This is a genomic window from Microbacterium sp. 22242, from assembly GCF_052045495.1.
In the GTDB taxonomy this organism is placed as follows: Bacteria; Actinomycetota; Actinomycetes; order Actinomycetales; family Microbacteriaceae; genus Microbacterium.
On the sequence record NZ_JBQEOZ010000009.1, the window covers coordinates 1 to 164,786 of the forward strand.

Consider the following 164,786-nt stretch of genomic DNA (forward strand, 5'->3'; position numbering starts at 1 on the left):
ACCGGATCCACCTACATCGACAAACCACCCGCACCCGTCACCTTCACCATCGACGATTCAGACGCCGATCCGCCACCCGATCGCGAACTCCCGCCGTTCTGACGCCGCCACGATCCAGTGGGTCACGCGCGCTCTGACGCTCTCACCGCGTGCGGACGGCAACGATGGTCTCGAGGATCCGCTCACGGTGAGGACGAAGCACCGTCCGCTCATCGCAGGAGCCCGGACGCTCGCCGTTCGATGAAAGACTGAGCCCATGCCCGACCGGCCTGAGGTTGTCTGCATCTGCGGGTCTATCCGATTTCTGCACGAGATGCGTGCAGCACAGAGCGAGCTGACGTTCGCCGGCATCATCGTCCTCGCACCGGCAGAAGCGGGAGAGGCGGTTTCGGCCGAGCAGAAGGCACTCCTGGACGAATTGCACCTGCGGAAGATCGACATGGCCGACCGCGTCCTGGTCGTCAATCCCGGCGGGTACATCGGCGAGTCGACCCGAGGCGAGATCGCGTACGCCCGCGCCGCCGGCAAGCCGGTCTCATTCACAGGTCCTGCCCATCGACGGAAGCCGTTGACGGAAGCCGTTGACGGAACGAATTCGGACAGGAGTCTTGCGCCGATGATGGAGCGCCGATGATCGATCTGCAGCCGCATCACCCCGAATGGGCGCACGCCTTCCGCCGCGAGGCGTCGATGCTCCGGGCCCTGCTCGCGGGGCGGATCGATGCGGTGGAGCACATCGGCAGCACGGCGATCCCCGCACTGTTGGCGAAGCCGATCATCGACCTGGCCGCGCGCGCCGCCTCCGCCACCGATCCGTTCGCTCTGGGACCGCCACTCGCAGACTCCGGCTATCGCCCGCACACCGACGGCCCGAAGAGCCACGCGGTCTACGTCCGCAGCTCCGGCGAGCGGCGGACCCACATCCTGCACGTGTTCACCACCGAGCAGTGGACGCACTGCAACCAGAGACTCTTCCGCGATCGGCTGCTGCGAGACGCGACGGCCCGCTCCCGCTACCAGGCGCTCAAGGAATCACTCGTCGATCACACGGACGGGAAGAGCTACACCGCAGCCAAGCGAGCGCTGATCACGGAACTGGTCAACGACGAACGGGCACTCCGGAGCCTGCCGCCGACGGACCCCTGGGACAAGTAGCCCCTGAAGACCGACTCACTTTCGCGAATCGCGTCGTGCGACGGACCCGTCTCCTGTCCCGTCTCGACTCCCGCAGGACACCGTCGCTCACAGGCCTCGAGGCCGGCCCGTCGACCGCGGAGGGACACCCGCGGAGGGACGGACGCCGCGTCACAGCGCGGGAGAATCGGCCGGAACGATCGGACGGTGCTCGTAGAACGTCTGCAGGACGACGGTGGTTCGCGTGCTCACGTTCGCCGCCAGACGGACGTCGCGGACCAGCTGCTCGAGGTGGCGGGGCGACGGCACCCGCACGAACAGCATGTAGCTCGCGTCCCCCGCGATCGAGTGGCAGGCTTCGATCGCGTCGAGGTGCTCCAGCAGCTCCGGCGCGTTGTCGGGCTGGGCAGGGTCGAGCGGGGTGATCTCGATGAACGCGGCCAGCGGCCTGCCGACCGATTCCGGGTCGATGACCGGCCGGTATCCCGAGATCACCCCGCGCGACTCCAGCCTGCGCAGCCGCGACTGCACCGCCGACACCGAGAGTCCCACGGCCTCGGAGAGCTGGGAGAGCGTGGCCCGGCCGTCCCGGGAGAGGGCGGTGAGGATCGCGAGGTCGACAGGATCGTCCATAGATGGAATAATATCTGAGTCAACCTGATTCTGCCGGAATATTTCCTGCTTTTCTCCGATCGGAGGTCCCGATGTCCCTCACCACCACGCACACCAACGCTCTCATCGGCGAACCCGAGGTCGTCGAGGACGCCACCGTCGTCGAGCAGAGCGCTGCCTGGCGGATCCTGAAGGACGCCGCGATCGCGCTCCGCCCGCTGCAGATCAAGGACGGATCCGTCCCGAACGCCGAGGACCACGAGACCGCACGCGCGCACGTCGCCGCGATCATCGCCGGGATCCGCGCTCTCTCCCCCGCGTTCCCGCACGACGCGGAGTACCTCGCCGCGTCCATCAAGGACTTCGAGCGCTGGGTCGACGAGGGCTTCGGCGTACCCGACTTCCTCGACTCGCTCATGGCGTTCCAGCCGCAGCAGCACCGCGTCGACGGCATCCGCCACCTCGTCGTGTTCCCGATGTACACCCAGAACGGCTCGAGCGACCGCCTCGTCGAGGCGCTCATCGTCGAGACCATCTGGCCGGAGTTCATCGCCGACCTCGAGGCCGGCGACTACGGCAACAAGCTGTTCGTCTCGCTGCGCCTGGTTGACTTCACCCCCGGCTACGACACCAACTCGGCTGTGCTCTTCCCGGAGACCGTCGCGATGCGTGAGATCCCGTCCTTCACCTGGGGCGCGATCTTCCAGGACCGCGAGGCCGCCCGCTACCGTCGTGTCGTGCGCGCCGCGTCCGAGATCACCAACCTCGACCTGCCCGAGCGCGCGGCCGCGATGCTCGACGACCAGCAGCTCGCCGAGAAGACGTTCGTGATGTGGGACATCATCCACGACCGCACGCATATGCGCGGCGACCTGCCGTTCGACCCGTTCATGATCAAGCAGCGCATGCCGTTCTTCCTGTACTCCCTCGAGGAGATGCGCTGCGACATGACCGCGTTCCGCGAGTCGGTCAAGATCGAGCGCGCGCTCGACGCCCGCATCGCGGCCGGCGAGCACCTCACCGCGACCGAGCAGGAGATGCACGACTACGCGCACCTCGTGCAGTACGCGGTGATCTTCGACCGCATCTTCCGCTTCGCGATCACCGGCAACCGCACGCGCAACTACGACGCGGTCGGCGGCCAGCTGCTGTTCGCCTGGCTGCACCAGCGCGGCGTGCTGCACTGGACCGACACCGCGCTCGCGTTCGACTGGGCGAACGTGCCGGACGCCGTCGTGGCCCTGGGCGACGCGATCGACGACCTGTACTGGCACTCGATCGACCGTCCGAAGATCGCGCACTGGCTCGCCGCGTACGAGCTCGTCCGCGGCACGCTCACCCCGCACCCGGCGTCGCAGTGGGCCCGCGGCCTGAGCGACGAGATCCTCGCCGGCGCCCCCAAGGGCTACACCGACGCGATGCTGGACGACGAGTTCCCGCTGTCGATGTTCTTCGAGACGCTCGACAAGAAGATGAAGCCGGTCATCGAGTCGACCGTGGGGATCCGCGGCACCGATCTGTAGACCCGGCACCGACGCCTGACGCACCTGCGGAGACTCCGGCAACCGCGAGAAACCAGATCCTGCATGAGACACCACGTCTGACGTGGTGTCTCATGCAGGAAATGATGTCTCACGGATCGTGCCGCGCACGCCCTGGTCCGCCCCGAACGCCCGCTCCGCCCCGCATTCCGAAAGGCCAACGTCATGACCGTCGCCGGACGCACCGTCCTCCTCGCCGGGGCCACGAGCCCGGCCGGGCTCACGATCGCCCGGGCCCTGATCGCCGCCGGCGCGCGGGTGATCGCGGTCGGGCGGGATCGGGGCAAGCTCGACGCCCTCGCCGCCGCCGTGCAGCCGGCCACGGACGCGGAAGGACCCGGATCCCTCCGCATCGAGCGCTGCTCGCTCACGAACGAGACCGAGGTCGCGGCGCTCGCCGCCCGCCTCGCGGACGACGGCGAGCACGTCGACGGACTGGTCCCCCTGGTCGGCGGTTGGCGCGGCGGCGGAGGTCTCGCGGGGCAGACCGAGGAGGACTATGGCGCACTCGAGCGGGCCTTCACGACCGTCCGGGTGACCAGCCGTGCGTTCGACGCCGACCTGCGCGCCTCGGCGGCGGGGCGGTTCGCGATCATCTCGTCGACCGCGGTGGCCAGACCGCTCGCGGGCGGCGCGAACTACGCCGCGGTCAAGGCCGCGAGCGAAGCGTGGACGCGTGCGGTCGCCCAGGGCTTCGCCAAGGCCGCCCGCGACGCCGACGAACCCCTTCGTGCCGCCGCGGTCGTGCTGCGCGTGCGCGGCCTGGACGACGCGATCGACCAGGTGGCGACCCGGCTCGTCGGGCTGTGGGACGCCGACGCGGCGGACCTGAACGACCGCATCATCGACCTGGCCTGAGCCCTCAGGCCGCATACTGAACCGCCGATAGGATCTTCCAGTGAGCGTTCTGCACGATACCGCCCTGCGCGGCTTCGCATCCGACAACTATTCCGGCATCCACCCCGAGGTGCTCGCGGCGATCGCGGCGGCCAACGACGGCCACCAGATCGCGTACGGCGAGGACGCCTACACCGAGCGGCTGCAGCAGGTGTTCCGCCAGCACTTCGGCGAGGGCGTCGAGGCGTTCCCGGTCTTCAACGGCACCGGCGCGAACGTCACCGGGCTGCAGGCCATGCTGCCCCGCTGGGGCGCGGTGATCGCGGCCTCGACCGCGCACATCAACGTCGACGAGGGCGGGGCGCCCGAGCGCATCGGCGGCTTCAAGATCCTCTCCGTCCCGACCGAGGACGGCAAGCTCACCCCCGAGCTCGTGGACCGCGAGGCCTGGGGCTGGGGCGACGAGCACCGCGCGCAGCCCCTGGTGGTCTCGATCACCCAGTCGACCGAGGTCGGCACGCTGTACACCGCCGAGGAGATCCGCGCCCTCGCCGATCACGCGCACGAGCGCGGCATGAAGCTGCACCTCGACGGCGCCCGGATCTCCAACGCCGCGGCCGCACTCGACCTGCCGCTGCGCGCGTTCACCCGCGACGCCGGCGTCGACGTGCTGAGCTTCGGCGGCACCAAGAACGGCGCGATGCTCGGGGAGGCGATCGTCGTGCTCACCCCGGGTGCGGCCGACGGGCTGACCTTCTCGCGCAAGTTCAACATGCAGCTCTCCTCGAAGATGCGGTTCGTGTCGGCGCAGCTCATCGCGCTGCTCGAGGGCGACCTCTGGCTGCGCAACGCCCGGCACTCGAACGCCATGGCGCAGCGCCTGCGCACCGCGCTCGAGGCGGGCGTCGCGGACGGTTCGATCCACGGCGTCGGCTTCACCCAGCCCACGCAGTCGAACGGCGTGTTCGCGACGCTGCCCGCGGGCGTGGCGGACCGGCTGCGCGAGACGTTCCGGTTCTACGACTGGGACGCCGCGCGCAACGAGGTGCGCCTGATGTGCAGCTTCGACACGACCGAGGCCGACATCGACGCGCTCGTGGCCCTCGTCGCGCAGGAGACGACCCGGTAGGCATCCGGTTCGGAGCGCTCCCCCGGCCCATGGCCTCGGCGCGGCGGGCCGATCAGGCGGCCGCTTCGGCCAGCCATTCGGCGTCGGCCTCGCGGAACTGCTCGTCGACGTATCGCGACGGCATCGACGCCAGGATGCGATGCCACGACTCGGCACGGGCGAGCGCGGCCAGCCGCCACACGGCGGGCAGGGCGGCGTGCAGCTGCGGGAGCGGGGCCAGATCGCTCCAGACCTCGAGCGCCTCGTCCAGCGGGCGGCGGACCCGCGGGTCGTCGATCGAGGTGCCCAAGGCCGCCGCGGCCGACTCGGTGGGGAAGCGGAGTGCGGCGAGCGGCGAGGAGACGACGGCGTCGCCGAAGTCGAAGAAGCGGATCCGGCCCTCCGAGACGAACACGTTCGCGTCGTGGAGGTCGTTGTGCTGCAGCGCGAGCGGCAGGCCGAGCGCGGCGACCTCGTCTCCGGCCCGCTCGGCCGCCGCCACCGCGCGGTCCGCCTGCGCCCGGAGCCCGTCGGGGATCCGCCAGCCGGCCCGCGCGTTCTCGGCGAACCCCGCGATCCCTGCCGGATCCAGGACGGTCAGCCCCAGCGCGTCGACGTACGGGACGGTCGCCCGCGCCAGCAGCATCGCCTCGCGCAGGAGCGCGCCCTGCAGTTCCGACCGGCGCGGGTGCTCCCGCAGCACCGGGCCCTGATCGGCGGTGAGCAGCAGGTCCCGTTCCGGATCCGCCGCGACCGGCGGCACGATCCGCTCGGGATCGATCCGCGCCAGGAGCCGGACCAGTCGTGCCTCCTGCTGCTGACCGGGGCAGTTCTGCTTGACGAAGTGCGTCCCCGCCTCCGCCTCCACGCGCCACACGGCCGCCCACGGACGGTCCTTCACGCGCTGGAGCGAGCGCACCTCGCCGACCGAGCGGGACACCCACTCCTCGAGCTCCGCGAGGAACTCCGGCGTCCGCCAGACCTCCGGCGTCCAGCCGGGCGGATCCGGATCGTGCGTCGGCGGCACGTCAGCGCAGCAGACCCAGGTGCGCGAGCGCCTGACGGATCAGCGTGCCCCTGCCGCCCTCCATCTCGGCGGCGAGCGCGTCGCTGGCCGCCTCCTCCGGACTGAACCAGGTGACCTCGAGCGCGTCCTGCCGGGGCTCGCAGGTGCCCGTCACCGGCACCACGTACGCGAGCGAGACGGCGTGCTGGCGGTCGTCGTGATAGGCGCTGACGCCCGGGATCGGGAAGTACTCGGCGACCGTGAACGGCGACGGCGAGGGCGGCAGCATCGGGAACGCCATCGGCCCGAGGTCGTTCTCGAGGTGGCGGAACAGCGCGTCCCGCACGGTCTCGCCGTAGCGCACCCGGCCGGACACGATCGTCCGGGTCATCTCGCCGAGCGGCGTCGCCCGCAGCAGGATCCCGATGTCGGTGACCTGACCCGACCCGTCCGTGCGCACGGGCACCGCCTCGACGTAGAGCATCGGCAGCCGCCGGCGCGCCTGCGCGAGCTCGAAGTCGGTCAGCCAGCCCGGGTTCGCTCCCCCCGAGGCCCCGAGCCCGCCGAAGCCGCCGCCCAGCCCAGCGGACAGCGCGTCGGGGAGGCCGTCGTCGTCGGACGGATCGGGGTCGGGTGTGCGTACCGCCATGGTCCATTTCTACCAGCGATGCCGCGGATCCGTCCGAAGCCGCCGGCCCCTCGCGCCGAGCCCGTCCGCGTCTGGGGCAGGATGGACGCATGGCGGAGACCGTGGACATCGACCGCAGCGCGGTGCGCTGGGCCCGGCAGGGCGAGCAGCTGCCGCTGCTGGTGCTGCTGCACGGCTACGGATCCGACGAGCGCGATCTGTTCGCACTGGTCCCGTTCCTGCCGGACGATGTCGCAGTGGCCGCGCTCCCGGCGCCGCTCACCGCGCCCTGGCCCATGCCCGGCCGGTCCTGGTATCCGATCGAGGAGCTCGAACGCCGCGATCCCGGCTCGGTGACCGCGGCGGCCGGCGCGGTACTGCGCTGGCTCGACGCAGAGGCCGCGGACGCCCCGTCGATCGCCCTGCTCGGCTTCTCCCAGGGGGCGTCCGTCGCGATCCAGGCCCTGCGTCAGGATCCCGACCGGATCGCTGCCGTGGTGAACCTCAGCGGCTACGCCGCCCCCGGGGAGCTGCCCGACGACGAGGCGCTGCGCGACCGCGGGATCCCGGTGTTCTGGGGACGCGGCACGAACGACGACGTCATCCCTCCCGCCCTGGTCGTGCACACCGCGCAGTGGCTTCCCGAGCACACGGACCTGTCCGGCCGGGTGTACCAGGGCCTCACGCACAGCGTGTCGGAAGACGAGCTGGCCGACGTGCACCGGTTCCTGGAGCGCTGGCGAGACGGGGTTCAGGCGCCGGGCGAGGGCTGATCGGGGCCCCCGCTTGCCGCGTCCGGCCTCGGGGCCTCGGGATCGGGTCCGCTCTGCGGTCCACCACGACCCTCGGCCTCTGCGCGGCGGCGATGCTCCTCGCGCTCCATGCGCGCGCCGGCCCTCGTGAACAGCACCATGACCGCGGCGCCGATCCCCAGGCCGATCGCGACGCCTGCGCCCGCGTTGCCCAACGCGACGCCGAGCGCGACCCCGACGCCCATCCCGATCGCAAGCCCCGCGCCGAGTCCCATCCGCCGCATCGTCTCGCCGGATGCCGGCCGCTGCTCGCTCATTCCTCCAGGGTAGATCTCCCCCTGCGCTCCGGCATCCGACGGACCTCCGCGCCGCGCGACACGCCCGGGTTGCACGAGCCGCCGTCCTCCCGGTATCGTCTTCTGCGTCCTGTCCGCCGTGTAAGGAAGTCCCTTGATCTGAGTCGTCGCCTCCGCGTTCCATCCACGCGCTGATCCGACACTCCTTCCTGCCCACGCTGCTTCGGCACAGGCATCTCCGGTTCCCTGGACCGTCCTTCTCGTGACGGTCCGACCGGACCCGGCTTCAGCGCACCCCGAACACTTTCCGGGAGTCGCCCCATGTCATCACCCGCCCCCACCTCCGCGGTCGTGCTCGACCGCGTCACCTTCCGCTGGGCCGACGGATCCACCGCGCTCGAGGCCGTGTCGGGAGCCTTCGGCACGGGCCGCACGGGCCTGGTCGGACGCAACGGATCCGGCAAATCGACGCTGCTGCGCCTCGTGGCCGGCGAGCTCGACCCCACCTCCGGCCGCATCACCGCGACCGGCGACGTGGCCTACCTCCCGCAGCGTCTCACGCTCGACACGCACGCCCGCGTGGCCGAGCTGCTCGGCGTGGCGACGGCGCTCGACGCCGTGCGCGCCATCGCTGCCGGCGACGTCGACGCGGCCCGCTTCGACGAGGTCGGCGACGACTGGGACGTCGAGGCGCGATCCGAGGCCGCGCTGGCCGAGGCGGGCCTGGATCCGTCGTTCCTCGACCGCACCGTCGGCGAGCTCTCCGGAGGCGAGGCCGTCCTGGTCGCGATCGCCGGGATCCGCGCGCGCCGGGCGCCGATCACGCTGCTGGACGAGCCGACCAACAACCTCGACCGCGGGGCCAGGGCGCGCCTGGCCGAGATGGTGCGCACCTGGCGCGGCACGCTCGTGGTCGTCAGCCACGACGTGTCGCTGCTCGAGCTCATGGACGACACCGCCGAGCTGTACGGGAGCGAGCTCAGCGTGTTCGGCGGACCGTACTCCGAATGGCGCGCGTGGCTCGACGCCGAGCAGGACGCCGCGAGGCAGGCCGAGAAGGACGCCAAGCAGGCCTTCAAGAAGGAGAAGCGCCAGCGGATCGAGGCCGAGCTGAAGCTCGCGACCCGCTCGCAGATGGCGAAGAAGGCGTACGAGGAGAAGCGCGAGCCGAAGATCGTCATGAACGGGCGGAAGATGGCCGCGCAGGTCTCGGCGGGCAAGCTCCGCACCGAGGTCGCCGAGAAGGAGGGCAGCGCCCTCGCCGCCCTCGATGCGGCCGGACGGCGGGTGCGCGACGACGCCACGATGAAGATCGAGCTGCCGGATCCCGGCGTCTCGCGCAGCCGCCGCATCGCCACCATCGGCGACGCCGAGCGGTCCTGGACAATCCAGGGTCCGGAGCGCGTGGCGCTGATCGGGCGCAACGGCGTCGGCAAGACGACGCTGCTGCGACGGCTCGTCGCGGGGCCCGGCTCCGGCCCTGGCTCCGGCCCCGGCTCCGGCTCCGACTCGGACGGCGCAGGGCCGGCCGTCTGGCCCGAAACGACCGGGTCGGCATCGGAGTGGTCCTCCCCCGGCGTGCGAAACTCAGTCGATTCGGGGGCTTTCGGCGGCGTTACCGCGGCTGCACCCTCGGATCGACTGAGTTCGGAACACGTCGCCGAGTCCGATGCGGGAGAAGCGGTCGCCGCGGAGCATCGGTCGAGGTCTGCAGTGCCGAAACCCCTCCGTGGTGTCGCGCACACCGACCGCATCGGATACCTGCCGCAGCGGATCGACGGCCTCGACGAGACCGCGACCGTGGTGCAGAACATCGCCGCGCGAGCCCCGGAGATCCCCGAGAAGGAGCTGCGCAACCGGCTCGCCCGGTTCCTCATCCGCGGGGCGGCGATGGACCGGCCCGTCGGCGCGCTGTCCGGCGGGGAGCGGTTCCGGGTCGCGCTGGCGGCGCTCCTTCTCGCGGACCCCGCGCCGCACCTGGTCGTCCTCGACGAGCCGACGAACAACCTCGACCTGGACACCGTGGATCAGGTCGTGCAGGCGCTGCGCGCATACCGCGGCGCGGTGCTCGTCGTCAGCCACGACGACGCGTTCCTGCGGCGGCTCGATCTCGACCTGACGCTCGAGCTCGACGCGGAGGGCCTGCTCACGGAGGTGACGCTCGACACCTGACCGCAGGCGGCGGAGTTCTCCGACGCATCGGGAATGCGCTCGTGGCACCCCGCTGTTGCGCACGTCATGACGACAATCGGAATCATCGGAGCAGGACACATCGGCAGCGCCGTCGCGGAGGCCCTCGCGGGTCTCGGCTACGACGTCGTGATCGCGAACTCACGGGGTCCGGAGACGCTCGACGCGCTCGTGGGGCGACTCGGGCCGCGCGTGACGGCGTCCACCGCGACCGGAGCCGCCGAGGCCGCCGACGTCGCGGTGGTCACGGTTCCGCTGAAGGCCGTGACGGACGTTCCCGTCGCTCCGCTCGCCGGGAAGATCGTGCTCGACACGAACAACTACTACTTCGAGCGGGACGGCCACATCGAGGCCCTCGACCGCGGCGAGACCACCACGTCGCAGCTGCTGCAGGAGCACCTGCCCACCTCGAAGGTCGTGAAGGCGTTCAACCACATCAGGGCCGATGAGATCCTGACGACGGGGTCTCCGGCCGGCACGCCCGATCGACGCGCGCTCGGCACGGCGAGCGATGCCGAGGACGCCGTGGCATTCGTGACCGATCTGTACGACCGGCTCGGGTTCGACACCGTGAGCGCCGGCCCGCTGAGCGAGTCGTGGCGTCTCGAGCGCGACCGCCCTGCCTACGTCACGCGGCAGAATGCGGAGGAGCTGCGCGCCAACCTCGCCGCCGCGAACCGCCTGCCCTGACTTCGAAGCGCGGTACGGCGCGCCCGGCATACGCGAGGCATGCCCGGCCGCGCCGCATCCGGATCCAGGCGCCCCCCAGGAGGCGGGGGCAGGATGAGGCCATGAGCGACCTCGTCCGCCCCCGCAAGGGCCGTGTCATCGCCGGCGTCTGCGCCGGTCTCGCCCACCGCTTCGGCTGGTCGGTCTTCCTCGTGCGCCTGCTCGCCGTCATCCTGATGGTGTTCGCCGGCCTGCCGCTGTGGGTCTACCTCGTGCTGTGGATCCTCATCCCAGCGGAGAAGCGCCGCTAGGCATCGCTGCGGTCAGGAGCGCTTCGCGCGCATCGCCCTGGTGTGCCCGAGTGCGGGGTCCGCGGCGAGCAGTGCGTACTCCTCGGACTCCCGCGGCACCAGGGTCACGCGACCGTCCGCGTCGCTGAGCACGCCCCAGCCGTAGCGCTTGCCGAGCGGCGAGGCGCGCAGGCAGGCCTGCCCCTTCGCGAAGAACGCCGTGCGCGCCGCCGCGTCGGAGGGGTCGATGCCCCGGCGCAGCGCCCAGGTCGCGAAGATAACGTCGTCGGAGGTGTGCTGGAACGGGTGATCCGCGATCATCCGGTAATGCAGCTCCGCGATCGTGGGCGTCTCGCCCGCGGGCGGCTCCTGCGCGTGATCGGCCGGACAGTCCTCGGCCACCTCGATGAACGTGCTCGTGTAGTTCGTCGTGTGCTCGGCCATGCCCCCATGCTCGCACCGGGCGCCGACGCGGGCTTGGAGATCCGCGACAGGATCCCTGTGCACGGGGACGCGCCGACGCGCAGGCCGTTGCGCCCAGGGCGGATCCGCGCCCGATGTCGGTGGCAGCGGCGAAGATGGACGGATGAGCGACGTGCTCGACCGCTTCACTCCCGCGACCCAGGACTGGTTCCGCGGGGCGTTCGCCGCGCCCACGCCGGCACAGGCCGGGGCGTGGGAGGCGATCTCGAGCGGGAAGCACGCGCTCGTGGTCGCGCCGACCGGATCCGGCAAGACCCTGTCGGCGTTCCTGTGGGCGATCGACCGGGTCTTCCGCGAGCGCACCGCGGAGGCGGCGGAACCCGAGGCGCTGTTCGCGGCGCCCACCGGCAAGGCGCGGGGAAAGAAGGCCGCCGAGGGCTCCGGCCGCACCCGGATCCTGTACATCTCGCCACTCAAGGCCCTGGGCGTGGACGTGGAGCGCAACCTGCGGTCCCCGCTGATCGGCATCGGCCAGTCCGCGCGACGGCTCGGCGTCTCCGCCCCCGCGGTGACCGTGGGCGTGCGCTCGGGGGACACCACCTCCTCCGACCGGCGCAAGCTCGTCGCGGATCCCCCGGACATCCTCATCACCACGCCCGAGTCGCTCTACCTCATGCTCACCAGCCGGGCCGGCGAGACCCTGCGCGACGTGCACACGGTGATCATCGACGAGGTGCACGCGGTGGCGGCGACCAAGCGCGGCGCGCACCTCGCCGTGAGCCTGGAGCGGCTGGACCAGCTGCGCCGCGCGTCCGCCCCCGACGCCGCCGGTTTCCGGCCCGTGCAGCGGATCGGGCTCTCCGCCACCGTGCGGCCGATCGACGAGGTGGCGCGGTTCCTCGGCGGCGCGCAGCCGGTGGAGATCGTGGCGCCGCGCGCATCCAAGACGTTCGATCTGCAGGTGGTCGTGCCGATCGAGGACATGCTCAACCCTCCCCCTCCGCCGGGCACGGCGGACACGCCGCGGCCGGCCGGGGCGGATCGCGTCGACCAGCCGGCCGGAGGAGCCGACGCGTTCGGCCCTTCGACGGGCTCAGGGACCGACACGGAGATGACCGGATCCGTGTGGCCGCACGTCGAGGAGGCGATCGTCGACCGGATCCTCGCGAATCGCTCCACAATCGTGTTCGCCAACTCCCGGCGTCTCGCCGAGCGGCTCACCGGGCGGCTGAACGAGATCTACAGCGAGCGGATCGGGCTGGACCTCCCGGCTGCCATGGTGCCGGCCGCGATGATGGCCCAGGCCGGTTCGACCGCCGGGGCTGATCCGGTGCTCGCGAAGGCGCACCACGGCTCGGTCTCGAAGGAGCAGCGCGCGATCGTCGAGGAGGAGCTGAAGTCGGGCGTGCTGCGCTGCGTCGTCGCGACGAGCAGCCTCGAGCTCGGCATCGACATGGGCGCGGTCGACCTCGTGATCCAGGTCGAGGCGCCGCCGTCGGCCGCCTCCGGGCTGCAGCGCGTGGGCCGCGCCGGGCACCAGGTCGGCGAGATCAGCCGGGCCTCGCTGTTCCCCAAGCACCGCGGCGACGTGCTGCACACCGCGATCGTCACCGAGCGCATGCTCGCGGGGCAGATCGAGGCGATCAGCGTGCCGCGGAACCCGCTCGACATCCTCGCCCAGCAGACCGTCGCGGCGTGCGCCCTGGATCCGCTCGACGTGGAGCAGTGGTTCGACACCGTGCGGCGCAGTGCGCCCTTCGCCGCGCTGCCCCGTTCGGCGTACGAGGCGACGCTCGACCTGCTGGCCGGACGGTTCCCCTCCGACGAGTTCGCGGAACTGCGACCACGGCTGGTCTGGGACCGCGACGCCGGCACCCTCACCGGGCGCCCCGGCGCGCAGCGGATCGCGGTCACGAGCGGTGGGACGATCCCGGATCGCGGCCTGTTCGGCGTGTTCGTCGCCGGCGAGACGACCGGCGCCAGGGTCGGCGAGCTCGACGAGGAGATGGTCTACGAGTCGCGGGTCGGCGACGTGTTCACGCTGGGCACCACGAGCTGGCGGATCGCGGAGATCACACACGACCGGGTCAACGTGCTCCCCGCCTACGGCCAGCCGGGCAAGGTGCCGTTCTGGCACGGCGACGGCCTGGGTCGGCCGTTCGAGCTCGGCGAGGCGCTCGGCGTCTTCAATCGCGAGGTGCACGGCGCGACGCCGGAGAAGGCCCGTGAGCGGCTGACCGCCGCCGGCCTGGACGAGCGCGCGCAGGCCAACCTGCTCGCCCATCTGAACGAGCAGAAGGAGTCCACCGGCACCCTGCCGACCGACCGCTCGCTCACCGTCGAGCGGGGCCGCGACGAGATCGGCGACTGGCGGGTGATCCTGCACTCCCCGTACGGGCAGACCGTGCACGCCCCGTGGGCGCTCGCCGTGAACGCGCGGATCCGCGAGCGGCTGGGGGTGGAGGGATCCGCGGTCGCGAGCGACGACGGCATCATCGTGCGCGTGCCGGACGCCGACGCGGAGCCGCCGGGGGCGGAGCTGTTCGTCTTCGACCCGGACGAGCTGGAGCGGATCGTCACCGACGAGGTCGGCGGATCCGCCCTGTTCGCCTCGCGGTTCCGCGAGTGCGCGGCCCGCGCCCTGCTCATGCCGCGGATGAACCCGAATCGGCGCACCCCGCTGTGGCAGCAGCGGCAGCGCTCGGCGCAGCTGCTCGAGGTCGCCCGCAAGCATCCGACGTTCCCGATCATCCTGGAGACCCTGCGCGAGGTGCTGCAGGACGTGTACGACCTGCCGTCCCTCCGGCGGCTCGCCACCGGGATCGCGGAGCGGCGCATCAGGCTCGTCGAGGTGCAGACGCCGCAGCCGTCCCCGTTCGCGCGGGATCTGCTGTTCGGCTACGTGGGCGCGTTCATGTACGAGGGCGACTCGCCCCTCGCCGAGCGCCGGGCCGCGGCGCTGTCCGTGGATCCCGCCCTGCTGGGCGAGCTGCTCGGCACGGTCGAGCTGCGGGAGCTGCTGGACCCGGACGTGATCGCGCAGTTCGAGCGCGAGGCGCAGCGGCTGGATCCCTCCCGGCGGGCGCGCGGGGTCGAAGGCGTCGCTGATCTGCTGCGGATCCTCGGCCCGCTGGACGCGGCCGAGGCGGCGGCGCGGCTGGAACCGGTCCCGGAGGCTCTCGACGGGGCCGGATCCGCCTCGGACGCGTCCGGGGCGTCGGCGCCCGAGGCCGACGCGGCCGCCCATCTGGCCGCCCTCGTCGACGCCCGCCGGGCGATCGAGGTGACGATCGGCGGGGTGCGCCGGGTCGCCGCGATCGAGGACGCGGGGCGCCTGCGCGACGCACTCGGCGTGCCGCTCCCGGTGGGGATCCCGGTCGCCTTCCTCGAGCCGGTCGCGGATCCGCTCGGCGACCTCGTCGCCCGGCATGCGCGCACGCACGGCCCGTTCCTCGGGTCCGCGGTCGCCGCCCGGTTCGGACTCGGCCCGGCGATCGTGCGGCAGACGTTGCAGCGGCTCGAGTCGGACGGGCGGGTCACGAGCGGATACTTCCTGCCCGAGGCCGGTCCTTCCCGGGCGGCGGGGACCGGCGACGAGACCGAGTGGTGCGACACCGAGGTGCTGCGCCGGCTGCGGATGCGGTCCCTCGCGGCGATCCGCGGCAGCGTCGAGCCGGTCCCGCCCACGGCGTTCGCCCGGTTCCTGCCGGAATGGCAGCACCTGGCCCGCCCGCTCGAGGGCATCGACGGCGTCGCCGCGGTGATCGAGCAGCTGGCCGGCGTGCCGATCCCCGCGAGCGCGTGGGAGTCGCTCGTGCTGCCGCAGCGCGTGCGCGACTACTCCCCCGGGATGCTCGACGAGCTCACCAGCGCCGGCGAGGTCGTCTGGGCCGGGCACGGCGCGCTCCCCGGACGCGACGGGTGGGTGTCCTTGCACCCCGCCGACCTCGCCCCGTTCACCGTGCCGTTCGCTGACGAGCGTCCCGAGGAGGGATCCCTCGAAGCGCAGCTCCTCGCGGCGCTCGGATCGGGCGGCGCCTACTTCGCGGCGCAGCTGCGGGAGGCGATCGGCGCGGAGAACGAGGTCTCGGTCGTAGAAGCGCTGTGGAACCTCGCCTGGAGCGGTCACGTCACGAACGACACGTTCGCCCCCATCCGGTCGCTCCTGAGCGGCGGCAACCAGGCGCACAAGGTCACCCGCCGCCCGCCCCGCACGCGCACGTTCCGCGGCATGTCGCTCGCGCGCCCGGCCTCCGCGCCGCGCCCGCTGTCGGTCGGCGGGAGATGGTCGCTCCTGCCCACGGCGGAGACGGATCCGGCTCGCCGGGCGACCGTCTCGGCCGGGCTCCTGCTGGACAGGTACGGCGTGGTCACCCGCGGCTCGGTGCAGTCCGAGGGGCTGCCGGGCGGCTTCGCGCAGGCCTATCGCGTGCTCGCCGGCTTCGAGGAGGCCGGGCACTGCCGTCGCGGCTACGTGATCGAGAAGCTCGGCGCCGCGCAGTTCGCCGCCTCGGCGACGATCGACCGGCTGCGCACCTTCGGGGGTCTCACGGATCCGCCGCCGCGCGCGGCGCGCACGCTCGCCGCCACCGATCCCGCGAACCCGTACGGCGCGGCTCTCGGCTGGCCCCGTCTCGACGACGTCTCGCATCGGCCGGGCCGGAAGGCGGGCGCGCTCGTCGTCCTGGTCGACGGATCCCCCGTGCTCTATCTGGAACGCGGCGGCCGCACGGTCCTCTCCTTCACGGACGACGAGGACGACCTGCGCGCCGCGACCGCAGACCTCGCCGCGACCGCACGAGCGCGGCGACTCGAGACGCTCACCGTCGAGAAGGTGAACGGCGAGGGAATGTACGAGCGCGGGCCGGACGGGCGCGGGCGGGGCCCCGCGCTCGGCCGGCTGCTGCAGGAGGCCGGGTTCGTCGCGACCCCGCGCGGCTACACGCTGCGCAAGGCGGTGTGAGCGATGCCGCCGGATCCGGCGACGGCCGCCAGATCGGACGGCTCGCGCGGCCGCACCGGCCCCGCGCTTTCCGGCCCGTACGCTGGGGGCATGATCCGAGGGTTCGCGGCCGGCGTGGGCACGCTCGCGCGCGGATTCGGCCTGTGGCGGACGCATCCGCGCCTGATGGCCCTGGGCCTGATCCCGGCCGCGATCGCGTTCGTCGTGCTCGCCGCGCTGCTGGTGCCGCTCGGGTTCTCGATGGGCGGGATCGTGTCCTGGCTGACGCCGTTCGCCGCGGAGTGGGCCGCCGGCTGGCGCGACGCCCTGCGGATCGTGCTCGGCATCGCGCTCTTCCTCACTGCGGTGATCCTGTCCGGGCTGGTCTTCACCGCCTTCGCCCTCACGATCGGCGACCCGTTCTATCAGCGCATCTGGCGCGGCGTCGAGCGATCCCTGGGCGGACCGGAGCCGACCGGCGAGACCGGGTTCTGGACGACGGTCGGCGAGGGCGCGCGCCTGGTGGGCCTCGGCGTGCTGATCGCCCTGCTCACCCTGCTCATCGGTCTCATTCCGGGTGTCGGCGGACTGCTTGCGACCGTGACCGGCGTCGTGCTGTCGGGCCGCGTGCTCGCCCGGGAGCTCGCCGGGCGGGCCTTCGACGCCCGGGGTCTCGATACGGCCTCGCGCTCACGGCTGCTCTCGGCCGACAGGGCACGCGTGCTCGGTTTCGGGGTCGCCACCCAGCTCTGCTTCATGGTTCCGCTGGGCGCGCTCGTCACCATGCCCGCCGCGGTCGCCGGATCCGCCCTCCTCGCGCGGGCGCTCGAGTCCGCCGCCGCCGATCGGCTGCGGTCCGATGCCTGAGGGCGACACCGTCTACCAGGTCGCGCATCGGCTCGACCGGGCGCTGCGCGGCGGCACGGTCGTCCGGTTCGACCTCAGGGTGCCCGGGCTCGCGACCGCCGACCTCACCGGATCGGTGGTGCACGAGGTACTGCCGCGCGGCAAGCACATCCTGATGCGGATCGGGGACTGGACGTTCCGCTCGCACCTGCGCATGGACGGAGCCTGGCACGTGTACGTTCCCGGGGAGCGCTGGCGGGTGCCGGGCTTCCAGAGTCGCGCCGTCATCGCGACCGAGCGGGTGGTGGCGGTCGGCTTCGACGTGTCGATGCTCGCGCTCGCGCCGACCACGGAGGAGTCGCTGCTCGTCGGTCACCTCGGGCCGGATCCGCTCGGCGACGACTGGGACCTCGCCGAGGCGACCCGCCGCGTGTCCGCGGATCCTCGCGCGATCCACGTGGCGCTGCTCGACCAGACGAACGTCGCCGGGTTCGGCAACGAGTACGCCGCGGAGCTGCTGTTCCTGCGCGGCGTGCTGCCCACCACGCCCGCCCGTTTCGTGGACGTCGAACCGCTGCTGGCCCTCGGCGCGCGCACCATCCGCGCGAACCGGGACCGGCCGGACCGCACGTTCACGGGCGTCGCGCTGCGCGGCCGCACCACCTGGGTGTACGGCCGCGCGCACCGGGCCTGCCGGCGCTGCGGAGCGCACATCCTGACCGGCGAGATCGGGGCGGATCCCACGGCGCAGCGCCAGACCTTCTGGTGCCCGCGCTGCCAGCGCTGACGCGCGCGCCAGGAGCCTGACCCGCCCGCCCCGTCTCAGCCGCACCGTTTCAGCCGGCCCGTTTCAGACCGGCCCGGAGCGGGATCGGGTGCGAACCCGCGACACGCGCGAAGTGCGTGCACGGGAATAGATCCGTCCTCTTCGCGGTTGCAGATGTATCCGGGAAAAGTCCCGGGCACGGGAGGTTTTCGTGGGCAAGAACTACGTCGACATCGAGGACGGCCACGGCGGCACGCTGCGCTATCGCAAGCACGCCAACGGTCGCGGGCTCATCGCCCATGGTGCCAAGGTGCACCCGCAGGCGGTCGTGGAAGCGGGCGCCTACGTCGAGCCGGGCGCGAAGGTCGGGGCCGGGGCGCGGGTCGCGCGCGGTGCGTGGATCGAGCCCGACGCGATCGTGGGTGTGAACGCCCGGATCGAGGCCCACGCCCACATCGGCCAGGGCGCCGTGGTGGGCGACGGCGCGAGCGTCGGGGTGCGCGCCGAGGTCGGATCCGGCGCGCGGATCGCACGCGGCGCCCGCATCGGCGATGACGAGACGGTCGCGGCCGGGATGGCCGTGGACACCGATCGCAAGGGCCTCTGGCTCGCGGCCTGATCCGCGGACCGCGGAGGACGACGCTCCGCCCCGAGGGCGCGCATCCCTGAACCGGGTGCGCGCCCTCGGTCTGTACGCTGAGGGCATGAGCAGGCGAGGCGCATCCGGCGGACGCAAGCCCGCGGTCCGCTCCGCCAAGGGCGGCGCCCGCAGCACCGCGAGCGGTCGCTCCGGGGCGGCCGGCAAGGGCGGCAAGGGCGGCGGAAAGAACGCCGCGCGCCCGGCCAAGAAGGCGGAGAAGGTCGTCTTCGACGCTCCGGCCGGGGTGGCCGAAGCGCCCCGCACGCTGCGCCTCGGCACGGTGCCCGGCACCACCCCCGGCCGATGGATCGACGCCTGGCAGGATCGGATGCCGCACGTGGCCCTCGCACTCGTGCCGATCTCCTTCGCCGCGCAGCGCTCCGCGCTCACCGAGGAGAGGGCCGACCTCGCCCTGGTGCGCGCGCCGTTCGACGGCGAGGGCATGCACACGATCCCGCTCTACGAGGAGCGCCCCGTCGTGATCGTGTCGACGGAGTCACACCTGCTCGCCGCGGACGAGCTCACCCCGTCCGACCTGGAGGGCGAGACGCTGCTGACCTCAGCGGAGGACGTGCTGGGCGATCTCGCCCTGCCCACCGCGCCGTCGCGGATCCCCCCTCTCGACACGATCGCGGACGCGATCGCCACCGTGGCGACCGGCGTCGGCATCGTCGTCGCGCCGATGTCGCTCGCCCGGCTGCACCACCGCAAGGACGTGGAGTACCGGATCCTCCGCGATGCTCCCGTCTCACCGGTCCTGCTCGCGTGGCCCGCGGACGCCACCACACCCGACATCGAGGCGTTCGTCGGGATCGTGCGGGGGCGCACCGCCAACTCGTCCCGCTGACGGCAGCGCAGAGGCGCGGCGATCGCGTCCGCGCCGTGCGCCGTGCGCCGTGGGCCGTGCCGAACTCAGTCGATCCGGTGCTCCGAAGCCGTGAACGACGACGATGCTGCAGGATCGACTGAGTTCAGTACCGGCGGGTGCGGCGAGACGACGCTCAGGCCGCCCGCGACGCCTCGGCATCCGCGGTGACGCGCAGCGTATCCCCGATCGCGTCGACACGCACGTGTCCGCCGTCCCGCAGCCGCCCCGAGACGAACAGATCGGCGATGCGGTCGTCGACCTCGCGCTGGATCAGCCGGCGCAGCGGACGCGCGCCGTACTCCGGCTCGTAGCCGTGCTCGCCGAGCCAGGCGACGGCGGCGTCGGTCACGTCGAGCGTGACCTCGCGTCCGGCCAGGCGCCGGGACGTGGCCTGCAGCAGCAGACACACGATGCGGCCGAGCTCGTCGCGGCTGAGCTTGGAGAACAGCACGATCTCGTCGATGCGGTTCAGGAACTCCGGCCGCATCGCCTCGCGCAGCTTGCCCATGACGCGAGCCCGCAGGTCCTCCTGGGACGCGAAGCCGTTCGCCGAGGCGTCCTGCGAGGCCACGAAACCGAGCGCTCCCGAGCGCGAGGCGAGGAACTCCGATCCGATGTTCGAGGTCATCACGATCACCGTGTTGCGGAAGTCGACCGTGCGGCCCTGACCGTCGGTCAGGCGGCCGTCGTCGAGCACCTGCAGCAGCAGGTTGAACACGTCGGGGTGCGCCTTCTCGATCTCGTCGAACAGCACGATCGAGTACGGGTTGCGCCGCACCCGCTCGGTGAGCTGGCCCGCCTCGTCGTAGCCGACGTAGCCCGGAGGGGCGCCGACGAGCCGCGACACGGTGTGCCGCTCGCCGTACTCGCTCATGTCGAAGCGGATCACGGCGGTTTCGTCGTCGAACAGGCGCTCGGCGAGCGCCTTCGCCAGCTCGGTCTTGCCGACGCCGGTCGGCCCGAGGAACAGGAAGGATCCCACCGGGCGGCGGGCGTCGCCCATGCCTGTGCGGCTGCGACGCACGGCACGCGCGACCGCGGCGACCGCGTCGTCCTGGCCGATCACGCGGGCGTGCAGGTCGGATTCCAGGTCCGACAGTCGCTCGCGCTCGCTCTCGGTCAGGCGGCTGACCGGGATCCCGGTGGCGCGCGAGATGACGGCGGCGATCTCCCCCTCGTCGACCACGGCGTCCGCGGCTCCCGGCTGAGGGCCGGAAGCGCCGGTCTCGTCGATCCGGCGCTGCACGTCGGCGATCTGGTCGCGGATCCGCGAAGCCTCCTCGTAGTGCTCGGCACCGACGGCCGCGTTCTTGCGCGCCTCGAGGTCGGCCAGCTGCGCGAACAGCTTCTCGACATCGTCCACGACGCCGAGCCGCAGCCGCAGCCGCGCGCCCGCCTGGTCGATCAGGTCGATCGCCTTGTCCGGCAGCACACGATCGGGGAGATAGCGCGCTCCCAGTTCGACGGCGGCGCGGACGGCCTCGTCCGTGTAGGTCACGGAGTGGTGCTGCTCGTAGGCGGGCTTGAGCCCTTCGAGGATGCGCACGGCGTCCTCGATCGACGGCTCGGCGACCTTCACCGGCTGGAAGCGGCGCTCGAGCGCAGGATCCTTCTCGATCCGGCGGTACTCGGAGAGCGTGGTCGCGCCGACCATGTGCAGGTCGCCGCGCGCCAGCCGCGGCTTCAGGATGTTGCCGGCGTCCATGCCGCCGGCCTCCCCCGAGCCGCCAGCGCCGACCACGGTGTGCACCTCGTCGATGAACACGATGACCTCGCCCTTGTGCGCGGCGATCTCGTCCATCGTCTTCGTGAGGCGCTCCTCGAAGTCGCCGCGGTACCGGGCGCCCGAGAGCATCGCGGGCAGGTCGAGCGACACCACCCGGCGATCCCGCAGCTGCGCGGGCACCGTGCCGTCCACGATCGCGCGGGCGAGCCCCTCGACGATCGCGGTCTTGCCGACGCCGGCCTCGCCGATCAGCACCGGGTTGTTCTTGGTGCGCCGGCTCAGGATCTCGATGGTCTGCTCGATCTCGGCGGCACGTCCGATCACGGGGTCGAGCTCCCCGGCACGAGCACGCGCGGTGAGGTCGAGGCCGTACTGGTCGAGCATGGGCGTCTCCGACGAGGCCTGCGTCTCGTCGCGCTCGGGCTCGGCGCCGGCGGGCACGGGCTCGCGCAGGCTCTGCGTGAGAGCCTCGGCGGTGACGCCGGCGTGCGCCAGGATCTGACCCGCCGGCGCGTCCTGGCCAAGGACCAGCGCGAAGAACACGTGCTCGGGCTCGATGTAGGTCGCGCCCGAGGAGCGCGCCACCTGGTACGCGTGGAACAGCGTCCGGCTCGCGCTCGGGGTGATGGTGGCGGCGTCCACGGAGGCCGGGACGCCGGGGGCGGGCAGGCGCGCCTCGACCGCCTCGATGATCGACCGGGCGGTCACGCCGATGTTCCGGATCGCCTGGACGACGGCGTCGTCCTCGACGATGACGCGCAGCACGTGCAGCGCGTCGAGCTCGGTCTGACCGCGCTCGAGCGCGAAGCGGCCTGCGCGCTGCAGGACCCGCTGGGTGCGCACGGTGAGGAACCGGCTGAGGTCGATCGACCGCGTCTGCCGGGCCTGCTCACCTGCGAGGTAGCGGGCCAGGAACTCGTCGAACGAGCCGGACCCCGCGTCGGTGAAGTCGTTGGGCATATCGCTTCCTCTCAAACTTGAGCGTGATGCTATCAAGTTTAACGCGAGCGCTTCCGAGATATTCCGTCGCGTGCGGTGACAGCCGTCGTTCCGCGGTGGAGCGGCCGTGTCTTACACGGAAACGCAGGGCAGGCGCGGCCGCAGCGCTCCCCTAGAATCCAGGGATGGCCTCGCTTCTCTACCTCGGCGTGCGGCCTGAGCTGGACGCGGCGACAGCGGAGCGCGCGTCCTTCCGCATCGCCCTCGGCGTCGACGACGATCGTCTCGACCGTGTCGACCTCACCACGACGCGCCTGCCCGAGGACGCCTTCGAGCGCTACGCGGGGTTCGTGATCGGCGGCTCGCCGTACAACGTCACCGACGTGCGCAAGTCCGAGACGCAGCAGCGCGTCGAGGCCGACCTCGAGCGCATCGCCGCGCGGGCCCTCGACGGCGGCACCACGGCGTTCTTCACCTGCTTCGGGATCGGCGTGGTCACCCGCCTTCTCGGCGGCGCGGTGACGACCGACCACCCCGAGGAGGCCGCCGCCGCGGAGATCCGCACGACCGCCGAGGGGGCGGACGATCCCCTGTTCGGCCCCGCGGGGCCGGTCTTCCAGGCCTTCACCGCGCACAAGGAGGGATCCGTCGCGGTGCCGCCGGGAGCGGTGCTGCTGGCCGGCAACGAAGCCTGCCCCGTGCAGGCGTACCGCGCCGGGGCCGACCTGTACGCGACGCAGTTCCATCCCGAGCCGTCGCCGCGCGATTTCGCCGACCGGATGGTCTTCTACCGCACCACCGGCTACTTCGATCCGGAGGCGTTCCACACCGTGCAGGAGGCGATCCTGGCGTCGGTGGTGTCCGAGCCCGCGCGGATCCTGCACCGTTTCGGCGAGCGGGCCCTCGCCCGGCACTCGGCCGGGGGTCGTTGAGCGGACGGCCACCGCTCGCCGCGCGGGTCCCGGGGCACAGCCCCCGGCCTCCGACCAGCTCAGCCCTCGCCGTGCAGCAGCGCGATCCGCTCGCGCAGATATGCGTCCAGCGGCAGGTAGCCGCCCGCGGCCGACCAGCGCACGGAGGGGACGCCGTCCACGAGCGCGAGAGGCCCGGAGGAGCCGCCGGCCCCGACCGCGTCCAGGTCGATCGCCGTCCACCCCACGTGCACCGTCTCGCCGTTCGCGAAGCCGCCGCGCGACGCCTCGGCGCGGCGCTCCGCCCTGGCCCTGGCGGACTCCGCGGCGTACCCGCGGCGCACCGGCTCGGCGGCCCGGAGGACCTCGCCGGTGGCGTACACGGCGTCCGCCGAGATGAGCAGCACGCCGACGTGCCACGCGGATCCCGCCCGCACGATCCGCGGCGCCCGCCAGCGGGAGGTCTTCTCCCGGCCCAGCGCCTCCTGCGGCACTCCGGCGAGCGCGGTGCGCGCCCGATCCAGCAGAGCCTCGATCGCAGCGGACGAATCGGCGGAGGTCACGATCCCAGGCTATGCCCGCCGGACGCGCGGTGGGACCGAGCCCGACACGGCCGAGTGATCGATATCATGCGGAGGTGCTCGGGCGCCATCCGAGCACCCAGCCACGATCGGACCAGATGACGACCTCAGCCGCGCCGGGTCCCCGCCGCCTCCCGGGGATGGCCGATGTGGCGCGCCTCGCCGGGGTGTCGGCGCAGACGGTCTCGCGCACCCTGAACGGCGTGCCGAGCGTGCAGCCCGAGACCAGGGCGAAAGTGCTGGCCGCCGTGGAACAGCTCGGCTACCGCCGCAACAACGCCGCCCGTGCGCTCTCCTCGGGCCGCAGCAGGGCGATCGGGGTGGTCACCCTGCGCACCGGGTTCTACTCGCGCACCGCGGTCACGGTCGGGATCGAGACCACCGCGTCGGAATCCGGCTACATCGTGAACACCGTGACGACGTCCTCGCTCGACGCCGGCGAGATCGAGCGCGCCATGTCGCGCCTCGCGGACCAGGGCGTCGAGGGCATCGTGCTCGCGGTCCCGCTGATCTCGACGACGCCCGCGATCGACGATCTCACCCGGGCGGTTCCGACGATCACGATCGACGGGTCGCGCACGTCGTCGACGCAGGTCGTCGCCATCGACCAGGTCGAGGTCGGGCGCCTGGCGACCCGGCACCTGCTCGAGCTCGGACACGAGACCGTCTGGCACGTGTCCGGCCCGCCGCAATGGCTCGATGCGAGCAGCCGCACCCAGGGCTGGCGGGAGGTCCTCGGCGAAGCGGGCCGCGAGGCCCCGCCCGAGATCGTCGGCGACTGGTCACCCGCCTCCGGCCATCGCGCCGGCCAGATCCTGGCGCGGATCCCCGAGGTCACGGCCGTGTTCGTCGCGAGCGACGAGATGGCCTTCGGCCTCGCCCGCGCCTTCGCCGCCCTCGGCAGGGCGATCCCCGGCGACGTCTCGATCGTCGGCGTCGACGACATCCCGCTCGCGGAGTTCTGCTCCCCGGCGCTCACCACCGTGGCCCAGCCCTTCGGGGACATCGGCCGCATCGCCGTCGAGCACCTCCTGCAGGCCATCGCACACCCCGAGGCGGCACCGCCGTCGATCGCATCGATCGAGCCGCGACTCGTGATCCGCGGATCCACCGCCGCACCCCGCGGCTGATCCGCGCGTGCGGTCGGACCGTTCGGCACCGGCCATGTTCGCGATACCTCATCTCTGAGTCACGACCTGTTTTTCTCCTGTACTTCTTGATGTTAGCGATAACTTGCGAGTACCGTGTCGGGTGTTCTCCCCGCCTCGACGATGCAGCAAGGAAGACCGATGCCCCTCGTGATCCCCTCTCTCCCCCGCAGATCGCGCACCGCTCTGGCCGGCGGTGCCGCACTCGCGATCGCGGCCGCCACCCTGGCCATGGGCGCCGTCGCCCCGGCGCGCGCGGACACCGCCCCGCCCGCGGGCTCCGCGATCCCCGACACGGGCTACACCCTGCTCGACGTGGACTCGGAATCCGCTCCCTACCCCGCGCCCCCCTCGCTCGACGGCACCGCCCAGGGCGCGTTCGACGGCGACTACTCCACGCAGTGGGCGTCGAACTACAACGGCGGTTCGCCGGATCCGATGCCGCACTACCTGGCCTTCGACATCGGCGCGACGCACTCCCTCACCGGCCTCGGCTACTCCGTCAAGGTGCAGGGCAACGGCCCGGCGAAAGATGTGCAGGTGCTCACCACCGACGACCCGGCCGTCGCCAAGGACGGCAAGAGCAGCGGCTGGGCGCCGGCGGGATCCGCCACCTTCTCGCAGCCGACCAGCAGCACCCAGATCCAGTACGTGACGTTCGCGCAGCCCGTCTCGGCGCGCTACGTGGAGCTCAAGATCCTCGACGCCGTGAACGGATCGGACAACGCCTCGGCCTCCGAGGTCGTCGTCTACACGACAGACCCGGTCACCACCCCGACGCCGACCCCCACGCCGACGCCCGTCCCGCCCAGCGCGGCGACCGTCACCGTCGGCTCCGTGGACACGAGCACCTGGAGCTACCCCGACGACACGCCGGCGAGCCCGTTCATCGACAAGGACGGCACGTTCCACTTCGGCGAGTCGCACGCGAACTACTACAACGAGCCGGACGGCAGCAACGGCGACATCCGCCAGTGGAACTGGTACACCGGCACGAACTTCGACACCGCGAAGCCCGATGCCGCTCTGAACGCCGCCGGCACGAATCCCGACACCACGGACTTCTGCAACGCCAGCCCGACCGGGGTGGAGTCGACCAAGGCGCCGGCCGGATCGAGCTACACCCAGCCGAACTACTGCGACATCACCCAGATGTGGGTCGACCCCGACTCGGGCGACTGGTACGGCCTGGTGCACAACGAGTTCACGCCCAGGCCCTTCGGCGACGGCCTGCACTACGACGCGATCGACTACGCGGTCTCGACCGACCAGGGCAGGACGTGGACCATCCCCGGTCACGCGATCACCTCGCCGTACAGCACGGCCCGCGGTGACACCGCCGCGTTCCCGCAGCAGACGTACTACTACGGCGACGGCGACCCGCGCCTCTACGTCGACAACGCCTCCGGCTACTTCTACGCGTTCTACGGCTCGCGCGTGGTGAACAAGAGCGGCGGCTGGGTCGCCTTCTACGAGCACGTCGCCCGCGCCCCGATCTCCGGCAAGATGGCGACCGGCACCTGGCAGAAGTGGTACGACGGCGCATGGACGCAGCCCGGCATCTCCGGCAAGGAGAGCAACATGGTCCCGGTTGCAGACGACAGCCAGACGGGGCACACGCCGACCGACAAGGAGTACGACCCGAACACCCCCGGATCCGCGCAGCAGCAGATCAAGAACGGGCAGATGCCGGCCACCTCGCCGCTGTTCGTGATGGACGTCACCTACGACGCCTACCTCGGGCTCTACATCGGCGAGCCGCAGAACCCCGACCAGTCCGGCAACGCCCCGCAGGAGTATTACGCGACCAAGAGCCTCGCCACGCAGAAGTGGTTCCGCCTCGGCGACACCGGCGACGCGTACAAGACCGCGTCCTGGTACCGCTGGTTCGTGGATCCGGCCAACAAGACCGGTTCGGCGATCGTAGGCAAGTCGTTCCGCTCGTACTGCTCCTTCGGATGCAGCAACGACGGGTATGCGGACTACGCCGACGTCACGATCGACGCCGGCTCCTCGGTCACCCCTGCCACGGCGATCGACACGTCGAAGACGTACACGATCGCGAGCGGCGACGGGAACAAGCTCGTGACGACGGCCGGCGGCGAACGGGTCAAGAGCGCCGCGACGGCGACCAAGGCGACCGGGGCCTGGACGTTCCGCGCGACCGGCGACGGCTCCTACACGATCGCGGACCAGAGCGGCGCACTGCTGGGCGTCGATGGCTCCTCCCCGGCCGGGCGCGCCTGGGGCGCGGAGCTCACGCTCACCGGCACGGATGCCGCCGGTGTCGGCCAGCAGTGGTTCATCGTCCCGGACACCTCGGCCGACACCGGAGCGGCGACCGGCAGCGTGCGACTGGTGAACCGCTACTCCGGACTCGTGCTCGGCATCGCGGACACCGCAGCGGCGACCACGGCGGCACGGACCTGGGACCAGGCCGACGCCAAGGCCCACGGCGCGAAGTCGGCGTTCACCACGGCCGCGCAGCAGACGCTCACGCTCGCGGAGTTCACCGGCCGGTCCTGACGGTCGCGTCGAGGGGACCCGGGCTCCGGCTCGGGTCCCTTTCGCGTGCCGCACGATTCGCCTCGGCTCCCTGGGCAGGGCAGAATCGACGGACACCCCTGCTCGCGAGGAGACGCCATGGCGCAGCCCGACACCGCCCGACTGCTGATCGCGTGCGACGACCAGCCCGGCATCGTCGCCGCCGTCGCCGGTGTGCTCGCCGCGCACGAGGCGAACATCATCTCGCTCGATCAGCACTCCACCGACGCCGCGGGGGGCCGGTTCTTCCAGCGCACCGTGATCCATCGCGACGGGCTCGCCGCCGACCGCCCCGCCCTCGAGGCCGACCTCGCCGCGATCGCCGAACGGTTCGGCATGGAGTGGTCGCTGCACGACGCCGCCAAGCGCAAGCGGGTGGCGATCTTCGTCTCGAAGTACGACCACTGCCTGATGGAGCTGCTCTGGCGCACGCAGCGCGGCCAGCTCGACATCGACATCACGATGGTGGTCTCGAACCACCCGGATCTGGCCGAGGCGGCCCGCGGCTTCGGCGTGCCCTTCGTGCACATCCCGTCCGGATCCGGCCCCGACGCCAAGGCGGAGATGGAGCGCCGTCAGCTCGAGCTGCTGCAGGGCAACGTGGATCTCGTCGTGCTCGCGCGCTACATGCAGATCCTCACCGACGAGTTCATCCGCGACCTCGGCGCCCCGGTCATCAACATCCACCACTCGTTCCTGCCCGCGTTCATCGGCGCCAACCCGTACGCGCGCGCGAAGGAGCGCGGCGTGAAGCTCATCGGCGCCACGGCGCACTACGCGACGGCGGACCTCGACGAGGGGCCGATCATCGAGCAGGACGTCACGCGCGTCACGCACGCGGAGTCGGCCGCCGAGCTGCAGCGCCGCGGATCCGACGTCGAGCGCCTCGTGCTCGCGCGCGCCGTGCAGTGGCATGCCGAGGACCGCGTGATCGTGCACGGCCGCTCCACCGTCATCCTCTGAGGCGGCCGGAACAGGCGTCCCCGGCTCAGCCCGCGGACACCCCTGCCGCGAGCTCGGCGAACGCCTCCGCCGCGGTGCCGTAGCGCGCGAGCGGCGCCGACTGCCCCATCCACAGCGACTGCAGCTCGCCCTTGCCCTGCGCGCCCGCCAGCGAACGGAACCGGCCGGTGATCCAGTTCTGCGCGGGGAACGGCGCGATCGACCCGGCCGCCTCGATCTCGGCGACGACCCGGTTGCGGGCTCCGCGGGCGAGCCGCCCGCTCATCGCGCGCGTGAGCACGGTGCGCTCGGCCGCGGTGGAGCGGATCGCGGCGCGATGCGCGTCGTTCGCCGCGGACTCCGCGGTGCCGAGGAACGCGGTCCCGACCTGCACCCCGGAGGCGCCCAGCGCGAGCGCCGCCGCCACCCCGCGCCGATCCGAGATCCCTCCGGCCGCGATCACCGGGACCGGCACGGCGTCGACCACCTGCGGCAGCAGCGAGAACAGGCCCACCAGCGACTCCTCGGCGGGTGCCAGGAACGACACGCGATGCCCCGCCGCCTCCGCGCCGGTCGCCACGATCGCGTCCACCCCGCCGTCGGCGAGCGCGACCGCCTCCGCGACGGTCGTGGCGGCGCCGACCACCCGGATCCCGCGCTCGTGCGCCTCGCCGACGACGTCCGCCGACGGGACGCCGAACACCACGCTGAGCACCTCCGGGGATGCTTCCCAGATCGCGTCCAGCTGCTCCTGCAGCGGCGGCAGATAGCGCTCCGGTCGTGGCGGCACCTCCGCTCCCACCTCGGCGAAGAACGGCGCGAGCGCTGCCGCGTACGCGTCGTGCTCCGGCCCCGGCTCGACCTCGTCGCCGGTGGGCAGCCAGATGTTCACGGCGAACGGCCGATCGGTGGCTGCGCGGATGCCGGCGACGGTCTCCAGGATCCGCTCGCCGTCGTAGCCGTAGAGCCCGTACGAGCCGAGCCCTCCGGCATCGCTCACGGCGGCCACGAGCGGAATCGAGGAGAGCCCGCCGAACGGCGCGAGGATGATCGGGACGCGGGTGCCGAGCAGGTCGTTCATGCTTCCGAGGCTACGCCCGGCCGACGACCCGGCCGACGATCATTGCTCGCGCCCGCGGTGGTGCTGATCGTCCTGTTCACGGCCGCATCCTGACCTCCCCGCGTGACCGGTCCGCCTCAGTCCGGCACGGCCGGGAACGAGCCGGTCGTCGGCGGGGCGGTACGGCGCGAGCCGATCGTGGTGCCGACGCTCGCCGCGATGACGAGCGCGACGGCCAGCAGCCGCAGCGGCGTCACGTGCTGGCCGAGCAGGAGGAAGCCGGCCAGCGTGGCGAACGCCGGCTCCAGCGCGAGGAGCACGCCGAACACCCGCTGCGGGAGGCGGCGGAGGGCGGCGAGCTCGAACGTGTACGGGATCGCCGATGACAGGATCGCGGTCAGCACGGCCGGGAGCAGCCACCGCGGCTCGTGCGCGACCGTGACCACCGCCGGGATCCCGAACGGCAGCAGCGCGACCGAGCCGACGACGAGCGCCATCGACAGGCCGTCGTGCCCCGAGGTCACCTCGCCCACCCGGGCGCTCAGCCGGATGTACACCGCCCAGAAGCCGGCGGCCACCAGGACGAGGAGCACGCCGAGCGGGTTCAGCGCGTCGGCGCCGATCATCCCGTCGATTCCGAGCAGCGCCACCCCGAGCACGGCCACGCCGACCCACACGCCGTCGACCGCGCGTCGGGTGAGGACGGCGGCGAGCACGAGGGGGCCGAGGAACTCGATCGCCACCGCCGGCCCCAGCGGGATGAGCGCGATGGCCGCGTAGAAGAAGCCGTTCATCCCGGCCAGCGACAGGCCGAACAGCACCGACGCGATCCACTGCCGCCGCGTCCACCCGCGCACCTTCGGCCGCACGGCGACGAGCATGACCAGAGCGGCGATCGACACCCGCAGCGAGGTCACGCCCCACGACCCGAGCGCGGGGAACAGCTGCGCGGCGATGGCGGCGCCGAACGGCAGCGACAGACAGGATCCGATCACCAGCGCGATCCCGATCGCGTGCTGCTGGCGCGGGCTGCTCGGGTTCACCCGTCAAGCCTGGCACGATCCGGTTCCCGCGCTCGACGCGACGGCCCGCCGGCACCTCCGCGCCGCCGCTGGAGCCGCGACCCTCAGCCTCCTGCTCACCCCGGATGCGATACTGACTCCGAGTCCATGACGAGGAGGTCGCCCGGTGGCGGACAACGAACGCGCGCTCGAGGACGGCATCGTGACCGATCTCGCGGACCGGATGACCTACGGGTCCTATCTGGACCTGGACCGCCTGCTCGGCGCCCAGCATCCGGTGAGCGTGCCGGAGCACCACGACGAGATGCTGTTCATCATCCAGCACCAGACCACCGAGCTGTGGCTCAAGCTCGTGCTGCACGAACTCGGCACCGCGCGCGACCGGCTCGCGGAGGACGATCTGCGCTCGGCGCTCAAGCACATCGCACGGGTGAAGCACATCCAGGAGGTGCTCACCCAGCAGTGGTCCGTGCTCGCGACCCTGACGCCCAACGAGTACGCCCAGTTCCGCGGTGCCCTCGCCAACTCGTCCGGCTTCCAGTCGGTGCAGTACCGGGCGGTGGAGTTCGCGCTCGGCAACAAGAACGAGCGGATGCTGGGGGTGTTCCGCGCGCACCCGGAGAACCTCGCGATGCTCACCGCCGAGTGGGAGCGGCCGACCCTGTACGACGAGTTCCTCCGTCTCGCCGCACGCCGCGGGCTGCCGATCCCCGCCGAGATCCTCGAGCGGGATGTGCGCCAGCCGTACCGCAGGCACGACTCGCTGGTACCGGTGCTCACCGGGATCTACGAGAACCCGCACGAGCACTGGGACCTGTACGAGGCGTGCGAGGAGCTGGTCGACGTCGAGGACAACTTCCAGTTCTGGCGGTTCCGGCATCTGCGCACCGTGACCCGCACGATCGGGCGCAAGGTGGGAACGGGCGGATCCAGCGGAGTCGACTTCCTGCAGCGCGCGCTCGAGCTCACGTTCTTCCCGGAGCTGTATGCCGTGCGCACGGAGATCGGCAGGTAGAGCGGTGGCGGAGGGCACCTACATCGGCGGGTTCACCGACCACCATGTGCACCTGCAGCTCGTGGATCCCCTGCGGCTGGAGGACAGTCTCCTCGGCCGGGTGCTGGATCTCGGATCCGATCCCGCGCAGATCTCGCGGTTCGCGCGGGTGGTCGCGGAGCGGTTCGGCGACGAGCCGGGCGGTGTGGCGATCTCCTACGCGGGGGCGTTCCTGACCCCGCCGGGCGGCTATCCGTCCGACCGCGCCTGGGCGCCGGAAGGGTCGGTGCGCGAGGTCGGCACGCTCGCGGAGGCGGCGACCGCGATCGCCGAGATGAAGGCGGCCGGCGCTTCGGTGATCAAGATCGCCAGCAACAGCACCGCCGGGCCCGTGTTCAGCGACGAGATGATCGACGGGATCGCGCGCACCGCCGACAGGCTCGGGCTGCCCGTTGTCGCGCATGCCGAGGGCCCGGGCGAGGCGCAGCGCATGCCGGGTCTCGGGGTGAGGGCCCTGGCGCACGCGCCGTTCAGCGAACGGCTCAGCGACGCCGAGGTGTCCCGGCAGGCGGGTCGGATCGCCTGGATCTCGACCCTGGCGATCCACGACGGGGACGCCAGGGAGATCGCGATCGACAACGTGCGGAGGTTCCACGCGCACGGCGGGACGATCCGCTACGGCACGGACATGGGCAACGGCGACCTCCCCGTCGACCTGAACCCCGCCGAGATCGCGGCGCTGCGCGAGGCCGGCGTGCGCGGGGCCGCGCTGATCCGCGCCCTCGCCCCCACAGCCGCGTCGGTCGAGCGGCGGTTCCTGCTGCCGGCGCAGGATGCGGATCCCTTCGAGACCGTGCCCGCCGTGCCTGTGCGTCCGCCGTCCGCGGGGTGAGACGGCCCCGATGCCGCGGGCGCGGCGGGCTCGCGCTCAGACCGCGCCGAGGTCGATGCCGCCCGCGGCCGGCTCGGCGTAGTCCACCTCGCGCCACACGTCGCCGGAGCGCTCGAACGACGTGACGCTGGAGAGCGCGCAGCGGCGCGTCCGCGGGTCGTGCCGCAGCGGCAGCCCGGCGACCGAGAGGTGGGTGATCCAGATCGGGGCCTGGTGCGAGACGAACACCACGTCCCCGCCGTCCGCCGCCTGCCACGCGTCGTCCATCGCGGCGCGCATCCGCTCCGCGACCATGACGTACGGCTCGCCCCAGCTGGGCAGCGACGGCCGCCGCAGGTGCCGCCAGTTCCACGGGTTCATCAGGGCGCGGCGCATCCGCGTCCCCTCGAACACGTTCCACGGCTCGATGATCCGCGGCTCCACGTCCGGCACGAGGTCGAACGCCGCCGTGAACGGCTCCGCCGATTCGCGGGTGCGCTCGAGCGGCGAGCAGCGCAGCCCCGACACCGGGCGGCCGAGGCCGGCGACGTGGTCCGCCGCCGCCTGCGCCATCAGCCGTCCGGCCTCGCTCAGGTGATAGCCGGGAAGCCGCCCGTACAGCACGTGCGCGGGGTTGCGGACCTCGCCGTGACGGACCAGGTGCAGTCGTTCTGCGACCATCGGCGTCGGGCGGCGCTCAGACCCGGCGGTACTGGGCCGAGCCGAACCCGAGGATGAAGTAGCCGATGAACGGGAACAGCCAGAGCAGGAAGAACGAGAACACCCCGCCCTTGCCGAAGTTCTTGCCGAGCTTGACGGCGACGACGATCGCGAAGATCAGGTTCACGATCGGGATCAGGTAGAGCAGCACGAGCCAGCCGCTCATGCCGGCGATCTTGATGAGGAAGATCAGGTTCACGATCGGGATGATCGCGAGGATCCCCGGGTGGCCCGCCTTGGTGAACACCTTCCACAGCGCGATCGCGATGACGATGTAGACGATGATGCCGATCACGCTGCCGGTGCCGGAGAAGATCGACGAGTAGAGGTTGTTGACCGCGTCGGTCGGATCTGCTGCGGGGACGAGATTCATGGGGAGCGCCTTCCAGGGGTTGGTCGATGGGTGGTGCTGCCGCGAGTCTAGTGAGGCGCGGCCCTCGCTCAGGCGCGGCACGACCGGGAGCGGGCTCTCTCGCCGTACCCACCCCCGAAAACGGCCGCATCCCCGGCCCGTAGAATGGCCCGGATCCCTTTTCCCCACGCTGGAAGGCATATTCCGTGCTTCGCACTCACACGGCAGGCTCGTTGCGAGCCGCGCACATCGGTCAGACCGTCACCCTCGCGGGGTGGGTCGATCGCCGTCGTGATCACGGCGGAGTCGCCTTCATCGATCTGCGCGACGCGTCGGGCATCGCCCAGGTCGTCATCCGCGACGAGGAGATCGCCCGGCCGCTGCGCAGCGAGTTCGTGCTGCAGGTCGCCGGAGAGGTCTCCCGTCGCCCCGCCGGGAACGAGAACCCGAACCTGCCCTCCGGCGAGGTCGAGATCGTGGTGCAGGACGTCGTGGTGCTGAACGAGTCGGCCCCGCTGCCGTTCCAGGTCTCCTCGGGCCTCGCCGAGTCCGACCCGGTCGGCGAGGACGTGCGCTTCAAGCACCGCTACCTCGACCTGCGCCGCCCGGCGTCGATCGCCCCGCTGCAGCTGCGCTCGAAGGTGTACAAGGCGCTGCGCGACGTGCTGCACGAGCGGGAGTTCGTCGAGGTGGAGACCCCGACGCTGACCCGCTCCACCCCGGAGGGCGCCCGCGACTTCGTCGTGCCCGCGCGCCTGCACCCGGGCAGCTGGTACGCCCTGCCGCAGAGCCCGCAGCTGTTCAAGCAGCTGCTCATGGTCGGCGGCGTGGAGAAGTACTTCCAGATCGCGCGCTGCTACCGCGACGAGGACTTCCGCGCCGACCGTCAGCCCGAGTTCACCCAGCTCGACATCGAGATGGCCTTCGTCGACCAGGAGGACGTCATCGAGATGATGGAGGCGGTCCTCACGGCGATGTGGGCCACCATCGGCGTCGAGGTGCAGACCCCGCTGCGGCGCATGACCTACGCAGAGGCGATGGCGAAGTACGGATCCGACAAGCCGGATCTGCGCTTCGGCCTCGAGCTGGTGGAGGCGACCGACTACTTCTCCGAGACCACGTTCCGGGTGTTCCAGGCCGACTACGTCGGCGCGGTCGTCATGCCCGGCGGCGCCTCGCAGCCCCGCAAGGCGCTGGACGCGTGGCAGGACTGGGCGAAGCAGCGCGGCGCGCGCGGGCTCGCCTACGTCCTCTTCAACGAGGACGGCACGCTCGGCGGTCCCGTCGCGAAGAACCTGTCCGAGACCGAGCAGGCGGGCCTCGCCGCGCTCGTGGGCGCGAAGCCCGGCGACTGCGCGTTCTTCGCCGCCGGATCCGTCAAGGACTCCCGTGCCCTGCTCGGCGCCGCCCGCGTCGAGATCGGACGCCGCCTCGGCCTGCTCGCCCCCGACGTGTTCGCGTTCACCTGGGTCGTCGACGCGCCGATGTTCGAGCCGGCGGCCGACGCGGTCGCCTCGGGCGATGTCGCCGTCGGCGCGGGCGCCTGGACCGCGGTGCATCACGCCTTCACGGGACCCAAGCCGGAGTTCGAGGACACCTTCGACACCGACCCCGGATCCGCGCTCTCCTACGCGTACGACATCGTCTGCAACGGCTCCGAGCTCGGCGGCGGATCCATCCGCATCCACCGCGAGGACGTGCAGAAGCGCGTCTTCGAGGTCATGGGCCTGTCCGACGAGATCGCGCAGGAGCAGTTCGGCTTCCTGCTCGACGCGTTCAAGTTCGGCGCCCCGCCGCACGGCGGCATCGCGCTCGGCATGGACCGCGTGCTGCAGCACCTGTCCAAGACCGACTCGATCCGCGAGGTCATCGCCTTCCCGAAGACGGGCAACGGCTTCGACCCGCTGACCTCCGCGCCGGCGCCGATCACCGCCGAGCAGCGCAAGGAGGCCGGCGTCGACACCGTCGCCGAGGCCGTCGAGGTCGTCGGGGCCTGACTCTGCTCGCCCGGCGGCCGTCGCGGGATCCTGAGCGAGCGGGCCACGCGTGGAAGGATCGGAGCATGCTCGCCGATCTGACCCTGCCCGTGCCTCTCGAGACCCGCGTCGGCACCCTGTCGCTGCGCCGCGCCCACCCGGGCGACGCGGCCGCGATCGTCGCGCTGCTCGCCGACGACGCGATCAGCGCCTCGCGCGGAGACGTCGCCGCCGAGGAGGATCTGCCTGCGTACGCCGCGGGTCTGGAGTCGATCCTCGCCGATCCCTCGAACGACCTCCTCGTCGCCGAGCACGAAGGCGCTGTCGTGGGCACCTTCCAGCTGACCCGCATTCCCGGCATGTCGCGCCGAGGCGCCACCCGTCTGCTCGTCGAGGCCGTGCGGGTGCGCTCGGATCTGCGCTCGGCGGGGGTGGGATCCGCGCTGATGCGCTGGACGACCGACGTCGCCGCGCAGGCGCTCGGCACTCCGATGGTGCAGTTGACCTCCGACGCGCAGCGTATCGACGCCCACCGCTTCTACGAGCGCCTCGGTTTCGAGGGTTCGCACAGGGGCTTCAAGTACCGCGTCCCGCTCGATCGCGCCTGAGCGGACGCGGCCGCCGTCCCTTCGAGGAGCCCAGGGCGCCCTTCGGCAGGCCCAGTAGCCGGGAGGGGGTCAGCGGAGCTCGTCGGGGTCGGAGAGATCCTCGACGGCGACCGGACGGGACCCCGCGAACATCACGCCGACGCCGTACTCCTCGCCGATCGAGAGTCCGCACTCCGCGAAGCGCATCATCCAGGTGCCGTCCTGCCAGACGACGGCCTCCGGGGCGCCGAGCGGCGGCTCCTCGGCCGTGAGCAGTGCGCGGTCCTCGTCCGTGAGGGCGCCGTGAGGTCCGGCCAGCTCATCCACGAGATAGCGGATCGCGGCGTCGCTCAGCGCGGCGAAGTCGGAGACGATGCCCTGCGCGGCCTCGCGGGCCTCGGCGCTCGGCTCCTCGGCCGGCTCGGCGATGATGCTCACGGTCGCGCCGCCGTCGCCGCCGTCGATCCCGGCCGTCCAGCAGGCGATGTCGTCGGGGGCGTCGACCCGGATCAGGGTGGCGCCGTCGAGGTCGATCGTGTCGGGGAGGTCCATGCTCCGATCCAACCAGGCGGCGGACCACGGCGGAAGCCGGCCCGGCGGGCACCCGGGCTCTCTCGCCCGCGGCGATCACCACCCGTGCTGCACCGTTCATCCCGCGTTCATCGCCGCCGGGACCTCCGGCAACCTGCCCGCCGTACATTCCTCTCGACCCGACCCCGGCGATCCCGCCGGACATCGAGAGGAAATCATGACCATCAGCTCTCGCCGCGCGCGCATCGGCGCCGGCATCGCGCTCGCCGCCAGCGCCGCGCTCCTGCTCTCCGCCTGCTCCGGATCCGCTTCCGCCGACCCGAACGGCTCGGCTGCTCCCGGCATGAAGGCCGCCGACGCCACCTCGCTGAGCGACTTCGGTTCCCTCGCCGACCTCGAGAAAGCCGCCGCGACCGAGGGCGAACTCAACGTCATCGCGCTGCCGCACGACTGGGCGAACTACGGCGAGATCCTCGACGCGTTCAAGAAGAAGTACCCCAAGATCACGATCAACGAGGCCACGCCCGACGCGTCCAGCGCCGAGGAGATCCAGGCCGCGAAGACCAGCCAGGGACTCGACACCGCACCCGACGTGTTCGACCTCGGCCTCACCGTGACGCTGCAGAACACGGACAAGTTCGCGCCGTACAAGGTGCAGAAGTGGGACGAGATCCCGGACACCCTCAAGGACAAGACGGGTCTGTTCACCGGTGACTACGGCGGGTACATGTCCATCGGCTACGACTCGTCGAAGTTCCCGGAGCCGAAGACGCTCGGCGACCTGAAGAAGTCCGAGTACAAGGGCGCGGTGGCGCTCAACGGCGACCCGACCCAGGCGGGAGCGGCCTTCGCCGCGGTCGGCCTCGCCGCCGTGCAGTCGGGCGGCACGCTGGACGACTACCAGAAGGGCATCGACTTCTTCTCGAGCCTGCAGAAGGCGGGCAACCTGCTCAAGGTCGACGTCACCACCGCCACCGTCGCAAGCGGCGAGACCCCGGTCGTCTTCGACTGGGACTACCTGAACGCCGCGCACAAGAAGGACAACAAGAACTGGAAGACGGTCGTCCTGCCCGGAACCGGCTACGCCGGCTACTACAACCAGGCCATCAACAAGGCCGCCCCGCACCCGGCCGCCGCGCGCCTCTGGCAGGAGTTCCTGTACAGCGACGAGGTGCAGAACCTGTGGCTGAAGGGCGGCGCGCGCCCGGCGCGGATGGACGCGATGACCACGGCAGGGACGATCGACAAGACCCTCGCGGCCGAGCTCCCCGCCGCCCCGAAGGACACCGTGGTGCCGACCGAGGCGCAGAGCACCGCGGCCGGCAAGCTGCTCGGCGAGAAGTGGGCCGCGGCCGTCCAGTGACCTCCTCCCTGTCCGCGGCATCCGCCGCAGTCCGTGCCGGGTCGGAGCCTCGTGCTTCGGCCCGGCGCGGGGCGTCCCCGTCCTCGAAGACCGTCCCTCTGCGTCGCGGCCTCGCGGCCCTGGGGCTGGCCCCCCTCGCCGCGTATCTGCTCGTGTTCCTGGTGCTGCCGACGATCCTCGCCGTCGGCACCGGCTTCTTCACCCGCGACGGCGCCTTCACCACGAGCAACCTGTCGGCGCTGTGGGATCCGACCGTGCTGCTCACGTTCGCGAACTCCGCCGGCCTGTCGCTGCTGACCGCGGCGACCGGCGCGGTCGTCGGCGCGCTCGTCTGCTATGCGCTGCTGGGCCTGAACCCCGCCGGCGGCGTGCGCACGGTCGTGGACGCGGCCGCCGGGGTGCTCGCGCAGACCGGCGGCGTGATGCTCGCGTTCATGTTCATCGCCTCGATCGGCCTCCGCGGCGTGCTCACTCTCCTGATCAAGGACGTCTTCGGGGCCGATCTGTTCGCCCACGGGCCGTGGATCTACGAGCTGCCCGGGCTGATCCTGCCCTACCTGTACTTCCAGATCCCGCTCATGGTGATCACGTTCATGCCCGCCCTCTCGGCGCTGAAGCCGCAGTGGGCCGAGGCCAACCTCACGCTCGGCGGGACCAGGGCCAGCTTCTGGCTGCGGGTGGGGATCCCGGTGCTCGCTCCGGCATTCCTGGCCAGCTTCCTGCTTCTTTTCGCGAACGCGTTCTCGTCCTACGCGACGGCGGCGGCGCTCGCGAGCCAGGGCTCGCAGATCGTGCCGCTGCAGATCCGCGCGGCGCTCACGAGCGAGACGGTGCTGGGCAGGGAGAACCTGGCCGGCGCGCTCGCGCTCGGGATGATCCTCGTCGTCGGGGTCGTGATGTGGCTGTACTCGCTCGTGCAGCGCAGGGCAGCGAGGTGGCAGGCATGAACCGGATCGCCCCCTCGGCGCTCACCCGCTGGACCGTCGGGATACTGGTCGGGCTGCTCTTCCTGGTCCCGCTCGTCGCCACCCTCGCCTACACCTTCCGCGCCGAGGGCGGCGGCCTCACGCTCGCGCACTGGGCCGCGCTCGGCGATCCGGCGCAGGCGTCGGTCTACCAGCCGATCTGGACCGGGCTCGGCAACTCCCTCATCCTCGCGGTCGTCACCGTGCTGATCGTGCTGCTGGTGCTCGCGCCCACGATGATCCTGGTCGACCTGCGCTTCCCGAAGCTGCGCCCGGTGTTCGAGTTCGCGGTCCTGCTGCCGATCTCGATCCCGGCGATCGTGCTGGTCGTCGGGCTCACACCGATCTACCTGCAGATCGGACGCACTCTCGGCACCGGCGCGTGGACTCTCGCGTTCGCGTACGGGATCACCGTGCTGCCGTTCGCCTACCGGTCGATCCAGGCGTCCATCGACGCCGTCGACATGCGCACCCTCGCCGAGGCGGCCCGCTCGCTCGGAGCCGGCTGGACGACCGTCGTGCTGCGCGTCCTGGCGCCCAATCTGCGTCAGGGGCTGCTGTCGGCCTCGCTGCTGTCGGTCGCTGTCGTGCTCGGCGAGTTCACGATCGCGTCGCTGCTGGGTCGCGACGTGCTGCAGACCGCGCTCGTGGTCGTGCAGAAGCAGGACGGCTGGGCTCCGGCGATGTTCGCGCTGATGGCCCTCTCGTTCAGTTTCCTCCTGCTCCTCATCATCGGACGCGCCGCCCGCGGACGCTCCGGAAAGGCCGACTCATGAGCGACATCGCACTCCCCCGCACCGCGGACAACTCCCTGCTCGCCGACCCCCACGACGGGACGAGCGTGCAGTTCCAGGGCATCGTGAAGAGCTACGGGAAGACGCAGGTGCTGCAGGGCATCGACCTCGACATCGCCCCCGGCGAGTTCGTCTCGCTGCTCGGCCCCTCCGGCTGCGGCAAGACCACGCTGCTGCGGGTGCTCGCCGGCCTGGAGGATGCCGACGACGGCGCCGTCCTGCTCGGCGGCCGGGACGTCTCGGGCCTCCCGACCAACCGGCGCGACATCGGCATGGTGTTCCAGTCGTACTCGCTGTTCCCGCATCTGCGCGTCGTCGACAACACCGCCTTCGGGCTGCGCCGGCGCAGGATCGCCACCGCGCGGGCGCGCACGAGGGCCCTGGACGCGCTCGCTCTGGTGGGCCTCGACGCGCACGCCGACAAGTACCCGCATCAGCTCTCCGGGGGCCAGCAGCAGCGCGTCGCGCTCGCCCGCGCACTCGTCACCGAGCCTCGGGTGCTGCTGCTCGACGAGCCGCTGTCCGCCCTGGACGCGAAGGTGCGCGTGCAGCTGCGCGACGAGATCCGCCGGATACAGCTGCGGCTCGGCATCACGACGGTCTTCGTCACGCACGACCAGGAGGAGGCGCTCAGCGTCTCCGACCGGATCGCTGTGATGGACGCGGGCAGGATCGACCAGATCGGCTCGCCGGAGGAGCTCTACCTGCGCCCGGCGACCGCGCACGTCGCCGCGTTCGTCGGCCTCTCGAGCGTCGTCCGCGGCCTGGCCGATGGCACGGCGGTCAGGGTGTGGGGCACGGAGATGCCGCTGCAGACCCCGGCGGTCGGCGAGGTCGACGTGCTGCTGCGCCCGGAGAACGTGCGCCTGGTCGACGCGGCGGACGCGGTGGTGCGGGGCGCGGTCGAGGAGAGCATGTTCCTCGGCAGCATGCGCCGCACGCTGGTGCGCACGGAGGACGGTGCGCTCGTGCGTGTGCAGCACTCGGCGCGGATCCGTCCTGCCTACGGGGACGTCGTCGGTCTCGCGGTGGACGCCGAGCCGGTCGCGGTGCGCAAGGCGGGATAGCCGCGCAGGCGCATGAAGTTGCCTCTCGACGCCGGACCGGGGTGCGGATAACGTGAGCGTGGGGCGAGGGCCGCCCCTCGGTTCGAGAGGAACACCATGGCAGGAAAGTTCGAGCTCTACGAGGACAAGAGCGGCAAGTGGCGCTTCCGCCTCAAGGCCGGCAATGGCGAGATCATCGCCACCGGTCAGAGCTACTCCTCCAAGTCCGGGGCGGTGAACGGCATCGACTCCATCCGCCGCAACGCGGCCGACGCCGAAGTCGTCGAGACCGAGGACTGAGCTGAGGGTTGCGAAGGCGCCGTCCCGGTGGGGCGGCGCCTTCGTCGTGTCCGCCGACCGCGGCCGATCCTCAGCCGGCGAGCGAGCGGGCGAGCGCCATGTACTCCGCCGGCGAGGCGTTCGGCAGGTACGCGCGGCCGATCGCCAGGCCGATCGCCGGCAGCTGGCCGTTGTCCGCATAGAACAGGTACATCGGCCGGTAGTCCGGATTGAACTTGCCCTTGTAGCGCAGCAGCGACGCGAAGCCGTATGCGGGCTCGAGGACCCGGCTCAGCCAGCCCAGCAGCCGCTTGATCGCGTTCGACTCGTCGTCGCCGCCGTCCGCGGTCTGCGCGAGGGGCGCGCCGGACAGGCTCATCACCTGCAGGCCGAGATCCTTCATGTGCAGCGCCGCCGAGGCGATCGCGAACTCCATGACGCCGGGCATCGCGCCGTCGGCCCGGCGCATGAAGTCGAGGGTGCGGCCGATCAGCTCGCCCTCCCGCCACACCGGCATCCAGCTGGTGACCGCCTGCAGCTCGCCCTCGGGGCCGATCGCAAGCAGGATCGCGACGTCGGGATCGCGCAGCTCCTCCATGCCGCCGAGGGTGAAGCGCATCTCGGGCAGCGCCTTCTCCGCGATCCACTGCTCGCTGAGCGCGTCGAGCTGGACCACGAGACCGGCCGGCAGCTGCTCCCACGTGGTCCACAGCGTGGTCAGGCCGTCGCGCTGGCCGCGGTTGTACGGCTGGCGCACCTTGGCCCACACCTTCCCGGTGAGCTCGAACCGCTCGAGCGGCACCACCGTCTCCTCCGCGACGGAGATGCGCTTCCAGCCCAGTCCGCGGAACGCGGGCGCGTACTCCTCATGGGTGCTGTAGAACACGGCGGTCCAGGCGTTCGAGTCGCAGAAGTCCAGGAACCCGCGGATCGTGCGCTCGGCGTCGCCGGGCAGGCACACCGGATCCCCGACGGCGATCGCGATGTCGGAGACCACCCGGTAGGCGACCGCGCCACGGCCGTCGCGCGTGAACCAGTGGTCGTTGCCCTCCCACGTGCCCATGAAGCCGAGCGTGCCGCCGTCGGTCTCCCGCAGCTGCGCGCGGAAGCGGTCCGTCTCGTCCGCGGTCTTCATGGACCGGCCGCGCAGCAGGCCCAGCATCGCCGCCGCGAAGACGAGCCAGAACAGCCCTCCCACGTCGCGGTGCAGCGCACGGGGCAGGCCGACCAGCGTGGTCCGCGAGCCGGGATGCCCGATGCCGGTGGGCAGGAACCGCCGCAGCGTGCCGCCGAACGTCGGCCAGAACGAGGCCGAGTGCGTGGCGTTCATCACCAGCATCATGTCCGCCCCGACCAGTACCACGAAGGCGATCCCGATGATGGCGGCGAACCTGGCCACGGCCCTGCCCGAGGCGCGGACAGCGAACCGCCGGTGGGTGACCGCCAGCAGCACGCACATCGCCACCGGGATCAGGATCGCGAGCACCGAGAAGCCGGGGAACTGCCGATCGATCGTGACCACGTCGGCGGGGTGCGTCAGCTCGCGCACCGCCACGCTGATGCCGGTCAGCAGCGCCATCACGGTGTTCACGCCCATGGCGAGGAACCAGGCGGCGCGGCGTCCCGAGCGCAGCCCCCAGGCCGCGACGAGGCTGAGCAGGAGCGGGACGAGGCTCATCAGCACGTATCCGGTGCCGGCGGCGACCGCGGTGCTGACGCTCGTCACGCAGCGGTCGGATGCGGCGTCCGCGCAGCTGTCCACGATTCCGGAGATGTCGATGCCGCGCAGCCCCGCGATCACGGGCGCGAGCGGTCCGGTGCCGACCCCGGTGATCAGCACGATCAGCGGGCCGAGCCCGGTGACCGCGACCATCGCGGCGATGAGGGTCCTGGTCTCCCGATAGGAGCTGCGGTGCCAGGCGGCCTTGGCGTGACCGCTGGTGAGGATCACGCCCGCGATCAGTCCGATCAGGGCCGAGAACAGCCGGTACACGCTGTCGGAGTCGCCGCCGTACAGGGTGAAGGTGAGCAGCAGCGAGAAGCCGATGAGCCTGATCCGGCGACGGTACAGGGCGGGTGCGTACGCGCTGCCGGCCATGACCGCGCCGATGATGCCGACCGAGGGGTCGAACACCTGGCCGCGCGCGTCCACGCGCGCCCAGATCTGCCCCCACGACCACGCCAACGTCTGGACCCCGACCCCGACCAGCACGCCGAGGGCGCCGCTGACGAGGAAGACCAGCCCCGTGCGGAGCGTGCCCATCAGCCGCTCCGCATAGGCCAGCAGCGTCAGCGCCAGAACGAGGGCGATGATCAGCTCGCCCCAGGAGTCCGGCACGAGCAGCGCCGTCACCGGCGTCCACCACTGGCGCTCCCTGCCGAGCGTGAGCGGGCTGGCGCCGAGCCAGTCCGGATGCTCGCCCCACAGCGTGCCGAAGGCGAGCCCGGTCACCACGAGCAGCGCGCCCAGCCCGACGGCGAACGGATGCCGGAGCACGAAGCGCCGCACGCGGACCGCCGCGGCGACCGTCGCCGCGCGAACAGAGAACGTCATCCCGCCGCCAATCCCCAACGGGGAAAGAGTATCGAGAAAGCCTTCGCGAGTCCTCCCCGCAGACCGGGCCCTGTGTGCGTCGCGTTCGGGACGAGGTAGAACGTGGTCTGGAATCCTGCCGCCTCCGCCAGGCCGGCGGAGACGCGGTTGAGCGGACCGTACTTCTTGTCCAGCGCGCCGGCGCAGAAGATCGCGTAGTGCCCCGCGTACTCGCCCGGGTGCTCCTTCAGGATCGCCGACGGCTTGTTCGCGTCGAACGCCGCCTTGTCGCCCTTGTAGACGGGCGTGAGCACCGATGCCGGGTCCGAGGATCCGGCCCAGGGCTCGCCCGACGCCGTCGCGATGTTCCCCCAGATGTCGGGGTGCCGCGCGCCCCACATGAACGCGCACGCGCCGCCGTTGGAGTAGCCGGCGATCGTCCAGTACTTCGCGTCCTGCAGCACGCGCAGATGCGTGCGGATGTAGTCCGGGATGTCCTTGTTGAAGTAGGTCTCCACGCCGCCGTACTTGGCGGAGTCGACGCAGCCGGGGTTCTGCGTCTGCGAGCCGAGCTGGTCCGCGATGACCACGATCGGCGCGAGCCCGCGGTTCTTCGCGGCGAACTCGTTCATCACGTCGACCATCGGGTGCGGGCTGGGCCATCCCGGCAGGCCCATCATGAACACGACCACGGGAAGCGGGGGTGGATCCTTCACGAGGGCGGCCGGCGGCATGTAGATCGTGGCGGAGCGGGGCTTGAACCCGTCCGAGGAGGTGATCGCGTGCGAACCGGTGAGCGCGCCGTACCGGCCCTGCGATGGCAGATCCGCGGGCGGCGTCCACGTCTTGTAGAGGGGCGTGGACTCGTCCACGGGCGTCGTCTGCGGCGGCGCGAAGTGATCGAGCGCGCTCAGCGTGTTGATCCCGAAGATGTCGCCCAGGCTGCGGTCCAGCCCGAACGCCTGGTTGATCCCGAGGAACATCGACAGCACCGACGTGATGACGGTCAGGATCGCGAGGGCCTTCTGCCACCGCCGGGAGGCCCACAGTGCGGCGACGGACAGGCCGATCGCCGCGAATCCGGCCGTGGTCCACCACTTCACGGTGACCGGCATGGGCACGCCGAACGCGTCCGACGCGTCCACCCAGACCACCAGGAGCCAGCCGAGGAGAGCGCCGGCGACGATCCCGATCGCCATCCGGACGACCCAGCGCCGCCGCAGCGGACGGATCAGCAGCCCGATCACGCCGATGGCTGCGAGACCCCAGATGATCCAGGGCACCGGCCCGTCGACCAGATCCAGATCCAGCAGCCAGCGCAGCATGAAGGGTCCTCGTTCTCCCGCCCTCCCGGGCGGGGGCGACCTCTCATCGTAATCGGTCGCTGCTCGGCGAACCGATGGGCCGTCTCTGCCGGGGCTCGGAGAATCCTATGACCTGATCGGGACCGGCCCCGGCCCGTCGGGAGTGCTCGGGGCCGGTCCCTGTCGTGCTCAGAGCACGCGCGCCAGGAAGTCCTTCGTGCGCTGGTGCTGCGGGTTCGCGAGAACCTCGTGAGGGTCGCCCTCCTCGAGGATGTGCCCGCCGTCCATGAAGATCAGCCGGGACCCGACCTCGCGGGCGAAGCCCATCTCGTGCGTGACGACCATCATCGTCATGCCCTCGTCCGCGAGCGTGCGCATCACCTGCAGCACCTCGCCCACGAGCTCGGGGTCGAGCGCCGAGGTCGGCTCGTCGAAGAGCATCATGTCCGGGTTCATGCACAGCGCCCGCGCGATCGCGACGCGCTGCTGCTGGCCGCCGGAGAGGTGGCTCGGGTAGGCGTCGGCCTTGTGGCCCATGCCCACGCGGTCCAGCATCGCCTTCGCGACCTTCTCCGCCTCGGCCTTGCTGCGCCTCTTCACCTGGCGCTGGGCGATCGTGAGATTGCCGAGCACGTTCATGTGCGGGAACAGGTTGAAGCTCTGGAACACCATGCCGATCCGGGTGCGGACCCGGTCGATGTCGGTCTCGGGATCGGTGATGTCGATCCCCTCGATGACGATCTTGCCGCCGGTCGGCTCCTCCAGCAGGTTCACCGAGCGCAGCAGCGTCGACTTCCCCGATCCGGACGGTCCGATCACGCAGACGACCTCGCCCGCGCGGACGGTCAGGTCGATGCCCTTGAGCACCTCGTTGTCGCCGAAGTGCTTGACCAGGCCCTGGATGTCGATCGCCGGGGCGCTCGTCACAATCAGGTCGGTGCTCATCTCTGCCTCGCCATCCTGCGCTCAAGCCATGCGACGAACCGGGTGAGCGGGATCGTCACGATCAGATAAAGGACGGCGGCCACGACCAGCGGGGTCGAGTTCGCGTTCTGGGTCGCCGCGTCCCGGGCGAACATCGTCAGGTCCTTCGACCAGACGAAGGCACCCGCGATGAACAGCAGGGACGTGTCCTTGAGGAGCAGCACGAACTCGTTCGTCAGTGGCGGGATCACGATCCGGAAACCCTGCGGGATGACGATGAAGATCATCGTCTTGATCGGGGACATTCCCAGAGATCGGGCCGCCTCCGTCTGTCCCTTCGGCACAGCCTGCAGACCTGCTCTGATGGTCTCCGCCATGTATGCGGAGGCGACCAGGATCAGACCGATGAGGCCGGCGCCGACCGGCCCCCCAGGCAAGCGCCAGCCGAGGCCGATCGGAATCATGAACGCCATGGCGAAGATGGTGAGCAGCGCGGGCAACCCTCGGAACAACTCCACCCAGGCCGTGGCGAACCACTTGAACGGGCCGACGGACGAGAGCTTCATCAGGGCCAGCGCGATCCCGAGGATCAGGCCACCGGCAAACGCGATCAGCGTGAAGACGATGGTGTTGCGCAGACCGACCGTGACGATTCCCGGCCACATGGCCGCAGCGATCTCGCCGTTCAGGAACTGTTTTGCGATGCGCGGCCAGTTCGTCGCCAGGATGAGCGCGATGATCGCCGCCGCGAACAACGCGTAGATGGAGAAGCGGTAGATCCGCGCTCTGGTGCGTTTACGAAGAGCCATGTGCGTTGGTCAGGCCCAGGGTCACTTCGCCGTGAAGTACTTGTCGTAGATCGTCTTGTATTCGCCGCTGTCCTTGAGCGCCTTCAGCTGGGCGTCGACGTCCTTGCGCAGCGCATCCTTCTCGCCCTTCGAGAAGGCGAACCCGTAGGACTCGTTGGTGTTGTACGTCTGCACGATCTTGTAGTTGCTGTCGGCCTTCTCGTGCACCAGGTTCACCGGCTGGTCCTGCAGGATCGCGTCGATCTGCCCGGCCTGCATCGCCGGCCACAGTTCGCCGTCCGACGGGTACTGCACGAGGTTCGCGCCCTTGGCGTGCTCCTTCGCGTAGTTCTCGCCGGTGGTGCCCTGCTGCACGCCGACGTTCTTTCCGCTCAGGCCGTTGATGTCCTTGATGCCGGAGCCGGTCTTCACGAGCAGGGACTGCAACGAGTCGTAGTACGGGGCAGAGAAGTCGATGTTCTTCTTACGTGCGTCGGTGATCGTCATCGCCGAGGCACCCATGTCGCACTGCCCCGCGACGAGCGCCGTGCCCGACTGCAGAGAGTCGAAGTTCGTGACCTGGATCGAGACTTTGAGGTCGAGCTTCTTCGCGATCGCGGTGACGAGGTCCACATCGAAGCCCGAATAGCCGGACGGGCTGCTCTTGTCCTCCTGCTCGAACGGCGGGTAGGGGACGTCCGAGCAGACCGTCAGGGTCCCGGCATTGACGAGGCCGTAGTCCTTGCCACCGCTGCTGGCGGACGGGTCTCCGCTGCCGCCGCTGCTCGAGGAGCAGCCGGCGAGGGCGAGGGCGGCGACAGCCGCGACGGCAAGGGCAGAGGCGATCTTCGATCGACGTTCCATTATTCGACTCCTGTGTCGAGGACGCGGTGGTCCGCGTGCGGGTTGCCACAATCTTGACATGGCGTGATTACGGGGATGTGCCGGCGCCCGGCCTGTGGGCGTCTCGGTTCGGCGTCGGAGCACCGCGGTTCGCGGAATCCCGGGGGTCCGCGGCATCCAGGACGCGCCGAATCGTCTGGAATACGAGACAGAGACTGACGCAGGACGCGGAGCGCGGCCTCCCCGCCCCTCCGCATCCGGTGTCTACACCTCGAAGTCGACGGCCGTGCGCGCGCCGACCACCGACCGCACGTAGGCCACGACGTCCTGATGCGCGGGGTGCACCTGATACGCCTCGAGCCCGTCGACATCGTCGAAGTCGGCCACCAGCGCGACGTCCCAGTTGGCGTCCGGGTACGCCGTGTTGACGCCGGTGGAGAGCGCGCGGATCTCGGGCACGACGCCCACCAGCGCCGCGAGGCGCGACGCGACTCCTGCCGCGTGCTCGGCGCGCACCGCGGGATCCTCGGCCGCCATCTTCCAGCTCACCACGTGTCGCAGCGTCATTCCGTCTTCCCTTCCGCCGCCTTCGCGGTGAGCGTCTCGCGCAGCCGGTCCGGCGAGATCCGCCAGTGCCCGTGCACCTCGTCGTCGATGAGGAGCACCGGGATCTTCTCCCAGTACCTCTCGTACAGCTCCGGGTCGTCGTGGATCGACAGCTCGGTGATCTCGATGTCCTCGGCCAGGGCGTCGGGCAGCTCCGCGATGACCGCATCGACGACGTCCGAGGCCACCTCGCACAGGTGGCAGTCCGGCTTGCCGATCAGGGTGAGCGAGATCACGGCGCCGGCGTCTCGACCGCGTGCCCCTCGGCGATCCATTCCGCCGTGCCGCCCTCGACGTTGGTCGCGTCGTAGCCGCGCGCCTCGAGCGCCTCGACCACGCGGGCGGATCGGCCGCCGAGCTGGCAGATCACATCGAACGCGCCATCCGGGAGCTCGTGCAGCAAGTCGCCGAGCTCGGACATCGGCAGGTTCACCGCGCCGGGCACGTGACCCGCCGCGAATTCGCTCCTCTCACGCACGTCGATGAGGGGCGTCTCGGTGCGCTCGGCCAGCTGGGCGACGGTGATCGACTTCATGGATCCGATTCTTCCAGACGCCCGTGACGCGGGCCGCGAGAAATCACTTCGAGCATGAGACCCACCTACACAGGACAGGTCTCATGCTGGATCTGGTTTCTCGCGGTGCGGGTCGGTTGGTCCCAGGATGCACGAAGCGCCCCGGCGATCGTGACGATCGGGGGCGCTCAGTGACTTGCGCGCTACGCGCGGCCGCTCACTTCTTGTTGCGGCGCTGGTGGCGAGTCTTGCGAAGCAGCTTGCGGTGCTTCTTCTTCGCCATGCGCTTGCGGCGCTTCTTGATGACAGAACCCACGGAAACCTCACTAAGTCAGGGGCTGGGCGTCGTACCGACGACGCCCGGGATCGAGACACGGAAAAATGCCTCAGAGCAGTCTAGCGCACCGGGCCCGTCCGCCTGACGCGGCCGGAGTCCTCGCCGCGTTCGGTCGCGGTCAGGGGCAGCGGAGCGAGGATCAGCCCGCGTCCGAGAGGGGCTTGCGCAGCGCCTCGGTGACCGCGGACTCCGGCACCCGGTAACTGCGGCCGAAGCGGATCGCCGGGAGCTCGCCGGCGTGGACCAGGCGGTAGACCGTCATCTTGGACACGCGCATGATCGCCGCGACCTCGGCGACCGTCAGGAACTTCACGTCCGGAAGCTGTTCGGGCATCCCCAGCTACCCCCTCTCCCGTCACGCACCCTGCGCGGCGGGTTGCGACCACTGTAGGGCGTGGCCGGGACGCGTGTAAACCCGTGTGGTCCGTGTGATGGAAGGGATTCGCAACGACAGGGCGCCGGCGTCACCTTCCAGCGTCCGGATCCGCTGTCGGGCGCGCTCAGGCCCCGAGCCGCTTGAGGGCGGTCTGCACGACGTGCTTGGCGGAGGCGGCCGCACGGCCGACGACCTCGGCGGCGTGCGCCGCGCCGTCGGGCAGCGGCGGAACGACGCCGAGGCCGGAGAGGTCCGGGGCCGAGTCGCCGTAGGCGTCGGCGAGGAAGGGGACGAGCCAGTCGTCGACCGCCTCCAGGGGGCCCGCCTCGATGCTGTAGAAGCGGCGCTGACCGTCTTCGCGGACCGTGACCAGCCCCGCTTCGCGAAGCACCTTGAGGTGCTTGGACACCGTGGGCTGGCTGATGCCGAGCTCGCTCACGATCTGCGTCACGCTCGTGCCGGCATCCCCGTCCGCGGACCGCTGGCGCAGGAGCTGAAGAATGTCCCGTCTCGTGCCGTCGGCGATCACGTCGAAGATGTCCGTCATGCCTTCACAGTAGCCGCGCCGAGGGCGGAGTACCATGACGAAGGCCCTGCGGGCGGAGGATCGGAGGACCGAGGACATGCCGCGAACGCACGCCGCGCGATCCTTCTCCGAGGTCGCACGCCGCACGATCCGGCTGGGCAAGACGATCACCACGTCTTCCCCGTCCCGCTTCGCGATCGTGGTGTTCTCGGCGCTGATCCTGATCACCACGGCGCTGCTCTCGCTGCCGATCGCGAGCGCCGACCGCCGGGTGACGCCCCTCGCCGACGCGCTGTTCACCGCGGTCTCCACGATCTGCGTGACAGGCCTGTCCACGGTCGACATGGCGACGCACTGGTCAGGGTTCGGGCGCGCCGTGATCTTCGTCGGCGTGAACATCGGCGGCCTGGGCGTGCTCACTCTGGCGAGCGTGATGGGCCTGGTGATCTCGAAGCGGCTGGGGCTGCGCGCGAAGCTCATCGCCGCCGGCGACACGAACCCGATGCGAGCGCACGGCGGCCCGGTGAACGAGAGTCAGACCGTGCGGCTCGGCGAGGTCGGCGAGCTGCTGCGCACGGTCGCGATCTCGGCGTTCGCGATCGAGGCGGGGCTGATGATCCTGCTCTACCCGGCACTGCTGCTGTCGGGGACGGATCCGGTCACCGCGCTGTGGGAGGCGCCGTTCTACGCCGCGATGGCGTTCACGAACACCGGGTTCACGCCGAATCCCGGGGGTCTCGCCCCCTTCGCGAGCAACTACTACGTGCTCAGCGTGCTCATGCTCGGCGTGTTCCTGGGCAGCCTCGGGTTCCCGGTCATCTACACGTTGATCCGGCAGCGCTGGCACGTGCGGCGCTGGTCGCTGCACACCAAGCTGACGCTCATCACGACCGTCCTGCTTTTCGTCGCGGGTGCGGCCGTGTTCCTGCTGCTCGAGTACGACAACCCGAAGACGTTCGGATCCATGGACGCCGGCGACACGGCCTTCCAGGCCTTCTTCATGTCCGCGATGACGCGCTCCGGCGGGTTCAGCGTCGTGAACGTCGGCGACATGAACGGATCCTCGCTGCTCGCCGGATCCATGCTGATGTTCGTCGGCGGCGGCTCCGCCTCGACCGCCGGCGGCATCAAGGTCACCACGCTCGCGGTGCTCGCCCTCGCCGTGATCAGCGAGGCGAAGGGCCGCCCCTCGGTGCAGGCGTTCGGTCGGCGGATCCCCTCCGACGTGCAGCGCGTCGCCCTCAGCGTCGTCGCCTGGGGTGCCACCATCGTCGCCCTCGCCACCATCGCGATCGCGCAGATCACGAAGGCTCCCGTCGACGAGGTCCTCTTCGACGTGGTGTCCGCCTTCGGCACGGTGGGGCTCTCCACGGGTGTGACCGAGAACCTCCCCGACGTCGCGACCTACATCATGGCGGCGGCGATCTTCATGGGGCGCGTTGGTACAGTGACACTCGCCGCGGCGGTGGCCGCGACGTCCCGCACGCAGCTGTACTCGCTGCCCGTGGAAAGGCCGATCGTTGGTTGAACTGCTGCGCAACGACGCTCCCGTGCTGGTGATCGGCCTGGGCCGCTTCGGCGCGGCGTGCGCCGGCGAGCTGGACAGGCTCGACCGCGAGGTGCTCGCGATCGACACCAACCTCGAGCTGGTGCAGAAGTGGTCCGAGCGGGTCACTCACGCGGTGCAGGCCGACACCCGCAACATCGACGCGCTGCGTCAGGTGGGCGCGCAGGACTTCTCGGTCGCAGTGGTCGCGGTGGGCTCGTCGATCGAGGCCTCCGTGCTGATCACCGCCAACCTCGTCGACCTGAAGGTGCCGCAGATCTGGGCGAAGGCGGTGTCGCAGTCGCACGGCAAGATCCTCGCCCGTGTCGGCGCGAACCACGTCGTCTACCCCGAGCGGGAGGCCGGTGAGCGCGTCGCGCACCTCGTCTCCGGACGCATGCTGGACTTCATCCGCTTCGACGACGACTTCGCGATCGCGAAGATGTATCCGCCGAAGTTCATCCGCGGCGTGGGCCTGAACCAGTCCGGCGTGCGCAGCAAGTACAACGTGACCGTCGTCGGCGTGAAGAGCCCGGGCAAGCCGTTCCGCTATGCCGAGGCGGACACGGTCGTCACGAACCACGATCTCATCATCGTGTCCGGCACGAACGGCGACATCGAGCGGTTCTCCTCGCTCGACCGCTGAGGACCGGTCGAGCGCTCGGCCGCTGCGGACCCGCTCGGCCGCTGCGGACCCGCTCAGGCTCCGGCGGCGAGTTCCCGCGCGCGGGCGAGCGCCGCGTCGGTCGCCCGCGCGAACAGGTCATCCAGGCCGCCGTCCTGCAGCACCGCGATCGCTCGCTCGGTGGTGCCCTTGGGGCTGGTCACGCGGCGGCGCAGCTCGGCCGGATCCTCCTGGGAGGCCTCGAGCAGCGCGGTCGCGCCGATGAACGTCTGCTCCGCCATGAGCCGGGCCTCGGGCTCGGCGAAGCCCTTGCCGATCGCGGCCTTCGTGAACTCCTCGATGAGCAGGTAGACGTAGGCGGGACCGGATCCGGAGATCGTGGAGAGCGGATCGATCTGCTCCTCCGGGACCTCGATCACGGACCCGACGGTCTCGAACAGCCGGCGCACCAGGGCGCGCTCCTCCTCGGTCACGGCCTGGGCGGCGGCCAGGCCGGTGACCGCACGGCCGACCGTCGCCGGCGTGTTGGGCATCGCGCGGAGCACGCTCGCGCCCTCGCCCAGGGCCCCGGCGAAGGTGGCGAGGGTGACCCCGGCGGCGATGCTCACGACGATCGCGTCCTCGCGCAGGTGCGGGGCGATCTCGGCGAGCAGCTCAGGGACCATCGCAGGCTTGACCCCGACCACGACGATCCGGGATCGTGCCGCGACCGCGTTGCCGTCCGGCTGCTCCGCCAGCGCGATCGACCGGACGCCGTCGAGTCCGGCGAGCTCGGCGGCGCGCTCCGGCGTCCGGTTGGTCGCGGTGATCCCGCCGTCCACCGGGATCCCGCTCGCGACCAGGCCGCGGAGGATCGCGCCTCCCATCGAACCGGCACCGACGAACGCGACAGAGGGGAGGGCATCGACCATGCCGCCATCCTACGAGCCGGTCCGGACGCGCGACGGGCGAACGCCCGCGGGAGAGCCAGGCGAACCGGCGCAGCGGACATAAACTCGAGGCATGAGTGCATCCGGTGGCGGCAAGGCGATCCTGGCGGCGTTCCTCGCGAACATGGGGATCGCACTCGCGAAGATCGTCGCCTGGCTGCTCTCCGGATCCGCATCGATGCTCGCCGAGGCCATCCACTCGATCGCCGACTCCGGCAACCAGCTGCTGCTCATGCTGGGCGGACGCAAGGCGAAGCGGCGCGCCGACCGCGAGCACCCGTTCGGCTACGGCCGCGAGCGGTTCGTGTCGGCGTTCGTCGTCTCCATCATCCTGTTCTCGGTCGGCGGACTGTTCGCCGTGTACGAGGGCGTGCAGAAGCTCATCCACCCGCACGAGCTGGACAGGACGTGGTGGTGGCTGCCGCTCGCGGTGCTGGTGGTCTCGATCGCACTGGAGTCGTTCTCGCTGCGCACCGCCGTCAAGGAGAGCAACCAGGTCCGCGCCGAGGACCAGTCCTGGATGTCGTTCATCCGCCGCGCCAAGGCCCCCGAGCTGCCGATCGTGCTGCTGGAGGACACCGCCGCGCTCACCGGCCTCGTCTTCGCCCTGCTCGGCGTGGGCCTCACACTCCTCACCCACGACCCGCTGTTCGACGCGCTCGGCACGCTGATGATCGGCCTGCTGCTCGTGATCATCGCGATCGTGCTCGGCATCGAGACCAAGAGCCTGCTCGTCGGCGAGGGCGCCTCGGAGGCCGACTTCGACCGGATCGTGGACGCGATCCTGGCCGGCGACGAGGTCGAGAAGCTCATCCACATCAAGACCCTCTACCTCGGCCCCGACGAGCTGATGGTGGCCGCGAAGATCGCGCTCCCCTCGGACAAGACCGTGCGCGCCGCCGCCGACGACATCGACACGATCGAGCGGCGGATCCGTTCCGACGTGCCCGCGGCGCGCGTCATCTACCTCGAGCCCGACGTCTACCGCCCTTCGCTGGACCCGTCCCCCTCGACGGACGCGTTCGTGCTGCGCTCGGCGGACTGACCGCCGGCGCGGGACGGGCGCCTGAGGCGTTCTCGATCGCGTCCGCTGCGTCAGCGCGCGCGGCCGTCGCTGCCCGGGCGCACCGGTCAGCGCCGCGACTGCGGGACGCGCCGATCAGCGCCGCGACGCGAAGAACGCCTGCAGCTGCGCCGCGGCCTCGGCTTCGCGGATCCCGCCGACGACCTCCGCCCGGTACGGCAGCCTGCGGTCGCGCAGCAGGTCGTAGCGCGATCCGGCCGCCCCCGCCTTGTCGTCCCAGGCGCCGAACACGACCCGGCCGATGCGTGACTGCAGCACCGCTCCGGCGCACATCACGCACGGCTCCATCGTGACCACCAGGGTGCAGCCCTCGAGGTTCCAGGATCCCTGCGCCGCCGCGGCCGCCCGCAGCGCGACGACCTCCGCGTGGCCGGTCGGATCCGCCGTCTCCTCGCGGTTGTTGCGGCCCTCGGCGATGATGCGTCCTTCCGCGTCCAGGACGACGGCGCCGACCGGGATCTCCTCCGCCGCCGCCGCGTCCGCGGCGAGCGCGAGAGCACGGGTCATCGCCGCGTCGTCGGTCACCGGTCCTGCTGCGCTCACGGGTCCTCCCGACGCCCGAGCCTAGCGGCACGGCACGATCCGGACCCCGCAGCACGATCCGGATCCCGCAGCCCAGGGCGGGACAGTAGCCTGTACCTATGCGTGTGCATGTCGCCGACCACCCTCTCATCACTCACAAGCTGTCGGTGTTGCGCGACCAGCGCACCTCATCGCCGGTGTTCCGCCAGCTCACCGAGGAGCTCGTGACGCTGCTCGCCTACGAGGCGACCCGGAACGTCCGGGTGTCGCCCATCGAGATCACCACGCCGGTCGCCACCACGACCGGGGTCAAGATCTCCGAGCCGCGGCCGATCGTCGTGCCGATCCTGCGTGCGGGTCTCGGCATGCTCGAGGGCCTGGTCAAGCTGCTGCCGACCGCCGAGGTCGGCTTCCTCGGGATGGTCCGCGACGAGACGACCTTCGAGCCGACCACGTACGCCGAGCGCCTGCCCACCGATCTCAGCGGTCGCCAGTGCTTCGCGATCGACCCGATGCTCGCCACCGGAGGCTCGCTGGCCGTCGCGATCCAGTTCCTGCTCGACCGCGGCGCCGACGACGTGACCGCGATCTGCCTGCTCGGCACTCCCGAGGGCGTCGCAGCGATCGAGAAGCTCGTCGGCGACCGCAACGTCACCCTGGTGCTCGGCGCGCTCGACGAGCGTCTGAACGAGAAGGGCTACATCGTGCCCGGTCTCGGCGACGCCGGCGACCGGCTCTACGGCACCGTCTGACCGGCCGCGGTCAGCGCAGACACCTCGAGGATCTCGGCCTCAGAGTGCATCGGCGACCTCCCACGACCCGACCGGGGGTTCCTCCTCGAGCGTCCCGGCATCCGGCGCCGTCTGCTCGCGATCGGCGCCCACGAGGTGCGCGAAGGCGCTCAGCCGGGCGACGCCCTCCGGCGTCCACGGCAGATCGTCCAGCAGCGCCGGCGAGTGGATCAGGTAGGCGGCGACCTTCGCCCGAGAGATCGCGACGTTCAGCCGGTTCTGCAGCAGCAGGAACTCGGGCCCGCGAGGCGCGTCCCGTCCGCTCGACGCGGCGAGGGAGGTGATCGACACCACGGCCTCTTTGCCCTGGAAGTTGTCCACCGTGCCGACCGCGACGTCGCCGAAGCCGGCCTCCGCCAGCGCGTCGTGGATGAGCTGCTTCTGCGCGTTGTACGGCGCGACGACGATGAGGTCGGCCGGTTCGAGAGGCCGGGGGCCCCCGCCGGCCATGCTGTCCGTGTACGACCGCCCCGCGAGATCCCGGACGATGCGGACGACCTCCGCGGCCTCCTCCGGCGACTGCGTGGCGTTGCCGCGGTGGCGCACGGGGCGCACGTGCAGGCCGGAATCGACGCCCTCGATCCGGCGCCGCTCCGCACCCTGCGCCGAGGCGAGGGCCCCCGCGTAGGCGAGTACGGACACGGGAGCGGCGACCGCGGGATGCATGCGCCAGGATCGGGCCAGGAACGTCCCGTGCGCCGGGTCGATGACGGCGCGGTCGTGCATGACCCAGCCGAGCGCCGAGGTGTCGACGGGCTCGGGGTGCGTGCCCTGGCTCACCTGGGGCAGCTGCTGCGGATCGCCGAGCAGCAGCAGGCGCTGCGCTCCGGCGGCGACGGCGATCGTGGACGCGAGCGAGAACTGCCCCGCCTCGTCGATCACGAGCAGGTCGAGCTCCCCGCGCTGCACCCGGCGGGTCAGGCTGAAGTCCCAGGCCGTGCCGCCGATGACGCAGCCGTCGCCGGCCCCGGCAGGACCGTGCTCGGCGAGGAAGCCCGCCATGCCGTCCTTGCGGATCACGGTGTACGCCGGCTCGTCCTGGGGGTCCTTCGGCGCCTTCGCCACCTGCGCCGCCGGGACGCCCGCCTCGACGACCCGCTCGAGCAGGTTCTCCACGATCGCGTGCGACTGCGCGACCACGCCGACGCGGTAGCCGTGCTCGTTCACGAGCCGCGCGATCACGTGCGAACCGGTGTAGGTCTTGCCGGTGCCGGGAGGGCCCTGCACCGCCAGGTAGCTGCGATCGAGGTCGAGGACCCCGGCGACGATCGCGTCCACGGCGTCTGCACCGTCGCCCGCCGCCGTGTCCTCACGGCTCTCCGCAACCGGGACGACCGGGATCGGGGCGACGGGGATCGGGCGGCCGGACACGGTGCGAGGCACGGCCCGGCGAAGGATGTCGGTCGCCGCGTCCTCCGGGAAGCCCGGTGCGGCGGACAGCACGGAGCCGGCCCACTCCTCGATGGCGCCCTGCAGCGAGAAGACCCGCGGCGGGGAGGCCGGGGTGAGCGCGAGCGGCAGCTCTGCCCAGGTCTGCCCGCCGATCGAGCGCTCGCGGATCCGGTAGCCGTCGTCGAGCACTTCGACGATCTCCACCTCGTGCGGCACGTGGATCACCCTGGCCGGGAACTCCCCGAAGAACGGCGCGGGGGCCGCATACAGGGCGAACGGCGTGCTGCCCACCCCGAGCGTGCTCCCCGGCGCGAGCTCGCCGCGCAGATCGACGAGCCGGGTCACCGCGCGGGCGCCCTCCTGCAGATCCCACTCCTGCACCGCGACGGAGCGATCCGGATCCACCCGCAGCACGTCGCGCGTGGACTCCCACAGCGTCACCGGCTCGCGCAGCCGCTGGAAGTGCGAGATCCAGAAGCTCTTCGCCTCTCGCGGGAAGTAGTCGATCGCCGCGGCCGCGACGCGGTGCGGCTGGCCGTCGCCGCCCTCGGCCTGCACGCGCTGCGCCTCGGCCTGCAGCGCGAGCGACAGCGGCGAGGGCTCGTAGGCGCGGGTCTCCGGCTCGTCGGGGGGCGCCGGCAGCACGCCGGCTTCACGGGCCAGCCCGATCAGCCAGTTGCGCAGGCGACGGGTCGACACGCAGTCGTAGCGGTTGTAGTCGGCGAGATCGGCGAGGATCGCGTCCGCCTCCTCCGTGCGGCCCTCCGCCGCGAGGGACCGGGCCTGCACATACTGGACGATCGAGTCGTCGCCCTTCTGCACGTCGCTGGTGCGCACCTCGGCGCCCATGTAGAGCGGCTCGAGCTTCTTGATCGAGTACGAGCGCGACCCGACCTGCACGGTGCGCAGCACGATCGGATACAGGTCGACGAACACCCCGTCGCGCAGCAGCCGGTCGACGTCCGCCTCGCCCACGCCGTACCGCTCCGCCATGTTCTGCAGGTGCGAGGTCTCGTAGGGGGCGTAGTGATAGATGTGCAGGTCGGGGTGCGCCGCGCGCCGCGCCTTCACGAAGTCGAGGAAGTCGAGGAGCGCCTGCTTCTCGGCGGCGAAATCGTGCGCCCACAGCGCGGAGTACTGCTCCGCGTCGTCGACCCAGCCGAACAGGTAGTCGAGCCCCCAGGGCCGCCCCTCGCCCGGCTCGGTGTACAGCGGATCGCCCTCGAAGTCGAAGAACAGGTCGCCGCGACTGGGACGCGGCATCAGGCCGATCGCCGCGGCGGAGACCACCTCGAACGGCGGCACGACGACCTCGGCCAGGCCGCCGGCATCCCCCTCCTCGCCCGCCTCCTGCGTCGCCCGCATCGCCGCGAGCTGCAGCCGGGCCTGCGCGCGGAGGGTCTGGAACGTCTCTGCGCTCATCCCGTCCGGACCGTGCTCGGCGGCGGCGAGGTCGTCGATCGTGAGGATCCCCGCGGTGCGCAGCCGGGCGCGCTGCACCGAGCGCAGGCGCGCGACGAGCAGCAGGTCGCGATGCGCCTCGACCTCGATCTCGCAGGTCGCGCAGCGGCCGCATGCGACGATCTGCAGCTCCCCGCGGTCATCGCCCCACGCGAGCGGCGCCCCCGCGGCGCCCTCGTCGATCCGCCGGTCGGCGATCAGCGCGCGCAGCCGCGCCCGGCGCACGTGGAACAGCGGCAGCAGGTCGCGCACGGCGTGCGTGCTGATGCTGCGGTCGCCGAGGATCAGGTCGACCTCGTCGGAGCGGGGGATGCCGAGACGGTCGAGCTGATCGACATATGCCGCCAGCTGCATGAGCGCGGTGACCCGGGCGGTGCGGGCGAGCTTGGAGTCCTGCACCCGCCAGCGGCCGTCCGGATCGCGGAGCAGGAAGTCGGCGAAGCCGACGAACTCCGGGGTGCGGAAGGCGGCCTGGTAGATCACCGTCGCATCCGAGCGCAGTGCGCGCTCGGTCTCGGCGACGATCGCGGCCAGCGCCTGGGCGTCCGTCGAGGACACCTTCGGCAGCTCGACGACGCCGCGTCCCCCGTCGACCGAGACGCCGTGCTCGGCGAGGTAGTCCTGCAGCACCACCTGCTCGTGCGCATCGCCCATCGCCGCGGCTCGCGCCAGCGTCGCGTCCTCAGGATCCTCGACCGCCTCGATCCTGCCCAGCTTGGCGTCGAGCGCGCGCACCCATGCGAACTCGCACTCCGCCGCGAGCTTCAGATCCGTCGCGCTCCAGATCACGGTGGCGCCCCCGGCGCCGGCGTCGCGCGCCGGGTCGGATCCGGAGGGGGTGATCACACGCACGGGAGCTCCTGTCGTTCGGCGACGCCCGATCGGGCCGTCGCTTCGACCCTAGACGGGGCCGCCGACATCACCGCCCGTGCTGCGGTCAGGCGCTCAGCGCCACCAGGTGTCGTCCGGTGTCACCGGCTGGCGCCGCTTGTGCGCGGTGGCGAGATAGCGCGCCTCGATCCGCTCGGCCACGTCGGCGGCGACCGGCCGGCCCTCGAGGTAGTCGTCGATCTGCTCGTACGTGAGGCCGAGCTCGTCCTCGTCGGTGCGACCGGGGGTGGCGTCGAGGAGGTCGGCGGTGGGGACCTTGACGACCAGCTGCTCCGGCGCCCCCAGTACGCGCAGCAGCGCGCGGCCCTGCCGCTTGCTGAGCCCCGCGAGAGGGGTGAGGTCGCACGCCCCGTCGCCGAACTTCGTGAAGAAGCCGGTCACCGCCTCGGCCGCGTGGTCGGTGCCGATGACGAGCAGCCCGCGCTGACCCGCGATCGCGTACTGCGTGACCATGCGCAGCCGCGCCTTGATGTTGCCGCGGTGGAAGTCGGCGACCGCCCCGAGCCCCGCCGCCGTGAGATCCGCCTCCAGGCCGCCGACGCCGTGCTGGATGTTGACCTCGAGCGGCTCGTCGGGGGCGATGAACGCCATCGCGACCGCGGCGTCTGCGGCGTCGCGCTGCACCCGGTAGGGCAGGCGCACGGCGATGAACACCGCGTCTCCGCCCTCTGCACGGACCTTCTCGCACGCGAGCTGGGCGAGCCGCCCGGCGAGCGTGGAGTCCTGACCGCCGGAGATCCCCAGGACATACCCCTTGGCACCGGTGTGTCGCAGGTAGTCGACGAGGAAGCCGACCCGCCGGTCGATCTCGGCGGCCGGATCGATGTCGGGGCGCACCCCCAGGTCGGCGGCGATGTCCTGCTGCAGCGTCATGCTTCTCCTTCGGTCGTGGAACCAGTATCCAACGGCGACGTTTCGCGTGCGTGAACGCCTGCGAGGATGGATCCATGAGACTCCTCGTCGCCGCCCTCGCGTCCGAACTCCAGGCGTTCCCCGAGAGCCTGGACGGCTTCGACCGCCTCGTGACCGGACCCGGGAAGCTCAAGGCGGCCTACGGGCTGACCCGCGCACTCGACGCGACCGTGTACGAGGAGGTCGTCGTCGTCGGCACCGCCGGCGGCGTGGATCCGCAGCTCCCCGGCGGGGTCTACGAGATCACCGCCGCGATCCAGCACGACGTGCAGGATCTGGACGGAGTGGTCGGCCGGCACGTCTCGCTGCCGGCGCGCGTCGCGACGGGCCGCGAGGGCCTGGTGATCGCGACCGGCGACAGTTTCGTCGACGACGCCGCGGTCGTGGAGCGGATCCAGGGCCTCGGCGGCGTGCTCGTGGACATGGAGACCTACGCCTACGTCTGGGTCGCCGACCAGTTCGGCGTGCCGATCCGCGTGCTCCGCGCGATCTCGGACACCGCGCAGGACGGCGCCACCACGGTCTGGGACGAGACCGTCGCCGCCTGCAGCGTGCAGCTGCGCGAGCGCGTCAGGGACGAGTACGGGGTCTGACCCCGGACCGCCGGCGGTACCGTGAGGATCATGACCGGTGACCTCTCCGCCGCACCCGGCGGGATCGACATCCGCGCCGTCGGCTCCGTCGCAGAGGCCGCCGCCGTCGCCCGGGTGCTCAGCGAGGTGTGGGGCGGCCACGGGGCCGGCATCTCGGCCGATCTGCTGCGGGCCCTCGCGCACGCCGGCGAATACGTGGTCGGCCTGTACGACGGCGAGCGGATGATCGGAGCCTCCGTGGGCTTCTTCGGACCGCCGGCGTCGCGCACCCTGCACTCGCACATCACCGGCATCCTTCCCGGCTACCAGGCCCGCGGCCTCGGTCGGGCGATCAAGCAGCACCAGCGGGACTGGGCGCTCGCCCGCGGGGTGGACCGTCTCACCTGGACCTTCGACCCGCTGATCGCCCGCAACGCGCACTTCAACCTGACCGTCCTGGGTGCCAGGGTGACGGAATACCTCGTCGATCAGTACGGGCCGATCGACGATGAGATCAACCACGGCGACGAGTCCGACCGGCTCCTGGCGTCCTGGGAGCTCACAGCGCCGCGATCCGGGCAGCCGACGGGCGTCGTCGCGGCCGTCCCGATCCCGCGCGATGTCGAAGCCGTGCGCCGGGAGTCCGCGGCCGAGGCGAAGGCCTGGCGCCGGCGTGTGCGCGACCGCTTCCTCGAACTGCTCGCGGAGGGGCTCGTCGTGGGCGGGTTCGACGACGAGGCCGGCTATCTGTTCGTGCGTCCCACCGGAAGCGGCTCGGCGACCCCGATCTGAGCCGTCGCGCCATCCCCGGATCGCGGCGAGCCCGCGTAGCCTGAGGCCATGCCTGTGGTCCAGCCCGTCGCGCCCGTCACGCTCGAGAGCATCGAGCTGCGGGTGCTGCACCTCCCGCTCGTCTCCCCGTTCACGACCTCCTTCGGCACCGAGTCGGTGCGCGAAGTGATCGTGGTCAACGCGAGAACCGGCGAGGGCGAGGGCTGGGGCGAGATCGTCACCCAGTACGAGCCCTACTACTCGAGCGAATACACGCAGGGCGCGTGGGACGTCGCCCAGCGCTTCCTGGTCCCCGCGCTGTTCCAGGCGCGCACGTTCGCACCCGAGGACGTCGCCGGCATCCTCGCGCCGGTCGTCGGACACCGCATGGCGAAGGGCGGGATCGAGCTGGCGATCCTGGACGCCGCACTCCGCGCGCAGGGGCGTCCGCTCGGCGAGTACCTCGGGGCGGTGCGCGACCGGGTGCCGAGCGGGGTGTCGGTCGGGATCCAGCGCGACCCCGCCGCGCTCGTCGACGCCGTCCGCGGCTACCTCGACGAGGGGTACGTGCGGATCAAGATCAAGATCAAGCCCGGCCGCGACGTCGCGGACACCGCCGCCGTGCGCGACGCGTTCGGCGCGATCCCGCTGCAGGTCGACGCGAACTCCGCCTACACCCTGGCCGACGCCGACACGCTCGCCGAGCTCGACCGGTTCGATCTGCTGCTCATCGAGCAGCCGCTGCAGGAGGACGACCTCGTCGACCACGCGACCCTCGCTCGCCGGCTGAGCACGCCCGTCTGCCTCGACGAGTCCATCACCTCGCTGAAGGCCGCACGCGATGCCCTCGCGCTCGGGTCCGCCGCGGTCGTGAACATCAAGGCGGGACGCGTCGGCGGCTACCTCGAAGCGGTGCGGATCCACGACCTGTGCCGGGATGCCGGCGTGCCCGTCTGGTGCGGGGGCATGCTCGAGACCGGCATCGGCCGCGCCGCCAACGCCGCCCTCGCCGCGCTCGAGGGCTTCACCCTGCCCGGCGACATCTCCGCCTCGAGCCGGTTCTACACCCGCGACATCGTCACCGAACCGGCCGTCATCGAGGAGGGGCACGTGCGCGTTCCGACCGGCGCGGGTCTCGGCGTCGAGATCGACCGCGTGGCGCTGGACGACGTCACCGTCGAGCGCGTCGAGCTGCGTCCCTGAGCGCGCCGGGGCCGGACCTCCGGCGCTGAGCGAGCCGTAGACATTTCAGTTAACGCTCGCTAATCTAAACGAGAGCCACCCGAGGGAGGGTCCCGTGCCGATGACATCCGCGCCGAGCGCGCCCGCGCCGACCTACCGCGAGCTGGTGGCCGAGCTGCGCGAGCGCCGCGCCGAGGCCGCGCTGGGCGGGCCGGAGAAGAGCCGGATCAGGCACACGGAGCGCGGCAAGCTGCTCGCCCGCGACCGGATCGGCCACCTGCTCGACACCGGAAGCCCGTTCCTCGAGGTCGCCCCGCTCGCCGGCCACGGCCTCTACGGCGGCGACTGCCCCTCGGGCGGCGTCGTCGCGGGGATCGGCCTGATCCACGGCCGGCAGGTCATGGTGGTCGCGAACGACGCCACGGTCAAGGGCGGCACCTACTACCCGATCACCGTCAAGAAGCATCTGCGGGCGCAGGAGATCGCGGCCGAGAACCGGCTGCCCTGCGTGTACCTCGTCGACTCGGGCGGCGCGTTCCTGCCGATGCAGGACGAGGTGTTCCCCGACCGCGACCACTTCGGCCGCATCTTCTACAACCAGGCGCGGATGTCGCGCGACGGGATCCCGCAGATCGCCGCGGTCATGGGATCCTCGACCGCCGGCGGTGCGTACGTCCCGGCGATGAGCGACGAGACCGTGATCGTGCGGAACCAGGGCACGATCTTCCTCGGCGGCCCCCCGCTCGTGAAGGCCGCGACCGGCGAGGTCGTGACCGCGGAGGAGCTCGGCGGCGGCGAGGTGCACACCCGCGTCTCGGGCGTGGCCGACCACCTCGCCGAGAACGACGAGCACGCGCTGCAGATCGTCCGCGACATCGTGGCGACCCTGCCGCCCTCCCCCGCCCCCGCGGATCCGCCCGCCGCGGTGGCGGATCCGCCGCCCGTCGACCTCCTCGACGTGGTCCCGGTCGAGCTCACCGTCCCCTACGACGCCCGCGAGATCATCCGCGCCCTCGTCGACGGCGGTGCGTTCACCGAGTTCAAGCCCGAGTACGGCACGACGCTCGTGACGGCGTTCGCCCGGATCCATGGGCACCGGATCGGCATCATCGCCAACAACGGCGTGCTGTTCGGCGAGTCGGCGCTCAAGGGCGCGCACTTCATCCAGCTGTGCGAGCAGCGCCGCACGCCCCTGCTGTTCCTGCAGAACATCACCGGGTTCATGGTCGGCCGGGAGTACGAGGCGTCGGGCATCGCGAAGCACGGGGCCAAGATGGTGAACGCGGTCGCGACCGCCACGGTGCCGAAGCTCACGGTGGTGGTGGGCGGATCCTTCGGCGCGGGCACCTACTCGATGTGCGGTCGCGCCTACTCCCCCCGCTTCCTCTGGCTGTGGCCGGGGGCGCGGGTCTCGGTGATGGGCGGGCCGCAGGCCGCATCGGTGCTGTCGACCGTGCGCCGCGACCAGATCGAGGGCGCCGGCGGCACCTGGTCGGCCGAGGAGGAGGCCACGTTCCAGGCGCCCATCCGCGCTGCCTACGACGAGCAGGGCAGCCCGTACTACTCCACCGCGCGCCTCTGGGACGACGGGATCATCGCCCCCGACGAGACTCGCGACGTGCTCGGCCTCGCCCTCGACGTGATCCTGCGCGCCCCCGCGACCGACGCGCCGGGCTACGGCGTCTTCCGGATGTGATCACGATGCCTCACGAGAACATGTTCGACACCATCCTGATCGCCAACCGCGGCGAGATCGCCTGCCGCATCATCGCCACCCTGCGCCGGCTCGGTATCCGCTCGGTCGCCGTCTACAGCGACGCGGACGCAGGATCCCGCCACGTCGCCCTCGCCGACGTCGCCGTGCGGATCGGTCCCGCGCCGGCCGCGCAGAGCTACCTCGACATCGACGCGGTCATCGCGGCGGCCCGCGAGACCGGCGCGCAGGCGATCCATCCCGGGTACGGGTTCCTCGCCGAGAACGCCGCGTTCGCGCAGGCGTGCACCGACGCCGGGATCGTGTTCATCGGCCCCTCCGCCGACGCGATCCGGACCATGGGCGACAAGATCACCGCCAAGCTCGCGGTCGCCGAGCGGTCGGTGCCGACGGTGCCGGGGATCGCCCGCCCGGCGCTGACCGACGCCGACCTCATCGCGGCCGCGCCGGAGATCGGCTACCCGCTGCTCATCAAGCCCTCCGCGGGCGGTGGCGGCAAGGGCATGCACGTCGTCGACGATCCGGCCCACCTGGCCGACGCGATCGCGGCCGCGCGGCGGGAGGCGAGCGCGAGCTTCGGCGACGACGCCCTGTTCCTGGAGCGCTACCTCACCACGCCGCGGCACATCGAGGTGCAGATCCTCGCCGACGCGCACGGGAACGTGGTGCACCTCGGCGAGCGCGAGTGCTCCCTGCAGCGGCGGCACCAGAAGGTGATCGAGGAGGCGCCATCGCCCCTCCTCGACGAGACGACGCGGGCCGCGATCGGCGCGGCCGCGTGCGAGACCGCGCGCAGCGTGGACTACCGCGGTGCGGGCACCGTCGAGTTCATCGTCGAGGCCGCCCGCCCCCTCTCTGAAACCGGCGCGATCGAGTTCTACTTCATGGAGATGAACACGCGCCTGCAGGTCGAGCACCCGGTCACCGAGCAGATCACCGGGCTGGACCTCGTCGAGCAGCAGCTGCGCATCGCCGCGGGCGCTCCACTCGCGTTCGGTCAGGACGACGTCGTGCTGCGCGGGCACAGCATCGAGGCGCGCGTGTACGCCGAGGACCCGGCGGCGGGGTTCCTGCCCACGGGCGGGCACGTGCAGCGCGTGATCCACCCGGCAGGCCCCGGCATCCGCGTCGACACGGCCATCGCGGACGGGCTGGACGTGTCGATCGACTACGACCCGATGCTCGCGAAGGTGATCGCGTACGGCGCCGACCGCGAGCAGGCGCGACGCCGGCTCGTGCGGGCCCTCGACGAGACCGCCGTGTTCGGGTTCCCGACCAACGTCGAGTTCCTGCGCGCGCTGCTGGAGCTGCCCGAGGTCGCCGCGGGAGAGCTGGACACCGGGCTCATCGCGCGCCGTCTCGAGGACATCGTGTTCGCCGAGGCGGACCGGCGGGTGTTCGCGGAGGCGGCGCTGCTCCTGGACGCGGCGGGCTCGGCCCCTGGCGCTCTCGAAGGACCCGAGGCCGCGATGGCGGCCTCTCCGTGGGCCCGCCGCGACGGGTGGCGTCTCGGGCCGCCGGCTCCGCGGCGCTACGCGCTGGTCTGCGGCGAGCGCCGCGCCGAGGTGCGCGTGGCAGGATCCGGATCCGGGCTGTCGGTCGCGGTCACGGGACCGGTCTCGGTCTCGGTCGAGGTCTCGGTCGAGGTCTCCAAGGACGGAACCGCTCAGGGATGGATTTCGTCGCCAGGATCCCTCGCGCAGCAGCAGAATCCATCTCCGACGGACGCGGATCCGCTCCTTCCCGCTGCCGGGGAGGGAAAACGTCGCTCACAGAGCGCGGGGAGCGACGTTTTCCATCCCGCCGCGGTCCGTGCCGGCTCTGACCTGCACCGCGCGATCACGATCGACGGCACGACGCGTGCGGTCGCGGCGCTCACGACGGGATCCGACCGGGTGTCGATCGCGCACGGCGGCGCCGTGTTCGACGTCGCCGTGGAGCGGGTCGCGCACACCGGCGGTGCGGCGGCGGAGACCCGCCCGCACCTGGACTCCCCGATGCCGGGGACCGTCGTGCTCGTGCACGCGGCCGACGGCGCGCACGTCGCGGAGGGCGACCCGGTCCTCGTGGTGGAGGCGATGAAGATGGAGCACGTGCTGCGTGCGGGCGTCGCCGGCACGGTCGCCGTCCATGTCGCGCAGGGCGACACGGTGGCACGCGGGCAGACGCTGGCCGTGATCACGCCGGATGCGGCCGACGCCGAGGAGGAGACGAAGTGACCGAGAAGCGCATCGAGCAGCGCGGGCTGTACTTCGAGGAGTTCGAGGAGGGCGCGGTCTACCTGCACCGCCCCGGTCGCACGGTCACCGAGGCCGACAACGTGCTCTTCACGACGCTCACCATGAACACGCAGGCGCTGCATCTGGACGCCGCGTGGAGCGCGGGCACCGAGTTCGGCGAGCGGCTGGTGAACAGCATGTTCACGCTGTCCACGATCGTCGGGCTCTCGGTCGCGCAGCTCACGATGGGCACGATCGTCGCCAACCTCGGCTTCTCGGACATCTCCTTCCCCGCCCCCGTGCGGATCGGCGACACGCTGTACGCCGAGACGCTGATCGTGTCGAAGCGGCTGTCGTCTTCGCGCCCAGGTCAGGGGATCGTGCAGTTCGCGCACACCGGTCGCAACCAGGACGGGGCGGTGGTCGCGCTCGCGACCCGTTCGACCCTCGTGCAGTGCCTTCCCGCCGCGAGCGCATCGTGAGCGCCGGGCTGCACGGCCCCGCGCTGCTGTTCTGCCCCGCGGATCGCGAGGACCGCTACGCGAAGGCCGTCGCGGCCGCGGACAGCGTGATCCTCGATCTCGAGGACGCGGTCGCCCCCGCCGACAAGCCCGCCGCCCGCGAGCGCGTCGCGGCGTCCGCCCTGGACCCCGAGCGGACGATCGTGCGCGTGAACCCTGCGTCGACGCCGGACCACGCGCTGGATCTGGCCGCGCTCGCCGGCACAGGCTATCGCACGGTCATGCTGGCCAAGGCCGAGGGCGCCGCCGATCTCGCGGCGCTGCACGCGGCGGGGCTGCGCGTGCTCGCGCTGTGCGAGACGGCGCTCGGTGTCGTCGGCGCCGAGGAGATCGCCGCGCATCCGGCCACGATCGGGCTGATGTGGGGCGCGGAGGATCTCATCGCGAGCATGGCGGGCCGCTCCAGCCGCTTCGCGGGCGGCGCTCACGCCGGACGCTACCGTGACGTCGCCCGGTACGCCCGCTCGCGCGTGCTGCTCGCGGCGAAGGCGTTCGGACGCGCCGCGATCGACTCCGTGCACCTCGATATCGCCGATGCGGACGGTCTGCGCGCCGAAGCCGCGGACGCCGCCGCCAGCGGGTTCGACGCGACCGCGTGCATCCACCCGAGCCAGGTCGCGGTGATCCGCGAGGGCTACGCCCCCACCCCTGCGGAGCGGGACAGGGCCGAGCGCGTGCTCGCCGAGGCGGAGCGGCAGCCCGGCGTGTTCCGCTTCGAAGGACGGATGGTCGACGAGCCCGTGCTGCGCCAGGCGAGGGCGATCCTCGGCCGGTGAGCCGCCCGCGACACCATGGGGGCCGCGATCCTGCAGCCTCGCCCCGTCGTCCGCGGCGCTGAGCTCGTGCCCCGCGGCCTGGGATCAGCCCACCAGCACCCGCCGCGCCGCCTCGGAGAGGATCCCGCGCTCGTCCGCCGACGCGAGCTTGTCGGAGTTGTGCGCGGTCGAGTTCAGCAGCCCGAACACGGCGTGCATCGCGACCTGACGATCGGCCGGCGTGCCGTCGGGGCGGATCCGCGCGACCACGTCCGCCCACAGGTCGAGATACTGACGCTGCAGCTTGCGCACCTGCCGGTTCGCCGACTTCGACAGGGTTCCCAGCTCGCGGTCCTGCACCCGGATGATGTCGCGATGCCCGAGCGCGAACGTGAGATGGAAGTCGATCAGGTCGTCCAGCAGCTCCCGATCCGAGGCGTGCGGCGCCGCGACGATCTCGGTGCCGCCCTGCAGCAGGAACTCGCTGGTGCCGAGCAGGATCTCCTCGAGCATCGCGTCCTTGCTCGGGAAGTGCCGGTAGAGCGCGGGGCCGCTGACGCCGACCGCGGTGCCCAGCTCGCCGATCGAGACCGCATGGAATCCCCGGTCCGCGAACAGCTGCGCCGCGGCGTCGAGGAAGCGCTGTCGGGTACGCGCCTTCCCCTGCGCCCTTGCGGTGGTCATCCGGCTAGGATATCCGCCCTGGACACCCGAGTGAATGCTCGCTAACCTGAAGTTTCAGTTATTGATCATTCACCGAGGAGTAGATCGATGCCCGAGGCGATCCCGTCCGAGCTCCCCGAGGAGTACCGCGAGCTCGCGGCGACCGTGCGCGACTTCGCGGAACAGGTCGTCGCCCCGGTCTCGGCGAAGCATGACCGCGAGCACAGCTTCCCCTACGAGGTCGTCGCCGGGATGGCGGAGATGGGCCTGTTCGGCCTCCCCTTCCCCGAGGAGTACGGCGGCATGGGCGGCGACTACTTCGCGCTCTGCCTCGCACTCGAGGAGCTCGCGAAGGTGGATCAGAGCGTGGCGATCACCCTCGAGGCGGGCGTCTCGCTGGGCGCCATGCCGATCTTCCGGTTCGGCACCGAGGAGCAGCGGCAGCACTGGCTGCCCTCTCTCGCCGCCGGCACGTCGCTCGGCGGCTTCGGTCTCACCGAGCCCGACGCCGGCAGCGACGCCGGCCGCACCCGCACCGCCGCCCGCCTCGACGGCGACAGCTGGGTGATCAACGGGTCCAAGCAGTTCATCACGAACTCCGGCACCGACATCACCGCGTTCGTCACGGTGACCGCCGTCACCGGCGAGACCGAGCGCGGCAAGGAGATCTCCACGATCATCGTGCCGTCCGGCACGGCCGGCTTCGACGTCGCACCGCCGTACGACAAGGTCGGCTGGAACGCCTCGGACACGCATGCGCTGTCGTTCGACGACGTGCGCGTGCCGGCCGAGAACCTGCTCGGCGAGCGCGGGCGCGGCTATGCGAACTTCCTCCGCATCCTGGATGAGGGCCGGATCGCGATCGCGGCGCTCGCGGTCGGCGCCGCGCAGGGCTGCGTCGACGATGCGGTGCGCTACGCGAAGGAGCGCCAGGCGTTCGGCACGCACATCGGCGGTCACCAGGCCATCGCGTTCAAGATCGCCCGGATGGAGGCGCGCGCCCAGGTCGCCCGCCGCGCGTACTACCACGCGGCCGCGCTGATGCTCGCGGGCAAGCCGTTCAAGCAGGAAGCCGCGATCGCCAAGCTCACCGCCAGCGATGCGGCGATGGACAACGCCCGCGACGCGACCCAGGTGTTCGGCGGCAACGGCTTCATGAACGAGTACCGCGTCGCCCGGCACTACCGCGACTCGAAGATCCTCGAAGTCGGCGAGGGCACCACCGAGGTGCAGCTCATGCTGATCGCCCGCAGCCTCGGGCTCTGAGCCCGCTGCCTCCCCGTTTCGAGGCGCGCAATTGGCGCCATCTGCCCGGCGGATCCCGCCATTTGCGCGCCTTGAATCGATGGGGACCGGCTGACGACCCCGGCGATCGACAGGGACCTGCCCGAATTCGGGCAGATTCTTGGAATTCGCCGGATCGGATCCGCATACTCGAGGTATGACCGACGACGACCTGATCCAGCGGATCGCGTCGTCCACCGGTCTGCCGCCGAGCGTCGCCGCCCGGGTCGTCGAAGACGTGCTCGCGTGGTACGACGAGCCGGTCGAGGCGTACGTGCGGCGTCGCCATGCCGAGCTGCAGCTCTACGGCACGCGCAACGCCGAGGCGTTCGCCGTGATCGCGGCGGAGCTGCACGAGCGCCGCGTGGCCGCGCCGGAGCTGTCCGAACGGCAGCTGCGGCGCATCGTCTACGGCTGAACCGCGCTCGCCTTCCCTTCTTCCCCCACCCTGAGGAGCTACCCCCATGTGCGGAATCGTCGGATACATCGGCCATCAGGCCGCCGCCCCCGTCCTCGTCGAAGGCCTCACCCGCCTCGAGTACCGCGGTTACGACTCGGCGGGCATCGCCGTCCTCGGCAGCAAGGGCACCACCGCGATCCGTCGCGTCGGCCGGGTCCGCGAGCTCGAGGCGGCCCTGCCCAAGCGCCTCACCGGCACGGTCGGGATCGGCCACACCCGCTGGGCGACGCACGGCCCGGCCGTGGAGCACAACGCGCATCCTCAGCGCAGCCAGGACGGCCGGATCAGCGTGGTGCACAACGGCATCATCGACAACGCGGCGGCCCTGCGCGCCCAGCTCGCGGAGTCGGGCGTCGAACTCACGAGCGACACCGACACCGAGGTCGTCGCGCACCTCATCGCCCAGTCGGACGCGGCGACCCTCGAGGACGCCGTGCTCTCCGCTCTCGGGCGGATCACCGGCACCTACGCCCTCGCCGTGCTCGATGAGCAGCATCCCGAGCGGATCGTGCTGGCGCGCAGCGGATCCCCGCTGATCATCGGCATCGGCGATAAGGAGATGCTCGTGGCCAGCGACGTGGCAGCCCTCGTGCGGCACACCGACCGGGTCGTGCACCTGAACGACGGCGAGCTGGCGACCGTGACCGCGACCGGGTTCCGCACCTTCGACCGCGGCAACACCCCGACCAGCTCGGAGCCCGTCGAGATCAGCGTGGCCGCGGAGGACCTCGAGCTCAGCGGCTACCGGCACTACATGCTCAAGGAGATCCACGAGCAGCCCGACGCCGCCGCGATGGTGCTGCGCGGCCGGCTGGACGAGCGATTCGCGACGGCCCGCCTGGACGGGCTGGGGCTCGACCCGCGCGAGCTCCGCAGCTTCCGCCGGATCAAGATCCTCGGCTGCGGATCCGCCTACTACGTGGGCCAGCTCGGCGCCCAGCTCGTCGAGGATCTGGCCCGGATCCCCGCGGACGCCGAGGCCGCATCCGAGTTCCGGTACCGCCAGCCCATCATCGAGTCGGACACGCTGTACGTCGCGGTGAGCCAGAGCGGCGAGACCGCCGACACCGCCTTCGCCGTCGAGGAGATCAAGCGCAAGGGCGGCCGCGTGATCGGCGTCGTGAACGTGGTCGGATCCACGATCGCCCGCACCGTGGACGGCGGGATCTATCTGCACGCGGGCCCCGAGATCTCCGTCGCCTCCACGAAGGCGCTCACGAACATGGCGCTCTCCTTCGCGCTGCTCGCCCTGCACCTGGGCCGGCTGCACGACCTGTCCCACGCCGACGGGCAGCGGATCCTCCGCGGCCTGCAGCGCATCCCGGAGCAGATCCGCAGCATCCTCGAGGACGCGGATCCGATCGCGGCCGTCGCCGAGGACATCGCGAAGGCCAAGAGCGCGTTCTACATCGGCCGGGTGCGCGGTTTCCCGGTCGCGCGGGAGGGCGCGCAGAAGCTCAAGGAGATCAGCTACATCCACGCGGAGGCCTACCAGACGAGCGAGCTCAAGCACGGCCCGCTCGCGCTGATCGACCAGGACATGCCGACGGTCGCGCTCATCCCCGAAGACGAGCTGACCGACCGCAACCTGGCCGCGGCCGAGCAGATCCTCGCCCGCAAGGGCCCGCTGATCGCCATCACGCACGCCGGGGTGGATCTCGCGCACCTCGACGCCCGCACGATCGTCGTCCCCAAGAACGAGCCGGAGCTGGATCCGATCCTGCTGACCATCCCGACCCAGCTGCTCGCCTACCACGCGGCCGTCCGCCTCGGGCACGACGTCGACAAGCCCCGCAACCTCGCGAAGTCGGTGACGGTGGAGTGACGTTCGTCTTCGATTCGAAGCGCGCGAATGGCGGCCATCGCGCTGCGGATCGAACCATTTGCGCGCTTCGAAATCGCGGCCGGAGGACAATGGCAGGATGAGCACCTCTGGATCTTCCGGCCGGGACGCGGTCATCGTCGCCGCCCGCCGCACGGCGGTCGGCATCGGCAAGCCCGAGCGCGGCGTCTTCAGCGGCGTGCACCCGGTCGACCTGTCCACGCACCCGATCCGGGCGGTGCTGGCGGACACCGAGGTGGATCCGGCGCTCGTCGACGACGTGCTGTGGGGCTGCGTGTCCCAGGTGGGCGAGCAGTCGTTCAATGTGGGCCGCAATGCCGCCCTCGCCGCGGGACTGCCCGAGCACGTGCCCGGGATGACCATCGACCGCCAGTGCGGGTCGTCGCAGCAGGCGATCCAGAGCGCCGCGGCTGCGATCATCGCCGGCTACGCCGACATCGTCGTCGCGGGCGGGGTCGAGGTCATGTCGCGCGTGCCGATGTTCTCCAGCGTCGCGGGCGAGGATCCTTACGGGCCGCTCATGCACGAGCGATTCCCGGACCTCGGCAATCAGGGCGTGGGCGCCGAGCTCATCGCACGGAGGTGGGGCCTCTCCCGCGCCCGACTGGACGAGTTCGCGGTGCGCTCGCACCAGCGGGCAGCGTCCGCGACCGCCTCCGGGTTGTTCGCCGACGAGATCGTCCCCGTCCCCACCGCCGCCGGCGTCGTGACGACGGATCAGGGTATCCGTGCGGACTCCACGGTCGAGCGCCTGGCGACGCTGCCGACCCCGTTCCTCGAGGACGGCGTGGTGACGGCCGGCAGCGCCTCGCAGATCTCCGACGGCGCGGCCGCCGTGCTGATGATGACGAGCGCGCGCGCCGCGGAACTCGGCCTCGCCCCGATCGCGCGCGTGCACAGCGTCGCCGTCGTGGGCTCGGATCCGATCCTCATGCTGACCGGACCGATCCCGGCCACGGCGAAGGTGCTCGAGCGCGCAGGCCTCGGCATCGGCGACATCGGCGCCTTCGAGGTGAACGAGGCGTTCGCGCCCGTCGTGCTCGCCTGGCTCACCGAGACCGGGGCCGACCCGGAGCTCGCCAACCCGCGCGGCGGAGCGATCGCGCTCGGGCACCCGCTCGGCGGATCCGGCGCGCGCCTGGCCACGACCCTGCTGCACCACATGCAGCAGGACGGGATCCGCTACGGCCTGCAGACGATGTGCGAGGGCGGCGGCATGGCCAACGCCACCGTGTACGAGCTGCTCTGACGCTCAGCGGCCAGGGCTCAGCCGCGCCGCGATGAGCCGGCGTTCTGCGTCGTTCGCGGTGAGCTCGAGTGCGCGCAGGTCTGCGGCGTCCGCCTCCTCGGCGCGCCCGAGGCGCCGCAGCAGGTGCGCACGGACGGCGTGCCACAGGTGGAAGGCGTCGAGCACCGCACCCAGCTGCTCCACCTCGGCGAGCGCGGCCTCGGGCGAGACCGCCTCCGCGAGAGCGACGGCGCGGTTCAGCCGCACGATCGGCGACGCGTCGTAGCGGATCAGCATGTCGTAGAGCGTGAGCACCTGGAACCAGTCGGTGTCGTCCGGCCCGAGCGCATCGGCGTGGCACGCGGCGATCGCCGCCTGCAGCTGCCAGCGGCCCGGCCGGTGCAGCAGCGCGGCCCTGTCCAGCCGCACCCGCGCCTCGGCCAGCAGCGCCTGATTCCACCGGGTGCGGTCCTGCTCGGCGAGCAGCACGAGCTCGCCGTCGACCGCGCGGGCGTCCTCCCGGGAGCGGTGGAAGAGCAGCAGCGCCAGCAGGCCGTGCGCCTCGGCCTCGAGCGGCAGGTCGTGTGCGACGACGCGCGCCAGCCAGAGCGCGTCGTCGGCGAGGTTGCGATCAGCCGCCGCATCGGCGCCGGCCGCGAGGTGCGCCTGGGCGTACATCGTGGAGACGACCGCGAGCACGAGATCGAGCCGGTCGACCCGCTCCTGCCCCTCGGGGATCCGCAGCGGGATGCCGGTCGCGGCGATCTTGCGCTTCGCCCGGACGATGCGCTGAGCGACCGTCGCCTCCGGCGCCACCATCGCGCGGGCGATCTGGACCGTGGTCAGGCCGCACACCGCCCGCAGGGTGAGCGCGACGCGCGCCTCGGGCGGGATCGCGGGGTGGCAGCATCCGAACAGCAGCGGCAGGCGCTCGTCGGGTTCACGGGCGACGGCAGGGGCAGCGCCCGCCGCCTCTCGGGTGGCCGCGCGCGCGCCGATCAGCTCCGCCTTCTCCCGGAGACGGCGCTCGCGTCGCAGCCGGTCGAGCGCATTGTGCCGTGCGGCCTGGGTGAGCCACGCGCCGGGGTTCGGCGGCACTCCGCGCACGCGCCACCCCCGCAGCGCCTCCTCCACGGCGTCGGCGACCGCCTCCTCCGCCACGTCGAGGTCGCCGAAGGAGCGGGCGAGCGCCGCGACGATCCGACCGGCCTCGTCGCGCAGCACGCGCACGAGGACCGGATCCGACGCCGCGGCGCTCATCGTCCCGATTCCGCTCAGCCGGTCACTCGAACTGGCTGTAGTCGGTGACCATCGGGCGGATCTCCACGCCGATCCCGGGCAGCTCGAACTCGGGCCAGGTCTTGACCAGGGCGATCGCGGCGTCGAGGTCGGGCACGTCGATGATGCTGAAGCCGCCCACGACCTCTTTCGCCTCGGTGAACGGCCCGTCCACGACGACGGGGCCGTTCGGGCCGGACTTCACGGTGGTCGCGGTCGCCACCGGCTGGAGCTGCGCGCCGCCGTCGGCGATCTCGCCGTCGTTGTCCTGGAACCAGTCCCAGACGCGCTGATAGATCTGCTGGTGGCGCTCCTCGGACACATCCCGGTAGGACTCGGGTGTCTCGGTGAACATGATGACGTACTTCACGGTCGTGATCCTTTCGTCAGGGGAACGGTCTCAGAACCACAGCGAACGGACAAGGCCGGAATCGACACTCGCGGAGAACTTCTCAGGACTCGATCATGCTCGGGCCGTCGGGCGTCGCGCGCACCGTGATCTGAGCCGGGATCTGTTCCTGCATCGCCTCGACGTGGCTGATGACGCCGACGGTGCGACCGCCCGCGCGCAGCTCGTCGAGGGTGCGCATCGCCACGTCGAGCGTCTCGCCGTCGAGGGATCCGAAGCCTTCGTCGATGAAGAGGGTGTCGAGCTGTATGCCGCCGGCACGGGCGGTGACGACCTCGGCGAGACCGAGCGCGAGGGCGAGCGAACCGAGGAACGTCTCCCCGCCGGAGAGCGACTGCGCCGGCCGCGTCTGCCCAGTGAAGGCGTCGAACACCACGATGCCGAGACCGGAGGCGGCCCCGCGCGCGGCCCGGGCATCGCTGTGCTGCAGCTGGTAGCGGCCCGACGACATGTCGGCGAGGCGCAGGTTCGCCGCGGCGACGATCTCCTCGAGCTCCGCGGCGAGCACGAAGGTCTCCAGGTTCATCCGGTAGGTGTTCGCCCCGCGGCCGGAGACGGCGTCGGCGAGCTGCTGCAGGACCTCGTGGTCCGCGGCTGCGGCCGCGCCGCGGGAGTGCTCGGCCGCTGCCGTCTCGAGGAGAGCTCCCAGCTGAGCGGCTGTCGCGTCGGCCCGGCTGGCGGCGTCGACGGCGGCCGTCCACGCCGCACGCGCCGCGGACTCGGCCGACTCGAACGGGGTGAGGTCGATCGGGTCGTCGGGCAGGGTGCGCAGTTCCAGGTCGAGCAGGATCGCACGCTCCTTGGCGCGCTCGGCGGCGTGCGCGGCGAGCCGTTCCTCGAGCGCGGCCTGGTCGGCGGGGCTGCGCAAGGCGGCCCCGGCGGCGGTCGCGTCGTCGAAAGGCGATGCGGCCAGGGCCGCCTGCTGCTCGGCGAGCGCGGCGGATGCCGCATCGGACCGGGCCTCGCGCTCCTCGATCGCGGCGGCGAGGGCCTGCGCGGCTGCGATGCGGACGGCGGCATCGTCGAGGCGCGCGGCGACGGTGGCGAACGCACCACGCGCCTGCGCCACGGATTCCCGGGCGGCGGCGAGCGTCTGCCGGGCGAGAGCGAGGCGCTCGCTCGCCTCCGCGTGGCGGACGGCCAGCTGGGCGATCGTCGCCTCGAGCCCCTCGGCCTTCGCCCGCAGCGCGGCGAGGCGCTGCTCGGCATCCGTGGCGGCGGCCTGTGCCGCCACCGCATCATCGCGCTCCGCTCGTGCGATCGCGAGTTCGGCCTCGGCCGCCTCGGCCGTGCGCCCGTCGGCGCGCGCAGTCGCGGCGGCGAGGTCGGCGTCCAGCGCGGCCAGGGCGCTCGTGGCCGCGCGCACCTGCTCGGCGGCGCGCTCCCGTGCGTCCGTGGCCTCGGCCACATCGTCCGCCGAGACCGGATCCGCGTGCACGGCCGGCGCCGGGTGCTCTGTGGATCCGCAGACGCTGCAGGCCTCGCCCGGGATCAGGGCCTCGGCGAGCTCGCCGGCCATTCCCGCGTCGCGGCGGCGGCGCAGGTCCGCGGCGCGGGCGAAGGCGGCCGCGGCCTGCTGTTCGCGGTCGGCGACCGTCCGCTCCGCGACGCTCCGCTCCGCAGACCGTGCCGCTGCGTCCCTGGCGCCCTCGAGCCGCGCGGCAGCCAGGACCACGACGGTCTCGAGGTCGGCGGCGCGGTCGGCCCGGCGGCGCAGATCGTCGCGCTCGGCGGTCAGCGCCTCGATCGTGGCGGGCAGGGCGGCGCGNCCGCGCGCCGCCGCCACGGACTCCTGCTCGCTCTGCGCGGCCGACACCGCCGTCTCGAAGGCGGCGAGCTGCGCCTCGGTCGCTGCGGCCTGCTGCCAGGCGCCGCTGGTCCGGGTGAGGTCGGACGCCCACGCCCGCAGCGCATCCGCGGAGGACTCCGGCGCTGTGTCGTCGTCCACGGCGATCCCCCGCCATGCCTCCTCGGCCTCGGCGGCGGCCTCGCCGGCAGCCGCGGCGACGACGGCGGCGCGCTCCGCCGTGTGCAGCACGTGCCGGAGAGCCTCGGCGGCTCTGGCGTCGTCCAGGGTGCGCCGATCGGCGGCGATCCGATCGGCGGCGGCATCGAGGGCGGCGAGCGCGGCGCGAGCGCGATCCCGCTCCGCCTGCGCCTGGCGCTCCTCGCGTGCGACGACGTGCGCGGCGGTCGCCGTGCGGTGCGCGGCCTCCGCCAGATCCCGATCCTGGCGGCGCTGCTCGGCCCGGTAGTCAGCCCGCGCCTGGGCGCGACGCACGGCGTCGAGGCGCTCATCGAGCGAGCGCTCGGCCGGCGCCGATGCGGCGTCGGTGCTCGCTCCGTGCAGGTCGTTCTCGGCGACGAGCTGCTCGGCCTGCTCGATGCGGGCGATCACGGACGCGCGTCCCGCGCCCAGCGCCTGCTCCGATGCACGGCGGCGCTCGTCGAGGCGGGCCTGGTAGTCCTCGAACCGGCCGGTGCCGAAGAGCCGGCGCAGCAGCTGCTGCCGCTCCTTGCTGTCCGCATGCAGGAACTTCTGAAAGCGCCCCTGCGCGAGCAGGATCACCTGCAGGAACTGCTGCAGGTTCAGCTGCAGGATCTCGTCCAGCTCGTGCGCGACATCGACCTCGCGCGCGGCCCGGCCGATCCACTCCCCGCCGATGAGTTCCTCCAGCGCCACGGCGGACGCCTGCTTGGTCAGCCCGCCGCCGCGCTTCGCCGGACGCTGGTATTCGGGCGACCGGGTCACCCGGAACCGGCCGGCGACGGTGCTGAACTCGACGACGACCTCGGTGGGATCCGCCGGCTCGCAATGGTCGCTGCGCAGACGCTTCTCCCCGCCCTCGTAGCGGGGCACGTTTCCGTAGAGCCCGAAGCACACCGCATCGAGGATGCTGGACTTGCCGGCGCCGGTGCGCCCGCCGATGAGGAACACGCCGTCGTCCGCGAACGTGTCGAAGTCGATCGTCTGCCGCCGCAGGAACGGCCCGAAGCCCTCGATCTCGAGTCGATGCAGCCGCACTAGACGAGGGCCTCCGCCAGGGCGCGGTCGTCGAGCACCTCGCGGATCAGCTCCTGCTCGCGCGGCGTCGCCCCGGCACCGTTCCGAACGTGCGCGAGGAACGCGTCGATGCGCTCCTCGTCGGTCGCGGCCGTGCGCAGGCGCTCACTGTACGAACGCTCCTCGAGCGCGGCCGTCCGGGTGGGCTCGTGCTGCACGAGCGCGCAGAACGGGTACTTCTCGCGCAGGCGGCGCATGGGCTCGGTGTGCGGCAGGTCGTCGGTGTACACCGCGCACACCCAGTCGTCGCGGTGGGCGGCGACGCTCTCGGCCGAGAGGATCTCGTCAAGGGGCCCGGTCAGGGTCACGAGCCGACGCGGCACAGGAAGCTCCAGCCACTGCGCGTCGACCGCGCCGTCCGCGGCCAGGTCGATGAGCCAGGATCCCCGGGGCTTGTGCTGCTCGCCGAAGCTGTAGTGCAGGGGTGCGCCGGCGTAGCGGATCCGCTCGGTGAGCGCCTGGCGCCCGTGGATGTGCCCGAGCGCGACGTAGTCGGCACCGTCGAACACGGAGACCGGCACCATGTCGATGCCGCCCTGGCGGATCTCGCGCTCGAGGCCGGCCGTCGCATCGACGCCCGCCGCGAAGCAGTGCGCGATCACGACCGAGCGCCCGGGGTGCTCGGCCATCCCTGCGCGCACGACCCCCATCGCGTGCGCGAGGGTCTGCGCCTGGGTGCGCAGCGGGCGCCCGCCGGCGTCGTCGCCCGCGCTGCCGGCATCCGTCCAGTGCTGCCGCACGATGGCGGGCTCGAGGTAGGGGATCCCGAAGAACCGCACAGGGCCGTCGGCGTCGGCGATCGTGATCGGCTCGCCGATCGCACGCGGATCCGTCACGACCTGGATCCCGTCGCGCAGCAGGCGCGACTGGAAGCCCAGCCGGGCCGCGGAGTCGTGGTTGCCGCTGGTCACGATCACCTGGGCGCCCGTGGCATGCAGGGCGACGAGCGTGTCCGTGAGCAGCGTGTAGGCGGAAGCGGCGGGGGTCGCGGAGTCGAACACGTCGCCCGCGACGACGACCACGTCGACGGCGTGCTCCTGCACCTGCACGACCAGCTCGCCGAGCACCTCGGCGAGCGCATCCAGGGTGGAGTGCCCGTGGAAGGTCCGGCCGATGTGCCAGTCCGAGGTGTGCAGGATCTTCATGCCCTCCACGCTACGGACGGGGTCGGACATTCCTCCCGAGGCGTGCCGGGCGGGGTCGGCTCGCTGGTCGCGTATCGCCGTTCCGGGGCGGGCATGACCGCAATACGCGACCAGTGCGCGGAACGGGACCGCCGGGCATGCCGCCCGGCTCGGGAGGACGGATCCCGTGATCGCGTCCCCTCTCGGCGCGTAACACGACGTCACACACGTCGCGCGAAGCGATAGGACTCAGCGCACGCGCAGCAGATCGGCCCGTTCCGGGTGCGCCTCGAACCAGTCGGCGACGTACCAGCAGACCGCGTCGATGCGCCGATCCCCGCGCGCCGCGATGTCGTCCACGGCACCCGCCACGACCTCTGCGGCATAGCCGGATCCGCGGAAATCCGGGATCGTGAAGGCCCTCGTCAGCGCGATGGTGCGGCCGTCGTCGCGGTAGTCGAGCACGCTCACCAGCACGCCGTCGCGCGTCAGCGTGTAACGCGACGCATCGTCCTCGCGAGTGAGCACGAACCGGTCGGAGCCTGCAGAATTCCCCACCGTTTCACGCTACGCCCGAATTCTTCGACCGGGTCCGTTTTGACACGGGAGGTCACCATCGGTAATAATCGGGCCCATGACCACCAACGCACGCCCCATGTCCGCCCAGGAGGCGAACGGGACTACCGGGATGATGATGCCCGGTCGCGTTGGCATGTGTTGCCGAATGTGTCGCTGAAGCCACAAATCTCTGTCTGACTCGCTCGTCGTGATCTTCGCGGGCTGAGTCTCCGGGCACCCACCCGCGTGCCCGTCCCCCGGCCCGCCGGTCACTTCGCAACACACTCTCCGAGTCGTCGACCGACTCCCTCCTTTCAAGGACCCATCATCATGTCGAACACCCTCCTGCTCGAGCGTCCCGTCATCGCCCCCACCCGCCTGCACGCGGTGCCTCGCACTCAGATCGACACGCCGGCCCCGGCCGTCGATGCACCGCCGGCACGCTCCCCCCGCGGATTCGCCCTCTACGTGGGCATCGACGAGCTGAAGGCCGCCACGAACGGCGTGAGCCTGCCGCTGCTCGTCGACGCGCTGCGCCGCACCCTCGCCGAGCTGGCGCCCGACGCCGAGACCCACGCCACCGTCGCCCTCGCCCCGCACGGCACCGGCGGCCGCGACCTCGACGTCGTGCGTCTCGCCCTGCACGAGCCGGGGGCGATCGCCCGCTCCAAGGCCGAGGCCGAGGAGCGCCAGCCCGAGGACGGCGGCGGCGTCGTGGTCGACATCTCCCGCAAGCGCGTCCTGATCGACGGCGACTCGGCCGCGTTCACCTACAAGGAGTTCGAGCTGCTGCAGTACCTCGTGCTGCGCGAGGGCTCGACGATCGAGCGCAGCGAGCTGGTCTCGGCCCTGTGGCAGACCTCCGACGAGGAGGCCCCCGGCGAGCGCACGATCGACGTGCACGTACGCCGCCTGCGCGCCAAGCTCGGGCGCTACGAGGACATCGTGCGCACCGTCCGCGGGGTCGGCTATCGCTTCGACCGGCACGCCGACGTCGTGATCCGCTACGGCGTGGGATCGCCCTCCCCCGACCGCTTCTGACACCGCGCCGGAAGAGGCGATCGCGCCCGGAGCCGGCCGTTCCCGCGAGGAGCCCCTGCCCTCTCGTGTCCGCTGTGCTCGCGCGCGCTGCTCCGAGGTCGGCGCACCCGTCTAGGGTGTTCCCATGACCCTCACCGCGGATCCGACGCCCCTGGCGTCACCCGCGCTCGAGAGCGTCTACCGTCCCCCTCGTCCGCTGGATCTGCTCGGCACCGTCGCGATCCTGCAGCGCGGCCGCAAGGATCCGACCATGGCGATCGAGGGATCCGTGGCCTGGCGGGCGATGCGCACCGACGCCGGAATCGCGACGCTCGCGCTGCGCGCGGCGGCGGACGAGGTCCGCGCCACGGCCTGGGGTCCCGGCGCCGGCGAGGCGCTCGCCCAGGTCCCGCGGTTGTGCGGAGCCGCCGACGACGATGAGGGCTTCGATCCCTCCGGCCATCCCCTGCTGGCCGCCACCGCGCACCGCAACCCCGGGTTGCGCCTCACTCGCACCGATGCGGTGTTCGAGGCGCTCGCGGGTGCCATCATCGAGCAGAAGGTGACCGGGCTGCAGGCGTTCGGCGCCTGGCGGGTGCTCGTCACCCGGTTCGGCGACGCCGCCCCTGGTCCCGTGCCCCGGCCGCTCTTCGCAGCGCCGGTCGCCGAGGCATGGCGCCGCATCCCGTCCTGGGCCTGGCACCGTGCCGGCGTGCAGCCGCCGCAGTCGCGCACGGTGGTCCGCGCCGCCGAGCGCGCCCCGAGCATCGCCCGCGCCGTGCGCGCGGCGACGGACGGAACCGCCCGCGATGCGGCGCTCACCAGCCTGCCAGGAGTGGGCCCGTGGACCTCGGCCGAGACCCGGATCCGCGCCCTGGGCGACCCGGACGCGGTGAGCGTGGGCGACTATCACCTCGCGCACGAGGTCGGCTACGCGCTGACCGGCGCTCGCACCGACGACGCCGGCATGCTCGCGCTGCTGGAACCCTGGGCGGGCCACCGTCAGCGGGTCGTCCGCCTGATCCGGCTCAGTGGCGCCGCCGAGCCGCGCCGCGGCCCGCGCCTCGCTCCCGAGGACCACCGCGAGCACTGACCCGCGGTGCACGCGGATCCTCCCCAGACCGTGCGGATCGTGGCCTGGGGCGGAGGACAGGGCCTGCCACGCCGTGGCGCGACCGGAGCCGCCGTCGCCCTATGCTGGGCCGCATGACTCGACCGCGCACCGGGATCCGCGTCGCCGGCACCGCGCTGCTGTTCGGGCTCGGCATCGTGGTCGGCCTGATCCTGCAGAACGTGTGGCTCGGACTCGTGCTCGCGCTGCTGGTGTGGCTGGTCTGGTTCCTCGGCTACGAGTCGCGTCAGGGCCGCAACGCCGGGATCCACGACGAGGACAACGGCATCGAGCTGTAGCCACCGCCCCGGATCGCCGTGAGTCGCGCGGGTTAGGGTTGCCTCATGGACCCCGTGAAATCCGGCTTCGCCCTCGTGCGCCGACCCCTGGAGCTGCGCTTCCGCACGCTCGCCCTCGCCGCGCGCGAGTGGCTCTCTGCAGACTATGTGCGCGTGCGGCTGACCGGATCCGACCTCGCCGGCTTCTCCTCGCTGGGTGCGGACGACCACATGCGGCTGTTCTTCGCAGAGGGTCCGACCGGGTCGGTCGAGGAGCTGCGCGCTGCGCCGAGCCGCGAGTACACGCCGCTCGCCTGGGGCGACGACTGGCTGGACGTCGAGTTCGCCGTGCACGGCGACGAGGGCGTCGGCGCCCCCTGGGCTGCGAACGCCCCGATCGGCGCGACCGTGGGCGCGGGCGGCCCGCGCGGTTCCCTCGTGCTCGAGGGGGACCCGGACGGCTGGCTGCTCGCGGGCGACGAGACCGCGATCCCGGCGATCCGGCGCTTCGCGGCGCAGATCCCGTCCGGCGCCTCGGCGCGCATCGCGGTCGAGGTGCGCGACGCCGAGCACGAGCTGACGATCGACGCCCCGGTCGACGTCGAATGGGTGCACCGCGGCGACGCCCCGGCGGGCTCTGCGCTCGCCGCCCACCTGAACGCGCTCGGTGCCGAGGATCGCCCCGGCGACGCCCCGTTCGTCTTCGTCGCGGCGGAGTCGTCGATCGTGAAGCCCGGGCGTGCGCTGCTCGAACGCTGGTCGATCGAGCCGTCGCGCGCCATCGTGAAGGGCTACTGGAAGCGCGGTGAGGCCGAGTACCACGCCCCGCACTGAGCTCGCGCGCGACCGTCCGTCCGGCAGACTGGCGACATGCCTCTCCTCGATCATCTCGGCCTCACCGTCGAAGACCTGGACCGTGCCTTCGCGCAGTGGAACCCCGTCCTCACCGCCCTCGGCTGCACCCCGGAGGACGGAGAGCTGGAGGGCGGCATCGCCTGGTGGCGCGAGGGCGAGACCGAGCTGATCCTGTATCGGGCGCCCGCGCCCGGAGGCGAGCCGCACCGCTACGGCCGGATCGGCTGGCAGCACCTCGCCTTCGCCGCCGACACGCGCGAGGAGGTGGACCGCCTGCACCAGGTCGCGCTCGACGCGGGCTGGACCTCGGTGCGGGACCCGAAGGTGTTCCCGCGCTTCTCCGACCGCTACTACGCCTCGTTCGTGGAGGACGACAACGGCATCCGGGTCGAGTTCATGCACAACCCGCCTCGCGAGACCGCCGCAGGCTGATCCGCGAAACACCATTGCCGATGTCGGAGGCCGGGCCCAGACTGATCCTGCGCACATCCCGCGCATCCCATCCGAGCTCTGACGGAGGACCTCCATGACCACCCTCAACCCGTACATCTCCTTCCGCGACAATGCGCGCGAGGCCATGGAGTTCTACCGCGATGCGCTCGGCGGCGACCTCCAGGTGATGACCTTCGGCGACATCCCCGGCATGGTCGAGGACGAGGCCGAGAAGAGTCTCGTCATGCACTCGATGCTGACCACGGCGGACGGCCTCGTGCTGATGGGGTCCGACACCCCCGCGCACATGGAGTACCAGGCCCCGCAGGGCGTCTCGGTCTCGCTGAGCGGTTCCGACGAGGCGGCGCTCCGCGACGTCTGGCAGAAGCTCTCCGACGGCGCGACGATCACGATGCCGTTCGGCCCGGCTCCGTGGGGCGACCAGTTCGGGATGCTCGTCGACCGATTCGGCGTCTCCTGGATGTTCTCGGCCGGCGAGAGTCAGGGCTGACCCGGCCGGCCGTCAGCGCTCGGGCTCAGCGCTCGGGCTCGGCGCTCGCCCAGGCGACGCCGTCGAGCCCGAGCTCCTCGGTCATGTCGCGGAGGAATCGGGTCACGATCGCGCGCTCGTCCGCGCTGAGCCGCGCCGCGGCGTGGAACCGGCGCGCCTGCTGCCGCCCCACCGTCTCCATCGCGGCGCGCTGCGTCTCGGGTGTGATCGAGATCGCGAGCGCCCGGCGATCGGACGGGTGCGGTGCGCGCACGATGTGGCCTCCGCGCTCCAGCCGATCCAGCAGCTTCGTCGTCGACGCCGTCGAGATGCCGAGGTGCTGGGCGATCCCGCCCGGAGTGGCGACCGCTCCCTGGTTCGCGCACACGATGAGGTAGAGCAGCGCCCGCATATCGGTGTCGTTGAGCCGCATGTACCGACGGGAGGCCTCGGCGAGGCGCTGCTCGGCATCGCGCAGCCCGCCGAGCGCGGCCATCAGCTCGGCGATCTGGCGGATCTCCTCCGCGCCGACCCCCGCACGGTCCAACAGCATCCCGGAGGGATCGCTCGCCTCGATGTCGTAGACCGCGCCCCGTGCGACGCCGTCGCGCGATGCGCTTGCGCGCGGGACCGTCCGCGCCGCGTCGTCGCGCTCCTGCGTCATCCCGCCATGCTACACACGAGCATTCTTCACCCCAGGATGATTACTTGCCAAGCTAGCGAAATGCCTCTAGTCTTCCGGAAGGCGACGAGAGGATCACGATGACCGCCCCGCAGCACCCCGCACACCCCCGCAGAGCGGGCCGGACCCTTCGGATCCTGCTGCCGGCCCTGATCATCGTCGGCTGGCTGATCGCAGCCTCGCTGGGCGGACCGCTGTTCGGCAAGGTCGATGAGGTCTCCTCCAACGACCGGACCGCCTACCTGCCCGCGTCCGCCGATGCGACGCGCGTGCAGGAGCTGCAGACGCGGTTCGCGGGTTCCGACGAGATCCCGGCGATCATCGTCGCGACCTCGGCGGAGAAGCTCACGCCCGCCGAGCTCACCACTCTCGCGGACGCGGTGAAGGCCACCGTCGACATCCCCGGCGTGGGCGACGGCATCTCGCCCGCCATCCCCTCCGAGGACGGCGAGGCCGTCCAGGCGTTCGTCCCGATCCGCACGAGCGCTGAGATCGCCGATGTCGTGACGGAGATCAGGGCGACCCTCGGCAAGGCGGCGCCCCCGGGGGTTCGCGTCTTCGTGACGGGCCCGGCCGGCTTCAGCGGCGATCTCGTGGCCGGCTTCGCAGGGATCGACGGGATCCTGCTCGGGGTCGCGCTGGCGGCGGTGCTGGTGATCCTCGTGCTCGTGTACCGGTCGCTGCTGCTGCCGATCGTGGTGCTGGCGACGAGCCTGTTCGCACTGTGCGTCGCCCTGCTGCTGGTGTGGTGGCTCGCGAAGTGGGGGGTGCTGCTGCTCAGCGGGCAGACCCAGGGGATCCTGTTCATCCTGGTGATCGGCGCGGCCACCGACTACGCCCTGCTGTTCGTGTCGCGCTTCCGCGAGGCGCTGCGCCACGAGCAGGACCGCGGCCGGGCCGTGCTCACCGCGTGGAAGGGGTCGTTCGAGCCGATCCTCGCCTCGGGAGGCACCGTGATCGCCGGGCTGCTCTGCCTGCTGCTCAGTGATCTGAAGTCGAACAGCGCGCTCGGGCCCGTCGCCGCGATCGGGATCGCCTTCGCGATGCTCTCCGCGCTCACGCTGCTGCCTGCGCTGCTCATGGCGTTCGGCCGCGCCGCATTCTGGCCGCGCCGCCCGCGGTTCGATCCGGCCGCGCCGGAGAGCGCTGCGCCGGCCACCGGCGTGTGGGCCCGGCTCGCGGGCCTCATCCGCCGTCGATCCCGCCTGATCTGGATCGCGACGACCGTCGTGCTCGCGATCGCGACCGCCGGCGTGCTGCAGCTGCACGCGTCCGGCGTGCCGCAGTCCGATCTCGTACTCGGCGCCTCGCAGGCGCGCGACGGGCAGACCGCGCTGGGCGCGCACTTCCCCGGCGGCTCCGGAAGCCCCGTGCAGGTGGTCGTGGCGAAGAGCTCGCTGCAGGACGCCGCCGACGTGCTGCTGGCTGACAAGGGCGTCGACGGCGTCTCGGTCACCGCGACGTCCGCCCCGAGCGGCACCGCGAAGGTCACCGCCGAGGGAGTCACGGCGTCGGGCCCTCCGGGCGCGGCGGCGCCAGAACCCACCGTCTTCGACGGAGACGTGCTGCTGCAGGGCACACTCACGAGCGCCGCCGATTCCCCTGCAGCGGAGGACACCGTGCGCCGACTGCGCACCGCGCTGCACGGCACCGGCGCGATCGTCGGCGGGGTCACCGCGACCGCGATCGACACGAACGACGCCTCGATCCACGACCGCGCCCTGATCATCCCGGTGATCCTGGTGGTGATCATGCTGATCCTCATGCTGCTGCTCCGTGCGATCCTCGCCCCGGTGCTGCTGATCGTCACCACCGTGCTGTCCTTCGGCGCCGCGATGGGCGTCTCGGCGCTCGTGTTCGACGGCGTGTTCCACTTCCCCGGTGCGGATCCGGCCGTTCCGCTGTACGGCTTCGTGTTCCTGGTCGCGCTCGGGATCGACTACAACATCTTCCTGATGACGCGCGTGCGCGAGGAGTCCAGGATCCACGGCACGCGGGAGGGCGTGCGGCGCGGCCTCGCGATCACCGGAGGGGTGATCACCTCGGCGGGTCTCGTGCTCGCGGCGACGTTCGCGGCGCTCGGCGTGATCCCGATCCTGTTCCTCGCCCAGCTCGCCTTCATCGTCGCGTTCGGCGTGCTGCTGGACACCTTCGTGGTGCGCTCGCTGCTCGTCCCCGCGCTGGTGCACGACGTCGGCCGCGCCGTGTGGTGGCCGTCGAAGCTCTCCCGCGGCGCGCGCTGAGAGCGCTCCTCGTCAGTCGGCGGGGGTGCGTCAGCCGGCGGCGGTCGCCCCAGGAGCACGGCGGTCTCCGAGCGCGGGTCCTATCGGCGCAGCGGGTCGGGCGGCGGACACGCGTCCACCGACCGACCCGCTGAGGAATCCCGCGCCTGTCCGGGGTCAGGAACCCGACGAGCGCTGCTGCGCCCGCTGCACCTTCGCGCTCAGTTCCGCCACGGCGGCGTCGCCGAGCTCTGCGGTTCCGACCGGCGCCGGGTTGTCCGGCGACGTCCCGTGGCCGATGCCGTCGAGCGACGCCTCGTCGAACGGGAGCGCCCCGGTGAGGACGGCGCGGACCCGCTGGTGGTCGACCTCCTTCGTCCAGGTGCCGATCAGCAGCGTGGCCACCGCGTTGCCGGTGAAGTTGGTGACCGCACGGCCCTCCGACATGAAGCGGTCGATCCCGACGATCACGCCCACGCCGTGCACGAGGTCAGGCCGGTAGGCCTGCAGGCCGCCGGCGAGCGTCGCGAGCCCGGCGCCGGTGACGCCCGCAGCGCCCTTGCTGGCGATGATCATGAAGACCAGCAGCCCGATCTGCTCGCCGAGGCTCATCGGCTGGCCCATGCTCGTCGCGATGAACAGGGACGCCATGGTGAGGTAGATCGCGGTGCCGTCCAGGTTGAACGAGTAGCCGGTGGGAACGGTGACGCCGACGACGGGCTTGGACACCCCGAGGTGCTCCATCTTCGCGATCAGCCGGGGCAGGGCCGACTCGGACGACGAGGTGCCCACGATCAGCAGGTACTCCCGGCCGAGGTACTTCATCAGCCGGAAGATGTTCACCCGCGCGACCGCGTACAGCACGGTGCCGAGCACGACCGCGATGAACAGGAAGCAGGTGATGTAGAACGCCACCATCAGCAGCCCGAGGCCCCAGATCGCGGAGATTCCGGTCTTGCCGACCACGGCTGCGATCGCCCCGAACGCGCCGAGCGGTGCGAGCCAGAGGATCATGCCCAGGATCCGGAACACGAGCGCCTGCAGGTGGCGCACGGCGCTCAGGATCGGCGCGCCCTTCTCGCCCAGCCCCTGCAGCGCGAAGCCCACCAGCAGGGCGATGAAGAGCACCTGCAGCACGCTCTCGCCGGTGAACGCGCCGAAGAAGGTGGTCGGGATGATCCCGAGCACGAAGTCGGTGGTGCTCTTCGCCTCGGTCGTCGAGGCGTCGTACGTGACGCCGTTCAGGTGCAGGCCGGAGCCGGGGTGGAGCAGGTTGCCCACGACCAGGCCGATCGCGAGCGCGACCGTCGACATCGCCATGAAGTAGACGAGCGCGAGGCCGCCGATCTTTCCGACCGTGGCCGCCTTGGCGATCGATCCGACGCCGATCACGATCGTGCAGAAGATGATCGGCGCGATCATCATCTTGATCAGCGCGACGAACGCCTTGCCGAGCGGCTCGAGCGCCTGACCGAACTGGGGCCAGAGCAGTCCGACCGCGGCACCCAGCACGACGGCGGCGAGCACCGACAGGTATAGCCAGGTGTGCCGGTCCCAGGACCGCTTTCCCCGGCGCCAGTCGTGGCGCGGGAGTGTGAAACCTTCGGTGAGAGTCATCTTCGCCTCCGCTGAGCAGATCTTCCGGCCGCTCCTCTGTGAGCGGCCACCGGTCCATGGTTCCGAGCGGACGGCTGCCGGGGCGAGTTGTGGTCGTATTGATCACGACGGGATGCGCACGCGGAGGCGGCGGAGGATCGCTGCGCACCCATACTGGAACCGGAACGGAGCGGCGATGAGGTCGAACGCGAGGGAGCGTGCGCACAGCGCGGCGTCGCGTGTCTTCCTCGTGCTGCTGGCGGCCGTGCTCGTGATCAGCGGGGTGACCGCCGCGTTCCTCGCCTGGGAGACGCAGCTCGCGGTGCGTCAGGAGTCCGAGCGCCTCACCCGGTCGATCGCGCGCAGCCTCGCCGACGCCCCGATCGTCGTGGACGCACTGGAGTCCGGCCGTCCCGGCTCGCCCACGAGTCCGCTGCAGCACTACGTCGAGGCGGTGCGCACGGGCGCTGGGCTCGACTTCATCACGGTCATGGACGTCTCGCACATCCGGCTCACGCATCCGGATCCGTCCCGCATCGGCCAGCCGTACATCGGCACGGTTCCCGACCGCGGTCCGGGCGCCGGGAAGGAGCTGACCGAGGAGTTCGCGGGCACCCTCGGCCCGTCGATCCGCGCGATCGTCCCCGTCCGGGACGCCGCGGGCGCCCTGCGCGGCTGGGTGTCGGCCGGGGTGACGATCGAGTCGATCTCGACGACGATCGCGCGGCGACTCCCGCTCGCGCTCGGATTCGCGGTGATCCTCGTCGCTCTCGGCGCGGCGGGCGCCTTCTTCGCGCGCCGGCTGACCAGGAGGATCGCCGGAGACCTTCCCGCCGGCTCGGTGCGCGACGCCGTGTCGGCCTACGAGTCGGTGCGCACCCTCGGCGAGGCGCTGCGAGCGCAGACGCACGAGCACGGCAACCGCCTGCACACCGCGATCTCGCTCCTCGAGCTCGATCGCAAGGACGAGGCGATCGCCCTGCTGGCGGAGTCGTCGGCGCAGAGCCAGTCGGTGATCGACCAGATGACGCTGCGCGACGGGGATCCCGTGCTGGGTGCGCTGCTGCTCGGCAAGTCGTCGCAGGCGAAGGAGCGCGGCATCCGCTGGCGCGTGCACATCGCGCAGGACGCTCCCGCGCTGCCGCTGACGCCGGTCGACGCGGTGTCCGTGGTCGGCAACCTCATCGACAACGCGCTGGACGCGGCCGCGCAGTCCGAGGACCGCTGGGTCGAGGTCGCCCTCGACGCCGGGGCGGACGGGGCGGCCGTGCTCACCGCCTCGGACAGCGGCCCCGGCGTGCCGGAGCAGCTGCTGCCGCAGATCTTCGAGCACGGCTTCTCGACCAAGCCGGCCGAGGCGACGGGGCGCGGCGTCGGCCTCGCCCTGGTGCGCTCCGTGGTGCTCGCCGCGGGCGGGACCGTCTCGGTCTCCTCCCGGCCCACGGCGTTCCGCGTCGAGCTCCCGGCGGGCGCCGGGGCGGGGGCGCGGCGATGATCGGCGTGCTGCTGGTGGACGACGATCCGCTCACGCTTGAGGTGCATGCCGCGTATCTCAAGCGGATCGAGGGCTTCGAGACCGTGGGAACGTGCACCGGAGCGCGTGCGGCGCTGAACGCGCTCACCTCCCCCGGTGCGCGGATCGACCTGGTGCTGCTCGACGTGACGATGCCGGACGGATCCGGCCTGGACGTGCTGCGCCGCGCGCGGTCGCTCGACGTGCCGGCGGACGTGATCGCGGTTACGAGCGTGCGGGATGTCGACACCGTGCGCCGCATGGCCGCGCTCGGCGTGAGCCAGTACCTGGTGAAGCCGTTCACCTTCGCCGCCTTCCAGGAGCGGATGCAGCAGTACCGGAGCCGACGAGAGCAGCGCACGTCGATCGACGGCGCGGCGAGCCAGGCGGAGATCGACGCGCTGCTCGGCGGCTCTCCGCCGACCGGCGCGATCGGGCTGCCCAAGGGACTGTCGCCGACCACGCTCGACGAGATCTCCCGGGTCCTGAGCCGGAGCCGCGAGCTGTCCGCGACGGAGACGGCCGACGCGGTCGGCGTATCCCGGGTCACCGCCCGCCGTTACCTCGAGCACCTCGCCGACCTCGGCGTCGCCGTCCGCGCCGCACGGTACGGGAAGCCGGGGCGCCCGGAGACGGTCTACCGGCGAGCGGGGCGCTGAGCACGGGCCGCACCGGCCACCTGCGCCGCCCGTCCCGTGTCACCCGCGCATCGTGTAGCGGTGCTCGGGACGGCCCGCGGCCCCGTAGCGCAGCCGCACCTCGACCACGCCCCGCTCGGCCAAGGTCGTCAGATGCCGTTGTGCGGTGGCGCGGGAGATCCCCACCCGCTCGCCGATCTCGGCCGCGGAGGCCTCCTCGGCGCCCAGAGCGCCGAGGATGAGCTGCTCGGTCGCCGAGCGCGAGGCCGACGCCGACTCGCCGGCGCCGTGCATGATCGCGAGCGCACGGTCGAGGTCCTTCTGCCGCAGCGAGCGGTCGCCCGCGAGCAGGTTGCGGTAGCGCGCATACCGATCCAGCACAGCGGTCAGGCTGCGCTTCTCGAACGGCTTCATCAGGTACGCCACGGCACCCGACCTCAGGGCTCTGCGCACCGTCGGCGCGTCCTCCGCCGCCGAGACGATGACTGCGTCCATCCCCGCCTCCTGCACCAGCGAGATCCCGTCGCCGTCGGGGAGATAGACGTCGGCGAGGAGCAGCTCCGGCCGATGATCGCGGATCGCCGCCCGCGCCTCCGCGATCGTGCGCACGGGATCCAGCGGCGCGAAGCCGGGACGCTCCCCGACGATCGCGTGATGCAGTCCGCCGACCCGGAAGTCGTCGTCGAGCACGAGCACGCGGATCGGATCGGTCATGGGATCTCCTTCGGGACGGGGCGTGCGGAGTCCGGCGCGACGCCGGGGCGGACCGGGTCGAGGACGGCGCCGAGCCGGGCCGCGAAGACCGCGCCGTGCCCGTCCCCGCCGCGATCGATGATCCACAGATCGCCGCCCTCGCGCCGCGCGATCTCGCGCGAGAGCGGCAGGCCGAGGCCGTGCCCGTGCACGGGGTCGCCGGGACCCGCTCCCCCGCCGGGATCCGCTCCCTCGCCGGTTCGGTCGTGGTCGGCGCCGTCGGCCGGGTCCGCTGACGTGCCGGTCGCGCTCGGCCCGGCGGCGTCGAGCCCGGGGCCGGAATCGGCGACGGTGAGGACGAGCGCGTCCCCGTCGTCGAGCACCGCGACCTCGACCCACCGGGGAGCATCGCCCGAGACCGCGGCGGTGATGGCGTTGTCGACCAGGTTGCCGAGCACCGCGGCGACGTCCTCCGCCTCGACGACCGTCCCGGTCAGCTGCGTCTCCTCGCCGATGCGCAGACTCACGCCGCGCTCGCCGGCCTCGAGCGCCTTGGCGCCCAGGAACGAGTGCAGGAACGGGTCGGCGAGCCGGTCGAGGCCGGGCACAGGGAAGTCGATCGATCCGCGCTCCATGAGCTCGGCCAGGAACACCCGCGCCTCGGGGACCCGGCTCGCATCGATGAGCCCCGCCGCGACGTGGATGCGGTTGGCGAACTCGTGCCGCTGCACGCGCAGCGCGGAGGTCATCGTGCGCACGGTCTCCAGCCGCTCCGACAGGGCGACGAGATCGGTCCGGTCCCGGACGATCACGACGGCGCCGAGGCTGCGCCCCTCGCGCACCACCGGGCGGCTGTCGACGTACAGCACCCGATCGTGCAGCATGAGCTCGGTCCGGGTCGTGGAGCCCGCCGCCGCGGCCAGGATCGGCTGCGGCAGGCCCAGCTCGGCGAGGGGTCGTCCCACGGCGTCGCCGAGCTCCAGCAGCCGCCGGGCCGCGTCGTTGCACACCTGGACGACGCCGTCCGGATCGATCGCGAGCACGCCGTCGACGACGCCGTCGAGCACGGCCGTCTGGTTGTGCACCAGCGCCACGAGCTCCTCCGGCTGCACGCCCAGCGTGAGCCGCTCCCAGCGACGGCGCAGCAGGAGCGCCGCGAGCGTCGCGAGCACGAGCGCCCCGGCCGCCGCGATCCCGATCACCGCGAGCAGTGGCGGCAGGTCGTCGAAGACTCCGGCCCGCGCGAACCCGACGCTGACCTCGCCGACCGGAGTGCCGCCGGCGTCGCGGACCGGGACCTTCGCCCGCACCGATTCGCCGAGCGTGCCGGTCTCCCACTCGATCACCTCGCGCCCCGCCAGGACGTCCTGGTACGGGGTGCTCACCTCGTGGCCGAGACGGGACGGATCGGGGTGCGTCAGGCGGATCCCGTGATCGTCGGTGATCACCACGAACAGGGATCCGGTGCGCGCGACGACCGCGGCGGCCGTGCGCTGCAGCTCGCCGTCGCGAAGCTCGGCGGCCTGCGGGGTCCCCGGATCGGCGGAGGCGAGCGCGACCTGGGCGCGCACCTGCGGATCCTCGGCCAGGGTGCGCGCGATCCCGAGCGCCGACGACTCCGCCTCCGCCCGCAGCTGCTGCACGGCGAGGAACAGGTAGACGCCGGTGCAGAGCACGACCACGAGGAGGACGGTCGCGAGCTGGAGCAGCAGCGTCCGCGTCGCGAAACGCGGTCGCCGCCGCGGGGTCCCCGGACGTACGGCGTTCGCGGCCGTCGCCGTTCCCTGCGGCTTCGTCGTCCTCGACATCGTTCCCCTTTGAGCAATATGCGCAGAAGTCACGCTACGCGCATTTCGCGAGGGAATGCGCGTTATCGGATCGCACGGCTCGAACTTCCCTAACGTCTGCTGTGTCCGTCGACGCCGACGGAGGAAGACGAGGAAGTCCCCATGCCCACCGCGCTCGCCGGCCTGCTCATCGCGGCCGAAGACAAACCCTCCTACGACGTGGCCTTCGTGCCGCCCGAGTGGGTGCTCGTGCTGCTCGGATTCGGCATGGTGCTCGTTTTCATGACGCTCATCATGACGAAGCGCCTGACGCCGATGGTCGCGCTCATCCTCGTGCCGACCGCGTTCGGCCTGTTCGCCGGGGCGGGGCTGGGGCTCGGCGACATGATCCTGGACTCGATCGGCAAGATGGCGCCGACCGCGGCGCTGCTCATGTTCGCGATCATGTTCTTCGGGATCATGATCGACGTCGGCCTGTTCGATCCGCTCATCCGCGTGATCACCCGGGTGCTCGGCGACGACCCGGCGAAGGTCGTCCTCGGCACGGCACTGCTCGCAGCCGCCGTGTCGCTCGACGGAGACGGGTCGACCACCTTCATCATCACCACGTCGGCGATGCTGCCGATCTACCTGCGGCTCGGGATGAGTCCTGTGGTGCTGACCTGCGTGGCGGGCCTGATGAACGGCACGCTGAACATCGTCCCGTGGGGCGGACCCACCGTGCGCGCCGCGACCGCGCTCGGGGTGCAGCCCACGGACATCTTCGTGCCGATGCTGCCCGCGCTCGGGGTCGGCCTCGTGGTCGCGCTCGGGTTCGCGTGGATGCTCGGCCTGCAGGAGCGGCGCCGCCTGGGCCGCATCGACACGAGCCGCCTGGACGGCAGCGCCGAGGGCGGAGCGCTCGCCTCCGTGCCGAAGATCTTCCGCGGTGCGGCAGCGAAGCCCGGTGCTCGCGCCGAGCTGCACACGGGCAACGTGGTCACCGTGTCCGGCGGCCACGGCTCGGTCACGGCGACGGCTGTGGATCCCGCGGACACCGCCATGGCCGACACGATGCTCGACCCGGCCCGCACCACGCTGAGGCCCCGGCTCATCTGGTTCAACCTGGCGCTCACCGTCGCCGTGATGGTGCTGCTGGTGCTCGACATCATGCCGCTCCCCTACGTGTTCATGGTCGGATCCGCGGTCGCGCTGCTGGTGAACTTCCGCCGGCTGAAGGAGCAGGCGGCGGAGATCGTGGCGCACGCGCCCAGCATCGTCGGCGTGGTGTCGATGGTGATCGCCGCAGGAGTGCTCGTGGGGGTGCTCACCGGCACCGGCATGGTGGATGCGATGGCGGCCTGGATCACGAACGTGCTCCCGCCGGCGCTGGGACCGTTCCTCGCCCCGATCACCGGCATCCTGTCGATCCCGTTCACGTTCTTCATGTCGAACGACGCGTTCTACTTCGGGATCCTCCCGGTGCTCTCGCAGAGTGCGGCGCACTTCGGCATCGACCCGGTCGAGATGGCGCGGGCCTCGGTCACCGGCCAGCCGGTGCACCTGCAGAGCCCGCTGGTCCCCGCGATCCTGCTGCTCGTCTCCCTCGCCAGCGTCAACCTGGGCGACCACCACCGCAAGGTGCTGTGGCGGGCCGTGATCGTCTCGCTGGTGATGCTGGGCGTCGCGATGCTGACCGGCGCGGTCCCGCTCTTCGTCGCCCAGTGATCGCGCGCTGAGCGCGCTTCCCCACGAGTCAGCCGCCCGCGCCGCCTCCCCGGTGGCGCGGGCGGCGCCGCGTCTGGCCGCAGCAGCAGGGCGGATCCTAGGCTGGAGCCATGAGCACCGCTGACGCCCAGACCTCTTTCGACGGACCCCGTCCGCACGCCGTGATCAGCGGCGGCGGCAGCGGGATCGGCCTCGCCTCCGCCCTGCGCCTCGCCCGCGACGGCTTCGACATCACGATCCTCGGCCGCCGCGAGGGCGTGCTGCGGGAGGCGGCCGAGCGGATCCGCACGCAGAGCCCGGCCGCGCAGGCGCGGACGGTCGTCGCCGATCTGCAGGATCCCGCCGCCGTGGAACGGGCCGCCGCCGAGATCGAGGGCGCGGTCGACGTGCTCCTGAACAACGCGGGCGGCAATGTCCTGGACCGGGGCGAGGGCCTCGCCGGGATCGCCGCCAACTACGACGCGAACTTCCGTCTGAACGTGCTCACCGCCGTGCTTCTCACCGAGGCGCTGCTGCCCCGGATCACCCGTCCCGGCGGCCGGATCATCTCGATCAGCTCGATCGCCGCCCTCCGCGGCGCGAACGGCTACGGCGCGGCGAAGGCCGCCATCCACGGCTGGATGATGGGACTCGCCGCCGACCTCGCGGCCGACGGCGTGACCGTCAACGCGATCGCCCCGGGCTACGTGCCGGACACCGGCTTCTGGGACGGCCGCCGCACGCCGGAGATCGTCGCGTCCCGGCTCGCGCAGGTGCCGATGAACCGGCCGGGCACCCCGGACGAGGTCGCGGGCGCCGTGTCGTACCTCGCCGGCCCGGACGGCGGCTGGACCACCGGGCAGATCGTGCAGGTCAACGGCGGCGCCCTGTTCGGGCGCGGCTGAGCCGTCGGTCCGCGCCGCTGACGCCGACGGCGGTCCCGCCGTGTCGACGCGGGGGAAGGTCCCGCCGGTCGCCGACGCCGCTCAGAACAGCGCCGCCGGCAACGCCCCCTCATGCTCGAGCAGCCAGCGCTTCGTGCGGAGCCCCTCCCCTGGCGCACCGCCGGAGTAGCCGCCGAGGCCGTCGCTCGCGACCACCCGATGGCACGGCACGATGATCGGGATCGGGTTCGCGCCCATGATGGATCCGATCGCGCGCGCAGGGACGGACGTCCCGCTGCGCTCGGCGAGCTCGCCGTAGGTCACGGTCTCGCCCCGGTCGGCGGTGTCGTAGAGCGTCATCAGCACGGCGCGCGTGACCTCGGTCTGCGGCCCGAGGTCGAACGGCAGATCGAACTCCGTCACCTCGCCGGCGAAGTAGGCGCGCAGCTGCGACAGTGCGTCCTCGAGCAGCGGATCGGCCGCATCGGCGCCCGCCGCGGGACGGCCCGCCCGCGGCCAGTGCACGCGCCGGACGGCGGCGCCGTCGCTCTCCACCGCGAGCAGCCCGACCGGCGTCGCGATCGAACCCGAGAAGATCATGCCGCGACCCTACCGGCCGGCTCCGACATTCCGCGGCCGCGTCTGCAGGGCAGGTCCGGCCGCGTCTGCGGGGCAGGTCCGGCCGATGCGGCGGATCCGCCCGCGTCGCGGACCACGCGCCGCGCCGCGCACGCTCAGCCCGGGCATGGGATCGACCTCTACGGTCGGGCCGTGCCCGCCGATCGCCTCAGCCTCCGCCGCGCCGGCATCGCGCTCGAGGCGGTGACCCTCGGCTGGAACGTCGTCGGCGTGGTGCTGCTGGCGATCCTCGCGTACCGTTCGGGCTCTGTGGCCCTGCTCGGCTTCGGCCTGGACAGCCTCATCGAGATCGGCGCCTCGACGGTCGTGATCTGGGAGCTGACCGGAGCGGACGAACGACGCCAGCGCATCGGCATCCGGCTGATCGGCATCGCCTTCGTGCTGCTCGCGGTCTACCTGCTGGTGCAGGCCGGCGCCGTGCTGCTCTCCGGGCACCGCGCGGTCCCGCTGCTGGGCGGCATCGGCTGGACCGCGCTCACCGCCCTGGTCATGTTCGCCCTCGCCGCCGGCAAGAGCCGGATCGGCCGGGCCCTGCAGAATCCCGTGCTGATCACGGAGGGCAGGGTGACGCTGGTCGACGGGATCCTCGCGACGTCGGTGCTGGCCGGCATCGCGCTCGACGCGCTGTTCGGCTGGTGGTGGGCGGATCCGCTCGCGGGCCTGGTGATCGTGTTCTACGCGGTGCGCGAGGCCGTGCACGCCCTGCGCGGCGGGGAGAGCTGAGCGGGGGCCCGCCCCGCGCCCCGCTCACCCCAGGAACAGCAGGACCCGTGCGTCCTCGGCCTGGACGGTCCGCTCACCGCCGGGAGCCAGGACGATGGCGTCCAGGGCCGTGGCCGTCTCCCCCGCGGCGACCACGGTGCCGGAGCGCACCACGATCGCCTGCACGCCGTCCGGGAGGACCGAGGTGCCGTGCAGATCGGCGAAGACCAGCTGCGGCGTCGCCCGCGGTGCGACGAACGAGAGCACGACGATCCGGCTGAGCTCGGCGGCGCGGAGCCGCGGCCGCCGGAACTCCACCACCGCCCCGGAGAACGGCAGCACGCGCTCCTTGCGGAGGCCCACCAGGGGCGCCCCCGCCGAAGCGCCCGGCCCCACCTCGACCTGCGGTCCGCTCGTCCCGGCGATCAGGTGCGCGGAGTCCGGGGCGAGTGCGAGCACCCCGACCGGTCCGCGCAGCTCGACGACCTGCAGCTGCCATTCGAGCTGATTCCTCGCTCCCCGGGATCCGCAGATCTCCCGCACATGCCCGCCTCCCGCGGCGAGAGACCGCCGCGGGAGGTCGCGCAGGTGGACGAGCCCGGTCTTCACGGGCATCGCCGCGAGCGCCCCCCGGAGCATCGGATCAGACCCTCGCTCCGATGAGGACGTAGCCCTCTTCACCGTGCACCACGGTGTCGAGGCCGGCGATCTCGTCCTCGTCCTTGACCCGGAAGCCGATGACCTTCTCGACCGCGAAGCCGATCACGAAGGCGAGGACGAAGGAGTACACCAGCACGGAGGCCGCCGCGATCGCCTGCGCCGCGAGCTGGGCGAAGCTGCCGCTGTAGATCAGGCCGGTGGTGTTGGCGAAGAAGCCCAGGAACAGGGTTCCGATGATGCCGCCGATGAGGTGGATGCCGACCACGTCGAGCGAGTCGTCGAAGCCGAGCTTGAACTTGAGGTCGATCGCGAGCTGGCAGACGACGCCGGCGAGGAGGCCGAGCACGACCGCCCAGATCGGGGTCAGCGCGGCGCAGGCCGGGGTGATCGCGACCAGGCCGGCGACGGCGCCGGACGCGGCGCCGACCGAGGTGGGCTTGCCGTTGCGGATCTTCTCCATGACCAGCCAGCTGAGCAGCGCAGCGGCGGGGGCGGCGAGCGTGTTCACGAACGCGACCGAGGCGGTGCCGTCGGCGCCGAGCTCGGAGCCCGCGTTGAAGCCGAACCAGCCGAACCACAGCAGGCCGGCGCCGAGGAGCACGAACGGCGGGTTGTGCGGCACGTCGGCGCCCTTCTGGAAGCCGATCCGGCGGCCGAGCACGAGGGCGAGGGCGAGACCCGCCGCCCCGGCGTTGATGTGCACCGCCGTGCCACCGGCGAAGTCGATCGCGCCGACCCCGAGCCACTTCTGCAGCCCCGCGGTGATCCAGCCGCCGTACGCGTAGCTGCCGTCCTTGTTCAGGCCGAAGTTGAAGACCCAGCTCGCGACCGGGAAGTAGACGACCGTGGCCCAGATGCCGGCGAAGATCATCCAGGATCCGAACTTCGCGCGGTCGGCGATGGCGCCGGAGACGAGCGCGACGGTGATGATCGCGAACGTGGCCTGGAAGGCGACGAACGCGAGCGGCGGGTACGCGGCGCCCTTCGGCACGTCGAGCAGGCTGTTCAGGCCGATCGCGGACCAGTCGATCGTCCAGGGGGCGATGACGCCCTTACCGCTGGGGAACGCGATCGCGTAGCCGAAGACGACCCAGAGCACGCCGATCAGGCCGATCGCGCCGAAGCTCATCATCATCATGCTGATCACGCTCTTGGCCTTCACCAGGCCGCCGTAGAAGAAGGCCAGACCGGGCGTCATCAGCAGCACCAGCGCCGCCGAGATCAGCACGAAGGCCGTGTTTCCTTGATCCATGCTCGAACCGTTCTCTCGGGTGAGGACGCGTCTTCCGCGTCGGGTGGCGTCAGCCTGTCACCCTCCGGTTGCGCGCCGGTACGCCGCATGTTTCGGAACGGTTTCGCAGGAACGCGCCACCGTGAACACGGTGTTACATGTGGATCGGGACCGTCAGGACGCGGTCGACAGGTGCTCGTGCACGCAGGTCCTGGCGCGCCGTCACGGCTCCAGCAGGCGCCTGATCGCGGTCTCGGGCGCCACTCTGCGGTCGAGCACCCTCCCCTGCGCATACCGGCGGAACACGCGCGGGTCGATGTAGCTCGCCCGCGCCACCGCCGGGGTGTTCCCGAGCGCGGCCGCCGTCTCCTTCACGGCCGCGTTCTCCCTCTTCTTCCGCTCCGAGGCGCTGGACGCGGCGCCCGCCGCGGCGAGCGCGGTCGCGGCGAGGATCGTGCCGCGGAGCGTGCGGAAGTCCTTGGCCGTGAACGCGCTTCCGGTGAGGTCGTGCACGTAGTCGTTCACGTCCCGCGGCGTGATCGGCACCCTGCGACGGCCGCGCCGGTAGGCGAGCAGAGGCGCGCTCCCCGGCCCTTCCGCGAGCTCGGCGAACACCGCGGCGAGGTCCGGGTCCTCGATCTCCAGGCGCATCCGGCGCCCGCTCTTGGCGGGGAACGACAGAGTCGCCAACGTCCCGTCGACCGTCACGTCGCGCCGGCGCAGCGTGGTCAGTCCCCTGCTGCCGTGGCGGAGCAGATAGCGCCGGGAGCCGATGCGGGGCGCCGCGTCGTCGAGCAGCCGGAACGCCGCCGCGAGCACGCGCTCCCTCGTCGCTCCGTCGTCCTTCCCGAGCGCACGCGTCACCCGCGCCCTGGCCAGCGGCAGCGCCTCCGCGAGCGCCATCGCACGGCGGAACTTCCGCCGGTCGCGGCGGGCGCGCCATTGCGGGTGGTACAGATACTGCTGCCGACCGGCGCCGTCGACGCCGACGGCCTGGATGTGCGCGAGCGGATCCTCGGCGATCCATACGTGCGTCCACGCGGGAGGGATCACGAGCGCGCGGATCCGCTCCCGTTCGGCGTCGGGGACCGGCTCGCCGCGCTCGTCGAGGTAGCGGAATCCGGATCCGGAGCGCACCCGCCGGTATCCGGGATCGGTGTCCGGCCGAGCCCGGACCAGTCCTGCCACGGCGGCCGCGTCAGTCGCCGTCGCGCTCGTCGATCGCGGTGAGAAGATCCTTCAACGCGTTCTCGATGCTGCGGTGCTTGTACTGACCCGCCCGGCTCTCACCCGAGACCACCGCGCAGCGATGCAGGTCGGTGAAGTCGCCGTACGGGAAGAGGTGGCGGCCCTTCGTCCCCTTGTTCTCCGACGTGTCCTCGCCGAGGAACCACAGGGCGTACTCGTCCATGCCGTGCTCGTCGATGAAGTCGTTGCCCTTGTCCGTGCTGGGCGCGTGCTCGCTCCAGTCGTCGCGCTCGTCCCGCACCACGTGCCCCGCGCGCAGCAGCCCTTCCGCGTGGTGCAGCGCATCCTTGTTGAGCCTCACGGTCATCCGCTCTTCTCCTCTCCGACATACCTCCGACATACCGGCGCACACGATGCGCCGCATCACACTCTGCCCCCGTCGCGAGAGAGCGCGCAGGGGCTGGCACCGGCCACGCGCCTCGGCTACCATCGTCGGCACTGCCAGGACGGGCATGGCGCCTCGCGACGAGTCGGCGGGGCTCGCCGGCCGCGTTCCGGCTCGCGAGAGCCCTCAGCGCTTCGTGAGGTCCTCGGCGAACATCACCAGGATCCCGCTCGGTCCGCGCAGATAGGTGAGCTTGTAGACACCCTGGTAGTCAGCCACGCCGCGCAGCGGGTGGCAGCCGTGTTTCGCGGCGATCGCGAGGGCCTCGTCGATGTCGTCGACCGAGAAGGCGACGCGGTGCATGCCGATGTCGTTGGGGCGGGTGGGCTCGGTCTCGATCGCGTCGGGGTGGAGGTACTCGAAGAGCTCGAGGCGGCCGTGCCCGTCCGGGGTCTGCAGCATCGCGATCTTCGCGTGGTTGCCGTCCAGGCCCACGGCGGTGTCCGTCCAGTCGCCGCTCACGGTGTCCCGGCCGACGACCGTGAGGCCGAGGTCGGTGAAGAAGGCGATCGCGGCCTCCAGGTCGCGGACGGCGATTCCGACGTTCTCCAGAGCGATGGGCATGTCTCGGATGCTAGCGAGAGCCTCCGCCGTCGCGCCAGGTCACGCGGCCGGCGCGAAGTAGAGGTGCTCGTGCAGCGCGCAGCCGGGATTGAACGCCGCGGAGCAGCACGGGCACGACGTCGTCGCGACGTACTCCGCGATCGAGAGCTCCGCCCCGCACGCTCCGCACAGCACGGCTTTCGTGGCGCGGGCGTCACCCGGCCACCGCTGTGCGGCGTGCCCCGCGGTCTCCTCGTGGCAGAGGTGGCACGGGTAGTACTCCCCGCAGCACGCGAAGCGGATCGCGACGATGTCGAGCTCGGTCCGGTAGTGCACGCACCGGGTCTGCTCGTCGACCACGCGGCCCCGCACCGCAGGTCGTTCAGGCATCGCGCGCCGGGTGGAACAGCCGCAGGGGCCGCACCGTCACGTCCTGCCAGACGTCGCCCGTCACGTAAGGCTCGGCGTCGTACCAGGCCTGGAACGCCGCCTCGTCCTCGAAGGACACGTGCATCGAGGATCCGATCATGCGCCCGTTCTCGTCGAGGATCGCGCCGCCGCTGAGGAACTCCCCGCGGTCGGCGAGCTCCTGCACCCCGGAGAGGTGCAGGTCGCGAGCGGCGAGCCGGCGCGGGAGCGCTTCGGCATCGGATCCGTCCATCGCGGTGACGAGGTATTCGACGCGTTCGGTCATGACGACAGCCTAAGCGGCGGTTCTGTGTGCCTCGGAGCTGTGGGCCCCGGGGCTCGGAACGGCGGCGTTCATGCCTTCGTCCACGCGGTGGGGGCGAAGACGCAGTCGCCGGTCTCGTCCCACTGCGAGACCTCCGCCTGCAGGTAAGGCTGGATCTGCGGTGCGATCGTCGCGTTCACCGCGCGGAGCGCCGGCGCGAAGCCGGCTCCCGGCCAGTCCGCGGGCAGCAGCTCCTCGGGCAGCCCGGGATCGTCCATCCGGAGGACGATGACCCGGCCGTACATGCGATGCCAGACGTCGAGCAGCGCCCAGGGATCGTGCTCGGCGATGACGTCGACGATGTGATCGTGGGTCCGGGTCACCTCCGCGATCGCGGCCCGATAGCGGTCTGCCATCCCCGCGAGGTCCCATGCCCTGGCTGTCATCCACGCAGCCTCCGCCTCGTCCCGGGGGACGAGGCGGATGTACGAATACCAGCTGCCCTCGGGCGCGGGGCCGACGCCCTGGGCGATCGGCTGCCAGCGGTCCTCCGGATGGATCAGGACGCCGGGGCGGAGCAGCCCGAAGCCCGCGTGCTCCGCCAGCCTGCGGAAGCGATCCCGGAACTCGGGATGCGTCCCGTCGATGTCGAAGACCACCCCGTGGAACGCGCCGGACCAATGCGGCACGGGCGTCGTGCCCTCCAGCTCCCGATACCGGATGAGCGCCGCGGGGGACAGCCGGTGTGCGACGACCGGCCCTTCCCCGCTGCGGTCGTCGATCAGCCAGCCCAGACGCCGCATCCGCGAGATCGTGCCGCGGGCATCGGTGTCGGTGAGCCCGAGCTGCCGCAGCACGGCGATGAGGACGGGATCGGGGATCACCGCGGCGGAGAGAGCACCGAAGACGAAGCCGACGCTGGTCGAATGGGGCGCGTGACGGGTGCGGGCGTCCGCTTCGCGTAGGTGCATGGCTCGTCCCAACGCTCGAGAGGATCGTGCCCCCGAGGATGCCACGATTCCCCGGACAGTGCCACCTGTCGCGCCCCTGCGCTGACCCCCGGCGAGCGCACCGCGGGGGCACGGCGAGCGCACGGCGATAGCCTGACCGGGTGAGGTCTTTCGAGGAGCTGGTGTCGGAGGCGGAAGCGGCAGACGTCAACGGCTGGGGATTCGGGTGGCTCGACGGACGCGCCACCGAGGAGCGCCCTCCGTGGGGTTACGCGAAACTCCTCGCGAAGCGTCTCGGTCACGTCGGCGCGGCGCTCGACATCGACACCGGTGGCGGCGAGGTGCTCTCAGAAGCCGCCGTGCTCGCACCGCGCATGGTCGTCACGGAGGGGTGGCCGCCGAACGCGGCGCGCGCCCGGACGCTGCTCGGTCCGCGGGGCGTGGAGGTCCTCGAGACCGCGGGCGGTCCTCTCCCCTTCCCGGACGACACGTTCGACCTCGTGAGCTCCCGTCACCCAGTGCGTCCTGACTGGGCGGAGATCCACCGCGTCCTGGCGCCGGGAGGGCGCTACTTCGCGCAGCATGTGGGCGCGGCGTCCGCCTTCGAGCTGATCGAGCACTTCCTCGGGCCGCTTCCGGAGCAGCGCAAAGGGCGGGATGCTCATGCCGAGGCCGCCGCGGCGGAAGCGGCGGGACTGGACGTCGAGGATCTGCGCATCGCGCGTTGCCGGATGGAGTTCTTCGACGTCGGAGCCGTCGTCTGGATCCTGCGGAAGTGCGTCTGGTGGGTCCCCGGGTTCTCTGCGGACGCCTACGAGCGACAGCTGAGAGAACTCGACCGAACGATGCGCGCGGGGCAGCCCTTCATCGCCACGTCGGCACGACACCTGATCGAGGCGTCCAAGCCGCGGTAGGACGCCGAGCCATCAGAAGGAGAGCGCCGGCGACTTCTCGGCATGGCGTGCGGCAGACACCGTTACCCTCGTCTCAGGAGAGGATCCACCCGACATGGCACCAGACGAGCGCTCGTCGCGCGTGAGCGCCTCGCGCCGTCAGAGCCGCGCCCGCGTCATCACGCTCGCGAGGATCATGCTGCCGACGTGGGACGGATCCCTCCCGGCACTGATCGCGGAGCTGCGCCGTGAGTCCGGTCTGAGCGACGGCGCCTTCCGCACCCTCTTCCCCGGCGACAGGGACCTGCTGCACGCCGTCGACCACGAGCTGCTCGAGGAATGCGCACGGCGCGTGCGGTCCGCCGCCGAATCGTTCGATCCCGATGCGCACCCCGACGTGCCGCCGGAGGTCGCGATCTCCGCGGCGCTCGCCCGCGCGCGGCCGCTCGACTGGAGCTCGCTGACCATCCGGTTGCGCGAGCGGCAGCTCGCCGCGGCGACCGGGGCGCGCAGCGAAGACGTCATGGAGTCGGAGCGCGCGTTCCTGCCCGCGATGCTGGAGGCGTTCGAACTGCTGCTCTCGCGCATCGGCCGCCGCTTCGACTGGCAGCCGGCGCTCGGCGTGCGCGTCGTCATCCTGACGTACGAGCGGTCGTTCGAGTCGTGGATCCTGTCCGGTGGCAACGAGAAGTCGTTCCCGGAGTCCAGCTACGTGCGGCACACCCTGCCGCAGCTGCTGCTCGGCGTGAGCCGCCCGCGGGACTGACGGTCGCCGACGCCCTCTCCTGCTGCGGGGCGATCACGTCCAGTCCCGCCGCGCGCGCCGCCTCACGGAGCCTGTTGTCTTAGGTGAGCACGGCGGTGGCGTCGAGGCGCAACGCCGCCGCCTCCGGGTGCAGGGCATCCCGTGCGCGCAGGTACGACATGGGCAACAGGCCCGCGTTGCGATAGGCGCCGTCAGAGCAGACGCAGGTCTGCCTCGATCGACCGCTGCGCCTCCTGCAGCAGCGGAAGGTGGTGGTCACGGAGCCGCTCCACCGAGTCCCTGGTCGCACTCGTCGACACGTTCACCGCCGCGACCACGGCCCCGTCGCGCCCGTGCACGGGCACCGCCACCGAGCGCAGGCCGAGCTCCAGCTCGCCGTCGACGAGCGCCCAGCCCTGCTCCCTGATGCGGCGGAGTTCCTCGACGAGATCCGCCGGCTCTGCGATCGTGCGCTCGGTGAGCGCGCGGGGAGGGTCCTGAGCCAGGACTGCTGCGACGGCCTCCTCGGGGAGGGACGCCAGAAGCACCCGTCCCATGCTGGTCGCGTAGGCGGGGAATCGCGTGCCGATGGTGATCCCGACCGTCATGATCCGCCGGGTGGGAACGCGGGCGACGTAGACGATCTCGCTGCCGGCGAGGACCGCGGCCGACACCGACTCGGCGACGTCGCGAGACAGGCGCTCCAGGTGAGGCTGCATCGTCTCCGGCAGCGACAGCGCCGACAGGTAGCTGAAGCCCAGCTCCAACACGCGCGGCGTGAGGGCGAAGATCCTGCCGTTCGCACGGACGTAGCCGAGAGCCTCGAGCGTGCGCAGGAATCGCCGGGCCGCGGCGGGAGGCATGTCGGTGCGCCGGGCGACATCGCTCAGGGCGAGCTCGGGATGCTCCGCGTCGAACGCACGGATGACGGCCAGGCCGCGCGCCAGCGACTGCACGAAGTCCGGATCGCTTCTCTGGTCCGCCACAACGGTCCTCTCCGATCACCTGGCGGCCTGCGGTGGTCCTGCGCAGCCTGCGGATCACGCTACACGACGGCGCGGGGACGACCGTCTGCGCCTCCGAGGCGTGCCCAGGACGGGCCCCGCCGGATCCCTGGCCGTCAGCGCTCGATCACGACCGCCAGGCCCTGCCCGACCCCGATGCAGATCGCGGCCACCGCCACTCCCCCTCCGCGGCGCGCGAGCTCGTGCGCGGCATGGCCGATGATGCGTCCGCCGGAGGCTCCGAGCGGATGGCCGATCGCGATGGCGCCGCCGTGCATGTTGAGCCGCTCCGGATCGAGCTCGGGCCAGCCCTTCAAGCAGGCGAGGGACTGGGATGCGAAGGCCTCGTTCAGCTCGACGAGGTCGACGTCCGCCCAGGATCTGCCCGCCCGGGCGAGCGCCTTGTTCGCCGCCTCGATCGGAGCGATCGGGAAGACGTCGGGGTCCACGCCGTGGGCCGCCCGCCCGGTGATCCGCGCCAGCGGCTCCACGTCGAGCGCGCCCTCCGCCCCGAGCAGTACGGCCGAGGCGCCGTCGTTGATCGGCGAGGAGTTGCCGGCTGTGACCGTGCCCTCGCCGTCGGTGGCGAACACCGCCCTCAGCCCCGCGAGCTTCTCGACGGTGCTGCCGTCGCGGATCCCCTCGTCGCGCGCGAGCTCGCTGCCCGGCACCTGCACGATCTCGGCGTCGTAGCGGCCCTCGGCCCACGCCCGTCCGGCGAGCTCGTGCGACCGCACCGCGAAGGCGTCCTGCACCTCCCGGCCGATCCCCCACTCCCGCGCGATCTTCTCGGCCGACTCGCCGTTGGAGATCGTCCATCCCCGCGGCAGCGCCGGGTTCGTCATACGCCAGCCGATCGAGGTGTTCCACATCGTCTGGTTGCCGACCGCCGGCCACGGCTTGGCCGACTTCTCCACGACGAACGGCGCTCGCGACATCGACTCGACCCCGCCCGCGAGGATGAGCTCGGCGTCGCCGGCCTCGATGGCCCGGGAGCCCTGGATCACCGCCTCGACCGAGGAGGCGCAGAGCCGGTTCACCGTCGTGCCCGTGACCGAGGTCGGGAACCCCGCGAGGAGCGCGCCGAACCGCGCCACGTTGCGGTTGTCCTCGCCTGCCTGGTTCGCGTCGCCGAAGACGACGTCGTCGATGCAGGCCGGATCCAGTCCTGTCCGCTCGACGATCGCGCGCATCACCACCGCGGCGAGGTCGTCCGGGCGCACGCCCGAGAGCGCGCCCCCGGCGCGTCCGAACGGGGTGCGCACGGCGTCGTAGATCCAGGTGCCGCTCACGAGCGGTCCCCCTCCTGCGTCGAGGCGGGCGCAGCCGCGCCCTGCGTCGCGTCGATGAGCTCCAGCCCGGTCAGCTCGCGCAGGCCGTGGACCGTGTTGTCGCCGAACAGGTCGCGTACGGCGAAGCCGTCCGGGGTCACATCGAAGACGGCGTGGTCGGTGTACACCCGCGACACACAGCCGACGCCGGTGAGCGGATAGGTGCAGGTGGCGACGAGCTTGGATTCGCCCTGCTTGGTCAGCAGATCGGTCATAACGTACACGTCTTTCGCGCCGATCGCGAGGTCCATCGCGCCTCCCACGGCCGGGATCGCCCCCGGCGCGCCCGTGGACCAGTTCGCGAGGTCGCCGTTCTCCCCCACCTGGAAGGCTCCGAGGACGCAGACGTCCAGATGACCGCCGCGCATCATCCCGAAGGAGTCGGCATGGTGGAAGTAGGCGGCGCCGGCGAGGGCGGTCACCGCCTGCTTGCCGGCGTTGATGAGATCCGGATCCACGCTCCCCGCCTCCGGGGCGGGCCCCATGCCGAGCATGCCGTTCTCCGTGTGCAGGACGATCTCCTCGTCCTGCGGGAGGTAGTCGGCGACCAGTGTCGGGGCGCCGATCCCGAGGTTGACGATCGACCCCTCGGGGATGTCGGCCGCGATCCTCGCGGCGAGCTCCTCCCGGCTGATCCGCGTGGTCATCGTACCGCTCCGTTCTGCTGCCCGGCCGCATCCTGCAGCGCGTTGCCCTCCAGATCCACCCCGCCGACGAACTCGCCGTCGCGGAGCCACCGCCGCTCGCCGACGGCCACGACCCGGTCGACGAAGATGCCGGGTGTCACGACCCGCTCAGGATCGAGCGCCCCCAGCTCGACGAACTCGTCCACCTGCACGATCGTGGTCGCGGCCGCGGTCGCCATGATCGGACCGAAGTTGCGCGCGGTCTCGCGGTAGACGAGGTTGCCCCAGCGGTCCGCCTGGCGCGCGCTGATGAGCGCGACGTCGGCGCGGATCGGATACTCGAGCGCATACGTCCGGCCGTCGATCTCCCGCGTCTCCTTGCCCTTGGCCAGCAGCGTTCCCACCCCGGTCGGGGTGAAGAAAGCGCCGATCCCGGCACCGGCGGCGCGGATCCGCTCGGCGAGATTGCCCTGCGGAACGAGCTCGAGTTCGATCGCGCCATCGCTGTAGAGACGGTCGAACACCCAGGAGTCGGACTGCCGCGGGAACGAGCAGACGATCTTGCGCACGCGGCGCTCCGCCAGCAGTGCGGCCAGCCCGGTGTCGCCGTTGCCCGCGTTGTTGCTGACGATCGTCAGATCTCCCGCGCCCTGCGCGATGAGCGCGTCGATCAGCTCGACGGGCTGCCCCGCGCGACCGAACCCGCCGATCATCACGACGGAGCCGTCGGCGATGCCCGCCACCGCCTCTTCGGCGGAGTGGATCCTCTTGTCGATCATCTTCGATCCCTTGTTTTCGGTATGCGAAGTTCCTTTCGCTACTCGAATAGTACAGCACGATGCGGCGTGAACGACGTGCGGCCCCGGCCCGCACGCGATCGCTGGATACGGCCCGAGCCGCCCGATCCGTCCCCTCGTGCCTGCGAGATCGCGATCAGCACGACGATGAGAGCGCGCCGACATGGCGGTCCCCCGCGGCAGGAGGCGCGACACGAGAGCGAGCCGGTCTGACCGCGAGCCGGTCTGACCGGCCGCCGGCCCGGCCACCGGCCAGGTCAGCGTCGCAGCGCGGTGGGGCGCGGCAGACCGAGCTCCTCGATGAGGTCGCCGAGGGCTCGGTCGAGTTCGGCGCCGGCCTGCGTGATCTTGTTGACGCCGAAACCGGCGAGCCGAGAGCTGGGCGCCTCGAAGCTCAGCGTCGACCCTGGCGCCTTCGACGTGTGCGCTTCGATGCGCAACGGGCTGTAGAGCATCGTGCCCGGGTCATGCCGGAACAGCCGCGCGGCGATCCCGTGGTGCGCGATCAGCCACACCACGCTGCGGGAGTCACTTCCCGCGTGCTCCATGAGCGTGTCGGGATGCGAGGTCCAGAGCCGGACGAACCCGCTCGGCGCCTCCCACTGCAGTCCGCGCACGAATCCCGCCCAGTCGCCGCCGCGCAGCTCGGCCAGCGCCTGGTCCTCCGACAGCGCGGGGACCGCCTCCTCGAACGCGGCGACCAGGGCGTCGAACTGCGCGTTCGTCTCGAGCCGGATCCGTCGCCCCGCATATTCGAAGACGCGTTCCTCCATGTCGTAGCTCACCGGATCATCCTCTCCCAGCGATCGGCTCCCGGGCCGGCTGGTCCGGACCGAGGGGACCGACCCCTCGAATCCTCCGTCGCCTCCGCGGGGCGGTCTCGCGGCGCGAACGTCCCGCGAGACCGCGAAGCACCCTATGAATCCGCCCAGACCGTTACCTCACCGTTGCATTCGTTACCCCGCCGTTATACAGTGATCGCACGGTGAAAGTTTTGCTGTGGCTCTCACCGCATGTGATTGCAGGACACTCTTGGTGCAAGGGACAAAGGCCGGTCGGAAGCCTCTCCGACCGGCCTTTACTGCGCAGGCCATGCCGCGCCGCGGGACGGATAGTCTGGTGCGATGAGCGATCGGAAGGTGGCGCTGGCGGCCTGGGAGAGCCTCTTCCGCGCGCAGCACGAGCTCTTCACCGAGATGTCCGCGGACTTCGAGAACACGGATCTGTCCGCGGCCGAGTACGACGTGCTGCTCACCGTCACCCGCTGCGCGAGCCGCACCGCCCGCCTGCGCGACGTCACCGCGAACATGCTCATCAGCCAGCCCAGCGTCTCCCGCCTGGTCGACCGGATGGTCGCGCGCGGGCTGCTCGAGAAGTGCCCGGATCCGGAGGATGGGCGCGGCTCCCTCGTGCACGCGACCGAGGCCGGCACCCGCGCCTTCCGGCAGATCGCCACGGTGCACGGCCGCTCGATCGCCGAGCGCATGTCGCGCCTCGACGACGACGAGCTGCGCACGCTGACGACGCTCACCGAGAAGCTCCGCGGATCCTGATCAGCGAAGCTATCTTCGATTCGTATAGCTCCGCCTTTTCTCCCGCACCGCCGGAATTCTCGATGTTTCCTCCACAGATTCGAACATAGCTTTGAATCTGGCTCCGAGAACGAGTAGAATCGGGACATGGCCGAACATCTCGATCCCCTTCACGAGGCGCTGCAGCGTCTGGATGCCGCGTGGGCCGGGGCAGACGAGGCCGACGACCTTTCGCGCACGCAGCTGATGACAGTGACGGAGGCGCTCGGTCTGCTGCATCGCCGGTCCGGGGCGATGCTCGCCGAGGTCGCCGCCTGCGTGGCGCGCGAGTCCCGCACCGAGCTGGGCGCCGATTCGCTGGCGAAGGAGCAGGGGTTCCGCAACGCCGCGCAACTGATCGCGACCACCACGGGCGCGACCACCGGCGACGCGTCCCGGCTTGTGAAAGTCGGGGAGGCGACTGCGCCGCGCACGAACCTGGTCGGGGAGCGACTGCCTGCGAAGTATCCGGCCGCTCAGCGCGCCTTGGCGTCGGGCGCTCTGAGCGCCCAGGCGGTCGCCACCATCATCGTGCTCCTCGATCGCGTGCGGCTGACGATCGGAGCGGAGCGAACCGCCGAAGCGGAGCGACTGCTGGTCGACCGGGCGGTGGGACTCTCCCACGACGAGGTGCGCCGGCTGGTCGCCCGTGCCGAAGCCTGGCTCGATCCGGACGGCGTCGCCCCGCGAGAGCAGGAGCAGCGCGACCGTCGCTCCCTGTCGATCTTCGAGCGCGATGGACGGATCCATCTCGACGGGGAGTTCGACGCAGCCAGCGGCGCGCCGATCGTCGCCGCCGTCAACGGTTACGTCTCTGCGATGTTCGCCGCCCAGAAGGACCAGCTCGCCGTCGAGGCGGGCGATGCGGAGCATCGTTCCGTCGCGGCGCTGCGTGCAGAAGCGCTCAGCGCCATCTGCGCGCACGCACTCGGTTGTGAGAACGAAGCGCCGGCACTCGCCGGCGCGACAGTGGTGGTGCGCGTCGACCTGCAGGATCTCGCCGAGGGCACGGGATACGCGACGATCGATGGATCCGACCTCCCGATCAGCATCGCGACAGCACGGCGGCTCGCCGCAGGCGGCGGCGTCATCCCGTGCGTGCTCGGCACCGACCGCGAGATCCTCGACTACGGCCGTGAGCTGCGCTTCTTCACCAAGACCCAGCGGCTCGCCCTCGCCGAACGCGACGGCGGCTGCGCGATGTGCGGGCTGCCGCCCAGCATGACCCGCGCGCACCACATCCGCTGGTGGCGGCGGGACGCGGGGCCCACGAACCTCGAGAACGGGATCCTGCTCTGCGAGAGCTGCCACCACCGGATCCACGACAACGACTGGGACATCCGGATCGAGGGCAAGGGAAGATCGGGGCGCGTCTGGTTCATTCCGCCGCCTCACGTGGATCCCGCTCGCACCCCTCGACTCGGCGGCAGAGCCCGGTTCGATCTGGCGGCGTGAGCCGACGCGGATGCTCTCGCGCGGGCCGAGCGGCCCGACCGGATTCCACGGCGCCCACGACACGGGTGATGCCGGGGCCACGGCGCCGTCGAGACCGAAGGAGTGCTGGGGCCGCGGCGGCTTCGTCGAGACCGAAGGGGAANGGCCCGCGGCGCCATCGAAACCGAGGGAATGCCGTCACCGCGTTTCGCGGCAGACTGGAGGGATGACCTCGGCGGGCTTCGACCTCGGCGCGATCGGCGAGGGGCTGTCGTTCGCCGCCGCCCTCGATGAGGTCTCCGCCGCCCTGGACGCCGGGACCGGCGCCGGCACCGCCGCGGTCATCAGCGCGCCGCCCGGCACCGGCAAGACCACGCTGGTCCCGCCCCTGCTCGCGTCGCGGACATCCGGCCGCGTGATCGTGACGCAACCCCGCCGCGTCGCGGCCCGCGCTGCCGCACGCCGGCTCGCACAGCTCGACGGATCCGCGCTGGGCACACGGGTCGGCTTCACGGTCCGCGGCGAGCGCGCCGTGAGCCCGGACATGCGGGTCGAGTTCGTGACCGCGGGTGTGCTGCTGCGCCGGATGCTCGACGACCCGGGCCTGGACGGCGTGGACGCGGCCGTCATCGACGAGGTGCATGAGCGCGCGCTCGAGACCGACCTGCTGATCGGGCTGTTCGGCGAGGTCCGCGAGCTGCGCGACGACCTGACCCTCGTCGCGATGTCGGCCACGCTCGACGCCGAACGGATCGCGTCCGTGATCGGCGGCGCCGCTGCCCCCGCGCCGATCGTCGAGCACGCCGTCCCCGCCCATCCGCTCACGGAGCTCTGGGCGCCGAGCGCCGTCCCGCGGCTGGACGAGCGCGGCGTCACGTGGGGCTTCCTCGATCACGTGGCCCGCACCGCCGCATCAGCCGCCCAGGACCTCGTGTGCCGCGATCCCACCGCCGACGTGCTGGTCTTCGCGCCGGGCGCCCGCGAGGTGGCCGAGATCGCGCGCCGGCTGCGCCATGACGCGCCAGGCTTCGACATCCGCGAACTGCACGGGCAGCTCCCGGCGGCCGAGCAGGATGCCGTGATCCGTGGACGACGCGCCGACGAGCCGTCGCGCATCATCGTCACCACGTCGCTCGCCGAGTCGTCGCTGACCGTGCCCGGCGTGCGCCTCGTGGTCGACAGCGGCCTCGCCCGGTTCCCGCAGCGCGACACGGCACGCGGCATGAGCGGACTGGTGACCGCCAGTGCCGCCCGCTCCTCGGCGGTGCAACGCGCCGGACGCGCGACCCGTCAGGGGCCGGGCACGGTCATCCGCTGCCTCGACGAGCGCACGTTCGCGGCAGCCCCGGCCCGCCCGGAACCCGAGATCGCCACGGCCGACCTCGCCGACGCCGCACTGCTGCTGGCGTGCTGGGGCGCCCCGGCTGGTGCGGGCCTGCGGCTGATCGATCCGCTCCCCGCCGACGCCCTGGCCGAGGCGCAGCGGGTGCTGCACGACCTCGGTGCGACCGACGCCGACGGGCGCGCCACCGTCGAAGGGCGCGCACTGGCCCGCATCCCGGTCGACCCGCGCCTCGCCCGGGCGCTGATCGAGGGCAGCCGGCTCGTGGGCGGCCGGCTGGCGGCCGAGGTCGTCGCGCTGCTCGGCGGAGACCTGCGTGTGCCGGATGCGGACGTCAGCGCCGCGATCGTCGCCCTGCGGGGTGGCCGGTCCCCCGACGCACGGCGCTGGGCGCGAGAAGGGGACAGGCTGCGGCGCTTCGTCCCGACGCGGGCCCCGTCCTCGCAAACCCGGTCCTCGCAAACCCGGTCCTCGCAAACCCCGTCCTCGCAGACCCGGCCGTCGCCGCCGACGTCCTCGTCGCCTGCCTCGTCTCCGCCGGCCTCGTCTCCGCCTGCATCGGGACGCGTCGATGACGCGGGACTCGTGATCGCGCTCGGCTTCCCCGCGCGCGTGGCACGGCGCGTCGAGCGCACCGCCGACGGGGCGACATTCCTCCTGGCCTCAGGGACGCGCGCCGGCGTCCGGGCTCCGCTCGCGGACGCCGAGTGGCTGGCCGTCGCCGACGTCGCGCGCGCCTCGGGACGCGTGACCGGCGGATCCGGGGCCGTCATCCGCGCCGCCGCCGCGATCACCGAGGCGCAGGCCGAGCGCGCCGCCGGTCACCTCGCCACCGACCGGATCGAGGCGGAGTTCGTGAACGGCAGGGTCACCGCCCGGCGCGAACGGCGGATCGGGGCGATCGTGCGCTCCTCGGTCCCGGTCCGGCCGAGCGCGGAGGAGGGCCGAGACGCCGTGCGCCGCGCCCTGCAGACGCACGGCCTCGACGTCTTCGCCTGGTCCGAGGGCGCCGATCAGCGGCGCCGTCGGCTCGCGCTGCTGCACCACGTCATCGGCGAACCGTGGCCCGACGTGTCGGATGTCGCGCTGACCGCGGCCCTCGACGACTGGCTCGGCCCCGAGATCGACGCCCTCGCCGCCGGGACCCCGACGACGAGGATCGACCTCGCCGCGGCGCTGCGCCGGCTGCTGCCCTGGCCTGCGGCCGCCGAGTTCGACGCGCTCGCGCCGGAGCGCCTCGAGGTGCCGAGCGGCTCGCGGATCCGCATCGCCTACCCGCCGCACGACGATCCCCCCGCCCGCCCGGTGGTCGCGGTGAAGCTGCAGGAGTGCTTCGGCTGGGCGGAGACACCGCGCCTGGCGGCCGGCCGCGTACCCGTGCTGTTCCACCTGCTCTCCCCCGCCGGGCGCCCCCTCGCCGTCACGGATGACCTCGCCTCGTTCTGGTCGGGCCCCTATGCGCAGGTGCGCGCCGAGATGCGCGGGCGCTACCCGAAGCATCCCTGGCCCGAGGATCCCTGGCAGGCCGCGCCGACCCGGCACGCGAAGAACCGGGCGGCGCGCGAAGGGCAGGCCGGCGCTTAGGCCGTCCGCCGGCGCAGCGTGAGCGGGGCGAGGACCAGGAAGCCGACGGCGAACGCAGCCACGATCAGCACGGGACGCCACAGGTCCCAGTCGTCCGTGCCGGCCGTGACGGCCTGGATCGCGTCGATCGCGTGGCTGAGCGGCAGCCAGTCCGAGATGGCGTACAGCACGTCGGGCATCGAGTCCCGCGGCATGAACAGCCCGCCCAGGATGATCTGCGGGAACACCAGCACCGGCATGAACTGCACGGCCTGGAACTCGGTCTGCGCGAAGGCGCTCGCGAGCAGGCCGAGCGAGGTCCCGAGCAGTGCGTCCACGACCGCGACGAGTCCGAGCTGCCAGAGCGGCCCGTCCACGGTGAGCCCGCACACGTAGACGGCGAAAGCGACCGTGACCACGGCCTGCAGCACGGCCATGAGGCCGAACGCCACCGCGTAGCCGAGCACGAAGTCGGCCTTGCCGAGCGGCGTCGTCATGAGCCGCTCGAGCGTGCCCGAGCGGCGCTCGCGCAGCGTCGTGATCGAGCTCACCAGGAACATCACGATGAACGGGAACAGGCCGAGGATCGCGCCGCCGAATTTGTCGAACACGCCCTTGGTGTCCATGAACAGCCAGGCGAACAGCCCGACCAGCAGGCTCGGCGCGACCACCATGAGGGCGATCGAGCGCGGATCGTGCCGCAGCTGCGTGAGCACGCGGCCCGCCGTGGCGAACAGCCGACGCCCGTTCATGATGCCGCCTCTCGCTGCGCGCGGCGCGTTCTGGGGTGGCCGGCGGCGTCCGCGCCCTCGTCGCGAGCGATCAGCACGAGGAACGCCTGCTCCGGATCGGTCTTGCCGGTGTCGGCGAGCAGCTCGGCGGGCGTCGTGTCGGCCACGACCCGTCCCTCGCGCATCAGCAGCAGCCGGTCGCAGCGCAGAGCCTCGTCCATCACGTGGCTGGAGACGATCATCGTGGTTCCGGTCTCGGCGGTGCGGCGGAACAGGTCCCAGAGCTCGGCCCGCAGCACGGGATCCAGCCCGACAGTCGGCTCATCGAGCACCACGAGCTCGGGCGAGCCCAGCAGCGCCACGCCGAGCGAGACGCGGTTCGCCTGTCCGCCGCTGAGCCCCGCCACCTGCTGTCCCGCGTACGGCGTCAGCCCGACCTGCTCCATGACCCGGTCGGCGTCCGCGCGGCCGACGCCCAGCACGGACGCGAAGTACCGCAGGTTCTGCCGCACCGTGAGGTCTGCGTACACGGCCGAGCCCTGCGTGCCGTAGGCGACCCGGTGGCGCAGCGCGGCCGATCCCGCAGGCAGCCCCAGCACCTCGACCGTCCCGGAGCGGATCCGCTGCACCCCGACGATCGCGCGCATCAGGGTCGTCTTGCCGCAGCCCGACGGCCCGAGCAGCCCGGTCACCTCGCCGCGCGGAATGGTCAGCGCGAGGCCGTCGAACACGCTGCGCCGACCGCGCCGCACGTGCAACCCGTCGATCGTCACGGCGTTATTCATCATGTGATGAATTATGATCCTGCGGAACTCCACGGTCAAGAGAGCCGCGGGGCGCGCTCGTTCTCAGGATGGATGGGAAGATCTCGCCGCTCCGGCTCCGATTTCCGCGGATCGAGCTCGTCCGTCCTGAGAACGGTCGCACCGGGTGACCCGAAAGCCCGGCGCCCGTCCGGTCACTCGAACAGGTAGCGCTGGATCGTCGGGCCGATGCGCGCGACGAGCTCGTCGATCGGCGCGTCCGCGATGGGTTGCAGCCGCGCCACATACCGGGTGACGATCAGCCCGGCCATCTGCGAAGCGACGAGCGTGGCGCGCAGAGCCGCGTCGGGCGTCTCGAGGAGCGCGGTGATCCGCCCGATCAGCTCACGGGAGAGGAACCCGACCAGCACCGGCGACATGGCCTTGGAACCGAGCGCGACCCGGATCATCGTCACGCCGCGCCGGCGCACCTCGGGCCGCTCGAACGCCGCGAGCACGTAGCGCACCACGCGCTCGCCGACCTCGTCGCGCGGCCCCTGCAGGATCGCGGGCACGTCCACATCCGGACGCAAGGGGATCCCGATCACCTCGGCGAACAGGTCGGCCTTGGTGCCGAAGTAGTGGTGCACGAGCGCCGAGTCGACGCCGGCGCGCCCCGCGATCGCGCGGATCGTGGCACCGTCGTAGCCGTTCTCGCCGAATTCGTGCTCCGCGGCGGTGACGATCCGCTCCCGGGATCCGGACTCGCCCCGAGGGCGCCCGCGGCGACGCGTCGTGGTCATCTGATCACCCTACGACCCGCGCCGGGCGGCGACGAGAGCAGCGCTCAGAACACCGGCCGCTGCATCGTGGAGACGAGGAACGGGATCGCCAGCGCGATCGCCGCCAGCACGATCGCGACGGCCCACACCCAGCCGCGGGACGGTCGCCGGATGGCGAGGACGAGGTGCACGATCAGCGCGATGACGAGGAGCGCCACGATCACTGCGGCGACCACGGCGGGGCCGAAGAGGGCCGTGTTCTCGTTCGCGGGACCCTGGCTGCTCGGCAGGTAGAACGTCTGCACGGTCTGCGAGAGAGTCCCGGCCAGGCCGACCAGCGCGGCGAGGACGAGCAGGGCGGCGAGGACGATCCGAACGGGACGGGACATGACCACATCATGCCGGACGCAGAGCGCCGCGGCGAGGAGGGATCAGCACTCGATGACGTTGACGGCGAGGCCGCCCTCGCTCGTCTCCTTGTACTTCGTCGACATGTCCAGCCCGGTCTGCCGCATGGTCTCGACCACCGCGTCTAGGGAGACGTAGTGCTGGCCGTCGCCGCGCAGCGCCAGGCGGGCGGCGGTGACGGCGGTCGAGGCGGCGATCGCGTTGCGCTCGATGCACGGGATCTGCACGAGCCCGCCGATCGGGTCGCAGGTGAGGCCGAGGTGGTGCTCCATGGCGATCTCGGCGGCGTTCTCGATCTGCCGGTTCGTGCCGCCCATCACCGCGGTGAGGCCTCCCGCGGCCATCGCGCACGCGGATCCGACCTCCGCCTGGCAGCCGCCCTCCGCACCGGAGATCGACGCGTTGGCCTTGAACAGGGATCCGAGGGCGGTCGCGGTGAGCAGGAACCGGCGGATGCCGCGACGGCGGTTCGCCTCGGCGACGGCATCCGGGTCTTCGCCCTTCGACGAGCTCAGGGACCCGGCCCCGACCGCGACGAGCGACGCCTCGGCGCCGAAGCCGAGCAGGGCGCTGCCGACCAGCTCGCCGTACGGCGTCACGGCGTTGCCTGCACCCAGGCCGGAGTCGGCCAGGAAGCGCCACCAGTACATCGCGACGGCGGGCAGGATCCCGGCGGCGCCGTTCGTGGGCGCGGTGACCACCCGGCCGCCCGCGGCGTTCTCCTCGTTGACGGCGAGCGCGAACGCACCCAGCCACTCGCCGGGGATCGCGGGATGGCCCTCGGCCTCGGCCTCTTCGAGCTGCTCCCGGATCGCTCCCGCGCGACGCCTGACCTTGAGGATGCCGGGCAGGGTGCCCTCGGCGTGCAGGCCTGCGTCCACGCAGGCGGACATCGCGTTCCAGATCGCGTCGAGGCTCGCGGCGACCTCCTCCTCGCTGCGCAGCGCTGTCTCGTTGCGGCGCGCGAGCTCGGCGATGGTCAGGCCGTGCTCGTCGCACAGCTGCAGCAGCGACGCCGCGTCGTCGTAGGCGAAAGGGAAGCCGGCAGTGCTCAGCGCGCGGGTGTCGTCCTCGCCGTCGCGGCGGATGAAGCCGCCCCCGATCGAGTAGTACGTCTCCTCGGCGAGCGACGCGCCGTCGGCGCCGAGGGCGCGCAGGGTCATCGCGTTCGGATGGCCGGGCAGGCGGGTGCGCGGCTCGAAGGCGATGTCGTCCTTCGCGAACACGACGTCGTGCGTGCCGTTCAGCGGAAGGGAGGATCCGTCGGTCCAGTCCGCCCAGGCGCGGCGGACGTCGTCCGGATCGCACGTCTCGGGGGCGAGGCCGCGCAGGCCCGCGACCACCGCGTCAGGGGTGCCGTGCCCGAGGCCGGTGGCGCCGAGGGACCCGTACAGCGAGCACGTGACACGGGCGACGCGGTCGAGCACCCCGGTCGCGGCGAGGCGCTGGGCGAAGTCGACGCCGGCGCGCATCGGTCCCACCGTGTGGGAGCTCGAGGGCCCCACTCCGATGGAGAAGAGGTCGAAGGCCGAGACGTACGCTGTCACCCATCCAGGCTAGTCGCCGCAGCGACCTCCGGATCCGCCGCGGGAAGCACGACGACGAACGTCGCCCCCGGTCCGGGGCCGAGCGCGATCGTGCCGCCGTGCGCCTCGACCACGGCACGGGCGATCGCCATGCCGAGCCCGGTGCCGCCGCCCTCGCGCGAGCGCGAGGCCTCGCCGCGGGCGAACCGCTCGAACACGGTCTCGCGCACGCCGTCGGCAAGACCGGGGCCGTCGTCGGCGACCGTGAGCCGGACGGCCGTGCGCCCGCCCGGAGGCATGGAACCAGCCGGCTCCTCCGCCAGCCGCACCCGCACGGTCGTGCCGGCGGGCGTGTGCACGCGGGCGTTGCCGAGCAGGTTGTCGACGACCCGGCGCAGGTCTGCGGCGTCGCCGCGCACGACGGCGGGCGTCTCGCCGAGCTCCATGACCCAGGTGTGGTCCGGGCCGGCGAGACGCGCGGCGAGCACGGCCTCGGCGACGAGCAGGCGCAGATCGACGTCCTCGCTGGCGACCTCCGGCAGGGCGTCGAGACGCGCGAGCAGGAGCAGCTGGTCGATCAGCGCGCTCATCCGCACCCCCTCGGCGTCGATGAGCGACGCGTTGCCGCGGATCTCCCCGGTCTCCACGTCTGGACGTCCGGAGAGCTGGGCGTAGGCGCGGATCGTGGCGAGCGGGGTGCGCAGCTCGTGGCTGGCGTCGGCGACGAACCGCCGCATGGTCGACTCGCTGGCCTCGCGCTGCGACAGCGCCTGCTCCACGTGGTCGAGCAGGTCGTTCAGCGCGGCGCCGACCTGCCCCACCTCCGCCGTCGAGGCGAGGTCGCGCGCGTCCACCCGCGCGGCGAGCCGCACCTCGCCGCGGTCGAGGGGGACCGCCGTCACCCCGGCGGCGGTGCCGGCCACCCGACGCAGCGGGCGCAGGGCGCGGCCCATCGCGAGCGCTGCGGCGACGATCGCGAGCGCGATGCAGGCGATCCCGACCAGCGTCACGACGAGCAGCAGCCGGCCCGTCGCCGCGGTGACCTGGTCGAGCGGAAGGCCCGTGACGACGACGGCGCCCGTCGTCGCGGTGCGCGCGGCGACGCGGTAGGGCCCGAGGGATCCGCCCAGGTCGATCGTGATCGGCCCCGGATCCTTCTGCGCCGCGGCGGCGACCTGATCCGCGAGCGCGGTCCGCTGGGCGGAGCTCAGGTCGTGGCGGGTCCCGTTCGCGGCGATCCAGCCGCCCACGACGAAGGATCCGTCCCGGTAGATGGCGGTGACGGTACCCGGGGACTGGCCGGGGGCGCCGACGATGTCGTCGCGGGCCGGCGGGGCGGATCCCGTCGATCCGTCGCCCGTCGATCCGTCACCCGTCGCCCCGGTGCCGGTCGTGCCGGCGCTCCCCGGCAGGCTCGGCTGCGGGGACGGCGTGCTCCCTGGAGAGACGGGCGTGCCGGGCCGCCGGTGCGGCAGGGCGCCGCCCACGATCTCCGCACCGCGATGCGCGGCGCCGGCGACACGGCCGTCGAGCTGTCCGAGCAGGTAGTCGTTCAGCGACACGACCGACACCACGCCGACGACGATGCTCACCGCGGCGACGAGCGCCGAAGCGATGAGCACCACCTGCAGCCGCAGGCTGCGCGCATGCCTCATGAGCCCCCTTCCGGGGCGGGCGACGCCCCCGTCGCCCGGGCTTCGGCGCCCGAGCCATCGGTGCCAGTGCCGACAGCGCCAGGGCCAGGGCCGACAGCGCCGGGGTCGCCAGCGCCGAGGCCGTCGCCGCCGACGTCACCCGCCGCCGACTCGTCGACGGCCTGATCCCCCACCCGCAGCACGTAGCCGACCAGCCGCACGGTCTCCAGGCTCAGGGCCGTGCTGGGCGCGAGCTTGCGCCGCAGGCTCGAGACGTACACCTCGACGAGGTTCGACTCGGCGCCGTAGTCGTAGCCCCACACGGCCTCGAGGATCTGCGAGCGGCGCAGCACCCGGCCGGCATTGTTCGCGAGCAGGAGCAGCAGCTCGAACTCGGTCGGTGTGAGCTCGATCGGGCGTCCGGCGAGCTCGGCGCTGGTCTCCGCCTTGTCCAGCACGATGTCGCCGACGCGCAGCACCGAGGCGGAGGGACGGGCGATCGCCGCAGCGGTGCGAGCCAGCACCCGCACCCGTGCCTGCAGCTCGGCGATCGCGAACGGCTTGGTGAGGTAGTCGTCGCCGCCCGCGCGCAGCCCGGCGATGCGGTCGTCGTGCCCGTCCAGCGCGGTGAGGAACAGCACCCGGATCTCGGGACGGATCGCGCGGATCCGGTCGAGCGTCTCGAGTCCGTCGATGTCGGGCATCATGATGTCGAGCACGACCACGTCGGGCTGGAACTCGCGCACCGCGATGAGAGCGCTGCGTCCGCGATGCTCGACCCGCACCTGCCAGCCGTCGGCGCGGAGCGACCCGCCCACCGCCCCGGCGAGCGCCTGTTCGTCATCGACCACGAGCGCCCTGGCCGGTGAGCCGTCGGCACGCACCAGCGGCGGCAGCCCGAGGGGTCCCGCGTCGCTCGCGGCGCCGTCCTGCGGCAGCCCGTTCGTCATGGTCATCCCTTCGGCGTCCCCGCGCGGTTCAATTCTGCGCCGTCAGGTCGTAGGTCGTCACGCCATCCACGGTGCGGGCCGTGAAATGGGCCGTGACCCACGCCTCGATCTGCGAGGAGGCGTCGCTTCCGCCGTTGGATCCGCCCATCCGTCCTCCGGCGATGAAGTAGTGGATCCGTCCCGCCGCGACGTACGTCTGGAACTGCGCGAGCGTCGGCGACGGGTCGCTGCCGTTGAACCCGCCGATGGGCATCACGGCGCCACCCGTGCCGAGCTGATAGCCGGCCGCAGTCTGCGAGCCGATCGCGGCCGCGACCCAGGTGTAGCGCGAGGCGTCCGCGGAGAGCAGGGCCTTCAGCTGCGTGCCGACCGTGGCGGCCTCGAGCAGGCCGCCCGCGCCGCCCCTGCCGCCGACGGCGCCGCCCTGCGCGCCCGTCGCCCCACCCTGGGGGCCGGTGCCGCCCGTGCTGCCGGTCCCGCCGGGGAAGCCACCCGGCGCACCGCCCGTGCCGGCCGTGCCGCCGGGGGCCTGCCCGCCGCCGGGGAACCCGCCTGCCGCAGCGCCGCCCGTGCCTGCGGGGCGACCGCCCGGGAAGCCGCCGCGGAACCCGCCCATGCCGCTCGCGACCGCCGGGCCCGCCGTGACGATGGATCCGGAGTGCGCGCTGCCGACGGTCTCCAGCGTGTAGGCGGCCGGAGCCAGCAGCGCCCCGGCCAGCAGCGCCGAGACCGTCGCCGCGGTGAGGATCCGCGAGCGCGGCGGGAAGAGCACGAGCGCCGCACCTGCCAGCGAGACCACGAGCACGACGATCTTGAGCCACGGCAGCCAGTCCGTCGCCCGCTCCAGCAGCACCCACGCCCAGCCCGCAGTGATCAGGGCGGACGCCGCGAGCAGGACGCGTGCCCAGAGCCGGTCGCGGTGCCGGAAGACCACGGCGCCGGACGCGCCGAGGAGCCCGGCCAGCGGAGCGGCCAGCGCGACCGTGTAGTAGGCGTGGAAGATCCCCGCCATGAAGCTGAACGCGAGCAGCGTGACGACCAGCCAGCCCGCGAACGCGACGATCAGGACCCGCCGCGGATCGCGCCGCGGGGCGCGGCCGATGAGCACCAGCGCACCGGCGCCGAGGATGAGTGCGGCGGGGATCAGCCAGGAGATCTGCCCGCCGATCTCGTTCTCGAACAGCCGGAACAGGCCGGTCGATCCCCACATCCCTCCTCCGCCTGCGCCGCCACCGCCGCCGCCGGTCACGCTGCCGGTCTCGTCGCCGGTGATGCGGCCGAGGCCGTTGTAGCCGAACGTCAGCTCGAGGAAGCTGTTCGTCTGCGAGCCGCCGATGTAGGGGCGGGCCGAGGCCGGGACGAGCTCGACCACCGCGACCCACCAGCCGGCCGACACGATCACCGCCGCGAGCGCGGCGAGCAGGTGCGCGATCCGCTTCAGGATCGTGGTGCCGGCGAACGCGAGGTACACGCCGGCGAGCACAGGCAGCACGAGGAATGCCTGCAGCTGCTTGGTGAGGAAGCCGAACCCGACCGCGACGCCCGCGAGCAGCAGCCAGCGCAGCTGCTGCCGGTCGATCGCCCGCAGGGTCAGCGCGACCGAGGCGGTCAGCAGCAGGAGCAGCAGCGCGTCCGGGTTGTCGAACCGGAACATCAGCGCCGCGACCGGCGTCAGCGCGAACACGCCCGCGGAGACCAGCCCGGCAGGGGAGCCGAATCGGCGGCGCACCGTGACCAGGATGATCGCGGCGGTGGCGACGCCCATGAGCGCCTGCGGCACGAGGAGGCTCCAGGAGCTCAGCCCGAAGATCCGCGCCGACAGCTCCATGATCCACAGGCTCGCCGGCGGCTTGTCGACCGTGATCGAGTTGCCGGCGTCGCTCGATCCGTAGAAGAAGGCGACCCAGTTCTGCGTGCCGGCCTGCACCGCCGCGGAGTAGAAGGCGTTCGCCCAGCCGCTCGCGGCGAGGTTCCAGACGTAGAGCACCCCGGTCAGCAGCAGGACGCCGAGGGATGCCGGCGTCTCCCAGCGCGCGCGGACGGTGCGCGCGGAATCGTGCCGGATGGCCGGGGACGACCCGGTGGCGGGGTGCGCCGGGAGGCCCGGTGCGATGGCGATTGCGGCGTTCATGATCGGTTCGCCTCCTGAGCGAGTGCGGTGAGGTGATGCCGGGTCGGCAGGGGTTCGGCGGTCGAGGAGGGTGCGGCCCCGCCGGAACGACCGGCGGCGCGGCCGTCGGCCGTCCGGCCGCGGAACACCCAGAGCCGCAGCAGGACGAACCGCAGCAGGGTGGCGACGAGGTTCGCGCCGGTCAGCGCGCCGACCTCGACGAGCGTGCCAGGATGCGGATCCGCGGCGTGCAGAGCGACGAGGGATCCAGCGGTCAGTGCCCAGGCGATCCCGAACACGACCAGCCCCTGCAGGTGATGGGTGGACGCGCCCGCCCTGCCGCGGATCCCGAAGGTGAACCGCCGGTTCGCCGCGGTGTTGGCGACGGCGGTGACCAGCAGCGCGAGGAAGTTCGCCGCCTGCGCCGGCAGCGCGACCGCGAACATCAGGTAGACCACGGCGTAGGCGACCGTCGACAGTGCGCCGATCACGCCGAAGCGCACCAGCTGCGCGAGCAGGGGCATCGGCGGCCGCGCGAACGGGTGCCGGCCGATGTCGCGGTAGAGCTCGTCGACGGGGATCCGTCCGCGGGCGAGCCCTGTCCCGACCCGCACCATGCCCTTCAGGTCGGCGGCCGCGGTCGCGACGACGTCGACCGAGCTGTGCGGGTCGTCGATCCAGTCGACGGGGACCTCGTGGATCCGCAGCCCCGCGCGCTCGGCGAGGATCAGCAGTTCGGTGTCGAAGAACCAGCCGGTGTCCTGCACGTGCGGCAGCAGCCGGCGCGCCACGTCGGCGCGGATCGCCTTGAAGCCGCATTGCGCGTCGCTGAAGCGGACGCCGAACGTGCCGCGCAGCAGCAGGTTGTAGGACCGGGAGACGAACTCGCGCGTGCCGCCCCGGACGATCCGGGAGCTCGTCGCGAGGCGCGATCCGATCGCGAGGTCGGAATGGCCGGACAGCAGCGGGGCGATGAGAGGGCGCAGCGCCCGCAGATCCGTGGACAGGTCCTCGTCGAGGTAGACCAGCACCCGCGCGGGGGACGATGACCACACCGCCTTGAGCGCTCGGCCGCGGCCCTTCTCGGCGAGGTGCACGGTGACCACGCGGTCGAGCCTGGCGGCGAGCGCGTCGGCCAGCTGAGCGGTCCCGTCGGTGCTGGCGTTGTCGGCGATCGTGATGCGCCAGGACGCCGGCTCCTCGGAGCACAGATGCTCGTGCAGCAGTGCGATGCTCTGCTCCAGCGTGTCCCGCTCGTTGTGCACGGGGACGACGAGGTCGAGGTCGAGGTCGAGGTCGAGGGGCGGATCCTGGCTCATGGGGTCCATGCTCGACAGCGGCCCGGAGCGGGCGCTTTGCCGCGGCTATGGGCCCGCTAAGGTCCGGTCGGGCAGGATCAGGCGACGCGCACGACGGTCTTCCCGGTCGCGGCACCTGCGCTCTGGCGCACATGCGCGTCCTGCAGCTCGTCCCAGGCGACGACCTCGGGTGGCGGGATGACCAGGCCTGCGGCGAGGTCCTGCACCACGGCCCCGATCAGGCGCCCGACCCGGTCCGGCGCGGTGCGGGCCAGGTTCAGGATGCTGAACCCGCCGATCGACCTGTTCCCGCCGCGGAGCGGTCCGTAGGCCGGTGGCTGCGGATCCGGTTCGCCGGCTGCGGCGCCGTAGGAGAGCAGGATCCCGCCCGCGGCGAGCGCGTCGACCGCCGCAGCCAGCACCGAACCACCCACGGAGTCGAGGATCAGATCGAACGGACCGCCCGCCGCATCCGCGGCCGCCGCGAAGAACCCGTCGTCGCGGACGACGGTGACGTAGTCGGATCCGGCCGATTTGCGCGCGGATCCCACGCCGCCGACGACCGCGGCCGCACCGGAGCGCGCGAGCAGCGCACCGAGCGCGGCGCCCACCCCGCCGCCCGCACTGGTCACCAGCACGCGCGCGCCGTGCAGGTCGCCGGCACGAGCGAGCAGGCCGGCCGCGGTCGCCCAGGTCACCGGGATGGTGGTGGCGGCCGGCAGGTCGACGCCGTGCGGCACGAGTGCGGCGAGCCGGGCGTCCGCCACCGCGAGCTCGGCGTATCCGCCGCCGTCCGACGCGAACGCCGCCACCGCGTCGCCCGGCGCGAAACCGGTCACGCCATCGCCGACGGCCTCGACCGTGCCGCCGACCTCCATGCCCGGCACGAACGGCCACCCCGAGGCGTACCCCGGCGCGCCTCGTCGGGCGAGCACGTCGGTGAAGTTGAGCCCGGCGTACGCCACCCGCACGAGCAGCTGGCCGGGGCCCGCCGCGACGGGCTCCCGCTCGGCGTACCGCAGCACGGACTCATCGCCCGGCTCGGTGATCTCGAAGACCTTCATGCGCATTCCCCCGTCGGATCACCGCCGACGATACCTCGGGCACCGTCGCGTCCGTGCACGCGCTGCGCGATCGCGGCGATGTCGGCGGGCCCGAAGCCGCAGCAGCCGCCGACGTAGCGGGCGCCGGCGTGGATCCAGGCGTCCACGAGGGCGAGGTCGAGCGTGTGCGCCTGCGACCAGGTCTTCGTCGCGCTGTCCCACACGCCGCCGTGATTGGGATACGCCACGGCGGGAAGGCCCGTCTCCGCGACCGCGGTCTCCACCGCTCCCAGCAGGTCGTGCTCGTGCGAGCAGTTCACGCCCGCCGCGACGAGAGTGCGGGATCCGGCGAGGACGGCGTAGGCCTCGGCGAGCGGCTGCCCTGCGCAGGTCGCCTCGCCGCGCACGGAGTAGCTGAACCAGGCCGGCACGCCCAGCTCGTCGAGCAGCGCGGTGAGCACGGCCGCCTCTTCCAGGTCCGGGATGGTCTCGACCGCGAACAGATCCGGCCCGGCGGCGGCGAGCGCCTCCAGACGCGGCGCATGGAAGTCGCGGAGCCGGGCCGTCCCGATGCCGTAGCGGCCGCGATACTCCGAGCCGTCGCCGAGCACGGCGCCGTAGGGGCCGACCGACGCCGCCACGCGCAATCCGGGCCGCAGCGCGGAGCACTCGTCGCGCACCTGGAGGGCGAGCGTCACCCCGCGCACGATGAGCGCTCCGGCCTGCACCGGATCCATGCCCGCAGCGACGAAGCCGCGCTCGCTGGCCTGGTACGTGGCGGTCGTCGCGACGTCGGCGCCGGCCTCGAAGAACGCGCGGTGCACGCGTGCCACCCGCTCCGGCTCGTCGGCGAGCAGCCGTGCCGTCCACAGCGCGCCGCCCACCTCGATGCCCTGCTGCTCGAGCGCCGTCGACATGCCGCCGTCCAGCACCGTCACGGGGCGCCCGGGCTCGAGCGCCCCTGTGGCGTCCGGCCCGGTGCCGACCCGCTTCGTCGCGTGCTCTGCGGTCATCGCCCGCCCTCCTCTCGTCCGGCGCGCGGCTGCGCACGACGGCGGTCCACTACGCTCGATCCATGCCGACCGCCGAGGACTCCCTGGCCCGGAGCAGCATGGGCCGAGGCTTCGACGTGCTCTCGGCGCTGGCCGCTCTGATGGTGTCGGCGCCCGGCGGCGCGTCCGTGCAGGAGGTCGCGCACGCGCTCGGCCGCGAGCGCTCGCAGGTCTCCCGCACGCTGGCGGCGCTCGCCGATCAGCGGCTCGTGGTGCGCGGGGAGGATCACCGCTACCGCCTCGCCTGGGGCTGGTACGCGGCCGCCCAGGATCTCACCGACCACCGCATGCGCACGATCGGTCTCGACGTGCTCGACGACCTGGCCGCCTCGGTCGGCGAGGCCTGCTTCCTCGGCGTCCTCCAGGGCGACAGCACGCTGACGATCGTGGAGAGCATCCCGGCGGAGTCCCGCATGATCGGATCCTGGGTCGGCCGCGCCTACCCCGCGTTCTGCAGCGACGCCGGGCAAGCGGTGCTGTGGGACGCGACCGACGACGAGGTGCGCACGGTGTTCGCGCGGACCGCGTTCACCAGTCCTGGCCCGAACGCGCCGGCGTCGGCGGACGACTTCCTCGGCCGGCTGCGCGAGGCGCGGCGGCGCGGCTACGCGATCGTGGACCAGGAGGCCGAGCCCGACCTCTACTCGGTGTCGGCGCCGGTGTGGGACTTCCGCGGCGAGACCGTCGCGGGCGTGCAGATCGTCGGCCAGCGGGCATCGCTGCAGCCGCGCACGGCGGAACTGGCCGGCGCGTGCACCGCCGCGGCCGAGGTTCTCTCCGCAGCGCTCGGGGCGCCGGCCGATCGCCAGACGGCGTACGCCTCTCACTGACCACTCGCAAGGGTGCTGAGCCGGTCGCGCGCCTCGCGCAGCGCGGACACCGCCGCACGCCTGCGCCCCGCGCTCAGCGGAGCACCGCTCACGGTGAGCGACGCCACGACCCCGCTCGAGTCCCGGATCGGCAGGGCGAGATCGGTGATGCCCTCCGCGTACTCGTCCGCGGCCGTGATCACGCCGGCGGCCCGGTCCCGCTCGAGGAGCGCATGCACCTCGCCGGCCGTGCGCGCCGCTGCGGGGCCGCCCACGCCGACGAACTGGACATCCTGCAGCACCTCGGCGAGCCGCTGCGGCGAATGATCCCAGAGCAGCGCGCGGCCCGCGCCTGTGCACCAGATCGGCGTCGCCATGCCGTATCGCAGCGAGGCATCGACGGCGCCGACCCCGGTCTCGGATCGCAGCAGCAACGCGGCCGGGCCGTCGGCCGCGCTCACGAGCGCGGTCATCCGCAGGGTCGAGGCCAGGGTCCGCAGCTCCTGCCGCGCGGCGCGCAGCCACGGCGCGTCGAGAGCCGCTGCGGTGCGGAAGTAGGCGTCCCCCGCACGGAACACGGCCGCCTCGTCGCGCTCCAGGAAGCGCAGGGCACGCAGCTCCTGCGTGAGCCGGGACACCCGCGAGCGCTCGATGCCGGTGGCGTCCGCGAGCCGCGAGGCGTTATGCCCCGGCCGGCCCGAGCGCTCCCGCTCGACGGCCGAGCCGAGCAGCGCCAGTCCCTGCGACAGCGACGACGGAGCCGACATCGCCCCTCCTCGCTCCCACCGACGTGCCCCGGACCCGGCTGCGCCCGGTCGTGCCAGCCTATCCAGGCGGATCCGGGACACGTCGTGCGTCTCGTCGGCTGTCACCGACCGCCCTCGGCCACCGGCTCCTCGACGGCGGGATCCTCGTCGACGGAGACGGGGGCCTCCTCGCGCAGCGGCGTCACGGGCTTCGCGCCGCGCCGTCCGTACCGCCACCAGAAGAACAGGTAGCAGAGGCCGACGAAGGGCACGCCGAAGTAGAGCGCCGCGACCTGGTTCGGGTCGAACGCGATCGCGATCACCGAGATCAGCAGCAGCAGGAAGGCGGCGATCGGCACCAGCGGGAACAGCGGCGTGCGATACGGCAGCGTCGACAGGTCGCCGCCGCCACGGACGAACGCGCGCCGGTGGAAGTACTGCGAGGCCACGATCGACATCCACACGGCCACCACGGCGAAGCCCGCGACGGACACGAGCACCAGGTACACGGTCTCGGCGGCGATCACGCTCGACAGCAGCGAGACGAGCCCCAGCACCATGCTCACGCTGAGTGCCACGATCGGGATGCCCCGTTTCGTGAGGCGCGTCAGCGACCTCGGCGCGTGGCCCTCCTCCGCGAGCGAGAACAGCATCCGCGCGCAGGAGAACAGTCCGCTGTTGCCGGCCGACAGCAGCGCGGTGATGATGACGAAGTTCATGATGTCGGGTGCGAACGGCACGCCCACGTACTGGAACACGTCGACGAACGGGCTGCTCGTCACGCTCGCCTTGTCGTACGGCAGGATCGCGGCGATCACGGCGATGGATCCCACGAACAGGACGAGCAGGCGCAGCACGGTGGACCGCAGTGCGCGCGGGATGTTCCTGCCGGGGTCCTTCGTCTCGCCCGCGGCGACGCCGATGAGCTCGGAGCCGCTGAACGCGTAGAACACGGCGAGCGAGGTCATCAGCACGCCGCCGAAGCCGCCGGGGAACAGACCCTTGGGCGTCGCGAAGTTGTGGAACAGCAGCGCGGCGGGGTGCTGGCTCGACAGCGGCGTGATGCCGAAGACGGCGGCCCCGCCGAGCACGATGAGCACCACGATCGCGATCACCTTGATCAGGGAGAACCAGAACTCGGTCTCCCCGAAGACACGCGCCGAGATCGCGTTGATCGAGAACAGCGCGGCCGCGAACACGAGGCACCAGACCCAGACGGGGACGCCGGGGAACCAGCGCTGCATGAGGATGCCTGCGGCAGTGAACTCGGATCCGAGCGCGACCACCCAGCACAGCCAGTACAGCCAGGCCGTGGTGAACCCGGTGGCGGGCCCGATCGAGCGGGCGGCGTAGATGTGGAACGCACCCGACACCGGGTAGGCGGTCGCCAGCTCGCCCAGGCACGACATCACCAGGTAGACGACGAGGGCGCCGACGAGGTAGGCGATGATCGCGCCGAGCGGGCCCGCCTGGCTGATCGTGTAGCCGGAGCTGAGGAACAAGCCGGATCCGATCACGCCGCCGAGGGCGATCATGATCAGGTGCCGCGCGTCCATGGAGCGCTGCAGTCGGCGCAGGGGAACCTGCGTGGCGGTGGTGCGGGGCAGAGCGTTGGGCAGCTCTTTCTCCCCGGGAAGAGGGCTCATGAGGTCTCGCATTCAGGGTCGGGAGGGGCGGAGACAGGAATCCTTCGTGCTATATCACCACAGCAGTGTGCTTATGTCGCACGAATTGTTTCCGGACATTACCGCGGCGCCGCACCGGGCACAAGGGCCGGACCAGCGGAGAACGACCCCGAGGCGAGGGACGGACAGAGCGTCGGCGGCTCCGCCGCAATGGCAGCCCGGGCGGGCGGATCGTCAGGCGCGCACCGACATGCCCCGCGCTCAGGATGGATGCCGAACCGTCCATCGACCTTCCTAAGGAGCCCGCCGTGCACCGTCACGATCTCGCCCTCATCGGCTTCGGCGGCGTGAACCGCGCCCTCGCCGAGATCATTCAGACCCGCGGAGAGGAGCTCGCCGACGACCTCGGCTTCGGCTTGCGCGTCGTCGCGATCACCGACCTGCGCCTCGGCTCGCTCATGCAGACGGGCGGGATCGACCTCGGCGCCGTGCTCGCCCTGCCCGAGGGCGCCACATTCGCAGGCCTTCCAGGCGGCGCGGGGGTGCCGCAGAACGACTTCGTGATCCGCAACACCACCGCGGACATCGTCGTCGAAGCGACCTTCACCAACCCGGTGGACGGAGAGCCGGCCGTGTCGCACGTGCGCGCCGCCCTGGAGAGCGGCAAGAGCGTGACCACCACCAACAAGGGCCCTGTCGCCCTCGCCGGCGCCGAACTGAGCCGGATCGCGGCCGAGCACGGCGTGCGGTTCGAGTACGAGGGCGCCGTCATGAGCGGCACCCCGGTGCTCCGCTTCGCCTCCGAGACGCTGAAGGGCCTGCGGGTCTCGGGCGTGCAGGGCATCCTGAACGGCACGAGCAACTTCGTGCTGGGCCGGATGGAGACGGGGATGACGCTCGCGGAGGCGGTCGCCGAGGCGCAGGCCCTGGGCTACGCGGAGGCGGATCCCACCGCCGACATCGAGGGCTCGGACGTGCAGCTGAAGGTCGTGATCCTCGCGAACGAGATCCTCGGCGCGGCGATCACGACCGCCGACGTGCGACGGCGCGGGATCTCCCGGGTCTCGCCGGAGGACATCGCCGCGGCCGCCGCCGAGGGCCGGCGCTGGAAGCTGATCGGCTCCGCGACGCGCACCCCCGACGGCGAGGTCGTGGCGACGGTCGAGCCGGTCGCGCTGCCGCTCGAGCACGCGCTCGCCGGGGTGTCCGGGCCGACCAACGCAGTGTCGTTCGACACCGACCTGCTGGGGACGGTGACCGTCTCCGGCCCCGGCGCCGGCCGCATCGAGACGGCGTACGCGCTGCTCTCCGACATCATCGCGGTCGACCAGCACGCCCGCACCCTGGCCGAGGCGGCGCGATGAGCGCGACGGGCATCGCCGCGCCGCCCGCAGGCGTCATCGAGGACACCGCGACCGGCGCCGAGGCGGCACGGGAGGCGCTGGTCGTGCGCAACCCGTTCGACGGCCGCGAGATCGGCGCCGTGCCGCAGAGCACGCCCCACGACGTGGAGCGGATCCTGCAGCGCGCACGCGAGGGCTTCCGCACCTCCCGCGCACTGCCCCGCTTCGCCCGGCACCGGATCCTGGACCGGGCCGCGACGCTGCTGCGCGAGCGTGCCGACGAGGCCGCGGCGCTGATCGTACGCGAGGCCGGCAAGACGATCCGCCAGGCGCGCAAAGAGGTCGGCCGCGCCGCGACCACACTCTCGCTTTCGGCCGACGCGGCGCGCTCGAACGCCGGCGAGGTCGTCCCCTTCGACGCGTTCGAAGGATCCGCGAACCGTCGCGGCTGGTTCACGCGGGAGCCGCTCGGGATCGTCGTCGCGATCACGCCGTACAACGACGCACTCAACCTCGTCGCGCACAAGCTGGGTCCGGCGATCGCCGCAGGGGACGCGGTCATCCTCAAGCCGTCGCCGTTCACCCCGCTGACCGCCCGCTTCCTCGTCGACCTGCTCGCGGACGCGGGGATGCCCGCCGAGATCGTCACCACGGTGCACGGCGGACGCGCGCTGTCCCAGGCGCTCGTCGCCGCCCGCGACGTCCGCCTCGTGTCGTTCACCGGCGGGTTCGCCACCGGCGAGGCGATCGCCCGCGGTGCCGGACTGAAACGGCTCGCGATGGAGCTGGGCGGCAACGCCCCGGTCCTGGTGTTCTCGGACGCCGACATCCCCGCGGCGGTCGAGGCCTGCGTCTCCGGCGCGTTCTGGGCCGCAGGACAGAACTGTGTCGGCGCGCAGCGGATCCTGGTGCAGCGCGAGGTGCACGACCGGTTCCGCGCCGCCTTCGTCGCGCAGACGAAGGCGCTCGTGGCCGGCGACCCGTCCGACGAACGCACCGATGTGGGTCCCATGATCTCGCCCTCGGCCGCCGAGCGCGCCGAGCGCCTCGTCGACGACGCCGTCGCGGCCGGCGCACGCGTGCTCCCCGGCCACCGCCGGGACGGATCCGTGTACTGGCCCACCGTCGTCGAGCACGTGCCGTTCTCGAGCGCGCTGTGGTGCGAGGAGGCGTTCGCGCCGATCGTCGCGATCTCGCCGTTCGACACGGAGGACGAGGCCGTCGCGCAGGCGAACGAGATCGAGTACGCGCTGCATGCGGGGGTGTTCACCGCCGACCTCGCCCGTGCGCTGCGCGTCTCGGAGCGGATCGAGGCGGGAGGCGTGATGATCAACGACTCCTCCGACTACCGCGTCGACGGCATGCCGTTCGGCGGCGTCAAGTACGGCAGCATGGGCCGCGAGGGCGTGCGCTTCGCGTTCGAGGAGATGACCCAGCCGAAGGTCGTCTGCATCAATACCTGAGCGCCCCGGCCGAGGCTCCGCCTCAGGGCCGGTCGATGACCCGGGCGAGGGAGACCGAGGTGACGGTGTTCTCGACGCCGGGCAGGGCGGCGATCTCCTCCCAGATCTCCCCGATCCGCTCCATCCCGTCGGCCTGCACGATCGCGAGGAGGTCGAACTCGCCCGACAGCACGTCGCAGCGCACGACCTCGGGGATCCGCTCGAGCGCCGTGACCACGTGCGCGCCGCGCATGCGGTCCGCCCGGTACACCATCACGACGGCCGTGACGCGGCGCGGCGAGGCGGCACCGCGGACCACCGTGTAGCCGGAGATCACGCCGTCGCGCTCCATGCGCTCGATCCGCTGCTTCACCGCGTTGCGGGACAGATGCACGCGCGCCGCGAGCGTGACGAGCGGGGTGCGCGCGTCGGCCGTCAGCTCCGCGAGGATGCGGTGATCCGTGCCGTCCATCTTGTGCCACCTTCACTCTCTCATGCAATATGAACAAATCTAGATGCCTATCATGCACATAGCTAGCGGATTCCGCAGCCTTCCCGGAGGAGAGCACGCCATGTCAGAACGCCCCGACCGCGGCCGGCCCGACACCCTGTCCGACGCGAGCCTCGCCGTCCACGGCGGCATCCGCCTCGACTCGACACAGGCCCTGCGCACACCCCTGGTGATGGCGAACTCGTATCAGCTGCCCGACGACCCGAGCGAGATCAGCTGGTCGGCGACTGCTCCCGGCCTGTACACGCGCAACACGGGTGTGAACCAGCAGGCGCTGCAGGAGAAGCTCGCAGCACTCGAGGGCGGCGAGGACGCGGTCGCCCTGGCCTCCGGCGTGGCCGCGCTGCACGCCGTGTTCTTCACGCATGTGCGGCTCGGCGACCACGTCGTGGTCAGCGACGTCACCTACGAGGCGACCTGGCGGCTGTGGTCCGAGCTGCTCCCCCAGCGCTACGGCATCGAGGCCACCTTCGTCGACAGCGCCGATCACGACGCGGTCCGCGCCGCGATGCGGCCGAACACCAGGCTCGTCTGCGTCGAGGCCATCGCCAATCCGACGACCAAGGTGACCGACGTCGCCGCGATCGCCGCGATCGCGCACGAGGCCGGCGCGCTGCTCATGGTCGACTCCACCTACACGCCGCCGCCGCTCTACCGCCCGCTCCCCGACGGCGCGGACCTCGTGGTGCACTCGCTCACCAAGTACATCAACGGGCACGGCGACGCCATGGGCGGGGCCGTGATCGGGCGGCGCGAGCTCATCGAGCCGATCAAGGCCGACGCGATGGTCGACGTGGGCGGGATCATCTCGCCGTTCAACGCCTGGCAGATCCAGCGCGGTTCGGTCACCCTGCCGCTGCGGATGCGGCAGCATCTGGCGTCGGCGCAGGCGATCGCCGAACTCCTCGCCGGCGACCCCCGTGTCGCCTACGTCTTCTACCCGGGTCTGCCCTCGCACCCGCAGCACGAGCTCGCCGCACGCCAGTTCCACGGCGGGTTCGGCGGCATGATGGCCTTCGCCGTGGACGGCGACCCCGCCACGCAGAACCGCTTCGTCGCGAACCTGCGGCTGATCACCTCGGGCTTCTCGCTCGGCCACGACGACTCGCTCATCGTGCACACCGGCACCGACGGCGGGCGCGTCGCCGCCTATCCGCAGCCGTTCCGCACGATGGGCCACCTGCGGCTCTCGGTGGGCCTCGAGGATGTCGACGACCTCCTCGCCGACCTCCGTGGCGCTCTGGACGACACGTTCGGCTGACGCGAGGCCGGATCCCGCGTTGCGGGGACACCCATGTGTCATCGTCGGAGCGTGCGTCGACCCCAGTCATGCCCAGACGCCGGCGGCGCGGCGCGAGGTCCCCATAGAGATCTGGTTCACGGTGGTGAGACGGCGAGCGGTGTCGGCGAGAGCGTCCTTCATGGCGGTCAGCTCAGTGGTCCACGCCCGATGAGCGCGGTCGTAGGCGTCGCGGGCTTCTCCGGACCAGGAGCCGCGGAGCAGTGCGGCCGCCTCGTCCAGCGTGGTCAGTTCGTCTTCGAGGCCTCGGACGGCGAGGGCGAGCAACGTCGCGGTCTCCGCGACCGCGCCGTGCTGGATCCGGGTTCTCATCGAGGCTCCGAGAGCACTGCGGCGAGGTCCAACTCGCGACGCGTGAGGACACCCGGGACATCCCCCGTGCGGTAATACGTGTCGAAGACGCCCGCGGCCTCATCGGCCGTGAACACCTCATTCGCGTGGACGCGGACGACACGATCGGAACTGATCGGGACCGTCGTGGTCGGCTCCGCGGACCGGTCGGGGAATCCGAGGGCGCACAACCGCTGCGAGCCGTCCGAACCGCGATACCCGAGCTCGACGGTCATCACCTGCGCGGACCCGCCGGCCTGAATATAGTCACCACCATCGGCACGAAGATCATCCGGATCGGTCATCCGCCAAATCGAATACGTGAACCGGCGCTCCCCGTCCGCCTGATTGAGAACCGCACGCAGATGCTCCGCAACCGGCTGCTCATCACCAGTCAGGTACTGGAACTCGCCACCATTGAAGCTCTCCGCATGCGACCACAGCAACGGCACCGCCACCGTGTCCGTCGGGTCGACCTCGCGCAACTGATACGGCTGGGCGACAGCATCCGTCAGGTAGTACGTATAGAAGATCGCTGCCGCCTCATCGACATCGAACACCTCGTTCGAGAACACCCGCACCGCCGACCGATCGCCAGTGCGGACCTCCACCCGCGACCCCTGATACACACCAGGGCGCCCCACCGTGAACGCCCGCACCACACCGTCCTCCCCACGCAGCGTCACCATGACCACCATCGCCTGCGCAGCCCCCAACGCACGGATGAACTGATCGGTGATACGGTCCGGACGCGCATTCGGCTTTGGCAGACGCCAGATCGTGTACTCGAACCTCTGACGGGCATCGAGATGGCTCAGCTTGAGGCGCAGATTGTCCGGGATCGGCCGGAAGGTGTCGGTTACATGACCATAGAGACCTCGAGGGGTGTGCTCAGCGTGCGTTCTCTCAACCATCAGGGCACCTTCACTACAACGACTTCTCTGATCACGATCTCTTTCCCGTCCAATCTCGCATGTGCTGGTGTGCCGTTATTGACCATCTCATCGAACTGACGCTGCGTGTTCGAGCTGGCGTTGTACTTGTCGAAGGCCGAGCCCGACTTCACCTCAACAGCGGTGTAGGTTCCGTCACCGTTATCCACGAGACCGTCGTACCGGCGCCCGTTTTGCGGGCCATCGGCTATTCGCGCAATCACCTGATCATCGATGACTTTGGCGCCACCGTTCTCCTCGCTGTACTGGTCGAGTCCCTGTTTCTCCTTGACCTCCCATGGCGGCTTCCCCTCGCCGCCCTTGGCGAAGTGTCCGCCCGTGTCACGCCGATCGCCCCGATCGATGCCGTGTTCTTCCGGAGCCTCGCGGAACCAGCGCCCGGCAGCGTCTCCGATCATCGCCCCACCCGCACCGATCAGAGCTCCCGCCCCCGCGAGCGCAGGCACGCCGGCCAACGCGCCCGCACCGGTGATCGTGAGCCCGCCGCCTCCGATGCCCAGCGCGGCACCACCGACGACGGTCGCGGCCCCGCCGAGGAGTTCGAGGAGGATGTCCGGATGCTCCCACAACGTCTTCGACGCCGCGGTGAGAAAACCGAGGAACGACTCGAACGGCTTCACCACGGCCACGTCGACGAAGACCTGACTCATCTTCGTGTTCAGCGCATCCTGCGCCTCCGCCGCCGTCAACGGCATCGCCGCCGCAGCGGTCGCCGCATCCAGTGCTGTAATGCACTCACGCGCGTAAACGTCCAGTGTCGCCCGCGCGTCATACAGGAGTTCCTGCGCCGCCTGATGAGCCGGGCCGGACGGATCCTGGAACGGCACATCCGCGCCCACCTGCCGCATCCCCTGCCGCGCCTTCACAGCACGGACGTAATCGCTGTGAGCGACCAGCGCCGCGGCCCCCTGTGCTTCGGCGTCGTCCCACATGGTGATCGCCTGATCCGCCTGCTTCTGCGCCCACTCGGCCGCATCCACATACGCCGAGACCGCGTCCGCGCCCGCCGTCAACTGGTCGGCGGTGTGCTGCCAGTGCAGCAGCTGCCGCTCGAACCGGGCCAAGTACAGGTCATACGCCTGCCCCTTCCACGCCCCTTCATCATCGAGCTTCGCAAGCAGGCCCCGAATCGTCAGCGCATCATTCGCGCGTAATCTCCAGTCCCCCGCGGCCCAGCGCAGATTGCTCACCGATTCCGGGATCAGGTCGCGAGGGTCGCGGGTCTGCCCGAGTTCGAGCATTACGACGACCAGATCTGAGCATCAAGCTCGGCCTTCGCCGCGTCCTGCCCCTCGTCGAAGATCCTGGCGGTCGTTGCCAGCCGGCGCGCGAAGTCGTCGACATCATCCAGACGATCGGACAAGCCCTTGGTCCACGCAGTGCTGAACTGATCGACCGTAGCCCTGACCCCCGGGTGGCCCACCGCGGTCGGATTCACAATCCGCGTCGTCCCGAACCCATCCGCTGCCCTCCGAGCGCCCGCCGCCATGGCGCGCAACACGTCCGTATCAACTTCATAATCACGGTCCATCAATACCCCCCACGTGCAACGCTACCCGGCACTACCGACGTTGCATGACAGTCTCCGCGACCGCGCCGTGCTGGATCCGGGTTCTCATCGAGGCTCCGAGAGCACTGCGGCGAGGTCCAACTCGCGACGCGTGAGGACACCCGGGACATCCCCCGTGCGGTAATACGTGTCGAAGACGCCCGCGGCCTCATCGGCCGTGAACACCTCATTCGCGTGGACGCGGACGACACGATCGGAACTGATCGGGACCGTCGTGGTCGGCTCCGCGGACCGGTCGGGGAATCCGAGGGCGCACAACCGCTGCGAGCCGTCCGGACCGCGATACCCGAGCTCAACGGTCATCGCCTGCGCGGACCTGCCGGCCTGAATATAGTCACCACCATCGGCACGAAGATCATCCGGATCAGTCACCCGCCACCGCGATGCGCTGGCCGGCTCGAACACGAGCGAGCGGCAGCGTGGACGCGTCATCAGATCCGGGAGCGCGGATCCCGCGCCCCTAGGGCATGCCGACGCGCGGAGCGACTCAGGGCGGACGAACGAAGCCCCGGTCAGTGAAGAAGAATCTTCAGCTGACCGGGGCTTCTTACTGTCTCAACACAGTGTGCGCCTGGAGGGACTCGAACCCCCAACCTTCTGATCCGTAGTCAGATGCTCTATCCATTGAGCTACAGGCGCATCCGGTCTTTCACAAGACCGCCCGCTCTCGCGGGCCTCGTCAACAATACCCCAGAGGCGGCCGGGAACGCGAATCGAGCGGCTCAGGGTCAGCGCGCCTGCCGTGCCGCGCGCTTCTCCTCCTTCGCGGCGGTCTTGTCCGCCTTCTCCTTGCGCTTGCGGCGCGCGCGCTGATCCGACGCGAGCTCCTGCAGATCCACCAGGCGCAGCGCCTGCATGCGCGCTTCGCGCATGGTCTCGTAGTCGGGATCCTCGTCGGGCCGCATGGCTTCGACCCGCAGCCGCCGCTGCAGGTTGCCCGCGACATCGCCCCAGGCCGCGGCCCTGGCGGCCTCGACCAGGAAGCGCAGCGTCTCGGGGTCGTCGGCCATCTCGCGCAGCCGCTCGGCGACCGCCGCGGACTGCTTCGCGCGCCGGCGCAGGTTGCGCACGTCCCGGTCGCGGTAGTCGTGCGTGCCGTGCGGATCCGAGTAGCGCCCGTGCGCGCGCTTGCGCAGCGTGTTGGCGAGCTCGGCCGCCTCCTCGGACTCCTCAGCGAGCGCTACGAGCGCCTCATGCGCGTCGTTCATGTACTTGGCGACGTCGAACGAACCGCCCTGCGCGATCGTGCCGACGAGGATGTGGTTCTTGACGGCGAGGCGAGCAGCGGAGGTGGCGATGGCGACGCCTTCGGCGATGGCATCCGCACTCTTTCCCATCTCACCTCCAGGTCATCTAGAGGATACCCGCTCCCTGGTCGGGAACGCTGGGGCAGGACGGTCCCGTGCAGCGCCCTCACTCCCCCGCGACGGGGATCTCCTCACGCACCTGGGCCTGGGTGCGCGTGCGGAGCGCGACGGCCTGCACGTCGTTCCGGGCGAGCCTGCGCAGCGCGTTCTCGGTGCCGGCGCGCAGGTGCCGCTGCACGCGCAGCCGCAGCGTGGCCACGTCGCGCAGGGCGAGCGACTCGTAGATCCGGGCGTGGTCCTCAGCCATCGCGAGGAGGTCGTCGTGCTCGCGGAACAGCAGGATCAGACGCCCGCGCATCAGCCCGAGGATCTCGGCGATCGTCGCGTTCTCCGCGAGCTCGGCCGTGATCAGGTGGAAGTCGGCGCCCGCCGCCTGGGCGGCGGGCAGGTCGCCGGCTCGCGCCGCCGCGAACTCGCGATCCAGCGCTTGCTTGACCCTCGCGATCCCGGCCGCGGTGTGCCGGCGCGCAGCCAGTTCGAAGACGAGCGCCTCCATCGCGTCACGGACCTCGGCGATGTCCTTCACGTCCCGCTCCGTGAACCGCCGCACCACGGCCCACGATCGCGGGCGGGCGACCAGCAGCCCCTCGCTCGTCAGCTGCCGGATCGCCTCGCGCACGGGCAGCCTGCTCACCGCCAGCTCGTCGGCGATCTCCCGCTCGATCAGCCGCTCCCCCGGTGCGCGCTGCCCCGACAGGATGGAGTCCCGCAGTGCGCGGACCACCCTGGCCGATTCGAGCTCGACGCCCCCCTCGTTCCCCATGGGGACATTGTGGCACCGACCCTCCGACGCCGGTATTTGTTGCACCGGGGACATCTACGGCCGGTCTCGCGGCGCCGGAACGGAGGCCCCGACGCCGCGACCGGACTCAGGAATCCGCCGGTTCCCGGTGTTCGCGCAGCCACGCGAGCACCTGCGCTGCGGCCTCCTGCACGGGCAGCGCCGCGTCCACGACGAAACCGGCCTCGTCCGCGCCGAGCGGCTCGAGGGTGTCCAGCTGCGAGTCCAGCAGGGACGCCGGCATGAAGTGCCCGAGCCGGCGCCCGAGCCGCTCGGCCAGATCGTGCTGCGTGCCCTGCAGGTGCACGAACTCGACGCCAGGGCGAGCCAGGATCTCCCGGTAGCTGCGACGCAGCGCCGAGCAGGTGACGACCCCGGACTCCCCTGCCTTCTGCCGGGCCGCGATCCAGTCCCTGATGAGCTCGAGCCACGGGCGGCGGTCCTCATCGGTGAGCGGGATCCCCGCCTCCATCTTCGCCACGTTCGCGGCGGGGTGCAGGTCGTCGCCCTCCTGCAGCGGCCAGCCGAGGCTGCCCGCGAGGACGCCTGCGAGCGTGCTCTTCCCGGATCCGGAGACCCCCATGATCACCAGGATCGTCGGGGGCGTCTTCTGCGTCGACATCGTCGTCTTCCTTCCGCGTCCGGTCAGCCCACGAACAGCCCGATGACCATGGTCCCGATCAGGCCGACGACCGAGATCAGGCACTCCATGATCGACCACGACTTCAGGGTCTGCGGGATGTTCAGGCCGAAGTACTCCTTGATCAGCCAGAAGCCGGCGTCGTTCACATGCGACAGGAAGAGCGAGCCGGCGCCGATCGCGAGGACCAGGAGCGCTGCTCCTGCGGTGGAAAGGCCCATGTCGTGCACGAGCGGCTGCAAGATCCCGGCCGCGGTGATGGTGGCGACCGTGGCGGATCCGGTGGCGACGCGGATCAGCACCGCGACCAGCCAGGCGAAGAACAGCACGATCGGCAGGGCACCGCCGATGCCGGAGATCGCGTGCGCGATCACGGTGCCGATCGTCGAGTCGACGAGCACCTGCTTGAAGCCGCCGCCGGCGCCCACGATGAGCAGGATCCCGGCGATCGGCGGCAGCGAGGAGGACACCGAGGCGCCGACCTCCTTCGAGCTCATGCCACCACCGCGGCCGAGCACGATCATGCCGACCAGCACCGCGATGAGCAGCGCGATGACGGGCTTGCCGAGGAAGTCGATGATCGTCTTGGCCACCGAGGTGTCGGTCGGGGCGACGATGTCGGCGATCGCGGCGAGGAGCATGAGCACCACGGGCAGCAGGATGCTGAACAGCGTCGCGCCGAAGCCGGGGCGCTTGCGGGCCTTGACCGCGGCCGTCTCGCCCGGCTGCGCGGTGTCCTCGGCGGTCTGGAACAGCGCGGGCACCGGCACGTCCACCCAGCGGGCGGCGAGGCGGCCGAACAGGGGACCGGAGATGATGACGGCCGGGATCGCGATCAGCACGCCGAACGCGAGGGTGACGCCGAGGTTGGCGCCGATCAGGCTGATCGCGGCGAGCGGACCGGGGTGCGGCGGCACCAGGCCGTGCATCGCGGAGAGGCCGGCGAGCGTCGGGATCGCGATCTTCATGAGCGAGACGCCGGAGCGGCGCGCGACCAGGATGATCACCGGGACGAGCAGCACCAGGCCGACCTCGAAGAACATCGGAAGGCCGATCAGCGCGCCGACCAGGCCCATCACCCAGGGCAGCGCGGCCGCGCTGGCCTTCGAGATCAGGGTGTCGACGACGCGGTCGGCGCCGCCCGAGTCGGCGAGCAGCTTGCCGTAGACCGCGCCGAGGGCGATCAGCACGCCGACGCCTCCTGCGGTGGAGCCGAAGCCGTTGGAGAAGCTCGTGATCGTCTGCGTGGCGGACATCCCGGCGACCAGGCCGGTCACGATCGAGCCGATCACGAGGGAGAGGAACGGGTGCAGCTTCAACCAGGTGATGAGCACCACGATGGTCGCGATGCCGATGAGCGCCGCGAGGATCAGCACCCATTCGGGAGCGGTGGTGGTCGGCGGGACCGGGTCGGCGGCGTGGACGAGAGACGCGTGCAGCACCGGGGCTGCGGCGAGAAGGTGCGAGGACATGGCCTGAGCTTCCTTGGTCTGGCGGATGATTCCGCCTCAGCGTAGAGGATAAGTAGGACTTAATCAAGCACCGGTCTCCGATATGCGGTTCTTGCTCCGGAATATCGAGCCAGTTGCCGGGCTATCGCCATAATGGGGACATGGAAGAGGCGACGCGCGAGGGACCCGCGCAGCATCGTCGGCTGCTCGACATCATCGGCCGGCGGATCGTGGAGGGCGAGCTGCCGCCGGGATCCCGTCTGCTGACCGCGGACGTGGCGACCGAGCTCGGCGCGTCCCGCTCCGCGATGCGCGAGGTGGTCCGGGTCCTGGAGACCATCGGCATGGTCGACGTGCGCCGTCGGGCCGGGATCGAGGTCCTGCCGCCGGAACGCTGGAGTCCCTACGCGCCAGAGCTGATCGACTGGCAGCTGGACGGTTCGGACCGGCTGCGGGTGCTGCATGAGCTGAGCCAGCTGCGCTCCGCGATCGAGCCCCTGGCCGCGCGCCTCGCCGCCACGAAGGCCGATCCCGCCCAGCGCACCGCGCTCGTGAAGGCCGTGCTCGGCATGGTCGAGCACGGCGACCGGGCCGACGAGGCGCCGTACATGCAGCACGACATCGACTTCCACACCGCCGTGCTGCGCGGCTCGGGCAACCCCTATCTGGCGGGGCTCGCCGACGTGGTCACCGCGCTCCTGCACGGCCGCACCTCGCACGCGCTGATGCCGAAGCGCGCCGACGAGAACGCGCTGCGGCTGCACCAGGACGTCGCCGCCGCGATCACCGCCCGCGATCCGGCGGCTGCGGCCGCGGCGATGGCGGGCATCGTGGCCGAGGCCGACGACGCCGTGGAGGCGATGGCCGCGCCGAACGGTCACCACTGACCCCTTATCCGTTTGATAGGTTCCGGCCAGCGCCCGCCAACGCCCGCATGCGCATAATCGAGGCATGACGAAGGCGGAGGGCGACCGGGCACAGGGGACACGCGCTCCCAGCGCGCTGCCCCGGCTGCTCGCCGCCGGAGTCAAGGGCGTGCACCGGGTCCGCCGGCAGGCGACGGCGGTCTCGCCCGCCTTCGATCTCGCGTACGTGCGCAGCGGACCGCCGAGCCGGACGCCGATCGTGATCATCCCCGGCGGTCCCGGGCTGGGCTCGGTGCTCCCCTATCGCCGGCTCCGCCGTGCCGCCGCGGCACGCGGGCTCGACGTCATCATGATGGAGCACCGCGGCGTGGGGCTGTCCCGCGGGGACCTCGACGGGCGGAGCCTGCCCCTCTCCGCGATGCGGGTCGCCGAGGTGATCGACGACCTTGCCGCGGTGCTCGACCAGGAGGGCGTGCGCACCGCGCACATCGCGGGATCCTCCTACGGCAGCTACATCGCGGCAGGCTTCGGGGTGCGCCACCCGAGCCGGGTCGCCGGGATGCTGCTCGACTCGACGTTGCAGTCCGTCGCCGACCGCGACGCCGAGCGCACCCTGATCCGGCAGCTGTTCCTCGATGCCGACACCCGGATCGCCGGATCCGTGCGCGCGCTGCTGCGGGAGGGATCGGATCCGCGGCTCCTGCTCGGCGTGCTCCGCGCCGCCTACGAGCTCGGAGGCGAGGAACTGCTCGGCTCTCTGCTGCAGCAGCGCGTGCACGGCGCGCGGCGATCGGGCCGGCCGCACGGATCGGTGTGGGCGGCGCTGGAGACCTACGTCGACCGGGCGGAGTCCGACGCGCACGTGCCCGGGTTCTACGAGTTCGACCTGGTCGGGGAGATCGCGTTCCGCGAGCTGGGATTCGGACCCGATCCGGACGGATCCGTGCTCGATCCCTCGCTCACCTACGCCCCGATCGCGGACCGGTTCGCGCAGTTCGCCGGCGAGCCGTTCGACCTGCCCGCCGCGGCCGCCGGCTTCGCCTGGCCGACCGTGCTGCTCGCGGGATCCCGAGACCTGCGCACGCCGGCGGCCGTCGCGCGGCGGCTCGCGGCGACCGCGCCCGACGCCGTGCTCGTCGAGATCCAGAACGGGCACAGCGCGCTCGAGTCGCATCCGCTCGCCCTGCTGCACGCCCTGGGCCGGCTCAGCCGCGGAGAGCAGCGCCGGCTGCCGGACGAGGCCGCGGCCATGGACCTGCTGCCGCGACGGGGCCTCGTCGCCGGCCTGCCCCGGCTGCTCGCGACCGGCGCCCGCTGGGAGGCGGCACTGCGGGCGTGACCTGCGGCCTCGGCCGCCGGAACGGACCTCGGGCGCCGGAGCGGAATGGATTCCGGATCCATTCTGTTGCATAGATCATGCCTCGCACAGATCTCCTCGCCGCCGACACCGCGATGGGCGCGGTGACGCTGCTGGTCGCCGACCTCGACGCGATGACGGCGTACTACCGCGACGCCGTCACGATGCGCGTGCTGTCGGCCGAGGGCGATCGCGTCGTGCTCGGCCGCGGCACCACGCCGGTGCTGATCCTGCAGCACAGCCCGGAGCTGAGGCGCGCCGCGCCGCGCACGGCCGGACTGTTCCACACCGCGATCCTGTTCGAGACCCAGGCGGCCCTGGCCGCCGCGCTGTACTCGGTCGCCCGGCACGCCCCCGGTACGTTCACGGGCAGCGCAGACCACCTGGTCAGCCAGGCGTTCTACTTCACCGATCCCGAGGGCAACGGCGTCGAGCTGTACTGGGACCGCGACCGCACGCAGTGGAGCTGGACGCACGGGCGGATCGAGATGGACACGCTGTATCTGGATCCGAACGCGTTCCTCGGCGAGCACCTCACCGAGTCCGGCGCCGAGGACCCGGTGATCGGCGCAGCGACCGTCGGGCACGTGCACCTCTCGGTGGGCGACGTGGCGTCCGCACGCGAGTTCTACGTGCACCGGCTCGGCTTCGAGACCACGAGCGAGCTCGGCGGGACCGCGCTGTTCGTGAGCGCCGGGGGCTACCACCATCACATGGCGATGAACACCTGGAACAGCGCCGGCGCCGGACGCCGCTCTCCGGCGCTCGGCCTCGGCGCAGTCGACATCGTGGTGCCGTCGGCGGACGAGCTCGGATCCGTGGCCGAGCGCATGACGCACTTCGGCGTGCCGGTGCGCGACGACGGGCGCACGCTCGCGTTCGAGGATCCCTGGGCGAACGCCATCCGCCTCACGACCGCGAGCTGAGCGGACCGACGCGGACCGCCGCAGCCCGGCCGAGGCGGACCGCCGCGCCGGGACCCGACGAGGACGACGGGCGCCCGCGAGATGGAAAACGTCGCTCTCGGCGCACCGCGCGCGGCGTTTTCCATCTCGCACCGTGCCGAGCTCCCGTCGAAAGATGGATTTCGCCGCTCCGACCGCACGGGAAGCGGCGAAATCCATCTCCGGTGACCGCAGGGGACAGCATCCGCGATGGGCGAAGACGACGTCCGCGAACCCAAACGGCGCCGACCGCTCTGCTCAGCCCGGCAGGTGCACCGCGGAGACCGCGCCGTCGGGCCAGGTCACGCACACCGTGACCTCGTCGCCGGAAGAGGGCACGACGACCGCGCTCGGCGCCGGTTCGCTCCCGCGCCCCAGCCGCACGGCCGCGATCACGACGTCACCCTCGGCCACGGCGTCGAAGTCGAGCCGCGGGATCGACGTGACCTCGCCGATCGGCGAGACGCCGGTCTCGGTGCGCACCGAGGGAGCCGCCGCTCCCGACAGCGCACGCAGCTCGGAGCGCAGCCCGTCCACGTCGAGCGACACCTCGCCCGCTCCGACCTCGACCGCGGCCTCGGCGGGGCCGGTCAGGGGCCAGCCGCTCACCCGCACCGGGAGCGGATCCGGCGATACCCCCGACCGGGGAAGGCGCCGGGTCGCGCGCACCTCCCAGGAGCCGCGCACGACGCTCGCCGTGGCGAGCAGCGGACCGTCCGTCACAAGGCCGGCGCGGCCGGATCCGTGGTCGTGCTCGTGACCGTCGGCGCTCGAGTCGACCCAGTGCGCGTCGGCCGTCGAGGTCGCGAACGCGGCGATGCCGTCGTCGCCGATCGCGCCGCGCACGAACCCGGTGCGATGCGTCGACCGGCCCTCCCGATCGAGCGCGCCCACCGTGTTGTCGGCGGGGTCGTCGATCGTGTCGCCGGTCAGCGGGGGCAGGGTCGCGTTCGAGTATCCGAGCCGGGCGTACAGCGTCGAGTCGCCGATGCGGTCGCCCTCGAGACCGTGGTCGGCGCCGTGGTTGATCACGCGCACGATGCCGTCCGCCGCGGTGCCGCTGACCAGCCAGCCCGCCGCGCGGATCACCCGGCGCACGTCGCCCTGCTCGATCGGCAGCGGCTCCTCCACCGCGGTCCACACGTCGTGGTCGGCGGGCAGCATCAGCCCGAGGAAGCCCTTCGACGCCCAGTAGGGCGAGCCCGCGCCCGAGTACGACTGCGCCATGGCCGGCCATTCCCCGAACAGGCCCATCGTGAGCAGCCCGCGCTCGTCGATCGCGCCGCGCTCCAGGAACGCACGCAGCTCGCCCGACGCGGCCCGGCGCAGCATGCCGAGCGGCAGCCTGGTGGCGCCCGACGCCGCCCCCATCCACAGCGGCGCGGCCGTCGCGAACCGGTAGATGAGGCTGCGGCCCTGCAGCACCGGCATGCCGTCCGCGCCGATCAGCGCGGCGTAGTCGTCGAGGAAGTCGACGAGCCGGGCGCGGAAGACGGGCGTGAGCGGACCGGATCCGAACGCCTCGGCGCCCTGCGATCCCGCCCAGAGCAGCGGGTACAGGTGCATCGCCCAGCCGCAGTAGTAGTCGTAGGCGCGCACGGCTCCATCGGCCCACCAGCCGTCGGCCTGGTAGTAGTCCTCGATCCGGGCGAGGTCGGCGCCGATGCGCGCGGGCTCGTGCGGCCCGCCGACCGAGGCGAGGAACGTCTCGACGGTGATCCGGAACCACAGCCAGTTGTTGTCGGGGTACCGGCCGCGCGGGCTCAGCGCGAGCCAGTCCACGATCCGCTGCTGTGCGGCGGCGTCGAGCGCGTCCCACAGCCACGCGCGGGTGAGCTGCAGGCCGAGTGCGATCGACGCGGCCTCGACCTGCACCTGCGGCTTCTCGTCCGGGCGCAGCCAGCGCTCCGAGTTCGCGGGGTCGGTCCCGGCGACGAGCCCGTCCCGGTACCAGTCCAGGAAGCCGCGCGGATCCTCCCCGCGCTCGCCCGCGAGCCGGAACGCGAACAGCATGAACGACCGGGCGAAGCCCTCCAGCCCGTCGCTCTCGGCGCCGCTGCCGCTGATCTGCCCCGGCAGCCGCACCTGGCTGCGCGAGGGGGTGAAGTACGGCCGCAGCGACAGCAGCAGGTGGTCGGCGACGGCCGCCCAGTGCGCGCGCGTCCAGCCGGTGTGCGGCGACAGCGCCCGGTCTTCGGGCGGCAGGGTCAGGCGGGCGGGATCGAAGGCGGTCACGGGGTCTCCTTCACGAGAGAGGTGTCGTCGGGGTCTGGGGCGGCGGCCGGTGCGAGGGCACCGGGGGCCTCGATGTTCGGCCGCAGCGAGGATTCGCGCACGTGCAGTTCGGGGCTGAGCTTGACGCGGAACGCGGGGCGGCCGCTGCCGGCCTCGAGCCGGGCGATCAGCAGGTTCACGGCCTCGCGTCCGACGTGCTGCTTGGGCGGGCGCACGGCCGTGATGGCGGGATCGCCGAAGCGGGCGACGTCGTCGTCGTAGGCCACGATCGCGAGGTCGTGCGGCACCCGGATGCCCCGGTCCAGCGCATGCTGCTCGAGGGCGAGGGCCTGCGGATCCGGCAGCACGATGACGGCGGTCGTCCCGGTGTCCTGGATGGTCTGCAGCGCGTCGTCCATCGCCGTCTCCCGCCCCGCGGTGTCGAAGCGCACGCCGTTGATGCACGCGACATCGGCCGGGAGTCCGAGCGAGCGCAGCGTGTTCTCCCACCCGCGCCGCACGTACCGGCCGGTGGGCCGCTCGGTCTCGGTGATCAGCCCGATCCGCTCGTGGCCCTGTTCGTGCAGATGCCGCACGGCGAGTGCGGCGCCCGCCGTGTGGTCGGACACGACCGAGTCCAGCTGCGGTGCGGCGGCCGCGGAGCGCACCCTGCGCTCCGCCAGCACGACCGGCACCGGCAGCGCGTCGAGCCACTCCAGCATCTCGATCGCGTGCTCCCCGAACGTGTCGGGGGCGACGATGAGCCCGTGCAGCCCCGGCGTGTTCAGCAGCGCCTCGACCTGGCGGCGGTTGTCGCGCAGCTCGTAGGTCGACGCGCGCAGCAGCAGCCGGGCGCGCAGCTGCGCGGCCTGCGCCCTGGCGCCGTGCACGATGGGCGGCCAGTAGTAGTCGAGCGAGGGCACGACCATGCCGATGGTGTAGCGGGTGACGCCGGGGTCGTGCCCGGCCAGCGCCGGGCTGAGGCCGGGTTCGAGCGCGCTGCGCAGCGTCGCCCCGCCGTGCACGCGCGTGACCAGTCCCTGCTGCGCGAGCGTGTTGATGTCGCGCCGGATCGTGAGCTCGCTCACGCCCAGGTGCGCGGCGATCGTGGACACCGTCACCGATCCGTGCTCGCGGATCTCGTCCATGATCCGCTCCCGGCGCTGCAGCGCGAAGAGCGGATCCCGCCCGCTCACGACAGCTCCTCGATCACGGTGGAGAACGTGCCGGCGCGTCCGCGCATGTCGTAGACGAGGCGGGTGAGCCGCGGGCCCCAGACCGCGATGAGTTCGGGGTCGTCCAGCTCCCACACCTCGAGCGCGGGCACGACCGGCGCGCCTCCGTCGTCCGCGGAGATGCGGATCCTCCGGCCGTCGGCAGCGACCTCGACGGTGCCGCCGGACGCGGTGACATCCCCCGCCGCGATGAGGTGCACCCGGTGCGCCCCGTCCTCGCTCAGCCGCCAGCGGTCGGCGACCTCGACGCGCTCGGCTCCGCCCGCGGACCCGGATCCGTCGAAGCGGAACGTGCGGAGCCACGAGTCGCCTGCGGCGAGCGGATAGGCACCGGCGAGCTCCAGTTCGAGCACGGCGCTCTCGCTCTGCGCGGCCGATCCCGGCTCGCCCTGGGGCGCGGAGACCACCCGCGCGGTGAAGGCCGGCCCCTCACCCTGCTCGAGACCGAACGGCGCGGGAGCGCTGTGCCAGCCGCTCTGCATCGCCCGGATCCCGTACCGGCCGGCGCTGAAGGTCTGCGCGGTGTAGGTGGGCTTGCCCACGTCGACGAGCAGCTGCCGGCCGCCCGCCGCGATGACGAAGGATCCGAGATCCTTGTGGTTGTGGTTCTCGTCGTTCGTGCCGCCCTTCGCGGCGAGCGCGAGGCCGGCACTGGTCCCGGCTGCGGCGCGGCGCACGAACACCTGCACCGACGGCAGCCAGACCGCGGCGGGCAGAGGCGCCGGTCCCGGCTCCGCGTCCCGCCAGGCGGTGTCGGCGAGCGCGCGGACCAGCCGGGGCAGACCGCCCGCGACATCGGCTACGGGCCCGTCCGGCCGGCGGGCGGCGCACGCCCACTGCGTCACCCGCGCATCGCCGGTGAGGCGGCCCCAGCGGAACGGGAGCTGCCACGGCTCGTGCCCGCGCGAGCGCGCCCAGCCGTCGGCCGCGTTCACGTACCAGTCGACGCCGAGGTGCATGCGCATCGGGAAGCGCAGGGTCTCTGCGACGACGGGGATCCGGGTCGCATCGAGCCCGCCGTCCGTGATCGCGGCGACGGTGTCCAGCATCTCGAGCATGCGCCCCGCGCCGTTCCACCAGTACGCCACGCCCTCGTCGATCGCACCGTCGGCCGGCAGCCCGGCGACGTAGCGATCGAGGCTGTCCAGCGCCCGCGCGAGCATTCGCGCGACCCGGTCGGCGTCGTCGAGCAGCAGCACCGCGGCGAGCAGCACGTTGCCCAGGATCCAGGGGTTCCAGTTGTTGACGTCGCGCCAGTACCCGAGCCACCACAGGTCGTCGCGGGTCTCGAACGGGGTGAACACCCGCGTCTCCGCCTCGTGCCGGATGCGCTCGCGGAGACCGGGCCAGCTCTCATCCCAGCGGGGCCCGAGGATGCGGTCCGCGACGGCCAGCTGGGCGACGACCTCGCCCGCGAACAGGTCGAGGTAGGGGGCGGCGACATCGGGCAGCACGAATCCGCGCCGGGCGTGCGCGTCGTCGTGCGCGGGCAGCGACCAGGTGCTCTGCTCGCAGAGCACGACGGCGCCGTCCGCCGCCTCGTCGATCCATGTCGGGTCGCCGGTGGCCGCCGCGGCGATCACGGCCCTGCTGAGCCGCTCCTGCCGGTCCGCCACCACCCGCTCGTAGGTCGCGCGGTCGCCGTCGCGGACGTACCGGGCGAAAAGGGAGCCGAGGGCGTCGGGCCAGGCGCGCCCGCGATCGGCCGCCGCCGCGGCCTCGATGCGTTCGATCGTGATCGGATCGGCCCGATCCCAGACCTCGCGACACTCGATCGAGGGGATCCGCGTCCGCTCGCGCAGCGTCTCGGCGGAGACACCGCGGAATGCCGTCCGCAACGCGTCCGCACGCATCGTCGTACCCCACTCGGCGAACAGCGGACCGCGGAATTCCGCGACACTCACGGCCGTTCCGTCGGGCGGCACCGCATGCGCGCTGACCCGGGAGAGGGCGTCCAGATCGGGGCTCCGCGTCATGGCTCAACCTTCGCTTGTGCTTGTATTTGTTCGACTCTGAACGTTTGGTTTCGTCTCGAACGAGTCCGAGTATCTACTGAGTTCAGCGACGATGCAATGCCCTGCTTCGTCGGGATCCGACGAAGGACGGGAACCTCCGGGAATGACCGCAACGACCACCCCCAACGCTCTCGTGGTGATGTCACGCGAGGTGTTCGAGCGCCAGTTCGACGCCGCACGCCTCGCCCGGCTGCGCCGCCTGGCGGCTGTCCCGGAGCCGGTCTTCACGGACGATCTGGACGACCCCGCTCTCGCCGCACGGCTCGCCGAGGTCGAGGTGCTGCTGACGGGCTGGGGCGCCCCGCGCCTCGACGCCGCGCGCCTGGACCGGATGCCGGACCTGCGCGCGATGCTGCACTGCGCCGGCTCCATCCGCGCGCAGGTGAGCGAGGAGTTCTGGCGGCGCGGGATCCGCGCGACCTCGGTTGCGGAGGCCAACGCGGTGCCCGTGGCGGAGTTCACCCTCGCCGCGATCATCTTCGCCGGGAAGAAGGCGCCGTTCATCGCGGCGGATCCCGAGACGCGCCGGCAGAACGGCCTGCGCGCGGAGCGCTTCGGCGGGCTCGGCAACCTCGGCCGCACGATCGGCGTCGTCGGGTTCAGCCGCGTCGGCCGGCGGGTCGTGGACATCGTGCAGCAGCTCGAGGGCGTCACGGTCCTCGTCGCGGATCCCTACGCGGATCCGGTCGAGATCGCCGCGGCGGGGGGCGTGCACACGACGCTCGAGGAGCTGCTGCCGCGCGTCGACGTGCTCTCGCTGCACGCACCGGAGCTGCCGTCCACCCGGCACATGATCGGCGCGGCGCAGCTCGCGGCCCTGCAGGATCACGCGACCGTGATCAACACCGCGCGAGGCAGCGTGATCGACACCGTCGCGCTCGAGCGCGAGTGCGCGAGCGGCCGGCTCAACGCGATGCTCGACGTGACCGACCCCGAGCCGCTGCCCGCGGACTCGCCGCTGTACCGCCTGCCGAACGTCATGATCACGCCGCACCTGGCGGGCTCGCTCGGCTCCGAGCTGTACCGCATGACAGACGCGGCCCTCGACGAGCTGGAGCGCTTCGCCGCCGGCATCCCGCTGCAGGACGAGGTCACCGTCGACGCCCTGCAGCTCAGCGCTTGACCCGCATACCCATCCCATCCGCACCCGCACCACCCGCATTCACCCCAAAGGAGAACCTCGCATGAAGCGATCCCTCATCGCCGTCGGCACCGTCGCCGCAGCGGCGCTCGCCCTCGCCGGCTGCGCCGGCACGTCCACCCCGGCCTCCTCCGCCTCCGGCGGCGCCACCACGCTGCGCATCTCGGTGTGGAACTACGCCCAGACGCCCGAGTTCAAGGCGCTCTTCGACGCGTTCCACAAGGCCAACCCGGACATCACGATCCAGCCGGTCGACATCCTCGCGGCGAACTACGAGGACAAGGTGACGACGATGCTCGCCGGCGGCGACACCACCGACATCATCACGGTCAAGAACCTGACCGACTTCGGCGGGTACGCGCAGAAGAAGCAGTTCGTCGGCGTGAACGATCTCGTGAAGGCGCTGCCCGCCGACAAGATCCCGGCGCTCGGCGAGTACAAGGCCGACGGCACCTACTACGCCGTCCCGTACCGCCAGGACTTCAGCGTGCTGTTCTACAACAAGCAGCTGTTCAAGGACGCCGGCGTCGCCGATCCCTCCTCCCTCACCTGGGACCAGTTCGCTGCCGACGCGAAGAAGCTCACCACCGGCGACGGCGCGGACAAGGTCTACGGCGCCTACATCCACACCTGGAACTCGATGGTGCAGGGCTATGCGTCCGCCCAGCAGGACAAGAGCTTCGACAAGCCCGACTACTCGTGGATGAAGGACCAGTACGACCTCACCCTGGGCATGCAGAAGGACGGGACGATCCTCGACTACGGCACCGCGAAGAGCCAGCAGGCCCAGTACAAGACGATCTTCGAGACCGGCAAGGCCGCGATGGTGCCGATGGGCACCTGGCTCATCTCGCCGCTGCTGGCCGACACGGCCGCGGGGACGACGAAGGTCGACTGGGGCATCGCGCCGATCCCGCAGCTCAAGAGCGGATCGAAGGTGACGACCATGGGCGGCCCGACCGGCTTCGGCATCAACAAGAACTCGAAGAACCAGGCCGCGGCGAAGAAGTTCCTGTCCTTCGCGGCCGGCCCGGACGGCGCCAAGGCCGTCGCCTCGATCGGCATCGTGCCCGCCTACCACAGCGACGAGATCACCAAGCAGTACTTCGCCCTGAAGGGCATGCCGCAGGACGCGATCTCGAAGAAGGCGTTCACACCCGACACGATCCGCCCCGACGGCGCTACCGGAACCCTGGCGGCCCAGCTGCAGGCCGTGCTCGACCAGGAGCACCAGCTCATCATGACCGGCAGCAAGTCGGTGGACGACGGCATCGCCGAGATGGAGAGCCGCGTCAAGTCCGAGGTGCTGAACCAGTAATCGGTCCACGCCGGATCCGGTCGCTGAGCCTGTCGAAGGGCCCGTCCCTTCGACAGGCTCAGGGACCGACCAGAACACTCTCCACCCGACCCGGAGCAGAGACACCATGACCACTCTCACAGACCGACCGCCCGCGGCACCGCCGCGTTCGGTGGCGAGCCGCCGGCTGCGCCGGCGCAGCATCCTCATCGGCTGGAGCTTCATCCTGCCGAACTTCCTGGGGTTCGCACTGTTCACCCTGGTGCCGGTGATCGCCGCGTTCGTGCTGGCGTTCATGAACTGGGACGCCTACAACCCGCCCACGTTCGCCGGGTTCAAGAACTTCATCCGTCTGTTCGGCGACCAGAACTTCCACGTCGCGCTCGGCAACACCCTGCTCTACGCGATCGGGCACGTGCCGCTGACGCTCGTCTGCTCGCTGGGGCTGGCGATCCTGCTCAACCAGAAGCTGCGCGGCATCGCGTTCTTCCGGGTCGCGATCTTCTTCCCGTACATCACCTCGCTCGTGGCCATCGCGATCGTCTGGAACATGCTCTTCGATCCGGTGAACGGCCCGATCAACCAGTTGCTGCACCTGCTCGGGATCGCGAACCCGCCGGGATGGACATCGAGCACCGGGTGGGCGCTGCCCGCCGTCATCATCACGAGCGTGTGGCGCGACATGGGCTACTACATGGTGCTGTTCCTCGCGGGCCTGCAGGCGATCCCGCAGGAGTACTACGAGGCCGCCGCCATGGACGGCGCCGGACGCTGGCGCACGTTCTGGAACATCACCCTGCCGTCGCTGCGCCCCACCACGTTCCTCGTGCTCGTGCTGCTGAGCGTGTCGAGCTTCAAGGTCTTCGACCTCATCTTCGTGATGACCGGGGGAGGCCCCGGGCGCGCGACGCTCGTGCTCTCGCAGCTCATCTACCAGGACGGCATCCTGAACGGCCAGTTCGGCTACTCCTCCGCGATCTCGCTCGTGCTGTTCCTCATCGTCCTGATCGTCACCGTGTTCCAGTTCCGTATCCAGCAGAGGCGGGAGCGCTGATGTCCACCCTCACTTCCGACCTCGCCCAGGAGCTCGACGGCGGGCGGGTGCCGCCTCCGGTCGTGAGCCGGCGCGGCGGCCGCCGGATCCGCACGAGGATCGGCCGCGTGGCGATGTACGCGCTGCTGGTCGTGCTGCTGACCGTCGTGCTGCTGCCGTTCCTGTGGATGCTGTCATCGTCGTTCAAGCACGACAACGAGGTGCTCACGGTGCCGGTGCAGTGGCTGCCGAAGACCTTCGTCTGGAGCAACTATTCGGAGATCTGGACGCAGATCCCGATGGGCGGCTACCTCGCGAACTCCGCGTTCCTGGCCGTCGTGATCACGATCCTGCAGGTGCTCACGGGCAGCTTCGCCGCCTACGGCTTCTCGAAGGTGCGCTTCCCCGGGCGGGACGCGCTGTTCCTCGCGTACATCGCGACGATCGCCGTGCCGTGGCAGGCGTACATGATCCCGCAGTACGTGATGATGCAGAAGGCGGGCCTCACGAACACGTTCACCGCGCTCATCCTGCTGCAGGCGTTCGGAGCGTTCGGCGTCTTCCTGATGCGGCAGTACTACATGACCATCCCCGACGAGCTCAACGAGGCCGCGCGCATCGACGGCCTCAGCGACTACGGGATCTGGGCGCGGATCATCCTGCCCCTCTCGAAGCCTGCGCTCGCCTCGCTCGCCCTGCTCACGTTCGTGAACACCTGGAACGACTACATGGGGCCGTTCATCTACCTCTCCAGCAACGAGCTGTGGACGGTGCAGATCGGGCTCAAGTCGTTCATCGGGCAGTACTCGGCGCAGTACGCGCTGATCATGACCGGATCCGTGATCTCGATCGTCCCGATCCTGGTGATCTTCCTCGCCGGGCAGCGCTACTTCATCAGCGGCATCGCGACGAGCGGGATGAAGGGATGAGCGCCGTGGCCGGCCAGCGCGCATCCCGAGCGCCGCGGCGGGGGATCCTGCGCTTCCGGCAGGAGACCATGGAGTCGATGTTCGGGTACGCGTACACGATCCTGATGACGGATCTGCTGCTCGTGCTGGCGAACCTGCCGCTCGCGGTGCTGCTGTTCGTCGCACACGACGCGCTGCAGGCCTGGCCGACCGTGCTGCTGCTCTCGCTCACGCTCGCTCCCTCGCTCGCCGGAGCGTTCGAGGTGTATCGCCGGATGCGCGGCGACGCGCCGCCGCGCCCGTTCGCCGCGTTCTGGCACGGCTACCGCAGCCGCGGTGCGCCGGCCGCGCTGCTCGGCCTCGCCACCGCGCTCGTGATCGGGTTCGTCCTGTACGACGGCGCGATCCTGACCGGCACGGTATGGGCGCCCCTGCTCGCGCCGACCCTGGCCGTGGTCGCCGCATGCGCCCTCGTCACGTGCACCTCCGCCGTCGCCGGGCTCGTGCTGTATCCGCAGGCGTCGGTGCGCGCGATCGTGAAGGCCGCGGTGTACCTGTCGGTGCGGCGCTGGTACTTCAGCGTGTTCGCGCTCGCGCTGCTCGGGATCTCGGCGGCCGCGGTCCTCGTGCAGCCGGTGCTCGGCGCCCTCGTGCCCGGGCTGCTGCTCTACGTCGTGTTCGCGAACGCCGAGTTCGCGTTCCGCCGCGCCCTGGAATCCTGATCCGCCCGCCCGCCGGAGAGGCCCCGATGTCCCGCGCTTTCGACGACCACCATTTCGACTACGCCCCCTGGGACTTCTGGGATCACGCCTCGGAGGAGGACGTCGCCGCGCAGCTCGAGCTGCAGCGGCGATTGGTCGAGGAGGAGCCGGGATCCGCGCTCGGTGAGAGATGCTTCCTCTCGGCGCTCGCCGCCGTGCAGACCTCGACGCTGACCCTCGGCGATCGCAGCTACGTCGCCGCGAACGCGCATCTGTCCGGCGACGTCCGCCTCGGCGCGGACTGCTCGGTCAACGTCGGCACGGCGATCCGCGGGACGGTGCGGATCGGCGACAGCGTGCGCATCGGCGCCTCGAGCTCGATCCTCGGCTTCAACCACGGGTTCGATCCCGGGGTCGAGATCTTCCGCCAGCCGCACACGTCTCGGGGGATCACGATCGGCGACGACGTCTGGCTCGGCGCCCACGTGGTGGTGCTGGACGGCGTGCGCATCGGGTCGGGCGCCGTCGTGGGCGCAGGATCCATCGTGACGAAGGATGTGCCCGCCGGGGCTCTCGTCGCCGGCAATCCGGCACGGATCCGCCGCTGGCGCGAGGATCCCGCCGAGGCCCTGCGCGTGCGGCTGCGCGCATTCGACGCCGGAATCCGCACGGACGCGCCGGCGATCCTCGATGCGGCGTGGCGTCCCGATCTCGGCGTCTACGCAGACAAGCCCGGCGACGCGCCGACGCTGCGCGCCCAGTGCGACGCGATCGAGATCTCCAGCGCCATCGCGGGGGCTGCGCCGCTCCATCGCGCACGCGCGGAGTTCGCGCACCGGCTCTCCGCACTCCAGGATCCGGCCACGGGCCTGTTCCCCGAGCTGAACGCCGACGGGCGCGCCCGTCCGTTCGCCGGGGCTTTCGCCCAGGACGGCGCGGATTACCGGATGCTCTGCACGGGCTACGCTCTGGATCTGCTCGGATCGCCGCTCGCGCACCCGGTCGCCCATCCTCTCGAGATCGACGGCGATGCTCTCGTACGCGATCTCGAGAATCTGCCGTGGCGGGAGCAGACCTGGACGGCCGGCGCGATCGTCGACGCGCTCGGCACCGCGCTGCGCTGGGATTCGGTGCTCTCCCCCGTCGCCGCGGCCCGCCCCACGGCCACGCTGTTCGGCTGGCTCCTCCTGCACGTCTCGGACGAGACCGGGATGTGGGGATCGGTCCCCGCGGACGGCGACCTTCTGCAACTCGTGAACGGGTACTACCGTCTGACCCGTGGCACGTTCGCCCAGTTCGGCGTCCCGCTGCCGCATCCGGAGCAGGCCGTGGACACCGTGCTCCGCCACGTCCAGGACGCGCGCTACTTCGCGCCGGAGCGCCAGAACGCCTGCAACGTGCTGGACGTCGTGCACCCGCTGTGGCTGCTGGGCCGGCAGAGCACGCATCGCGCGGCCGAGGCGCGGGATGTGCTCGCCCGCCTGCTCTCCGATGCGCTCGGGCACCACCGCCCGGGCGAAGGGTTCGGGTTCGCCGCGCCCTCGCCCGGACGGGAACGCTCCGCGGCGCAGACGCCGGGACTGCAGGGAACCGAGATGTGGCTGTCGATCATCTGGCTCGCGGCGGACGCGCTCGGGCTGTCGTCGGAACTGTCTTTCCGGCCTCGCGGAGTCCATCGTCCCGAGCCGGCGTTCGGAAAGACCTGGCGCTGAGCCACTCGGCCGCATCGGCCGGAGGCGGAGAGGGCCGCCGCGATGACGGCCCCCTCTGCTGCGGTCAGCGGGACGCGAGGATTCGCACGTCCCAGGATCCGAGTTCCAGCACGGATCCTGCGGGCAGCTCCTGTCCGGTGAGCACGTCCTGCGCGGCCTCCGGCAGCGGGTAGGCGCTCGGCTGCCAGGACCAGTTGTGGATCACGTGGATCGCCTCGCCCGCGCTGTTGCGCGAGTTCTGCACCGACTGCGTCTCGGAGTCCGGACGCCAGCCCGGCTCCCCGCCGCCGACCGACACCGCCCAGTCCGCGATCGCCCGCGCGAACGTGTGATCCGGCACCGTGCCGACGTACGTGATCCGCCCCGCGCCGTGCCGCTTCGTGGTCGCCGCGGGCCAGCGACCGTAGTGCGGGTGCACGTAGTCGGCGAGCACCTCGGCGCCGTCGACCTGCAGTCCGTCCGCCCAGAGCGTCGCCTGCGTGCCCTCCGGCAGCGGCAGAGCGGCGGACCCTTGCACCGGGACGGGCGTGCGCAGGTTCGAGAACTCGTCGTACCCGACTCCCGCGGCCTCATCCAGCAGCGCCGGCTTGCGCTCGATCCTGGCCCGCGCCTGCTCGTCCTCGTAGCCGGTGCGGATCCCGAGCACGAGGTGGCCGCCTGCCGCCGCGTAGTCGCGCAACCAGACCAGATCCGCGTCGGTCGCGATCGTGAAGGCCGCGGCGACCAGCACCGGCATCTCCTTCGCGTACGCCGCCGGATCCTGCCCTCTCAGCTGTGCGGCATGCACCGCCCTGCCCTGCAGCCCCGCGTCGAAGACGCCGCGCACGAAGGCGTTGCGCACGGTGTGGAACGCGCGCCGGTCGGGCTCGCCCGCGATGTTCAGCGACGGGTGCTCGGCCTGCGCCCACTTGCTGTCGGTGTCGAACAGGATCGCGACGTCGGCGTCCGGGGTGAGCCCGGCCACCCGTGGGCCGGCCGCGCCGAGCTCCGCACCGAGCTGCGCGAGCTCACGGTAGACCCTGCCCGGCTGCTGGCTGTGCGGCAGGATCCCGCCCCAGTACGTCTCGGCTCCGGCGTGCAGCGTGTGGAAGTGCCAGTACTCGATCATGGCGGCGCCGCGCGAGACGAGCGCCCACGCCGCCTGACGCCACTGCCCGTCGAAGGCGGGCTCGTTCATCCACGCCATGCCGATCGCCTGCGCGTTCGTCTCGGTCACCAGGAACGGCGCCTGCTTCGTGCCGTACATCCGGTCCGCCGAGTTGATCAGCGCCCAGACGCCGCTGCTCGTCCAGAACTGCGGCGGATCGTCGCTGTTCGGCAGCTGCAGCCCTTCCTGCATCCGGTAGTACGGGTTGCCCGCGGTGATGTCGAGGCTCCGCGTGAGCCGCTCCTCGTCCGCGGTCTCCCGGTCGTAGGCGATGCAGGTCGTCACGAACTGATCGTCGCGGGCGTACTCGCGCACCAGCTCGGCCTGCCAGGAGATGAAGCCGGTCGTGATCGCGCCCTGGAACCGCCGCCAGGCGAGCGAGTACTGCGGCTGCGCGTTGCCGTCCGGCCGCCAGAGGTCCGACCAGTCCGAGAGCAGGTGCGACCAGTAGGTGAGGCCCCACCGCCGGTTCAGCTCCGCCACCGTGCCGTACTCGCGGCGCAGCGCGTCGACGAAGCGCTGGAAGACCTGGTCGTTCGAGAACGCGACCATGCCCGGCTCGTTGTCGACCTGGTAGCCGATCACGGCCGGGTGGGCGGCGTACCGCCCGACGATCCTGCGGATCACCCGCTCCGCATGGAACAGGAAGGCGGGGTGCGCGTAGTCGATCTCCTGCCGGGCGCCCCAGCCCATCCGCTCGCCGGTGCGGCGCTCGGCGTTGACCTCCGGCAGCTGTCGCGCGAGCCACATCGGCACGGCGTACGTCGGCGTGCCCAGGATGACCCTGATGCCGTGCGCGTGCGCCGCATCGAGCACGGGCTCGAGCCAGTCCAGGTCGAAGACGCCGTCCTCCGGCTCCCAGGTCGACCACACCGACTCGCCGACGCGGATGACGGTGAAGCCCGCCTCCGCCATGAGGCGCATGTCCTCATCCAGCCGGGGGCTGGGCAGATACTCGTGGTAGTACGCGGCGCCGAACAGCACCGATTCGTCGAAGTGTCCCATCGGGTTCCCTCCTGGGGTGTTCGTGGTGGTGGCGGCGGTCGCGGTCATCCCTTCACCGCCCCGGCGGTGAGTCCCTCGAGAAGCTGCTTGCGCAGCAGGATGAACACGAGGATCGTCGGGATCGAGGCGAGCACCGCCCCGGCGAGCACGAGGTCGTAGGAGCGGTTCTCCGAGGCGAAGAGGATGTTCAGCCCGAGCGGCAGCGTGTACTGGTTCGAGTCGGAGACGAGCACGAGCGGCCACATGAAGCTGTTGTAGCTCTGCAGGAAGCTCCACACGGCCAGCGCGCCGAGAGAGGGACGCAGCAGCGGCAGCACGACCCGCCAGAACGTGCCGAACTCGCTGCAGCCGTCGATCCGCGCCGCCTCGATGATGTCGTCCGGAACGGACTGCACGATGAACTGCTGCATCATGAAGATCCCGAACGCAGGCGCCACCCACGGCACGATGAGCGAGAACCACGGGTTCGCCAGGCCGCTCTTGGTGACCAGGATGAAGAGCGGCACCAGGATCACCGCGAACGGGATCGACAGCGAGCTGAACATGATGGCGAACAGCACCCGCTTGCCACGGAACCGGAACTTCGCGAAGCCGTAGCCGGCGAGCGCGCAGACGAACACCGACACGACGGTCGCGAGCAGCGATGTGCCCACGCTCATGCCGAACCAGGCGACGAACGGCTGGGTGGACAGCAGGTTGACGTAGTTCTCGAACGTCAGAGGGTTCGGGATCAGGGTCGGCGGCACGGCGAAGATGTCACCGCGCTCCTTCAGGGATCCGCTGAGCGCCCACACCAGCGGCGCGATGAACACGAGGAGAAGAGCGGTGAGCGTGACGTAGAGCAGTACGCGCCGGGCCACGGCACCCGGCCGGGCGGGGCGCACCCGCGGCGGCGGCGGTGCCGCGGCGCGCGTGGGCGCGGGCGTGCGGGTCTGAGCGACGGCGGTCATGATTCCCTCCCGATGCCGAGCAGCCGGTTCAGGCCCTGGCTGATGGCGAACACGATGGCGAAGAGCACGACGCCGGCGGCGGCCGCGTACCCGAACTGCTGCCGCTCGAACGCGGCACGGTAGATGAACATGGCGACGCTCAGGGTCGCCTCGCCCGGCCCGCCCTTGGTTAGCAGGTAGGGCTCGTCGAAGAGCTGCGCGGCGCTGATGAACGAGGTCACCACCACGAACGCGGTGACGGGCCGGATCGCCGGCAGGGTGACCGTGAAGAACGATCGCACCGGTCCTGCGCCGTCGAGCGCGGCGGCCTCGTAGAGCTCACCGGGCACGTTCTGCAGGGCGGCGAGGAAGAAGATCGTCAGGTAGCCGACCGTGCGCCACAGCAGGACGAAGCCGATCGCTCCCTTCGCGATCGTCGGATCCCCCAGCCAGTCGACGTGCGGCAGCCCGAACAGCGCCTGCAGCGAGGCGTTGAGCAGACCGTAGTCGCGATCGAAGATGAGGCTGTAGATGAGCGCGATGACGATCGGCGAGAGCACCATCGGCACGAAGTACGCCACCCGGAACATGTCCCGGAGCCGCAGATCCCGGGCGTTCAGCGCCTGCGCCACGAGCAGCGCCACGGGCACCACGATCAGCACGGCGATCGCGGTGTAGATCGTGGAGTTGATCAGCGCGCCCCCGAAGCTGGTGTCACCGAACAGGTCGGCGTAGTTCCGCAGCCCGACGAAGTCCGGTGCGCCGAGACCCACCCATTCGGTGAGCGACAGCGCGATCGCGGCGAGCACCGGCACGATCATGAACAGGCCGTAGAGGAGGTAGAACGGCGCGATGAAGACGTAGGGGGCCGCGCCCCCGCGGATCCGGCCGCCGCGGGGGCGACGAGTGCGCAGGGCGGGGACGACCGTGAGTTCGGTGTGGGTGCTCATCGCCTGGCCTGCCCTCGGAAGTCGGTCGTGGCGTCGGCGAGCGCCTGCGCGGCGCTGACCTGGCCCTTGTATGCGCGCAGGATGTGCCCGGAGAGCACGGTGCTCATGATCGAGCTGTTCGCGCTCTGGTGGAAGTCGGGCACGTCGTCGACGATGTCGCGGTAGGTCTCGAAGAGGCGCTGTCCGCCGAAATAGTCGTCCTCGAGTGCGGCGAGTTCCGCCGAGTCGAACACCGAGCGGCGGGTCGGCAGGTAGCCCATGGCCTTGTAGCGCGCGACCTGCTGCGCCGGCTCGAGATAAGCGGTCGTGATCAGGTGCATCCCGGCCTCGCTTCCCGGCTTGCCCCGCAGCGCCGCGAAACCGGTGCCGCCGCCGACCGCCGTGCGGCCGCCGCCCTTCGCGAACCGCGGCAGCGCCGCGATGCGCCACTTCCCCTTCTGCTCGGGCACATTCGGCTTGATGCCGTAGCTGGCGTACCAGCTCGGCATGTTGACGCCCAGGATCTTGCCCGATTTCAGGCCGCTCTGCACGCTCGGCCCGTACATGTCGGCGACGGTGGCCAGCGCGCCGGACTGCACCGACTTCGCCAGGAACGCGAGGGCGTCTTCGGCCTCGGGGGTCTGCAGCGCGTCCTTGCCGTCCGCGTCGAACAGGTCGCCTCCGCGCTGCAGCAGATGGATCTGGAAGTTCTGCACGGTGCCGCCGGGATCGCTCGTCGCGACCGCGCCGAGCGCCACGCCTTCACGCTTCGCGAGCGCGGCGCCGACCCTGCCGAACTCCTCCCAGGTGCCGAAATCGGTGGAGAGGCCGAGCCGCTCGTACTCGTCGGCGCGGTGATAGAGCACGGTCAGCGGGGTGTCGGAGTCGAGCGCGTAGAGGCGGCCGTCCTTGCTGAACGGTGTGAGCCGCGCGGTGATGAGGTCGTCCTTGATCGGGGCCACCGCGGCGGTGAAGTCGCTGAGCAGTTCGGCCGCGATGTCGCCTCTCAGCATCCGGGCGAAGTTGCCGATCTCCAGACCCACCACGTCGGGGGTGCCCGTGCCTGCGACGGCCTGCGCGATGAGCTTGGTGACGATGTCGGCCGCGCCGGCCTTGGTGATGTCCAGCGCGTACCGGAACGACGAGTTCGCGTCGGCGAGCGGCACCGCCTTCGTGAAGAAGGCGATGTAGCCGTCGTCATGCGTCCAGAAGGACAGGTCGACGGCGCCGGAGCGGATCGGCGCGGTCGGTGTCGACGCGCAGGCCGCGAGGGCGGGGCTCAGCAAGGCGGCGCTGCCCGTGACGGCGAGCAGCCGCAGAAGGCTCCGCCGGGAGATGCCCGGAGGAGGAGCAGAGGCGGGGATCATGGATTCAGACTCCTGACTACGTAGTCATATTGCGAACCGGCGCCGGTCACGGCGTTGTGGGTCGATCTAGCGCGCGGACGAGGGGGTGCTGCTCGACTCGCGGATCACGAGTTGAGCGGGGAGCGCGCGCTGCAGGCTCTCGGGAGCATGGCCCTCCAGCGCGCGAAGAAGACGGTGCATGCCGATCCGCGAGATCTCCGCGAAGTCCTGGCGCACGGTGGTGAGCGGCACGGACAGGTAGGCCGCGACGTCGATGTCGTCGAAGCCGACCACCGCGACGTCCTCGCCGACGCGTCTGCCCGCGGCCTCGATGGCGGACATCGCCCCGATCGCCATCTGATCGTTCGCGACGAACACCGCAGTGCAGTCGGTGGTCTCCAGAAGCGTCGTCATCGCGTGGTATCCGCTCTGCGGCGTCCAGTCGCCCACGAGCGGATCGGAGATCTCGACACCGTCGTCCTCCAGGGCGCTGCGCCAGCCGGCCAGCCGGCTGTGGCTGGCGAGCCAGTTCATCGGGCCGGCGATGTGGTGCACGGTCCTGTGCCCCTGCACCAGCAGATGCTCCGCGGCGGTGCGGGACCCGCCCCGCTCGTCCGCGCCGACCACGAGTTCGCGAGGATGACTGGTGACCGGCTCCATGCCGAAGGTGAGTGCCTCGATGCCGTCCGGGATGCTCAGCGGGCCGGTGCCGAAGTCGACCGGCTCGGAGAGCACGATGGCCTCGGATCCCTGCCCGACCAGCGCATTGATCGCCTCCTGGATGTCGTCGCCCGCCCCCGGATCCGTGCGGATCACGCTGAGCGCGTAGCCCGCGCCGCGGGCGACGGCTTCGACGCCGGCGAGCACGGAGGTGGGGCCGAAGAAGGTGCTGCCGCCCATCGCGACCACGCCGATGCGGCGGCCGCGTCCGGCGACCAGCGCACGCGCGGCCTCGTTGGGCTGGAAACCGAGCCGCTCGATCACCTCGAGCACGCGCTCGCGCACCGGGTCCGTGACGTACGGCTCCTCGTTCACGACGCGCGAGACCGTCTTCTGGGAGACCCCCGCCTGCCGGGCGACATCCGTCATCGACACGCGCTTGGCGCGGGATCCGGCTTCGGGCATCACCCCTCCTCTCTGACAGGCAGAGCGAGCGTAACCCGAATCTGACTACGTAGTCAAGAGTGGACTCCTGCAGGCGAAGGATGCCCGCTCATGCCCGGCTGGTGAGCAAGCTCGCTCGCATCGTCTCCTAGCGCAGGAAGGCGGCGGCGACGCCGGAGTCGACGGGGATGTGGAGTCCGGTGGTGCGGGTGAGGTCGGGGCCGGTGAGGACGTAGACGGCGTCGGCGACGTTTTCGGGGATGACTTCGCGTTTCAGGATGGTGCGGTTGGCGTAGTACTGGCCGAGGTCTTCTTCTTTGACGCCGTAGGTCGCGGCGCGGTTGGCGCCCCAGCCGGAGGCGAAGATCCCGGAGCCGCGGACGACGCCGTCGGGGTTGATGCCGTTGACGCGGATGCCGTGTTCGCCGAGTTCGACGGCGAGGAGGCGGACTTGGTGGGCTTGGTCGGCTTTGGTGGCGGAGTAGGCGATGTTGTTGGGTCCGGCGAAGACGCTGTTCTTGGAGGAGATGTAGATGATGTCGCCGCCGAGTTTCTGCTCGATGAGGATCCGCGCTGCGGTCTGGGAGACGAGGAAGGATCCTTTCGCCATCACGTCGTGCTGCAGGTCCCAGTCCTTCTCGGTGGTTTCGAGGAGGGGTTTGGACAGGGACAGGCCGGCGTTGTTGACGATCAGGTCGACTCCGCCGAACGCGAGCACGGCTTCATCGAGCGCGGCCTGGACGGCGTCGGCGTCGGCGACGTTCGCGGCGACCCCGATCGCGACATCCGTGCCCCCGAGCTCGGCGGCGGCGGCTTGGGCTTTGGTGAGGTCGAGGTCGGCGATGATCACGCAGGCGCCTTCTCGGGCGAGGCGGGTGGCGATGGCTTTGCCGATGCCACTCGCGGCGCCGGTGACGAACGCGATCCGCCCCTGGTGGGAGCGCGGTTTCGGCATGCGCTGCAGTTTCGCTTCCTCGAGCGCCCAGTACTCGATGCGGAACTTCTCCGCGTCCGAGATGGGGGTGTAGGTGGAGAGGGCTTCCGCGCCGGCCATGACGTTGATCGCGTTGACGTAGAACTCGCCCGCGACGCGGGCGGTCTGCTTGTTGGCACCGTAGGAGAACATGCCGACGCCGGGGATGAGGACGATGAGGGGGTCCGCGCCGCGGATCGCCGGGCTCCCGGTCCCTGAGCCTGTCGAAGGGACGGCGTGCGCGTCGTAGTACGCCTGGTACTCGGTCCGGTACTCCTGGTGCAGCTCGGTGAGGCGCGCGATCTGCTCCTCCACCGTGGCCGTCGCGGGCAGGTCCAGGATCAGCGGCTTCACCTTGGTGCGCAGGAAATGATCCGGGCAGCTCGTGCCCAGCCCGGCCAGGCGGGGGGCGTTCTCCGACGCCAGGAAGCCCAGCACCACGTCCGTGTCCGTGTAATGCCCCACCATGGGGTGATCGGTCGACGCGAGGCCCCGGATGGTGGGCGCCAACGCCGCCGCCCGGGCCCGCCGCTCGCCGTCAGGCAGCGCTTCGAACCCAGCCCGGGCCCCGCCGAACGGCTGAGCCTTCCCGTGCTCGGCGATAAACGCCGCCGCGGTCTCGATGATCCACCGGGAGTGCGCCTCCGCCTCCTCCGACGTGTCCCCCCAGGCGGTGATCCCGTGCCCGCCCAGGATGCACCCGACCGCGTCCGGGCTCGCCGCCTTGATCGCCGCGATGTCCAGACCCAGCTGGAACCCCGGACGCCGCCACGGCACCCACGCCACCCGCCCCCCGAAGATCCGCGCCGTCAGCGCCTCCCCGTCCGCAGCGGTCGCGATCGCGATCCCACTGTCCGGATGCAGGTGGTCGACGTGCGCGGCATCCACGAGCCCGTGCATAGCCGTGTCGATCGACGGTGCCGCACCCCCCTTGCCATGCAGGCAGTAATCGAACGCGGCGACCATCTCGTCCTCACGCTCCACCCCCGGGTAGACGTCGACGAGGGCCCGCAGCCGGTCCAGCCGCAACACCGCCAAACCCTGCTCCGTCAGCGTCCCCAGATCACCCCCGGAACCCTTCACCCACAACAACTCCACGGGCTCACCGGTCAC

154 protein-coding genes and 1 tRNA gene are annotated in these 164,786 nt (G+C 71.6%); 72 read left to right on the plus strand and 83 right to left on the minus strand.

Annotation, left to right across the window (positions count from 1 at the left end):
• Nucleotides 1–256: 256 nt before the first annotated feature.
• Both ACTJJZ_RS11065 and ACTJJZ_RS11070 read left to right on the plus strand, forming a co-directional pair.
• Nucleotides 257–634, plus strand: a complete 378-nt coding sequence (locus ACTJJZ_RS11065; RefSeq protein ID WP_440721244.1) for a hypothetical protein — start codon at nt 257–259, stop codon at nt 632–634.
• Nucleotides 631–1,155, plus strand: coding sequence for a GrpB family protein (locus ACTJJZ_RS11070; protein WP_440721245.1), 525 nt, complete (start codon nt 631–633; stop codon nt 1,153–1,155). Before ACTJJZ_RS11065 ends, ACTJJZ_RS11070 begins: the two co-directional genes overlap by 4 nt.
• Before the next feature lie 150 nt (nt 1,156–1,305).
• Here the strand turns inward: ACTJJZ_RS11070 and ACTJJZ_RS11075 are convergent, their stop codons facing one another.
• Complete coding sequence (locus ACTJJZ_RS11075; protein ID WP_440721246.1) at nt 1,306–1,767, minus strand: Lrp/AsnC family transcriptional regulator; 462 nt, start codon at nt 1,765–1,767, stop codon at nt 1,306–1,308.
• A gap of 71 nt (nt 1,768–1,838) precedes the next feature.
• Here ACTJJZ_RS11075 and ACTJJZ_RS11080 point away from each other — a divergent pair, with 71 nt between their 5' ends.
• From ACTJJZ_RS11080 to ACTJJZ_RS11090, 3 genes are all read left to right on the plus strand, one after another.
• On the plus strand, nt 1,839–3,269 hold the full coding sequence (locus tag ACTJJZ_RS11080; RefSeq protein ID WP_440721247.1) for a DUF6421 family protein: 1,431 nt from the start codon (nt 1,839–1,841) through the stop codon (nt 3,267–3,269).
• 183 nt (nt 3,270–3,452) lie between these two features.
• On the plus strand, nt 3,453–4,145 hold the full coding sequence (locus tag ACTJJZ_RS11085; protein WP_440721248.1) for an SDR family NAD(P)-dependent oxidoreductase: 693 nt from the start codon (nt 3,453–3,455) through the stop codon (nt 4,143–4,145).
• Nucleotides 4,146–4,185: 40 nt separating this feature from the next.
• Complete coding sequence (locus tag ACTJJZ_RS11090; protein ID WP_440721249.1) at nt 4,186–5,253, plus strand: threonine aldolase family protein; 1,068 nt, start codon at nt 4,186–4,188, stop codon at nt 5,251–5,253.
• A 52-nt stretch (nt 5,254–5,305) separates the two neighbouring features.
• Here the strand turns inward: ACTJJZ_RS11090 and ACTJJZ_RS11095 are convergent, their stop codons facing one another.
• On the minus strand, nt 5,306–6,259 hold the full coding sequence (locus ACTJJZ_RS11095; protein ID WP_440721250.1) for a phosphotransferase: 954 nt from the start codon (nt 6,257–6,259) through the stop codon (nt 5,306–5,308).
• A gap of 1 nt (nt 6,260) precedes the next feature.
• Complete coding sequence (locus ACTJJZ_RS11100; RefSeq protein ID WP_440721251.1) at nt 6,261–6,887, minus strand: NUDIX hydrolase family protein; 627 nt, start codon at nt 6,885–6,887, stop codon at nt 6,261–6,263.
• 89 nt (nt 6,888–6,976) lie between these two features.
• Here ACTJJZ_RS11100 and ACTJJZ_RS11105 point away from each other — a divergent pair, with 89 nt between their 5' ends.
• Nucleotides 6,977–7,639: an alpha/beta hydrolase gene (locus ACTJJZ_RS11105; protein WP_440721252.1), complete on the plus strand. Its 663-nt coding sequence runs from the start codon at nt 6,977–6,979 to the stop codon at nt 7,637–7,639.
• On the opposite strand, the gene ACTJJZ_RS11110 is transcribed toward ACTJJZ_RS11105, so the two are convergent.
• Entirely contained in the window at nt 7,618–7,935 is a 318-nt protein-coding gene (locus ACTJJZ_RS11110; protein ID WP_440721253.1) for a hypothetical protein, read from the minus strand. The genes ACTJJZ_RS11105 and ACTJJZ_RS11110 overlap by 22 nt on opposite strands.
• A 300-nt stretch (nt 7,936–8,235) precedes the next feature.
• Here ACTJJZ_RS11110 and ACTJJZ_RS11115 point away from each other — a divergent pair, with 300 nt between their 5' ends.
• From ACTJJZ_RS11115 to ACTJJZ_RS11125, 3 genes are all read left to right on the plus strand, one after another.
• The gene (locus ACTJJZ_RS11115; protein ID WP_440721254.1) at nt 8,236–10,086 is read left to right on the plus strand and encodes an ATP-binding cassette domain-containing protein; all 1,851 of its coding nucleotides are present in this window, start codon (nt 8,236–8,238) and stop codon (nt 10,084–10,086) included.
• 66 nt (nt 10,087–10,152) lie between these two features.
• On the plus strand, nt 10,153–10,794 hold the full coding sequence (locus tag ACTJJZ_RS11120; protein WP_440721255.1) for an NADPH-dependent F420 reductase: 642 nt from the start codon (nt 10,153–10,155) through the stop codon (nt 10,792–10,794).
• A gap of 101 nt (nt 10,795–10,895) precedes the next feature.
• The gene (locus tag ACTJJZ_RS11125; RefSeq protein ID WP_440721256.1) at nt 10,896–11,084 is read left to right on the plus strand and encodes a PspC domain-containing protein; all 189 of its coding nucleotides are present in this window, start codon (nt 10,896–10,898) and stop codon (nt 11,082–11,084) included.
• Between the two features lie 12 nt (nt 11,085–11,096).
• On the opposite strand, the gene ACTJJZ_RS11130 is transcribed toward ACTJJZ_RS11125, so the two are convergent.
• Nucleotides 11,097–11,507 (minus strand): DUF6157 family protein, encoded by a 411-nt coding sequence (locus ACTJJZ_RS11130; protein WP_440721257.1) that lies wholly within the window; start codon nt 11,505–11,507, stop codon nt 11,097–11,099.
• Nucleotides 11,508–11,649: 142 nt separating this feature from the next.
• Here ACTJJZ_RS11130 and ACTJJZ_RS11135 point away from each other — a divergent pair, with 142 nt between their 5' ends.
• The 5 genes from ACTJJZ_RS11135 to ACTJJZ_RS11155 all read left to right on the plus strand — a co-directional run bounded on the left by ACTJJZ_RS11135 (nt 11,650) and on the right by ACTJJZ_RS11155 (nt 19,527).
• Nucleotides 11,650–16,449, plus strand: coding sequence for an ATP-dependent helicase (locus ACTJJZ_RS11135; protein WP_440721258.1), 4,800 nt, complete (start codon nt 11,650–11,652; stop codon nt 16,447–16,449).
• Between the two features lie 90 nt (nt 16,450–16,539).
• A complete protein-coding gene (locus ACTJJZ_RS11140; RefSeq protein ID WP_440721259.1) occupies nt 16,540–17,295 on the plus strand; it encodes an EI24 domain-containing protein in 756 nt (251 codons plus the stop codon).
• Entirely contained in the window at nt 17,288–18,061 is a 774-nt protein-coding gene (locus tag ACTJJZ_RS11145; protein ID WP_440721260.1) for a DNA-formamidopyrimidine glycosylase family protein, read from the plus strand. Before ACTJJZ_RS11140 ends, ACTJJZ_RS11145 begins: the two co-directional genes overlap by 8 nt.
• 190 nt (nt 18,062–18,251) lie before the next feature.
• Nucleotides 18,252–18,659 (plus strand): transferase, encoded by a 408-nt coding sequence (locus tag ACTJJZ_RS11150; protein WP_440721261.1) that lies wholly within the window; start codon nt 18,252–18,254, stop codon nt 18,657–18,659.
• Between the two features lie 85 nt (nt 18,660–18,744).
• A complete protein-coding gene (locus ACTJJZ_RS11155) occupies nt 18,745–19,527 on the plus strand; it encodes a LysR family substrate-binding domain-containing protein (RefSeq protein WP_440721262.1) in 783 nt (260 codons plus the stop codon).
• A gap of 154 nt (nt 19,528–19,681) precedes the next feature.
• Here the strand turns inward: ACTJJZ_RS11155 and ACTJJZ_RS11160 are convergent, their stop codons facing one another.
• Entirely contained in the window at nt 19,682–22,234 is a 2,553-nt protein-coding gene (locus ACTJJZ_RS11160; RefSeq protein WP_440721263.1) for an ATP-dependent Clp protease ATP-binding subunit, read from the minus strand.
• Nucleotides 22,235–22,398: 164 nt separating this feature from the next.
• Between ACTJJZ_RS11160 and ACTJJZ_RS11165 the strand changes: the two genes are divergently transcribed.
• Nucleotides 22,399–23,145, plus strand: coding sequence for a glutamine amidotransferase-related protein (locus ACTJJZ_RS11165; protein ID WP_440721264.1), 747 nt, complete (start codon nt 22,399–22,401; stop codon nt 23,143–23,145).
• A 59-nt stretch (nt 23,146–23,204) separates the two neighbouring features.
• Here ACTJJZ_RS11165 and ACTJJZ_RS11170 read toward each other — a convergent pair whose 3' ends face one another.
• Nucleotides 23,205–23,687 (minus strand): glutaminase, encoded by a 483-nt coding sequence (locus tag ACTJJZ_RS11170; RefSeq protein ID WP_440721265.1) that lies wholly within the window; start codon nt 23,685–23,687, stop codon nt 23,205–23,207.
• A 116-nt stretch (nt 23,688–23,803) separates the two neighbouring features.
• Between ACTJJZ_RS11170 and ACTJJZ_RS11175 the strand changes: the two genes are divergently transcribed.
• The 3 genes from ACTJJZ_RS11175 to purU all read left to right on the plus strand — a co-directional run bounded on the left by ACTJJZ_RS11175 (nt 23,804) and on the right by purU (nt 28,360).
• Nucleotides 23,804–24,835, plus strand: coding sequence for a LacI family DNA-binding transcriptional regulator (locus ACTJJZ_RS11175; RefSeq protein ID WP_440721266.1), 1,032 nt, complete (start codon nt 23,804–23,806; stop codon nt 24,833–24,835).
• Nucleotides 24,836–24,994: 159 nt separating this feature from the next.
• A complete protein-coding gene (locus tag ACTJJZ_RS11180) occupies nt 24,995–27,379 on the plus strand; it encodes a discoidin domain-containing protein (protein ID WP_440721267.1) in 2,385 nt (794 codons plus the stop codon).
• Between the two features lie 117 nt (nt 27,380–27,496).
• Entirely contained in the window at nt 27,497–28,360 is an 864-nt protein-coding gene (purU, locus tag ACTJJZ_RS11185) for a formyltetrahydrofolate deformylase (RefSeq protein ID WP_440721268.1), read from the plus strand.
• Between the two features lie 25 nt (nt 28,361–28,385).
• Here purU and ACTJJZ_RS11190 read toward each other — a convergent pair whose 3' ends face one another.
• Together ACTJJZ_RS11190 and ACTJJZ_RS11195 are read right to left on the minus strand one after the other, a co-directional pair.
• Nucleotides 28,386–29,420 carry an NAD(P)H-dependent flavin oxidoreductase gene (locus ACTJJZ_RS11190; protein WP_440721269.1) on the minus strand — a complete coding sequence of 345 codons (1,035 nt, stop codon included), beginning with the start codon at nt 29,418–29,420 and terminating at the stop codon, nt 28,386–28,388.
• A gap of 116 nt (nt 29,421–29,536) precedes the next feature.
• Complete coding sequence (locus ACTJJZ_RS11195; RefSeq protein ID WP_440721270.1) at nt 29,537–30,442, minus strand: EamA family transporter; 906 nt, start codon at nt 30,440–30,442, stop codon at nt 29,537–29,539.
• Between the two features lie 202 nt (nt 30,443–30,644).
• Between ACTJJZ_RS11195 and ACTJJZ_RS11200 the strand changes: the two genes are divergently transcribed.
• Complete coding sequence (locus tag ACTJJZ_RS11200) at nt 30,645–31,436, plus strand: tryptophan 2,3-dioxygenase (protein WP_440721393.1); 792 nt, start codon at nt 30,645–30,647, stop codon at nt 31,434–31,436.
• Between the two features lie 4 nt (nt 31,437–31,440).
• Nucleotides 31,441–32,307 carry a hydrolase gene (locus ACTJJZ_RS11205; protein ID WP_440721271.1) on the plus strand — a complete coding sequence of 289 codons (867 nt, stop codon included), beginning with the start codon at nt 31,441–31,443 and terminating at the stop codon, nt 32,305–32,307.
• A 36-nt stretch (nt 32,308–32,343) separates the two neighbouring features.
• On the opposite strand, the gene ACTJJZ_RS11210 is transcribed toward ACTJJZ_RS11205, so the two are convergent.
• Both ACTJJZ_RS11210 and ACTJJZ_RS11215 read right to left on the minus strand, forming a co-directional pair.
• The gene (locus tag ACTJJZ_RS11210) at nt 32,344–32,967 is read right to left on the minus strand and encodes a histidine phosphatase family protein (protein WP_440721272.1); all 624 of its coding nucleotides are present in this window, start codon (nt 32,965–32,967) and stop codon (nt 32,344–32,346) included.
• Nucleotides 32,968–32,983: 16 nt separating this feature from the next.
• Complete coding sequence (locus tag ACTJJZ_RS11215; protein WP_440721273.1) at nt 32,984–33,379, minus strand: DUF5684 domain-containing protein; 396 nt, start codon at nt 33,377–33,379, stop codon at nt 32,984–32,986.
• 185 nt (nt 33,380–33,564) lie between these two features.
• Here ACTJJZ_RS11215 and aspS point away from each other — a divergent pair, with 185 nt between their 5' ends.
• Together aspS and ACTJJZ_RS11225 are read left to right on the plus strand one after the other, a co-directional pair.
• Nucleotides 33,565–35,355 (plus strand): aspartate--tRNA ligase, encoded by a 1,791-nt coding sequence (gene aspS / locus ACTJJZ_RS11220; RefSeq protein WP_440721274.1) that lies wholly within the window; start codon nt 33,565–33,567, stop codon nt 35,353–35,355.
• Nucleotides 35,356–35,420: 65 nt separating this feature from the next.
• Nucleotides 35,421–35,942 (plus strand): GNAT family N-acetyltransferase, encoded by a 522-nt coding sequence (locus ACTJJZ_RS11225; RefSeq protein ID WP_440721275.1) that lies wholly within the window; start codon nt 35,421–35,423, stop codon nt 35,940–35,942.
• 69 nt (nt 35,943–36,011) lie between these two features.
• Here ACTJJZ_RS11225 and ACTJJZ_RS11230 read toward each other — a convergent pair whose 3' ends face one another.
• Nucleotides 36,012–36,473, minus strand: a complete 462-nt coding sequence (locus ACTJJZ_RS11230; protein ID WP_440721276.1) for a hypothetical protein — start codon at nt 36,471–36,473, stop codon at nt 36,012–36,014.
• A 196-nt stretch (nt 36,474–36,669) separates the two neighbouring features.
• On the opposite strand from ACTJJZ_RS11230, the gene ACTJJZ_RS11235 reads away from it, so the two are divergent.
• The 5 genes from ACTJJZ_RS11235 to ACTJJZ_RS11255 all read left to right on the plus strand — a co-directional run bounded on the left by ACTJJZ_RS11235 (nt 36,670) and on the right by ACTJJZ_RS11255 (nt 40,920).
• The gene (locus ACTJJZ_RS11235; protein WP_440721277.1) at nt 36,670–37,815 is read left to right on the plus strand and encodes an ABC transporter substrate-binding protein; all 1,146 of its coding nucleotides are present in this window, start codon (nt 36,670–36,672) and stop codon (nt 37,813–37,815) included.
• Nucleotides 37,812–38,762 (plus strand): ABC transporter permease, encoded by a 951-nt coding sequence (locus tag ACTJJZ_RS11240; protein ID WP_440721278.1) that lies wholly within the window; start codon nt 37,812–37,814, stop codon nt 38,760–38,762. Before ACTJJZ_RS11235 ends, ACTJJZ_RS11240 begins: the two co-directional genes overlap by 4 nt.
• Entirely contained in the window at nt 38,759–39,556 is a 798-nt protein-coding gene (locus ACTJJZ_RS11245) for an ABC transporter permease (RefSeq protein WP_440721279.1), read from the plus strand. Before ACTJJZ_RS11240 ends, ACTJJZ_RS11245 begins: the two co-directional genes overlap by 4 nt.
• Nucleotides 39,553–40,641: an ABC transporter ATP-binding protein gene (locus ACTJJZ_RS11250; protein WP_440721280.1), complete on the plus strand. Its 1,089-nt coding sequence runs from the start codon at nt 39,553–39,555 to the stop codon at nt 40,639–40,641. Before ACTJJZ_RS11245 ends, ACTJJZ_RS11250 begins: the two co-directional genes overlap by 4 nt.
• Before the next feature lie 96 nt (nt 40,642–40,737).
• On the plus strand, nt 40,738–40,920 hold the full coding sequence (locus ACTJJZ_RS11255) for a YegP family protein (protein WP_440721281.1): 183 nt from the start codon (nt 40,738–40,740) through the stop codon (nt 40,918–40,920).
• 70 nt (nt 40,921–40,990) lie between these two features.
• Here ACTJJZ_RS11255 and ACTJJZ_RS11260 read toward each other — a convergent pair whose 3' ends face one another.
• From ACTJJZ_RS11260 to ACTJJZ_RS11310, 11 genes are all read right to left on the minus strand, one after another.
• Nucleotides 40,991–43,453: a bifunctional lysylphosphatidylglycerol flippase/synthetase MprF gene (locus ACTJJZ_RS11260; protein ID WP_440721282.1), complete on the minus strand. Its 2,463-nt coding sequence runs from the start codon at nt 43,451–43,453 to the stop codon at nt 40,991–40,993.
• Nucleotides 43,450–44,757: an alpha/beta hydrolase-fold protein gene (locus ACTJJZ_RS11265; protein WP_440721283.1), complete on the minus strand. Its 1,308-nt coding sequence runs from the start codon at nt 44,755–44,757 to the stop codon at nt 43,450–43,452. The genes ACTJJZ_RS11260 and ACTJJZ_RS11265 overlap by 4 nt, the downstream gene beginning before the upstream one ends.
• A gap of 168 nt (nt 44,758–44,925) precedes the next feature.
• Nucleotides 44,926–45,681 carry an amino acid ABC transporter ATP-binding protein gene (locus ACTJJZ_RS11270; RefSeq protein WP_440721284.1) on the minus strand — a complete coding sequence of 252 codons (756 nt, stop codon included), beginning with the start codon at nt 45,679–45,681 and terminating at the stop codon, nt 44,926–44,928.
• Entirely contained in the window at nt 45,678–46,415 is a 738-nt protein-coding gene (locus ACTJJZ_RS11275) for an amino acid ABC transporter permease (RefSeq protein WP_440721285.1), read from the minus strand. The genes ACTJJZ_RS11270 and ACTJJZ_RS11275 overlap by 4 nt, the downstream gene beginning before the upstream one ends.
• Nucleotides 46,416–46,490: 75 nt before the next feature.
• Nucleotides 46,491–47,312: a transporter substrate-binding domain-containing protein gene (locus ACTJJZ_RS11280; protein WP_440721286.1), complete on the minus strand. Its 822-nt coding sequence runs from the start codon at nt 47,310–47,312 to the stop codon at nt 46,491–46,493.
• A 243-nt stretch (nt 47,313–47,555) separates the two neighbouring features.
• A complete protein-coding gene (locus tag ACTJJZ_RS11285) occupies nt 47,556–47,858 on the minus strand; it encodes a Dabb family protein (protein ID WP_440721287.1) in 303 nt (100 codons plus the stop codon).
• On the minus strand, nt 47,855–48,133 hold the full coding sequence (locus ACTJJZ_RS11290) for a glutaredoxin family protein (RefSeq protein WP_440721288.1): 279 nt from the start codon (nt 48,131–48,133) through the stop codon (nt 47,855–47,857). Before ACTJJZ_RS11290 ends, ACTJJZ_RS11285 begins: the two co-directional genes overlap by 4 nt.
• Entirely contained in the window at nt 48,130–48,432 is a 303-nt protein-coding gene (locus ACTJJZ_RS11295; RefSeq protein WP_440721289.1) for a rhodanese-like domain-containing protein, read from the minus strand. The genes ACTJJZ_RS11290 and ACTJJZ_RS11295 overlap by 4 nt, the downstream gene beginning before the upstream one ends.
• Nucleotides 48,433–48,628: 196 nt before the next feature.
• Nucleotides 48,629–48,727: a 30S ribosomal protein bS22 gene (locus tag ACTJJZ_RS11300; protein WP_003792170.1), complete on the minus strand. Its 99-nt coding sequence runs from the start codon at nt 48,725–48,727 to the stop codon at nt 48,629–48,631.
• Between the two features lie 160 nt (nt 48,728–48,887).
• On the minus strand, nt 48,888–49,082 hold the full coding sequence (locus ACTJJZ_RS11305; protein WP_440721290.1) for a helix-turn-helix domain-containing protein: 195 nt from the start codon (nt 49,080–49,082) through the stop codon (nt 48,888–48,890).
• A 166-nt stretch (nt 49,083–49,248) separates the two neighbouring features.
• A complete protein-coding gene (locus ACTJJZ_RS11310) occupies nt 49,249–49,671 on the minus strand; it encodes an ArsR/SmtB family transcription factor (protein WP_440721291.1) in 423 nt (140 codons plus the stop codon).
• A 76-nt stretch (nt 49,672–49,747) separates the two neighbouring features.
• On the opposite strand from ACTJJZ_RS11310, the gene ACTJJZ_RS11315 reads away from it, so the two are divergent.
• Complete coding sequence (locus ACTJJZ_RS11315) at nt 49,748–51,178, plus strand: TrkH family potassium uptake protein (protein WP_440721292.1); 1,431 nt, start codon at nt 49,748–49,750, stop codon at nt 51,176–51,178.
• Nucleotides 51,171–51,842, plus strand: coding sequence for a potassium channel family protein (locus ACTJJZ_RS11320; protein WP_440721293.1), 672 nt, complete (start codon nt 51,171–51,173; stop codon nt 51,840–51,842). The genes ACTJJZ_RS11315 and ACTJJZ_RS11320 overlap by 8 nt, the downstream gene beginning before the upstream one ends.
• Before the next feature lie 53 nt (nt 51,843–51,895).
• Here ACTJJZ_RS11320 and proC read toward each other — a convergent pair whose 3' ends face one another.
• Nucleotides 51,896–52,732, minus strand: coding sequence for a pyrroline-5-carboxylate reductase (proC, locus tag ACTJJZ_RS11325; protein ID WP_440721294.1), 837 nt, complete (start codon nt 52,730–52,732; stop codon nt 51,896–51,898).
• A 91-nt stretch (nt 52,733–52,823) separates the two neighbouring features.
• On the opposite strand from proC, the gene ACTJJZ_RS11330 reads away from it, so the two are divergent.
• Nucleotides 52,824–53,795: a cation diffusion facilitator family transporter gene (locus tag ACTJJZ_RS11330; protein WP_440721295.1), complete on the plus strand. Its 972-nt coding sequence runs from the start codon at nt 52,824–52,826 to the stop codon at nt 53,793–53,795.
• Between the two features lie 114 nt (nt 53,796–53,909).
• On the opposite strand, the gene ACTJJZ_RS11335 is transcribed toward ACTJJZ_RS11330, so the two are convergent.
• Entirely contained in the window at nt 53,910–54,377 is a 468-nt protein-coding gene (locus tag ACTJJZ_RS11335) for a nucleoside deaminase (RefSeq protein WP_440721296.1), read from the minus strand.
• 98 nt (nt 54,378–54,475) lie between these two features.
• On the opposite strand from ACTJJZ_RS11335, the gene upp reads away from it, so the two are divergent.
• Entirely contained in the window at nt 54,476–55,108 is a 633-nt protein-coding gene (gene upp, locus ACTJJZ_RS11340) for a uracil phosphoribosyltransferase (protein WP_440721297.1), read from the plus strand.
• A gap of 39 nt (nt 55,109–55,147) precedes the next feature.
• Here upp and ACTJJZ_RS11345 read toward each other — a convergent pair whose 3' ends face one another.
• Nucleotides 55,148–58,846: a TM0106 family RecB-like putative nuclease gene (locus ACTJJZ_RS11345; RefSeq protein ID WP_440721394.1), complete on the minus strand. Its 3,699-nt coding sequence runs from the start codon at nt 58,844–58,846 to the stop codon at nt 55,148–55,150.
• A 99-nt stretch (nt 58,847–58,945) separates the two neighbouring features.
• Nucleotides 58,946–59,764, minus strand: coding sequence for an ammonia-dependent NAD(+) synthetase (gene nadE, locus ACTJJZ_RS11350; RefSeq protein WP_440721298.1), 819 nt, complete (start codon nt 59,762–59,764; stop codon nt 58,946–58,948).
• A gap of 74 nt (nt 59,765–59,838) precedes the next feature.
• Between nadE and ACTJJZ_RS11355 the strand changes: the two genes are divergently transcribed.
• The 7 genes from ACTJJZ_RS11355 to ACTJJZ_RS11385 all read left to right on the plus strand — a co-directional run bounded on the left by ACTJJZ_RS11355 (nt 59,839) and on the right by ACTJJZ_RS11385 (nt 67,558).
• Nucleotides 59,839–60,396 (plus strand): phosphorylase family protein, encoded by a 558-nt coding sequence (locus ACTJJZ_RS11355; protein ID WP_440721299.1) that lies wholly within the window; start codon nt 59,839–59,841, stop codon nt 60,394–60,396.
• Between the two features lie 30 nt (nt 60,397–60,426).
• Nucleotides 60,427–61,167 (plus strand): GNAT family N-acetyltransferase, encoded by a 741-nt coding sequence (locus ACTJJZ_RS11360; protein ID WP_440721300.1) that lies wholly within the window; start codon nt 60,427–60,429, stop codon nt 61,165–61,167.
• A gap of 48 nt (nt 61,168–61,215) precedes the next feature.
• Nucleotides 61,216–62,349 carry an o-succinylbenzoate synthase gene (gene menC, locus ACTJJZ_RS11365; RefSeq protein ID WP_440721301.1) on the plus strand — a complete coding sequence of 378 codons (1,134 nt, stop codon included), beginning with the start codon at nt 61,216–61,218 and terminating at the stop codon, nt 62,347–62,349.
• Nucleotides 62,350–62,449: 100 nt separating this feature from the next.
• Complete coding sequence (locus tag ACTJJZ_RS11370; protein WP_440721395.1) at nt 62,450–64,024, plus strand: carboxyl transferase domain-containing protein; 1,575 nt, start codon at nt 62,450–62,452, stop codon at nt 64,022–64,024.
• A gap of 5 nt (nt 64,025–64,029) precedes the next feature.
• Nucleotides 64,030–66,261, plus strand: coding sequence for an acetyl/propionyl/methylcrotonyl-CoA carboxylase subunit alpha (locus ACTJJZ_RS11375; RefSeq protein ID WP_440721302.1), 2,232 nt, complete (start codon nt 64,030–64,032; stop codon nt 66,259–66,261).
• On the plus strand, nt 66,258–66,743 hold the full coding sequence (locus ACTJJZ_RS11380) for a MaoC family dehydratase (RefSeq protein ID WP_440721303.1): 486 nt from the start codon (nt 66,258–66,260) through the stop codon (nt 66,741–66,743). Before ACTJJZ_RS11375 ends, ACTJJZ_RS11380 begins: the two co-directional genes overlap by 4 nt.
• A complete protein-coding gene (locus ACTJJZ_RS11385) occupies nt 66,716–67,558 on the plus strand; it encodes an HpcH/HpaI aldolase/citrate lyase family protein (protein ID WP_440721304.1) in 843 nt (280 codons plus the stop codon). The genes ACTJJZ_RS11380 and ACTJJZ_RS11385 overlap by 28 nt, the downstream gene beginning before the upstream one ends.
• A gap of 84 nt (nt 67,559–67,642) precedes the next feature.
• Here the strand turns inward: ACTJJZ_RS11385 and ACTJJZ_RS11390 are convergent, their stop codons facing one another.
• Nucleotides 67,643–68,221 (minus strand): TetR/AcrR family transcriptional regulator, encoded by a 579-nt coding sequence (locus ACTJJZ_RS11390; RefSeq protein ID WP_440721305.1) that lies wholly within the window; start codon nt 68,219–68,221, stop codon nt 67,643–67,645.
• An 87-nt stretch (nt 68,222–68,308) separates the two neighbouring features.
• Here ACTJJZ_RS11390 and ACTJJZ_RS11395 point away from each other — a divergent pair, with 87 nt between their 5' ends.
• The 4 genes from ACTJJZ_RS11395 to ACTJJZ_RS11410 all read left to right on the plus strand — a co-directional run bounded on the left by ACTJJZ_RS11395 (nt 68,309) and on the right by ACTJJZ_RS11410 (nt 73,036).
• Nucleotides 68,309–69,466, plus strand: a complete 1,158-nt coding sequence (locus tag ACTJJZ_RS11395; protein WP_440721306.1) for an acyl-CoA dehydrogenase family protein — start codon at nt 68,309–68,311, stop codon at nt 69,464–69,466.
• Nucleotides 69,467–69,641: 175 nt separating this feature from the next.
• Nucleotides 69,642–69,902, plus strand: coding sequence for a hypothetical protein (locus ACTJJZ_RS11400; RefSeq protein WP_440721307.1), 261 nt, complete (start codon nt 69,642–69,644; stop codon nt 69,900–69,902).
• A 46-nt stretch (nt 69,903–69,948) separates the two neighbouring features.
• Complete coding sequence (gene glmS, locus ACTJJZ_RS11405) at nt 69,949–71,769, plus strand: glutamine--fructose-6-phosphate transaminase (isomerizing) (protein WP_440721308.1); 1,821 nt, start codon at nt 69,949–69,951, stop codon at nt 71,767–71,769.
• Between the two features lie 97 nt (nt 71,770–71,866).
• On the plus strand, nt 71,867–73,036 hold the full coding sequence (locus ACTJJZ_RS11410) for a thiolase family protein (RefSeq protein WP_440721309.1): 1,170 nt from the start codon (nt 71,867–71,869) through the stop codon (nt 73,034–73,036).
• 3 nt (nt 73,037–73,039) lie between these two features.
• Here the strand turns inward: ACTJJZ_RS11410 and ACTJJZ_RS11415 are convergent, their stop codons facing one another.
• The 5 genes from ACTJJZ_RS11415 to ACTJJZ_RS11435 all read right to left on the minus strand — a co-directional run bounded on the left by ACTJJZ_RS11415 (nt 73,040) and on the right by ACTJJZ_RS11435 (nt 79,448).
• Nucleotides 73,040–74,275, minus strand: a complete 1,236-nt coding sequence (locus tag ACTJJZ_RS11415; RefSeq protein ID WP_440721310.1) for an RNA polymerase sigma factor — start codon at nt 74,273–74,275, stop codon at nt 73,040–73,042.
• Between the two features lie 22 nt (nt 74,276–74,297).
• Complete coding sequence (locus tag ACTJJZ_RS11420) at nt 74,298–74,663, minus strand: YciI family protein (RefSeq protein ID WP_440721311.1); 366 nt, start codon at nt 74,661–74,663, stop codon at nt 74,298–74,300.
• A gap of 82 nt (nt 74,664–74,745) precedes the next feature.
• Nucleotides 74,746–77,727 carry an AAA family ATPase gene (locus ACTJJZ_RS11425; RefSeq protein WP_440721312.1) on the minus strand — a complete coding sequence of 994 codons (2,982 nt, stop codon included), beginning with the start codon at nt 77,725–77,727 and terminating at the stop codon, nt 74,746–74,748.
• On the minus strand, nt 77,727–78,911 hold the full coding sequence (locus tag ACTJJZ_RS11430) for an exonuclease SbcCD subunit D (protein WP_440721313.1): 1,185 nt from the start codon (nt 78,909–78,911) through the stop codon (nt 77,727–77,729). The genes ACTJJZ_RS11425 and ACTJJZ_RS11430 overlap by 1 nt, the downstream gene beginning before the upstream one ends.
• 228 nt (nt 78,912–79,139) lie before the next feature.
• On the minus strand, nt 79,140–79,448 hold the full coding sequence (locus ACTJJZ_RS11435) for a GNAT family N-acetyltransferase (RefSeq protein WP_440721314.1): 309 nt from the start codon (nt 79,446–79,448) through the stop codon (nt 79,140–79,142).
• A gap of 330 nt (nt 79,449–79,778) precedes the next feature.
• Here ACTJJZ_RS11435 and ACTJJZ_RS11440 point away from each other — a divergent pair, with 330 nt between their 5' ends.
• From ACTJJZ_RS11440 to ACTJJZ_RS11465, 6 genes are all read left to right on the plus strand, one after another.
• Entirely contained in the window at nt 79,779–80,489 is a 711-nt protein-coding gene (locus tag ACTJJZ_RS11440) for a winged helix-turn-helix domain-containing protein (RefSeq protein WP_440721315.1), read from the plus strand.
• Nucleotides 80,490–80,613: 124 nt separating this feature from the next.
• Nucleotides 80,614–81,561 carry a DNA-3-methyladenine glycosylase family protein gene (locus ACTJJZ_RS11445; RefSeq protein WP_440721316.1) on the plus strand — a complete coding sequence of 316 codons (948 nt, stop codon included), beginning with the start codon at nt 80,614–80,616 and terminating at the stop codon, nt 81,559–81,561.
• Between the two features lie 113 nt (nt 81,562–81,674).
• Nucleotides 81,675–81,878, plus strand: a complete 204-nt coding sequence (locus tag ACTJJZ_RS11450) for a hypothetical protein (RefSeq protein WP_440721317.1) — start codon at nt 81,675–81,677, stop codon at nt 81,876–81,878.
• A 45-nt stretch (nt 81,879–81,923) separates the two neighbouring features.
• Nucleotides 81,924–82,691 (plus strand): siderophore-interacting protein, encoded by a 768-nt coding sequence (locus tag ACTJJZ_RS11455; RefSeq protein ID WP_440721318.1) that lies wholly within the window; start codon nt 81,924–81,926, stop codon nt 82,689–82,691.
• A 36-nt stretch (nt 82,692–82,727) separates the two neighbouring features.
• On the plus strand, nt 82,728–83,144 hold the full coding sequence (locus ACTJJZ_RS11460; RefSeq protein WP_440721319.1) for a VOC family protein: 417 nt from the start codon (nt 82,728–82,730) through the stop codon (nt 83,142–83,144).
• A gap of 94 nt (nt 83,145–83,238) precedes the next feature.
• Nucleotides 83,239–83,655, plus strand: coding sequence for a VOC family protein (locus ACTJJZ_RS11465; protein ID WP_440721320.1), 417 nt, complete (start codon nt 83,239–83,241; stop codon nt 83,653–83,655).
• 25 nt (nt 83,656–83,680) lie between these two features.
• Here ACTJJZ_RS11465 and ACTJJZ_RS11470 read toward each other — a convergent pair whose 3' ends face one another.
• Nucleotides 83,681–84,298, minus strand: a complete 618-nt coding sequence (locus tag ACTJJZ_RS11470) for a MarR family winged helix-turn-helix transcriptional regulator (protein ID WP_440721321.1) — start codon at nt 84,296–84,298, stop codon at nt 83,681–83,683.
• 98 nt (nt 84,299–84,396) lie between these two features.
• Between ACTJJZ_RS11470 and ACTJJZ_RS11475 the strand changes: the two genes are divergently transcribed.
• The gene (locus ACTJJZ_RS11475) at nt 84,397–86,559 is read left to right on the plus strand and encodes an MMPL family transporter (RefSeq protein ID WP_440721322.1); all 2,163 of its coding nucleotides are present in this window, start codon (nt 84,397–84,399) and stop codon (nt 86,557–86,559) included.
• Between the two features lie 156 nt (nt 86,560–86,715).
• On the opposite strand, the gene ACTJJZ_RS11480 is transcribed toward ACTJJZ_RS11475, so the two are convergent.
• Nucleotides 86,716–88,155: a cation:dicarboxylate symporter family transporter gene (locus ACTJJZ_RS11480; RefSeq protein ID WP_440721323.1), complete on the minus strand. Its 1,440-nt coding sequence runs from the start codon at nt 88,153–88,155 to the stop codon at nt 86,716–86,718.
• Between the two features lie 175 nt (nt 88,156–88,330).
• On the opposite strand from ACTJJZ_RS11480, the gene ACTJJZ_RS11485 reads away from it, so the two are divergent.
• Entirely contained in the window at nt 88,331–89,629 is a 1,299-nt protein-coding gene (locus ACTJJZ_RS11485; protein ID WP_440721324.1) for a sensor histidine kinase, read from the plus strand.
• Nucleotides 89,626–90,306 (plus strand): response regulator, encoded by a 681-nt coding sequence (locus tag ACTJJZ_RS11490; protein WP_440721325.1) that lies wholly within the window; start codon nt 89,626–89,628, stop codon nt 90,304–90,306. Before ACTJJZ_RS11485 ends, ACTJJZ_RS11490 begins: the two co-directional genes overlap by 4 nt.
• Nucleotides 90,307–90,345: 39 nt before the next feature.
• Here ACTJJZ_RS11490 and ACTJJZ_RS11495 read toward each other — a convergent pair whose 3' ends face one another.
• Complete coding sequence (locus ACTJJZ_RS11495) at nt 90,346–90,999, minus strand: response regulator (RefSeq protein WP_440721326.1); 654 nt, start codon at nt 90,997–90,999, stop codon at nt 90,346–90,348.
• Nucleotides 90,996–92,786 (minus strand): ATP-binding protein, encoded by a 1,791-nt coding sequence (locus ACTJJZ_RS11500; RefSeq protein WP_440721327.1) that lies wholly within the window; start codon nt 92,784–92,786, stop codon nt 90,996–90,998. Before ACTJJZ_RS11500 ends, ACTJJZ_RS11495 begins: the two co-directional genes overlap by 4 nt.
• Before the next feature lie 141 nt (nt 92,787–92,927).
• On the opposite strand from ACTJJZ_RS11500, the gene ACTJJZ_RS11505 reads away from it, so the two are divergent.
• Nucleotides 92,928–94,472 carry a CitMHS family transporter gene (locus ACTJJZ_RS11505; protein WP_440721328.1) on the plus strand — a complete coding sequence of 515 codons (1,545 nt, stop codon included), beginning with the start codon at nt 92,928–92,930 and terminating at the stop codon, nt 94,470–94,472.
• A 110-nt stretch (nt 94,473–94,582) separates the two neighbouring features.
• Nucleotides 94,583–95,356: an SDR family NAD(P)-dependent oxidoreductase gene (locus ACTJJZ_RS11510; protein WP_440721329.1), complete on the plus strand. Its 774-nt coding sequence runs from the start codon at nt 94,583–94,585 to the stop codon at nt 95,354–95,356.
• Nucleotides 95,357–95,437: 81 nt separating this feature from the next.
• On the opposite strand, the gene ACTJJZ_RS11515 is transcribed toward ACTJJZ_RS11510, so the two are convergent.
• On the minus strand, nt 95,438–95,935 hold the full coding sequence (locus ACTJJZ_RS11515; RefSeq protein WP_440721330.1) for a methylated-DNA--[protein]-cysteine S-methyltransferase: 498 nt from the start codon (nt 95,933–95,935) through the stop codon (nt 95,438–95,440).
• A gap of 171 nt (nt 95,936–96,106) precedes the next feature.
• Here ACTJJZ_RS11515 and ACTJJZ_RS11520 point away from each other — a divergent pair, with 171 nt between their 5' ends.
• Nucleotides 96,107–96,697, plus strand: a complete 591-nt coding sequence (locus ACTJJZ_RS11520) for a cation transporter (RefSeq protein ID WP_440721331.1) — start codon at nt 96,107–96,109, stop codon at nt 96,695–96,697.
• Between the two features lie 24 nt (nt 96,698–96,721).
• On the opposite strand, the gene ACTJJZ_RS11525 is transcribed toward ACTJJZ_RS11520, so the two are convergent.
• The 8 genes from ACTJJZ_RS11525 to ACTJJZ_RS11560 all read right to left on the minus strand — a co-directional run bounded on the left by ACTJJZ_RS11525 (nt 96,722) and on the right by ACTJJZ_RS11560 (nt 102,387).
• Nucleotides 96,722–97,315: a hypothetical protein gene (locus ACTJJZ_RS11525; RefSeq protein WP_440721332.1), complete on the minus strand. Its 594-nt coding sequence runs from the start codon at nt 97,313–97,315 to the stop codon at nt 96,722–96,724.
• Between the two features lie 4 nt (nt 97,316–97,319).
• Entirely contained in the window at nt 97,320–98,588 is a 1,269-nt protein-coding gene (locus ACTJJZ_RS11530; protein ID WP_440721333.1) for an ammonium transporter, read from the minus strand.
• A 201-nt stretch (nt 98,589–98,789) separates the two neighbouring features.
• Complete coding sequence (locus ACTJJZ_RS11535; RefSeq protein ID WP_440721334.1) at nt 98,790–99,755, minus strand: DNA topoisomerase IB; 966 nt, start codon at nt 99,753–99,755, stop codon at nt 98,790–98,792.
• Nucleotides 99,756–99,765: 10 nt separating this feature from the next.
• Nucleotides 99,766–100,122 carry a hypothetical protein gene (locus ACTJJZ_RS11540; RefSeq protein WP_440721335.1) on the minus strand — a complete coding sequence of 119 codons (357 nt, stop codon included), beginning with the start codon at nt 100,120–100,122 and terminating at the stop codon, nt 99,766–99,768.
• A gap of 204 nt (nt 100,123–100,326) precedes the next feature.
• Complete coding sequence (locus ACTJJZ_RS11545) at nt 100,327–100,764, minus strand: VOC family protein (protein ID WP_440721336.1); 438 nt, start codon at nt 100,762–100,764, stop codon at nt 100,327–100,329.
• A 39-nt stretch (nt 100,765–100,803) separates the two neighbouring features.
• Nucleotides 100,804–101,133, minus strand: a complete 330-nt coding sequence (locus ACTJJZ_RS11550) for a CHY zinc finger protein (RefSeq protein ID WP_440721337.1) — start codon at nt 101,131–101,133, stop codon at nt 100,804–100,806.
• Nucleotides 101,126–101,437: a YciI family protein gene (locus tag ACTJJZ_RS11555; protein WP_440721338.1), complete on the minus strand. Its 312-nt coding sequence runs from the start codon at nt 101,435–101,437 to the stop codon at nt 101,126–101,128. Before ACTJJZ_RS11555 ends, ACTJJZ_RS11550 begins: the two co-directional genes overlap by 8 nt.
• Nucleotides 101,438–101,505: 68 nt before the next feature.
• The gene (locus tag ACTJJZ_RS11560) at nt 101,506–102,387 is read right to left on the minus strand and encodes a PaaX family transcriptional regulator C-terminal domain-containing protein (RefSeq protein WP_440721339.1); all 882 of its coding nucleotides are present in this window, start codon (nt 102,385–102,387) and stop codon (nt 101,506–101,508) included.
• Between the two features lie 140 nt (nt 102,388–102,527).
• On the opposite strand from ACTJJZ_RS11560, the gene ACTJJZ_RS11565 reads away from it, so the two are divergent.
• Nucleotides 102,528–103,280, plus strand: a complete 753-nt coding sequence (locus ACTJJZ_RS11565) for a class I SAM-dependent methyltransferase (RefSeq protein WP_440721340.1) — start codon at nt 102,528–102,530, stop codon at nt 103,278–103,280.
• A 94-nt stretch (nt 103,281–103,374) separates the two neighbouring features.
• Nucleotides 103,375–104,025, plus strand: coding sequence for a hypothetical protein (locus tag ACTJJZ_RS11570; protein ID WP_440721341.1), 651 nt, complete (start codon nt 103,375–103,377; stop codon nt 104,023–104,025).
• A 191-nt stretch (nt 104,026–104,216) separates the two neighbouring features.
• Here the strand turns inward: ACTJJZ_RS11570 and ACTJJZ_RS11575 are convergent, their stop codons facing one another.
• From ACTJJZ_RS11575 to ACTJJZ_RS11595, 5 genes are all read right to left on the minus strand, one after another.
• Entirely contained in the window at nt 104,217–104,990 is a 774-nt protein-coding gene (locus ACTJJZ_RS11575; protein ID WP_440721342.1) for an IclR family transcriptional regulator domain-containing protein, read from the minus strand.
• A 134-nt stretch (nt 104,991–105,124) separates the two neighbouring features.
• Nucleotides 105,125–106,300, minus strand: a complete 1,176-nt coding sequence (locus ACTJJZ_RS11580) for a thiolase family protein (protein ID WP_440721343.1) — start codon at nt 106,298–106,300, stop codon at nt 105,125–105,127.
• On the minus strand, nt 106,297–106,986 hold the full coding sequence (locus ACTJJZ_RS11585; protein WP_440721344.1) for a 3-oxoacid CoA-transferase subunit B: 690 nt from the start codon (nt 106,984–106,986) through the stop codon (nt 106,297–106,299). The genes ACTJJZ_RS11580 and ACTJJZ_RS11585 overlap by 4 nt, the downstream gene beginning before the upstream one ends.
• Complete coding sequence (locus tag ACTJJZ_RS11590; RefSeq protein ID WP_440721345.1) at nt 106,983–107,744, minus strand: 3-oxoacid CoA-transferase subunit A; 762 nt, start codon at nt 107,742–107,744, stop codon at nt 106,983–106,985. Before ACTJJZ_RS11590 ends, ACTJJZ_RS11585 begins: the two co-directional genes overlap by 4 nt.
• A gap of 275 nt (nt 107,745–108,019) precedes the next feature.
• Nucleotides 108,020–108,547 carry a hypothetical protein gene (locus ACTJJZ_RS11595; RefSeq protein WP_440721346.1) on the minus strand — a complete coding sequence of 176 codons (528 nt, stop codon included), beginning with the start codon at nt 108,545–108,547 and terminating at the stop codon, nt 108,020–108,022.
• 339 nt (nt 108,548–108,886) lie between these two features.
• On the opposite strand from ACTJJZ_RS11595, the gene ACTJJZ_RS11600 reads away from it, so the two are divergent.
• The 3 genes from ACTJJZ_RS11600 to hrpB all read left to right on the plus strand — a co-directional run bounded on the left by ACTJJZ_RS11600 (nt 108,887) and on the right by hrpB (nt 113,693).
• A complete protein-coding gene (locus ACTJJZ_RS11600; protein WP_440721347.1) occupies nt 108,887–109,315 on the plus strand; it encodes a MarR family winged helix-turn-helix transcriptional regulator in 429 nt (142 codons plus the stop codon).
• A gap of 126 nt (nt 109,316–109,441) precedes the next feature.
• Nucleotides 109,442–110,788 carry a DUF222 domain-containing protein gene (locus tag ACTJJZ_RS11605; RefSeq protein ID WP_440721348.1) on the plus strand — a complete coding sequence of 449 codons (1,347 nt, stop codon included), beginning with the start codon at nt 109,442–109,444 and terminating at the stop codon, nt 110,786–110,788.
• A gap of 205 nt (nt 110,789–110,993) precedes the next feature.
• Nucleotides 110,994–113,693 (plus strand): ATP-dependent helicase HrpB, encoded by a 2,700-nt coding sequence (hrpB, locus tag ACTJJZ_RS11610; protein WP_440721349.1) that lies wholly within the window; start codon nt 110,994–110,996, stop codon nt 113,691–113,693.
• Here the strand turns inward: hrpB and ACTJJZ_RS11615 are convergent.
• The 11 genes from ACTJJZ_RS11615 to mmuM form a co-directional block, all read right to left on the minus strand.
• Nucleotides 113,690–114,424 carry an ABC transporter permease gene (locus ACTJJZ_RS11615; RefSeq protein ID WP_440721350.1) on the minus strand — a complete coding sequence of 245 codons (735 nt, stop codon included), beginning with the start codon at nt 114,422–114,424 and terminating at the stop codon, nt 113,690–113,692. The two genes, hrpB and ACTJJZ_RS11615, sit on opposite strands and share 4 nt — an antisense overlap.
• Entirely contained in the window at nt 114,421–115,191 is a 771-nt protein-coding gene (locus ACTJJZ_RS11620; protein ID WP_440721351.1) for an ABC transporter ATP-binding protein, read from the minus strand. Before ACTJJZ_RS11620 ends, ACTJJZ_RS11615 begins: the two co-directional genes overlap by 4 nt.
• Before the next feature lie 170 nt (nt 115,192–115,361).
• Nucleotides 115,362–115,949 carry a TetR/AcrR family transcriptional regulator gene (locus ACTJJZ_RS11625; RefSeq protein WP_440721352.1) on the minus strand — a complete coding sequence of 196 codons (588 nt, stop codon included), beginning with the start codon at nt 115,947–115,949 and terminating at the stop codon, nt 115,362–115,364.
• A 44-nt stretch (nt 115,950–115,993) separates the two neighbouring features.
• Nucleotides 115,994–116,317, minus strand: coding sequence for a hypothetical protein (locus ACTJJZ_RS11630; protein ID WP_440721353.1), 324 nt, complete (start codon nt 116,315–116,317; stop codon nt 115,994–115,996).
• A gap of 42 nt (nt 116,318–116,359) precedes the next feature.
• The gene (locus ACTJJZ_RS11635) at nt 116,360–117,883 is read right to left on the minus strand and encodes an L-serine ammonia-lyase, iron-sulfur-dependent, subunit alpha (RefSeq protein WP_440721354.1); all 1,524 of its coding nucleotides are present in this window, start codon (nt 117,881–117,883) and stop codon (nt 116,360–116,362) included.
• A complete protein-coding gene (locus ACTJJZ_RS11640) occupies nt 117,880–119,517 on the minus strand; it encodes a sensor histidine kinase (RefSeq protein ID WP_440721355.1) in 1,638 nt (545 codons plus the stop codon). The genes ACTJJZ_RS11635 and ACTJJZ_RS11640 overlap by 4 nt, the downstream gene beginning before the upstream one ends.
• Nucleotides 119,514–120,452, minus strand: coding sequence for a response regulator transcription factor (locus tag ACTJJZ_RS11645; protein WP_440721356.1), 939 nt, complete (start codon nt 120,450–120,452; stop codon nt 119,514–119,516). The genes ACTJJZ_RS11640 and ACTJJZ_RS11645 overlap by 4 nt, the downstream gene beginning before the upstream one ends.
• A gap of 22 nt (nt 120,453–120,474) precedes the next feature.
• Nucleotides 120,475–122,577, minus strand: a complete 2,103-nt coding sequence (locus ACTJJZ_RS11650) for a glycosyltransferase family 39 protein (RefSeq protein WP_440721357.1) — start codon at nt 122,575–122,577, stop codon at nt 120,475–120,477.
• A complete protein-coding gene (locus tag ACTJJZ_RS11655; RefSeq protein ID WP_440721358.1) occupies nt 122,574–123,875 on the minus strand; it encodes a glycosyltransferase in 1,302 nt (433 codons plus the stop codon). The genes ACTJJZ_RS11650 and ACTJJZ_RS11655 overlap by 4 nt, the downstream gene beginning before the upstream one ends.
• Before the next feature lie 77 nt (nt 123,876–123,952).
• Entirely contained in the window at nt 123,953–124,918 is a 966-nt protein-coding gene (locus tag ACTJJZ_RS11660; RefSeq protein ID WP_440721359.1) for a quinone oxidoreductase family protein, read from the minus strand.
• Entirely contained in the window at nt 124,915–125,910 is a 996-nt protein-coding gene (gene mmuM, locus ACTJJZ_RS11665) for a homocysteine S-methyltransferase (protein ID WP_440721360.1), read from the minus strand. The genes ACTJJZ_RS11660 and mmuM overlap by 4 nt, the downstream gene beginning before the upstream one ends.
• Nucleotides 125,911–125,972: 62 nt before the next feature.
• On the opposite strand from mmuM, the gene ACTJJZ_RS11670 reads away from it, so the two are divergent.
• The gene (locus ACTJJZ_RS11670) at nt 125,973–126,779 is read left to right on the plus strand and encodes an IclR family transcriptional regulator (RefSeq protein WP_440721361.1); all 807 of its coding nucleotides are present in this window, start codon (nt 125,973–125,975) and stop codon (nt 126,777–126,779) included.
• Here the strand turns inward: ACTJJZ_RS11670 and ACTJJZ_RS11675 are convergent.
• On the minus strand, nt 126,773–127,525 hold the full coding sequence (locus tag ACTJJZ_RS11675) for an IclR family transcriptional regulator (protein ID WP_440721362.1): 753 nt from the start codon (nt 127,523–127,525) through the stop codon (nt 126,773–126,775). The genes ACTJJZ_RS11670 and ACTJJZ_RS11675 overlap by 7 nt on opposite strands.
• A gap of 101 nt (nt 127,526–127,626) precedes the next feature.
• Nucleotides 127,627–129,150 (minus strand): amino acid permease, encoded by a 1,524-nt coding sequence (locus ACTJJZ_RS11680; protein ID WP_440721363.1) that lies wholly within the window; start codon nt 129,148–129,150, stop codon nt 127,627–127,629.
• Nucleotides 129,151–129,437: 287 nt separating this feature from the next.
• On the opposite strand from ACTJJZ_RS11680, the gene ACTJJZ_RS11685 reads away from it, so the two are divergent.
• Both ACTJJZ_RS11685 and ACTJJZ_RS11690 read left to right on the plus strand, forming a co-directional pair.
• Complete coding sequence (locus ACTJJZ_RS11685; protein ID WP_440721364.1) at nt 129,438–130,493, plus strand: homoserine dehydrogenase; 1,056 nt, start codon at nt 129,438–129,440, stop codon at nt 130,491–130,493.
• Nucleotides 130,490–131,935, plus strand: a complete 1,446-nt coding sequence (locus ACTJJZ_RS11690; protein WP_440721365.1) for an aldehyde dehydrogenase family protein — start codon at nt 130,490–130,492, stop codon at nt 131,933–131,935. The genes ACTJJZ_RS11685 and ACTJJZ_RS11690 overlap by 4 nt, the downstream gene beginning before the upstream one ends.
• Nucleotides 131,936–131,957: 22 nt before the next feature.
• Here the strand turns inward: ACTJJZ_RS11690 and ACTJJZ_RS11695 are convergent, their stop codons facing one another.
• Nucleotides 131,958–132,386: an Lrp/AsnC family transcriptional regulator gene (locus tag ACTJJZ_RS11695; protein WP_440721366.1), complete on the minus strand. Its 429-nt coding sequence runs from the start codon at nt 132,384–132,386 to the stop codon at nt 131,958–131,960.
• A gap of 100 nt (nt 132,387–132,486) precedes the next feature.
• On the opposite strand from ACTJJZ_RS11695, the gene ACTJJZ_RS11700 reads away from it, so the two are divergent.
• Nucleotides 132,487–133,686, plus strand: coding sequence for a trans-sulfuration enzyme family protein (locus tag ACTJJZ_RS11700; protein WP_440721367.1), 1,200 nt, complete (start codon nt 132,487–132,489; stop codon nt 133,684–133,686).
• A 66-nt stretch (nt 133,687–133,752) separates the two neighbouring features.
• On the opposite strand, the gene ACTJJZ_RS11705 is transcribed toward ACTJJZ_RS11700, so the two are convergent.
• The 9 genes from ACTJJZ_RS11705 to ACTJJZ_RS11745 form a co-directional block, all read right to left on the minus strand.
• Nucleotides 133,753–134,037: a WXG100 family type VII secretion target gene (locus tag ACTJJZ_RS11705; RefSeq protein ID WP_440721368.1), complete on the minus strand. Its 285-nt coding sequence runs from the start codon at nt 134,035–134,037 to the stop codon at nt 133,753–133,755.
• The gene (locus tag ACTJJZ_RS11710; protein WP_440721369.1) at nt 134,034–134,969 is read right to left on the minus strand and encodes a hypothetical protein; all 936 of its coding nucleotides are present in this window, start codon (nt 134,967–134,969) and stop codon (nt 134,034–134,036) included. The genes ACTJJZ_RS11705 and ACTJJZ_RS11710 overlap by 4 nt, the downstream gene beginning before the upstream one ends.
• Complete coding sequence (locus tag ACTJJZ_RS11715; protein WP_440721370.1) at nt 134,969–136,249, minus strand: putative T7SS-secreted protein; 1,281 nt, start codon at nt 136,247–136,249, stop codon at nt 134,969–134,971. The genes ACTJJZ_RS11710 and ACTJJZ_RS11715 overlap by 1 nt, the downstream gene beginning before the upstream one ends.
• Entirely contained in the window at nt 136,249–136,539 is a 291-nt protein-coding gene (locus tag ACTJJZ_RS11720; protein WP_440721371.1) for a hypothetical protein, read from the minus strand. Before ACTJJZ_RS11720 ends, ACTJJZ_RS11715 begins: the two co-directional genes overlap by 1 nt.
• A 605-nt stretch (nt 136,540–137,144) precedes the next feature.
• Nucleotides 137,145–137,217 (minus strand) — tRNA-Arg (locus tag ACTJJZ_RS11725).
• A gap of 89 nt (nt 137,218–137,306) precedes the next feature.
• Entirely contained in the window at nt 137,307–137,915 is a 609-nt protein-coding gene (locus ACTJJZ_RS11730; protein ID WP_440721372.1) for an asparagine synthase, read from the minus strand.
• 76 nt (nt 137,916–137,991) lie between these two features.
• Complete coding sequence (locus ACTJJZ_RS11735; protein WP_440721373.1) at nt 137,992–138,708, minus strand: GntR family transcriptional regulator; 717 nt, start codon at nt 138,706–138,708, stop codon at nt 137,992–137,994.
• 106 nt (nt 138,709–138,814) lie between these two features.
• Complete coding sequence (locus ACTJJZ_RS11740; protein ID WP_440721374.1) at nt 138,815–139,348, minus strand: gluconokinase; 534 nt, start codon at nt 139,346–139,348, stop codon at nt 138,815–138,817.
• A gap of 23 nt (nt 139,349–139,371) precedes the next feature.
• Nucleotides 139,372–140,838: a GntP family permease gene (locus ACTJJZ_RS11745; protein ID WP_440721375.1), complete on the minus strand. Its 1,467-nt coding sequence runs from the start codon at nt 140,836–140,838 to the stop codon at nt 139,372–139,374.
• A gap of 140 nt (nt 140,839–140,978) precedes the next feature.
• Here ACTJJZ_RS11745 and ACTJJZ_RS11750 point away from each other — a divergent pair, with 140 nt between their 5' ends.
• The 3 genes from ACTJJZ_RS11750 (at nt 140,979) to ACTJJZ_RS11760 (ending at nt 143,966) form a co-directional block, all read left to right on the plus strand.
• Nucleotides 140,979–141,704: a FadR/GntR family transcriptional regulator gene (locus ACTJJZ_RS11750; protein WP_440721376.1), complete on the plus strand. Its 726-nt coding sequence runs from the start codon at nt 140,979–140,981 to the stop codon at nt 141,702–141,704.
• Between the two features lie 64 nt (nt 141,705–141,768).
• Complete coding sequence (locus tag ACTJJZ_RS11755) at nt 141,769–143,022, plus strand: alpha/beta fold hydrolase (RefSeq protein WP_440721377.1); 1,254 nt, start codon at nt 141,769–141,771, stop codon at nt 143,020–143,022.
• A 77-nt stretch (nt 143,023–143,099) separates the two neighbouring features.
• Complete coding sequence (locus tag ACTJJZ_RS11760) at nt 143,100–143,966, plus strand: VOC family protein (RefSeq protein ID WP_440721378.1); 867 nt, start codon at nt 143,100–143,102, stop codon at nt 143,964–143,966.
• A 276-nt stretch (nt 143,967–144,242) separates the two neighbouring features.
• Here ACTJJZ_RS11760 and ACTJJZ_RS11765 read toward each other — a convergent pair whose 3' ends face one another.
• Genes ACTJJZ_RS11765 through ACTJJZ_RS11775 form a run of 3 tightly spaced genes read right to left on the minus strand, consistent with a single transcriptional unit; the run spans nt 144,243 to nt 149,409 of the window.
• Nucleotides 144,243–146,219 carry a DUF2264 domain-containing protein gene (locus tag ACTJJZ_RS11765; protein WP_440721379.1) on the minus strand — a complete coding sequence of 659 codons (1,977 nt, stop codon included), beginning with the start codon at nt 146,217–146,219 and terminating at the stop codon, nt 144,243–144,245.
• Nucleotides 146,216–147,394: a substrate-binding domain-containing protein gene (locus tag ACTJJZ_RS11770; RefSeq protein ID WP_440721380.1), complete on the minus strand. Its 1,179-nt coding sequence runs from the start codon at nt 147,392–147,394 to the stop codon at nt 146,216–146,218. The genes ACTJJZ_RS11765 and ACTJJZ_RS11770 overlap by 4 nt, the downstream gene beginning before the upstream one ends.
• Entirely contained in the window at nt 147,391–149,409 is a 2,019-nt protein-coding gene (locus ACTJJZ_RS11775) for a heparinase II/III domain-containing protein (protein WP_440721381.1), read from the minus strand. The genes ACTJJZ_RS11770 and ACTJJZ_RS11775 overlap by 4 nt, the downstream gene beginning before the upstream one ends.
• A gap of 142 nt (nt 149,410–149,551) precedes the next feature.
• Between ACTJJZ_RS11775 and ACTJJZ_RS11780 the strand changes: the two genes are divergently transcribed.
• From ACTJJZ_RS11780 to ACTJJZ_RS11805, 6 genes are all read left to right on the plus strand, one after another.
• On the plus strand, nt 149,552–150,571 hold the full coding sequence (locus ACTJJZ_RS11780) for a hydroxyacid dehydrogenase (RefSeq protein WP_440721382.1): 1,020 nt from the start codon (nt 149,552–149,554) through the stop codon (nt 150,569–150,571).
• A gap of 61 nt (nt 150,572–150,632) precedes the next feature.
• On the plus strand, nt 150,633–151,907 hold the full coding sequence (locus tag ACTJJZ_RS11785) for an ABC transporter substrate-binding protein (RefSeq protein ID WP_440721383.1): 1,275 nt from the start codon (nt 150,633–150,635) through the stop codon (nt 151,905–151,907).
• Nucleotides 151,908–152,013: 106 nt separating this feature from the next.
• Complete coding sequence (locus ACTJJZ_RS11790; protein ID WP_440721384.1) at nt 152,014–152,940, plus strand: carbohydrate ABC transporter permease; 927 nt, start codon at nt 152,014–152,016, stop codon at nt 152,938–152,940.
• Nucleotides 152,940–153,848, plus strand: coding sequence for a carbohydrate ABC transporter permease (locus ACTJJZ_RS11795; RefSeq protein ID WP_440721385.1), 909 nt, complete (start codon nt 152,940–152,942; stop codon nt 153,846–153,848). Before ACTJJZ_RS11790 ends, ACTJJZ_RS11795 begins: the two co-directional genes overlap by 1 nt.
• Nucleotides 153,845–154,549, plus strand: a complete 705-nt coding sequence (locus tag ACTJJZ_RS11800; RefSeq protein ID WP_440721386.1) for a DUF624 domain-containing protein — start codon at nt 153,845–153,847, stop codon at nt 154,547–154,549. The genes ACTJJZ_RS11795 and ACTJJZ_RS11800 overlap by 4 nt, the downstream gene beginning before the upstream one ends.
• Nucleotides 154,550–154,575: 26 nt before the next feature.
• Nucleotides 154,576–156,240, plus strand: coding sequence for an acyltransferase (locus ACTJJZ_RS11805; protein ID WP_440721387.1), 1,665 nt, complete (start codon nt 154,576–154,578; stop codon nt 156,238–156,240).
• A gap of 64 nt (nt 156,241–156,304) precedes the next feature.
• Here the strand turns inward: ACTJJZ_RS11805 and ACTJJZ_RS11810 are convergent, their stop codons facing one another.
• The 6 genes from ACTJJZ_RS11810 to ACTJJZ_RS11835 form a co-directional block, all read right to left on the minus strand.
• A complete protein-coding gene (locus ACTJJZ_RS11810; protein ID WP_440721388.1) occupies nt 156,305–158,440 on the minus strand; it encodes a beta-galactosidase in 2,136 nt (711 codons plus the stop codon).
• Entirely contained in the window at nt 158,437–159,342 is a 906-nt protein-coding gene (locus ACTJJZ_RS11815) for a carbohydrate ABC transporter permease (RefSeq protein WP_440721389.1), read from the minus strand. Before ACTJJZ_RS11815 ends, ACTJJZ_RS11810 begins: the two co-directional genes overlap by 4 nt.
• Nucleotides 159,339–160,271 (minus strand): carbohydrate ABC transporter permease, encoded by a 933-nt coding sequence (locus ACTJJZ_RS11820; protein WP_440721390.1) that lies wholly within the window; start codon nt 160,269–160,271, stop codon nt 159,339–159,341. Before ACTJJZ_RS11820 ends, ACTJJZ_RS11815 begins: the two co-directional genes overlap by 4 nt.
• Nucleotides 160,268–161,617, minus strand: coding sequence for an ABC transporter substrate-binding protein (locus tag ACTJJZ_RS11825; protein WP_440721391.1), 1,350 nt, complete (start codon nt 161,615–161,617; stop codon nt 160,268–160,270). Before ACTJJZ_RS11825 ends, ACTJJZ_RS11820 begins: the two co-directional genes overlap by 4 nt.
• A 66-nt stretch (nt 161,618–161,683) precedes the next feature.
• Entirely contained in the window at nt 161,684–162,721 is a 1,038-nt protein-coding gene (locus ACTJJZ_RS11830; protein WP_440721392.1) for a LacI family DNA-binding transcriptional regulator, read from the minus strand.
• A gap of 127 nt (nt 162,722–162,848) precedes the next feature.
• A partial coding sequence (locus ACTJJZ_RS11835; RefSeq protein ID WP_440719769.1) for a bifunctional aldolase/short-chain dehydrogenase occupies nt 162,849–164,786 on the minus strand: 1,938 nt, incomplete at its 5' end.

What these genes read in the sequence shown, in the direction of transcription:
- ACTJJZ_RS11065 (WP_440721244.1), top strand. Translation starts at nt 257, where the DNA reads ATGCCCGACCGGCCTGAGGTTGTCTGCATCTGCGGGTCTATCCGATTT.
- ACTJJZ_RS11070 (WP_440721245.1), top strand. Translation starts at nt 631, where the DNA reads ATGATCGATCTGCAGCCGCATCACCCCGAATGGGCGCACGCCTTCCGC.
- ACTJJZ_RS11075 (WP_440721246.1), bottom strand. Translation starts at nt 1,767, where the DNA reads ATGGACGATCCTGTCGACCTCGCGATCCTCACCGCCCTCTCCCGGGAC.
- ACTJJZ_RS11080 (WP_440721247.1), top strand. Translation starts at nt 1,839, where the DNA reads ATGTCCCTCACCACCACGCACACCAACGCTCTCATCGGCGAACCCGAG.
- ACTJJZ_RS11085 (WP_440721248.1), top strand. Translation starts at nt 3,453, where the DNA reads ATGACCGTCGCCGGACGCACCGTCCTCCTCGCCGGGGCCACGAGCCCG.
- ACTJJZ_RS11100 (WP_440721251.1), bottom strand. Translation starts at nt 6,887, where the DNA reads ATGGCGGTACGCACACCCGACCCCGATCCGTCCGACGACGACGGCCTC.
- ACTJJZ_RS11105 (WP_440721252.1), top strand. Translation starts at nt 6,977, where the DNA reads ATGGCGGAGACCGTGGACATCGACCGCAGCGCGGTGCGCTGGGCCCGG.
- ACTJJZ_RS11110 (WP_440721253.1), bottom strand. Translation starts at nt 7,935, where the DNA reads ATGAGCGAGCAGCGGCCGGCATCCGGCGAGACGATGCGGCGGATGGGA.
- ACTJJZ_RS11115 (WP_440721254.1), top strand. Translation starts at nt 8,236, where the DNA reads ATGTCATCACCCGCCCCCACCTCCGCGGTCGTGCTCGACCGCGTCACC.
- ACTJJZ_RS11120 (WP_440721255.1), top strand. Translation starts at nt 10,153, where the DNA reads ATGACGACAATCGGAATCATCGGAGCAGGACACATCGGCAGCGCCGTC.
- ACTJJZ_RS11125 (WP_440721256.1), top strand. Translation starts at nt 10,896, where the DNA reads ATGAGCGACCTCGTCCGCCCCCGCAAGGGCCGTGTCATCGCCGGCGTC.
- ACTJJZ_RS11130 (WP_440721257.1), bottom strand. Translation starts at nt 11,507, where the DNA reads ATGGCCGAGCACACGACGAACTACACGAGCACGTTCATCGAGGTGGCC.
- ACTJJZ_RS11135 (WP_440721258.1), top strand. Translation starts at nt 11,650, where the DNA reads ATGAGCGACGTGCTCGACCGCTTCACTCCCGCGACCCAGGACTGGTTC.
- ACTJJZ_RS11140 (WP_440721259.1), top strand. Translation starts at nt 16,540, where the DNA reads ATGATCCGAGGGTTCGCGGCCGGCGTGGGCACGCTCGCGCGCGGATTC.
- ACTJJZ_RS11145 (WP_440721260.1), top strand. Translation starts at nt 17,288, where the DNA reads ATGCCTGAGGGCGACACCGTCTACCAGGTCGCGCATCGGCTCGACCGG.
- ACTJJZ_RS11155 (WP_440721262.1), top strand. Translation starts at nt 18,745, where the DNA reads ATGAGCAGGCGAGGCGCATCCGGCGGACGCAAGCCCGCGGTCCGCTCC.
- ACTJJZ_RS11160 (WP_440721263.1), bottom strand. Translation starts at nt 22,234, where the DNA reads ATGCCCAACGACTTCACCGACGCGGGGTCCGGCTCGTTCGACGAGTTC.
- ACTJJZ_RS11165 (WP_440721264.1), top strand. Translation starts at nt 22,399, where the DNA reads ATGGCCTCGCTTCTCTACCTCGGCGTGCGGCCTGAGCTGGACGCGGCG.
- ACTJJZ_RS11175 (WP_440721266.1), top strand. Translation starts at nt 23,804, where the DNA reads ATGACGACCTCAGCCGCGCCGGGTCCCCGCCGCCTCCCGGGGATGGCC.
- ACTJJZ_RS11180 (WP_440721267.1), top strand. Translation starts at nt 24,995, where the DNA reads ATGCCCCTCGTGATCCCCTCTCTCCCCCGCAGATCGCGCACCGCTCTG.
- purU (WP_440721268.1), top strand. Translation starts at nt 27,497, where the DNA reads ATGGCGCAGCCCGACACCGCCCGACTGCTGATCGCGTGCGACGACCAG.
- ACTJJZ_RS11190 (WP_440721269.1), bottom strand. Translation starts at nt 29,420, where the DNA reads ATGAACGACCTGCTCGGCACCCGCGTCCCGATCATCCTCGCGCCGTTC.
- ACTJJZ_RS11200 (WP_440721393.1), top strand. Translation starts at nt 30,645, where the DNA reads ATGACCTACGGGTCCTATCTGGACCTGGACCGCCTGCTCGGCGCCCAG.
- ACTJJZ_RS11210 (WP_440721272.1), bottom strand. Translation starts at nt 32,967, where the DNA reads ATGGTCGCAGAACGACTGCACCTGGTCCGTCACGGCGAGGTCCGCAAC.
- ACTJJZ_RS11215 (WP_440721273.1), bottom strand. Translation starts at nt 33,379, where the DNA reads ATGAATCTCGTCCCCGCAGCAGATCCGACCGACGCGGTCAACAACCTC.
- ACTJJZ_RS11225 (WP_440721275.1), top strand. Translation starts at nt 35,421, where the DNA reads ATGCTCGCCGATCTGACCCTGCCCGTGCCTCTCGAGACCCGCGTCGGC.
- ACTJJZ_RS11230 (WP_440721276.1), bottom strand. Translation starts at nt 36,473, where the DNA reads ATGGACCTCCCCGACACGATCGACCTCGACGGCGCCACCCTGATCCGG.
- ACTJJZ_RS11235 (WP_440721277.1), top strand. Translation starts at nt 36,670, where the DNA reads ATGACCATCAGCTCTCGCCGCGCGCGCATCGGCGCCGGCATCGCGCTC.
- ACTJJZ_RS11245 (WP_440721279.1), top strand. Translation starts at nt 38,759, where the DNA reads ATGAACCGGATCGCCCCCTCGGCGCTCACCCGCTGGACCGTCGGGATA.
- ACTJJZ_RS11250 (WP_440721280.1), top strand. Translation starts at nt 39,553, where the DNA reads ATGAGCGACATCGCACTCCCCCGCACCGCGGACAACTCCCTGCTCGCC.
- ACTJJZ_RS11255 (WP_440721281.1), top strand. Translation starts at nt 40,738, where the DNA reads ATGGCAGGAAAGTTCGAGCTCTACGAGGACAAGAGCGGCAAGTGGCGC.
- ACTJJZ_RS11260 (WP_440721282.1), bottom strand. Translation starts at nt 43,453, where the DNA reads ATGACGTTCTCTGTTCGCGCGGCGACGGTCGCCGCGGCGGTCCGCGTG.
- ACTJJZ_RS11265 (WP_440721283.1), bottom strand. Translation starts at nt 44,757, where the DNA reads ATGCTGCGCTGGCTGCTGGATCTGGATCTGGTCGACGGGCCGGTGCCC.
- ACTJJZ_RS11270 (WP_440721284.1), bottom strand. Translation starts at nt 45,681, where the DNA reads ATGAGCACCGACCTGATTGTGACGAGCGCCCCGGCGATCGACATCCAG.
- ACTJJZ_RS11280 (WP_440721286.1), bottom strand. Translation starts at nt 47,312, where the DNA reads ATGGAACGTCGATCGAAGATCGCCTCTGCCCTTGCCGTCGCGGCTGTC.
- ACTJJZ_RS11285 (WP_440721287.1), bottom strand. Translation starts at nt 47,858, where the DNA reads ATGACGCTGCGACACGTGGTGAGCTGGAAGATGGCGGCCGAGGATCCC.
- ACTJJZ_RS11295 (WP_440721289.1), bottom strand. Translation starts at nt 48,432, where the DNA reads ATGAAGTCGATCACCGTCGCCCAGCTGGCCGAGCGCACCGAGACGCCC.
- ACTJJZ_RS11305 (WP_440721290.1), bottom strand. Translation starts at nt 49,082, where the DNA reads ATGCCCGAACAGCTTCCGGACGTGAAGTTCCTGACGGTCGCCGAGGTC.
- ACTJJZ_RS11310 (WP_440721291.1), bottom strand. Translation starts at nt 49,671, where the DNA reads ATGACGGACATCTTCGACGTGATCGCCGACGGCACGAGACGGGACATT.
- ACTJJZ_RS11315 (WP_440721292.1), top strand. Translation starts at nt 49,748, where the DNA reads ATGCCGCGAACGCACGCCGCGCGATCCTTCTCCGAGGTCGCACGCCGC.
- proC (WP_440721294.1), bottom strand. Translation starts at nt 52,732, where the DNA reads ATGGTCGATGCCCTCCCCTCTGTCGCGTTCGTCGGTGCCGGTTCGATG.
- ACTJJZ_RS11330 (WP_440721295.1), top strand. Translation starts at nt 52,824, where the DNA reads ATGAGTGCATCCGGTGGCGGCAAGGCGATCCTGGCGGCGTTCCTCGCG.
- upp (WP_440721297.1), top strand. Translation starts at nt 54,476, where the DNA reads ATGCGTGTGCATGTCGCCGACCACCCTCTCATCACTCACAAGCTGTCG.
- nadE (WP_440721298.1), bottom strand. Translation starts at nt 59,764, where the DNA reads ATGACGCTGCAGCAGGACATCGCCGCCGACCTGGGGGTGCGCCCCGAC.
- ACTJJZ_RS11355 (WP_440721299.1), top strand. Translation starts at nt 59,839, where the DNA reads ATGAGACTCCTCGTCGCCGCCCTCGCGTCCGAACTCCAGGCGTTCCCC.
- ACTJJZ_RS11360 (WP_440721300.1), top strand. Translation starts at nt 60,427, where the DNA reads ATGACCGGTGACCTCTCCGCCGCACCCGGCGGGATCGACATCCGCGCC.
- menC (WP_440721301.1), top strand. Translation starts at nt 61,216, where the DNA reads ATGCCTGTGGTCCAGCCCGTCGCGCCCGTCACGCTCGAGAGCATCGAG.
- ACTJJZ_RS11370 (WP_440721395.1), top strand. Translation starts at nt 62,450, where the DNA reads ATGACATCCGCGCCGAGCGCGCCCGCGCCGACCTACCGCGAGCTGGTG.
- ACTJJZ_RS11375 (WP_440721302.1), top strand. Translation starts at nt 64,030, where the DNA reads ATGCCTCACGAGAACATGTTCGACACCATCCTGATCGCCAACCGCGGC.
- ACTJJZ_RS11390 (WP_440721305.1), bottom strand. Translation starts at nt 68,221, where the DNA reads ATGACCACCGCAAGGGCGCAGGGGAAGGCGCGTACCCGACAGCGCTTC.
- ACTJJZ_RS11395 (WP_440721306.1), top strand. Translation starts at nt 68,309, where the DNA reads ATGCCCGAGGCGATCCCGTCCGAGCTCCCCGAGGAGTACCGCGAGCTC.
- ACTJJZ_RS11400 (WP_440721307.1), top strand. Translation starts at nt 69,642, where the DNA reads ATGACCGACGACGACCTGATCCAGCGGATCGCGTCGTCCACCGGTCTG.
- glmS (WP_440721308.1), top strand. Translation starts at nt 69,949, where the DNA reads ATGTGCGGAATCGTCGGATACATCGGCCATCAGGCCGCCGCCCCCGTC.
- ACTJJZ_RS11410 (WP_440721309.1), top strand. Translation starts at nt 71,867, where the DNA reads ATGAGCACCTCTGGATCTTCCGGCCGGGACGCGGTCATCGTCGCCGCC.
- ACTJJZ_RS11415 (WP_440721310.1), bottom strand. Translation starts at nt 74,275, where the DNA reads ATGAGCGCCGCGGCGTCGGATCCGGTCCTCGTGCGCGTGCTGCGCGAC.
- ACTJJZ_RS11430 (WP_440721313.1), bottom strand. Translation starts at nt 78,911, where the DNA reads ATGAAGATCCTGCACACCTCGGACTGGCACATCGGCCGGACCTTCCAC.
- ACTJJZ_RS11440 (WP_440721315.1), top strand. Translation starts at nt 79,779, where the DNA reads ATGTCGAACACCCTCCTGCTCGAGCGTCCCGTCATCGCCCCCACCCGC.
- ACTJJZ_RS11445 (WP_440721316.1), top strand. Translation starts at nt 80,614, where the DNA reads ATGACCCTCACCGCGGATCCGACGCCCCTGGCGTCACCCGCGCTCGAG.
- ACTJJZ_RS11450 (WP_440721317.1), top strand. Translation starts at nt 81,675, where the DNA reads ATGACTCGACCGCGCACCGGGATCCGCGTCGCCGGCACCGCGCTGCTG.
- ACTJJZ_RS11455 (WP_440721318.1), top strand. Translation starts at nt 81,924, where the DNA reads ATGGACCCCGTGAAATCCGGCTTCGCCCTCGTGCGCCGACCCCTGGAG.
- ACTJJZ_RS11460 (WP_440721319.1), top strand. Translation starts at nt 82,728, where the DNA reads ATGCCTCTCCTCGATCATCTCGGCCTCACCGTCGAAGACCTGGACCGT.
- ACTJJZ_RS11465 (WP_440721320.1), top strand. Translation starts at nt 83,239, where the DNA reads ATGACCACCCTCAACCCGTACATCTCCTTCCGCGACAATGCGCGCGAG.
- ACTJJZ_RS11470 (WP_440721321.1), bottom strand. Translation starts at nt 84,298, where the DNA reads ATGACGCAGGAGCGCGACGACGCGGCGCGGACGGTCCCGCGCGCAAGC.
- ACTJJZ_RS11475 (WP_440721322.1), top strand. Translation starts at nt 84,397, where the DNA reads ATGACCGCCCCGCAGCACCCCGCACACCCCCGCAGAGCGGGCCGGACC.
- ACTJJZ_RS11480 (WP_440721323.1), bottom strand. Translation starts at nt 88,155, where the DNA reads ATGACTCTCACCGAAGGTTTCACACTCCCGCGCCACGACTGGCGCCGG.
- ACTJJZ_RS11485 (WP_440721324.1), top strand. Translation starts at nt 88,331, where the DNA reads ATGAGGTCGAACGCGAGGGAGCGTGCGCACAGCGCGGCGTCGCGTGTC.
- ACTJJZ_RS11490 (WP_440721325.1), top strand. Translation starts at nt 89,626, where the DNA reads ATGATCGGCGTGCTGCTGGTGGACGACGATCCGCTCACGCTTGAGGTG.
- ACTJJZ_RS11495 (WP_440721326.1), bottom strand. Translation starts at nt 90,999, where the DNA reads ATGACCGATCCGATCCGCGTGCTCGTGCTCGACGACGACTTCCGGGTC.
- ACTJJZ_RS11500 (WP_440721327.1), bottom strand. Translation starts at nt 92,786, where the DNA reads ATGTCGAGGACGACGAAGCCGCAGGGAACGGCGACGGCCGCGAACGCC.
- ACTJJZ_RS11505 (WP_440721328.1), top strand. Translation starts at nt 92,928, where the DNA reads ATGCCCACCGCGCTCGCCGGCCTGCTCATCGCGGCCGAAGACAAACCC.
- ACTJJZ_RS11510 (WP_440721329.1), top strand. Translation starts at nt 94,583, where the DNA reads ATGAGCACCGCTGACGCCCAGACCTCTTTCGACGGACCCCGTCCGCAC.
- ACTJJZ_RS11515 (WP_440721330.1), bottom strand. Translation starts at nt 95,935, where the DNA reads ATGATCTTCTCGGGTTCGATCGCGACGCCGGTCGGGCTGCTCGCGGTG.
- ACTJJZ_RS11525 (WP_440721332.1), bottom strand. Translation starts at nt 97,315, where the DNA reads ATGCTCCGGGGGGCGCTCGCGGCGATGCCCGTGAAGACCGGGCTCGTC.
- ACTJJZ_RS11530 (WP_440721333.1), bottom strand. Translation starts at nt 98,588, where the DNA reads ATGGATCAAGGAAACACGGCCTTCGTGCTGATCTCGGCGGCGCTGGTG.
- ACTJJZ_RS11540 (WP_440721335.1), bottom strand. Translation starts at nt 100,122, where the DNA reads ATGACCGTGAGGCTCAACAAGGATGCGCTGCACCACGCGGAAGGGCTG.
- ACTJJZ_RS11545 (WP_440721336.1), bottom strand. Translation starts at nt 100,764, where the DNA reads ATGCCCATCGCTCTGGAGAACGTCGGAATCGCCGTCCGCGACCTGGAG.
- ACTJJZ_RS11550 (WP_440721337.1), bottom strand. Translation starts at nt 101,133, where the DNA reads ATGCCTGAACGACCTGCGGTGCGGGGCCGCGTGGTCGACGAGCAGACC.
- ACTJJZ_RS11555 (WP_440721338.1), bottom strand. Translation starts at nt 101,437, where the DNA reads ATGACCGAACGCGTCGAATACCTCGTCACCGCGATGGACGGATCCGAT.
- ACTJJZ_RS11560 (WP_440721339.1), bottom strand. Translation starts at nt 102,387, where the DNA reads ATGCACCTACGCGAAGCGGACGCCCGCACCCGTCACGCGCCCCATTCG.
- ACTJJZ_RS11570 (WP_440721341.1), top strand. Translation starts at nt 103,375, where the DNA reads ATGGCACCAGACGAGCGCTCGTCGCGCGTGAGCGCCTCGCGCCGTCAG.
- ACTJJZ_RS11585 (WP_440721344.1), bottom strand. Translation starts at nt 106,986, where the DNA reads ATGACCACGCGGATCAGCCGGGAGGAGCTCGCCGCGAGGATCGCGGCC.
- ACTJJZ_RS11590 (WP_440721345.1), bottom strand. Translation starts at nt 107,744, where the DNA reads ATGATCGACAAGAGGATCCACTCCGCCGAAGAGGCGGTGGCGGGCATC.
- ACTJJZ_RS11600 (WP_440721347.1), top strand. Translation starts at nt 108,887, where the DNA reads ATGAGCGATCGGAAGGTGGCGCTGGCGGCCTGGGAGAGCCTCTTCCGC.
- ACTJJZ_RS11605 (WP_440721348.1), top strand. Translation starts at nt 109,442, where the DNA reads ATGGCCGAACATCTCGATCCCCTTCACGAGGCGCTGCAGCGTCTGGAT.
- hrpB (WP_440721349.1), top strand. Translation starts at nt 110,994, where the DNA reads ATGACCTCGGCGGGCTTCGACCTCGGCGCGATCGGCGAGGGGCTGTCG.
- ACTJJZ_RS11615 (WP_440721350.1), bottom strand. Translation starts at nt 114,424, where the DNA reads ATGAACGGGCGTCGGCTGTTCGCCACGGCGGGCCGCGTGCTCACGCAG.
- ACTJJZ_RS11620 (WP_440721351.1), bottom strand. Translation starts at nt 115,191, where the DNA reads ATGATGAATAACGCCGTGACGATCGACGGGTTGCACGTGCGGCGCGGT.
- ACTJJZ_RS11625 (WP_440721352.1), bottom strand. Translation starts at nt 115,949, where the DNA reads ATGACCACGACGCGTCGCCGCGGGCGCCCTCGGGGCGAGTCCGGATCC.
- ACTJJZ_RS11630 (WP_440721353.1), bottom strand. Translation starts at nt 116,317, where the DNA reads ATGTCCCGTCCCGTTCGGATCGTCCTCGCCGCCCTGCTCGTCCTCGCC.
- ACTJJZ_RS11640 (WP_440721355.1), bottom strand. Translation starts at nt 119,517, where the DNA reads ATGAGGCATGCGCGCAGCCTGCGGCTGCAGGTGGTGCTCATCGCTTCG.
- ACTJJZ_RS11645 (WP_440721356.1), bottom strand. Translation starts at nt 120,452, where the DNA reads ATGACCATGACGAACGGGCTGCCGCAGGACGGCGCCGCGAGCGACGCG.
- ACTJJZ_RS11650 (WP_440721357.1), bottom strand. Translation starts at nt 122,577, where the DNA reads ATGAACGCCGCAATCGCCATCGCACCGGGCCTCCCGGCGCACCCCGCC.
- ACTJJZ_RS11655 (WP_440721358.1), bottom strand. Translation starts at nt 123,875, where the DNA reads ATGAGCCAGGATCCGCCCCTCGACCTCGACCTCGACCTCGACCTCGTC.
- ACTJJZ_RS11660 (WP_440721359.1), bottom strand. Translation starts at nt 124,918, where the DNA reads ATGAAGGTCTTCGAGATCACCGAGCCGGGCGATGAGTCCGTGCTGCGG.
- mmuM (WP_440721360.1), bottom strand. Translation starts at nt 125,910, where the DNA reads ATGACCGCAGAGCACGCGACGAAGCGGGTCGGCACCGGGCCGGACGCC.
- ACTJJZ_RS11670 (WP_440721361.1), top strand. Translation starts at nt 125,973, where the DNA reads ATGCCGACCGCCGAGGACTCCCTGGCCCGGAGCAGCATGGGCCGAGGC.
- ACTJJZ_RS11675 (WP_440721362.1), bottom strand. Translation starts at nt 127,525, where the DNA reads ATGTCGGCTCCGTCGTCGCTGTCGCAGGGACTGGCGCTGCTCGGCTCG.
- ACTJJZ_RS11680 (WP_440721363.1), bottom strand. Translation starts at nt 129,150, where the DNA reads ATGAGCCCTCTTCCCGGGGAGAAAGAGCTGCCCAACGCTCTGCCCCGC.
- ACTJJZ_RS11690 (WP_440721365.1), top strand. Translation starts at nt 130,490, where the DNA reads ATGAGCGCGACGGGCATCGCCGCGCCGCCCGCAGGCGTCATCGAGGAC.
- ACTJJZ_RS11695 (WP_440721366.1), bottom strand. Translation starts at nt 132,386, where the DNA reads ATGGACGGCACGGATCACCGCATCCTCGCGGAGCTGACGGCCGACGCG.
- ACTJJZ_RS11700 (WP_440721367.1), top strand. Translation starts at nt 132,487, where the DNA reads ATGTCAGAACGCCCCGACCGCGGCCGGCCCGACACCCTGTCCGACGCG.
- ACTJJZ_RS11705 (WP_440721368.1), bottom strand. Translation starts at nt 134,037, where the DNA reads ATGAGAACCCGGATCCAGCACGGCGCGGTCGCGGAGACCGCGACGTTG.
- ACTJJZ_RS11710 (WP_440721369.1), bottom strand. Translation starts at nt 134,969, where the DNA reads ATGGTTGAGAGAACGCACGCTGAGCACACCCCTCGAGGTCTCTATGGT.
- ACTJJZ_RS11715 (WP_440721370.1), bottom strand. Translation starts at nt 136,249, where the DNA reads ATGCTCGAACTCGGGCAGACCCGCGACCCTCGCGACCTGATCCCGGAA.
- ACTJJZ_RS11720 (WP_440721371.1), bottom strand. Translation starts at nt 136,539, where the DNA reads ATGGACCGTGATTATGAAGTTGATACGGACGTGTTGCGCGCCATGGCG.
- ACTJJZ_RS11730 (WP_440721372.1), bottom strand. Translation starts at nt 137,915, where the DNA reads ATGGGAAAGAGTGCGGATGCCATCGCCGAAGGCGTCGCCATCGCCACC.
- ACTJJZ_RS11735 (WP_440721373.1), bottom strand. Translation starts at nt 138,708, where the DNA reads ATGGGGAACGAGGGGGGCGTCGAGCTCGAATCGGCCAGGGTGGTCCGC.
- ACTJJZ_RS11740 (WP_440721374.1), bottom strand. Translation starts at nt 139,348, where the DNA reads ATGTCGACGCAGAAGACGCCCCCGACGATCCTGGTGATCATGGGGGTC.
- ACTJJZ_RS11745 (WP_440721375.1), bottom strand. Translation starts at nt 140,838, where the DNA reads ATGTCCTCGCACCTTCTCGCCGCAGCCCCGGTGCTGCACGCGTCTCTC.
- ACTJJZ_RS11750 (WP_440721376.1), top strand. Translation starts at nt 140,979, where the DNA reads ATGGAAGAGGCGACGCGCGAGGGACCCGCGCAGCATCGTCGGCTGCTC.
- ACTJJZ_RS11755 (WP_440721377.1), top strand. Translation starts at nt 141,769, where the DNA reads ATGACGAAGGCGGAGGGCGACCGGGCACAGGGGACACGCGCTCCCAGC.
- ACTJJZ_RS11760 (WP_440721378.1), top strand. Translation starts at nt 143,100, where the DNA reads ATGCCTCGCACAGATCTCCTCGCCGCCGACACCGCGATGGGCGCGGTG.
- ACTJJZ_RS11775 (WP_440721381.1), bottom strand. Translation starts at nt 149,409, where the DNA reads ATGACGCGGAGCCCCGATCTGGACGCCCTCTCCCGGGTCAGCGCGCAT.
- ACTJJZ_RS11780 (WP_440721382.1), top strand. Translation starts at nt 149,552, where the DNA reads ATGACCGCAACGACCACCCCCAACGCTCTCGTGGTGATGTCACGCGAG.
- ACTJJZ_RS11785 (WP_440721383.1), top strand. Translation starts at nt 150,633, where the DNA reads ATGAAGCGATCCCTCATCGCCGTCGGCACCGTCGCCGCAGCGGCGCTC.
- ACTJJZ_RS11790 (WP_440721384.1), top strand. Translation starts at nt 152,014, where the DNA reads ATGACCACTCTCACAGACCGACCGCCCGCGGCACCGCCGCGTTCGGTG.
- ACTJJZ_RS11795 (WP_440721385.1), top strand. Translation starts at nt 152,940, where the DNA reads ATGTCCACCCTCACTTCCGACCTCGCCCAGGAGCTCGACGGCGGGCGG.
- ACTJJZ_RS11800 (WP_440721386.1), top strand. Translation starts at nt 153,845, where the DNA reads ATGAGCGCCGTGGCCGGCCAGCGCGCATCCCGAGCGCCGCGGCGGGGG.
- ACTJJZ_RS11805 (WP_440721387.1), top strand. Translation starts at nt 154,576, where the DNA reads ATGTCCCGCGCTTTCGACGACCACCATTTCGACTACGCCCCCTGGGAC.
- ACTJJZ_RS11810 (WP_440721388.1), bottom strand. Translation starts at nt 158,440, where the DNA reads ATGACCGCGACCGCCGCCACCACCACGAACACCCCAGGAGGGAACCCG.
- ACTJJZ_RS11815 (WP_440721389.1), bottom strand. Translation starts at nt 159,342, where the DNA reads ATGACCGCCGTCGCTCAGACCCGCACGCCCGCGCCCACGCGCGCCGCG.
- ACTJJZ_RS11820 (WP_440721390.1), bottom strand. Translation starts at nt 160,271, where the DNA reads ATGAGCACCCACACCGAACTCACGGTCGTCCCCGCCCTGCGCACTCGT.
- ACTJJZ_RS11825 (WP_440721391.1), bottom strand. Translation starts at nt 161,617, where the DNA reads ATGATCCCCGCCTCTGCTCCTCCTCCGGGCATCTCCCGGCGGAGCCTT.
- ACTJJZ_RS11830 (WP_440721392.1), bottom strand. Translation starts at nt 162,721, where the DNA reads ATGCCCGAAGCCGGATCCCGCGCCAAGCGCGTGTCGATGACGGATGTC.